This window comes from Leptotrichia wadei (assembly GCF_007990445.1).
Lineage (GTDB): Bacteria > Fusobacteriota > Fusobacteriia > Fusobacteriales > Leptotrichiaceae > Leptotrichia > Leptotrichia wadei_A.
In genome coordinates this window covers 1,153,430-1,384,115 of the sequence record NZ_AP019841.1, presented here as the reverse complement: position 1 = coordinate 1,384,115, position 230,686 = coordinate 1,153,430, and the positions used below count along the sequence as shown (strand labels likewise).

General features: G+C 29.4%; 205 protein-coding genes, 2 pseudogenes and 2 riboswitches (2 of these 209 cut by a window edge). Of the genes and pseudogenes, 152 read left to right on the top strand and 55 right to left on the bottom strand.

All coding sequences use genetic code 11. The features are described 5' to 3' along the window. Positions 1-703, bottom strand: the 5' portion of a protein-coding gene (locus FVE74_RS06505; protein ID WP_147003768.1) for an aspartate kinase. 560 nt of this gene lie to the left of the window's left edge; only the first 703 of its 1,263 coding nucleotides appear in the window; its start codon is at positions 701-703; its stop codon lies off the left edge, out of view. A 452-nt stretch (positions 704-1,155) separates the two neighbouring features. Between FVE74_RS06505 and FVE74_RS06500 the strand changes: the two genes are divergently transcribed. The 3 genes from FVE74_RS06500 to prfB all read left to right on the top strand — a co-directional run bounded on the left by FVE74_RS06500 (position 1,156) and on the right by prfB (position 4,334). Then, a complete protein-coding gene (locus tag FVE74_RS06500) occupies positions 1,156-1,812 on the top strand; it encodes a hypothetical protein (protein WP_147003767.1) in 657 nt (218 codons plus the stop codon). Between the two features lie 236 nt (positions 1,813-2,048). Beyond that, positions 2,049-3,083 carry a 2-hydroxyacid dehydrogenase gene (locus FVE74_RS06495; RefSeq protein ID WP_147003766.1) on the top strand — a complete coding sequence of 345 codons (1,035 nt, stop codon included), beginning with the start codon at positions 2,049-2,051 and terminating at the stop codon, positions 3,081-3,083. A 155-nt stretch (positions 3,084-3,238) separates the two neighbouring features. Next, positions 3,239-4,334, top strand: a protein-coding gene (gene prfB / locus FVE74_RS06490; RefSeq protein WP_232053891.1) for a peptide chain release factor 2 whose coding sequence is annotated in 2 segments (ribosomal slippage) — positions 3,239-3,310 and positions 3,312-4,334 — 1,095 coding nt in all. Because the reading frame shifts where the segments join, the coding sequence is not laid out codon by codon here. A gap of 293 nt (positions 4,335-4,627) precedes the next feature. On the opposite strand, the gene rnmV is transcribed toward prfB, so the two are convergent. The 4 genes from rnmV to deoD all read right to left on the bottom strand — a co-directional run bounded on the left by rnmV (position 4,628) and on the right by deoD (position 7,758). Then, a complete protein-coding gene (gene rnmV / locus FVE74_RS06485) occupies positions 4,628-5,212 on the bottom strand; it encodes a ribonuclease M5 (RefSeq protein WP_147003764.1) in 585 nt (194 codons plus the stop codon). Between the two features lie 33 nt (positions 5,213-5,245). Beyond that, entirely contained in the window at positions 5,246-6,733 is a 1,488-nt protein-coding gene (locus tag FVE74_RS06480) for an aminoacyl-histidine dipeptidase (RefSeq protein WP_147003763.1), read from the bottom strand. Positions 6,734-6,888: 155 nt separating this feature from the next. Continuing rightward, positions 6,889-7,038 (bottom strand): hypothetical protein, encoded by a 150-nt coding sequence (locus FVE74_RS11510; protein ID WP_018450218.1) that lies wholly within the window; start codon positions 7,036-7,038, stop codon positions 6,889-6,891. 9 nt (positions 7,039-7,047) lie between these two features. Further along, positions 7,048-7,758, bottom strand: a complete 711-nt coding sequence (gene deoD / locus FVE74_RS06475) for a purine-nucleoside phosphorylase (RefSeq protein WP_147003762.1) — start codon at positions 7,756-7,758, stop codon at positions 7,048-7,050. 294 nt (positions 7,759-8,052) lie between these two features. Between deoD and pnp the strand changes: the two genes are divergently transcribed. The 4 genes from pnp (at position 8,053) to FVE74_RS06455 (ending at position 12,598) form a co-directional block, all read left to right on the top strand. After that, positions 8,053-10,152 (top strand): polyribonucleotide nucleotidyltransferase, encoded by a 2,100-nt coding sequence (gene pnp, locus FVE74_RS06470; protein WP_147003761.1) that lies wholly within the window; start codon positions 8,053-8,055, stop codon positions 10,150-10,152. 274 nt (positions 10,153-10,426) lie between these two features. After that, positions 10,427-10,975 carry a CDP-diacylglycerol--glycerol-3-phosphate 3-phosphatidyltransferase gene (gene pgsA / locus FVE74_RS06465; RefSeq protein ID WP_420028888.1) on the top strand — a complete coding sequence of 183 codons (549 nt, stop codon included), beginning with the start codon at positions 10,427-10,429 and terminating at the stop codon, positions 10,973-10,975. Between the two features lie 33 nt (positions 10,976-11,008). Then, positions 11,009-11,278 (top strand): YggT family protein, encoded by a 270-nt coding sequence (locus FVE74_RS06460; RefSeq protein WP_147003760.1) that lies wholly within the window; start codon positions 11,009-11,011, stop codon positions 11,276-11,278. A gap of 183 nt (positions 11,279-11,461) precedes the next feature. Continuing rightward, positions 11,462-12,598: a S1C family serine protease gene (locus tag FVE74_RS06455; protein ID WP_147003759.1), complete on the top strand. Its 1,137-nt coding sequence runs from the start codon at positions 11,462-11,464 to the stop codon at positions 12,596-12,598. 61 nt (positions 12,599-12,659) lie between these two features. Here the strand turns inward: FVE74_RS06455 and FVE74_RS06450 are convergent, their stop codons facing one another. Together FVE74_RS06450 and FVE74_RS06445 are read right to left on the bottom strand one after the other, a co-directional pair. Beyond that, complete coding sequence (locus FVE74_RS06450; protein ID WP_147003758.1) at positions 12,660-13,973, bottom strand: sensor histidine kinase; 1,314 nt, start codon at positions 13,971-13,973, stop codon at positions 12,660-12,662. Continuing rightward, positions 13,970-14,617, bottom strand: a complete 648-nt coding sequence (locus FVE74_RS06445; RefSeq protein WP_147003757.1) for a response regulator transcription factor — start codon at positions 14,615-14,617, stop codon at positions 13,970-13,972. Before FVE74_RS06445 ends, FVE74_RS06450 begins: the two co-directional genes overlap by 4 nt. A 168-nt stretch (positions 14,618-14,785) precedes the next feature. On the opposite strand from FVE74_RS06445, the gene FVE74_RS06440 reads away from it, so the two are divergent. The 10 genes from FVE74_RS06440 to FVE74_RS06390 all read left to right on the top strand — a co-directional run bounded on the left by FVE74_RS06440 (position 14,786) and on the right by FVE74_RS06390 (position 25,704). Then, entirely contained in the window at positions 14,786-15,475 is a 690-nt protein-coding gene (locus tag FVE74_RS06440) for a phosphatase PAP2 family protein (RefSeq protein ID WP_232053890.1), read from the top strand. A gap of 197 nt (positions 15,476-15,672) precedes the next feature. Beyond that, a complete protein-coding gene (locus FVE74_RS06435; protein ID WP_147003756.1) occupies positions 15,673-16,770 on the top strand; it encodes an RNA-guided endonuclease TnpB family protein in 1,098 nt (365 codons plus the stop codon). A 410-nt stretch (positions 16,771-17,180) separates the two neighbouring features. Continuing rightward, complete coding sequence (locus FVE74_RS06425) at positions 17,181-19,133, top strand: aconitate hydratase (protein WP_147003755.1); 1,953 nt, start codon at positions 17,181-17,183, stop codon at positions 19,131-19,133. 125 nt (positions 19,134-19,258) lie between these two features. Beyond that, complete coding sequence (locus tag FVE74_RS06420; protein WP_147003754.1) at positions 19,259-20,260, top strand: isocitrate/isopropylmalate dehydrogenase family protein; 1,002 nt, start codon at positions 19,259-19,261, stop codon at positions 20,258-20,260. A gap of 15 nt (positions 20,261-20,275) precedes the next feature. Continuing rightward, positions 20,276-21,607 (top strand): citrate/2-methylcitrate synthase, encoded by a 1,332-nt coding sequence (locus FVE74_RS06415; protein WP_147003753.1) that lies wholly within the window; start codon positions 20,276-20,278, stop codon positions 21,605-21,607. 211 nt (positions 21,608-21,818) lie between these two features. Then, positions 21,819-22,523 carry a UTRA domain-containing protein gene (locus FVE74_RS06410; protein ID WP_147003752.1) on the top strand — a complete coding sequence of 235 codons (705 nt, stop codon included), beginning with the start codon at positions 21,819-21,821 and terminating at the stop codon, positions 22,521-22,523. Positions 22,524-22,537: 14 nt separating this feature from the next. Next, complete coding sequence (locus FVE74_RS06405; protein ID WP_147003751.1) at positions 22,538-23,221, top strand: response regulator transcription factor; 684 nt, start codon at positions 22,538-22,540, stop codon at positions 23,219-23,221. A 79-nt stretch (positions 23,222-23,300) separates the two neighbouring features. After that, entirely contained in the window at positions 23,301-24,662 is a 1,362-nt protein-coding gene (locus FVE74_RS06400) for a sensor histidine kinase (RefSeq protein ID WP_147003750.1), read from the top strand. Positions 24,663-25,035: 373 nt separating this feature from the next. After that, positions 25,036-25,323 (top strand): PepSY domain-containing protein, encoded by a 288-nt coding sequence (locus FVE74_RS06395; protein WP_147003749.1) that lies wholly within the window; start codon positions 25,036-25,038, stop codon positions 25,321-25,323. 24 nt (positions 25,324-25,347) lie between these two features. After that, positions 25,348-25,704 (top strand): PepSY domain-containing protein, encoded by a 357-nt coding sequence (locus tag FVE74_RS06390; protein ID WP_147003748.1) that lies wholly within the window; start codon positions 25,348-25,350, stop codon positions 25,702-25,704. A gap of 272 nt (positions 25,705-25,976) precedes the next feature. On the opposite strand, the gene FVE74_RS06385 is transcribed toward FVE74_RS06390, so the two are convergent. The 5 genes from FVE74_RS06385 to FVE74_RS06365 form a co-directional block, all read right to left on the bottom strand. After that, on the bottom strand, positions 25,977-26,921 hold the full coding sequence (locus tag FVE74_RS06385) for an ROK family protein (protein WP_147003747.1): 945 nt from the start codon (positions 26,919-26,921) through the stop codon (positions 25,977-25,979). A 117-nt stretch (positions 26,922-27,038) separates the two neighbouring features. After that, positions 27,039-27,842 (bottom strand): pyrroline-5-carboxylate reductase, encoded by an 804-nt coding sequence (proC, locus tag FVE74_RS06380; RefSeq protein ID WP_147003746.1) that lies wholly within the window; start codon positions 27,840-27,842, stop codon positions 27,039-27,041. 46 nt (positions 27,843-27,888) lie between these two features. After that, positions 27,889-28,476: a cob(I)yrinic acid a,c-diamide adenosyltransferase gene (locus FVE74_RS06375; RefSeq protein ID WP_147003745.1), complete on the bottom strand. Its 588-nt coding sequence runs from the start codon at positions 28,474-28,476 to the stop codon at positions 27,889-27,891. A 35-nt stretch (positions 28,477-28,511) separates the two neighbouring features. Continuing rightward, the gene (gene rlmD / locus FVE74_RS06370) at positions 28,512-29,930 is read right to left on the bottom strand and encodes a 23S rRNA (uracil(1939)-C(5))-methyltransferase RlmD (RefSeq protein WP_147003744.1); all 1,419 of its coding nucleotides are present in this window, start codon (positions 29,928-29,930) and stop codon (positions 28,512-28,514) included. A gap of 12 nt (positions 29,931-29,942) precedes the next feature. After that, positions 29,943-31,157: a M20 metallopeptidase family protein gene (locus tag FVE74_RS06365; protein ID WP_147004571.1), complete on the bottom strand. Its 1,215-nt coding sequence runs from the start codon at positions 31,155-31,157 to the stop codon at positions 29,943-29,945. Positions 31,158-31,589: 432 nt separating this feature from the next. On the opposite strand from FVE74_RS06365, the gene FVE74_RS06360 reads away from it, so the two are divergent. From FVE74_RS06360 to FVE74_RS06350, 3 genes are read left to right on the top strand one after another with little or no spacing between them, the layout of a single operon-like run. Continuing rightward, positions 31,590-34,532: a DNA-directed RNA polymerase subunit alpha C-terminal domain-containing protein gene (locus tag FVE74_RS06360; RefSeq protein WP_147003743.1), complete on the top strand. Its 2,943-nt coding sequence runs from the start codon at positions 31,590-31,592 to the stop codon at positions 34,530-34,532. Continuing rightward, positions 34,533-35,783, top strand: coding sequence for a hypothetical protein (locus FVE74_RS06355; protein WP_147003742.1), 1,251 nt, complete (start codon positions 34,533-34,535; stop codon positions 35,781-35,783). Next, the gene (locus FVE74_RS06350; protein WP_147003741.1) at positions 35,776-37,659 is read left to right on the top strand and encodes a DEAD/DEAH box helicase; all 1,884 of its coding nucleotides are present in this window, start codon (positions 35,776-35,778) and stop codon (positions 37,657-37,659) included. The genes FVE74_RS06355 and FVE74_RS06350 overlap by 8 nt, the downstream gene beginning before the upstream one ends. Before the next feature lie 48 nt (positions 37,660-37,707). Here FVE74_RS06350 and FVE74_RS06345 read toward each other — a convergent pair whose 3' ends face one another. The 7 genes from FVE74_RS06345 to FVE74_RS06320 form a co-directional block, all read right to left on the bottom strand. Next, positions 37,708-38,466: a hypothetical protein gene (locus tag FVE74_RS06345; RefSeq protein ID WP_147003740.1), complete on the bottom strand. Its 759-nt coding sequence runs from the start codon at positions 38,464-38,466 to the stop codon at positions 37,708-37,710. Between the two features lie 89 nt (positions 38,467-38,555). Next, positions 38,556-38,930, bottom strand: a complete 375-nt coding sequence (locus FVE74_RS06340; protein ID WP_147003739.1) for a hypothetical protein — start codon at positions 38,928-38,930, stop codon at positions 38,556-38,558. A 69-nt stretch (positions 38,931-38,999) separates the two neighbouring features. After that, positions 39,000-39,773, bottom strand: coding sequence for a hypothetical protein (locus FVE74_RS06335; protein WP_147003738.1), 774 nt, complete (start codon positions 39,771-39,773; stop codon positions 39,000-39,002). 40 nt (positions 39,774-39,813) lie between these two features. After that, positions 39,814-40,743: a DUF4299 family protein gene (locus FVE74_RS06330; protein WP_147003737.1), complete on the bottom strand. Its 930-nt coding sequence runs from the start codon at positions 40,741-40,743 to the stop codon at positions 39,814-39,816. Positions 40,744-40,811: 68 nt separating this feature from the next. Beyond that, positions 40,812-40,955: a hypothetical protein gene (locus FVE74_RS11505; protein ID WP_172617419.1), complete on the bottom strand. Its 144-nt coding sequence runs from the start codon at positions 40,953-40,955 to the stop codon at positions 40,812-40,814. A 28-nt stretch (positions 40,956-40,983) separates the two neighbouring features. After that, positions 40,984-41,757: an RNA polymerase subunit sigma gene (locus FVE74_RS06325; RefSeq protein WP_147003736.1), complete on the bottom strand. Its 774-nt coding sequence runs from the start codon at positions 41,755-41,757 to the stop codon at positions 40,984-40,986. Positions 41,758-41,810: 53 nt separating this feature from the next. Further along, positions 41,811-42,107, bottom strand: a complete 297-nt coding sequence (locus tag FVE74_RS06320) for a hypothetical protein (protein WP_147003735.1) — start codon at positions 42,105-42,107, stop codon at positions 41,811-41,813. A gap of 250 nt (positions 42,108-42,357) precedes the next feature. Between FVE74_RS06320 and FVE74_RS06315 the strand changes: the two genes are divergently transcribed. Continuing rightward, positions 42,358-43,056: an esterase gene (locus tag FVE74_RS06315; protein ID WP_147003734.1), complete on the top strand. Its 699-nt coding sequence runs from the start codon at positions 42,358-42,360 to the stop codon at positions 43,054-43,056. Between the two features lie 322 nt (positions 43,057-43,378). On the opposite strand, the pseudogene FVE74_RS12290 reads toward FVE74_RS06315, so the two are convergent. The 12 genes and pseudogenes from FVE74_RS12290 to FVE74_RS06265 form a co-directional block, all read right to left on the bottom strand. After that, positions 43,379-47,335, bottom strand: a pseudogene (locus FVE74_RS12290) (DKNYY domain-containing protein). Further along, positions 47,299-48,492, bottom strand: coding sequence for a DKNYY domain-containing protein (locus FVE74_RS12230; RefSeq protein WP_332094853.1), 1,194 nt, complete (start codon positions 48,490-48,492; stop codon positions 47,299-47,301). Before FVE74_RS12230 ends, FVE74_RS12290 begins: the two are co-directional and overlap by 37 nt. Positions 48,493-48,585: 93 nt before the next feature. Beyond that, on the bottom strand, positions 48,586-49,563 hold the full coding sequence (locus tag FVE74_RS06300) for a YwqG family protein (protein WP_147003732.1): 978 nt from the start codon (positions 49,561-49,563) through the stop codon (positions 48,586-48,588). Between the two features lie 125 nt (positions 49,564-49,688). After that, positions 49,689-49,871, bottom strand: coding sequence for a hypothetical protein (locus FVE74_RS06295; RefSeq protein ID WP_232053888.1), 183 nt, complete (start codon positions 49,869-49,871; stop codon positions 49,689-49,691). A gap of 39 nt (positions 49,872-49,910) precedes the next feature. After that, positions 49,911-50,132: a hypothetical protein gene (locus FVE74_RS11785; RefSeq protein WP_197735177.1), complete on the bottom strand. Its 222-nt coding sequence runs from the start codon at positions 50,130-50,132 to the stop codon at positions 49,911-49,913. A gap of 32 nt (positions 50,133-50,164) precedes the next feature. Beyond that, complete coding sequence (locus FVE74_RS06290) at positions 50,165-51,238, bottom strand: DKNYY domain-containing protein (protein WP_172617444.1); 1,074 nt, start codon at positions 51,236-51,238, stop codon at positions 50,165-50,167. A gap of 87 nt (positions 51,239-51,325) precedes the next feature. Beyond that, a complete protein-coding gene (locus FVE74_RS06285) occupies positions 51,326-53,140 on the bottom strand; it encodes an Hsp70 family protein (RefSeq protein WP_147003730.1) in 1,815 nt (604 codons plus the stop codon). 171 nt (positions 53,141-53,311) lie between these two features. Beyond that, the gene (locus FVE74_RS06280; protein WP_147003729.1) at positions 53,312-53,608 is read right to left on the bottom strand and encodes a hypothetical protein; all 297 of its coding nucleotides are present in this window, start codon (positions 53,606-53,608) and stop codon (positions 53,312-53,314) included. Positions 53,609-53,823: 215 nt separating this feature from the next. After that, positions 53,824-54,621: a J domain-containing protein gene (locus tag FVE74_RS06275; protein ID WP_172617443.1), complete on the bottom strand. Its 798-nt coding sequence runs from the start codon at positions 54,619-54,621 to the stop codon at positions 53,824-53,826. Between the two features lie 19 nt (positions 54,622-54,640). Continuing rightward, a complete protein-coding gene (locus FVE74_RS11930; protein ID WP_232053887.1) occupies positions 54,641-55,384 on the bottom strand; it encodes a hypothetical protein in 744 nt (247 codons plus the stop codon). An 8-nt stretch (positions 55,385-55,392) separates the two neighbouring features. Further along, positions 55,393-56,028, bottom strand: coding sequence for a DnaJ domain-containing protein (locus FVE74_RS11925; RefSeq protein WP_232053886.1), 636 nt, complete (start codon positions 56,026-56,028; stop codon positions 55,393-55,395). A 102-nt stretch (positions 56,029-56,130) separates the two neighbouring features. Further along, on the bottom strand, positions 56,131-56,793 hold the full coding sequence (locus FVE74_RS06265) for a sakacin A production response regulator (protein WP_147003727.1): 663 nt from the start codon (positions 56,791-56,793) through the stop codon (positions 56,131-56,133). A 344-nt stretch (positions 56,794-57,137) separates the two neighbouring features. Between FVE74_RS06265 and FVE74_RS06260 the strand changes: the two genes are divergently transcribed. From FVE74_RS06260 to FVE74_RS06135, 26 genes are all read left to right on the top strand, one after another. Continuing rightward, positions 57,138-57,683 (top strand): type II secretion system protein, encoded by a 546-nt coding sequence (locus FVE74_RS06260; RefSeq protein ID WP_147003726.1) that lies wholly within the window; start codon positions 57,138-57,140, stop codon positions 57,681-57,683. Position 57,684: 1 nt separating this feature from the next. Next, complete coding sequence (locus tag FVE74_RS06255) at positions 57,685-59,319, top strand: ComEC/Rec2 family competence protein (protein WP_147003725.1); 1,635 nt, start codon at positions 57,685-57,687, stop codon at positions 59,317-59,319. Positions 59,320-59,425: 106 nt separating this feature from the next. Next, positions 59,426-59,761, top strand: a complete 336-nt coding sequence (locus FVE74_RS06250; RefSeq protein ID WP_147003724.1) for a zinc ribbon domain-containing protein YjdM — start codon at positions 59,426-59,428, stop codon at positions 59,759-59,761. A 20-nt stretch (positions 59,762-59,781) separates the two neighbouring features. Next, positions 59,782-60,666, top strand: a complete 885-nt coding sequence (era, locus tag FVE74_RS06245; RefSeq protein WP_147003723.1) for a GTPase Era — start codon at positions 59,782-59,784, stop codon at positions 60,664-60,666. 183 nt (positions 60,667-60,849) lie between these two features. After that, a complete protein-coding gene (gene uvrB, locus FVE74_RS06240; RefSeq protein ID WP_147003722.1) occupies positions 60,850-62,823 on the top strand; it encodes an excinuclease ABC subunit UvrB in 1,974 nt (657 codons plus the stop codon). Between the two features lie 829 nt (positions 62,824-63,652). Further along, on the top strand, positions 63,653-65,299 hold the full coding sequence (gene sppA, locus FVE74_RS06235) for a signal peptide peptidase SppA (RefSeq protein WP_147004570.1): 1,647 nt from the start codon (positions 63,653-63,655) through the stop codon (positions 65,297-65,299). 22 nt (positions 65,300-65,321) lie between these two features. After that, a complete protein-coding gene (locus FVE74_RS06230) occupies positions 65,322-65,723 on the top strand; it encodes a hypothetical protein (RefSeq protein ID WP_232053885.1) in 402 nt (133 codons plus the stop codon). 87 nt (positions 65,724-65,810) lie between these two features. Then, positions 65,811-66,164, top strand: coding sequence for an arsenate reductase family protein (locus tag FVE74_RS06225; RefSeq protein ID WP_147003720.1), 354 nt, complete (start codon positions 65,811-65,813; stop codon positions 66,162-66,164). A gap of 213 nt (positions 66,165-66,377) precedes the next feature. Next, positions 66,378-66,728: a 50S ribosomal protein L19 gene (gene rplS / locus FVE74_RS06220; RefSeq protein WP_018450164.1), complete on the top strand. Its 351-nt coding sequence runs from the start codon at positions 66,378-66,380 to the stop codon at positions 66,726-66,728. Positions 66,729-66,969: 241 nt separating this feature from the next. Further along, entirely contained in the window at positions 66,970-68,646 is a 1,677-nt protein-coding gene (gene lepB / locus FVE74_RS06215; protein ID WP_147003719.1) for a signal peptidase I, read from the top strand. Between the two features lie 99 nt (positions 68,647-68,745). Next, the gene (locus tag FVE74_RS06210) at positions 68,746-69,324 is read left to right on the top strand and encodes a GNAT family N-acetyltransferase (RefSeq protein ID WP_147003718.1); all 579 of its coding nucleotides are present in this window, start codon (positions 68,746-68,748) and stop codon (positions 69,322-69,324) included. Between the two features lie 33 nt (positions 69,325-69,357). Beyond that, positions 69,358-72,894 carry a DEAD/DEAH box helicase gene (locus tag FVE74_RS06205; protein WP_147003717.1) on the top strand — a complete coding sequence of 1,179 codons (3,537 nt, stop codon included), beginning with the start codon at positions 69,358-69,360 and terminating at the stop codon, positions 72,892-72,894. 95 nt (positions 72,895-72,989) lie between these two features. Next, positions 72,990-73,865 carry a pyridoxal 5'-phosphate synthase lyase subunit PdxS gene (gene pdxS / locus FVE74_RS06200; RefSeq protein WP_094079532.1) on the top strand — a complete coding sequence of 292 codons (876 nt, stop codon included), beginning with the start codon at positions 72,990-72,992 and terminating at the stop codon, positions 73,863-73,865. Continuing rightward, a complete protein-coding gene (pdxT, locus tag FVE74_RS06195; protein ID WP_147003716.1) occupies positions 73,865-74,455 on the top strand; it encodes a pyridoxal 5'-phosphate synthase glutaminase subunit PdxT in 591 nt (196 codons plus the stop codon). The genes pdxS and pdxT overlap by 1 nt, the downstream gene beginning before the upstream one ends. 133 nt (positions 74,456-74,588) lie before the next feature. After that, positions 74,589-74,813, top strand: a complete 225-nt coding sequence (locus FVE74_RS06190; protein WP_018450158.1) for an acyl carrier protein — start codon at positions 74,589-74,591, stop codon at positions 74,811-74,813. 213 nt (positions 74,814-75,026) lie between these two features. Next, a complete protein-coding gene (gene fabF / locus FVE74_RS06185; RefSeq protein ID WP_147003715.1) occupies positions 75,027-76,259 on the top strand; it encodes a beta-ketoacyl-ACP synthase II in 1,233 nt (410 codons plus the stop codon). A gap of 284 nt (positions 76,260-76,543) precedes the next feature. After that, positions 76,544-77,248 carry a ribonuclease III gene (gene rnc / locus FVE74_RS06180; protein WP_147003714.1) on the top strand — a complete coding sequence of 235 codons (705 nt, stop codon included), beginning with the start codon at positions 76,544-76,546 and terminating at the stop codon, positions 77,246-77,248. A gap of 55 nt (positions 77,249-77,303) precedes the next feature. Continuing rightward, positions 77,304-77,795 (top strand): pantetheine-phosphate adenylyltransferase, encoded by a 492-nt coding sequence (coaD, locus tag FVE74_RS06175; protein WP_147003713.1) that lies wholly within the window; start codon positions 77,304-77,306, stop codon positions 77,793-77,795. A gap of 15 nt (positions 77,796-77,810) precedes the next feature. Beyond that, on the top strand, positions 77,811-79,169 hold the full coding sequence (gene radA, locus FVE74_RS06170; RefSeq protein ID WP_147003712.1) for a DNA repair protein RadA: 1,359 nt from the start codon (positions 77,811-77,813) through the stop codon (positions 79,167-79,169). Between the two features lie 33 nt (positions 79,170-79,202). Beyond that, entirely contained in the window at positions 79,203-80,276 is a 1,074-nt protein-coding gene (gene disA / locus FVE74_RS06165; RefSeq protein ID WP_147003711.1) for a DNA integrity scanning diadenylate cyclase DisA, read from the top strand. A 130-nt stretch (positions 80,277-80,406) separates the two neighbouring features. Further along, entirely contained in the window at positions 80,407-81,315 is a 909-nt protein-coding gene (locus tag FVE74_RS06160) for a DUF1385 domain-containing protein (RefSeq protein WP_147003710.1), read from the top strand. A 613-nt stretch (positions 81,316-81,928) separates the two neighbouring features. Then, positions 81,929-82,669, top strand: a complete 741-nt coding sequence (locus tag FVE74_RS06155) for an HAD family hydrolase (protein ID WP_147003709.1) — start codon at positions 81,929-81,931, stop codon at positions 82,667-82,669. A 168-nt stretch (positions 82,670-82,837) separates the two neighbouring features. Then, positions 82,838-83,806, top strand: coding sequence for an NAD(P)-dependent oxidoreductase (locus FVE74_RS06150; RefSeq protein ID WP_147003708.1), 969 nt, complete (start codon positions 82,838-82,840; stop codon positions 83,804-83,806). A gap of 34 nt (positions 83,807-83,840) precedes the next feature. Continuing rightward, the gene (locus FVE74_RS06145) at positions 83,841-84,485 is read left to right on the top strand and encodes an HIRAN domain-containing protein (protein WP_147003707.1); all 645 of its coding nucleotides are present in this window, start codon (positions 83,841-83,843) and stop codon (positions 84,483-84,485) included. Between the two features lie 134 nt (positions 84,486-84,619). After that, positions 84,620-85,057 carry a hypothetical protein gene (locus FVE74_RS06140; RefSeq protein WP_018449917.1) on the top strand — a complete coding sequence of 146 codons (438 nt, stop codon included), beginning with the start codon at positions 84,620-84,622 and terminating at the stop codon, positions 85,055-85,057. A 607-nt stretch (positions 85,058-85,664) separates the two neighbouring features. Beyond that, positions 85,665-92,111, top strand: coding sequence for an autotransporter-associated N-terminal domain-containing protein (locus FVE74_RS06135; protein ID WP_147003706.1), 6,447 nt, complete (start codon positions 85,665-85,667; stop codon positions 92,109-92,111). Between the two features lie 207 nt (positions 92,112-92,318). Here the strand turns inward: FVE74_RS06135 and FVE74_RS06130 are convergent, their stop codons facing one another. Next, positions 92,319-92,783 carry an RpiB/LacA/LacB family sugar-phosphate isomerase gene (locus FVE74_RS06130; RefSeq protein WP_147003705.1) on the bottom strand — a complete coding sequence of 155 codons (465 nt, stop codon included), beginning with the start codon at positions 92,781-92,783 and terminating at the stop codon, positions 92,319-92,321. A gap of 69 nt (positions 92,784-92,852) precedes the next feature. Next, entirely contained in the window at positions 92,853-94,487 is a 1,635-nt protein-coding gene (locus tag FVE74_RS06125; protein ID WP_147003704.1) for a malolactic enzyme, read from the bottom strand. 245 nt (positions 94,488-94,732) lie between these two features. Here FVE74_RS06125 and FVE74_RS06120 point away from each other — a divergent pair, with 245 nt between their 5' ends. From FVE74_RS06120 to FVE74_RS05990, 27 genes are all read left to right on the top strand, one after another. Continuing rightward, a complete protein-coding gene (locus FVE74_RS06120) occupies positions 94,733-95,767 on the top strand; it encodes a pseudouridylate synthase (RefSeq protein ID WP_147003703.1) in 1,035 nt (344 codons plus the stop codon). A 147-nt stretch (positions 95,768-95,914) separates the two neighbouring features. Beyond that, positions 95,915-96,331: an HD domain-containing protein gene (locus FVE74_RS06115; protein WP_147003702.1), complete on the top strand. Its 417-nt coding sequence runs from the start codon at positions 95,915-95,917 to the stop codon at positions 96,329-96,331. Between the two features lie 36 nt (positions 96,332-96,367). Then, positions 96,368-97,036, top strand: coding sequence for a Fic family protein (locus FVE74_RS06110; RefSeq protein WP_147003701.1), 669 nt, complete (start codon positions 96,368-96,370; stop codon positions 97,034-97,036). A gap of 46 nt (positions 97,037-97,082) precedes the next feature. After that, positions 97,083-98,072: an RluA family pseudouridine synthase gene (locus FVE74_RS06105; protein ID WP_147003700.1), complete on the top strand. Its 990-nt coding sequence runs from the start codon at positions 97,083-97,085 to the stop codon at positions 98,070-98,072. A gap of 76 nt (positions 98,073-98,148) precedes the next feature. Further along, positions 98,149-98,784 (top strand): ribonuclease HII, encoded by a 636-nt coding sequence (locus tag FVE74_RS06100; protein WP_147003699.1) that lies wholly within the window; start codon positions 98,149-98,151, stop codon positions 98,782-98,784. A gap of 166 nt (positions 98,785-98,950) precedes the next feature. Further along, positions 98,951-100,633, top strand: coding sequence for an AI-2E family transporter (locus tag FVE74_RS06095; RefSeq protein WP_147003698.1), 1,683 nt, complete (start codon positions 98,951-98,953; stop codon positions 100,631-100,633). 35 nt (positions 100,634-100,668) lie between these two features. After that, on the top strand, positions 100,669-101,229 hold the full coding sequence (locus FVE74_RS06090) for a hypothetical protein (RefSeq protein WP_147003697.1): 561 nt from the start codon (positions 100,669-100,671) through the stop codon (positions 101,227-101,229). Next, the gene (locus tag FVE74_RS06085; RefSeq protein ID WP_147003696.1) at positions 101,230-102,321 is read left to right on the top strand and encodes an AAA family ATPase; all 1,092 of its coding nucleotides are present in this window, start codon (positions 101,230-101,232) and stop codon (positions 102,319-102,321) included. 208 nt (positions 102,322-102,529) lie between these two features. Beyond that, positions 102,530-102,877, top strand: coding sequence for a YraN family protein (locus tag FVE74_RS06080; RefSeq protein WP_147003695.1), 348 nt, complete (start codon positions 102,530-102,532; stop codon positions 102,875-102,877). A 9-nt stretch (positions 102,878-102,886) separates the two neighbouring features. Further along, the gene (locus FVE74_RS06075; RefSeq protein WP_018449928.1) at positions 102,887-103,078 is read left to right on the top strand and encodes a zinc ribbon domain-containing protein; all 192 of its coding nucleotides are present in this window, start codon (positions 102,887-102,889) and stop codon (positions 103,076-103,078) included. 37 nt (positions 103,079-103,115) lie between these two features. Continuing rightward, entirely contained in the window at positions 103,116-103,754 is a 639-nt protein-coding gene (locus FVE74_RS06070) for a ComF family protein (protein ID WP_232053884.1), read from the top strand. Then, positions 103,751-106,360 (top strand): alpha-amylase family glycosyl hydrolase, encoded by a 2,610-nt coding sequence (locus tag FVE74_RS06065; RefSeq protein ID WP_147003693.1) that lies wholly within the window; start codon positions 103,751-103,753, stop codon positions 106,358-106,360. The genes FVE74_RS06070 and FVE74_RS06065 overlap by 4 nt, the downstream gene beginning before the upstream one ends. A 94-nt stretch (positions 106,361-106,454) precedes the next feature. After that, positions 106,455-107,534, top strand: a complete 1,080-nt coding sequence (locus FVE74_RS12130) for a thymidine kinase (RefSeq protein WP_147003692.1) — start codon at positions 106,455-106,457, stop codon at positions 107,532-107,534. A 55-nt stretch (positions 107,535-107,589) separates the two neighbouring features. Continuing rightward, the gene (locus FVE74_RS11780) at positions 107,590-108,390 is read left to right on the top strand and encodes a hypothetical protein (RefSeq protein WP_197735176.1); all 801 of its coding nucleotides are present in this window, start codon (positions 107,590-107,592) and stop codon (positions 108,388-108,390) included. 55 nt (positions 108,391-108,445) lie between these two features. Then, complete coding sequence (locus tag FVE74_RS06050; RefSeq protein ID WP_147003691.1) at positions 108,446-110,653, top strand: ATP-dependent helicase; 2,208 nt, start codon at positions 108,446-108,448, stop codon at positions 110,651-110,653. Between the two features lie 326 nt (positions 110,654-110,979). Continuing rightward, positions 110,980-112,410, top strand: a complete 1,431-nt coding sequence (locus FVE74_RS06045; RefSeq protein ID WP_147003690.1) for a nicotinate phosphoribosyltransferase — start codon at positions 110,980-110,982, stop codon at positions 112,408-112,410. A 100-nt stretch (positions 112,411-112,510) separates the two neighbouring features. Then, a complete protein-coding gene (tpx, locus tag FVE74_RS06040) occupies positions 112,511-113,161 on the top strand; it encodes a thiol peroxidase (RefSeq protein ID WP_147003689.1) in 651 nt (216 codons plus the stop codon). A 60-nt stretch (positions 113,162-113,221) separates the two neighbouring features. Continuing rightward, on the top strand, positions 113,222-113,860 hold the full coding sequence (locus tag FVE74_RS06035; protein ID WP_147003688.1) for an EexN family lipoprotein: 639 nt from the start codon (positions 113,222-113,224) through the stop codon (positions 113,858-113,860). 4 nt (positions 113,861-113,864) lie between these two features. After that, positions 113,865-113,954: riboswitch (TPP riboswitch) on the top strand. Positions 113,955-114,118: 164 nt separating this feature from the next. Further along, entirely contained in the window at positions 114,119-114,430 is a 312-nt protein-coding gene (locus FVE74_RS06030) for a thiamine-binding protein (RefSeq protein ID WP_018449940.1), read from the top strand. Next, entirely contained in the window at positions 114,402-115,157 is a 756-nt protein-coding gene (locus tag FVE74_RS06025; RefSeq protein ID WP_147003687.1) for an ABC transporter permease, read from the top strand. The genes FVE74_RS06030 and FVE74_RS06025 overlap by 29 nt, the downstream gene beginning before the upstream one ends. 48 nt (positions 115,158-115,205) lie before the next feature. After that, complete coding sequence (locus tag FVE74_RS06020) at positions 115,206-116,180, top strand: ABC transporter substrate-binding protein (protein WP_147003686.1); 975 nt, start codon at positions 115,206-115,208, stop codon at positions 116,178-116,180. A 160-nt stretch (positions 116,181-116,340) separates the two neighbouring features. Beyond that, positions 116,341-117,099 carry an ABC transporter ATP-binding protein gene (locus FVE74_RS06015; RefSeq protein ID WP_147003685.1) on the top strand — a complete coding sequence of 253 codons (759 nt, stop codon included), beginning with the start codon at positions 116,341-116,343 and terminating at the stop codon, positions 117,097-117,099. A gap of 70 nt (positions 117,100-117,169) precedes the next feature. Then, positions 117,170-117,439: a GNAT family N-acetyltransferase gene (locus FVE74_RS06010; RefSeq protein ID WP_147003684.1), complete on the top strand. Its 270-nt coding sequence runs from the start codon at positions 117,170-117,172 to the stop codon at positions 117,437-117,439. A 109-nt stretch (positions 117,440-117,548) separates the two neighbouring features. Beyond that, entirely contained in the window at positions 117,549-118,529 is a 981-nt protein-coding gene (locus FVE74_RS06005; RefSeq protein WP_147003683.1) for a Gfo/Idh/MocA family protein, read from the top strand. 24 nt (positions 118,530-118,553) lie between these two features. After that, on the top strand, positions 118,554-119,303 hold the full coding sequence (locus FVE74_RS06000) for a glycosyltransferase family 2 protein (RefSeq protein ID WP_147003682.1): 750 nt from the start codon (positions 118,554-118,556) through the stop codon (positions 119,301-119,303). Positions 119,304-119,330: 27 nt separating this feature from the next. After that, positions 119,331-120,053: a Fic family protein gene (locus FVE74_RS05995; RefSeq protein WP_147003681.1), complete on the top strand. Its 723-nt coding sequence runs from the start codon at positions 119,331-119,333 to the stop codon at positions 120,051-120,053. A gap of 208 nt (positions 120,054-120,261) precedes the next feature. Beyond that, a riboswitch (glycine riboswitch) is annotated at positions 120,262-120,357 on the top strand. A 198-nt stretch (positions 120,358-120,555) separates the two neighbouring features. Further along, the gene (locus FVE74_RS05990) at positions 120,556-121,899 is read left to right on the top strand and encodes an alanine/glycine:cation symporter family protein (RefSeq protein ID WP_147003680.1); all 1,344 of its coding nucleotides are present in this window, start codon (positions 120,556-120,558) and stop codon (positions 121,897-121,899) included. A gap of 288 nt (positions 121,900-122,187) precedes the next feature. On the opposite strand, the gene FVE74_RS05985 is transcribed toward FVE74_RS05990, so the two are convergent. Continuing rightward, entirely contained in the window at positions 122,188-122,982 is a 795-nt protein-coding gene (locus FVE74_RS05985) for a class I SAM-dependent methyltransferase (RefSeq protein ID WP_147003679.1), read from the bottom strand. 269 nt (positions 122,983-123,251) lie between these two features. Here FVE74_RS05985 and FVE74_RS05980 point away from each other — a divergent pair, with 269 nt between their 5' ends. From FVE74_RS05980 to FVE74_RS05840, 29 genes and pseudogenes are all read left to right on the top strand, one after another. Then, entirely contained in the window at positions 123,252-124,367 is a 1,116-nt protein-coding gene (locus tag FVE74_RS05980; RefSeq protein WP_147003678.1) for an acyltransferase, read from the top strand. Between the two features lie 219 nt (positions 124,368-124,586). Next, entirely contained in the window at positions 124,587-125,870 is a 1,284-nt protein-coding gene (locus tag FVE74_RS05975) for an exopolysaccharide biosynthesis polyprenyl glycosylphosphotransferase (protein ID WP_147003677.1), read from the top strand. A gap of 28 nt (positions 125,871-125,898) precedes the next feature. Then, positions 125,899-126,675, top strand: coding sequence for a hypothetical protein (locus tag FVE74_RS05970; protein ID WP_147003676.1), 777 nt, complete (start codon positions 125,899-125,901; stop codon positions 126,673-126,675). Continuing rightward, a complete protein-coding gene (locus FVE74_RS05965) occupies positions 126,668-127,366 on the top strand; it encodes a DUF4280 domain-containing protein (protein ID WP_147003675.1) in 699 nt (232 codons plus the stop codon). Before FVE74_RS05970 ends, FVE74_RS05965 begins: the two co-directional genes overlap by 8 nt. Further along, entirely contained in the window at positions 127,344-127,922 is a 579-nt protein-coding gene (locus tag FVE74_RS05960; protein WP_147003674.1) for a hypothetical protein, read from the top strand. Before FVE74_RS05965 ends, FVE74_RS05960 begins: the two co-directional genes overlap by 23 nt. A gap of 11 nt (positions 127,923-127,933) precedes the next feature. After that, positions 127,934-128,578: a hypothetical protein gene (locus FVE74_RS05955; RefSeq protein ID WP_147003673.1), complete on the top strand. Its 645-nt coding sequence runs from the start codon at positions 127,934-127,936 to the stop codon at positions 128,576-128,578. Between the two features lie 22 nt (positions 128,579-128,600). Further along, on the top strand, positions 128,601-129,245 hold the full coding sequence (locus FVE74_RS05950; protein ID WP_147003672.1) for a hypothetical protein: 645 nt from the start codon (positions 128,601-128,603) through the stop codon (positions 129,243-129,245). A 66-nt stretch (positions 129,246-129,311) separates the two neighbouring features. After that, on the top strand, positions 129,312-129,545 hold the full coding sequence (locus FVE74_RS05945) for a hypothetical protein (protein ID WP_147003671.1): 234 nt from the start codon (positions 129,312-129,314) through the stop codon (positions 129,543-129,545). Between the two features lie 34 nt (positions 129,546-129,579). Then, positions 129,580-133,209 carry a chromosome segregation protein SMC gene (smc, locus tag FVE74_RS05940; protein ID WP_147003670.1) on the top strand — a complete coding sequence of 1,210 codons (3,630 nt, stop codon included), beginning with the start codon at positions 129,580-129,582 and terminating at the stop codon, positions 133,207-133,209. A 125-nt stretch (positions 133,210-133,334) separates the two neighbouring features. Beyond that, positions 133,335-134,636 (top strand): alpha/beta hydrolase, encoded by a 1,302-nt coding sequence (locus FVE74_RS05935; RefSeq protein WP_147003669.1) that lies wholly within the window; start codon positions 133,335-133,337, stop codon positions 134,634-134,636. Positions 134,637-134,639: 3 nt separating this feature from the next. Further along, positions 134,640-135,620 carry a VacJ family lipoprotein gene (locus tag FVE74_RS05930; protein ID WP_147003668.1) on the top strand — a complete coding sequence of 327 codons (981 nt, stop codon included), beginning with the start codon at positions 134,640-134,642 and terminating at the stop codon, positions 135,618-135,620. 80 nt (positions 135,621-135,700) lie between these two features. After that, positions 135,701-136,945, top strand: a complete 1,245-nt coding sequence (gene glyA, locus FVE74_RS05925; RefSeq protein WP_147003667.1) for a serine hydroxymethyltransferase — start codon at positions 135,701-135,703, stop codon at positions 136,943-136,945. Between the two features lie 156 nt (positions 136,946-137,101). Continuing rightward, complete coding sequence (gene rph / locus FVE74_RS05920; protein ID WP_146964377.1) at positions 137,102-137,797, top strand: ribonuclease PH; 696 nt, start codon at positions 137,102-137,104, stop codon at positions 137,795-137,797. A 300-nt stretch (positions 137,798-138,097) separates the two neighbouring features. Then, entirely contained in the window at positions 138,098-139,123 is a 1,026-nt protein-coding gene (gene xerA, locus FVE74_RS05915) for a site-specific tyrosine recombinase/integron integrase (protein ID WP_147003666.1), read from the top strand. Between the two features lie 143 nt (positions 139,124-139,266). Next, positions 139,267-140,388 carry a ribosome biogenesis GTPase YqeH gene (yqeH, locus tag FVE74_RS05910; RefSeq protein WP_147003665.1) on the top strand — a complete coding sequence of 374 codons (1,122 nt, stop codon included), beginning with the start codon at positions 139,267-139,269 and terminating at the stop codon, positions 140,386-140,388. A 150-nt stretch (positions 140,389-140,538) separates the two neighbouring features. Further along, entirely contained in the window at positions 140,539-140,979 is a 441-nt protein-coding gene (locus FVE74_RS05905; protein WP_147003664.1) for a competence protein ComE, read from the top strand. A gap of 78 nt (positions 140,980-141,057) precedes the next feature. Further along, positions 141,058-141,831, top strand: a complete 774-nt coding sequence (locus FVE74_RS05900; RefSeq protein WP_147003663.1) for an MBL fold metallo-hydrolase — start codon at positions 141,058-141,060, stop codon at positions 141,829-141,831. A 21-nt stretch (positions 141,832-141,852) separates the two neighbouring features. Then, on the top strand, positions 141,853-142,386 hold the full coding sequence (locus FVE74_RS05895) for a uracil-DNA glycosylase (protein WP_147003662.1): 534 nt from the start codon (positions 141,853-141,855) through the stop codon (positions 142,384-142,386). A 25-nt stretch (positions 142,387-142,411) separates the two neighbouring features. Next, positions 142,412-143,515 (top strand): redox-regulated ATPase YchF, encoded by a 1,104-nt coding sequence (ychF, locus tag FVE74_RS05890; RefSeq protein ID WP_147003661.1) that lies wholly within the window; start codon positions 142,412-142,414, stop codon positions 143,513-143,515. Next, positions 143,487-144,260 (top strand): hypothetical protein, encoded by a 774-nt coding sequence (locus FVE74_RS05885; RefSeq protein WP_147003660.1) that lies wholly within the window; start codon positions 143,487-143,489, stop codon positions 144,258-144,260. The genes ychF and FVE74_RS05885 overlap by 29 nt, the downstream gene beginning before the upstream one ends. A gap of 269 nt (positions 144,261-144,529) precedes the next feature. After that, complete coding sequence (locus tag FVE74_RS05880; protein WP_172617481.1) at positions 144,530-145,936, top strand: SWIM zinc finger family protein; 1,407 nt, start codon at positions 144,530-144,532, stop codon at positions 145,934-145,936. A gap of 24 nt (positions 145,937-145,960) precedes the next feature. Continuing rightward, positions 145,961-147,877: a hypothetical protein gene (locus FVE74_RS05875; RefSeq protein WP_147003658.1), complete on the top strand. Its 1,917-nt coding sequence runs from the start codon at positions 145,961-145,963 to the stop codon at positions 147,875-147,877. Between the two features lie 3 nt (positions 147,878-147,880). Then, positions 147,881-148,981, top strand: a complete 1,101-nt coding sequence (locus FVE74_RS05870) for an ATP-binding protein (protein ID WP_015769594.1) — start codon at positions 147,881-147,883, stop codon at positions 148,979-148,981. Positions 148,982-148,995: 14 nt separating this feature from the next. Continuing rightward, entirely contained in the window at positions 148,996-151,275 is a 2,280-nt protein-coding gene (locus tag FVE74_RS05865; protein WP_147003657.1) for a DUF5682 family protein, read from the top strand. 276 nt (positions 151,276-151,551) lie between these two features. Further along, entirely contained in the window at positions 151,552-152,733 is a 1,182-nt protein-coding gene (locus tag FVE74_RS05860) for a VWA domain-containing protein (RefSeq protein ID WP_147003656.1), read from the top strand. 279 nt (positions 152,734-153,012) lie between these two features. Then, a complete protein-coding gene (locus FVE74_RS05855) occupies positions 153,013-153,828 on the top strand; it encodes a tRNA threonylcarbamoyladenosine dehydratase (RefSeq protein WP_147003655.1) in 816 nt (271 codons plus the stop codon). Between the two features lie 49 nt (positions 153,829-153,877). Then, a complete protein-coding gene (locus tag FVE74_RS05850) occupies positions 153,878-154,834 on the top strand; it encodes a hypothetical protein (protein ID WP_147003654.1) in 957 nt (318 codons plus the stop codon). Positions 154,835-155,120: 286 nt separating this feature from the next. After that, positions 155,121-156,218: pseudogene (locus FVE74_RS05845) on the top strand (RNA-guided endonuclease TnpB family protein). 186 nt (positions 156,219-156,404) lie between these two features. Beyond that, positions 156,405-157,322, top strand: coding sequence for a cell division protein FtsZ (locus FVE74_RS05840; protein ID WP_232053881.1), 918 nt, complete (start codon positions 156,405-156,407; stop codon positions 157,320-157,322). 113 nt (positions 157,323-157,435) lie between these two features. Here the strand turns inward: FVE74_RS05840 and FVE74_RS05835 are convergent, their stop codons facing one another. Together FVE74_RS05835 and mscL are read right to left on the bottom strand one after the other, a co-directional pair. Beyond that, complete coding sequence (locus FVE74_RS05835) at positions 157,436-157,945, bottom strand: DUF5362 family protein (protein WP_147003652.1); 510 nt, start codon at positions 157,943-157,945, stop codon at positions 157,436-157,438. Positions 157,946-158,061: 116 nt separating this feature from the next. Further along, the gene (gene mscL, locus FVE74_RS05830; protein ID WP_147003651.1) at positions 158,062-158,457 is read right to left on the bottom strand and encodes a large-conductance mechanosensitive channel protein MscL; all 396 of its coding nucleotides are present in this window, start codon (positions 158,455-158,457) and stop codon (positions 158,062-158,064) included. Between the two features lie 202 nt (positions 158,458-158,659). Here mscL and FVE74_RS05825 point away from each other — a divergent pair, with 202 nt between their 5' ends. The 27 genes from FVE74_RS05825 to FVE74_RS05705 all read left to right on the top strand — a co-directional run bounded on the left by FVE74_RS05825 (position 158,660) and on the right by FVE74_RS05705 (position 186,380). Further along, the gene (locus FVE74_RS05825; RefSeq protein ID WP_147003650.1) at positions 158,660-159,169 is read left to right on the top strand and encodes a PH domain-containing protein; all 510 of its coding nucleotides are present in this window, start codon (positions 158,660-158,662) and stop codon (positions 159,167-159,169) included. A gap of 133 nt (positions 159,170-159,302) precedes the next feature. Continuing rightward, positions 159,303-159,845, top strand: a complete 543-nt coding sequence (locus FVE74_RS05820; RefSeq protein ID WP_147003649.1) for a hypothetical protein — start codon at positions 159,303-159,305, stop codon at positions 159,843-159,845. A 50-nt stretch (positions 159,846-159,895) separates the two neighbouring features. Beyond that, positions 159,896-160,798: a UTP--glucose-1-phosphate uridylyltransferase GalU gene (gene galU, locus FVE74_RS05815; RefSeq protein WP_147003648.1), complete on the top strand. Its 903-nt coding sequence runs from the start codon at positions 159,896-159,898 to the stop codon at positions 160,796-160,798. A 411-nt stretch (positions 160,799-161,209) separates the two neighbouring features. Further along, entirely contained in the window at positions 161,210-161,863 is a 654-nt protein-coding gene (locus tag FVE74_RS05810; protein ID WP_147003647.1) for a hypothetical protein, read from the top strand. Positions 161,864-162,246: 383 nt separating this feature from the next. Beyond that, positions 162,247-162,963, top strand: a complete 717-nt coding sequence (locus FVE74_RS11910; RefSeq protein WP_147003646.1) for a hypothetical protein — start codon at positions 162,247-162,249, stop codon at positions 162,961-162,963. After that, positions 162,855-165,065, top strand: a complete 2,211-nt coding sequence (locus FVE74_RS05800) for a YadA family autotransporter adhesin (protein ID WP_420028887.1) — start codon at positions 162,855-162,857, stop codon at positions 165,063-165,065. Before FVE74_RS11910 ends, FVE74_RS05800 begins: the two co-directional genes overlap by 109 nt. 27 nt (positions 165,066-165,092) lie before the next feature. After that, positions 165,093-169,982, top strand: coding sequence for a beta strand repeat-containing protein (locus FVE74_RS05795; RefSeq protein ID WP_172617441.1), 4,890 nt, complete (start codon positions 165,093-165,095; stop codon positions 169,980-169,982). Between the two features lie 518 nt (positions 169,983-170,500). Then, positions 170,501-170,851, top strand: a complete 351-nt coding sequence (gene folB / locus FVE74_RS05790; protein WP_147003643.1) for a dihydroneopterin aldolase — start codon at positions 170,501-170,503, stop codon at positions 170,849-170,851. Positions 170,852-170,865: 14 nt separating this feature from the next. Further along, complete coding sequence (gene folK, locus FVE74_RS05785) at positions 170,866-171,363, top strand: 2-amino-4-hydroxy-6-hydroxymethyldihydropteridine diphosphokinase (protein WP_147003642.1); 498 nt, start codon at positions 170,866-170,868, stop codon at positions 171,361-171,363. A gap of 574 nt (positions 171,364-171,937) precedes the next feature. After that, complete coding sequence (gene folE / locus FVE74_RS05780) at positions 171,938-172,543, top strand: GTP cyclohydrolase I FolE (RefSeq protein WP_147003641.1); 606 nt, start codon at positions 171,938-171,940, stop codon at positions 172,541-172,543. Between the two features lie 188 nt (positions 172,544-172,731). After that, a complete protein-coding gene (locus tag FVE74_RS05775; RefSeq protein ID WP_147003640.1) occupies positions 172,732-174,111 on the top strand; it encodes a bifunctional folylpolyglutamate synthase/dihydrofolate synthase in 1,380 nt (459 codons plus the stop codon). A 265-nt stretch (positions 174,112-174,376) separates the two neighbouring features. Further along, positions 174,377-175,459, top strand: a complete 1,083-nt coding sequence (gene folP / locus FVE74_RS05770) for a dihydropteroate synthase (protein WP_147003639.1) — start codon at positions 174,377-174,379, stop codon at positions 175,457-175,459. A 319-nt stretch (positions 175,460-175,778) separates the two neighbouring features. After that, positions 175,779-176,573: a M48 family metallopeptidase gene (locus tag FVE74_RS05765; protein WP_147003638.1), complete on the top strand. Its 795-nt coding sequence runs from the start codon at positions 175,779-175,781 to the stop codon at positions 176,571-176,573. 42 nt (positions 176,574-176,615) lie between these two features. Beyond that, the gene (gene dusA, locus FVE74_RS05760; protein WP_269473145.1) at positions 176,616-177,596 is read left to right on the top strand and encodes a tRNA dihydrouridine(20/20a) synthase DusA; all 981 of its coding nucleotides are present in this window, start codon (positions 176,616-176,618) and stop codon (positions 177,594-177,596) included. Between the two features lie 296 nt (positions 177,597-177,892). Beyond that, complete coding sequence (locus tag FVE74_RS05755; RefSeq protein WP_147003637.1) at positions 177,893-178,654, top strand: formate/nitrite transporter family protein; 762 nt, start codon at positions 177,893-177,895, stop codon at positions 178,652-178,654. Between the two features lie 77 nt (positions 178,655-178,731). Then, positions 178,732-179,796, top strand: a complete 1,065-nt coding sequence (asrA, locus tag FVE74_RS05750) for an anaerobic sulfite reductase subunit AsrA (RefSeq protein ID WP_147003636.1) — start codon at positions 178,732-178,734, stop codon at positions 179,794-179,796. After that, complete coding sequence (asrB, locus tag FVE74_RS05745; RefSeq protein WP_147003635.1) at positions 179,793-180,665, top strand: anaerobic sulfite reductase subunit AsrB; 873 nt, start codon at positions 179,793-179,795, stop codon at positions 180,663-180,665. Before asrA ends, asrB begins: the two co-directional genes overlap by 4 nt. Positions 180,666-180,706: 41 nt before the next feature. Next, positions 180,707-181,684 (top strand): sulfite reductase subunit C, encoded by a 978-nt coding sequence (gene asrC / locus FVE74_RS05740; protein WP_147003634.1) that lies wholly within the window; start codon positions 180,707-180,709, stop codon positions 181,682-181,684. A gap of 30 nt (positions 181,685-181,714) precedes the next feature. Further along, entirely contained in the window at positions 181,715-181,867 is a 153-nt protein-coding gene (locus FVE74_RS11500; RefSeq protein ID WP_172617440.1) for a hypothetical protein, read from the top strand. A gap of 193 nt (positions 181,868-182,060) precedes the next feature. Then, positions 182,061-182,492 (top strand): hypothetical protein, encoded by a 432-nt coding sequence (locus tag FVE74_RS05735; RefSeq protein ID WP_147003633.1) that lies wholly within the window; start codon positions 182,061-182,063, stop codon positions 182,490-182,492. A 1-nt stretch (position 182,493) separates the two neighbouring features. Beyond that, positions 182,494-182,703, top strand: coding sequence for a hypothetical protein (locus FVE74_RS05730; protein WP_147003632.1), 210 nt, complete (start codon positions 182,494-182,496; stop codon positions 182,701-182,703). Positions 182,704-182,714: 11 nt separating this feature from the next. Then, a complete protein-coding gene (locus FVE74_RS05725) occupies positions 182,715-183,038 on the top strand; it encodes a hypothetical protein (protein WP_147003631.1) in 324 nt (107 codons plus the stop codon). Positions 183,039-183,138: 100 nt separating this feature from the next. After that, positions 183,139-183,537, top strand: coding sequence for a hypothetical protein (locus tag FVE74_RS05720; protein WP_232053880.1), 399 nt, complete (start codon positions 183,139-183,141; stop codon positions 183,535-183,537). An 18-nt stretch (positions 183,538-183,555) separates the two neighbouring features. Continuing rightward, complete coding sequence (locus tag FVE74_RS11905; RefSeq protein WP_232053879.1) at positions 183,556-183,708, top strand: hypothetical protein; 153 nt, start codon at positions 183,556-183,558, stop codon at positions 183,706-183,708. Continuing rightward, positions 183,705-184,286: a DUF4291 domain-containing protein gene (locus FVE74_RS05715; protein ID WP_147003630.1), complete on the top strand. Its 582-nt coding sequence runs from the start codon at positions 183,705-183,707 to the stop codon at positions 184,284-184,286. The genes FVE74_RS11905 and FVE74_RS05715 overlap by 4 nt, the downstream gene beginning before the upstream one ends. Before the next feature lie 171 nt (positions 184,287-184,457). Beyond that, positions 184,458-185,789 carry an FAD-dependent oxidoreductase gene (locus FVE74_RS05710; protein WP_147003629.1) on the top strand — a complete coding sequence of 444 codons (1,332 nt, stop codon included), beginning with the start codon at positions 184,458-184,460 and terminating at the stop codon, positions 185,787-185,789. 45 nt (positions 185,790-185,834) lie between these two features. After that, positions 185,835-186,380 (top strand): hypothetical protein, encoded by a 546-nt coding sequence (locus tag FVE74_RS05705; protein ID WP_147003628.1) that lies wholly within the window; start codon positions 185,835-185,837, stop codon positions 186,378-186,380. An 84-nt stretch (positions 186,381-186,464) separates the two neighbouring features. On the opposite strand, the gene FVE74_RS05700 is transcribed toward FVE74_RS05705, so the two are convergent. Further along, complete coding sequence (locus FVE74_RS05700; RefSeq protein WP_147003627.1) at positions 186,465-186,833, bottom strand: pheromone cAD1 o protein; 369 nt, start codon at positions 186,831-186,833, stop codon at positions 186,465-186,467. Positions 186,834-187,098: 265 nt separating this feature from the next. On the opposite strand from FVE74_RS05700, the gene FVE74_RS05695 reads away from it, so the two are divergent. Further along, positions 187,099-188,196, top strand: coding sequence for an RNA-guided endonuclease TnpB family protein (locus FVE74_RS05695; RefSeq protein WP_147003626.1), 1,098 nt, complete (start codon positions 187,099-187,101; stop codon positions 188,194-188,196). Between the two features lie 113 nt (positions 188,197-188,309). On the opposite strand, the gene FVE74_RS05690 is transcribed toward FVE74_RS05695, so the two are convergent. Then, entirely contained in the window at positions 188,310-189,212 is a 903-nt protein-coding gene (locus tag FVE74_RS05690; protein ID WP_147003625.1) for a toxin-antitoxin system YwqK family antitoxin, read from the bottom strand. A 183-nt stretch (positions 189,213-189,395) separates the two neighbouring features. Here FVE74_RS05690 and FVE74_RS05685 point away from each other — a divergent pair, with 183 nt between their 5' ends. The 16 genes from FVE74_RS05685 to FVE74_RS05610 all read left to right on the top strand — a co-directional run bounded on the left by FVE74_RS05685 (position 189,396) and on the right by FVE74_RS05610 (position 208,021). Next, a complete protein-coding gene (locus tag FVE74_RS05685) occupies positions 189,396-190,289 on the top strand; it encodes a hypothetical protein (protein WP_147003624.1) in 894 nt (297 codons plus the stop codon). Positions 190,290-190,304: 15 nt separating this feature from the next. Next, positions 190,305-191,237 carry a hypothetical protein gene (locus FVE74_RS05680; RefSeq protein WP_147003623.1) on the top strand — a complete coding sequence of 311 codons (933 nt, stop codon included), beginning with the start codon at positions 190,305-190,307 and terminating at the stop codon, positions 191,235-191,237. Positions 191,238-191,646: 409 nt separating this feature from the next. After that, positions 191,647-193,632, top strand: coding sequence for a tetratricopeptide repeat protein (locus FVE74_RS05675; RefSeq protein WP_147003622.1), 1,986 nt, complete (start codon positions 191,647-191,649; stop codon positions 193,630-193,632). Between the two features lie 3 nt (positions 193,633-193,635). Then, entirely contained in the window at positions 193,636-194,301 is a 666-nt protein-coding gene (locus FVE74_RS05670) for a hypothetical protein (protein WP_147003621.1), read from the top strand. A gap of 83 nt (positions 194,302-194,384) precedes the next feature. After that, on the top strand, positions 194,385-195,365 hold the full coding sequence (locus FVE74_RS05665; RefSeq protein WP_147003620.1) for an N-acetylmuramoyl-L-alanine amidase: 981 nt from the start codon (positions 194,385-194,387) through the stop codon (positions 195,363-195,365). A 103-nt stretch (positions 195,366-195,468) separates the two neighbouring features. Then, positions 195,469-196,680: a pyridoxal phosphate-dependent aminotransferase gene (locus tag FVE74_RS05660; RefSeq protein WP_147003619.1), complete on the top strand. Its 1,212-nt coding sequence runs from the start codon at positions 195,469-195,471 to the stop codon at positions 196,678-196,680. A gap of 214 nt (positions 196,681-196,894) precedes the next feature. Then, entirely contained in the window at positions 196,895-197,611 is a 717-nt protein-coding gene (locus FVE74_RS05655; protein WP_147003618.1) for an epoxyqueuosine reductase QueH, read from the top strand. 107 nt (positions 197,612-197,718) lie between these two features. Further along, positions 197,719-198,336 carry a metallophosphoesterase gene (locus FVE74_RS05650; RefSeq protein ID WP_147003617.1) on the top strand — a complete coding sequence of 206 codons (618 nt, stop codon included), beginning with the start codon at positions 197,719-197,721 and terminating at the stop codon, positions 198,334-198,336. 161 nt (positions 198,337-198,497) lie between these two features. Beyond that, the gene (locus tag FVE74_RS11495; RefSeq protein ID WP_172617439.1) at positions 198,498-198,635 is read left to right on the top strand and encodes a hypothetical protein; all 138 of its coding nucleotides are present in this window, start codon (positions 198,498-198,500) and stop codon (positions 198,633-198,635) included. Positions 198,636-198,646: 11 nt separating this feature from the next. Beyond that, positions 198,647-199,492 (top strand): hypothetical protein, encoded by an 846-nt coding sequence (locus FVE74_RS11770; RefSeq protein WP_197735147.1) that lies wholly within the window; start codon positions 198,647-198,649, stop codon positions 199,490-199,492. Beyond that, the gene (locus FVE74_RS05640) at positions 199,485-200,825 is read left to right on the top strand and encodes a hypothetical protein (protein WP_147003616.1); all 1,341 of its coding nucleotides are present in this window, start codon (positions 199,485-199,487) and stop codon (positions 200,823-200,825) included. Before FVE74_RS11770 ends, FVE74_RS05640 begins: the two co-directional genes overlap by 8 nt. A 29-nt stretch (positions 200,826-200,854) precedes the next feature. Next, complete coding sequence (locus FVE74_RS05635) at positions 200,855-201,442, top strand: YcjF family protein (protein ID WP_147003615.1); 588 nt, start codon at positions 200,855-200,857, stop codon at positions 201,440-201,442. A 747-nt stretch (positions 201,443-202,189) separates the two neighbouring features. Beyond that, positions 202,190-203,389, top strand: coding sequence for an ATP-grasp domain-containing protein (locus FVE74_RS05625; protein WP_147003614.1), 1,200 nt, complete (start codon positions 202,190-202,192; stop codon positions 203,387-203,389). Positions 203,390-203,410: 21 nt separating this feature from the next. Next, positions 203,411-204,148, top strand: coding sequence for an esterase family protein (locus FVE74_RS05620; protein WP_147003613.1), 738 nt, complete (start codon positions 203,411-203,413; stop codon positions 204,146-204,148). 235 nt (positions 204,149-204,383) lie between these two features. Continuing rightward, positions 204,384-206,123, top strand: coding sequence for an ABC transporter ATP-binding protein (locus FVE74_RS05615; protein WP_147003612.1), 1,740 nt, complete (start codon positions 204,384-204,386; stop codon positions 206,121-206,123). After that, positions 206,123-208,021, top strand: coding sequence for an ABC transporter ATP-binding protein (locus tag FVE74_RS05610; RefSeq protein WP_147003611.1), 1,899 nt, complete (start codon positions 206,123-206,125; stop codon positions 208,019-208,021). The genes FVE74_RS05615 and FVE74_RS05610 overlap by 1 nt, the downstream gene beginning before the upstream one ends. Before the next feature lie 700 nt (positions 208,022-208,721). Here the strand turns inward: FVE74_RS05610 and FVE74_RS12125 are convergent. After that, the gene (locus FVE74_RS12125) at positions 208,722-208,850 is read right to left on the bottom strand and encodes a hypothetical protein (protein ID WP_269473144.1); all 129 of its coding nucleotides are present in this window, start codon (positions 208,848-208,850) and stop codon (positions 208,722-208,724) included. A gap of 267 nt (positions 208,851-209,117) precedes the next feature. Further along, positions 209,118-209,681 carry a hypothetical protein gene (locus FVE74_RS11900; RefSeq protein WP_232053878.1) on the bottom strand — a complete coding sequence of 188 codons (564 nt, stop codon included), beginning with the start codon at positions 209,679-209,681 and terminating at the stop codon, positions 209,118-209,120. A 272-nt stretch (positions 209,682-209,953) separates the two neighbouring features. Between FVE74_RS11900 and FVE74_RS05595 the strand changes: the two genes are divergently transcribed. From FVE74_RS05595 to FVE74_RS05580, 4 genes are all read left to right on the top strand, one after another. Next, entirely contained in the window at positions 209,954-210,604 is a 651-nt protein-coding gene (locus FVE74_RS05595) for a YdcF family protein (protein ID WP_147003610.1), read from the top strand. Positions 210,605-210,754: 150 nt separating this feature from the next. After that, entirely contained in the window at positions 210,755-212,551 is a 1,797-nt protein-coding gene (gene lepA / locus FVE74_RS05590) for a translation elongation factor 4 (protein ID WP_147003609.1), read from the top strand. A gap of 227 nt (positions 212,552-212,778) precedes the next feature. After that, on the top strand, positions 212,779-213,417 hold the full coding sequence (locus FVE74_RS05585) for a 3'-5' exonuclease (RefSeq protein WP_021746583.1): 639 nt from the start codon (positions 212,779-212,781) through the stop codon (positions 213,415-213,417). Positions 213,418-213,468: 51 nt separating this feature from the next. Further along, a complete protein-coding gene (locus FVE74_RS05580; RefSeq protein ID WP_147003608.1) occupies positions 213,469-216,714 on the top strand; it encodes a DUF3427 domain-containing protein in 3,246 nt (1,081 codons plus the stop codon). Positions 216,715-216,934: 220 nt separating this feature from the next. Here FVE74_RS05580 and FVE74_RS05575 read toward each other — a convergent pair whose 3' ends face one another. Together FVE74_RS05575 and FVE74_RS05570 are read right to left on the bottom strand one after the other, a co-directional pair. Continuing rightward, complete coding sequence (locus tag FVE74_RS05575) at positions 216,935-217,312, bottom strand: hypothetical protein (protein WP_147003607.1); 378 nt, start codon at positions 217,310-217,312, stop codon at positions 216,935-216,937. Positions 217,313-217,325: 13 nt separating this feature from the next. Beyond that, positions 217,326-217,709 (bottom strand): hypothetical protein, encoded by a 384-nt coding sequence (locus FVE74_RS05570; protein ID WP_147003606.1) that lies wholly within the window; start codon positions 217,707-217,709, stop codon positions 217,326-217,328. 131 nt (positions 217,710-217,840) lie between these two features. Between FVE74_RS05570 and FVE74_RS05565 the strand changes: the two genes are divergently transcribed. Next, entirely contained in the window at positions 217,841-218,962 is a 1,122-nt protein-coding gene (locus tag FVE74_RS05565; RefSeq protein ID WP_147003605.1) for a tyrosine-type recombinase/integrase, read from the top strand. Between the two features lie 346 nt (positions 218,963-219,308). Here FVE74_RS05565 and FVE74_RS05560 read toward each other — a convergent pair whose 3' ends face one another. The 13 genes from FVE74_RS05560 to hisH form a co-directional block, all read right to left on the bottom strand. Beyond that, complete coding sequence (locus tag FVE74_RS05560; protein ID WP_147003604.1) at positions 219,309-219,677, bottom strand: helicase; 369 nt, start codon at positions 219,675-219,677, stop codon at positions 219,309-219,311. A gap of 4 nt (positions 219,678-219,681) precedes the next feature. Then, the gene (gene murJ / locus FVE74_RS05555; RefSeq protein ID WP_147003603.1) at positions 219,682-221,184 is read right to left on the bottom strand and encodes a murein biosynthesis integral membrane protein MurJ; all 1,503 of its coding nucleotides are present in this window, start codon (positions 221,182-221,184) and stop codon (positions 219,682-219,684) included. Between the two features lie 43 nt (positions 221,185-221,227). Further along, entirely contained in the window at positions 221,228-221,938 is a 711-nt protein-coding gene (locus tag FVE74_RS05550) for a segregation and condensation protein A (RefSeq protein ID WP_147003602.1), read from the bottom strand. Between the two features lie 3 nt (positions 221,939-221,941). Beyond that, the gene (locus FVE74_RS05545; protein ID WP_147003601.1) at positions 221,942-222,943 is read right to left on the bottom strand and encodes a bifunctional riboflavin kinase/FAD synthetase; all 1,002 of its coding nucleotides are present in this window, start codon (positions 222,941-222,943) and stop codon (positions 221,942-221,944) included. A gap of 214 nt (positions 222,944-223,157) precedes the next feature. Then, positions 223,158-223,661: a polymer-forming cytoskeletal protein gene (locus FVE74_RS05540; RefSeq protein WP_147003600.1), complete on the bottom strand. Its 504-nt coding sequence runs from the start codon at positions 223,659-223,661 to the stop codon at positions 223,158-223,160. 201 nt (positions 223,662-223,862) lie between these two features. Further along, entirely contained in the window at positions 223,863-224,711 is an 849-nt protein-coding gene (locus tag FVE74_RS05535) for a hypothetical protein (RefSeq protein WP_147003599.1), read from the bottom strand. A 25-nt stretch (positions 224,712-224,736) separates the two neighbouring features. Further along, positions 224,737-226,260: an NAD(P)H-hydrate dehydratase gene (locus tag FVE74_RS05530; protein WP_232054092.1), complete on the bottom strand. Its 1,524-nt coding sequence runs from the start codon at positions 226,258-226,260 to the stop codon at positions 224,737-224,739. Between the two features lie 24 nt (positions 226,261-226,284). Continuing rightward, the gene (gene hisJ / locus FVE74_RS05525) at positions 226,285-227,136 is read right to left on the bottom strand and encodes a histidinol-phosphatase HisJ (protein WP_147003598.1); all 852 of its coding nucleotides are present in this window, start codon (positions 227,134-227,136) and stop codon (positions 226,285-226,287) included. 24 nt (positions 227,137-227,160) lie between these two features. Next, the gene (gene hisIE / locus FVE74_RS05520) at positions 227,161-227,814 is read right to left on the bottom strand and encodes a bifunctional phosphoribosyl-AMP cyclohydrolase/phosphoribosyl-ATP diphosphatase HisIE (protein WP_147003597.1); all 654 of its coding nucleotides are present in this window, start codon (positions 227,812-227,814) and stop codon (positions 227,161-227,163) included. 56 nt (positions 227,815-227,870) lie between these two features. Next, positions 227,871-228,626 carry an imidazole glycerol phosphate synthase subunit HisF gene (gene hisF, locus FVE74_RS05515; RefSeq protein ID WP_147003596.1) on the bottom strand — a complete coding sequence of 252 codons (756 nt, stop codon included), beginning with the start codon at positions 228,624-228,626 and terminating at the stop codon, positions 227,871-227,873. A 72-nt stretch (positions 228,627-228,698) separates the two neighbouring features. Then, entirely contained in the window at positions 228,699-229,415 is a 717-nt protein-coding gene (gene hisA / locus FVE74_RS05510) for a 1-(5-phosphoribosyl)-5-[(5-phosphoribosylamino)methylideneamino]imidazole-4-carboxamide isomerase (protein ID WP_147003595.1), read from the bottom strand. A 138-nt stretch (positions 229,416-229,553) separates the two neighbouring features. Then, complete coding sequence (locus tag FVE74_RS05505; RefSeq protein WP_147003594.1) at positions 229,554-230,408, bottom strand: hypothetical protein; 855 nt, start codon at positions 230,406-230,408, stop codon at positions 229,554-229,556. Positions 230,409-230,480: 72 nt separating this feature from the next. Then, positions 230,481-230,686, bottom strand: partial view of an imidazole glycerol phosphate synthase subunit HisH gene (gene hisH / locus FVE74_RS05500; protein ID WP_147003593.1) — the final stretch only. The gene runs 430 nt beyond the window's last position; the window shows 206 of its 636 coding nt (coding positions 431-636); its start codon lies off the right edge, out of view; its stop codon occupies positions 230,481-230,483.

The window sequence follows — 230,686 nt, the reverse complement described above, 5'->3', positions numbered from 1 at the left end:
AATCGTCAAATGATGAACGTAAATGTATTTTTATGCCATATTTTGCGGCAATTTCAACTGATCTTGGATGTAGAACTTTTGCTCCGGAAGCAGCCAGCTCCAGCATTTCCTGGTAAGAGATTGTCTCTAATTTTCTTGCATTTTTAACAATTCTTGGATCTGCAGTGTAAACTCCGTCAACATCAGTATAAATTTCCACTTCATCAGCCTCAAGCGCCGCTCCCAAAGCAACAGCAGTCGTATCAGAACCGCCACGTCCAAGCGTAGTAATTTCATTATTTTCAGTAATTCCTTGAAATCCTGCAAATACTACTACATTTCCTTCATCTAATTTTTCCTGTATAATCTGTGTATCAATGTTAATTATTTTTGCCTTTGTATGTACAGGCGTTGTTTTAAAATTAACTTGAAACGCATTTAGTGAAACAGCCTTTTCTCCCAGTTCCTCAACTGCAATCGCAAGAGATGCAATAGAAATTTGCTCTCCAGAAGTTAAAAGCATATCAAGTTCACGTTTATTCGGTGTATCTGAAAGTTCATAAGCTCTTTTTACCAATGCATCAGTTCTTCCAGCTGGCGCAGATACAACGACAATTACATCATGTCCAGCCTTTTTATACCTTACAACCCGTTTAGCCACTTCCTTTACACGTTCTGCATCAGCAACGGAAGTTCCACCATATTTCTGTATAATTAAAGCCATATTGCCTCCTATTTTTCTCTAAAATTTCTTCACTTTATTAATATACTATTTTTTTTAATAAATTTCAATGTTTTACTAGCAAAGAATATCATATTCTAGGCAAAAAAGCAAGGTAATTTGCACATTTGATTTAATAAAAAAATTATTTAGCTTGATATTTAAGATTTTTTATTTCAAAAATTTTTAGATTAATATTAATAAAAACCTGTGTAGTTACGTTACAGTACGCTGTTTTTATTTTGATTCTATCAATTATATTTTTTAAAGTTTTGAGCTACAAATATATTAAAAATAGTATTAAAAAAATACTAAGTAAAAATAAATTGAAAAGATAGAGAAATTATGATATTATAAACATGGAATAATATTTAAGGTTTTTTGTGATTTATATAACAAATAATACTTAAAATATGTTCAATTTTAATTTTTAAGGTCAAATTAGGAGGAAAATTATGAAAAACAAAAAAAAATTAATAATTATAACATCAATTTTGGCGGTGGGAATTCCGTTATTTGCGATTAGCACACAGACAATACTGAAAAAGGCAAGAGATGACTACTATAAAGTGCAAAAGCAACAGATTGAAGCTGAAAAGGCTAAGGAGAGAGCTGAAAAAGAACAAAGATTAGCTCAGGAAAAAGCAGAAAGAGAAAAACAAATTCAACAGGAAAAGGAAGAAAAGGAAAAACGTATAACTGAAGAAAGAAATGAAAGAAGACAAAAAGCAGCAGAACAAAAACTGCAAAGGGATCAGGATAAACAGGACAGACAAGATAAAAGAGAAAAAGTTAAAATTACTAATGCGGCATCAGTTTCAGTTTCTGAACCAGAAGTTACAGCTCTAGCGCCAGTTTCAGAAAAACGTGAATTAACGCCGGAAGAAATTAGAAGAGCAAAGAACGCATTAAAGGAAGCAAGAGCAAGTTATCTGAGCGGAAACAAAGCGGCAAAACCTGCTAAAACTCCAAAGAACACAGATAAAGTCATAATAAAATCTGACAGTAAAGGAAATGTGGAAGCAATAAGACATACCAAGGAAGAAAGTGAAAAGGCACAACGAATTTTAAAGGAAATAAGAGACAGCTACTATAAAAATAATAAAAGATAGGGCGGTTAAATGACTCAGAAATGAGTCATTTTTTGTTTTTTTGAATAACAATAGTAAAATCACTATTTTAAGTGGAAGAATAGTGTAAAAAATGAATAAAATATTTTTTTATTTTTAGGGAATAAGTTAGATTAAATAAAAAATAAGAAAATATTGCAAAACTATTTGACTTAATCTATTTTTTTTTGCTATAATGAACATAGAAAGATAATAATAAATTTTAGGAGGAATATGAAATGAAAATTGTAGTTTTCGATGCAAAACCTTATGATATCGAATTTTTTGACAAATGGAATGAAACTTTTGGAGCTAATATTACTTATTTTGAGGAAAAATTAAGCTTGAAAAATGTAATGCTTACAAAATATCAAGATGTTGTATGTACATTCGTAAATGATGACTTAAATGCGAAAGTATTGGATATACTTTCAAAAAATGGAGTTAGAGTAATTGCGGCAAGATGTGCTGGTTACAACAATATTGATTTAAAAGCTGCCCGTGAAAACAGAATTACCGTTTTAAGAGTTCCTGCATACTCACCGTATGCTGTTGCTGAACATGCGTTAGCACTTCTTATGTCAGTAAATAGAAAAACTCACAAGGCTTATAACAGAACAAGAGAAGGAAACTTCAGCCTAGCAGGATTAACTGGAATGGACTTGAATGGTAAGACAGCTGGAATTATAGGAACTGGTAGAATAGCAAGAATTTTCATAAGAATTTTAAATGGATTAGGAATGAAAGTTATTGGTTATGATAAATTCCCTAATGAACAAGCTGCAAAAGAAGAAAATTTCACTTATGTGACATTAGATGAAGTATTTGCAAAATCTGATGTAATTTCATTGCATTGTCCATTATTCCCTGAAACAAGACATACAATTAACAAAGATACTATTGCTAAGATGAAAGACGGTGTTATTATCATTAATGCTGCCAGAGGTGGATTAATTGATACAGAAGCATTAGTTGAAGGATTAAAAGATAAAAAAATTGGTGGAGCTGGACTTGATGTTTATGAAAATGAAAGCAGCTACTTCTTTGAAGATGAATCAGCAAGTGTGCTAGAAGATGATTTATTAGCTAGATTGTTATCATTTAACAATGTTGTGCTAACTTCTCACCAAGCCTTCCTAACAACAGAAGCATTGGATAACATCGCTGAAGCAACATTCAATAACATCTTATCTTATGTTAAAGAAGAACCATTGAAAAATGAAGTTTGGTATAACGAAGAAACTGGTAAAGTTGTTGAAGGTTTAAGAAAATAATTATTATCTGAAATATAAAAAAGTTTTTATTTTCCAAAAACTTAAAGAGAGGCTGTTTTTTTAGAGCAGCTTCTTTTAATATTTATATTTTCCTAAAATTTTGAAAAAAAGAGAATTTTGAAAAAGAAAAAAATAAAAAGAAAGAGGCAAAAAATATGGATTTATTTGAAATAAAAAAACAAAATGAAATAAATGAAGTTAATATTGAAGAAATCAGGAGGCATCTTTGACATTGAAAATTTAAAAAATGAAATTAATGAATTGGAAAAAAGGACATTTGAAGCAGACTTCTGGAATACGGATAACAGTCAGGAAATATTGAAAAATATTAGCGCAAAGAAAAAATTGCTTGAAGAGTATGATAAGTTAAATGGACTATTTGAAGATGTTTCTACAATTATTGAATTTATTGAAATGGGAGATAATTCGTTTGAAAATGAGCTTGAGCAGAAGTCACAGGATTTGAAAAATGAAATTGACAATTTTAAGACAAAATTGCTTCTGGATGAAGAATATGATATGAATAATGCGATTCTTACGATAAATTCAGGGGCTGGAGGGACAGAGGCATGTGACTGGGCTGAAATGCTTTACAGAATGTATGACAGATGGGCAAATCGGCATAATTTTAAGGTTGAAGTGCTTGACAGCCTGGCTGGGGAAGAAGCTGGAATTAAAAGCATTACGCTAAATATAAAGGGGAACTATGCTTATGGCTATTTAAAAGGGGAAAAAGGAGTTCACAGACTTGTCAGAATTTCACCATTTGATTCAAATGCCAGACGGCATACTTCATTTGCCGCAGTGAATGTTACACCTGAAATAGAAGATGACGTTGAAATTGATATTCGTCCAGAAGACTTGAAAATTGATACTTATAGGGCAAGTGGCGCTGGAGGGCAGCATGTAAATACAACAGATTCAGCCGTTAGAATCACTCATATCCCAACAAATACCGTAGTTACCTGCCAAAATGAGCGTTCACAGCTGAAAAACCGTGAAACTGCAATGAAAATATTAAAATCTAAATTATTTGAATTGGAACTGGAAAAACGGGAAAAGGAAATGGCAGAATTAAAGGGAACTGAATCTAAAATCGAATGGGGAAGTCAAATACGTTCTTATGTTTTTCAGCCTTATAAAATGGTTAAGGATCATAGGACAAAGGCTGAAGAGGGAAATGTTGAAAAAGTTATGGATGGAGATATTGATTTATTTATAAATGAATATCTGAAATATGCTAAGTCTTAATTTGTTATTTGAGAGTATAAAAATTTTTGTGTAAATAGAATAGCAAAGTACTGAATTTGCTGGATTTATCTGTTAGTTTACACAAATTCTCTATTATTTAAACAGTAAATTTATTATGAAATTTTTTAGCAAGGGATCAAGATCCCTTGTTTTATAATATTTATTTTGATTATAGTTTTCTATGACAGATTTTAAGAAGTTTAAAACTTCTATTTTCTGGTAAAGGGTCAAGATTCCCTTGTTAAATAGAATTTATAATAAATCCGTTACTTTCAATGGGAAAAAATATAAGTTCACATATTCTTCTCATTTATTTTTTTTACCGCTTCTTCAAATTGTTCCCGTGAAATGTTAAATGAATTAAGGGCCTTTAAAAGCTGCTTTGCATTATAATAGCCGATTTTTAACAAGTCTCCCAGCATTATTCTGCGTTCTTTTGAATTATTTCCAGAAACAAATCCATTATCAATCAAGTCACTGATATTGAATCTGTTTTCAACATTTTGATGAGCCGTAATAACATTTTTTAACGCATCTAAAATTGCTTCATCATTGGCATTTTCCACTCCGATATTATCATTTCTAGTCGCATCCTTTCGACTGACAAAGGCATGCTTTATATTTGGAATATATCTTTTTAACGTATCTCGAATTTTTTTCCCTGCAAAATCAGGATCTGTAAATAAAATTAAATCGTTATTTTGGGATAATTCAACCATTTTATTTATTGTTTTTTTGGATAATGCAGAAAAGCCGTTTAGGGCGATAATATGTGCATCTACAACTCTTTTTATGGCTGTTATGTCATCTCGCCCTTCGACTACTATAATTTCCTTTATTTTTATTTTTTTATTTTGTGTATTTGGCTTTTTTTCCATTTAATATTTCCTTTTTCTACTTTTAAAAATTTTTTATTTTTTTATATTATAATCTTCCATAGCTTTTAGAAGTAATTCCCAAGTTTTTCCAACAGAATCTATTTCCATTCTTTCTTCAGGTGTATGAGCACCGTAAATATTAGGCCCAATTGAAACAATATCGACATTTTCCATATTATTGTCAAAAACTCCACATTCTAGTCCAGCATGAATTGCCTTGATTTCAGGGTCTTTCCCTGTTATTTTCTTAAATGAATTTACCACAATATCACGGATTTTTGAATCTTTTCGATATTCCCAAGATGGATATGGCGAATTTATTTTTACAGCCACTTCATATTTTTCAGAAAGTTCCTTCACATCGTTCAATAATTTTTCAAGCGATTTATTTACCGAACTTCTAGGCAATGATTGAACTTTTATATTAATTTTCCCGTCTTTATTTTCAGTTTTTATAACTCCTAAATTTATTGAAGTTTCCACAAGTCCTTCAATATCCTTGCTCATTGCAATAACTCCATTTGGAAATTCATGGAAAAACGAAATAACGGCATTTGTATTGGAAATTGACATTTTTCCTTGATTTTTCAATTCTTCTTTTTTTATTTCTTTAACTTCAATAACAGGATTTTTATCAATTATTTTAAAATCTTTTGTCACGTTTTCAAAAGCTAATTTTGCCAATCTTTCAAAATCGCTGACTTCTTCATCTTCAAGTTTCACAGCAAGTAATGCCACAGCCTCCCTAGGAATTGCATTAGTCTTTTCTCCACCATCAATATCCATTATTGAAAGCGTATATTTTTTATTCAAATGATTCAAAACATCTGCCAAAATTTTATTAGAATTCCCAAGCCCCAAATGAATTTCAGCTCCAGAATGTCCTCCAAGAAGCCCCTTCACATCAACACTTATCACAGTATCGTCATCTTCAAGTTTTTCAGCATCAAAGTTAAATTCATTAAAAATTCTTGCTCCACCTGCACTGCTTACATAAACTTGACCATATTCTTCAGTATCCAAGTTTATAAGCGTCTTTCCAGAAAAAATCCCAAAGTCAAGATTATTAACTCCGCTCATTCCATCTTCTTCATCAGTTGTAAGAATTATTTCAAGTTCTGGATGTTTCAAGTCATCACTGTCAAGTATCGCAAGCGCATAAGCCACTGCAATTCCGTTATCTGCCCCAAGCGTAGTTCCTTTTGCCTTCAAAAATCCATCTTCTACAACAAGTTCAATTCCTTGAGTTTCAAAGTCAAACTGTGTATTTTTATTTTTTTCCCAGACCATATCCATATGCCCTTGCAGAATAAGTGGCGAATATTCTTCATATCCAGCTGTTGCAGGCTTTCTTATGAACACATTGAACGCCTTGTCCTGAACAACTTCTAAATTTCTTTCTTTTGCAAATTCCACAATCCAGTCACTAATTTTTTTTTCTTTATTTGAACCTCTCGGTATTTTAGAAATTTCACTAAAATATTGAAAAACCTTTTCAGGATATAAATTCTCTATTTTCATTTTATCTTTCCTTTCATTAAACCTGTTTTATAACCAAGTTTTTTTATTTTTACAAGGGGTCAAGACCCCTTACTTTAGAACAATTCTATTTATCAAGTTCTAAATATATATAATTTCCGAACAAGTATACCTTGAAATTGTAAAAAATAAACCTGTTATAAAATATGCTCTAATAATTCTTCCAGTTCAGCCATTTCCCTTTGAGTCAAGTCATAACCGCTTTTTAACTTTTTCAGAATTCTGTTATCAGAACCAACTGAACTGCGTTCCAAAATTTTTATAATCAGTCTTTTATAAAACTCCATTTTCCCTCCTTAAAGCGATATAGCAGTTTCAAGCGCAACTTCAATCATTTCGTTAAAAGTAGTCTGTCTTTCTTCGGCACTTGTAACTTCGTGAGTTATAAACGAATCACTTATTGTAAGCAAAGTTAATGCATTTGCTCCCAATTTAGCCGCAGTTGTATAAAGCTGAGCTGTTTCCATTTCTACACATAAAACTCCAAATTTTGCCCATTTTTTCCAAGCATTTGGGTCATCTCCGTAAAAAGTGTCACTTGTAAATACATTTCCAGCTTTTACATTAAGCCCTTTTTGTTTAGCGATTTCGTGTGCTTTAAAAAGCATTTCGGCGTTTGCAGTCGGCGCATAATCTGCTCCGTTAAATCTAAGTTTGTTAATAGCTGAATCAGTTGAAGCTGACATGGCAAGTACAACATCTCTTATTTTTACATTTTCCTGATAAGAACCAGCAGTTCCAATTCTAATCAAATTTTTTACTCCGAATTCTGCAATTAATTCATGTGCATAAATTCCAATTGAAGGAACTCCCATTCCAGTCCCTTGAACAGACACTTTTTTTCCTTTATAAGTTCCTGTAAATCCCAACATTCCACGAACATTGTTATATTGAACGACATTCTCCAAAAAAGTTTCTGCAATATATTTTGCTCTAAGCGGATCTCCTGGCAGTAATATAGTTTCTGCAATATCTCCTTTGTTTGCTCCGATATGTGGTGTAGCCATTGTTTTTACCTCCTGAATTTTTTTGTTTTTCTGAAAAGTTTTTCACTTAAGTATATTTTACTTTAATTTATGAAAATGTTCAAGATATTTATTTTATTTTTTGATATTTTAAATATGTATTTTAAAAAATTTGTAAAAATTTAGAAAAAATGGTATAATTATAGAAATTTTAAGAAGGTATTTTGAGTAAGTAATTGTAAAGTTTTTTATTAATTTGAATAGTAAATCAGGTAATTAAAGAACTTTACTATTATTTGCTCCCTTCTTAAAAAATAAAAAATTTTAGGAGGAAAAATGTTTGATGAAAAGACTTACGGTTTTAATTTAGGAAACCGGCAAATTAAAATAAGTACTGGAAAAATTGCACGTCAGGCTGGGGGATCAGTTATTGTGCAATGTGGGGGAACTGTGCTTTTAGTTACAGCGACTAGAAGTAAGGATGTCAAGGAAGGGCAGGATTTTTTCCCGCTTACAGTTGATTATATTGAAAAATTTTATGCATCTGGAAAATTTCCAGGAGGATTTATAAAAAGGGAAACTAAGCCGGGAACGGATGAAATCTTGATTTCAAGATTGATTGACAGACCGATAAGACCGTTATTTCCAGAAGGATTTTTAAATGCTGTTCATATTGTAATTACAGTTCTTTCTTATGATGAAATGAACTATCCTGAAAATCTGGCTACAATCGGAGTTTCTGCCGCATTGGGATTATCAGATATTCCGTTTGCGGGAACTGTGGCTGGAGTTACAGTTGGATATGTTAATGGGGAATATATCTTGAATCCGACAGGGGAACAGCTTCTGGAAAGTGAAATCCAATTATCAGTTGCAGGTACAAAAGATGCGGTAACAATGGTAGAAGCTGGAGCTAAGGAAGTTTCAGAGGAAGTAATGCTGGAAGCTATTATGTTTGGGCACGAAAGAATTAAGGAAATTTGTGCAGAGCAGGATAAATTTTTGTCACAGTTTGATGTGAAAAAATATGAATTTGAAAAAAAGGAAGTAGAGCCTGAAATTAAAGAGTTTATTGACAGCTTTGAAAATGAAGTTGAAAATGCGATTATGACACCTGGTAAATTGGAAAAATATGAAGCGATTGATAATTTAGAAATAGAACTTTTTGAAAGATATGTTGAAAAACTTGAAAGCGAAGAAAGAGAAATTGACGAAAATCTTGAAAAGGAATTTAAAAAATATTACAGAGATGTGGAAAAAAGACTTGTGAGAGATGCTATTTTGTACAAGCAATATCGGGCTGATGGAAGAAAAACTACTGAAATCCGTCCAATTGATGTGGAAATAGATACACTTCCAGTACCACACGGTTCAGCATTGTTTACACGTGGAGAAACTCAGGCATTGGTTGTTGCGACACTTGGAAGTAAAGAAGATGAGCAAATTATTGACGGAATGGAAGATGAAACACGTAAAAAATTCTTCCTGCACTATAATTTCCCACCATATTCAGTTGGAGAAGCTGGATTTATGAGAGCGCCTGGAAGACGTGAACTGGGACATGGAAATTTAGCTGAAAGAGCATTAAAGCATGTTATGCCAGATCAAGATAAATTCCCATATACAGTAAGACTTGTTTCTGAAATTACAGAATCCAACGGATCTTCATCACAAGCGACAATTTGTGGAGGATCGCTTGCATTAATGGCAGCTGGAGTGCCTATAAAATCAACAGTTGCAGGAATTGCAATGGGGCTTATAAAAGAAGGAGACACGTTTACTGTACTTACTGATATTCAAGGACTTGAAGATCATCTTGGAGATATGGACTTTAAAGTTGCAGGTACAAAAGATGGAATTACTGCGATTCAAATGGATATAAAAATTGAAGGAATTACAAGAGAAATAATGGAAATTGCTTTAAAACAGGCTTTGGAAGGAAGAATGTTCATTATTGATAAAATGGAAGCTGTAATAAGCGAACCTAGGGCTGAAGTTTCTGAAAATGCGCCAAAAATTGAGGTTCTTAAAATTAATCCTGATAAAATTGCGGGACTTATTGGGCCTGGAGGAAAAGTTATTAGAGCGATTATTGATGAAACTGGAGTTTCAATAGATATTGATGATGATGGAACTGTTTCAATTTTTGGAAAAGATTCTGAAAATATGAAAAAAGCATTGGAACTTGTAAAAAATCAGACACAGTCTGTTGAGTTAAATGGAATTTATGAAGGAAAAGTTACAAAATTGATGAAATTTGGTGCATTTGTGGAAGTATTACCAGGAAAGGAAGGGCTTTTGCATATTTCAGAAATAAGCAACAAGAGAGTTGAAAAGACTGAAGATGCACTAAAAGAAGGGCAAATTGTAAGAGTTAAAGTAATTTCGATGGAAAATGAAGATAAATTTAATTTAAGCATGAAAGCATTGTTGTAATAGATTTGATTATATGTAAAATAAATATTCTGCTGCAAGGAGATTCAACCTTGTCAAAATAATTAAATGTATTTGAATATTAAAAAAAGTAAAAATAATAAATTTAGGCAATTGTCGAAGTAAAAAATATAAAGATTGAATAATAGCAGTGTTTATAATCACAAGGGGTCTTGGCCCCTTGTCAGAAACATAAAAAAAATACAATGCTTGTCGTAATTTTTAGAATTTTACAAATGACTAAAAATAATTATAAAGGAGTGTGGAAATGATGAAAATGAATTTACCCAACAAATTAGCAACGTTGAGAATCATTTTGGTTATTCCGTTTGTGATTTTCTTAAGTTTAGCTTTGGAATTTTCAGAAAATACAGGAATTGCTATAATGTTGAGAATATTTTCAGCGGCTATTTTCGTAGGAGCGGCGATTACAGATTATTATGATGGAAAAATTGCAAGAAAATACAATATGATTACAAATTTAGGAAAGCTGCTGGATCCATTGGCTGATAAAATTCTTGTTATTTCAGCTTTAGTTACACTTGCAAAGTTTAATCAAGTTAGCTTGTGGTTCGTAATAATTATAATTTTTAGGGAATTGCTAATAACAGGGCTTCGTTCAATCGTAGCGGCTGAAGGAGCTGTAATTGCGGCAGATAGACTTGGAAAATGGAAAACTGCAACTCAAATGGTAGCACTTACGTTAATAATTTTGATACCTTTCAGTTTTACAATAAATAATATTTTGTTGCTTATTCCACTGATATTGACTGTAGTTTCAGGAATTGAATACATTGTAAAATGTAAAAATATATTGAATAAATAATAAAAAAACCTTTTAAATTTTTGGAGGAAAATTTTGGAAATTATTATAGAATTAATATTGAAAATATTTGATTTATATGCTCTTCTTATTTTAGTAAATATTTTGGGAACGTGGATTGATCCATATAATCAAATAATAATTTTTCAATGGGTAAGAAAAATTACAGAACCGTATTTAAGAATATTTAGAATAGTAATTCCGATCGGGAATATGAATTTTGATATTTCTGCAATTTTGGGACTTATGGTTATAGAGATGATAAAGAAAATGTTTGTAAGAGCTGTTTTATTAGGCATGTTTTAAATTTTAATCCTGATTAAAAAAATATTTTTTGGAAAGGTAGTTTTGTTCTTTATTAAATAAAAATTTATAAAATCTAAGAATAAAAAAAATGAGAATATTATTTTTTCTAAGAAAAAGGGAGTAAAATAATTAACATTAAATAGTTTTTGAAATATAAATTTTACAAAAAAGGAGATTTTAAATATGAAATTAAAAAAAATTATAACTACATCATTTATGGCGGCTGCCCTAACAGCAACTGCAGCAGTAAATAAGACAGATTTTTTACAAAATAAGCAAATTGTTCAAAATACAAATGTTACAGGAGATATGTACAGTGCTCAAGATGCTTTCGCTTCTGTTTATGATAAAGCTAAAGACTCTGTTGTAAATATAAGAACAAAAAAGACAATTGTCGTAGAAACTTATAATCCGCTTGAGGCATTTTTATTTGGAACTTCTGGAGTAAGACAACAAAGACGTGAGTCTGGAAGTTTGGGATCAGGATTCATAATTTCAAGTGACGGATATATGATGACAAATAATCACGTTATTGATGGAGCAGATGAAATTTATGTAAAATTATCTGATGGACACGAATATTTGGCAAAATTAGTTGGAACATCGCCAGAAGTCGATATTGCGATTTTAAAAGTAAATGCTAACAGAACATTTAAGCCATTGAAATTTGCAAATTCAGATAATATAAAAATAGGACATTGGGCTATTGCCTTTGGAAATCCGTTAGGACTTAACAGCTCGATGACTGTTGGTGTAATCGGAGCTTCTGGAAGAAGTTCACTTGGAATTGAGCAAGTTGAAAACTTTATCCAGACAGATGCTTCTATTAATCAAGGGAATAGTGGTGGACCGCTTCTTAACATCAATGGAGATGTTATTGGTGTAAATACTGCTATTTATTCTCCAAATGGTGGAAGTGTAGGATTAAGTTTTGCAATTCCTTCAAATTTGGCTGAAAATGTAAGAGATTCAATTATAAAAAGTGGAAAATATGAACGTCCATATATTGGAATTTCAGTACTTGATTTAAGCTCAGAATTGAAGAAAGAAAGAAGAATTTCTTATTCAACTGGTATTTTAGTGCAACAAGTTTATCCAAATTCGCCAGCGGCAAAATATGGGCTTAAAGCTAATGACATAATTCTTGAAATCAATGGAAAACCTGTGACATCAGCTGGTTCATTTATTGGGGAACTTGCAGCTAAGAAAATTGGAGAAACAGTTAATTTGAAAGTTGCATCAAATGGAAAAGAAAAAAATATTTCAATGAAGTTAGAATCATTCAATTATCAACAACAAACAAGACAGCAAAGAAGATAATTAAAATCAAAAGTAAAAAAATAGGCTTTCTCAAAAATCTTGAGATTGCCTTTTTTTATTTTTATTCTTCAATTTCAATTTTTTTAAATTCCATTCTCACATCAACTCCATCTTTCCTATTTTCCAAATAAATTTCTCCATCATTTAATAAAATAATATCTCGTATAATAGAAAGTCCAAGTCCTGCTCCTTTTTTAGCATTTTTACCTTGAAAATTTCTACTAAATATTTTTTTCTTTTCTTCTTCAGGAATTCCTTCTCCATAATTTCTTACAATAATTTTGACCATATCATTTTCTTTGGCAACTAATTCAATATTTCCAATAGAATATTTTATACTATTGTCAATCAATCCACGCAAAACTTCTGAAATCAAATTTTTATCAACAAAAATATTCACATTGTCATCAGATTTTACTAAAATTTCCCTTTTGATATTCAAAAGTTCATAATCTTTTTTTATTTTTTCAAAAAGTTGTTTTACATCGATAACTTCTTTTTTTATAGTAATTTTTTCAAGATTGGAACTTAAAAATAGTGTATTTATAATTCTTTCAAGATTTTTTACTTCAATATCCATATTTTCAATGGCTTCTTCTAACAATTTTTCGTCATCTTTCCCCCATTTTAAAACATCCAAATAACCTTTCATTATGGCAAGTGGCGTTTTCAATTCATGTGACACATCAGAAGAAAATGTTTTCTGACTTTTTATAATTTCCTCTTTTTTCTTAAAAGTTTCGTTTAATACATCAATTAATTCTCCAATTTCATCATCTCTTGTTTTTGTCAATTGTGCATCAATATTGTGCTCATTCATTTCCTTACTTTGGGAAATTATATTTGTCAAAGGATTTAACACATTTTCAGCAACGATTTTTGAAATTACAATAATCGAAATTGTAATTAAAACAAACATTAAAAGCATAACATACAAAATTTCATGTGCTTCCATAAATTCAAAATTTCTTATTGCATAATATTTTGTATTATTCACAGTGTAAATTCTTTTGTAGACAAATCTGTCCCATTTTGTTTCAAGTTTATTCTCTTTAATTTTCTTAAAATCCGAATGATTTTCGTCATCTGTCAAATAAATAAAATTCCCATTTTTTTCAACTGCAAGGGAAATATATTGTTTATCAGCATAATCGTAGTTTTTGTAAGTTTCTTTCAATTTATCAGTCGGAACATTATTTAATTTTTCAATGGCAGATAAGACAAGTTTATCCATTTCTTTAGTTTCAGCTTCAACAGCTTTATGAATTAAAAATATAGTCATTCCCAATATAATTATAAATGAGATAAAAACTAGACTTATCGTATTTGCAAAAATTATTTTGTCTTTTATCTTTTTCAATTTTATTTTTTTCATATTTTTAAAATATACCCAATTCCTCTCACAGTTTTAATTTTTTCTTTTCCCAATTTTTGCCTAATTTTTTTTATCGTACTGTCAAGCAGATTATCACTAGCTTCCCAACCCCATATTTTTTCAACAATTCTATCTCGTGAAACAATTTCCTCTTTATTCTCAATCAAAAGTTTAACCAGTTCAAATTCCGTTTTTGTCAATAAAACAGGTTTTTCTTCCAAATAAACAGAATAATTTTCAGTATTTAACTTTAATGTTTTATAAATAATTTCAGAAATTTTCTCTTTTCTAATATTTATGTCAATTCTTGCGTCAAGCTCAAGAAAATCAAAAGGTTTCGTAACATAATCACTCGCTCCCGATTTCAGTAAATCAACTTTTTCTTCAATGTTATTTTTCGCAGAAACAACGATTATTGGAACTTCTGATATTTTTCTAACATTTTTGCAGACATCATTTCCTTCCATCAAAGGCAGTCCCAAATCTAAAAGCATCAAATCATAAAAATCCCTCTTTTTATCAATCTCATTCAAAGCATCAATTCCATTTTCAATTACCGTAATCTCGTGATTTTTTCGCTCCAGCTGTAATTTTAAAATTCTAGATATTTTTTTATCATCTTCAACAACTAATATCTTTCCCATTTTTCTTTTATTTTTCCTCTCCAAAATTTATTCAGTTTAAATTCATTTTAAAATTTATTTTTTATGTTAATATTACTTATCTTAAAAATATTATATCTTAATTTTAGAAAAATAAAAAGATATAAATTAAATAACTAATAATTTTTTCATTTAAATAGAAAAGGAGAAGTGATACAATTGAAACCAACAAATTATATTTTTTCTATAGATAAATTCTTTTTTAAACATTTATCATATATTTCAGATTCGAGTATTTTTCGTCATTCAGAAAGTACTGAAAAATTTTTTCATTTTATTACTAAATTTGGAGAAGGATATTTTGAATTGTTATTGACAGTTGTGTTATTATCGTTCTTTTTGATAAATAAAAAGAAATACAATCATTTAAAAAAATATATTTTAGCAATAATTTTTACTTTGCTTTCCACTCAAATTACAGTGAATATAATGAAAGTATTATTCGCAAGAGCAAGACCGTCAATAACTATAAATCCTGATAAATTTTATGGAATCATGACTATGATTAAAGATAGCTCATTTTGGAAAGGAAGTTATGTATCTTTTCCATCAGGACATACAATTACTATTTGGGGAACAATTTGGATTTTATTTTTTATCATAAAAAGTAAAGCAATAAAAATACCGTTATTCATCTTAGGAATTTTAGTAGGAATGAGCCGTATTTATTTGGTACGTCATTGGAGCAGTGATGTTGTTGCAAGTGTTATTCTTTCATATTTTATCGCAAAATTTGTGCATAAAAAAATATTTGGAAATAAAGCTAAAAAAGCAAGACCAGTTTTTGTTCCATTTTATAGAAAACTTAATATTGGAATTTTTAAAAGAAAAGTTGCCTAATTTATAATACTTTTAACAAAAAGATAGCAAGAAGTCTCCGACTTCTACAAGTGGGAGATGAATTGCTTTTTTTATTGAAAAAAGGATACATCCATGATATAATTTTTGTATAAAATATCGAAAAGAAGTTATAAATAATAAAATTTCTAAAGAAATAATTAGAAATAATATTCAAAATCAAAAGGAGGTGTAATTTTATGAAATATAATTTAGCATTCAAATACAGAATTTATCCAAATAAAGAGCAGGAATTATTAATAAATAAGACTTTTGGATGTGTTCGCTTTGTTTACAATACAATTTTGTATACAGCGAATAAAATTTATGAAGAAACTGGAAAAAATAAAATAATTACACCTGCCAGTTTGAAAAGTGAAAATCAATTTTTGAAAGAAGTAGACAGTCTGGCACTTTCAAATGCTCAATTGAATGTAAAACGATCGTTTACGAATTTTTTTCAGAAAAGAACGAAGTTTCCAAGGTTCAAATCTAAAAAGAATAATGTTAAAAGTTACACGACAAATTGTGTGAACAATTCGATACGAATTGAGGAAAACAAATATTTGGTTTTGCCAAAATTGAAAAAAGTAAAATTGAAATATCATAGAGAAATACCAAAGGATTACAAGATAAAGTCAGTAACATTGACAAATAGCAATGGAAATTATTATGTTTCTGTTTTGACAGAATTTGAAAAAGAAATTCAAAAGGTAGTTAGTAAAGATAAAGTAATTGGACTTGATTTTTCAATGTCTGAATTATTTGTCAGTTCTGAAAACCAAAGGGCTGATTATCCAAAATATTTTAGGATGTTGGAAGAAGAATTGAAAAAATTACAGAAATCATTATCGAGAAAAGTGAAATTTTCTAAAAATTGGTATAAGCAAAAAGCGAAAATCTCAAAATTGCATGAGTATATCAAAAATTGCCGAAGAGATTTTTTGCATAAATTATCGAAAAAATTATCTAAAGAGTATAATGCTGTAGTTGTTGAGGATTTGAATATGAAAGGGATGAGCCAGTCATTAAATTTTGGGAAAAGTGTAGGAGATAATGGGTGGGGAATGTTTTTGAGGATGCTTGAGTATAAGTTGATGTTTTTAGGAAAACAATTTTTGAAGATAGATAAGTGGTTTCCGTCATCGAAAACTTGCAGTAAATGTGGAAATGTTAAAGAGGAACTGAAATTATCAGAAAGAAGTTATAAATGTGAGTGCTGTGGGATTGAAATTGATAGAGATTACAATGCGGCACTGAATATAAAAAACATTGGAAAATTGATGTTGGAATATTAGGAAAATAAAAAAAACAGGGCAGGGACTGCCCGAAGAGCTTGGTAAATATATTTGGCTAACAGAAGCAGATACTTCCCAAGAAGCTCCCGCTTCTAAAAGCGGGAGTAGTTCACCTAACTTTCTCAAATTGTAAAGAATTGTTTAGAAAATAAATTTTTTAATTTAATTTATTATTAAATATTTTTAAAGCCGATTTGTTTGATATACAAATGAAAAAAATTTATATAGGATAAATAACTCTGATAATACAAAAAGTCAATATTTATTGGCTTTTTTTTAATTATATATAATATATATGCAATCATAAAAAAAATATATATTATATATCGTTGACACAATTTACGATTGGTATTATAATTAATACATAGTTGAAAATTAAATTAGAGGAAATTATGTTTGGAGGACAAAAAATGGGTATGAGTTTAACATATAAGATTTTGAAAAAAAATCTTCTAAAAGGAGAATTAAAAGCAGGTAACGAAATCGCCGTAAGAGTTAATCAAACACTTACACAAGATTCCACGGGAACGATGGCGTATTTACAGCTAAATGCGATGAATATTGACAAAGTAGCAACGGAAATTTCTGTGGCTTATGTCGATCACAATATGTTACAATCAAGTTTTGAAAATGCAGATGATCATGAATTTATTAAAACATCAGCTGAAAAGCATAATATTGTTTTTTCAAAACCTGGAAATGGGATTTGTCATAGATTGCATTTGGAAAGATTTGGTAAACCAGGAAAAATATTGATTGGTTCAGACAGTCACACACCTACTGGTGGAGGACTTGGAATGCTTGCAATTGGAGCAGGTGGACTTGATGTTGCGATTGGTATGGCAAGAGGACTTTATTATTTGAAAGTTCCAAAAGTTTATAACATCGAGCTTAGAGGAAAATTACAACCTTGGGTATCAGCTAAGGATATAATTTTATATGTTTTAAAAGAATTGACAGTAAAAGGTGGAGTTGGATTTGTAATGGAATATACTGGAGAAGGTATAAAATCACTATCTGTTGAGGATAGAGCCACTATTACAAATATGGGAGCTGAATTAGGAGCTACAACTTCAATTTTCCCAAGTGATGAAAATACTAAGACTTTCTTGGAAAAACAATCACGTGGAGAAGATTTTGTAGAATTATTGCCTGATGAGGATGCAGTTTATGATGAAAAATTAGTTGTTAATTTGGATGAATTAGTGCCACTTGCAGCTTTTCCTCATAGTCCTGATAATGTGCATGAAATTCCAAAAGACAAAAAATTGAAAGTTGATCAAATTGCAATTGGTTCATGTACAAATTCATCTTATTCAGATTTTATGAAACTTGCAGCAATTTTAGATGGGAAAAAAGTTCACCCAGATGTGAGTCTTGTTTTATCGCCAGGTTCAAGTAACATTATGAAAATGATTTCAGAAAATGGAGCATTGGCTAAATTTATAGCAGCTGGTGCGAGATTGCTAGAAGCTGCGTGTGGACCTTGTATCGGAATGGGACAAGCACCAAAAACAGATGGAATCTCACTTAGAACATTTAACAGAAACTTCAAGGGAAGATGCGGAACAATGAGTGCTGGAGTTTATTTAGTTAGTACAGAAACAGCTGCTGCATCAGCAATTACAGGATATTTAACAGATCCAAGAGAATTGGGAGCAGAAATTATTATTGATGAGCCAGAAAAATTTGAAGTTTCAGATAATTATTTCATTTTCCCAAATCCTAATGAAGATGAAGCGAAAAAAGAAAGAGAAGCTGTAAAAATTGTTATGGGGCCTAATATTAAGCCATTCCCAATTGGAGAAGAATTAAAAGACAGCTTTACTAAAAAAGTTATTTTAAAAACAGGAGATAATATTACAACAGATGATATTTGTCCATCGAATGCTGCGTTATTGCCATTCCGTTCAAATATTCCTAAATTATCTGAACACTGTTTTGAAACAATTATTCCAGATTTCAAAGAAAGAGCTGAAAAAAATGATGGTGGAATCGTTGTCGGTGGAGAAAATTATGGACAAGGTTCTAGCCGTGAACATGCTGCATTATTACCACTTTATCTTGGTATAAAAGCTGTTATTGCAAAATCATTTGCAAGAATTCACAAAGCAAACTTGATTAACAGTGGAATTATACCATTAGAATTTGAAAATGTAGAAGATTACAACAATATAGATGAATATGACGAATTACAATTATCAGATATTCCAAATTCATTGATAAATGGAAGATTTATTGTTAAAAATCTTACTAAAAATATCGAATTTCCTGCTAAATTCAATGGTTCAGAAAGAGAACTTAAAATCTTGAAATTTGGTGGATATTTGAAATTCGCTACAAGTGATGAATTTTTGAGTTAAAACGTGAATAGCAGTAGTTCTAATTTGATTTTGAGTCAAAAAATTTTGAATAAATTAGCTCTTTATTTAAACTAGAATTACTGTAATTTATATAAAAAAATAATTTAGAAAGAGTGGAAGATAATATGAAAAAAATTACATTAATACCTGGAGATGGAATTGGATATGAAATCTCTGAAAGTTTAGTAAAAATCTTTGATGCAGCGAAAGTTCCTGTCGAATTTGAAACTGAAAATGCGGGGTCGGATGTTTATGAAAAAACTGGAGAACTTATACCTGAAAGTCTTTATGAAAGCGTTGAAAGAAACAAAATTGCAATAAAGGGGCCTATTACTACACCAATTGGAAAAGGTTTTAGAAGTATAAATGTGTACCTTAGAAAAAAATACGATTTATACACAAATTTTAGACCTTCTAGAAATTTGCCTGGAATTGAAACTCGATATGATAATATTGATTTGGCTATTTTCCGTGAAAATACTGAAGGAATCTATATTGGTGAAGAAAAATATGAAAATGAAGAAAAAACTAGTGCAATTGCTGTGAAAAGAATTACGAGAAAAGGAAGCGAAAGAATTATTAGAAGTGCTTTTGAATATGCAAAAAATAATGGAATTTCAAAAGTTACAGTTGTTCATAAAGCAAATATTTTAAAATTCACTGATGGAATGTTTTTGGATATCGCAAGAGAAATTTCAAAAGAATATGAAAACATTGAGCTAGAAGAACTTATTATTGACAATATGTGTATGCAACTTGTTACAAATCCTGAAAGATTCAAAGTAATTGTTACAATGAATTTATATGGAGATATTTTATCTGATTTAGTAGCTGGACTTGTTGGAGGACTTGGAGTTGCACCTGGGGCTAATATTGGAGATGATATCGCTATTTTTGAGGCAGTACACGGATCAGCACCTGACATTGCAGGACAAAATAAAGCAAATCCGCTTGCATTGCTACTTTCTTCAATCGAAATGTTAAAATATTTAAAACTTGATGATTTTGCTAAAAATATTGAAAGAGCCATTTTAAAAACATTAACTGACGGTTGTAAAACAGCAGATTTAGGTGGAAATGCTACAACTACTGAATTTACAGATAAAATTATTGAAAATCTGAAATAAGGAGTTGGTGAAAACATGAAAACTGATTTTATTAATGAGCTGGGAGTTATGTTCACCGAGAATAATTCTATTTCAGATGACATTTATAATAAATTAAATGTAAAAAGAGGTCTTAGGAATAAAAATGGGACAGGAGTTCTTGTTGGATTAACAAAAATTGGTTCTGTTTTAGGATACTCAATCGATAAGGACGGAAAAAAAATTCCAGCAGATGGAAAACTTTATTATCGTGGTATTCCTATTGAAAAACTTGTAGCTCAATTTAAAAAGGAAAAAACTTTTTGCTTTGAAAAAACAATATTTTTATTGCTTTTTGGTAAAGTTCCTTCTAATTTTGAATTAAAAATGTTTATCAGTACTTTGAAAGAATACCAGCATTTACCAGATGAATTTATCGAAGATTTCATATTGAGAAAACCGAGTACGGATATAATGAATCAGCTTCAACGGTCTGTCTTGTGTCTTTATACTTTAGACGAAAATCCAGATGATGTTAGTCTTTCAAACTTAATTGATCAATCTTTAAATTTGATTGCAAAATTTCCTAGCCTTCTTGTTTATTGTTATCAAGCGTGTAATTACAAGCATTTTAATAAGAGTTTGATTATTCATAATCCAGTGGAAGAATATAGCATTGCACAAAATGTTCTTCATATGCTTAGAAGCGATAATCAATTTACAGAATTGGAAGCTGAAGTTTTAGACTTGATTTTAGTTATCCATGCAGAACACGGAGGAGGAAACAACTCAACTTTTACTTCTCATGTGGTTTCTTCGACTAGAACTGATACATATTCGTCGATTTCTGCCTCAATTGGAGCCTTGAAAGGACCTATGCACGGTGGAGCAAATTCTATGGTTACAAAAATGGTGGAAGATATTAAGAAAAATACTAATCCATATGATGAAGTTAAATTAAAAGAATATTTGAAAAAAATATTTAATAAAGAGGTATTTGATAAAAAAGGTAGAATTTATGGTATGGGACATGCTGTCTACACAATTTCGGATCCTCGTGCTGTATTACTAAAGAAAAAGGCTTATGAATTAGCAAAAGAAAAAAATGCACTTGAAGAATTCGAGTTATTTTCAAATATTGAAAAACTTACAAAAGAAATTGGAAAAGAGACTAAAGGAAAAAATTTCGAAATTTGTGCAAATGTTGATTTATATTCAGGATTTGTATATAAACTTTTAAATATTCCACAAAATATTTTTACCCCACTTTTTGCTCTTGCTAGAATTGCTAGTTGGAATGCGCATAGAATGGAACAAATTTTAGTTGATAAGAAATTAATCAGACCAGCTTATAAGGCAATCGATGAAGATGGGAATGTTTTGTTATAAATTTTTAAATAGCAGAATAATTATTAATTTTTTTACAAGGGTAATATAAAATAGAATTTTTATTTTTTAAGTGGGTTTAGTATAAGATGGGGAGAAAGTTTTGTTCTCCTTGTTTTTTTATTATAAATTGATTTTTATTTATCCGAGCCATTGTTATTTTTCAATTTTTGAGATATAATAAAAATGATGTTTCTTGAAAGGAGATATGTCTGTGAGCAAATATAAAGAGGTTTATAATGATATAAGGGAAAAAATTACAAACGGAACGTTCAAGGCAAGAGAATTTTTAGAAAGTGAGTCTGAACTGGCACGTAAATATTCGTATTCTAAAGATACAATAAGAAAAGCGCTTTCTATGCTTGAATTGGATGGATATATTCAAAAAATTAAAGGGAAAAATTCAATGGTCTTGGAAAATGGACGGTTTAAAAACAGCTTATCAAATCTTAGGACTTCAAAGGAACTTAACAAAATTGAAAATATTGATATTGCTACTAATTTGGTTGAATTGGATGTTGTTAGTGGAATTAAGGAAATTATGGATATTTTTGAAGTATCTGAAGATGTTTCGTTTTATAAGGTTTCACGTATTCGTATTTTGGATGGGGAAGCTCTTGAGTATGAAACAACTTATTTTGATAGAAGGATTGTTCCGTTTCTGGATAAAAAAATTGCAGAAAATTCAACTTATGATTATCTTGAAAAAAAATTACATCTAAAAATATCCCATTCACGACGTGAAATAAAATTTAGATATGCAACTGAAGATGAACAAAAATATATGGATTTAAAGGATTTTAATGCGGTTATCGTAATTGAAAGCCACACTTACTTGTCTAATGGGACACTATTTCAATATGGAGTAAATTCCTACAGACCAGACAAGTTTGTATTTTCAACAGTAGCAAAAAGATAGGTTGGTGAAAATTTGTGAGAATTTTAGTAATTGAAGATGAAAAAAATTTGAATGATATAATTGTTAAAAGATTAATTTTGGAAAAATATGGTGTTGACACTTGCTTTAATGGAAATGATGCGCTTGAATATATTTTTTCAACTGAATATGATGTTATTGTATCGGATATTATGCTGCCTGGAATAGATGGATTTGAGATTTTAAAGAGAATAAGAGAAAAGGGGATAAAAACGCCAGTTTTACTGCTTACTGCATTAGATGGAATTGAAGACAGGGTAAAAGGGCTTGATTATGGAGCTGATGACTATTTGGTAAAACCATTTGCATTTGATGAACTGATGGCTAGAATAAGAGTGCTTTTACGAAGAAATTCAACAAACGGAAATTCCAATGCAAGTAATATATTTTCAATTGCAAATTTAACGGTAAACTGTAATTCTCACGATGTTTTTCGTGATGATGTCCCAATAAAACTTTCAACAAGGGAATTTACAATTTTGGAATATATGATAAGAAATAAGGAAAGAGTATTATCTAGGGAGCAAATTGAACAGCATATATGGAATTATGACTATGAAGGCGGTACAAATGTTATTGATGTCTACATTAGATATTTAAGAAAAAAAATTGATAAGGATTTTGAGCCTAAATTAATTCATACGGTTCGTGGGATTGGCTATGTTCTGAAAGTCGAGTAAATTAAAAGTTAAATCAATTTATTATTTAGAAAATTTTAAAAAATAAAAACTAAAAAATTTAAAATAGGAAAGTAAAGGTATGAAGAGATTTGTTAATAGTAATTGGATACAGTTAAAAATAGGTCTGTGGTATATGGGAATTATGATTCTGCTTGTAATTTCTTCATTGTATATTGTATTTTATATAAGTGAAAATATTATTCATTCAAGCGTGCGAACTTATTTAAAGGATGTTGTAATTCATAGGCTGGACTATTTAACGATAAAAAATGGAGAAATTATAATTGACAGTAATTTTGATACAATGATTCAGAATGTAGAAATTTCCATTTATGATAAGGATTTTAAATTTCTTTATGGAAATTCTCCAAATGGATTTGAGATGGATAATAAAAAGTCGAAGGATGATAAAATTATAATTGTAAAAAGTCATAATCAAAAGTGGTATGTTTACAATAAAATGATTAATCTTGGAAGTTATGGAAAAGTATGGATTCGAGGAGTAATGCCTAATATTGGACAGTCTAGTGCCATTGAAACGGTCATTCATATTTCTTTTATAATTTTGCCGTTTTTTCTTATACTTTCAGCAATTGGAGGATATATTATTACTAAAAATGCCTTTACGCCAATTAAAAAAATTAGAAAAATTGCAGAAGAAATTAATGAGGGGAATGACTTGTCACAGCGGATTGACCTTGGAAAAGGCGATGATGAACTTCACACTCTTGCAAACACTTTTGACGTAATGTTTGACAGGCTTCAGACATCTTTTGAAAATGAAGTGCAGTTTACTTCAGACGTTTCCCACGAATTGAGAACTCCGATTACAGTTATACTGACACAGTCGGAATATGGAAAAAATCATATAAAATCAGTTGAAGAAGCACAAAGATCTTTTGGAATCATTGAAAAGGAAGGGCAAAAAATGTCAAAACTGGTGTCACAGTTACTGACTCTGGCACGTATGGAACGTGGAAAGCAGAAATTGAATCTTGAAAATATCAATTTAAGTGAGCTGCTGGAAATGACTGTGGAAACTCAAATTTGCGCTGCAGAAGCTAAAAATATAAAATTTGTCACAAAAATTGTTCCAGAAATTTATGCAAAGATTGATGAAATGATGATTATACGAGTTTTTACAAATTTGATTTCAAATGCAATTTCCTATGGAAAGCAAAATGGAACAGTTATCGTTGAATTATTTTTAGATGAAAATAAAAATAAAATTATTAGCAGAATTTCTGATGATGGAATGGGAATTCCAAAAGATGAGCTGGATAAAATATGGCTGCGATTTTATCAAGTAGATCCATCTAAAAGTGGTGATAATTCAGGACTTGGACTTTCTATGGTAAAAAAAATTATAGAGCTGCATAATGGAGAAATTTTTGTGGAAAGTGAATTTGGCTTGGGAACAACTTTTACAGTAATTTTGTAAATAAAAACTAAAAAAACAGGGAAGAGTTAGTTGACAAAAATAACAAAAAAATTTATTACTCTGAAATGCCAATTAACAGGGATTAATAGATATATGGAACTAAGAAAATTTAAAAAAATGAAAAGTTCTCATTTTTCTTTAATGTTTATATGGTATTATTAAATTGTCAGAAAGAATGATACATAGCTCAACTTAAAGTATCAGACTTATTTACTCGAGTAAAGCAGTTTAAATAATTAATGTAAAAATGAAAAAATATACTAGTATTATGAGAAATATAGAAATTTTAGTAACTGTATATCTATGAGGAAAAATGTAAAATTATAGATAAATGGACTGTAGGCATTATTTAAAACAGAAGGGAGGCAGGCTTGTGAAAATCAGATTTTTAAAAACGACATTACTTGGAATGTTATTAGCCAGTTTACTAGTTTTTCCGATTGGAAAGGAAAGAAAAAAAGTGAATGTAATCAAGGCAAAGCAGATTGCTCTAGCCAAAGTTCCCGGAGCGACATTTGCGAATGTTCTTGAATTTGATACGGAAGATAATGGATTTTATAAAGGGAAAATTAATTATCGAAATGTTGCTTATAATTTTGAAATAGATATTTACACTGGAAAAATAATTAATTGGAGTGAAGAAAAAAGTAGTAATAAATAAAAAAGAGTTTATGGAGAAAATGATATGATAAATAGAGTAATAAAAAAAGGAAGTTTTAACTATATAGTTACTTTAGCAATATTTCTTATTTCTGTCAGTTTTTTGACAAGGGGAAGTGTTATTGATCAAAGAAATGAAATAAAACTGGTGCCGAAAATTAATATAAAAACTTCTGATACACAAATAACACCAAATAGAGCAAAGGAAATTGCATTGGCACATGCTGGAGTTTCAGAAGCGGCCGCTAATTTTAAAAAAATTAAATTGGATAATAAAAATGGAAAATCTGTTTATGAAATAGAGTTTATTGCAAACAATGCTAGATATGAATTTATTATTGATGCAAAAAGTGGTTCAATAATAAAATTTGAAAAAAGATAGTTAAAGTAAATTGAAAAAAATTAGAATAAAAAAATAAATTAGAAAATATAGATTAAAATGTGAAAAAAATGAAAAAATTAAACAGTAAAAAAATAAAGACTATTTAAAATTTTAAAAATAGTCTTTTTTTGTTAAGAAAATAATACTAAATCCCGTTTAAAAATAGAAACTAGATTTTATATTAATTGCTAACAGCGGGATCTTTATCCCTTGCAAATAGGATTTATAACTAGTCTTACATTTAAATGGGAAATAGTATAAGTTATTTATTATTACATTATTCCAAGATAAGCAGCACCTAAAATTCCTGCATCATTTCCAAGAGTGGCTGTGGCAAGTTTTAAATTTTCAAGAGTTGATGGGAATGCAACATCTTTTAATTTTTCCTTTACACGATCAAATAAAATATCTCCAGAAAGTGCAACTCCGCCACCAATTACAACAATTTCAGGATCTAATGTGCTAAGCAAGTTTCCGATACCGAAAGCCAATTTTTCAGCTTCGTAATCTACAATTTCAAGTGAAAATTTATCATTTTCTTTAGCGGCATCAAATACATCTTTTGCTTCCAATTCTCTGCCTTTTGTCATTTCATAAAGTAAATTTTGCTTGTTTACTGCAAGACGGCTGTTTGCTTCACGGATTATTCCAGTAGCAGAAGCATAGGCTTCCCAGCATCCCTTTTGTCCGCATCCGCATAATTTTCCATTTGGTTCAATTTTTATATGTCCAACTTCTCCACCAGCTCCGTTTTCTCCACTGACAAGTTTTCCATCTACAATAATTCCTCCACCAATTCCAGTTCCGATAGCAAGTCCTAATACATTTTTATATCCTTGAGCAGCACCTTTCCACATTTCTCCAAGTGTGATAACGTTGACATCATTATCAACTTTTACTGGTTTTCCAAGATTTTTTTCAAATTCTAATGCAAGGTCAACTCCATTTTTCCAAGGGAAATTCGCCCAGAATTTAACAATTCTAGAATTTAGCACAGGACCTGGAACTCCTACACCAACTGATGAAACATCATCAAAGCTGATGTTGCTTCCTTCAATTTGAGTAAGCAAAATTTTTGACAATCTTCGAATTGTTTCTGAAAATCCTTCCATTGAATCGGTTTTTACAATAGTTTTAAAAATAATATTACCTTTTTCATCTACAAGTCCAATTTTTGTGTTAGTTCCTCCTAGATCAATTCCTACGTAGTATTTCATAAGTCCTCCTAATTGATTATAATTTTTTTATATATTTTTTATTTTATTTAAAATTAAATAAATTATTATATTAATATTAGTCTACCCCATTTATTTGGCATTGTCAATATTAGGGCCTTACTTTTGTGCCATTTCTTTTGATTTTTCTGTACAGGCTTTAACTGCTTCCATTACAGTTCCTCTAAATTTCCCATCTTCTAATACTTTTAGAGCGGCAATTGTAGTTCCGCCAGGAGAAGTCACTTCATCTTTTAAAATACCTGGATGTTTTTTTGTTTCAAGCATCATTTTAGCAGAACCTAAAACAGCTTGAGCAATAATTTCATAAGCCTTATCTCTAGGCATTCCTTCTAAAACTCCACCATCAGCAAGGGCTTCTATAAACACATAGACGTATGCTGGAAGAGAACCGCTAATTCCAGTATAAACATGCATAAGTTTTTCATCGATTTCTATACTTTTTCCAAAACTGTTCAGCAATTTAAAAATAACTTTCTTCTCATTTTCTTCAATGTTTGAATTAAAGGAAACAGCCGTCATTCCCTCCATAACCTGAGCAGGCGTATTTGGCATAGTTCTTACCACTTTTTTATCACTTCCAATAATTTTTTCAATAAAGTCAATACTAATTCCAGCTGCAATTGACAAAATTATAGTATTTTCATCCAGTTTATCTTTAATCTTTTTCAAAACTATCGGAACAATATTCGGTTTTACCGAAAGAATAATAATATTACTTTTTTCCACAAGTTCATTTTCAGTTTCAGCCCTTTTCACGCCATATTCCTTCACTAATTTTTCAACTTTTTCTTTATTTAAGTCAAAAACAGCTACATCATCACTTAAAAGAAAATTAGAAGTTGTAACACCTTTTAATATCGAGCTTCCCATATTTCCAGCTCCAATAATTCCTAATTCCATTTTGAATCAGCTCCTTTTTTATTTTTTCTATCTCATTTTTTTCTTTTCAATCTTTTGCTTTGAAAATTTTCTTACTTTTTTTATAGACAGTTTCATTAACTCCCAATTTCAAATTCACAAGGCATGCAATCACAAAAAAATAATCTGAAAGTCTATTTATATATTGAAATCCAATTTTGTTTATATCTTCGCCTGCTTCAATTACAGCGGCCATTTTTCTCTCAAGATTCCGTGTACTTGCCCGAATCGAATGAAACATGCTTGAAATCTTGCTTCCGCCTGGAATTATAAAATATTCTAGTTTAGGAAGCAAGGGAATGTATTCATCCATCCTTTGCTCAAGCCATTTCACATCATCAATTTTTTGCTTATATTCTCGCAGTCTGTCAGGTGTTGCAAGATCACTTCCACAGTCAAATAACTGCTGCTGAATATTTTCACATTCCTTGCGGATTTCTCCTAAAATTTTATTTAATTTATCATTTTCACAAATTTCAGCCACAATTACCCCAAGCAACGAGCAAACTTCATCCATCTTTCCATACGCTTTTACCCTAACGTGAGTCTTGCTGACTCGTTTTCCGCCATAAAGCCTTGTAAATCCTTCATCGCCATATTTTGTGTATATTTTCATAAATTCTCAACTTTCTTTATACGAAATTTTTAGTTTTAAAGTTTTTCCAGCAGTCCGACAACTTCAATATGTGCGGTTTGCGGGAACATATCCACAGGCGTAATTTTCTTCAATACATACCCATTTTCAGTTAAAATCTTCACATCCCGTGCAAAAGTTGCAGGGTTGCAAGAAATATAAACAATTTTTTCAATTTTATTCTGTATAACACTCTTTAATGCTGACTCTTCGATTCCTCGTCTTGGCGGGTCAAAAACGATCGCTCCAATATTTTCTCTTTTTAGAATTTTTGGCAGTTCCTTTTCAACTTTTCCATTTACAAATTCCACATTTTGAATGGAATTTTCGTAGGATGTTAATTTTGCTGCAAGAGTAGAACTTTCAACACTTTCAATTCCAATAACTTTTTTTATATTTTTAGAAAGCATCATTGCAATTGTTCCTGTTCCAGAAAATGCGTCAATTACTGTTTTTTCATAAATTTTGCCATTATTTTTGTTATTTTTTTCTTCATTTAAAAATTCAATCGCTGTGTCATAAAGTTTAAGTGCCTGTTTTTTATTAATTTGGAAAAATGAATTTGGATAAATTTTAAATTTTAATCCTTCCATTTCCTCTTCCAAATACTGGCTTCCAAATAAATGAATATTTTTTCCTAAAATCACGTTATTTTGTTCAGTTTTTACGGAAATATAAACTGACTTTATGCACTCATTTTCATCATACATTTCTTCCAGTACTTTTGAAAGCTGATTATATTGGGAATTTTTATTTACAATAACAATTATCATAACTTCATTCTTTTCATTATTTCTAACCATTATTTGCTTCAAAAATCCAGTGTTATTAATTTCATTAAAAACTTTAAATTCTTTTTTTGTACCTGAAAAACTATTTACTTTTTGTAAAAATTTATCAATAATCATTTTTGCAATTTCTGATTTTAAGAGGTTTTCTTTAGCCAGAAAAACATTGTGGGATTTTCTAGAATAAAATCCTGTTTGAATAATCCCATCCTTTTTAAAAAATGGCTCAGCCGTTTTATTTCGATAATTAACCTTTTCATCACTTCCAATAATTTTCCCAACTTGTACATTCTCCAAATCAATTCCTGAAATTTTTGTGAGAACTTCTTCAAGCATTTTATCCTTATACTCAAGTTGTTTTTCATACTTTAACATCCCAAAGTCACAGCCATCGAAATCTTCAAAACTAATTTTGGATAAATCTTCAATCCTATCTTTTGACGGCTCAATTATTCTAGTTATCAGCCCTCTAGCATAAGACTTTTTCACAGAAATAATATCAATTTCCAGTTTATCTCCTGGCACGCTCATTGGTACAAATACAGTAAACCCATCAATTCTTCCAAGACCTTCGCCGCCAAATACTATTTTTTCTATTTCAATTTCCAGCTTTTGCCCAACTTCATAATTATTTTTTATTTTATTCATCTTATTCCTTTTTTATTTTAAATATTCTAAAATATTTTTCAATTGTAATCCCATTCCAATTTTTAAACTTTTCTCATCAATATTAAATTTAGGATGGTGCAAATCGTAAATTAATCCCTTTTCTTCCACTCGTGTTCCCAGTCTGAAAAAACATCCAGGAATTTCATTTAAAAAGTAGCTTACATCTTCAACATCCATTCTAGGCTGCTTTATTAGTTCCAAAGCATTTTTACCATACAAATCAACAATGTTATTTTCCACTCTTTCTGTCATTTCATCATTATTAATTACAGGTGCATAGCCACGTACAATATCAACATTTGCTATTCCGCCTAATGCTTCTACAAACTTAGGCAAGTCTCTTTTTAATGTTTCAATTATAAATGTTCGTGTTTCTTCAGACATTGTTCTAGCTGTTCCCTTCATTTCTACTTTGTCACAGACAACATTATCAGCAAAACCTCCATTAAATGCCCCAATTGTAATTACAGCCTCTTCTCTTGGATCAATTCTTCTGCTGACAATAGATTGAAGATATTCCATAACTTTTGCACCGATTAAAATTGCATCAATTCCCTTGTGAGGCAATGCGGCATGAGCTGAAACTCCATTTATTGTAAGATGTATTCTTGCTGATGAAGCATGTGCCTTTCCATATTTTATTCCAATTTTGCCAAGTTCTATTTCTGGAGCCATGTGCAATGCAAAAAAAGCATCTATTTTTCTATCTTTTTCCTTTTCAAATTCCAATGCTCCAGCTTTTATCATTCTATCTGATCCCCCAGAAGTTTCCTCTGCAGGCTGGAAGAAAAATCTCGCAGTTCCATGCCATTTATCCTTATTTTCTGCCAGAACCTTTGCCACTCCAAGCTGAATAGTTGTATGTGCATCATGTCCACAAGCATGCATTTTTCCAGTATTTTTAGATTTATAGTCAACATCATTTTCTTCAAAAATCGGCAATGCATCAATATCCGCACGAGTAGCAACTGTTTTATTTTCCATATTTTCCTTATCATTATAAATAGTCGCAACAACTCCTGTATTTATAACTTCAAAAAATTCAATACCATTTTTTGTCAAAAATCTTTTTATCAATTTACTTGTTTCAAACTCTTCATCCCCAAGTTCAGGATTTTCATGAATAGTTCTTCTAACTTTTACCATTTCATCATAAATTTTATCAACATTTTCCTTTATAAATTTATTTATCTCTTGTGAATCCATTTTTATCACATCACTTTCTAAAAAATTATTTAATTTCATTATACCAAAAAATATTGGCTTTGTAAATTTTTGAAAAATAAATGAATGAGAAAATAAAATGTTTTGGGCAAAAAATTTTTATAAATATTTTATTTTATAATTTTTTGAAATTACAATTTATCTTGATATTTATTTTTAAATAAAGTAAACTATTAAATAAATGAAATATAATGTTACTATACTTAAATGCTATTAGACTTAGAAATAGTTAATATTTTTGTTCTAAATAATGGAATTAATATTTTTCAAAATATAAAACTGTTTAATTATGAAGAAATACAAAAAGTTTTTTATAAAAAGTTGAGTTTAAAATGTGAGATGTACATTAAAAAGTAGAGCATAGCAGCATAAAATTTGAACATTAATTAAAAGCAGAGAAGGAGTTTTTTAATTATGAAAAAAGATACGTCAATTCAAATACTTCAATTATCAAAAAGATCTTATAATGTTTTAGAAAAATTTAATATTATTACTGTTCAAGATTTATTAACTGTTTCGGTAGAAGATATAAAAAATTTCAAAGGGATAGGAAAAAAATCTATTCAAGAAATATTATCAAAGATAGAAATGCTAAAAGATCATAATTTTGATAATATAGATATTTCTGAAATAGAAATGAAAATATCAAAAGATAAATATTTCACAAATAAATTTGGAGAAAAATATAAAGATATTCCTATTGAGGATTTAGGACTTTCAGAAGAAAGTAAAAATTTTTTAAAGGAACTTGGTATAGAGTATTATTCAGAACTTCTTACCAAGAGTGATGAGGAATTTGAATTACCAGAATATTTGGAAAATACAGTACAAAAGGAAATAAGAAGTATAAGAAGGGATCTTAACATTGAAGTTCCAATAAATATAAGGGGAGATATAAGTATAGATTATTTAAGACTTTCAGCAAGAGCTAAAAATTGTTTGAAGATTGCTAATATTAAATACTGTTCTCAGCTTTTTTATAAAACGAAAGAAGAATTGAAGGCAATAAAGCAAATGGGGGGAAAGACTCTAAAAGAACTGCAAAGATTTAAATTTCTTATATTTTTTTATTTTGGAATACCAGCTAATATTGAAGATAAGGGATCAGAAGAAGAAAAAATTTCAAAAGAAAGTGTTGATTTTTTTAAAAAAGTTGCTGCAATATTAAATTGCAATACTGAAAAGTTGATTTCAAATATTTCTGATCACTATTTTTCTTTTGTGCAGTATACTGATTTAACAGAGGAAAATGATTATAATTATATAACTGAAAATATAGTTTCGCTTTTATGGTGGAAAAATAGTTATGGGAAAGAAAAGTGGTTAAAATATATTATTAGGCAAATATCTAAAAATATTTACGGAATTGAAGAAGATATTTTATGGGAAAGTATTCCTGAAATTTTAAAAGATAAAAAAATATATAAAAAAACTATTGAATATTTATGCGAATCAAACTTAATTAAAAAGTTATATGATGATAGATTTGTAATTGTATATAAAAGTGTTAAAGAAGAAGTGTACAATTATTTGACAGAAAATGAAGCAAATATCTTTTTAAATAGAATTTCTGGGAAAACATTGGAAGAAATAGGAGATACTTTAGAGATAACAAGAGAAAGAGTAAGACAGATTGAAGCAAAAGGATTGAAAAAATTATCTTTTGGAAAATTTAAAGAAGATTTTTTTAAGGATATATATTTAAAATATGATGTGAATAAAGAGGCATTTCTAGTTGCCTTAAGAGAAGAAGAAACATATAACTATTTAAGTTTGAGATATAGAAATGAGTTAAATCAGGTTAAAAATGTGAGAAAATCATTACAGGAGCTTTTAGAAGATGAAGAGATTCCTGCTATAATTCGGAGAGTTTTTGAAAAATTTGTTTATAAAGATTATATTACTTTCGATAAAGAAAGAATACTCGTGGGGAGAGCAAGTTTTACAAATTATATTATAAAGCATTTTGCTAATGATGGAATGTCTTATATTGAATTTAAAGAAATGTATGATATGTTTTTAACTGAATTAGGTTATGAAAAAGAAGAAAGTCTTAAAATTGTGGATAGAAGTTATGAAAATCGTATAAGAGATGATATGAATGTTTTATGGAAACCAAAGAAAAAATTTAGATATTATAATATTTTAGGATATGATTTTAGCGACTTTTTAGAAACTTTAAATTTAAGCCAGTATAAAAATGAGGAATATTCAAGTCTGAAATTTTTTAAAATGTATCCTGATTTAATGAAAATGTATGATATTCGTGATGAATATGAACTTCATAATTTGTTAAAAAAGATATGTACTGTGGATAAATATCCTGAAATAAAATTTGGTAGAATGCCGTCAATAGAATTTGGTAAAGCTGATAGAGAACAGCAGGTAAAAGAGTTGTTGTCATTATTATCTCCTATTTCAAAACAGGACTTTATAAATGAATATGAAGATTTTTATGGGGTTGATTCTAAAACATTTGCAGCTAATTATCTTTCTTACATAGATGAATATAATTGCAGTGGAATATACGATATAAAATTTGAAGAGTATGATGATTCAATTTTTCTTGAGCTAAAAGATATATTATCTGAAGAACTTTATGCAGTTCAAGAAGTTAGAGAAAAAATTGAAAAAACATTTCCAAACTATAAAAAGGAATTTTTGAATCCAATTTTATTAAAAAAATTAGGATATAAAATTTCTGGAGGATATATTGTAAAAAGTCAATATGACTCAGCATCTAGTTATTTTTATCAATTTTTACAAAAAAATGAGATTGTAAAATTGGATGATATATCTTCTAAAATAAAATCTTTGCCGATGTTTATTTCTCAAATTTATAGATTAAAATATGTATATGAAATTATTGAATTTTCACCAAATAAATTTGTTAATTTTAGTAAATTGAAAAAACTAGGAATAACAAAAGAAGATTTAAAACAATATTGTTCAGATGTTTTAGAATTTATAGGAAAAGATAAGTATTTTACAACATTTTCATTGAAGAAAAATGGATTTTATCATGAATTAGATGAACTGGGATTTGACGATTATTTTTATACATCTATTCTTATTGAAGATAAGAATAGAATTTCCTATAGAAGAATAGGGAAAAATAAACTTATGTATAGTAATGGTGAAGGAGCAAATTTTGAAGATTTTTTAGAGCGTATTGTGTATAAACAGGAAAAACTTTATATAGAAGTTTATGACTTAAACGATTTATTAAGAGATGAATATAATATTGTGCTTGATGTGCACGATGTTATTAGTTCTGTAAAGTCTACTTCTATGTTTTATGACCCTATTTCTAAAATAGTGTTTGCAGATTATGAAATTTATTATGAGGTGATATAAATGAATTTATTAGAAAACGATTTAGCAGAAAAGTCTGTATTTAAAACAGAAAATAAAAAAAAATTAGTCATCAGAAATCATTCAAAAGATTATCCAATTTATAAGATTAGATTGGATAAGTTATTTTACAATGATCAAAATGATAGAATTTCCACTTGGATTTCAAGATATAAAATGGAAAATAATATTGATAAAATAGATTATTCTGATAGAGAAAGTTATAATGAAATTATTCATAGGTTTATTACAGAAAGTAATTATAATGCATTAAAAAAAACTCAACAAAATATAAAAGCTATTGGACAGATAGAAGTAGGAGTGGTACTGTTAGATGGACGTATTATTGATGGAAATCGGAGATTCACATGTTTGAGAAATATTGAGAAGGAAACTCATAAAGAGCAGTATTTTGAAGCTGTTATATTGGATTACAGTATTGAGAATAATGAAAAAGATATAAAAATGTTAGAACTTATGTTACAGCATGGTGTTGACGAAAAAGTTGGGTATAGTCCTATTGAAAGATTAGTGGGAATTTATCATGATATTGTGGAAACAAAATTATTAACAACAGCAGAATATGCTAAAAGTGTAAATGATACAGAAAAAAATATAATTTCAGAAGTTGAAAGAGCAAATTTATTAGCTGAGTTTCTAGAATTTATTGATGCAGAAAAACAATTTCATTTGGCTAGAGATTTAGATCTTGTAGATCCTTTAAAGGAATTACAGAAAATGTTAAAAAAAATTAATGATGAAGATATTAAAGAAAATTTGAAGAATGCTGTATTTAGTCAATTTTTAAGCAAACCTGCTGGAGATTTAACTAGATATATAAGAAAAATAAATGATATTGCAGCTAATCTAAAACATTTAAAAGATTACTTGAAAGAGCAATCTCCGATTGTGGAACAAGTTTGTGAAAAATTAGAAGAATCTGATAAAAATGCAAGTAAAAAAATCGGTGAAATAGCAGAAGATAAAAAAATAAAAAATGAGTTTTTGCGTACAACAGAAAAGTATGTTACAAGATCTGCAGGGGAAAAAACTAGAAATGCACCGTTAAAATCTATGGAAAAGGCATGTAATAGTTTAGATGAGATTGATCTTAAAATTTTGGATAAATTAAAAGATGACCAAATAGAAGAATTAAAAGGGAAAATAGATGAGTTAAAGAAAAAAATTGAGAAGTTAGAAGATAGATTAGAAGAGATTGATCAAAAAACTGAGGAGGAAACCGATAGTGAATGATAATTTGACACTTCAATTTGAAAATGATATTTTAGTTCTTGTTTCTTCGATGATTTCTAATTTAAAGAGAAATAGAGTTTATAAATTACAATTAAAAAGATATGTTTCTAGGGATAAGACAGAGGAAAATAAATTATTTTTTAAAAAAGAAATAGGTTATATAAAATATAAAAAAATAATTGAAATAATAGAAAAATATTCTTCAAAAAATAATATTGATTTTCACGTTTCAAAAGAAGTGGAAGAGTACATACAAAAAAGAGAAATATATATTAATGAAAGATCAAGAGTGGGTTTAGGAATTAAAAGTCAGACTGAGGAAATCTTGGAAAAATATAACAGTTATAGAGCTGTTATTGATAGTCAAATGGTAAGAAAATTAAGGGAAAAACAGGCTTGGGATTCATTTTTTATGTTTGCAATGAGAAAATCTGCTAATTTTTCTGTACCAGGTTCTGGAAAAACATCTTCAGTTTATGGAGTTTTTAGTTTTTTATCCTACAAAGGTTTGGTAGATAAAATAGTTATGATTGGGCCTAGAAGTTCTTTTATTTCATGGAAAGATGAATTTTATAATTGTTTTGGTAATAAAAGAAAATTAGAATTATTTAATATTCAAGATTATTCAAATTCAAGAGATAAGAAAAATGCCTTATTGTATAAAGCAGTTCATAAAAAAAATTTACTACTTTTTAATTATGAAAGTTTAGATTCTATTTTGGAAGAGGTAAAAAATATTATAGATGATAAAACACTGCTTGTTTTTGATGAAGTTCATAAAGTAAAAAATCCAAATGGTAAAAGAGCTAAGAATGCTCTCAAAATATCATATAATGCTAGATATACAATAGCATTAACAGGAACACCCCTTCCAAATTCGTATCTTGACATTAAGAATTTATTACATATTTTATATCATGAAGAATACAATGACTTTTTTGGTTTTGGAGATGCCCAGTTAAGGATTCCAAGTGAATATGATATAGAAAATATCAACAAAAAGATAAAACCATTTTTTTGTAGAACAACAAAAAAGCAATTGGAAGTTCCTGAAGTTAATCCAGATATTATTTTACCATGCAAACTATCAGATAAAGAAAATAAAATTTTTAATATTTTATTGTTAAAATATGCTAAAAACAAATTAGCATTAATTATTAGGTTATTACAGTTAGAATCAAATCCTAAAATGTTATTAAAAGCTATATCTGAAAATCAAGAAGATTTTTCAGCTATATTGGATACTACATCAGATCCAGAAGATATTGATTATGTTGATTATTCACAGGATATCAAAGATTTAATAAATTCTTTTGGTAAAACTGAAAAATTTAATTCCTGTATTCAACAAGTAAAGCAACTTAATTCAGAAGGGAAGTCAGTAATTATCTGGTGTATTTTTGTTGATTCAATTCGACAGTTGGCTTCTCAATTGGAAAAGGAGGGAATATCTACAGGTGTCATTTTTGGTAGTACTTCAGAAGAAGAAAGAAAAAATATATTAAATAAATTTAAAGAAAAAGAAATTGATGTATTAATTACAAATCCACATACCTTAGCAGAATCAGTTTCTTTACACTCTGTTTGCCACGATGCAATTTATTATGAATACAGTTATAATTTAGTACATTTATTACAATCAAAGGATCGAATACATCGTTTAGGATTAAAAGAAGGGCAATATACACAATATTATTTTTTACAAAGTATATTTGTAACAAGAGATGGATTTGAATATTCTTTAGATCAAAAAATATATCAAAGACTTTTAGAAAAAGAAAAAATTATGTTAGACGCAATTGATGAAGATATTTTGGAATCTTTAGGAAGTATAGAAGATGATATTGAAGTTATATTTAAAGACTTAAAACTTTAAATTAAATAGTAGGGTTTTTGAGAGTGTAAAAATTTTAATTGACACTCTCTAAAAATCTTCATTTCCCAAAATAAAATTCCTAACCTTTTCAGCAACCTCCTTTTTAGCAAAAAATATTTTCTCATATTTAAAAGATTTAGTAAAAATAAAAGTTAAAGATGAATAACTTCCTCCACGATTATAAACTCTATCAATTTTTATATCAGAAATCCAAGAATAAGGAATTATGTATGCTGGATAGACAGAAAATAAATATCTGTTTCCAATTTTTAAATCACTTTGTGAGACCATTCCAGTTTTAACTATTTTCTCAGAGTTGATAAAATCTTCTTTTGCATAATTTAAAAATCTGTATTTTTCTAAGTTATCTAGCATTTCGGCTAATCTTTTATTCTCTTTCTTTTTCATAAATAAGGCAAATAATAATAGAAAAAGTATAGTAAACCATAAAAAAATAGGAATGCCAAATTTAATAAATACAAATGACATAGGATTGATTGGAAAATCAGGAAACTCTTGTGCAAATTTTAACTCTTTTAGATATTCAGCATACCCACCGAATAAGATATAAATAGTGTCTATTGCCAATAAGAAAATTTCTGCGCAATAAACTGGTTTTGCTGTTCTTTCCATTTTTAATAAATTATAAAAAAATTCTCGTGGTTTTAAGTCTTTTAAGTCATCACTAATTTCAGCGGATATAATTTTTTGCATGTTTCTTTTTCTTAATGATAAAGAAAAAAATATTGATAAAATAAATAAAAATGGTATAAACATTGTTCCTACAATCATTTCATATATTCCCATTTAAAACACTTCCTTTTTAGTATAAAATTTGTTATTTTGAATAAATATAATTAAATTTTTTAAAATTCTATAACTATAATATTCAAAATTTAATTATAGTTAATAGTATACGGTATCGAATATTCCTTCAAAATAGGTGTCAATTTATTAATTTCATCTAAAACCATTTGTTCAGTAACAAAAAATGTAAATTTACTTGTTTGAAAAAATCGTTTGACTACTTTTGAATTTATCGTATGAACCTTTATCAATCCTCTGCAATTATTACGAAAACGACTGCAATAAAATTCTATGTAATCAATATCAGAAAGTGGAATCTTTTTTGTAGGCATAGAGTTTAGGCATAAAATTTCATTTTCTATGTAAAAACATTCCATTGTGTTCTTTCTTTTTATTAAATAGATAATAGTTGTGATACTAATAATAAGTACTACCAATTGCAATATCAACATAAAAATAAACATTATATTTTTCTCCTTATTTTTTAATTTTGTAATTAAAAAAAATTTTTATTTCTAAAATCATATAGACTCTTAGAAATAATCATATAAATCAACAATCATCACATTATATTTTGTAAAATATTTTTTCAGCAAACAATAATCAGTTGGCTTGATAGACATTTCAACAAATTTTTTCTCTTCTTTATCAAAAATTTGAAAAGTAGGATTTCTTTCTTTTCTGCCTTTTCCAGCATTAGCCGCATAAAATTTGGCATAACGGATATTATCAATTTCTATAAATTCTATTTCATTGTTTTCATATAATAATTTTATAATTTTTCCATTTATGATTAAAGAATATTTTCTTTTTTTGAGATTTTCCAAAAAAAAGCTAAAATTGACGGCAATCGTTATAATCATGAAAATAACGAAAAAAATATCTTTTGATGTAAAATTTTTTAACAATTCATTTAATTTAAGATAGAGTATTGTAATAAACATAATAAAGAATAGAATACACAAAAAAATATATGAATTATCTTTTAGTGGATGAATTTCAAATTCATATGGCAATGTCATTTCTTCAAGTTGTTTCAATTTTTTTTCGATGAAATAAATATTTACTTTTATAACAATAGATAAAAACAAAAGAAAAAAAACTGAACCTCCACTATAAATCAAAAATATTATTTGTTTTGGGGAAGTTTTATCTAAAAAATATAGTTGCATTAGAGCAATGATAAAAAATATTAATGATAAAATCAAAAATATTTTTACAAATTTTTTCTGTCTTGGAATATTAGGAATCAACATATCTAATTTTTCATCAAAGATATAACCCCATCTTTTACGATTTTTATCCATTTTATGCCTCCTAATTTTAGTATTTTAAAGTCATTTTATTCTAATTAACAGATATTTCCAAAAATCCTAAAATTTCTTCTTTACTTAACGGCTCAACAAGAATGTATGAAGCGTCAATAAAACGATACTTATCTTTTGGTAATTTTTTTATAAAATCATTATAATCTAATTGACCAATAACTTGATAACTGTTTGGATCATTTTCATCTCCATTAATAGTAACGAAACCTATATTCCAAAAAGCTATGTCATCATTTTTAACGATATCTAAATTATGAAATTCAACACTAGGTTTATAAGGAAGAATTGTTCTAACATTTTCTGTCAGACTATAAGCTCCCATAATTCTTTCATCTTCATCATTTTTATAAAAACGTTGATTTGCCGAATAAGCATCTAAATTTTGAATGTTTCTTACTATTTTTGAAAAAGTATCTATAGGATTATTTGAATTATTTATTTCATCTACCATTTCTTCATTGAAAGAAACAGGTCTAGTTGTACCAAAAATAACATAAGTATCTGATTCTCCACTTTTTATATTTTCTGTAATTACTTTTATTCCATAAAGTATATCTGATTCATAGTCAAATTTATCAATGTTACCAGCAGTATAAACTTCACCTCTCTCATTCAAAATCTCCGAATCAAATTCTTTAGCCAACGCTTTTATATATTCCAATGCCAAAAGCCAATCTTCCCTAGATGACGGCGTAAAAATCCTTACAACATAATTGTTATATTTTGTGTCATAAGATAGCTCAAATCCTCTTGCACTTTCCTTACCGTCTCCTATTAAAAGACACTGATAATTAGAAACTGGAGATAGCAGTAAATCATTAATATCAATATTTCCAGTATTGTAGGTATAAAGTTCCTTATCAAGTAAACTCAATGCAGTTTCAACATTTAAAACGGCTTTATAACCTAAAAATTTTTTCTTGTTTTTCACATAAAAACTTATACTCATTTTTTTATCCTCCATATTTTTTAATTTACTAATTTATTTTATTCAAATTTATAAAAAGATATAATGTATTATTTTACTAATTTATTTAATTTTTCTTTCAACTCATCATCAACTTCAATTTTTTCTAAGTTTTTTGTTATCATTAATTTTTTTATTAGAAAAATAATTGTTACTACAACTACAACAATAAATATCTTTTGAAAAAATTCCATAAATCCTTCATTATAATTTTACTATATTTTACCACTCATTTACAGAATATAAAAGAGCAAGCCTAATTTGTGTCAAAAGTTCTTCCGTAAGACTGTCATATTCACTTTCAAGCCCTTTTTCGTGTGCATAATAAGGAGGGCTGTCATTCCAGGAACTCATTCCACCAAAAACATTAGAAATTTTGGCGGAATAAAAAAGTCTTGCATTTATTTTAGGTATTTTAAAAAGAGTTTGTCCATAAAAAGTATTTCTTATATTTTCAAAACTTTCCCCATTTAAAATGCTAAAAGTTTTTCTAAAGATATTTCCAAAATTTGAAAAATTAATTTTATCAGCCAAAATTGCTATTTTACTTAATACATTTTTAAAATCTTCTGTATTATCATAAAATTTAAGTTTTTCATTGATAGAATTTTCGTATTTGTGAGCAGTATAAGTAACATTCCATCCACCACTTGTTTTCTTCCATTTTGGTGTAAAATAAAGAATCAAATTATTTTTAAAATAGCAAATAAGTTTAATCTTATTTGAATTTAAATCGTCGGGAATATTTAAATTTTTAGATGAGACAGGTAATAAAATTTTTATGTCTTCTAATCCTAAGTTTAAACAATAGTCAAACCATTCTTCAATATTTTCAGCTTTGTAGCTATTTTCTAAAAAATCCACTTTGTTTTTAGAGAATAGAAATTCAATATTTTTTTCATATTCAAAAGGAAAATATTCGATTTTAGTTTTTGTTTTTAAGGCAAATTTTACGGCTAATGTAATATCACAAATTTGTACAATTTCTATATTCATAAAAATAACCTCCATTTGAATATTTTTTATATATTTTGAACACTTCAACAATTTTATCTTATTATATGCTCATCTAACTGAATAAAGCAAACGATTTTTTTATTTTTCAGTTCCTCTATACTTGGTAATATATCGTTTTCCTCGTCATCTTCCAGTCCCACCTGAGCAATTAAATGGTCGGAAAATTCATCTTCGTAAATATCGCAGGTAATAAACGGAACACCTTTAATACACAGGGCATTCTGCACATCTACATAATATATTGTATTTCTAAATACATCAAGGGTTGATTCATTAATAATAATTTTAACTTTTCCAACATAAAAAATTTCTTTTTTCCTTCTAAACATTTCATTATCCTCTCTATAAATATTCTTTTGTTGATAGAGCTTACAAAAATTCCAGATTTTATTAAATATTTTGTTTATTTTATCATAATTTAAAAAAAAATTAAATATATTTAATCAAAGAAAAAAATTATAAAAATAGTATAAATAAATTGAATAAAATTTTTAAAAACATATGCTATAATTAATTATATTAATCAAAATTTATTTAAAATAAATTCAATATTCAAAAAATATTAAAAAAGGAGTAAATATGAAAAAATTAAATTTCAAAATAGAAGAAAAAGAATGTATTTTATATACAAATGAAAATAAAAAGACAGAATATATTTTAATACAGCCTGTCGATGAGCATGATATGCAACTTTTAGACAATGAAGTGAAATATATTTCTGAAAATACAGATAAAAGTTTTAGCTTGGCAGCTTTCAAAATAGAAGACTGGAATAGTGAACTGACACCTTGGGAAATGCCACTTCTTCGTGGAAAAGGAAATTTTGGCGATGGAGCTGGTAAAACATTAGAGTTTATAAAGGAAAAATTGATTCCAAATTTGGTAAAACTTGTGAATATTCAAGAAAATAATGTGAAATATGTTTTAGGAGGATATTCACTTGCGGGATTGTTTTCGTTGTGGTGCGGGTATCAGACAGATATTTTTGCAGGAGTTGTTGGAGCTTCGCCGTCGGTTTGGTATAAGGATTGGATTAAGTTTGTGAAAAATAATGAGATTTTGGCAAAAAATGTTTATTTGAGTCTTGGAGATTTGGAGGAAAAGACTAAACATCAGGTTTTATCGAAGATTGGGGATAATATAAGGGAATATTTTGAGATTTTGAGAAATTCTGAAGATGTGGAAAAATGTATCTTGGAATGGAATGAGGGGAATCATTTTAGGGATTCTGATATACGAATGGGAAAAGGATTTGTTTGGATTTTAGAAAATTGTTAATTTTAATAATTTGAATAATTTAACTCCCCTAAGGGTAGAGGCAGAGGTGAAATTCGATATTTTTCGACTATCTAGTCAGTCTGTAAACAATATACATAATAACCAGAAGTCTAATAAGTTCATCGCTGTTCACTGCTCTAAACCTCCTTTGTATTAAAGTATGAGTTATTGGAACTCATTAAAATTATTATAACAAAAAAAACTGGAAAACTCCAGTTTAATTTGCCAATATTTTTTTACTTTAATACAAAGTTTTTTCCCTTAGGGTTTTTAACAATTTAATTATATCATATTTTCAAAAAAAGTCAATTGCAAAAAAATATCATTTTTTTGTTTTATACACTTTTTTCTTATCCCTTATTTTGTACCCGTTATCATTTTTATTATAATGTTTATCAAGAGTTTTTACATCTGCTTCCTTAAAAATTTTACCTTTGTAATAGACATTATTCTTATCTTTTGTATAATCATCATCAAGAATTTGAAAAGTATCAATATCGACATTTTTACTTTCTAATGGAACAAATTTTGTGTTATTATTTCCATCTTCAGTAAAATAGTACAAATCTTCATTTTGCTTTACTAAAGAATAGTCTATTACTTCAAAGTTTTTAGGTTTGAATATTTCTAACTTTTTATTTTTATAATAAACATTATTTTTATCCTTAAAAAAATCATTTTTCAAAACTTCAAAGCTATTTACATCCACTCCATTTACTTTACGAGTTTCATAATATACTCCCATTTTATCTTTTCCAATAGAATACCCTTCAGGTTCAAAAGTTTTTATATCAGCACCTTCTATTTTTTTGAAATGATAATAAACGTTATTTTTATCTTTTGAATATTCAGAATAATTTTCGATAGGTTGTAAAGTTTTTAAATCAATTTCTGGAGAAATTTCAACTTTTTCAACAACAACTTCATTTTCTTTTTGATAAAAGGAATATATTCCATTTTTATCTTTTACATATGTATAATTTACGAATGGCTCAAAAGATTTTGAATCAATCCCTTTCATTAGCATTCCTTCGTAGTAAACTCCATTTTTATCTTTATAAAAATCTCCGTTCAAATCTTCAAATGTCACAGGGTCTAAGCCCTTTATCATCTTCCCTCTGTCATAAACAGCATTTTTATCTCTTCCCAATGCATAGCCTTCTATTGCTTCAAAAGTTTTTGCATCTGCCCCTTTAACTCTTTTTACATCACCATCATAATTATCATAGTAAAAAACATTATTTTTATCTCGATAATACTCTTTCGATACTTCTTCAAAAGTATTTAAATCAGCATTTTGGATTTTTTTCACTTCTTCTCTTCCAAGATAATAAACCCCTTTATCATCTTTGATAATAAGTTTATTTGATCCAATAACTTTAAAAGTTTTAGGATTTACCCCTGTTATTTTTTTGTTAAAAAAATATAAATTCTTTTTATCTTTTCCATATATAGAATCTATTTCAAAACTATTACTGTCAACTCCTTCTAATTTTTTTATTTCAATATCAATACTATAGTTATCATTCTCAGTTTCTTCTGCATTTTCGATATCAGTATCTAAAATTTTTTGTTCACTTTCTTTATAATTAATAAAATAGACATTATTTTTATCTTTTAAATACAAAAGCATCGCCATATTCTCTCCATCAACAACATTCAAAGTATCCATATCTATTTCTGCAGGTTTTATTGATTTTATCGTAATTTCTCCATTTTCATATTTATCAAAAGTATAAATACCATTTTTATTAATTAGTATAGTTGGTACGTAAAACTGAACAATAACTTTACTTTTTTCTGGACTAAATCCTTTAATTTTTATAATTTCATTATTTGTAATATAAAAAACATTATCTTTATCTTTTACAATAAAAGGATTTTCAATCTGAAAAGAATTCACATCTACATTTTCCAGCTTTTTATTCTTATAGTAAACATTATCCTTGTCTTTCGCAAAATTATCATTCTCTTCAAAAATTTTAAAAGTCCTAAAATCAATATTTTTCACAACTTCTTTTTTCTCAGAATCTTCTATTGTGTCAATAAAATAAATTTTATTTTTCTCTTTAAAATACCCTGCATTCGCAACACTCCCTACCAAAATAAACAAAAGCAGAATTTTTAACAAATATCTTTTAATGTTCACAATAACTCTCCTTTTTTATTCCAAAATTTAGCAATTCCAACAAAGCAATTCCTATTATTTAATCTCCATCTCCTCCTCAAACTTCTTCGGATTCTCCCCTTCCATTTTCTTCCCTTCAAAATAAACATTATTCCTATCTTTCCCATATTTTCCACTCATTGTCACTTCAAAAGTATCTATATCCGCTCCATTTATTTTCACAAATTTTTCTCCATTCAAGAAATAAACTCCATTTTTATCTTTAAAATAATTAGAACTATTCATTGGAGATTCAATTCTTTCAAGAATTTTTAAGTCAATATTTTTGCTATCAAGTGGAATTATTTTTATTTTATCTTTTTGATTTTCATTTTCCATCAATTTGTAAGCTCCGTTTTTGTCAACTAAAATTTTATCATATGAAATTCCACCGTCAAAAATATTAAAATTGTTAGGACTGATATTTCTTAATTTTTTCCCTTCATAAAAGACACTATTTTTATCTTTTATACACATTCCATTTATTACTTCGATACTATTCATATCTATTCCTTCTATTTTTTCTCCCTCATAATAAACATTGTTTTTATCTTTAAAAAAGCCAGTAGAATCTATTCGTTCAAATGAATTTATATCTGCTTTATCTACTTTTTTAAAACTATCTTCATCAAAATAATAAATATTTTTATCATCTCCAAAATACTTCCAATCTAATTCTTTAAGATTTTTAAAATCTATTTTTGCATTAATTGGAGTTATTTTTAGATCTTGTTCATTTTCACCTTCTTCAAATTTATAAATTCCATTTTTATCTTTTATAAAATAACTTTGTATCTGTTCAAAATCATTAGGAACAATTCCATCCAATTTTTTCCCATTATAATAAACATTATTTTTATCTTTCGCAAAATAAACAGAACTGCTGTAAGGCGAATTTAAAACTTCAAATGTTTGTAAATCAGCATTTTTTATTTTATAAAGATTGCCACTCAATCCATAGTAAATATTATTTTTATCTTTAAAATAACCGTTATCTAATTTCTTTAATGTCTTCAAGTCAATTCCATCTGCTTTCAAACTTTTTACCTTTATTTCAGTTTCATTAGAATCTATTAAAATATGTAAACCATTTTTATCTTTTATAATATCATAACCAACTTCTTCAAAAGTTTTCGCATCTACTCCAATCACTTTTTTATTAAAGAAATAAACATTTTTATCATCTCTTGCAAAATAATTGTCAATAATTTCAAATGTTTTCGGATTCGCACCAACTAATTTTTCAAATTCCATTTTATCAACTTTATCATTCAAAAAATAAATATTGTTTTTATCTCTGTAATATTTGTTATAAGAATCTCCAAGAAATTCAAAACTCGGAATGTCAACTCCTTTTGTATCTAAAACTTTTACTTTATAAGTAATCCCATCACTTTCTCTATCCAAATAGTAAACATTCTTATAATCTTTCACAAAATTAAACTCATTATCTAATATTTCAAACCCTTTAGAACTCACACCTTCCAACTTTTGATTTCCAATAAAAACACTATTTTTATCTTTTGAAAAAATTCCTGGCTCAAATGTATCAGCATCTGCTCCTTCCAGTTTTTTTAATTCCTGTTTATCTTCAGTCATATCGACATAATAAACCGAATTTTTATCTTTATAAAATGCTTCTTTAAAAATATTCTCAAAACTTGCCACATCAATGTTTAAATTTTTTATTGCTCTTATTTTTATTTTTTCATCATCTGTTGTATAAATTTCATAGACATTTTTATTATCCTTCAAGTAGTTATCATCAAAAATTTTAAGCCCTTCAATACCAACAGAATCTAGCTTTTCTCCATTATAATAAACATTTTTTCCATCTACTCCATAATTTCCGTTTACAATTTGAAATGTATTTTTATCAGCATTTTTTACTATTCTCACTTTCCCGTTTTTATTATCTACAAAATATACGTTATTTCTGTCTTTTATATAACTGCTGTAAGAAGAATTGTTATTATCCAAAAATACTAAACTATTTACATCAATATTCAAATTTATTTTCTCAATTTTTCCATTAGAAAAATAATAAAGATTATTTTTATCTTTTACAAAATCATTCAATTCAAGTACTTTTTCAGCACTTCCAACATCAATTCCGCTTTTGATTTTTTTAAAATCATTATCTGAATGATAGTAAAACTGTTTTTATCTTTATAATAGTTAAAAATTCCAAAATATTTAAATGTACTGAAATCAATGTTCAAATTATTTATTTTTTTTGCTTCAATTTTATCGTTTTTCCTGTCATACAAATCGCTATTGCTATTAAATGTCAAATAGTAATTATTTTCGCTTTGAAGAATATAATTGTCCTGTCCTATTTTCTCAATAACTTTAACTTTATTCGGATTAATCCCATTTATTTTTTCATCAATATAATAAACTCCATTTTTATCTTTTCCAATTTCCTCGCTCAAAGTAATAAAGCTGTTCCTATCAATATTTGGTAATTTTATAAAACCTTCTCCATCAGGAAAATCATTACTGTATTTAATAACAAAAATATTATTTTTATCTCTAAAATAATAAGTATCTCCCATTATCTCAAAACTTGACGCATCAGCATCTTTAATATCCTCATTTCCTGTAATGTAAAAAACTCTATTTTTATCTTTCCCTATAAAATTTCCGAACGTTTTAATACTTGCAGAATCTACATTTTCCATTTTTCTTCCTTTGTAATAAACATTATTTTTATCTTTTGCGATATAATTACCCAAAACCTCAAAAGAATTTTTATCTGCTCCTTGTATTTTTTCCAAATTCTCATAGGCATAGTAAATATTATTTTTATCAACAAAATAATCTATGCTCGTAACATCTTTGCCATTTTCTAAAGCTCTAAAAGTTTTAACATCAAGTCCATCTAAAGATATTTTTTTCGTATTTATTTTATTATCCGAAGATATTGGTATACTATCTGTAATATCAGCTTCAATTTTATATACATTTTTACTATCTTTCACATAATTTTCTTTTACTGTTTCAAATCCTTCAGGCAAAACATTTTTAAGTTTCTTACCATAAAAATAAACATATTTATTATCTTTTGCATAATAATCGCCAATAAGCCCTCTATCTTCCTTTAAAGGTTCAAAACTTTTAATATCTACATCTTTTACTTTCGACTTAATCTCATAATATGGCATTTTATAATAAATTTCACCATTTTCCTTTAAATATTCCGCATTTGCAATGCTTCCTGCTAGGATAAATAAAATTAATATTTTTAATAGATTTTTTGTTTTCATATTCGCTCCTTATTTTCAATTTTTCGTTTTAATGTTATGTTCATCTAAATTCTTTTTGATAAATGCTCTTATTTCCCTTGTCATTCAAAAATATTAACCACATTGAACATCAACAAAAATATCTGAAAAATCTTTATTTTTCAATTTTTCACTATTAATAAAAAAGTTCACAAATCCAGCATCGAAAATTAAAGCTCTCCAATCTCCATCTTTAGACAAATCACTTCCTAACTGAAAAAGAACCGTATCGTATTTTTCTTTTTCTCCTTCCTTTTCTCTAGGGTCGTATCCTTGAAAAAAATCAGGATATCCGCCACAATGCGTTCTTGAATCAATTCCGCACGCCTTTTCATCTACTATTTCCATATTTTTGTCAATATACTCATTCCATTTAAAATTATAGAATATGTCATCTTCTACCTTTAAAAATATATCTTCCTTTTCTTTTTCTGACAATTTTAAATTCATTTTTTCCAAAGTTGTCTCAAGATATTTTTCCTGTTTTTCCTCACTTATCTCTGAAATATTATACATCGAAGAAAATTCCAATGCATACCCAATTTCTCTTCCAAGCGTTTCTCCAAAAGGAAAATCTCCACAATCAAATTTTGGATTATAAATCTCCTTCAATTCTTCTTCGCTATAATGTTCCCCAATATTTTCATAATAAATCACTTTCAAGTCATCTTCATCACAAACTTCAAAATCTGTATCCCCTTGCATATAAATTTGAATAAGCCCCTTTTCAGGAAAATTTTCAAGTCCTTTTAAATCCTCGCAATTAATTTGAGCAAACAGAGCCATTGTTTCATTTCCATCTTCATCCTCATCCTCATCATCTTCACAATCTGAAAACTTATCATAAAACATCGGTGCTCTTTCTCCAATCGGAATATACGGAAATCCTCCCACTTTACTCTCTGTCAAAGAAATTTCTTCTCTATCCAAAAGTTTTGCATGACAAAGTGGCTTAATATTAAGTTCCTCATTATTTTCCCTAATTTCTTTCAAAAAATCCTTTTTTATTCTTTCTAAAATCTCATTAACAATCTCTTTATTCAAATTTGACATTTTTATTCTCCCTCTTTTTAAATATTTTTATTTTTTCTTAATATATTTTACCTCATTTTTTGTAATTTCAAAATCATTAAAATTTAAATATTTAATTATTTTTCTTCATAATTAAGAACCATTTTTTAATTCCAAAATTCCAGTTCATCTTCTTCTTTTATATCTTCTTCTTCCAGTTCATCTTCAAAATTTTTCAAAATATCTTCTATACTCATATCATTAATTTCAGGATCAATTTTATCAAGAAACTGTGAGAAACTTTCTTTCGCCTTTTGAATACGAATTCTATCGCCTGTTGCTACAACCATTTGATAATTTTCTAAATAATCAGAAATATGATTTCTTATTTAAGTATTCTTGCTATCTTTTCCAAAAAAGCCAGTTATTTCCATATTGTCTTCTCCAACATTCTCCAAAGTCTTCGCATCAGCACCTTTCACTTTCGACTTAATTTCAAAATATGGCATCTTATAATAAACTTCTCCATTTTCCTTAAAATATTCAGCATTTGCGATAGTTCCCGCTAAAATAAATAAAACCAATATTTTTAGTAAACTTTTTCTTTTCATAATATTTGCTCCTTTTTTATTTTATCAACTTTTTATTCTCTTTCCATTTTTATAAGATTCATATTTTCATCAATTTTATAAAATTCATTATTATATTTTATCTCATTGTCTACAATTTTAAAGTAATTTGGATTAACATTATTTAACTTTTTTCCTTGATAATAAACATTGTTTTTATCCTTTGCATATAAGTATTCAATAACTTGAAAGGTTTTGTAATCAGCATTTTCTATCTTTTTTATCTCTGCATTTTCTTCATCCACATAATAGACATTCTTTTCATCTTTTATATATTCATCACTTTTTTCGCCATTTTTTCCCTTCAAAAATTTAAGTGTTTTTATATCAGCCTCATTTTTAAATTTAATAAGTGTTTTTCCCTTTTTTATATCATCAGTTTCATCATAATAATAAAAATTATTTTTATCTTTATAAACTCTCATGGAAAAACTTTCAAAAGTATCCCTGTCAATTGGGAAATCCATTTTTTTCGCATATATTTTTTCATTCGAATTATTTTCATAAACAAGATAAAAATCATTTTCGCTTTTAATGATATTGTCAGGAACACTGCTTAACAAAGTCAAAAAATTAAAATTGTTTGGACTTACACCTTTCACTTTTTGTCCATAAAAATACAGATTATTCTTATCTTTAGCATAAAAATAGTCCAAATAAGCAAACGTCTCCAAATCAACTTTTTCATCAATTTTTTTCATATCAAAATAAGCATTGTTTTTATCTTTAAAATAATAATCTCCAACTGATTTAAGCGTTTTTGTATTCACATCTTTTAATTCCTTTTTTTCATCAGCATCAAAAACAATTTTTTCATCCTTCACAAAATGACTTCCAAATATTTTAGCACTTTTAGGATCTATTTTTTCAATTTTTTCCCCTTGATAATAAATATTATTCTTATCTTTTGCAAAATCATTTTCCAATATTTCAAATGATTTTTTATCTATATTTTTTAATATTCTTGGCTTTTCTTCACTCCAGTCCCGATAATAAATTTCTCCATTTCTTTTTATATATTCTGCATTCATAATATTTCCTGCCAAAATTGACAACCCAAATATTTTCAACAATTTTTTTATTTTCATAATCATTTTCTCCTTATAAAAAGTTACGTTTATTATTTATAAAAGTCCACAAATCTCAATAAACACAATATTTTAAGATTTATTTTTCTAATTCCAAAATTCCAGTTCATCTTCTTCTTTCATATCTTCCTCTTCCATTTCATCTTCAAAATCTTTCAAAATATCTTCTATATTCATGTCATTAATTTCAGGATCAATTTTATCAAGAAACTGTGAGAAACTTTCTTTCGTCTTTTGAATACGGATTCTATCGCCTGTTGCTACAACCATTTGATAATTTTCTAAATAATCAGAAATATGATTTCTTATTTCTGTATTCACTATCTCAGCATAAATTCTATTTGCTCTCTCAAGCAGCAGTTTATCCTTATTTTTATTTTCAGACTGAATTTTTATTTCTTCCAGCATTTTTATTTTCTCGTTTTTTTCTTCTTCAGATAAATCTCCATTTACAATCAATTTACTTTTTTTAAGTCCTGTACTCACAACTGTCGCTTCCACTTCCAAAATACCATTTATATCGTAAGTAAATCTTACATTTATGGCTTCTTTTCCTGCTAAGTTTTGTGGCACATCTAGTAAAAATTCTCCCAAAAATAAGTTATCATCTATGTTCAAACTTTCTCCTTGATAAATTCCGACAGTTACTTGACTTTGATAGTCTTCTATTGTGTAAAAATATTCAGATCTACTTGTGGGAACTGTGGTATTTCTAGGAATAATCGGTGCGAATCGTCTTCCTACGATTTCTGTTCCTAGAGTAAATGGGCACACATCAGTCAGGATTCTCTCTTTAAATACTTTGTTTCTTTCCTTCATTCCAACTGCGATTCCAACACCATAAGCCACAACTGTATCGGGATCTGCTGCTATTGATACTAGTTTATTATTTTCAATAAAATCATCGTTATTAAAATAGATTTTTTCTCCACGCATTTTATGAAAATATTTTTCCACAAATTCTTCAATAATTCCTAATTTTACTGCTCCTCCAACTAAAATAACCTTTTCAATTTCCCTAGCATCTGTATTTCCATCTTGCAGAGCCTTATCAATCGCAACTTTCATTTTTACAAGCAATGGTTTTACAGTCTCTCTAAAATTCTCTTGTGTAATTTCTGATTTATATTTTTTTCCTTTAATTTCCATCTCGATTTCTACATTCTTCAAGCTTATTAATTTTTTTGCTCTATCTGCTTTTGTGTATAATTTTGTTCTTTCATCACGACTCAAATCTGCTATTGATAACTTGATATTTTTCAAAAAAATTTCACAAATTTTAGTGGTGAAATCTTCTCCTCCAAGCATTGTATCTCCACTTATTGACAGCACTTCCATAATATCCTCAAATGTTTCAAGCAAAGTGACATCAAATGTCCCACCACCCAAGTCAAGCACAATAAACTTTAAATTTTGATTTAAAATATTGCTTCCAAGTGACAATGCCGCAGCCGTTGGTTCATTTATAAGTCTTTCTACTGTAAGTCCTGCCAATTCTGCTGCCATTTTTGTATCTCTTCGCTGTTTATCGTTAAAATATGCAGGTACACTTATTATCGCCCTATTTATTTTTTCATTTAACTGTTTTTCTGCATTTTCCTTTAAATGTTTCAAAACAAATGAAGATAACATTTGTGCATCAAAAGTTCTATTTTTAACTTTAATTTTTGCATCTGTTCCCATTCTTCTTTTAAAATTACTTGCAGTTTCCCCAGCATTCATCATTCTTCTTTCTTTCGCCAATTCTCCTACAATTATTGCATCATTTTCATCAATTCCCACAACAGACGGAATCAAAATATTTCCATATTCATTTTTTATAAATTGTATTTCTCCATTATCGTCAATATATGTAGCTAAACTATTTGTTGTCCCCAAATCAATTCCAATCATTCTTTCCATTTTTATTTTTCTCCTTTAATAATATTTTCCTTTTTTTGTCATTTATAAAAGTTTAGAAAATTTTACTAATGTAGCTTTTTCAATTTTTATTTTTTATATTTTATTACTTTTTGATAAATAGTCTTGATTCTTTAATTTTTAATAATTTTATTTTTATTAACTGTAATTTTTTTAATTGTATATTCTATCTAAAATTTTTTTTGCATAATTTTTCAATCTTAAATATTTTATTCTATTTACAATTATTAATTTTATAATCATCCATATTAATATTCCAAACAATAGAAAATCTTTAATTTTATAATTAAAATAAATAGAAATCAAATAACTTCCAAGCAAAATTATCTGTATATTCAACATACTTGCCATGTTTAAATTGTTTCCATGTTTTGCAAGTGAAAAATCTAAATAAATTCTTGTAACTGTAAGCACAATCCAATAAATTCTCACTAATTCAAAACTTTTCACGACATTTCTATAATCTATTTCCTTTGTATTTATTATTGCTGGTAAACTAAATATGCAAATAAAAATTAGCGCAATACAACTAAGAAGAAATATTAGAGTGTGTATAAAAGCGTCATCTTCTCCAATATCATCTTCACAAGTGATTTCCAAATGATAAAATATATTTTTTATTTTTTTATAACTATAAACTATTCTTTTAAAAAATAAATTATTTGCTAAATTAAAAATAAATTGTGAATTTTTTTGTTTATTTTTATATCAAAATACTTATAATTTCCACAATAAATATTCCAAAATATAAAAAATCCAAAAATATTCAACTTTTTCACATTAAAATATCTTTCCACAAAATTTTCTAGAGCCTTGTCATTCTCTCTTTTCTCTTTACTGCTATAAAGTTCCTTTATTTCCCCAAATTCATTTTTATTATTTGACAAACAGGAAATAATATATTCTTTTTCAAATTCAAAAAGATTCTCTGATTTTAAAATCAAATTATCTTCAAAATCATTATTTTCCAATCCTAAAATATCCCTAATTCTAGACTTTTCATCATCTGAAAACTTATCAAATCTTTTCAAAAAAACTTTTAAGTAAATAAAAGAAACTTTTTCTCTGTTTAAAATTCTGCGAATCTCTTTTAGCCAAGACTTTAGATTTTCTTCCATCCATTCATACTTTCCACTAAAAACATCAGAAAATTCTTCATCCTCAATATCTGTATTTTGAATATCATTTTCAAAAAAAATCTCCTCATAATCATCATTTTCAAAATTTTTTTCAATTTCAAAGAAATTTCTATTTTTAAAATTCGTTTTATTGTATTTTACTTCATCAAAATTATATTCTTCAAACTCCAAAGCAGTCTGATACGCTTCCCGAATCTTCATAAATATCTCAGGAAACTCTTCTGGATGATATTCTTTCAACATTTTAGAATATGCAATTTTTATTTTCTTCTTATCATCTGTCGGCTCTATTTCTAGTATTTTAAAAGCTTCGTCAAAATTCAAAATTATCACTCCTTATTTTTTATCTTTTTAAAACAAAGACATTCAAAATTTTTTTTGAAAATTCTTTTATTTTTTCATATCTTACATAAGTTGTCGTTACCATTTTTATAAATAAAATAATATTTATAAATAAATATTGAGATATTAATAAAAAATATAGTAAAAATTTTGAGAATGATGAATCATATTCTGCATTTCCAATAACTATTAATCTTCCCAAAAAAATTATAGTCATTAGTATAAATAAATAGTTTGAAAATCCGCATCTCATACTCCAGCCAAAATCTTTTTCATAAATAATGTTAAGCCAGTCTATGATTGTAAAAAAAATTCCTCCAAAGACTGTTATATTCCATGCAACATTAGTATCTAGAAAAAATAAAGCTATAATAGTTGATAAGAACATAAACATTATAAATATGGTTATTTTTGCTTCAAGACCATCTTTATAGCCCATTCCCAAAATTTTCATATAATTATTAATTTCAATATATTCATTTTTTATTTTATAAAATACAAATTTAAAAGTATTACCAACTTGCTCAATATCCCGATAGGAATACAATGCAACATTTTTTTTAAATAATTTAAAAACATTAATATTAAAATAATCCTGAATAAACTGCTCATATCCTTCTTCATTTTCCAAAAAATTTTCACTTGAAATTTTTTTTGTAATTTTATTTGAGCTCGTGTTTTCATTTTTCCCAGAATCTGCCCAAGTTTCTCCTAAAATATCAACAATCTCATCAGAACTATTCAAATTATAAATTAAAAGTTTATTTCAATTCTAGTCAAATTTCTCCAAGCATAATTATACAATTCGCTTTTTTGAAAAATTTCTCTAATCTGCTTTTTTTCCAAGTTATCAAAATTAAAATGAAATTCCCGTAAAATTTTCCTATATTCTGTAAGCGGTCGCTTTTCAGATGAAATAAGACTCTTCAATCCCTCTATCCATTCAGATATTAATTTTTTTAAATTTTTCTTTTCATCAAAAATATTTGAAAACTCTTCAGATTCTTCAAAAGTTTTTTTATTCACATAATTATTTTTATTAGAAAAAATATTCTCAAATTCACTTTCATTTTTTTCATCAGAAAAAATATCTTCAAAATTTTCAATAAAAGATTTTTCTTTATTTTCTTCAAAATTCTTTTTCACTCTTTCAAAAAATTCTTCATTTTCATTATTTTTTTCAGTCATCTTATTCTTTGATTTCACTTCATCAAAATCAGCTTTTTCAAACTCCAAAGCAACCCTATACGCTTCATTAATCTTCATAAACATCTCAGGAAATTCCTCAGGATGATATTTTTTCAACATTTCAGAATATGCAATTTTTATTTTCTTTTTATCATCTGTCGGTTTTATTTCCAGTATTTTAAATGCTTCATCAAAATTCAAAATCATCACTCCTAATTTTTTCTCAAATAATAGATATGTTTGTTAACCTAAGTTTTTTATTTAATAGTGCTAAATCCCTTTAAATTTAAACAATTTTACTAGTTAGTGAGTAGCAACATAAAACGGCATAAGTAATCTAATTCCTTCCAAAAATTCCTCAACAAGCTCATCCAAACTCTCAAATCTTTCAATCTCTTCCACATCAAACTTAACCAAAACTTTTCTAATTCCCCCATTTTTCCACTCTTTAAGAAATCTTTTTCTATTACTTTCATTTCCTTCAAATCTATCCAAAGCACAGTTTTCCTTACTTTTCGCAAATTGCACAAAATAATAAAGCGGTTCATTAATCGTAACTTCCAAAACTTTATTCTGATTTTCAAGTGTATTTTCCCCAATTTTTCTCTCAACAAAACTCACTTCAAGCGAAATCCCAACTTTTCTAGTTTTTTCATTTTTAAAAACTCTCAAAGCAATCCCTGATTCAGTATCACTATCCCCGTCTTGTCGCAAAAACACCCAAAGATAAGGTCTTGCAATCTGAGCCTGATTCATCCAGCTACTAACTTTCTGCAAATGAAATCCATCTGTCTTTTCTTCCAAAGCTTTTGCAATTTCCGTAAAAACTTTTCTAGCATTTTGTCCATTTTTTCTAAAAAGCTCCATATCTTCCTTTAAATCTCCAGCTTTTTCAGGTTTTACATATTTTTTCCCTTCATAATTTGTATATTCAATTAATGGTTTGTAGTTAAATTTTTTTGTCATATTGATCATCCCTTTTCTTTATAAAATATTTTTGTTTTAACAAATTTTTTCAAAATTTTAATATTAAGCAATTTTATTATTTAATCTAAATTCCAATCAAAAAACTATTTTAACAAGAAATAATATAAATGCAGTTTAAGTTCAATTTTAAAATAAGTTTTCTGTAAAATTATAGCATATTTTTCAAAATTTCTAAAAAGTTTTAAGTTAAGTTTTAGATTATTTTTGATTTCAAATTTTTAATTATATATTAAATTAATAAAATTTTAAAAATAATTTGATTTTTTGGAAAAATATTGTATAATATAATTAAAAATAGGTTAATCAATTTAGGGGGAAGAAAAGTGAGAAAAAAAGGGGATAGCAATGGGTTTACGCTTATTGAGGTTTTGTTGTACATTTCGATTATGGCGATTTTGTTTATGGTTATTTCTGTGAATTTGCAGAAGCAGAGGCAAAATCAGGAGTTTTCAATTCAGAAGAGGAATATTAGCCAGTTTATTAGGAAAATTCAGCAGTATGCACAGCATAATAGGAAGGAATATGTGCTGGATTTTAAGATATCTGAAAAGATGGCTTATTTTTTAGATGAAAAAAATGGGCAAAAGGATATTGTTGATAAAATGGAGATTTCCAAAAACTTATCTTATATGACAAATAATTCCAATAAAAATGCTGATTTTAGGAGAAGAACTACAAATGAGGGAAATTTTGAAAGGGGATTTTCTGTTTATTTGCTGGATAAAAAGGGGGAAAAGATTTATTATAGAATTTCCACAAATACAATAAATGCGGCAAAATATCCGATTATAAGTATTTATCGGGCTAAAAAGCCGATTAATCTTTCGGATGACTATTTAAAGGCTAATTTGTGGGAGGAGGAAATTTAAGATGAAAAAATGGGGAAATATTGGGGATAATGGAATAGTAGAGGAAAGTAATAAAAAAAGAGATTTTAAAAATGTAAGTTTTCGTAGAATAGTGAAAAAATCAAATAAAAATGAAGATTCAAAAGGAAATGAAAATTTTAGGAATGTTGAAAATATAAAGATTAATAGAAATAATAAAGCAAATGAAAATTTAAAAAATAAAAAAAATAGAAAAAATAATGAACATTCAAATAAATTTGAAAATAGTGAATTTGATAAATATATTTTAGAAATGAAGAAGCAGCGGGAAAAAACGGCGAGGAAAAAATATATAAAATCTGAACTTTTGCGAAGAGTGCAGAATTTAAAAAAGTTTTTTTGTATAGAAATTGGAATTGAAGAAGTGAAAAGAGCTTGGCAATTTGGAATATTGATTTTGGCAGGGATTGTTTTGTTTTTGTTTTATCTAAATTTTGTTACTTTTAAAGGAGAGCTTGCTGGGGAAAAGGTGCTTTATGTTAAAATTGATGGGAATCGTGGAAGTGTTCTAAAAGTTAATAATAAATATTTGAAAAATCAGGCGAGCATTGAAAATAAAAAGGGCCTGGAATATGGATTTTATCTTATGCGGTACAAAATTAGGAAGGTTATAAGTAAAAATGGAAATATTAAAATCGATGGGAAAATTTTGGGATATAAGGAATCACGGCTGAATGGAGTTCGGAAATATATCTTGAATATTTTTGATGAATTGTTTATAACTGATGAAAATTTGTATGCTTTTTCACGTGCTGCAGTTTTAGGGGAAAAAGCAGAAGTTTCTAAAGATATGAAAGACAAGTTTAAATACACGGGATTGGCTCATTTAATTGTAATTTCTGGGACTCACATAAGTCTGGTTGTGATTGGGATTGTGAAAATTTTGGATGGATTGTCGCTTGGATACAGGTTTAAGTATTTAATGGCACTTGTGGCACTTACTTTTTATTGCGCATTAATCGGATTTTCACCAGGAATTTTACGTGCTTATATTATGGGAGCGATGATGATTTTAGCAAGAATCCTTTTTGAACAGGAGGAAAGTAAAAAATCTCTGCTGGTGTCATTTATTGTCATAATTGTGTTAAATCCCTATTCACTTTTTGATATTTCGATGCAGCTTTCCTATGCCGCAGTTGTAGCGATAATCTTTGTAAATCCTGAATTTAAGAAATTTTATCAGGAAAAAATTTTGGATAAAATAAAAAATGAAGTTTTAAGAAATACCGTCGATTTGATATTTTTAAGCCTGACAATCCAAATCACAAGTATTCCACTATTTTTATATTATTTTGAAAAATTGCCATTATTCTCATTTTTACTGAACATTGTAGGAATTCCAATTGGAACAGTTGTTATACAATGCCTATTTTTTGTTGTACTTTTAAATATTTTTAAATTATCATTATTCAATGGAATAGTAGTTTTTGTAACTGAAATTATTTTCAAAGCATTTGAAGGATTTATTTATGCTGGAAGCAAAATACCGCTTTTACAGCTTAATATAAATGGAAAAGCTCCTTTGTGGACAGTTTTTTTGTATTATGGAGTACTATTTTTCATAACATTTTTTGCAATGCCTTTATTTACTGCAAAAATTAATATAAATGAAAATTAATATATAGATTATAAGTTCAAAATCAAAAATAATAAATATGTTTTCTAACTCTTCATTTCGTGATATAATAATAAATAACTATGAAAATTTGAAAGGATGATAAAATATGAGTTTATCGAAATGTCCAAAATGTGGATCTGAATATGTTTATGAGGATGGAAATATGCTAGTTTGCCCAGAATGTTTTTATGAATGGGCAGAAACTGAAGAAGAAAGCAGTGATGAAGCTGTAGTAAAAGATGCAAACGGAAATATCTTGCAAAATGGAGATAATGTTACGATTATAAAGGATTTAAAAGTAAAAGGTGCTTCATCAGATTTAAAAAGAGGGACAAAAGTTAAAAATATTAGATTAATTGATGATGGGATTCATAATATTGATTGTAAAATAGATGGTTTTGGTGCAATGAAACTAAAATCAGAATTTGTGAAAAAAATATAAAAAATAGAATTGGAGAAGGAATGAAATCAGGATTTATAACAATTGTCGGGCGTCCGAATGTTGGGAAGTCTACGCTTATGAATAAGCTTGTGAAGGAAAAGGTTGCGATTGTGTCGGATAAGGCTGGGACGACTCGGGATCAGATAAAGGGGATTGTGAATATTGGAGAAAATCAGTTTATATTTGTAGATACGCCAGGGATTCATAAACCTAAGCATTTGCTTGGGGAGCATATGACTAATGTGGCATTAGAAGCGCTTGAAAATGTGGATTTAATAATGTTTATGCTGGATGGAACACAGGAAATTTCGACTGGGGATATTTTTGTCAATGAAAATGTGAGAAGTGTGAAAACACCGATTGTTCTTGTTATTAATAAAATTGATAAAATGTCGGATGAGGAAATTGAGGAGAAAAAAAAGGAAATTCGTGAAAAATTGGGAGAGTTTGATGAAATAATAACTCTTACGGCAGAATATGCGATTGGGATTCATAAAATATTTGAAGTTGCCAAGAAATATTTATCAAATGATGTGTGGTTTTATCCAGAGGATTATTACACAGATTTACCAGTAAATAAGATTGTTGTGGAAACAGTTAGGGAAAAAATCTTGCATCATACGAAAGATGAAATTCCGCATAGTGTAGCTGTGGAAATTATTAATGTGGAAACGAAGCCGGCAATTAGAAAATATGATATTAATATTTATGTTGAAAGGGATAGTCAAAAGGGGATTATTATTGGAAAAGATGGGGCTATGCTGAAGAAAATTGGGATAGAGGCTAGACGGGAAATTGAGCATCTGATTGATTTGAAGGTTAATTTGAAATTATGGGTAAAAGTTAAGAAGAAGTGGAGAAAAAATAAGAAATTTCTTGATGAAATGGGTTATAAAATAAAATAATTTTTGATTTTCTTAGATTAGTGATTGTTTTTATTGCTTATTTATATTAAAATTTCTTAACATAGAGCATCACAATAAAACTTATTTATAAAGAAAAATTAAAGACATAGAATTATTTAGTTATTTTGATAACAAGTTTAATGTTTTACAACAAAAAAACTTTTGAAAGGAGGAAAAATAGAAATGGATTTTAAAATACATTCAAAATTTCAGCCAACTGGAGATCAGCCTCAGGCTATCCAAAAAATCGTGGAAAACTTGGAAGATGGTATTACGGATCAGATTCTGCTTGGGGTTACGGGATCAGGAAAGACATTTACAGTTGCGAATGTTATTGAAAAAATAAATCGTCCAGCTTTGATAATGGCACCGAATAAAACACTTGCAGCACAGCTTTACAATGAATATAAGCAGTTTTTTCCTGAAAATGCTGTTGAATATTTTGTATCTTATTATGATTATTATCAGCCTGAAGCATATATTATGCAGACTGACACATATATTGAAAAGGACTCTTCAATTAATGATGAGATTGATAAATTGCGGCATGCGGCAACAGCGGCGCTTTTGAACAGAAGAGACGTTATTATTGTAGCTTCAGTTTCGGCAATTTATGGATTGGGATCACCAGAGGCTTATAAAGAGAGAGCAATTCCGATTGATGTGGAAACTGGATTTGAGAGAAATGAGCTTATAAAAAGGCTGATTTCACTTAGGTATGAGAGAAATGATATTGCCTTTGAGCGTGGGAAATTTCGTGTGAAAGGGGATATTCTTGATTTACATCCATCTTATCAGGATACAGGATACCGTTTTGAATTTTTTGGAGATGATTTGGAAAGCATTTCGGAAATTAATACGCTTACTGGGCAGAAAATTAGAAATATAAAAAGAATTACAATAATGCCTGCAACGCACTATTTAACTACTGAAGATACGAAAAAAATGATTGAATCAATAAAAAAAGAAATGGAAGAAAGAGTGCATTTTTTTAAAAAGGAAGGAAAACTGCTGGAAGCACAAAGAATTGAGCAAAGAACAAAGTATGATTTGGAAATGATTGAGGAAATCGGGTATTGTAAAGGAGTGGAAAACTATTCTAGGTATTTGACTGGAAAGAGTGAAGGAGAAGCACCTGATACATTAATTGATTATTTTCCAGAGGATTTAGTCGTATTTCTGGATGAGTCGCACATTTCAGTTCCGCAGATAAATGGGATGTATAAGGGAGACAGAGCGAGAAAAAAATCATTAATTGACAATGGCTTCAGATTGCCAAGCGCTTATGATAACCGTCCGCTAAAATTTGAGGAATTTTTTGGAAAAATCCCGCAAGTTGTATATATTTCAGCCACTCCAAGCGATTACGAGCTGGAACATTCAAATGGTGAAGTTGTAGAGCAGCTTGTCCGTCCAACAGGAATTGTAGAACCAAGTATCGACATTCGTGAAACAAAAAATCAAATTGATGACTTGATGGATGAAATAAAAACAAGAACGGCAAGAAAAGAACGAATTTTAGTTACAACCTTGACAAAAAAAATGGCAGAAGAACTGACAGATTACTATTTGGAATACGGAATAAAAGTAAAATATATGCATTCTGACATTGATACGCTAGAAAGAACAGAGATAATAAGAGGCTTGAGAAAAGGTGAATTTGATGTTCTGGTTGGAATAAATTTGCTGCGGGAAGGGCTGGATATTCCAGAAGTTTCATTAGTGGCAATTTTGGAAGCAGACAAGGAAGGATATTTACGTTCCAGAAGATCGCTGATTCAGACAATGGGACGTGCCGCAAGAAACGTAGAAGGACACGTTATCCTATATGCCGACAGAATAACAGGCTCTATGCAGGAAGCCATTGACGAAGTAAACAGACGGCGTGAAGTTCAGGAAAAATACAACTTGGAAAACAACATTAATCCAAAATCAATTGTAAGAGAAATTGCAGAGTCAATCGTAGACTATGAAATTGAAAAAGAAAATGAAGCAAACAAAGCAATCAAGCAGTATAAGAGCGAAAAAGATGTGGAAAAGGAAATTAAGAAACTTGATAAGCAGATTAAGAAATTGGCTGAAGAGCTTAATTTTGAGGAAGCTATTAAATTGAGAGATAAAATGAATGAATTGAAGAAGTTGTTAATTGAACTGTAAATTATAAAAAATTAATTAAAAAAATGATTGACAATTGAAAAATTCTATACTATAATATGCATAGAAAATAACTTGGTCAGATGTAATTTTATTACAGGACTATCTAATCCACTATGCGTAGTGAATTTTTTTTTGGAGGGGGAAATGGGAGAAATTGTGTATGATAAACCTTTTAAAGCACATGACAGGAAAAAAAGTTTTCAATTTTCTGTAAAAAGCGAGGTTATTCTAAAATGACAAATAAAATATTAAAATTTTTGATTGGAAGTTTGATTTTATTATTTTATCTTACAATTTATTATCAGATTATGGTTCTATATTTGCCTGTTTTTCTTTGGATATTTTTGTTAATATTAAATATTCTTGGATTATTTTTTTTACCTTTTTTTATGATTTTAGGAATGTTTTATCTAGGTTATTATAGTAAATTTATATTAAAATACATGAATAAATTTTTGCTAGGTATAGTATTATTAGTAATATTTTTTTTAATTTATTGTGATTCACTTAATTGTAAAACGACAGAAAGTCCAGTAGCATTAGAGTGTGGTTTTGCACATATTTTATCATATATTTGCCATTTATTTTATGTAGTTGGACTATTATGGGGTGAAAAAGTAATAAAATTATTGAAAAAAATGAAAAGAAATAAAAGTGATTGACATTTATTTTTAAAAATCATGATAGTTTTGGTTATAACAGATAAATTAATCAAAAATAAAAAATAATTATTAATTATAAAAATTCAAAAAATAATTTATTATAAGTATTTTGCAACAATTTAAGAATTTAGAGTGTTAAAAAATTGTATAAAAAGGGAGTTGATATGATGTTTATTTTGAAAATGTTGTTAGAAATAGTAATAATGCTTATTTTGTGTGTAATTTTAAGTTTAATTTTTGTAAAGAAGATTCTTAGAGTAAAAAATAAGAAGAAATTGCCTTTAAAAAAAGTAAAAACTGTTGTTTTTGATGTGAAAAAATTAAAGGAAGATGTGGCTATGCCTGCATTAAAGGGGAAAGAGAAATTATCGTATTATCAAATATTGCAAGGATTAAATAATCTTGCGGAAGATAAGAATATAAAAAAAGTAATTATTGATGTGGATAAATTGAATTTGACACTTTCACAGCTGGAAGAGATTTCTAAAATTTTTGATAAAATCAGGAAAAATAAGGAAGTAGTGGCAATAGGGACGCTTTTTGAGGAAAGTCGATATAGACAGGCTTTGCTTGCGGATAAAATTTTTATGTTTGACACGAGGCAGTCAACTATGATTTTTAGGGGATATTTGCATAAGGAATTTTATTTGAAGTCGTTTCTGGAAAAGTTTGGGGTAAAGATGAATGTACTTCATATCGGTGATTACAAGGTGGCTGGAGAAAAATATAGCCATAATAGAATGTCGGAAGAGAAAAAAGAATCAATTAAAAATATAAAGGATAAAGTTTTTGAAGATTTTGTGGAACTGGTAAAAAGTAAAAGAGGGACTGATATTGAAAATGAGATATTGAGTGGAAATTTGATTTTTGCTGGGAAGAAAAAGGCTTTGGAATATAAATTGATTGACGGTGTTGCTGATTATGATGAGATTGGGATAAATTATAAAGAAGATACAGTTTCGATTGAAGATTATATTGTGATGTCAAAAGATAAGAAAGAAAAGTCAAAAGATACGATTGCTGTGATAAATCTTGAGGGTGTTATTGATGTCAAAAATCCTAACAAAAATATTACTTATGAAAATGTATGTGAAAAATTAGAAGAGTTGAAAGAAATAAAGAATCTGAAAGGGCTTGTATTAAGGATAAATTCGCCTGGTGGAAGTGCTTTAGTTTCTGAAAAAATATATAAGAAAATTAAAAAATTGACTGTGCCAATATATGTTTCAATGGGAGATGTTTGTGCAAGCGGTGGTTATTACATTGCTACAACTGGAAAAAAATTATTTGCAAATAATTTCACTTTAACAGGCTCAATCGGTGTTGTTATGATGTACCCTGAAGTTGCAGGAACAATGAAAAAGTTAGACGTTAATTTGGAAGGATTTGGAAAGGGTACTGGCTTTGATATGCTGAATCCATTTGAAAAATTGGGAGAAGATTCAAAAGAGAAATTAATTCATAATATGAATGAAGTTTATAGCGAGTTTAAGGAACATGTAATGGTAGCCAGAGGAATGAATGATGAGGAACTTGAAAAAATTGCACAGGGGAGAGTGTGGCTTGGAAGTGAAGCCAAAAATATCAATTTAGTTGATGAAATTGGAACTCTTGAAGATTGTATAAAATCAATGGCAAATGATTTGAAACTGGATAAATATAAAGTAAAAATTGTGGAATTGACGCAGACTTTGAAGGAAACTTTGGCAGATATAAAAATGCCGTTTGTGTCTGAAGAAATTAGGGAAAAGATTGAATTTTTACAAGGGAATGTGAATCAGATTCTGTATTATGAAAATGATTTTGAACTTTAAAAGTTTAAGGAGCAAAATTAAAATGAAAAATAGAACATCGAGTTTTTTATTGAAAGGATTAGTTACTATTATTCTAATATTAGGATATGTATTAATTCAAGAGTTTTTAAATCCTCTAATGCTAACAAGAATTGCATTGATTTTTGCAGTAGTAATACATCCATCTGAATATATTGTTTTTGCATTAATGTTAATTTTGGCTTTAATATTAATATTTTATTTGGGATTTTTGCTACAAAGAATATTTAAATATCCTAAAATTAATATAGTTGTAATGATAATGGCATTTGCATATTTTGTTATAAAGTATGTTTTTGCTGATAGTAATAGTACATTTTTTGTTCCGACTGAAAAGGAAAGATATATATTTATTATAGTGAGTCATATATTTTTTTCAGCAGGATTATTGTGGAAGAAAAAATAAAGATGCCAATTTGAAAAAAGTCGACAGTTTGTTGACCAGTTTGAAAATATATAGAAAAATTAAAAAATTATGAAAGGAAATAAAAACATGAATAAAGTATATTGCTACCCAAGATGCACAACTTGTAAAAAGGCTGTAAAATGGCTGGAGGAAAATGGGATTGAGTACGAGTATAAGCATATTGTAGAGGAAACTCCGTCGAAGGAGGAAATAAAAAAATACTATGAAAAAAGTGGATTGCCTTTAAAAAAATTTTTTAATACGAGCGGGAATGTTTATAAACAAATGAATTTAAAGGAAAAATTGGCAGAGATGTCGGAAGATGAACAGTTTGAGCTGCTTGCAAGCAATGGGATGGTGTTGAAAAGACCGCTTTTTGTGGGAAAGGATTTTGTACTGGTTGGATTTAAGGAAGCTGAGTGGGCTGAAAAGTTGAAGTAATTTAAAAAATTTTAAAAAAGTGAAAAAAATTTTCGTAATTGTATTGAAAATTGATTCAAAATATGGTAAACTTAATAAGTTATTGAATAAATGGATATTCCGCTTTTATTGTTGCTACCAGTTTTATGAAAGATTTAATAACAAAAAAAGTTCTTAAATTGGTGAAATTGGTATAGATAAAAAGAATGTCTTAGAAAGAAGGGAGTGAATTTCTTGAAAGAGAAATTAATCGAATTAGTAGAAAAAAATTACTTGAAAGCTGACGTACCTCAATTTAAAGCAGGGGATACAGTTGCTGTTCACTACAAAGTAAAAGAAGGAAACAAAGAAAGAATACAGATTTTTGAAGGTGTAGTTATTAGAGTTTCTGGTGGAAGCGTTGCTAAAAACTTCACAGTTAGAAAAGTATCGCAAGGAATCGGTGTAGAAAGAATCATTCCTTTAAATTCTCCATTAGTAGAAAAAATCGAAGTTAAGAGAATTGGTAAAGTAAGAAGATCTAAATTATACTACTTGAGAAACTTATCAGGAAAAGCTGCTAGAATTAAAGAAATTAGAAAGTAGCTTCAAGGCTAGCAAAATGCTAGCTTTTTCTTTTTTATAAAACAAAGATAAAAATTTAAAATTAGTATTTAATAAAAAAATGATTTTTTACTATATTAAATACATTTCAGGCAAATAAAAATTTTAGGAAAAATGAAGTTTGATTATGTATTTTTTAAAAACAGATGGAGTTGTTATAATTGATTTGTTTTAAAAAGAGGATAAATAATTTTAAAATTTAAATTTAGGAGAGGGAAAAATTATGAATACATTATTATGGGGAGCTTTTTATATTATTGCGACACTGTTTTTGCTATATTTCTTTATTAGAGAGAAGCAGGTTATTCAGTGGATAAGAATGAAAGAGGATGAAACGTTGGAAAAAGTTTCGCTTGAGAGAAGTGACAGGAATTTTATGGCTGGAAATGTGCTTACAATAGTTGCATTGGTTGTTGCAGCAGTATTTTTTGTGATTGTAGATAAAAGCAAGGATCCAAATATATGGATAAAAGTTTGGGGAATTTATGGAGTATTTGGTGTAAATATTATAGTTTATGTGCTTAGAAAACAGCATGAATGGGTATTTTTACTGAATCTTATTATGTTGTTTCTAGGAAAATTGATGTTTAATATTTTAGATCCGAATTTTTATATTTATTTGATAATAAATGTTGTAATTTCATTGATTCTTATTTATTTATTCAGAGATTCATCAGTGGAAAAAATTACAGAACAGTCGATTTTAAAAGAAGCTGTACAAGGTAATGAAGAATTAGAAAAAATTGTTACAGAGTCAAAGATAAGAAATGAAGATATTTCAGAAACATTTAAGAAAATATTTCCAAATGACAGTCTTTCTGTGGAAGAAAGAATTGCTAAGGAAAAAAGAAAGAAAAGTACATTTGGAAAGGCATTGACAAGAATTGACAATGCGCTGCTTGCGGTTATTTTAGTGGCAGTTATTCAAATGTTCTATATTGGAAATTATGTTATTCCAACTGGGTCAATGGAGCCTACGATATTAGTTAAAGACAGAGTTTTTACAAATATGGTAAAATATCACTTTTCAAGTCCAAAAGTTGGACAGATAATTGCATTTAAAGAGCCGATGACTGATAAGGTGATGTATACGAAAAGAATAGTTGGAGAGCCAGGAACAACGCTTCAGATTGCAAAAGGGAAAATGACTACTAATGAATTTGAAATTGCAAATGTTGATAAAGATCCAAAATATCCAACTACAGCCAATAGCAGAAAAGAATTTAATGAAGAAATGAAGAAATACGATGAAGCTATGAATAAATTTAATTCTGAGAAAGTTAAGGCTGTTGGTGGAGCAATAATGTTAAATGATAAAAAATCAGAAGTTTTGGAAAGATTGACACCACAAAAACTTTATCTTCCTGAAGGACTGCTTATGAATAATAAGATTTATATTCCTAAAAAAGGAGATAAAGTGAAACTGGATAAAGTCGTTGTAATTGACAAAATATTTGGACAAACGACTGACGGCACTTTAGTTGGGCAAGTTGACTGGGAAAGTTATTATGATGGAAAAGGTTTTAAAAATATTACAGGAAAAGAATTTTTAGAATTGATAAAAACAGATAAGAACTTTAAGGATATAATTGGAAATGATGATGAATTTACTGCTGATCCAAGAAATACATTGACAAATAAATATTATACGTTCACTTTAAAAGTGGAAGGCAGAAATGAAATGGTTATGCCAATTATGGATTTCAAGTATAATGATGAATTATTTAAAAAATTGTTAAATGGAGAAACTGTAACACTTGATAAAAACTATTATATGGCTATGGGAGATAATACTTCAAACAGTAAGGATACCAGATATTTTGGACTTGTGGCTGAGCCTAGAATTAAAGGGGAATTGCTTGTAAGATGGTGGCCGTTAAATAGAATAGGAATATTATAATATAATGTTATTTAGAAATTTAGTAAGTGATTATTATTAGATTATTGAACAGTTCAAATATAGGAAAGAACAGTAAAGTAATAAAAAATGGAGAACAAAATGGGAAATATTGTCAATGAATTGGTAAAAATTCATAATGAAAACTTTAAAAATAAAGTTGGAGATAAATATTTTTCTGAAATGATGTTAGGTGAGCAGTATGAAATATACTGCTTATTTAATTTTGGAGAGGAAAATATTTTTGTAAAAAAGTTAGAAAATGAGAGTGGAAAAGAAAATAAAAATTTGGGAGAAAATCAAAAAGGGGAAATAAATTTTGATAAAAATAGGGAAAATGAAAAAAATGTGTTGGGATATATTGTATTTTATGGTACAATAGAGAGCACGGATATTTTTGAGATAGCGATAAAAAAAGAATATCAAGGGCGAGGTTTTGGTGAAAGGCTGATGACTGAAAGTATGGAAAAATTGGTAGAAGATAGGAAAAATTTGGAAGGAAATAATATTTGGGAAAATGAGGGGACAGATTTTTCTGAAAATAAATTTTTGCTGGAGGTTAATGAAAAAAATGCAAGGGCACTGAAACTTTATAAAAAAATTGGATTTGAGAAAATTTCCATAAGGAAAAATTACTATGGGAAAGATGAGAATGCAGTAATAATGGTAAAATGTTATTAAGTTTGAGTATATAAATAAAAGTAAGGGAGAAAAATGGGACAAAAGAGTATTTCATTAGAATTAAAAAAACAAATTACACCGAGTATTTTTGTAATTGGGCAGGAATATTACAATGAAAGTCTGGGAAATATAACTGCACTTTTTGCTGACGGGAATTTTATGACAGTGGAAGGAGAATATAAGGAAAATAGTTTGTGCAAGACTTCTATTACAGTTGAACAGAAAAAAGGTGAATTTATAGAGGCAAACTGCGACTGTATGTTTTTTAAAAATAATAAAAAGAATTGCTGTAAACATGTTGTGACACTTGGGATGATGGCAGATCATTCAGAAAAGATTTCAAAGGTTATTGGGACTGATGAGATTGAAATGATGTTTGAGGATGATTTTGAAGAGGATAATAAAAAACTGGCTCAAATCAAGGAAGAACGGAAAAAAGAAAAGGAAAAGGCTGCAAAGAGTGTTAAAAGGAAGGAAACTGAAGACGATGGAAAAAATAAATCACGTCAGAGAGTTAAACTTCGGGAAGAAAAACTTAATGCGGCAAGTTTTGCTAAATCAGAAGGAACTTCTGTGGAGGCGGATAATCTTGTTAATAATGAAAATTTGGAAAATATTGATTTAAAAAATAAAAATGAGAAAGTTAGTTTTGAAGTTTTTGGAGAAGATGGAGAAAAGGCTGGGAATGTTGAGTTTTTAGAGAAAAATGGAACGGCTGATCTTCAAGAGATGGAAAATAATGAGGAAATATTGGAAAATGTGGAAAATATTTCTGAAAAGATTAACGAAATTTATAATCTTCATCTGGAAAGTGAAAATATAGATGATGAGGAAAAGCAGGAAATGCGGCTTGAAGTGGAAATTGATGAAGGAAGTTACAGCGATTATAAATATGGGTATGACTATAATCAGGAAAATAATGTGCCAGATTATATTTTGCGGATAAAGGCAGGATTTAAGAAAATATATTATGTGAAGGATATTTTGAAATTTATTGAGGCTATTGTGAAGGAAAAAGAGTATGAAGTTACTTCTAAAATTACATATAGTCCGAAAAACTGCTTTTTCAATGAAACTAACCAGAAAATAATCAATGCGATTTATGAATACAGCAAAGAGATTCAAAGTGTAATAAACAGCGGAATCAAAGATAAAAAAGGCTTAAAAGTCTATGAAATGCTTTTAAATAAGCTGCTTACGGCTATGGAAAAGGGGAAAAATCTGGTTTTATTGGGAGAAACTAAACAGATAATGAATAGTTACGAGCCTTTGTTTGTTGTAGAAAATGACAGAATTGCAATGAGAAATATTGAAAAAATTTCTGAAAACAGTCCGTTTTATACATTTGCAAATGATACGACAAAAGTTTTTAAAATGGATGAAAATGAAGAAAGATTTTTTGGAAAATTTGATTTTCTGGATACAGAGCTGTTTAATCAGCTTTCAGATGAGGACAATAGAAAATTATGTGCAGTTTTAGGATATGAGAATGTTAATATTGCAGAATATGTTGAAGAGGACGGATGTATTGATATATTTGTATCGGAAACTGATGAGAAGGAAGTTGTAAAGGTAAATTTATCAAATACTGTTTGTGCAATAGAGAAAAATGGGAAATATTTTATTCCTAGAAAAAATGCGAAAATATTTGAAGAGTTGAAAAAACTTGTGGAAGGTTATTCGATTACAAATGTGGAAATGATTGAAGGAACTTATAATGTAAATTATGAAGGACTGGGGAAAATTTCAGAGTATATTGATAAAAAATATGCAGATAGAGTGAAAATTCATTTGGAAAATAAAATAAAAAATGCACGAAATATTGATGTTCATATTGGAATAAAAAAAGTTGAAAATAATTTCTTGAATGTCAGTTTTGATATTGAAGGAATAAAGACTGAAGATGTGGAAATTGTAATGGAAGCTATAAAAAATGAACAGAAGTACATAACTCTTTCAAGCGGGGAACTGGTAAAAATTGCCAATAAAAGTATTGAGGAATTAGTTGGAATTGTGGATTCTATTTCTAATTTGAAGGTTGGAGAAAATAAGATTTCCAAAATAAAGGCTCTTCAGCTTGCTCAAATTTCTAAAAATATTCAGGAAGATCTTGTAAAAATAGATGAATTTAAGGATTTGTTCCATAAAATAAAAAATCGTGAAGAAATTGAGCCAAATAATATAAAGGTAAATTTATTTCCTTATCAAAAATTAGGATTTAACTGGCTGAAGAATATGTATGACATTGGATTTGGAGGGATTCTTGCTGATGATATGGGGCTTGGTAAGACTTTGCAGACAATTTCGCTATTAAATGAAATCTATCAGGAAAATCGAAATTTCACTGCATTAATTATTGTGCCAAGTTCACTGCTTTATAACTGGAAGGAAGAAATTATTAAGTTTACTGGAATAACTCCAACTTTAGTTGAGGGAACAGCGAGTCAAAGAAGAGAAATTATTTCAAGAGGATCGAAGGGATTCCTTATAACAACTTATCAAGCATTGAGAAATGATATTGAAGAATATAAAAATAGGGAATTTGATGTGGTAGTGCTGGATGAGGCTCAAAATATAAAAACAACAACTTCTCAAATAAAGAAGGCTGTTATGAAAATTAACAGTAAAGTAAATTTTGCATTGACAGGAACACCAGTTGAAAACAACATTTTGGAATTATGGTCAATTTTTGACTTCGTAATACCTGGCTATCTTGATAACTTGACAAAATTTAAGAAAACTTATAAGGAAGCCATCGTAAATCCAAATTCTTCTAAAATAAACAATTTGCGTGAAATTATTGCTCCATTTCTACTAAGAAGGACAAAAAAGGAAGTGCTGACTGAATTGCCTGATAAAATTGAATCGAATATGGTTGTAACGCTAAGTACAGAGCAGAAACAATTGTATATGTCTTATATTAAGCAGGCTAAGAGTGAAATGAAGAAATTTAACGAAAATGATAATAATCGAATGAAAATACTTGCAATTTTGACAAAACTGCGTCAAATTTGTAATTCTCCAACTTTATTTAAGGAGGACTATAAGGGGGAAGTTGCAAAACTGGAAGTGTTACGTGATATTTTGCCAGATATAACTGAAAATGGGCATAGATTATTGATATTTTCACAGTTTGTCGGTACTTTGAAGGAAATTGAGAAGGAACTTGCAGATATGGGAATTGAGTATTTTTATATTGATGGAAATGTGAAATCTAAAGAAAGAGTTGACATTTGTAATAAATTTAATGCTGGAGAGCGGCAAGTGGTGCTGATTTCGTTAAAGGCAGGTGGAACTGGACTAAATCTTGTCGGGGCAGATGTTGTAATTCATTATGATCCTTGGTGGAATATCGCTGTGGAAAATCAGGCGAGTGACAGGGCGTATAGAATTGGACAGAAAAAAAGTGTGCAGGTTATAAAACTTGTGACAGAAGGTACGATTGAAGAAAAAATTATAAAAATTCAGGAAGGCAAGCGTCAATTGAGTGAAAATCTGCTGGAAAGCAAAGATGGGGAAAAGGTTCTGTTTGAAATGAGTGACAAGGAATTGATGGAACTTTTAAGTTAAATTTGTATCTAAAAATTTATATTTGTAAAATTTTTGAAATAGGAGTATAATGTATATGTGAAAAAAATCTTCTTATAATGAAAGGATGGAATTTTATGAAAAACGAAAGATACGAATTGAACAAAAATTTGGCACAAATGTTAAAAGGTGGAGTTATAATGGATGTTTCCACTCCTGAACAGGCAAAAATAGCTGAAGCGGCTGGAGCGGCGGCGGTTATGGCACTTGAAAGAATTCCGGCTGACATCAGAGCTGTGGGTGGAGTTTCAAGAATGAGTGACCCTAAGATGATTAAAGGTATTCAGGAAGTTGTTTCAATTCCAGTAATGGCAAAAGTTAGAATTGGACATTTTGTAGAAGCGCAAATTTTAGAAGCGATAGAAATTGACTATATAGATGAAAGTGAAGTATTGTCACCTGCCGATGATAAATTTCATGTAGATAAGAAAAAATTTAAAGTTCCTTTTGTTTGTGGAGCAAAAGATTTGGGAGAAGCTCTTAGAAGAATAGCTGAAGGAGCTTCAATGATAAGAACTAAAGGTGAGCCAGGAACTGGGGATGTTGTACAGGCGGTAAGACATATGAGAATGATGAATCAGGAAATAAGAAGAATACAAAATATGAGAGAAGATGAGCTTTATTTTACAGCTAAAGAATTGCAAGTTCCTTTTGATTTAGTAAAATATGTTCACGAAAATGGTAAATTGCCAGTGGTGAATTTTGCAGCAGGTGGTGTTGCGACTCCTGCAGATGCTGCATTAATGATGCAGCTTGGAGCTGAAGGCGTATTTGTCGGATCAGGAATATTCAAATCAGGAGATCCTGTAAAAAGAGCACAGGCGATAGTTAAGGCTGTCACTAACTACAACGATCCAAAAGTGTTAGCTGAAATTTCTGAAGATTTGGGAGAAGCTATGGTTGGAATCAATGAAAATGAAATTAAGTTACTTATGGCTGAAAGAGGTAAATAATGAAAATCGGTGTATTGGCTTTACAGGGAGCTTTTGCAGAACATAGAAAAATGCTGGAGAAACTTGGGATAGAATCATTTGAAATAAGAAAAAAATCTGATTTAAGTGATGCTGTTAATAATAATGATATTGACGGGTTAATTATTCCAGGTGGAGAAAGTACAGTTATCGGAAAGCTGCTTTATGACCTTGATTTATTTGATGACATAAAAAAACTTATTTTGGAAGGATTACCTGTATTTGGTACTTGCGCAGGATTAATTCTTTTGGCAAAGGAAATTGAAAATGATAGTCGGACTTATTTGGGAGCAATGGATATAAAAGTTAGAAGAAATGCTTATGGAAGACAGCTTGGAAGTTTTTTTACCGAAAGTGAGTTTAAAGGAGTTGGAGTTATTCCAATGACATTTATTCGAGCACCGTATATTTCAAGTGTGGGAAAAAATGTGGAAATTCTTTCAGAAGTCGACGGAAATGTTGTTGCAGCTAAGGAAAATAATATTCTTGTGACTTCGTATCATCCTGAGTTAAATGATAATCTTAAAGTACATGAGTTTTTTGTTGAGATGTGCAAAAGGGCTAATAAATAAAAAAATGATAGAATAATGTATATACAAATAAAAAAAGTTAAAATAATACTTAAATATTAGTGAATTTTTGTTGCATTTTTTAAATTCATTTGGTATAATAATTTTAGAAAATAAATATGGAGGTGGCATTATAATGCTAGATAAAATTAAATCAATAGTTGTAGATCAATTAGGTGTAGATGAAGATCAAGTAACTGAAGATGCATCTTTTGTTGATGATTTAGGAGCTGATTCATTGGATACAGTTGAATTAATCATGGCTTTTGAAGAAGAATTCGATATTGAAATTCCTGATGAAGATGCACAAAAAATTAAAACTGTTAAAGATGTAATGGAATACATCGAAGCTAAACAATAAGACATAAAACTTTTTGGGGGATCTTCCCCCTTTTTTATTGAAAAAAAAATGAAAAAATGTTAAAATAAATTTATTGTTACAAAATTGAATTGATTAAAAATAAATTTAGTATTAGGAATTAATACTAAACTCCATTTAAAATGCAGAAATCATAATTTAAATGGGAGAAATATAAATTTAAATTATAAAAAAATAAAGATGAGAGGTGTATTAATGAGAAGAGTAGTTATTACAGGAATAGGATTAGTAACTCCATTGGGAACTGGAAAAGATAAGGCTTGGAAAAATTTATTGGCAGGGGAATGTGGAATTGATAAAATTACTCAATTTGACAGTTCAGAGCATCCAGTGCATATTGCAGCAGAAGTAAAGGATTTTGTGCCTGAAAATTATATTGAAAAGAAAGAATTGAAGAAAATAGCAAGATTTTCACAATTTGCAATTGCGGCATCAAAAGAGGCTTTGGAAGATGCTAAATTAGAGATTACTGATGAAAATGCAGATAGAATCGGAGTAATTATCGGTTCTGGAATTGGCGGGCTGGATGTAATTGAGCAGGAAGTGGAAAAACTTGTTACAAGAGGGCCAAGAAGAGTGTCGCCATTTTATATTCCAGCGGCAATCTTAAATATGGCTTCTGGAAATACTTCAATTTATACTGGAGCAAAAGGGCCTAATAAAACAGTTGTTACAGCCTGTGCTTCAGGGACAAATTCAATTGGAGATGCTTTTCAGGCGATTTTATTAGGAAAAGCTGATGCGATGATTGCTGGAGGAACAGAAGCTACAGTAACTCCATCTGGAATAGCAGGATTTGCAAATTTAAAGGCATTGTCAACTAATCCTGATCCTAAGAAGGCATCACGTCCATTTACAGCTGACAGGGATGGATTTGTTCTTGGAGAAGGTGCTGGGGTATTAATACTTGAAGAATTGGAACATGCTAAAAAACGTGGAGCGAAAATTTATGCGGAAGTTGTAGGATATGGAGAAACTGGAGATGCTTATCACATGACAGCTCCGGCTGATGGTGGAGAAGGTGCTGCAAGAGCATTCAGAATGGCTTTGGAACAAGGAAATATCAAACCTGAAGAAGTTGGATATATAAATGCGCACGGAACTTCTACGCCTGCAAATGATAAAAATGAAACTCAGGCAATAAAATCAGCATTTGGAGAACATGCCTATAAATTGGCTGTAAGTTCTACAAAAGGTGCAACTGGGCATTTATTAGGTGGAGCTGGAGGAATTGAAGCTGGATTTTTAGCGCTTGCAATTTCAGAAGGAATTATGCCGCCAACTATAAATTATGAAAATCCTGATCCGTTATGTGATTTGGACTATGTGCCAAATAAACCTGTAAAAAGAGATATTGAAGTAGGAATGTCAAGTTCGCTTGGATTTGGTGGGCATAATGCTGTGCTGGCGTTTAGAAAATATAAATAATAAGTAATTTATAAAAAAGCTTGATATGTATAACTGTAATGAAGTAAACGTTATGAGGCAAGGGGTTTTTAACCCCTTGTAATAATAAAAAATAGATTATTGATAAAATTATATTTTATTATGTATAAATTTTTTCCTTCTTTGCTAAAAAAAATTATAGTTAAAGGAATAACAAAAAATAAATTAGGTGGAATTATAAGAATAAAATATTAAAATAAATAACTGTAAAAATTATAATAATTTATTTATTGCTGGAAAATAATAAAAATATGGAGGTGAAATGAATGGAAAATAATGGAAATAGAGATGTAAGTGAATTAATAAAAAAAATAGGGTATGAGTTTAAAAATGAAGAATATTTGCATGAAGCATTAACACATAGGTCGTATGCCAATGAAATTGAAAAGGGCAGAAGGTTTAACAATGAGAAGCTTGAATTTTTGGGAGATGCAATTTTGAATCTTATAACGACTGAGTATATTTATGATCTTTATGAAAAGAAGACGGAAGGGGAACTTGCAAAGCTAAAAAGTCAAATTATAAGTGAGCCTGTATTTTCAACTATTGCGAGTGAGCTTGAACTGGGAGAGTATCTGTACTTGAGCAACGGGGAAGTTATGTCTGGAGGAAGACATAGAAGATCTATTTTAGGAGATGCTTTTGAGGCATTGATTGGTGCGATTTTTAAAGATTCAGATTATTATACTGCAAAAAATATTGCATTGAAATTTTTACTTGGAAAAATAAATAAATTGGAAGAAATAGAAGGAACAGGGGATTATAAGACAGTTCTGCAGGAATTTGTACAAGGGAAATATAGAAAGATGCCTGAATATAATTTAATTAAAACTAGCGGTCCTGACCACGATAAAGTTTTTGAAATGTCTGTAAGCTGGAATAATGAGATTCACGGAATAGGAATTGGAAAAAGTAAAAAAGAAGCTGAAAAGCATGCGGCAAAGGAAGCTCTTTCAAAATTAAAAAAATAGAAAAGTAAAAATAAAATGCGATGGTAAAATAAAAAAATAAAAACAGGAGAACAATATGGGAAAAATAGCATTGTATCCAGGGAGCTTTGATCCAATAACGAAGGGTCATATTGATATTATAAAGCGTTCTTCAAACTTATTTGACAAGTTAATAATAGGTATTTTTAAAAATTCTACGAAATCAAAAGCCTGGTTTTCTGATGAGGAAAAAGTTCAAATGATACAGGAAATATTAAAAAAAGAAGGTATAGAAGCTGAAATAAAGATTTTTAATGGATTACTGGTTGACTTTATGTATAAGGAAAATGTGAATATTTTGATAAGGGGATTGCGTGCATTGTCAGATTATGAATATGAGCTGCAGTTTACGCTTACAAATAAGACGCTTGCTAAAAGTGAATTTGAGACAGTATTTTTAACTGCTTCAAGGGAATATTTGTATTTAAGTTCCAGCCTTGTAAAGGAAGTTGCCTTAAATAAAGGGGATTTGAGTTTTTTTGTAACAGAAAATGTAGAACGTAGATTAATTGACAAAGTTAAAAAGTAAGAGGGGAATCTAAAAATGGCTGCAAAAAAGGGAAAATCTAAATATATATGTTCAGAATGTGGTTACAGTTCGTTGAAATGGCTTGGGAAATGTCCTAATTGCGATTCCTGGGGAACATTTGAAGAGGAAATTGATATAAAAAGAACCTTTAAGGATGTGGAGTCACAGGATGTTTCCATTAGCAAGATAACAGAAATTGAAATTGAAAAGGAATTTCGGATGGTAACGCCTTTTGAGGAGTTTGACAGAGTGCTGGGTGGCGGGCTGATAAAGGGGGAAGTTGTGCTAATTACAGGAAGTCCTGGGATTGGAAAATCGACTTTTCTGCTTCAGCTGTCGCAGGAGTATGCAAAGATTGGAAATGTATTCTATGTTTCAGGAGAAGAGTCGCCACGTCAAATAAAACAGCGTGCAGAACGTGTTAATGTAAAAAGTGAAAATTTGTATATTTTAAATGATACAAATATTGAAAAAATTGAAAGTGTAATTTTGAGAGATAAGCCAAAAGTTGTTGTAGTTGATTCAATTCAGACGCTTTATTCTGAAAATGTAAATTCTATTCCTGGGAGTGTGACGCAAATTCGGGAAACAACTTTAAAAATCATTGAAATTGCTAAAAAAAATGAAATTGCATTTTATATTGTAGGACATGTTACGAAGGATGGGAAACTAGCGGGTCCGAAATTGCTGGAGCATATGGTTGATGCAGTTTTGCAGATTGAAGGTGAGGAAAATAGCTATTATAGAATCATTCGTTCAATAAAGAACCGTTATGGCTCTACAAATGAAATTTCAATTTTTGATATGAAGGAAAATGGAATTAGCGAAGTTAAAAATCCGTCTGAATTTTTCATAAGCGACAGAGATGAAAAAAATATTGGAAGCATTATTGTGCCAATTTTTGAAGGAAGCCGTGTATTTTTATTTGAAGTGCAGTCGTTATTGGGGACACCGAATTTTGGAATGCCAAGAAGAACAGTGGAAGGATATGATAAAAATCGGGTGGAAATATTAAGTGCAGTTTTATCACGTTCTTTAAAAGTAGATGTAAATTCAAAGGACATTTATATAAATATTCCAGGAGGAATTGATTTAAATGACAGGAGTTCCGACTTAGCAGTAATTTTTTCACTTCTATCTTCGGTAAAAGGCGTGCCGATAAGTCAGAAAATAGCGGCTATTGGCGAGCTGGGATTACGTGGGGAAGTGAGAAAAGTTTCATTTATCAAAAATAGGGTAAATGAGCTGGAAAAAATGGGATTTGCAGGGGTATACCTGCCAAAAAGCCATCAGGCTGATTTTAAAAAGGAAAAAACAAAAATAAAATTGAATTATATAAGTAACATAAGTGAACTTGTCGAGAGGATAAAGTAAGCCAGCAGAGAAAAAAGGGCGAAAGGATGAAATATGGGAAAAAAGGCAGTTAATAAGAAGAAAATATTGGAGCATATATTTGACAGGGTAGCACCTGGAACAGCATTGAGAGAAGCAATAGATAAAATTCAGGAGGCAAAACTGGGAGCATTGATTGTACTGGGAAATCCTAATGATTTAAAAGATGTGATGGGAGGCGGATTTGAGTTAAATACGGTATATTCGCCACAAAAAGTTTATGAGCTGTCTAAAATGGATGGCGGAATTATTTTGTCGGAGGATATAAAGACAATTTATGGGGCAAATATTCAGTTGCAGCCTAATTATTCGATAGAAACAGATGAGAGCGGGACAAGACATCAAGCGGCACATAGAATTGCACAGCAAAAGGGGAATTTGGTTGTGGCGGTTTCTGAAAGAAGAAATAAAATAACGGTATATTATGGGAAATTTAGATATTTACTAAATGAAATTGGAGATTTATTGACTAAATCTTCGCAGGCGATAACTGCTCTTGAGAAATATTCCCTTGCGATTGAGAAAAATCACGTAAATTTATCTATTTTAGAATTTGACAATATGGTAACGCTTTATGATATTGTGGAATGTGTGAGAATGTACGGACTTCTTTTCAGAATGTCAGAGGAATTAATTGAGTATATGGCAGAACTTGGAAGCGAAGGACGGCTTATAAAGATCCAATATGAAGAAATAATGCTGAATAAAAATGAGAGTTTTGATGCTCTCATAAAGGATTATAAGATAAGCAATGAAACGGCTGAAAAAATTGGATTAAGAGTAAGATCTTTGACAAAAGAGGAATTGCTGGATGATGAAAAAATTGTTTGTCTGCTTGGATTTGATACAAATATCATAAATCTGGATGAAAAGATAGAGCCACGTGGATATGGACTTTTGAGCAACATAACAAAAATAAGCAAAAAGGATAGGGAAATTCTTGTAAAGGAATTTTCAAATGTTCAGTCAATTTTGATGTCGACTGCTTCGGATATTGCTAAAATAAAGGGAGTCAGCAAATATAAGGCTGAGCATATTAATAAATCATTAAAAAGAATAAAAAATAGAGCAGTAATTGATAGAGAATAAATTAAAAATAAATTTTAATAATAGGATTATTTAATAATTGTATGTTAAAATTATCTAAGAAACTAATAAATTATGGGTTTTAAAAAAGTTCACCATAACGAATTAGAAAATATGAAGAAAGCAGGTAAAAATGAGAGATAAAAAAATAACTGTCGGAGGGCAGGCTGTTGTGGAAGGGGTTATGATGAGAGGGCCTAAAGCAATTGCAACAGCGGTTCGTAAGCAGGATGGAAGTATTGTTTATAAAAAGATAGCGTTAACTGAAAAAAGTAACAGATGGTTGAAAGTACCTTTTGTAAGAGGGGTTATAGCGCTTTATGATGCGATGGTTGTTGGGACAAAGGAGCTTATTTTCGCATCAAATCAGGCTGGGCATGAAGAGGAAAAATTGACGGACAAGCAGGTTGGATTTACTGTTATGACTTCGGTTTTATTGGGAATTGCTGTGTTTATGTGGCTGCCATCGGCTATTGGAGGATTTTTCTTTAAAGATAGCGTTTTAAAGGCTAATATTGTAGAAGCAATTATAAAATTGGTACTTTTCTTGGGATATATTTATGGAATTTCGTTTTTAAAGGATATTCAGAGAGTTTTTGAGTATCATGGGGCAGAACATAAAAGTATTATGAATTATGAAATGGAAAAGGAACTGTCACCTAAAAATGCAAAAGTATGTACAAGATTTCACCCAAGATGTGGTACAAGTTTTCTTCTACTTGTAATGTTTATAAGTATTCTAGTGTTTTCAACAGTAGATTTATTTTTTAAAGTTCCAACTGGACATTTTTCAATGATAATTTACAAGTTAGTAACAAGAGTTCTATTTGTTCCCTTCGTTGCTGGACTTTCTTATGAAATACAACGTTGGACAAGTTACCATTTGGATAATGTCTTTGCTAAAATGATTGCAGTTCCAGGAATGTGGCTGCAAAAGATTACTACAAGAGAGCCTGATGAAAGCCAGCTGGAAGTAGCAATAGTGGCTTTAAATGTGGCTTTAGGAAATGAAGTTCCGAATGCTACGGAAGTTTTTGAATAAGTTTTATATGAAATTGTAAAAATAAAAGCGATAAAGATTGAATAACAGCAAAGACTTCTTGTCAGTAAATAAATAGAATATGATATTTAAAAAGCACTCTTTGGAGTGTTTTTTATTTTATCCATTAAGTGAAAAATACAGATAATTTATAGTAAAACTTTTTTAAAACTGAACTCAAAAACTATAACTATTTTACTTGACTTTTAAATTCATATAATTTTTAGTAGTTTAATTTTATACTAAACCCCATTTGAATTGTAAATCTTTTTAGCAGATTAAACCTGATATTTATTTTCAAATAATTAAAATAAAAATTCGCTTTTTAAACTGGGAATAGTATTAGTCTGAGTATACATAAAATTTTTTCAAAATAAATTATCGGACATATTTGTTTTTTTTCAATAATACAATAATATAATGTAAAACTGAACTTAAAGGTTATGACTGTTTTACTTGTATATAAATAAAATATAATTTCTATTTTTTAAATATGATTTAGCAATAGATTATTTAGAATGGCAAATTATTTGATTTATTGGAGGAAATAGGGTAAAATATAGAATAATGTGTAAAATGCATTGATGACAAATAAATTTAATTAGGGGGAATGGAAATGAAAGAAAGTAAAAATAAAAATGTGGCAGCATTTTTTGATATTGATGGGACGATTTATCGGGATTCGCTGTTAATTGAGCATTTTAAGATGCTTGTGCAGTATGAGTATATTGATATGATGACTTGGGAAGGGAAAGTTAAGGAGAAGTTTTCCAAGTGGGAAAATAGGACTGGGGATTATGATGATTATTTGGATGAACTTGTACAGACTTATATGGAGGCATTGAAAAATTTTAGCAAGGAAGATATGGATTTTATTGCAAAAAGAGTGATGAAGTTAAAAGGGGACAAAGTTTACCGGTATACACGGGAAAGGCTAAAATACCATAAGGAGAAGAGGCATAAGGTTATAATTATTTCAGGAAGTCCGGATTTCCTTGTAAGCAAAATGGCAGAAAGATATGGTGTTGAAGATTACAGAGCTTCTATTTACGAAGTTGATGAGAATGGGATTTTTACAGGGAATGTCATTCCGATGTGGGATGCTAAAAGTAAGCAGAAGGCAATAACGGATTTTTGTAAAAAATATGACATTGATTTGAAAAAGTCGTATGCCTATGGAGATACAACGGGAGATCTGACAATGTTTAAAAATGTAGGAAATGCCATTGCTATAAATCCAGCAAAAAAATTATTGCAAAAAATAAAACGGGATAAGGAATTGAAGGAAAAAGTTATGATTGTTGTGGAAAGAAAGGATGTTATTTATAAATTGAAGGCAGATGTCAGCATTATATAGTATATTTGTTTTAAAATTTGAATTTGGGAAAATAAATAATGAACTAGGTTATTATAAATAAAATTAAAAAGTTTATAGAATATATTCCGTAAAAGTATAGTTTGGAATATAATCTGAGAAAATTGATTTTTTATTAAATAGTTAAATACTAAAAGAGGGATGATATTTATGGAAAAAAATTTAAAAATAGTGTATTTGGATAGAGTTACGGCTGGACCGATTGATTTAAGGGAAAAGTTTGATAAATATGGCGAATATATTGAATATGAAGATACTGAAGTTGGAGAAATTGATGAAAGAATAGAAGATGTGGATGTTGTAATAACTACTAGGATAAGACTTGGGAAAAAGCAGTTTGAGAAGGCTAAAAAACTTAAACTGATACTTATTACAGCGACTGGATTTAATCATATTGATGTGAAAAGTGCAAATGAATTTGGAATAAAGGTGGCAAATGTTTCAGGCTATTCGACTAACTCTGTTGCACAGCTGGCAATTACCTTTCTTTTAAATGAATTAACGCCTGTTAATAAATATTTTGAGGAAGTAAAAAATGGTAAATGGATTGATATTCATGTTCCTGATTATCAGAAATATCCGATTGATGATGTGGAGGGGAAAATTTTAGGAATTATAGGATTTGGGAATATTGGTAAAAAAGTTGCACAGATGGCAGAAGCATTGGGAATGGAAGTGATGGTTGCTAAAAGTGCTGGAAAAAATTATAGAAAAGTTGAAGAGGATGGAATTTTACGGCATGACTTGGATGAGGTGCTTGAAAAATGTGATGTTCTGACGCTTCATGTTCCGTTGACTGATTCAACGAGAAATCTTATAGATCTTGAAAAAATGAAAAAAATGAAAAGAAGTGCCAGAATTTTAAATTTAGCACGAGGACCGGTTATAAATCAGGATGATTTGTATTTTGCATTAAAAAATAAAATAATAAAATCAGCGGCTATTGATGTAACGAGTGTTGAGCCGATTGAAAAAAATTCTAAATTATTTGAATTGGATAATATTGTGATTACTCCACATATCGCATGGAAATCTGAAAAAAGTATGATAACACTTATGAATGATGTTGAAAAAAATTTGAAATTATTTATTGAAGGAAAGTTGGAAGGACTGAAATAAGGAATAAGAAGGTACAATAAAAGAGGTGAAAGAAATGCTGGTAAGCAATTTTAATGGGATAAAACTTGAATTTGACGGGCTTTATTATGGAGGAAATTATGAAATTGAGGTTTTCGGGGATGGAAGATTTTATTATTCGTATATTGAGAATACATCGGTTGAGCTGAAAAAGGGATCATTTCAGATTAACCAGAAGGAAATTATGATTTTTGAAGAAATGATGGAATATTTTGAACTTTTGAAAAATCAGAGAAATTATATGATAAACGAGTTTAATTTTGGAAATGGAGTGCTTGTTATTCAAAAGGATAATGGACGTGAAGAAAAGATTAAGCTGGGGAAGGAAATGATGTTTGAATATGCAAAGACATTGATTGACAAGTATACAAAGAAGTCGAGAAGACTGTTTTTGCTGGATACTTATTTAGAGGGAGTTAAATATATTAGAAATTTTGCGATTAAGATTAAAGATGAAGTTCAGCTGGATTTATTTCGTGAATTTAATGGTATTTCCTTGAATGCAGTCGCTGTTTATAATTCTAGGAAGGAAAAAGTTGGATATTTGCCAAAAAGCCAGAGTGAAATTATTGCCAGAATGATTGATGCAGGGAAAAAATTTGTCGCTGTGCCGATTCCGTTTGATGAAGAAATTGCCCTTAAAGTTTATCTTGTAGATTAATTAATAAAAAATTAAAAATAAGGTTGACAAATGGCTATTTTTGTTGTAAAATAATAACAGATAATTAAAATTAAATTAATTTAAAAAATAGCGCTATTATTTAATTGTCAAAAATAAAATGGGGGGAATAATTCATGGGATTCAGATTGAGCGTTAAAGGACAGGAAAATGAAATTTTGCTAGACAAGGAAAGTATCCTGGATGTAAAATATATTTCTGAAACGCCTGATGATTCAAATGCGAGAGCAACAGATCTAGGAGTAATTTTGGAAATCAGGGGGAAAATACTGGCTGCAGCAAGCGGAGATACAGAAGATGACACAAGAAAAGTTGCACAATGGTCATTAGTTCCATCAGAAGCAAGCGATGCCTACAGACAAGCAAGCCTTGAGATCATTTCAGCAGGGCAGATGGTAAGAAAAATCGACATGACAAACGTATTTGTAGTTGATTATATTGAAGAATACGGAAATCAGGCTGGAACAGGGACTTTTTCATTAAAAATCAAACAGAAGAAGGAAAAAGTGAAGGAAGTTGCAATCGAAGGCGGATATGCAGCACAGGAAGCATAAATTAATTAATTCTATGAAATTAAAATCTGAAATACTTAAATTTACAATTAAAAAAAGAAATAATGATAAATTATTTTTGAACTTTGGAAAATTTTTTAAATAAATTAAAAAATAATCTCTATTCTAAACCAATATCTTAGAAAGAGATTATTTTTTTTTGAGATATTGATTTTTTTTGAAATTATGATATAATAAGTTGCAATTATATTAATAAATTATCTTATGCTATTTCCTGTTTAAATAGCGGGCTGGTTTTTGGGGATATAATTATGGAAATATTCTTTTTAAGATAATAAATCAATTTTGAGTATGGAAAAATAATCATCACTTAAATTATTATAAAAATCACTGTTTTTTCATATTTAAATTGAATATTTCTTTCAAGGAAAAAATTTTAAATGATGATTTAAATTGTAAAATTTAGATTGTCAAAAAAATTAAAAATAAGCAATCGCAAAAGTGAAAGTCCATGAAAATTGAATAACAGCAATATTTTCGGTAAAGATTTTTTTATTAGAAAGGGGAAAAAATCAAAACCTAGAAATATTAAACTTGCTGGAATTTTCAAACTTTTACAAATAACTAAAAAAAATAAAAGGAGATAACAATGACAAACAACTTATTAAATTTAAAAAAGAATTTGAAATCGTTTGCGAAAAGATGTAAAGACTTTAAGTATACTGATTCAGCTTTACTTACATTTTTATTAAATGGAATGTTAATTTCAACTGGGGAAATGTTTGCAGAAACTGTAACAAAATCGCAGATTAATAATCAAGTTAGTCAGATTAACACCTCAATAAACCAGATGCGGACAGATTTTAAACGTGCAAGAGCTGAAAATAACAAGCTGATTAAAGATACAAACTTGGAATTGACTCAGTTAATGGAACAAGGGGATCATGTGACAAAATCACCTTGGAGCAGTTGGCAATTTGGAATCAATGATTTTTACAACGATTGGCATGGGACTTATAAAGGAAAGGGCGACAAGAAAGCCAGCTATGTTTTTGAAAGAGATAAATCATTAGTAAACAGAAGCAGCTACCCAGGAAGAATCGAAACAAAATACGGAGCAACAACATTAGGATTAGTAAGAGAGCCAAACGCCGCAATGGATGTATCTGCAGGATTGACTCCAAAAAGTGTAAACAAAATCGCACCTAAATTTACAGTTCAAGGGGCAGGAGGAGGATTCCCTAATTTTACGACTAGAACAGTAAAAGCACCAGATGCACCAGATACTCCAGTAAGTCCTAGTATAACTGTAAATCAAGCACCGGTAATAAGGTTTCAGGCACAAGGATTTGGGCAAGATAGACAGGCAATGTTACATAGAGTTAATCAAGGTATACATTTAATGAATTATGCAACTTACAATACAACAGGAACAGCTATTTTTGATGTAACAAATACAGGTTCAACACTTAGTTCTGGTTCTGTAGCCTATGATGCTAAAAATTTAGCAAGTTTATCTCCTTTGTACAGTCCGAACTATGGAGCACATAATGTATCAGGAAGTCCTTCTGGCACAATAACAGCAGGAGATACAATGTCTGCAACGATGAATGCGGTATTCAGTCATGTAGTTCCTATGAATGTGAATATGACAGGAGATTATATTTTAAATTCAACAGCAAATCGTAACATATTATTTATAAGTGTAAACCCATATGATTATTATGAAACAACAGGAGATAAAACATTTAATTTTAATGGGAATGTTACTTTGAATAGTAATGGTGGAAGTTCAGTAGTTGGTATAGAGCATCAATTGTTAAATGGAGATGGTGGTGGTAGTACAGATCCTACTGGTCATCAAGTAGCATCTATTGTCGAAAATAATGGGAATATAACATTAGGTAATGGACAGAATATGATAGGTATGATGCTAGATACAGAATATTATGGGTCATATTATAAATTTACCCAACCACCTCAAACTAATAATAATGGAAAAATAATTATCAGCAGTGATGCTTCAAATAGTGTTGGATTTGACTATGGATATTATGTTCCAACATCAAGTGGAGTAGGTCCAAACGGTACTGTTAAAATTGGAGACATAGTAGTAAATGGAAGTAGTAATTATGGATACAGACAAAAAGATTACAAAACATCAAATAATGCTACTCCATATTATGATGATATGGGAACAGTTAGAAGTGGTGGCGAAATAATAACTGTAAATGGAAACGATAATGTCGGAATGGCTATTTTTCAAGGAAAAACTTCAGGTGATCCTATAAGTAATTTTCAGAATATAAATATTACAGTAAATGGAAGTAACAATGTTGGATTCTTAAGAGGAACTTCAGGAGATCCAAATACTAACGAAATAACTTTAGATTCTACAAAACTCGGATCAATTAAATTTGGAGGAGATCTTACTCCTGGTTCGGCAGATATTGCTGTAGGAACTGATAATGCCTTAATTAGAAGTGAAAAAAATAAAATAAAATTGGATGCGGCAATTACTACAGGAACTTCAGATCCTACCCCTGCTTCTTTAACTCCACCTGCAGCTGCACAAAACTCAATATTGCAAGCTGTTAAAAATGCTCAAGTTGAAACTACTGCAAATGGTAAAATAAAAGTTACTTCAGGATACAAGGTATATGGAGTAACAGCTGGGTTTGATACAGGAGGTACAGGTGCTAGTTTAACTACAGCAGGAGATGTTGAGATGACTGTCAGAGAGAGTATTGGACTTGCAGTAAGTTCTAGTAGTACAGGAACTAATACTGCATCAAATATAAAATTGACAGGTAAAAAGAATACTGCTATTTATAATTTAGGAACATTTAAGCAAAAAGGAAATATTATTGTTGATGGAGAAAAATCTAACGGTATCTTTAATAAAGGATCGTTTACTTTAACAGGTAATACTATTATCACAGCAAGTAATGGAGCAAATGGACTTTATAATTCAACAGGAGGAAGTTTTACAAATCCAGATAAATTGACAGTAAATGTAACTGATACAACTAAAAAAGGTGTTGGAGTATTTTCAGATGCAGATGTTACGCTTGATGGTATCAAAGTTAACGTAACTGGAGGAGCTTCAGCAGTTGTTGCAGATACAAAAGAAATAAAATTAAATAATAATTCAAAAATTTCATATAATGGGGAAGGTTACGCACTTTGTACATTAAATCATGGTAAAATTGATATGACAGGGTCAAATTTAAAACTTTCTGGAAAAGCAGTTGGATTTTCTGTTGATGGATCAACTGGAAGTTATGTATCAGGGGTAACATTTGGAACAGGTTCAACAGTTGATATTCTTTCAGATGATGTGATTCTTATGGGTGTAAGAAATCCTTTATCATTAAATTTAAGTAATTTTGACACTACATTGTTTGGTGCTGCTGGAGGGTTGACAAGTGCTATGATTAATGCGACTACTGCTCCAAATTATAAATTGGCTGTAATTGACGGGTTGAATGGAGGAAAATCATTTACTTTGGATAGTGACCCTTCAAGTTCAGATGGAAGTTATGATAAGAGCTTAGCTGTAAGCACGCCTGCCTCACAAAGTTATAAGTATGCTAGAAACTTGCTGATTCAAAAGAGTATTTTGGATGTAAATACTGATGTGAAGGCTGTATTAAATTCAGCAGATGCAAATACTGTTAAGGGAGTTGCTTCAGGTGCACCAGTCATTGGGCTTGATATTAGTTCAAGTTCTGGAGCCGCATCTAATGCAGAAACAGGAATTAATGTAAATGGAAAGACTATAACGGCTGATAGAACTGATTCAGGTAATGGTGCGATTGGGCTATATACAAACTTTGGTAAGATTAATATTAATAACGGTACTTTGAATGTTGAAACTGATACTGCTAATACTGTTAATGATCAGGCTGTTGGAGTTTATGCTGTAAATGGATCAGAAGTTAATAATAATGGCGGAAATATTAATGTTGGCGGTAAAAATTCTATTGGTATCTTAGGGCTTGCATATAGGGAAGACTCTGCAGGAACTGTAATTGGTAATGAATTTGGATCTGCTAATGAAGGAAAAGCGACTATAAATAACAATGGAAATATTACAATGGACGGAAAAGAAGCCAAGGGAGTATTTATTAAGAATAACGGTACTTCATCTGTAGCTGACAATGTTGCTAATAACTTATCAAATGGTGTAATTACAATGTCTGGAGCAGATTCAGTTGGAATGTACGCTGACAAGGCTACACTTAATAATCATGGTAAAATTGATTTGCAGGCAGGAACTAATGGTAAGATAGGTATGTATGGAATTAATGGATCTGATATTACGAACCATTCAGATGGGCAAATTATAGTTGGAGATTCTACTATTTCAGCAGCAACTGATGTTCCTAATATTGGTATGTATACATCTGAAAGCAATTTGTTGAAAAACTATGGAACTATAGATATTAAAGAAAATTCTTATGGAATTTATGGAGAAAATATTCAAGCCTTTGGTACTTCTAAGATTAAAGTTGGTAAAAATGGTGTAGGAATATTTGCTAAAGGAACATCTGGAACAGGAACAGTAACATTGGATGCAGGTTCTGAAATTACAACAAGCGCAAGTGCAAAAGATAAGGAAGCAGTTGGAGTATTTACGGCAGGAACGAATCCAGTAAATATTAATGACAATGGTTCAAAAATGGATCTTAAGGACTGGACATTTGGATATGTTATAAAAGCGCCAGGAACATTGACTACAAATGGAAGTTCAACTGTAACATTGGATAATGAAGCTGTTTATGCATATTCTGACAATGATTCTTCAGTAATTAATAACTATGCTCCAATTAAAGCGACTGGAGATAGAAACTATGGAATTTATTCATCAGGTACAGTTGACAACTATGGAAATATGGATCTGAAGTCTGGAAACGGTGTAGGTAATATCGGTATTTATTCAACAAAAGGAGTTGCGACAAACTGGGCAACTATTGATACCGGTAAAACTAATAAAACTACAAAATCGTATGGAATTGGTATGGCAACTGGTTATTACGATGGAGCAGTTTCTAGAAACCAAGGAACTGTTATAAATAAGGGAACAATTAATGTTACTGAAGATAACAGCATTGGAATGTATGCTGTTGGAGCTGGTTCAAAAGCAATAAATGACCATGGAGCGACAATTAACCTTAGCGGTAAAAATACAATTGGTATGTATATAGATCAAGGTGCTGAAGGTGAAAATTACGGAACAATTGTAGGTAATGGAGATAGTATAAAAGGAGTTGTAGCGGCAAATCAAGGTAAGTTTAAAAACTACGGTACAATCCAAATTACTGGAAATAGAGGTATTGGTATTTATACTGATAAAGGAGTGGTGTCTGCAGATGGTGTAGATGGGCCTGGCGCTTCAAATACAGGTTCGTTTAAAGCTGTATACGAATCTTCTCCAACTGATGAAAAAGTTGAAGGTGGAGTAACTATAAAGGTTCCGCCAAAGGCAACGCCTGTGACAGTTACAATAAATGGAAAAGCAGTGGAAATAACAGGAGTTGATACAAATGCAACACCATCATCTGTAAATGCAACTGAAGCGACAGTTACATCACCTTCAGGAGTCACAGTATTAGACCTTGCAAAATCAGGATTCTTGAATTTTGAATCAAATCCTTCTGCAACAAGTATCGGAATGTATGTTGATACGTCTGGAATAAAATATACAAATCCTATTCAAGGATTAAGCAATCTTGCGGGACTTACAGATATTAACATGTACTTTGGAACAGAAGCTGCCAGATACACAAATGCAAGAGCAATAGAATTAGGAGATAATATTATAAAACCATATAATGATGCGCTTGCAACAGTAGTTTCCACAGGAACTGTATTAAATACTAATTCAAGCAGCTTAACTTGGCTGGCAATACCAACAAAATCATCTGTTACAGGACTTTATGATAAGGTTTACCTAGTAAAAGTTCCATATACAGATTTTGTAAGTGCAAAAGATCCAAATACGTACAATTTCCTAGATGGACTTGAACAAAGATACGGTGTTGAAGGACTTGGCACTAGAGAAAAGGAACTGTTTAACAAATTAAATGATCTTGGAAAAGGTGAACAGCATATTTTCACACAGGCAGTTGACGAAATGAAAGGTCATCAATATGCTAATATTCAACAAAGAACCAATGCTACTGGAAATGCCTTGGATAAGGAATTTAGCTATTTGAGAAACGAATGGAGAAATCCGACTAAGCAAAATAACAAGATTAAAGCGTTTGGATTAAGAGATGAATATAATACTGACACAGCTGGAATTATCGATTATAAGAGCAATGCCTACGGAGTGGCTTATGTTCACGAGGATGAAAAAGTTAGAATGGGTAACTCAAGCGGATGGTATGCTGGGGCTGTAACAAACAGATTTAGATTCAAGGATTTAGGAAAATCTAAAGAAGACCAGACAATGGTTAAACTTGGAGTATTCAAGACAATGTCGCCAAAAGGAGATCATAACGGAGCATTGCAATGGACAATCGGTGGAGATGTATTTGCTGGAATTAATAACATGAAACGTAAATTCTGGGTAGTTGATGATACATTTGAAGCGAAATCTACATATCATACTTATGGAGCCGCTCTTAAAAATGAACTTGGCTATGACATAAGAATGAGCGAAAGAACCCATTTGAGACCTTATGGAGCATTGAAGATGGAATATGGAAGATTTAACGATGTAAAGGAAGATTCAGGACAAATGAGATTGGAAGTTAAAGGAAATGACTACTTCTCAGTTAAGCCTGAAGCAGGTTTAGAATTTAAATATGTTCAGCCATTGGCAGTAAGAACTAATTTGACTGTTGGGCTTACAGCGGCTTATGAAAATGAGCTTGGAAAACTGCAAAATGGAAATCAGGCAAGAGTAAGATACACAACAGCAGGATGGTATAACCTCGAAAAAGAAAAAGAGGATAGAAGAGGAAACGGTAAATTTGACCTTAATATCGGAGTTGACAACACAAGATTTGGTGTTACGGTAAATGCTGGATATGACACTAAAGGAAGCAATATTAGAGGTGGAATTGGATTTAGAGCGATTTACTAGTAGTTTTCAAAATTTGTTAAATTGTAAGTAATAAAAAAATCGGAAGAGAAATTGACTTCCGGTTTTTTCTTTTTCTTTAATTTTGTTACTATACTCAAATCTATTTAAAATTTATAAATTCAGGTCTTGAGTAAAGTAGTTGCAGTTTTCAAGTTCAAGTTCAGCTTTAAGACAGTTTTGCTATAATAACAGACATAGTTTGATTGTTTAAATGTCTTTTCTTATATGTTTTTCAGCAATTTCAATTACTTTGTCAACCCTGCTTGTATATTTTTTTTCATTTATTAAGTAATCAGTAGTCATCCATGTTTTTACAATTTCCTGTGCGATGGCAGAACCGATAATTTTTCCGCCAAGGCAAAGCACGTTTGTATTTGAATGGGAACGGGCTAGACCTGCACAAAATGGATCTTGGCAGACAGCAGCGTAAACACCGTAAATTTTATTTGCAATTAAGGCGCTTCCATAGCCAACACCATCTATAAAGATTCCCCTGTCAACTTCGCCTTTGCTTACTGCAAGTGAAGCAGGATAGATAAAATCAGGCAAGTCGCAAGATTCTTCACTAAAAGGCCCGAAATCTATAACTTCGTGTCCTTGTGATTCCAGTAATTCCTTAATTTCCTTTTTCAAATTAAATCCAGCATGATCTCCAGCCATTGCTATTTTCATAAAATCATCTCCTAATATTTTTATATATTTTTATTTTACTTTAAAAAGTTAGAAAAATCAATAAGGTGATTAAAGTTTTCTGTATTCAGGAATCCATTTTGTATTTTCAATCACTTCTTTCAAATCATCAACAGGTTCTCTATTTAATTTTTGTTCTAATACACTTTCTCCTACTGCAAGTGCTACCGTTTCAGAAAATTCTGTTAATTTCGATACAGGTGGAAGTACTGCAGCACCAGGTTTGTTTGTATCAATAATTCCCCCTAATGAATGAGCTGCTGCTGAAATTATCTTGTTATTTACAAGTCTTGATTTTGTTGCAATAATTCCAAGTCCTAATCCAGGATAAATTAATGCGTTATTAGCTTGTCCAATTTCATAAACAGTTCCTTTATATTCTATTGGATCTGATGGAATTCCTGTTGCAATAAGGGCTCTTCCATCTGTCCATTTAATAAGATCCTTCGCAGATGCTTCTGCTAATTTTGTAGGATTGCTTAATGGAAAAATTATAGGTCTTTTTGTATGTTTTGCCATTTCTTGTATGATTTCTTTTGTAAAAGTTTTTGGTACCGTTGAAGTTCCTACTAAAATTGTTGGTTTTATAGCTTTAACTGCTGCTTCTAAATTTATTAGTTCATCAGAATTTTCAAATTCATCACGCTTTCTCACAAAAGGAATTTGTTCTGGTGTCAATCCTTCTGTATCTTCAAATAATAATCCTTGCTTATCAACTAAATAAAAACGCTTTTTTGCTTCTGTTTCAGAAAGTCCTTGTTCAATCATTTCATCAAAAATTCTTTTAGCAATTCCAGCTCCAGCAGTTCCTGCACCAAAACACATGTAAACTTGATCCGTAAGTTTTTCGCCAGAAATTTTTAATGCTCCTAAAATTCCAGCTAACGTAATAATTCCTGTCCCCTGTATATCATCATTAAAAGTTGCAATTTCATTTTCATACTTTTTCAAGATATTAGCAGCATTTAATCTTCCAAAGTCTTCCCAATGAAGATATAAATCTGGAAAAATTTTCTCAGCTGTTTTTACAAATTTATCAATAAAGTTATAATATTCGTCACCTCTAACTCTTTCAAATTTATTTCCCAAATAAAATTCATTTTCCAACAATTCTTTTCTATTCGTACCTGCATCAATCACAACTGGAAGAACTGTAGAAGGATCAATTCCAGCTGCAGCAGTATAAACCATTAACTTTCCAACTGAAATATCCACTCCATTAGTCCCCCAATCCCCAATTCCTAAAATTCCTTCAGCATCAGTAACAACTATCAATCGAACGTTTCTATCACTTGATGCATTTTTTAAAGTTATTTCTATATTTTCTGGTTCTTTTACTGACAAATAAGCCGCATTCTGAGGATTTACAAATAATTCGCTGTAATTTTCTATACTTTCTGCAATTACAGGATCATAAACAATAGGCATAAACTCAACAACGTGTTCATTAAATAAATAATAAAATAATGTTCTATTTGTGTTAAAAATTTCCATCAAAAAATGTCTTTTTTCTATTAATTTATCTTTCGCTTGAAATTGTTTGTAAACTTGTTTCGCTTGAGTTTCTATCGTTTGGAATTGTGCTGGCAATAGTCCCAATAATCCATATTTTTTTCTTTCTTCTTTTGTAAATGCTGTTCCTTTGTTAAGAAAAGGATCATTCAAAATTTCATAACCTGATTTCATAAATAATCACCTCTAAATTTTTAAAATAATTTTGATAAGTCAAGTATAACATGGAATAATAGAGAAATTGATTTTTTTTACTTTAAATTAAAGGAGAATACCTATACATTTATTGGAGAAAATGATAAAATATATTCAATTATAGTTGAATAAATAATAAAGCAGCTGTGAATTATGAAAAATTAGATTGGAAAATATGTAAGGGAACTTTATAAAATAAAGAAATAAAAAATGGAGAGATAATAGTGAATAAATTAATAAGGGATTTTGAGAATACAAAATATTTTGGATACATGTTTTTTATAGAATATGATGGGCAAAAATTTGAATCTTTTGATGAAAATCCAAACAAAAAAAGTGTAAAAGCAGAATTTAGAAAAATTCTGGAAAGCAGCAAAATCAAGATTTTTAAAGGAATCCAGCAGGCTGGAAGGACTGATGCGAATGTGAGTGCAAAGGGAAATATTCTTTATATAAATTCCAAAAATATTATTGATTTTTCAAAATTAAAATTTTTAGGGACAGAAGGGCTGAAAATTAATAAAATAGTAAGAACATTGCCATTTTTAGAATTTCCGCAAATGATTCAAAAAAGATATTATATTTATAAATATCCAAAACATCTTGTAAAAAATAATGAAGAGAGAATAAATCAGATTTGTGAGAAAGTGTCTGGGAAAAAGGATTTTTACGAATTTACTTCAGAAAAGGGGAAAAAATTAAAAAATCACATAAGAGAAATTTTGGTGAAATATGAAAATGGTAATCTATATTTTGCGGGAGATGGATTTTTGCCGCAGCAGGTGCGGATTATGAGTAATTTTATTTTAAATAACACGAAGTTTGATATTGAAAAGTTGAATGATGAAAACTTTGAAAATAAAAAATTAGGTATAAAAGACAAGGTACTTGATGGAAAATATTTGACATTGGAGAAGGTTGAGTTCTCAGAGGAGTTGGAAAAAATGAGATTTTTTGATGTGGAAAATATTGAAGAACTGGTGGCTTTGAAAAATAAAGAAAATAGGGAAAATTTTGAAAAAGAGAATCTAGGAATTACAAACTTAGAAAAAACAGATTTTGAAATAAAAATAAATAATTTGAATGAAGAGTTAGAGAATATTGAAAAAATTGGCAAAATTAGGAAAATTGAAAAAAATAGTTATTTTACAGTATTTTTTGTTGAAAAGAAAGATAAAGGGGAATTTATTGGGAAAAATGGGAAAAACATCAGGAAGTTGAAGAAATTTTTTGGAGATATAGTTGTGAAGGAAATGTAGAAACTGAGAAAAATAGAGAATATATTTCATCTATTTCCTGGCAAGGAATCTCAGGATATTCATTAAATTTTAAGTTTGTGTGGCTATTGAGAATGTCTAGCAATAAAATTAGATATAAATTAAAAATATGTAAAAGAGGTTGGAAAAATGTATATTATTAGGAAAGCGATAGAGTATTTTAAGCCGAAGATTAATAGGGCTTATATGAATGAGGCTTTGAAAAGGATGTCAGAGAATGAGAAAAAAATATTTTTGGAAATGTCAGATTATGATAAGTTTCATTCGCTTGAAGTTTATAAAAAAGTGAGAAAAACAGACTTGAAAAATGATGAGAAGTATTTGAAATTAGCACTTCTGCACGACTGCGGAAAGGGGAATGTGTCGATTGTAACGAGAGTTCTGCATAAATTGGGATTTAAGACAGAATTGCAAAATCATGCACAAAGAAGTTTTGAAAAGTTGGAAAAAATTGATGAGGAAGTAGCAATTTTGGCTAAGAACCATCATAATCGAGGGTATTCAGAGGAAATGGATATTTTTCAAAAATGTGATGATGAGAGTTAAGAAATTGATGAAAAATTTTTAGAAAAGAGTGAATTTATGGAAGACAAGTATAAAATGACATTAGAGGAAAATATTTTTGTTGCAAAAAGAAATGTAGTGGATTCGATTTGGAAATCGGCAAATCTGGAAGGAATAGCTGTGACTTATCCTCAGGCTGAAACGATTTTTCAAGGGCTGGGAATTCAAAATATGAAAGTTAAGGATATAAATGCCATTGTTAATTTGAAACATTCATGGGAATTTATTTTGGAAAATATTAAATATCCGATTGATTTAAATTATATCTGTAAAATAAACCAGCTTATTGGAGAGGCAAATGTAAATCCTTTCCCAGGACAATTAAGATTTTCTGATGTCAGTACGGGTGGAACAGATTGGAAGCCTGAAATTCCTGATAAAGAAAAAGTGAATGACAGTTTGAACAAGATTTTAGAAAGTGAAAATTCTGCAACAGAAAAAGCAATAAACTTAATGCTATATTTAATGAGAAGCCAGCTTTTTTATGATGGAAATAAAAGGACAAGCATGATGGCGGCAAATCAAGTGATGATTCAAAATGGTGCTGGAATTACTTCTGTACCGATAAAACAGCAAGAGAAATTTTTGGAACTGCTTGTGAAATTTTATGAAACTAATGATACGAGTGAAATTAAGGAATTGATTTACAATCATTGTATTGACGGGATAATTTTTAAAAGGGAATGAAATTTTGGGAAACAAAAAATTATAAAAGAAAGAAAAATAGATAATTATGAATGAAAAGAAAGAAAAATATGAAATTGAAAATGAATTTGAAGATGAAATTGATACTGAAAATAGTGAGAATGATCAAAATATCGTTATTTTAAGTGAAGAGGCTGGGAGCAGGATTGATAAATTTTTGTCAGAAAGGCTGGAGTTGACACGGACACGGATTCAGCAGCTTATAAAAGATGAAAATATTTTAGTAAATGGGAAAAAGACAAAGCCAGCTTATAAAATTGAAGAAAATGATGTGGTAAAAGTTGTAATTCCAGAGTTAGAAACAGTTGAGATTAAGCCTGAAAATATTGATATTGAAATAATTTATGAGGACAATGATTTGGCGGTTATTAATAAAAGGGCTGGAATTGTTGTTCATCCTGCAAACGGACATTATTCGGGAACGCTTGTAAATGCAATCTTGTATCATATTAAAGATTTATCGGGAATAAATGGGGAAATACGTCCAGGAATTGTGCATAGGCTGGATAAGGATACGAGCGGACTTTTGATAATTGCAAAGAATGATAAGGCACATTTGAAATTGTCGCAAATGTTTCATGATAAAACTGTGAAAAAAACTTATCTTGCAATTTTGAAGGGAAAATTGAATCAAAAAAGCGGGAGAATTGTAACACAAATTGGACGTGATAAAAACGACAGAAAGAAAATGACTGTAATAAATGACTTAAATTCAGGGAAAACTGCAATTACCAATTATGAAGTAATTTCACAGGCAGAAAAATTTACACTTGTTAAAGTTCACATTGAAACTGGAAGGACTCATCAAATCAGAGTTCACATGAAACATCTGGGATACCCAATTTTAGGCGATAGTGTTTATGGAAGGCCAGACAGTGAAAAACGGCAAATGCTTCATGCCTATAAACTGGAATTTCAACATCCAATTACAGAAGAGAATATGGAATTTATTGCAGAATTGCCGGAAGATTTTAAAAAGGCATTGAAAAAATGTGGGCTGGAGCTTGAAAATTATTAATTTGGATATTTTAAAGGCAGTTTTGGTTATTTATAAATTTGTTAAATAAAATTATAAAAAATAGAGGAAAAAACTTATGGATGAAAAAAAATTAGAAAATAAAAAAAACGAACTACTAGAATTTGATAAAAGATATAATAAAATTGTTGTTGGGGTTGATGAGGCTGGGAGAGGGCCTTTGGCTGGGCCAGTTGTGGCTGGGGCGGTTATTGTAAATCAGGATTTTCCAGAGCTGCAGGAAATTAATGATTCAAAAAAATTGACTGAGAAGAAAAGGGAGAGATTGTTTGAGGCAATAGAAAAAAATTGCATTGTGGGAATTGGGATTGCTTCAGAAAAGGAAATTGATGAGATGAATATTTTGAATGCAACGTTTCTGGCAATGCGGCGTGCGATTAGCCAAGTGACGGGAACATCTGGATTTGATATAGTTCTAGTTGACGGTAATCATTTGATTCGTGAGTATGAAGGAGAGCAGGAGTGCATTGTGAAAGGCGATAGCAAGTCGTTAGCCATTGCTGCAGCTTCAATTGTGGCAAAGGTTACGAGGGATAGAATACTTTGTGAAATCGCAAAGGAATTTCCTGAATATGAGTTTGAGAAGCATAAAGGGTATGGAACTAAGAAACATAGGGAAATTTTGGTTAAAAAAGGGGCTTGTAAGTATCATAGGAAGACGTTTTTGAAGAAGATGTTGGGAGTAAAAAATTAAAAATATATAAAATATTATAATCCCTTTATAAAAAATAGTATTTTAAAGAAATTGCAAAGATAATTATAACAAATACTTGATTTTATAGAATAATATGATAAAATAATAAAGCATATAAATGAAAAAAAATATTTTTATTGAATTATGACTAAAAAGGGAGAAAACAATGGATAGTAAAGAATTTGCATCTGCACTAAATAGCGAAGAAAACTTTGAGGATTCTTTTGATTTTGATGAATTAGAGAAAAAATTACAAAGTCAATTAAAATTAGAACTATCAGAACTTGAAATTTTAAAAGAAAATCAGAAACAAATAGGAGACCCTGATAATTTGGGTAAAGTTGTAGAGGATGTGATTTGGGAACAGGTTAATAATCAAATTGCAATTGTAGCAGGAGAAGATTTCATAAAAGAAAATGGTGGGATGACTTTAGATTTAAGAAATGAAGCACATATTCAAACTGCTGAAAATTTTGCAAAAGGGAAAATAGCTAAACATAACTATAAAAGTAGAGAAAAGTTAGAGAAAAACTATGAAAGATATAGTAATGTACCACATAAAAAGTTTCGAGAGGAATATGTAAATCCAGGAATGGATAAAACTTTAGAAAGAGCTGGAGAATTAAATAAAAAGGGTATTGATACAGTTAAAGATATTTATACAGGTAGGCAGATTTCGACTAAGACAAAATTAGAGAATGGGAAAAATAATCCTAAATCCGCTCAAAGAGAACATGTAAAATCGTCTTCAGAATTATATAAAAATCCATCACTTCAAATGGCAAATGATAATGAAGAATTAGCAGTAATAATAAATGATCCTGAAAATTTACAAGGATATACAACTGCAGATAGAAATAATAGAAAAAGTGATAAAACATATGATGAAATGGATTCCAGAGATAAAAATAAGCATTTTGAAAAAGCGAATAAAAAAGCTGAAGAATTCCTTGAGAAAAAAGAAAATGAAGGAGAAGAAAGACTAAAAAAAGAAGGACGTCAAACGCAAAAAGAAGAAGCATTTCGTATGGGAGGTAAGGCTCTGAGAGCAGTTGTTATGCAATTATTAGCTTCATTTGTAAAAGAAGTAATAGCAAAATTGATTAAATGGTTTAAAACAACAAAAGGAAAGTTTGAAATGCTTTTGGATAGTTTGAAAGAAGCGATACACTCTTTTGTAGGAAAATTGAAAACACATTTAATAAATGCTGGAAGCACATTGTTTAATACTATAGCTACAATGATTATTGGTCCGGTATACGGTATTTTAAAAAAAGCATGGATGTTATTAAAACAAGGATGGAAATCTATAAAAGAAGCTATTGACTATATGAAAAATCCAGAAAATAAAAATCAACCATTAGGTCGATTAATTTTAGAAATTAGTAAAATAATGACAGTAGGATTAACTGCAGCAGGTGCTATATTATTGGGGGAAGCAATAGAAAAAGGATTATCTTCAATACCCATATTATTGGTTGAAATACCATTGCTTGGTAGTTTAGCAAATATAATAGGAATTTTTATGGGAGCAGTTGTATCTGGAATTATAGGAGCAATAGCAATTAATTTGATTCAGAAGATGATTAAAAATAAATATGAAACGCAAATAGTTGGTGAGAAAATAGATAAAAGTAATGAAATATTAAGAATACAGCATAAAATAATAAATTTGAATGAAGATAGAGTTGTAGAAACGAAAGAAAGAGTAGTTACGAATATAAAAGAAAGACATAAAAATGCTTCAGATTATATAAAAGATACATTTAATAAAGTATTTGGTGAAAAAAATTCAACTCAAGAGAAAATGGATGAGATTGATTCTCTTCTTGAAGAATTAATGAAATAATATAACGAAAATTTAAAGGAGATTACTTAAATAATATGGACAATAAATATGAAACAATGAAAATTGATAAACATAATTTTGAAATTTCAAAAAACAGATTGAAAAATTTTTCAGAACAAACTAAAACAGATTTAGAGTTAGACAAAGTTAGAACAGGAGGAGATTTTTTAGATGTTTGGTCGAAAGGAATTTTTGGTTTCTTTAATCATTCTGTTACTGGAAAAGAATTAAATGAATTGACAAGTCAAATACAGGAATATCTGATAAATATTAATAAAACTCAAATAAAAATTATAAAAGAATTTAAAGAAGTCTATAATACTTTTGAATCATTAGATAAAGATTATATTGATAAAATATGTGCTTCTATAAAAGGAATAGAAAAAACTAATGAAAAGATAGAAAGTATACTAAAGACACAAAAATTGACTATAGAGGAACTTATAAAATTCAAAAATAAAGTAGAGAATTATAAAATAGATGAAGACTCAGAAATAAAATTAGAAAAATTAAAGAAAACGGTTATTATATCGAATATTCTTTATGGTATTGTTATTTTGATATTATTCTTGTTATTCTTTATAGGAAGTAAATAGATGAGTAAATATAAAGAAAATTTTTTGGATTATGCTTCTAAACTAGATGCGGTTACTAATTCTAACGGTAAAATTACAAAATATGGAATATCTATTGCTAAGGAAAATGATAAACAAGCAACTATTTTATTGCTAAGAAAAATTTCTAAGATAATAGATTCAAAAGAATTTTCCAAAAAGATAAAAGAAATAGCAAATTTTTTGAAAAAAAGTTTAGTTGAATATTATGGTTATTTAGAAATAAAAAGAATTTGTAATTCAGACGAAGTGGTAGAAGATGTTAGAAGCTTAACGGATTTATTAGAAGAATTGAATAATTTGATTGGATTGAAGAATGCTAAATCTAAAGTGAATGATTTGATAATTTATCAAAAAGTTCAAAAGATGAGAGAGAAAGAAGGATTAAATGCTGTTAAAAGCACATTGCATTTATCTTTTACTGGAAATCCTGGCACTGGAAAAACAACTGTTGCTAGAATTATAGGTAGAATTTATAAGCAATTAGGTTTATTATCAAAAGGACACTTTATTGAAGTTTCAAGAACAGATTTAATAGCAGGGTATCAAGGTCAAACTGCATTAAAGGTAAAAAATGTTATAGAAAAAGCTAAAGGTGGAGTGCTATTTATTGATGAAGCATACAGTATAACTGAAAATGAACAAAGTGATTCCTATGGAAGAGAATGCATAACCGAATTGACTAAAGCATTAGAGGATTATAGAAATGATTTGGTAGTAATTGTTGCTGGGTATTCTGAGCCAATGAAAAACTTTTTTTCTTCAAATCCTGGACTAAAATCACGTTTTAACACATTTATAGAATTTGAAGATTATAATACTAAAGAACTTTTGGAAATATTAATATCAATGTGTAAAAATAATGATTATGATTTGACTGAAAAAGCGAAAATAAAATTAAATGATTTTTTTGAAACAGAATTAGAGAATAAAAAAGAAAATTTTTCAAATGGAAGAATGGTAAGAAATGTTTATGATGATTTAGTAATGAATCATGCTAGAAGAGTAGTTAACATTGAAAATATTACGAAAGAAGATTTATTATTAATAACTGACTTAGATTTTAAACTTTAAAAATAAATATAAATTTAAAAATGTGTATTAAAAAATTAAGATACACATTTTATTTTGGAATAACATTAGAATTATTTAAGTTAAGAGAATTAAAAAACTAATTAAATTTTCCAGTCTTGAAAAAAAAGTAAAAAATTGGTATTATATTAAAAGAATAAATATAGATATTTGTGGTATAATATCAAAAAAGGGGGAAAAGAGAGTTAGAATGAATAAAAGGGAAGTTGGGTTTAAGTATGAGAATGTAGCGAAGGAATATTTGATTTTGCAGGGGCTTGTGTTTGTTGAGAGTAATTTTTATACTAAATTTGGGGAGATTGATCTGATTTTTTTTGAGAAGAGTAGCCAGACGCTTGTGTTTGTGGAAGTTAAGTATCGAAGAAATGACTTTTTTGGATCGGCGATTGAGATGGTAACGGAGGAGAAGCAGAACAGGATTCTTGCTAGTTCGCAGGTTTATCTTTTGAAAAAAAATTGGGATAGGAATGTGAGGTATGATGTTGTTGGAGTAAGTAAGGACTCTGGAAATATTGAATGGTTAAAAAATGCGTTTTGAGGTGGTTATATGAGAAATGATGAAAAATGCTGTAAATGCGGAATGGATATATTTGAAATAAAAAAGGTGGCTATTCCTACAAAAAAGGCTGTTGGAGCAAAGATAGCCATTGATACATTTTATTTGAAAATATGTAAAAACTGTGGATATACGGAAATGTACTCAACCAAAATAATTCAGAAGGTTGAAGATCCAGTCTAAAGTTTTTGGGGAAATAATATTTAATTTTAAAGGAATTTTGTTTAGGAATCGGGATATAATTTCTGGGGAGGAACTGGTTGAGTGTGATATTGTGTCAAAGGATACGAAAAATATTTTGAATAGCTTAAAAAAATTACGGAAATTAAATAATATTTACTATGTATGGGATTATAACAGGGAATTTAAGAGATTGATTTATTCCTATAAGTATAATCATAGGAAGATTATGGCAAAACTAATTGCTGAATTGGTAAAAGAGGAGTTTTATTATGTTTTAAAAAGGGAAAAAATAGATGTTGTTGTAAGTGTGCCTGTCAGCAGGAAAAGGAAAAATGAGAGAGGATATAATCAGGTTGATGAAATTTTGAATTTTTTAAAGGTTAATTATGTCCAGCTTAAACGGGTTAAGAATACGAAAAAGATGGCTGAAATTTTAAATGAGGAAGACAGGAATAAAAATATAAAGGGAGCTTTTAAAATTTCTGGAAATATTGATTTTAGGAATAAAAATATTCTGATACTTGATGATATTGTAACGACTGGGGCGACACTTAGGGAAATTAAGAATAGTATTTTAGAGCAGTTGGACAATGGAGAAAATACCAGTAATATAAGAATAACTGTTTTTTGCCTGGCTGCGGCTAGGGAAATTAAGATGAATAGAGGAGAAATATGAGTTTTAAATTAAAGATGAAACTTTTGCTGTTTTTAGTAAGTTCAGTTATTTCATTTTCAGCTTCTGTACAGAATGAGAATTTTCACGAAAATGTAAATGATACTGTGAATATTCAGGAGAATTACTTGATTAGTGCGGCGAAAAGAAATAATAAAAAAAATAGTGAAAATTTGGAAGAAAATGAAAAAGTTGATGATAATGATAAAACTGATGCAGCAGATGAAAATGCAGATGTTTCTAAATCAAATGAATCATTGAAATACAGTCAGAGAAATGATGGGATTATTGACTTAAATTCGTTAGTTCACAAAGAGGATACTGAATTTAGGGTGCTTAATGGGAATAATGTGAAAATTATGTTAAGAACAAAAAATAATGATGTTTATTCTGCGGAAGTTGTATATGATGGCGGGAAAAAGCTGATGCGTGGAATTGGAAACTATGGTGGAAATGAAATTTTTATGGCTGAAATCCCAAGCAGTGTGTCAAGTTATTATTTTGTGCTGACAGATGACAAGACAAAATATTATATGGGAAGAAATATTTCAAAAAATCTAAAGGACATAGAAAGATTTGAGTTTTCACGTTCAAATAAATTAACAACAATTCCAGAATGGGCGAGAGGTTCTGTAGGATACCAGATTTACATTGATTCATTTAGAAATGGGGATGTGGATAATGATGCAATTTTTAACGAATTTGGGACAGATGACTTTGCTGAGCCTACTGGGGAAATTCGTTCAGGAAGATCAAAAAAAGATTTAGTTTTGGCATATTGGGGCGGAAATGAAAAGCCACAGTTTTCGCTAAATGAATGGAATAGTAATTATGAGGAAAAGAATGAGTGGGAAGAAAATACGTTAAATGATGTTCAAAATTACACACGTTATTATGGCGGAGATTTAGAAGGAATAATTGAAAAACTTGATTATATTAAAGATCTTGGTGTAGAATATATAATTTTATCATCGCCATTTTATTCGCTTTCTAACCATAAATACGACACAATTTACTTTAATCACGTTGATCCGTATTTTGGCTACATAGAGCAGACTGGAACGTCAAAAGGGCTTGACATAAAATCAAAAGTTCATAATAACAATGGGGATATGGAATTAAATTTGCTTATTTTTAATCCTGAAACTGATAAAAACTTGCTTGATGAAGACTTGCTAGATCCAAAAACGTGGGTTTGGACAGATTCTGACTTAAAACTGGCTAGCCTTGTGAAAAAGGCCCATCAGAAAGGGCTGAAAGTGGTTCTGGAAGTGGCTGCTGACACTACATCGAACAGATTTTTTGCGATAAATAATAAGGAATTTTCAAACTGGTATTTGAAGGATACTGTGCTTGACTTAAAAAATCCTGAAGTTAGAAATTATATTGAAAATGCGATGAAAAAATGGATTTTAGGGCCTGATGGGACATTTAAGAAGGAAATTTATGATGATGGGATTGATGGAATAAGATATGTTTACTATGATAATGCAAATAAGGAATATATTGCAAATATTACAGAAAATTTGAAAAAGTATAAGCCAGACTTGCTGATTACAGGGGAAGTTTCAAATAGCATTACAAAAGATATTGAAGATGGAATTTATGACAGCGGGGCAGATTATAACATAATTAATAATATTATAAAATATACTGTAAATACTAATCCAAATTTCCGTATTGGCGGAGTTGAATTTGCAACAAAATTAAATGAAATTTATAACAGATATTCAAGCAATCGCTTTAATATGACACAAGTGTTTATCGGATCGCTTGATACAGACAGAATTTTTAGCGGAATGATAAATCCAAATAGAGTTTATGATAGAAATAACCAGTCAGATCAAGGATATTTAAATATCCGTCCAGATCTTTACGATGGAACTGCTGTAAATAAATTAAAAAGAGTAGTTGCAATGCAAATGATGCTGCCTGCCACGCCAATTATATATTATGGAGATGAAAAGGGAATGTGGGGAGCAGATTCCCCTAGAAATAGAAAGCCTATGTTATGGGAGGATTATGAACCTTATGACAATGAAACTGACAATATTATTAAATATAAAGACAGGCTTAGAAGTTTGCCGAGCGTTGTGGAAGTAAATGAAGTTCAAAAGTGGATTTCATATCCTGTAAAAAGTAATCCTGATATTGAAAATCACTACAGGGCATTGTTAAAAGTACGGAAAGAGCATAAAAACTTATTTAAAAATGGGAAATTAAGAATACTTGAAGTTTATAGCGATCCAAAGACAAAAGGACGTATTGACTCAGAAATTACAGCTTATCTAGATGACCAGAAAAGACGGGCAAAATTATATCAAGGACGTGATATAAATCCTGCAAGACCAAATACAGACTTTATTTCCTACGAAATATCAGATGGAGATGAGTCAATGATAATAGTGGTAAATAACGGGTCAGATGAGTATCCATTATCGTTGCAAGTACCAAAATTATTTGGATTTTACAGAAATCAGCTGAATTTAAAGGAAAATTATGCAATTTCTGACAAAAAAATTCAAGTTAACGTAAAACCTTATGAAGTTAAGGTTTTATACAGCAATGCGAAAAATATGTTTGATTCATTTAGACAAAATAAAAAATAAGAGAATCTGGATTAAAGATATGTAAGGGGCAAAAGCCCCTTTTTAAAACGTAATTTATTTAAATATTTAATAATAAAAAAAGAGGAAAGATAAAATGATACAAAATTCTAAAATTGGAACATTGGAAGTCGTTACTGGAAGCATGTATTCAGGGAAAAGCGAGGAGCTTATAAGACGGCTTAGACGTGCAGAGTATGCAAAACAGAAAATAGTTGCATTTAAACATGCGATTGACAACAGATATGGGGAAAATGGAGTATTTTCACATGAAAATAACAGTTTCAGGGCCTATCCTGTGAGCGATGTTTCCCAGATGGAAGAAATTATGGAAAAAAATGTTGATGCTGAAGTGATTGGCATTGATGAAGTACAGTTTTTTGGGGAAAAGATTGTTGATTTTTGCAAGAAGTATGTGGAATATGGGAAAAGAGTGATTATCGCAGGTCTTGATATGAGCTTCAGGGCAGAGCCTTATGAGCCTGTACCGGAACTGATGAGCATTGCCGATCAGGTAGATAAGCTTCATGCAATTTGCATGGTTTGTGGAAAGCCTGCTTATGCGAGCCAGCGCCTTATCAATGGAGAGCCTGCATATTATGATGATCCCCTGGTTATGGTTGGGGCAAGTGAAAATTATGAGGCAAGATGTCGTAGACATCACATTGTAAGGTATAGAAATGACAAAAAAGGGAAAATATATTTTATTGTTGGAACAGAAATTAACGTTGGCAAGAAATTTGTTGAAAAAATGTATGAGGAGCAATTTGTTGATGATAAAAAAATAAAAACGATTGTTGTAAATGGGCAAATGAGTGGAAATGAAAAAACTGATTTGAAAAATTTACGTGAAAAAATAAACTTGGCATTAATTGAAAATGACTATATTTTTGTCAGAATTACTGGAGGGCTTTTGTTAAAACTGGAAGGAAGCTACAGTATTTTGGACTTTATGTGTGAATTTAGAAAAAATTCGGAAGTAATTATTGTTTCAAAAAATAAAAAAGGTGTGCTTAATCAGATTTTATTGACAGTTGATTTATTAAAAAAATCAGACTTAAATTTAAAAGAAATTGTCTATAAAAATGGGAATAGTCATGCTGGGGAAGAAAAGGAAGAAAATGGTGTTATTGAGAAAATATCGAAGATAACGGAAGTTAAGTATCGGGAGTTGTAGGATTTTAATTTGAGAATGTGAATTAATAGTAAAATTTAAAGGAGAAAATTTGAGGATGAAAAAATTATTGATTGTTATTTTGTTTTGTTTTTGTGTAATTGCTTGTGGGAAGAAAAGCCAGGGAACTGGAAATATAAATAAAAAAAATCGTATTCCCAATGTCCAATTAGAAACTAAAACAACGGAAGATGAAATTAAGGAAATGGTAAATATTTGGAATAAAGCTTCTAGTAATGGAGATTTTGATACTTTAGAAAAAATATTGGCAGATAAAATTGAATATTATCAGACAACAGTATCAAAGGATTATTATATTAGGGATCAAAAGAAATTTTTTGAGAAAAATCCAGTTTATGGACAGGTTTTAAAGGGCAATATTGAAGTGGAAAAAATATCAGATAGACAAGTAAAAGCAGAGTTTGTGAAGGAAGTTACGACAAAGGAAGGAATAAAAGATTATCCATCATATTTAGTATTTGAAAAAATTAATGGTGAATGGAAAATTGTTTTAGAAAGTGATTTAGTTTCTGATGGAAATATAAGAAAACAAAAAAATGCCAAAATTAAGTTAATAGGCAATTCAGCGGAAGCATATCAATTAGTGAAAAAATCAATAATTAAACATAATTTAGCTAATGTTAATTGTATAATGGCTTCAGATGGACAAGATGAAAATTATTATTATTTTGATATTCGCAGTGATAATGAAAAATGTGGTGGAGATCCAAGTGTAGCGCCACGATTATTCAGTTATCAAGTAAATAAGAAAACAGGTGAATTAAAAACAGATTCAATGGATTGGGCTGAAAAAGTTGGTAAAGATCCTGGAGCGATGGAATATAATAGAATTGATTAAAATAAAAAATATATAAAAAAGTTGAACAGAAAGTGATAATGAAAAAAGGAGAAATATGAGTATTTTAGATGAACTAAATAAGGAGCAGAGAAAAGCTGCAGAAAAAATAGAAGGGCCTGTATTGATACTGGCTGGAGCGGGAAGCGGGAAAACACGGACAGTTACCTATAGAATTGCACATATGGTAAAAGAGATAGGAATTTCGCCACTTAATATTCTGGCACTTACTTTTACGAATAAGGCGGCAAGGGAGATGAAGGAGAGGGCTGCGGCTCTTATTGGGCATGAGGCGAATAATCTTGTTGTTTCTACGTTTCACTCGTTTTCGGTGAGATTGCTTAAAACTTATTCTGAGAGAATTGGGTATGGACGGAATTTTAATATTTATGATGTAGATGACCAGAAGTCGATTATTACAAAAATAAAAAAAGAAATGGGAATTAAGGATAGTGATGGTATTCAGCCAGGAAAACTTGCAAATAAGATTAGTAAATTGAAGGAGCAGGGTGTAGGGATTAAGGAGCTGGAGCGGGAAATTGATATGAGAATTCCTGCAAATAGGCTTTTTGGCGAGATTTATCAGAAATATAATGAAGTTTTGAAGGCAAATAATGCGATGGATTTTTCAGATTTGCTTTTAAATGCGAGAAAGCTGCTGGATGATGCTTTTGTGCTGGAAAAAATACAGGAAAGATATAGATATATTGTGGTGGATGAGTATCAGGATACTAATGATATCCAGTATGAAATGATAAATTTAATTGCGGCCAAGTATAGAAATATTTGTGTTGTGGGAGATGAAGATCAGAGTATTTATGCATTTCGTGGGGCAAATATTAATAATATACTGAATTTTGAGAGGGATTACAAGGAAGCATTTACGGTAAAACTGGAAAGAAATTACCGTTCTACAAAGAAAATACTGGATACAGCCAACGAGCTTATTAAAAATAATAAAAGTTCAAAAGGAAAAACACTTTGGACAGATGGCTCTGATGGAGAAAAAATCAAAATTTATAATGCAATGACTGTTTATGATGAAGCAGATTTCATTGTGACAGAGATGAAGAAAAAGAAAAGAGATGGTGCCGATTACAAGGATATGACGATTTTGTACAGAACGAACGCACAATCAAGAGTTTTGGAGGAAAAACTGCTGTCTGCAAACATTCCTTACAAAATTTACGGTGGGATGCAGTTCTTTCAACGTAAGGAAATAAAGGATATTTTGGCATATTTAAGCCTTTTAAATAATAAAAATGATAATCATAATTTTTATCGTATAATTAACGTTCCAAAACGTTCTGTTGGAGAAAAGACGCTTGAAAAAATACAGGAAGTGGCAAATGAAAAAAATATCTCGATGCTTGAAGCGCTTCACTACATTGATGAAATTCCTGTAAGAGCAGCTACAAAACTGGCATTAAAGGAATTTTACAATTTAATGCAAGGCATTTACTCAAGTCTTGAAGAAATGTCAATTAAGGAAATATTTGATGAAATTCTTATAAGAACACGTTATATTGACTCAATTGAAGACAACAAGGAAGACAGGGTCAGAAATATTGAGGAATTGTTAAACAGTATTACTGAAATTGAAAAGCAAAATCCAAGTATGTCCTTAAATGAATATCTTGATATGATTTCGTTAAGTTCGACGACTGATGAAATGGAAGAAGATGAAAATTATGTAAAACTTATGACAATTCACAGTTCAAAAGGACTGGAATTTGATTATGTATTTCTTGCAGGAATGGAAGATGGGCTGTTTCCGTCAATTTCTTTCGATGCTCCTGAAGAAGAGCTGGAAGAAGAGCGGAGACTTTGCTATGTGGCGATAACTCGTGCTAAAAAAGAACTGTTTATTTCCTATTCTTCATCAAGAAAAATTTGGGGAAAAGATGACAATTTACGTCGTCCATCCAGATTTATCTACGAAATGAAGCAAGATAATCTAGAGTATGTGGGTGGAAAATACGGAAGTTTAAAAAGGCAATCTTCAGTTCCAAGAAGTTTTACACCGAAAATAGAAAACTTTAATCCATTTTCTAAGGATAAATTAGGAACTTTTGGTAAAAAATTAAGTAATTCTCAAATAACTTCAAATGTGAATTCTAAATATAAAGTTGGAGATGTGGTTAATCACAAGAAATTTGGACGTGGGAAAATAAAAAAAGTGGATATGAAAAGTATGATTGTGGAATTTATGATTGGTGAGAAAAAAATAGCATTGGTGTTGGCGGATAAAATTTTGGAAAAATAAAAAATAGTATTATCACAGTAAAAGCCTTTTTACTTTATTCAAAGAGGTTTTACTGTATTTTTAATATATTTTCAAAGGATAAAGGGTTATAATTGATTATACAAATTAAAAGTATATGGTGACTTAAAGGTACTAAAGATTAACTACCAGCAGTGTCTATAACAATAAGAATTTTTATTTCCTTGTCAAAGATGTAGAAAATAATAAAGCTAAAAATTTTAAAATACTGTATTTGGTAAAATTTTTATACTTTTATAAACGGCTAAAAGAGTATAGGGAAGGAGAGTATGATTTTTACATAATTTGTAATTATCATACAAAATAAAATGAAAAATTTAATATTATCAACAGATTCATATAAAATTACTCATCCATTTCAATATCCAGAAAATATGACGTATATGCACGATTATATCGAGAGTCGTGGGGGTTTATACGGATATGTAAAATTTTTTGGACTGCAATATTACTTAATGGAGTATTTGACAAAAAGAATTACAAATGAAATGATAGATGAAGCCAAGGAAATTTGTGAATTACATGGATTGCCATTTTTTGAAGAAGGATGGAGATATATCGTAGAAAAGTTGGATGGGAAGTTGCCACTTAGAATTAGAACCGTGCCAGAAGGCAGCGTTGTAAAAAATCATAATGTGCTGGTTACAGTTGAATCAACTGACAAAAATGTGCCTTGGATTGTGGGCTGGGTGGAAACATTGCTGTTAAAAGTATGGTATCCAATTACCGTTGCCACATTTTCATACAAGGCAAAACAGATTATAAAACACTTTTTGGAAGAAACAAGTGACAATGTGGAAGCAGAGTTGAAGTTTAAATTGCATGATTTTGGTTATCGTGGCGTTTCCAGCGAGGAAAGTGCTGGAATTGGCGGAATGGCTCATCTTACAAATTTTTATGGAACGGATACCTTAAATGCACTTGTCTTTGCTCGTAAATATTATAATGAAAAAATAGCAGCTTTCAGTGTGCCTGCTTCTGAACACAGTACAATGACTTCGTGGACTCAGAAATATGAAAAGGAAGCATACGAAAACATGCTTGATAAATTTCCAAAAGGAATTGTTTCAATCGTTCTTGACAGCTATAATTTTTTTAATGCGGTAGAAAATATTATTGGAAAAGATCTACGAGAAAAAATATTGTCAAGAGATGGAATGGTTACAATACGTCCAGATAGCGGGGATGCAATTACAAATATTCTATTTGCACTTGAAAGTCTGGAAAAGAATTTTGGCTATACTATAAACTCCAAAGGATATAAAGTAATTAACAAAGTTCGTATTTTACAAGGTGATGGAATTAATGAAGATACAATCTGGGATATTTATAAATCTTTAAAAGATAATAAATATTCTGCTGAAAATGTTACTTTGGGCTGTGGAGGATCACTTTTGCAAGGAAATGAAAAATCTAGCATTAACAGGGATACTCATAAATTTGCCATGAAATGCAGCTGTATAAAAATTGGAAATGAAGTTAGAGATGTTTACAAAAATCCTGTTACAGATAAAGGAAAAGTCAGTAAAAAAGGACGTCTTGACTTGATAAAAAATAAAAATGGAGAATTTGAAACAGTAAATATTTCAGATTTGCCTGAAAATCAATATCATGAAGATTCCGTAATGGAATGTGTTTTTGAAAATGGAAAAATTTTGAAAACATATACTTTTGAAGAAGTTAGAAAAAATGAAGATTTATTATATAATCCGAGTTTAATCAGAGAAGTATCAAAATAAAAATAATAAATTAGATAAAAATAGTTTAAATTAAAATTGCAAAAATTATACAATTTAGATTTTTAAAAGCAATAGATAAAATTACGAAAGAAGGAAATAAATGAAAAAAATATTATTATTAGGAGTAGCTGCAGTAGTTTTAGCTGCCTGTGGAAATAAGCCCAAAACACAAAGTGAAATGGGACAGGCGGGACAAAATGCCGAATATGCACAATACTTAGACACTTTGAAAACTGATAATAATTTAAAAATCACAATGGGAAAAGTTCCTGTAACAATTGTTGGAAATGAATTAAAAGTTGGAGATAAAATAAAGGAAGTGCCTTTAGTTATAAATACGAAATTGGAAGAAAAAAATATTTTTGAAGATAAAAATATAAAAGTAATCTATACAGCACCATCGCTTGATACAAAAGTTTGTTCATTGCAGACAAAACAGTTAAATGAAGCTGCAAAAACTTATCCAAATGTAAAATTTTACTCGGTAACTGTTGATACTCCATTTGCACAGGAAAGATTCTGTACAGCCAATGAAATTAACGGATTAAAAGCAGTTTCTGACTTTAAATATCATCAATTTGGTATTCAGAATGGATTTTTTGTAAAGGAAAAAGGACTGTTGACAAGAGCGTTGGTAATAGTGGATGAAAATAATAATGTAAAATATATTGAATATGTGCCTGAAGAAGGGAAAGAGGCAAATATTGACAAAGCGTTAAAATTTTTAAAAAATAATTTAATAAAAAAATAAAATTTTGAAAATTTGAAAAAATGAGGTATAATTAATTAAAACAAACTTTTTGGAGGAAAAATGAAAAAAATAAAATTATTACTTCTAATTTCAGCTTCAGCGATGATTTTTACGGCATGTGAAAATAAGTACAGCGTAAAAAATTTAAAAAAAGATGACAAGCTCTTAAAAGAGACTGTTATAAAATGTAAACAAAAACAAGACGAGAAAATTTGTAAAAATGTGGAGCAGGCACAAGGTGAGCTAGCACAGGAATGGTGGAATAAAGTGAAGCCTGAAGTTTCTAAAAAAGTAGATGAAATTTCAAAGGATGTGTTAGCAGGAAATGCAAGTTCAAGTATGGAAAGTGCACCTGAAAAACTTTGGGACTGGGAAGCTAAACATCTATCTACAACACCGCAAAAGGCTAAAGAAATGACATTGCAACTGTTAAAGGAAGTTTCGAAGAAAGTAAAATTTGAAAAATTTGAATATAATATGCAAAACGTAAAGACAGGGCAGACAACTGCTGGAAGAAATTATGCTGTTATACCAACAAAAAGTATAATTTCAGCTCAAGGCAAAAAAATGGAATTAAATCAAAAGACTTTGGCATTTGAAGATAAAAATAAATGGTATTTAGTAAATATTGATGAAAAAACTAAATTAATTTTGAAAGAATTATATTCAGATCTTGCAGATGTAAACATAGAACAATAATAAATAAAAAATACTGGGGAGCAGTTTTGCTGAGAATTAAACCCATATAACCTGTACAGATAATGCTGTCGGAGGGAGTATTTTATATAAAATAAAAAATAATTTAAAATAAAAAATGAAATAATTTTAATTTTAAAGTTATTTGATATTATCTTTTTGAATTATAAAAATATAGAATCTCCTTGTAACAAGGGGATTTTTTTATACGAAAAAATTTCAAATAAAAAAATATAAATTTAAGGAAAGGAATTATAAATTATGGAAAGAACAGAGATTAATGCAAGTATTGCAATTCAGGTATTGCCAAATGTTGTGGGAAATGAGGAAATTGTAAGAGTTGTTGATGAAGTTATTGAATTTATTAAAAGTAAAGGGTTAAAAATGAATGTTGCTCCATTTGAAACGACGATAGAAGGAGATTTTGACGAACTTATGGAAATTGTGAAGGAATGTCAGATTGTGGCTGTGAAGGCAGGGGCTGAAGGTGTAATGTCTTATGTGAAAATAAATTATAAACCGAAGGGAGATATTTTAAAGATTGATGAAAAAATTTCAAAATATAACAGATAAAATTGCACCAAGTATTATTATTGCTGTATTGCTGATAATTTGGCAAATTTTGTCAATGGTGAATATTATTCCAAAATTTATGTTGCCGTCGCCATTTGAAGTTGTAAAAGCGTTTGTTTCGGATTTTCCGTTGCTTATGGAACATACAAAAATTACACTTATTGAAGCGTTTTTGGGACTTGGATTGGGAATAGTTCTAGGATTTGTTGTGGCGGTTGTTATGGATAGGTTTGAATATGCGTATAAAATGATTTATCCTGTTTTGGTGATTACGCAGACAATTCCGACGGTTGCTATTGCACCGCTTTTGGTACTTTGGCTGGGATATGGAATATTGCCGAAAATTACTCTTATTGTTATGACTTCGTTTTTCCCGATTACTATTGGGCTTCTGGATGGATTTCGTTCGGCTGACAAGGATATGTTAAATTTGTTAAAAACAATGGGAGCAACACCATTTCAGAACTTTGTTCATGTTAAATTGCCAGGCTCATTAGGATATTTTTTCGCAGGGCTTAGAATTTCAGTTTCATATTCTATAATCGGGGCAGTTGTGGCTGAATGGCTTGGTGGATTTAGTGGACTTGGAGTTTATATGACAAGAGTGAGAAAATCGTATTCATTTGATAAAATGTTTGCAGTAATTTTTCTTATCTCTGCAATAAGTTTGCTGCTTATGTATCTTGTAAAAAAAATACAGAAATGGTGCATGGTTTGGGAAAAGTAAATTTTTAAATAAAAAAATTCAAAATAAAAATAAAGAGAGGTATAAAAAATGAAAAAAATTTCAAAAATTTTAATTTTATGTTTAATCTTGATTTTGGCTGTTTCGTGTGGGAAATCTAAAAATAATCAGAAAGTAAAAATTGTACTGGACTGGGTGCCAAACACTAATCATACGGGGCTTTATGTGGCAAAAGACCTAGGATATTTCAAGGAGGAAGGACTGAATGTGGAAATTGTACAGCCGCCTGAAGGTAGTACAACTGCACTTATCGGAGCTGGAGGGGCAGAATTTGGAATAAGTTTTCAGGATACGTTGGCAAAATCATTTGCAAAGGAGAGTCCTGTGCCAGTGACAGCTGTTGCAGCAATTCTTCAGCATAATACATCTGGAATTATTTCATTAAAGGAAAAAGGCATTGATTCGCCTAAAAAACTGGAAGGTAAAAAATATGCCACTTGGGAAGACAATATTGAGCAAGCCATTTTAAAAAAATTAGTAACAGATGATAAAGGAGATTTTTCTAAAGTAAAATTGATTCCTTATACTATAACAGATGTTGTAACTGGCTTAAAGACTGATGTTGATGCTGTCTGGGTTTATTATGCGTGGGATGGAATTGCTACAGAAAGAGCAGGGCTTCAGACAAATTTTCTAAAAATACGAGACTATGCTAAAGAACTTGATTACTATAGCCCAGTAATTATCGCAAATAATGACTTTCTGAAAAAGAATCCTGAAATTGCAAAAAAAGTTTTAAAAGCAATAAAAAAAGGGTATGAATATGCAATGAAAAATCCAGAGGAATCAGCAAAGATTTTGGTAAAAAATTCTCCAGAACTTGACATAAACTTGGTAACAGCAAGCCAAAAATGGATTTCTAAAGAATATCAATCTGATGCAAAGGAATGGGGAATAATTGACGGAAACCGTTGGAACAGATTTTATGAATGGCTTTACAAAAATAAGGCTGTAGAACGTGAAATACCAAAGGATTTTGGATATAGCAACAAGTATTTGAAATAGAAAATTTGACTAATAAGAATATTTATAATAGCAAGGGGTCTTAACCCCTTGTCAGAAAGCCAAGAAAAATAATAAAGCTGAAAATTTAAAAATATTGTATTTATTGGAATTTTTACACTTTTATAAATGATTAAAATATGTTATATTAAGGAGATATTAAGTGAAGAAAGACAAAAAGCTGGAAATAAAAGATATTTCCATTTCTTTTGAAAATAAAAAAGTTTTGGAAAATGTTTCAATTGATTTGTATGAAAATGAGCTGGTTTGTATTCTAGGAGTGAGTGGTGCTGGGAAAACAACGTTGTTTAACATTATTGCAGGACTTTTAAAGCCTGATGGCGGAAACGTGGAAATGGATGGAGAGAATATAAATGGAAAATGCGGGAAAGTAAGTTATATGCTGCAAAAGGATTTGCTTCTGCCGCATAAGAGAATTATTGACAATGTAGCGCTTCCGCTTGTTATAAAAGGTGAAAATAAAAAAAAGGCACGAGAAATTGCAAAGCCATATTTTAAGGATTTTGGTCTGGAGGGTACGGAAAATTTGTATCCAAGCAAGCTGTCGGGGGGGATGAGACAAAGGGCGGCTTTACTTAGAACGTATCTGTCTTCCGGAAAAGTTGCTCTTCTTGATGAGCCTTTCAGTGCATTGGATGCAATAACGAAGAATAAAATTCACGGCTGGTATTTAAATATAATGAAAAAAATTAAGATGTCAACTTTGTTTATTACCCATGATATTGATGAGGCGATACTGCTTTCCGATAGAATTTATATTTTGGCAGGAAGTCCAGGTAAAATTGTTGCACAAATAAATGTTGACTTGAAAAATAGTCAGAACAAAGGCTATAATAATGAAGAAGTTATAATGTCTGAAAAATTTATTAAATATAAGCGTGAGATATTGAAATATTTGTAAATTTTTTAAATTTGATTTTGAAACGATTTTACTATATAATAGAATAAAATATTGAAAGGAAGTTTGAAAAATGGAAATAAGACATGTAGTAAATGAAGGATTTTTCATCTTTGGAGAAAATGGAGATGAACTTGCAAAATTAACTTACAGAAAAGAAGGAGAAAAATTATTTTTTGAGTCAACTGTAGTTTCACCTGAATTAAGAGGACAAGGAATCGCAGGGAAATTATTTGAAGCAGGTGTAAAATATGCAAGAGAGAATAATTATAAAATTGTGCCAGTTTGCAGTTATATTGTGAAAAAATTTGAAAGCGGGAAGTACGATGATTTAAAGGCATAATTTAGGGATTATGCAGATTTGGAATTGAAAAAAATATTTTAAAATAAATTTATTTATTAGAATAAAAGAATAAGTTTCAAGTAAAATATGAAGAAAGAAGGGATTTTTTATGAAACTGGGAATTGTTGGATCAGGGATGATTGTTCAGGAGTTCTTGCCTAGCCTTGTGAAGCTGGAAGGGCTGGAAATTATGGGTATGCAAGGGACAAAGGCAAGTATTGGCAAAGTTGAGGAAATTTGCATAAAATATGGGATTCCAAACTTTACAGATGATTTTGATGAACTTTGTGAATTTGGAATTGATACTGTTTATATTGCTGTTCCAAATTTCCTGCATTTTGAATTTTGTAAAAAAGCGCTTGAAAAAGGGCTGAATGTTATTGTTGAAAAGCCGATGACAACTAATTATAAGGAAGCTGAAAAATTATCAGGTTTGGCAAAAGAGAAAAAACTGTTTTTATTTGAAGCAATAACGACACTTTATTTTGAAAATTATAAAAAAATAAAAGGCTGGATTGGGAAAATTGGAGATGTGAAACTTGTTCAAAGCCAGTATAGCCAGTATTCCAGCAGATATGACGCTTTTAAGAGAGGAGAAATTCTGCCTGTATTTGATCCGAAAAAAGCTGGTGGAGCATTGATGGATTTAGGACTTTATAATTTACATTATGTTTTAGGACTTTTTGGAAAGCCTGAAAATGTGAAATATTATGCAAATCTTGAGAGAAAGATTGATACAAGCGGAGTTCTTATGATGGAGTATGAAAACTTTAATGCTATGTGTGTATGTGCAAAAGATAGTGAAGGTGAGAGAATAGGCGTAATTCAGGGAAGCAAAGGAAAAATTATAAGTGAAGAAGCTCCAGGACTTGTTGGAAAAGTTACGTTAAAACTGTATGATGGAACGACAGAAAGCTTTGATGATGGATTTTCAAAGGACAGAGTTGTACCTGAATTTAAGGCGTTTATTCGTGCAGTAAATGAAAATGACTTGGAATTTTGCTATAAACAGTTGGAAAAAAGTCTGCTGGTAAGTGAAGTGCAGACAAAGGCTAGAATTGAGGCAGGGATTAAGTTTCCACAGGACTAGAAAATCTTAAAATTAGGAGAGAAAATGGAAAAAGAAAAAGTTTCAATAATTGTGCCAATGTATAATGCAGAAAAATTTATTGGAAAAACAATAGAATCGGTACTTTCACAGACTTATGAAAATTGGGAAATGCTTATTATGAACGATGTTTCAACAGATAACAGTCTTGCAGTTGTAAGTGAATTTGTGAAAAAGGATAAAAGAATAAAAATTGTAAGTACTGAAAAAAATGTGGGAGTAGTAAAGGGAAGAAATTTTCTGATTGAATTGGCTAGCGGAAAATATATTGCATTTTTAGATTCTGATGATTATTGGCATAGTGAAAAGTTGGAAAAGCAGATAAAATTTATGAAGGAAAAAAATGCAAGCATCAGTTGTACGGAATATACGAGGGTTAGGGAAAATGGTGAAAAAATAAATGAAGTTATTATAAAACCTGAAATTTCCTATACGGATATGTTAAAGAATAACTATTTGGGATGCCTGACAGTTATGTATGATGTGGAAAAAATTGGGAAGCGGTATTTTAAAGAACTTGAAAAAAATGAAGATTATGTACTTTGGCTGGAAATTGTGAAGGATGTGAAAACAATTTATGGATTAAAGGAAAATTTGGCATATTATCGAGTGCTTGATAATTCACGTTCAAGCAATAAAGTTAAAACAGCGAAAGTGCGTTGGGAAATTTACCGAAAAATTGAAAAATTACCGCTTTTAAAATCAATCTATTATTTTATGCACTATGCAGTTAGAGCGGTATTGAAAAGTAAATAAATTTATAAATGAAAAAAGGGAATATAAATGAAAAATTATATACTGGAAACTTTGCTTGAAGAAAAAAATAATAATTTAAAAGGAATGTTGTATCATAATCTTCAAATTAAATTTGCTTATAATAGTAATCATATTGAAGGAAGTACATTGACAGAAGATCAGACAAGACATATTTTTGAAACAAATAGTTTTTTTGCGGAAAATGAAACAGTGAAAGTTAAAGATGTGATTGAAACTTTAAATCATTTTAAATGTTTTGACTTTATTATTGAACATGCAAATGAAAAACTTTCTGAAAAATATATAAAAAAACTTCATTTTCTGCTTAAAAGTAATACGAGTGATTCACAAATTGAATGGTTTAAGGTTGGCGAGTATAAGCAAAAGCCAAACACGGTTGGTGGAAATAGGACTGCGAATCCAAAACAAGTTGAGGCAAAGATGAAAAAACTTTTGGAAAATTATAATAGCCAAACTGAAATAACTGTTGAAAAAATTATAGATTTCCACTATAAATTTGAAAAAATTCATCCATTTCAAGATGGAAATGGAAGAGTTGGAAGGCTTATAATGTTTAAGGAATGTCTAAAAAATGATATTGTGCCTTTTATATTGGAAGATAAGTATAAAATGTTTTATTATCGTGGGTTAAAAAATTATGAGAGTGAAAAGGGATGGCTTTATGATACTTGTCTTATGGCACAAGATGAAATGAAAAAAATACTTGATTATTTTGAAGTGAAATATTAAAATTTGATTTTATTAATAATACAAAAATTATTAAATAAAAAAACATCAAAAAATATTTTTTGACATACTAGAAAAAATATGATAATATGTAAAAAAGTGAATAAATTGGATGAAGGTATGAGGAGAGATTTTAATTATATTAGAAAAATATTAAAAATGTAATTGGAACACCGAAGAAGTGACTCTTTCAGGTAAAAGGACTCATAGTGGACGAACCTCTGGAGAGATGGTCTTAAATGGCTGCACCGAAGGAGCAAAGGAATATTTTCCCTAAACTCTCAGGTAAAAGAACAGAGACTAATACATATAAAATTATAATTTTATATTTCTTTTTTAGTATGAAAAGAGTTTTTAGAGGTTGTCTTTGCTTTATTTTAAAGTAGAAGATGACTTTTTTATTTAAATAAATTTGAATTATAATGTTATTTGTTTGAAATACACAGCCTAGATTCTGCATTCATTTAAAATTCAAAATATAGAAAATAGAAGGAGAGAAAATTAAATGTTGGAAATTATTAAGGATTTTAATGGATTTTTTTGGGGAGTTATTTTAATTATATTGTTGGTTGGAACGGGGATATTTTATACTTTTAGATTGAAGTTTATTCAAATTAGGGAATTTAAAACTGGACTGAAACAGCTGACAGGTGGATTTGACCTTAGTGGAGAAAAGGCAGATAGTAACGGAATGTCATCATTTCAGGCATTAGCAACAGCGATTGCCGCACAGGTTGGAACAGGAAATCTTGCAGGAGCTGCAACAGCGATTGTATCTGGAGGACCTGGAGCAATATTCTGGATGTGGCTAAGTGCATTTTTTGGAATGGCTACTATTTATTCAGAAGCAGTATTAAGCCAAATTTTTAAACAGAAAAAAGATGGGGAAATGACAGGAGGCCCTGCCTATTATATTCAAACTTTATTTAACGGTGGAAAAGCAGCTAAATTTTTAGCAGGATTTTTTGCAGTTTCATGTATTTTAGCTTTAGGATTTATGGGAAATGCAGTTCAGGCAAACTCAGTAGGAGACGCTTTTCATAATGCTTTTCATATTCCGACAGTTGTGACAGGATTATTTTTAGCAGTTTTATCTGGGTTCATATTTTTTGGCGGAGTAAAAAGAATTGCTTCAGTTACTGAAAAAATTGTGCCAATTATGGCAATTTTATATGTTGTAACATGTGTTACTATTATTTTGCTAAACGTTGGAAATGCAGGTATGGCATTTAAGGCAATTTTTGTTAATGCTTTTTCTACAAAAGCAGTTTTAGGTGGATTTGCAGGAGCTGGAATGAGAAAGGCAATAAGATTTGGGGTAGCAAGAGGATTATTCTCAAATGAAGCTGGAATGGGGTCAACACCGCATGCACATGCAATTGCGAAAGTAAAAAATCCTGAAGATCAAGGGCACGTTGCAATTGTTACAGTTTTCATTGATACATTTGTAATTTTAACATTATCAGCATTAGTAATATTAATCGCAGACGGAAGAGCGAGCGGAACTGGAATTTCATTGACACAGCAAGCATTTCAAGCAGTATTGGGGCACTTTGGAGTAATATTTGTTGCAATTGCATTATTCTTTTTTGCATTTTCCACAATAATTGGATGGTATTTCTTTGGGGAAGCAAATGTGAAATATCTGTTTGGTAAAAAAGCGCTTAATATTTACAGAGCTTTAGTAATGGCTTGTATAGTGGCAGGTTCACTTCAAAAGGTTGATTTAGTATGGGAACTTGCAGATATGTTTAACGGGCTTATGGTAATTCCAAATTTGATAGCATTGATTGGGCTACATAAATTGGTAGTTGAAGTTACGAAGAAGGATCCATTGTTAAAAGATTAGTAATTTTAGAATAAAAATATACCCAGATTTTAGATTGAGAAAGAATTTAAGATTGGGTATATTTGTATTAATAAATAGAAATTATATTTTATATTATTTGATAACAAGGAATTTTGTCCCTTTGCAAAAAAATTCATAACTATTCTGTTATTTTATTAATCCAGCCAATAAGATTATTAGTTATAGCGTGGCAAGCAGAGGTGAGATTGCAAAGATAAATTGTTAGCATGGATATCTTTATAACTTCCGATGTGTTAATAAGTTATATTCTGCTCAAAATCCTGTAAATTATTTTTCAAAAGTATAAATTCCCAGTCTGTTATTAAAGATGTAAAAGAGTGGAATAAACAATTTTTTCCATCCAGGAAGATGATGTTTCATTTCGTCAGTAAAATTAATAAGTCCAGTCTGTTTTAATTTTGGATTCAATTTTACAACTTCACTTCCATCCTTTACTCCCCAACTAAATTTTGCTTCCATATTTTTTAAGGTATCGTGTTTTTTACTCATTTTAACTGTTCCTTTGTAAAGCAAGTCAAATTGAGCTTCAAAAGAATCAAAATTATCAGTCAGTATTTCCAAAAACTGTTTAATTTGCTGTTCTTCAAAGTACATTAATACTCCTTCGGAAATAATAAGCAATTTTTTCCCTTCCAGTTTAATATCTTTTGTCCATGCTGAATCAAATGCAGATTTTGCAATATCTGTAACTCGTTCATTAGGTTCAAAAAATAATTTTCGTTTTTCAATGACTTCTGGCAAGTCAAGATTGTACCATCTTATTTTTCCATTATCTATTCGTAAAAATCTTGTATCTAATCCGCATCCAATCGACACAATTACACAATCTGGATATTTTGTCATAAATTTTTTTACTTCATTATCCATCACTTTCGCCCGTGAAAGAACTCCATAATACGAAGCCCATGCACTTTTAAATTTCGAGAAGTCATAATCTATTTGAGAAATTATTTCTTCAGATTTTTTATCATTCAAAATTGGTTTTTCGCTTTTAGCATCAGTTGCCCGCATATACAGAGTAATAAGCATAGTTTCTGAAATATTATTAAGTTTTATTTTCATAGTATATTCCTCCTTATAAAAATTTTGATTATCAAACTATTCAATAGAATTATACCTATATTTATTCAAAATGCAAATTTTTAATATAAAAATTTTTATCACATTATTAAAATTAAATAAATTTAGAATTTGAATAGAATAATTATTGCTTCTAAATTCATTTATATATAAAATGTATAAAGATAAAAACGATTGAAAATTAACTTGAACTGTGGTAAAATTAGTTATATTTTTATTGGAGAAAATTAGTAAATTTGGAGAACTATAAAATGATAAAAAATAAGGACAGATTTTTTAATTTTGATATTTTAAAATGTATTGCGATTATTATGGTTATTTTCATACATATTGTTGCAAGTGAGCTGTATAGTTATGGTGAAATATCTGGAAATAGGTGGATGACGGCAAATATTATAGATTCTTTTAGTAGAATGTGCGTGCCGATATTTGTTATGGTTAGTGGATTTTTTTTATTGAGAAAAGATGAGGATGTGAAAGTATTCTTTAAAAAGAGATTTGTAAAAATTATTCCAAAGTTTTTTATATATTCTGCTGTTTTTTTTATATTTGTAATAATTTTTAAAGATGTAAAAGATGATGAATTGTTTTCGGTTTTTTTTAGAAAATCAACTTATAAAACGATAATTTTAATTTTTTCCAAAAAGGAAAGTTATCATAATTTTTTTTCAGACTTTTTTCAAGGGAAAATTTACTATCATTTATGGTATATTTATATGATATTGCTGCTTTATTTAATAACTCCGTTTTTGAGAAAAGTTGTGGCAAAAGTCGATAGAAAGAGCATAAATTATTTAGTTTATATTTGGATTGCTTTTATAATTATTATTCCGTTTTTAAATGCAGTTTTTAGGAAAAATATAAAAATATATTCTCCAGTTGGGCAATATATCGGATATTTTTTAATCGGTTACTTACTTTTTGAAAAACCTTTAAATATGAAAAAGTGGCAAAAGTACATAATTTTTTTTATAATGGTATTTTCAATTATCTTTTTAACATACATATTTACAAAATCAAATAATAAATTTTTTGATTATTTTTATGATTATCATTCGATTGGTGTTTTTGGAGCGACAGTTTTATTTTATGATTTTTTTGTAAATATTTTTGATGGAGAAAAAGTTTTTCCAAAAGTAAAAAGTATTGTAAAATCTATATCAGCGAAAACTTATGATATTTATTTAATTCATCCAATTTTTTTATTTTTTTGTGAAAGAATATTAAAATCCAGAATGAATTATTTTTTATATATAGTTACTGCATTTGTAATAGTATTCGCATTGTCTTTTTTTGCAAGCGAAGCATTAAAAGAACTGTCTAACTTTATGACAGGGATAAATAGGCAATTTTACAAAAAGGTTTAATACTTATGGCAACTAGGAATCTGCAGTAAAAAAGTTGAGGAAAATTGAAAATATTGCATTAATTGAATTTTATAGATTTTTATAATCATTAGAAATCTTGATCTCTTATGAGAGAAAGGAGAAAAATTATAATTTGGAAATTTTGTTTATTTGATGGAACAGTTTTATTAGATAAATTTATTATTAAAGAAAAAATAAAAAAAGGAAGTGTAATTTAGAATGGCGGTACGTGGAATGAAAAAAAATTATTCTTATTTATTTGGGATATTGACGATTGTGATGTATTTAATGGGATTGCTGCTTATAAATCGTGGACTTGGGTTTACGAATGTAGTTGTAATTGCTTGTTCTATGGTAATTTATTATGTGGCAAATGTTTATAATATGGCAGGAAGATATAAGTTAAGGGATATTGCGATTATAATTGCAATTAATTGTATTCTTGTGATGGTTACAAAATTTTTAAAAGTATTTCTTTTGAATGAAGCGATAATTTTGTTTGGGCTAATTACAATGTTTCAAATTATATATCGCTATATTGTAATGATTGGACTGGCTGAAAAGAAAAAAATCGTATTTGTTGGAGAAAATGGATATACAAATGATTTGCTTGAGAGCATAAAAAAAGACAGCCAGTATAAATTATCGGACTTTTTGAAGGGGGAAAAAGATTTAAAAGTTTTAACAAAAAAAATATTAGAACTTTGTGAAAATAAAAAAGTTGATATAATTGTGGATTTTACAAGCAATCTTTTATACGATACAAAACTCGTTGATAAGCTGCTGCAATACAAACTTAACGGGATGCAATACTATAATTACCTGGAATTTTATGAAATGTATGAAAATAAATTGCCTGTTTCAAATTTAAGTCCAAAATGGTTTTTGGAAAATACAGGTTTTGAAATTTATTATAACAGTTTCAATTTAAAGGCAAAAAGGATTCTTGATATAATTTTTGCACTTTTAATCGGAGTTTGCGTAATTCCAATCATGATTATCGCTGCGATTATAATAAAACTTGAGTCAAAAGGGCCGGTATTTTTTATTCAGGAAAGAATTGGTGAAGGGAATAAGCCGTTTAAAATAGTGAAGTTTCGTTCGATGACAACTGATGCAGAAAAGGACGGACCAAAATGGGCTACAAAAAATGACAATCGTGTTACAAAATTTGGTAAATTTATGCGGCTTACAAGAATTGATGAATTACCGCAACTGTGGAATGTGCTACGTGGAGAAATGAGCTTTGTGGGACCACGTCCAGAAAGGGAATTTTTTATAAAGCAGCTGGAAAAGGAAATTATGTACTATAATTTAAGACATACTGTAAAGCCAGGACTTACTGGATGGGCGCAAGTAATGTATCCGTATGGGGCAAGCGTTGAGGATGCCTACAGAAAGCTGCAGTATGATTTGTATTATATAAAAAATCATGACATTATTTTTGATATGAAAATATTACTAAAAACTGTTACGATTGTTATTTTTGGAAAAGGAAGATAATAAATTTTGAATTTTTAGGAGAATAGTCGTGAATAGAGAAGTAATCTTGGAATTTAAACCTATTTTGAATAGAAGATATGAATATGTTGTTAGTATTCAGAATAAGAACATTATAGAAAAAGGTATACGTAACATTGAAACTTCCTATGATTTTTCTATGGAAGCTATAAAAAAAACTGGTGAAAATCATATTATAAAAATCGAAAAGAAGAACATGAAATATGAAGGTTTTAGAAATAAGGAAATTGTTTTTTTGTCTGAATTGGTTGATACAATTATGAATCCTGTCAATTATAAAATTAATAAGGAAATAGAAGTTTCTAGGATTGAAAATTTGGATGAATTAAAAGAAGATTTTGAATTAGTAAAAAAATATGCATGGTATTCAGATCTTGATGAAGATGATATTGAAGAATTTTTAAAAGGAATAAAGAAAATGTTTTCATCTCCAAGGTTAGTTACTGATTATATTGCTGGAAGAGATTTATCAATATTTTTATTTGTTCCTTTTTATGAAAAATATAATTTTAATAATATTGTTAGAAGAAAAGTAAAATTAAGAAATATAGGTGGTATAGATTTACCGTTGCGTTTGGAAAGTAAATTGGTAGAGGCACATGTGGGGAAAGATTTAATAAGTTTGGAGATAACTGGCAAACTAGATGATGTATACTTTGATAAAAATAAATCTATAAAAAAACTGGAAGATATATTTGGAAGAGAATTAAAATTTTTAGAAAATGAAATATCAATTTATGAAAATAATTTTAAGGTAAATTTAGAAATGAGGGAATGTGATGAATAAAAAATGCGTACCTGAAGGAAGTTTTATAAAATGCAGTTTTGCTGAGGCCACAAATATAAAAAGATTAAAAGTAACTCATAATAATAATGTACTTATATATGGTAAAAAAATGGCGACAGAAGGAGATAAGGAATTTTTAGAAAATATACCTCAATTTGATAAGTGTAAAAAAGGAGAATGTAAATTCTGTGCTGTAGGAAACTGGGAGCCACTTGGAGAGAAAGCGATGATAGGAAATAATCGCCTTCTTTTAGAAAATTCAAAAATAAAATGTGAAAAAGGTGGAATTTTGAGTTTATATTTGACATTGGAAGAAATGATGGCTTCTGAAAGTTTACTTTCACTATTTAATTCAGATTTTCCAATAGGGCAAGGAATGGAGTTGGCATTATTAACTTCATTAGGAATAGGTGGTTTAGGTGTTTTACCTAGAAATTTATTTTTTAATTTTGGTATGCCAGGATTTGTAGTTTATGGTGGCAAAAATAAAAGAAATTCTCAAGAATTGTATAGAGAAGCGATAGAAGAAGGACTAAAGAATGGAAAAATAAAGAAAGTTGAAAAAAATGGAAATATATACTATGAAACTACAGAAGTGATAAATTATAAAAATTATGGAAGTATTTGGAGCGGAAATTTTGTGTTGACTGAAATTGACGGAGAATTAATTGTTTATAGTAAGAAGAGATAAAACAGCAGTTTCTGTACCTTTTGGAAGTTTTGATAAAGATGGAGAATCTCCATTTGATTATATAATTCAAAATAAACGATTTGGAGATGAAAATGAAAAAGTTGTATTTATACATAATCATTTTCAAAGTTCAGGAGAAAGTTCATATATGACAAAATTAGATATGAAAAAAGTAGCGGAATACTATGCTTATAAACCTAATTCACAAAAAATGGGAAAGAAAATTTTAAATTATTTAAGAGAAGGAGATGAACCGTTATATAAAGTTTCAAATAAATGGTCGGGTTCTGGGAATAATAGCTATACTTTTGGATCAGAAATAGAAGCTCATGCTGATTTGTTAGTTAATAAAACCAAATTAGCAAAATTTATAAAGTATGGAAGACAGATACAAAAGAAGCAAGGAGATGAATCATATTTTTATAGCGTTGGAATAGCAGACATGGCACAAGGAGATAGATGGCAGTTTGATAAAGTTCTTATGGATACATTATGGGGAAGAAGTCCGGTAGAAGATACAGACATATTGGAAAAAGAAAACTTTTATATTTATTAGGAGTTATAAAAATGAAAAAATTTATTATAATTACTTTGATTATCCTATTTATTTTATTCGTTCTGCTTTACATAATAATATTTTATGATCATAAAACTTCTGAAAAAACAAAAAAATTTATGGTGTCTCAGTATAGTGATAAAAATAAAACTATAAATACTTTTTGTACAGATTATTATCATCTTGGAAAAGTTTATATTGAAAACGGAATTGAGCATAGTGAAACATTAAATTTACGAAGAGTAGATAAAAACAAATGGACTGGAAAGTATTATAAATCAACTAATGAAATAGGGGTAGAAACAGAAATTGTATATGAAAATGAAAAATATTATGATTCTAAAACAGGAAAAGAAATAAAAGATTTTATACCGTATTTTCAAAGTGACATAATAAAATATGATGAATTGGAGACAACAGAAGAAGTAAGTATGGGAATTATATCCGATTATACCCCAAATGAAGGATATTTTCGTGGAAAATACTTAGATAAGAAATCATTCAAGGAATTTTTTAAAGATTCAGATTGGAATTTAGAAGGAGATATAAAAATAGATGTATATTATCAAAGTATAGAGCCATTATATTATCAAATGCGACTTGAAACAGAAAATGGTGAGTTGGTTTTAGGTGAAAAGTGTAGGTATATAAAATAAAATTTTAAGGAGAAGTATCAGAATGAAAAAATTTATTATAATTACTTCAATTATTTTAACAATTTTATTTATCCTACTTTACATAATAATATTCTATGATTATAAAACTTCTGAAAAAACAAAAAAATTTATAGTATCTCAATATAATGATAAAAATAAAACTATAAATACTTTTTGCAGTGATTATTATGAATTTGCAAAAGCATATAATAGAGGTAGGGATAAATATTATGAATCAATGAATTTGAGAAGAACAGGGGAAAATATATGGACTGGAAAATATTATAAATCAATCAATGAGGTAGGGATAGAAACAGAAGTCGTATATGAAAATGAAAAATATTATGATTCTAAAACAGGAAAAGAAATAAAAGATTTTACACCGTATTTTCAAAGTGACATAATAAAATATGATGAATTGGAGACAACAGAAGAAGTAAGTATGGGAATTATATCCGATTACACTCCAAACAAAGGATATTTTCGTGGAAAATATTTAGATAAGAAATCATTCAAGGAATTTTTTAAAGATTCAGATTGGAATTTAGAAGGCGATTTAAAGATGGATGTGTATTATCAAAGTAAGTGGACTCTTTATTATCAGATGGAGATAAAAACTGAAAATGAAAAATTACATTTATGGGAAAGTTGCAGATATGTAAAATAAAATTTTAAAAGGAAATGATATGAAAAAAATGATAATTTCATTGTTATTATTGATTTTAACGCTTTTTTGGCTTCAAAAGATTCGTTTTATTATAAAGATGGGATAACCGGGAAGTATATTGAACGTAAAAAGGTAAATTTTGATAATAAAGAAACAGAGTATGTTACAAAAGATACTTCAACTATTTATATACGTTATGATGTAAATGAGGGAAAAAGCAGTGTTGTAATTGAAGAAACTGGAGAAAATATTAGGGAAGAGTGTGGCTTGGGAGAGGAAAGTATGATAAAATTACATTAAATAAAAAAGAGTTAAAAAAATTAGGAGAGAAAAGATGTACTTAAAAGCATTGGAGTTGACGGGATTTAAATCATTTGCAAATAAAACTATTGTGGAGTTTGACAGTGGAATTACTTCCATTGTTGGACCTAACGGGAGCGGAAAGAGTAATATTCTGGATGCGATTTTGTGGGTTTTAGGAGAGCAGAGCTATAAGAATATACGGGCTAAGGAGAGTTCGGATATTATTTTTTCTGGCGGGAAGAATAAAAAGCCAAAGTCTATGGCAGAGGTTAGCCTAATTATTGATAATGGAGACAGATATTTGGATATTGATTTTTCAGAAGTTAAAATTACGAGAAGAATTTTTAAGACTGGGGAAAATGAATATTTGATCAATAATAAAAAATCTAGACTTAAAGATATTCATACTCTTTTTATGGATACTGGAATTGGAAAGCAGGCTTATTCGATAATTGGACAAGGGCGAGTGGAGAGAATTATTGGGTCTTCGCCAAAGGAATTGAAGGAAATTATAGAAGAGGCGGCTGGAGTAAAAAGAGCTAAGATTGAAAAGGATGAGTCTGAGAAAAAGCTGCAGGATTTGAAAAATGAGATTGAAAAGATTGATTATGTGGAAAAGGATTTGAAGCATCGGGTTGATTATTTGAAGATTGAGCAGGAAAAGGCAAAACTTTTTAGAGAATATAGTAAAAAGATTGATGTTCATAAATTTATGGTTTTAGAGTATGGCGTTAATGAGAAAACTTCGCTGAAGTATGAATATGAGGAGAAAAGTCAGGAAGTAAGGGAAGAACTGGAAAGGGGAGAAAAAACTTTTTCTGAAAAGCAGGCTGAACTTGAAAAAACTAATGAAATTAGAGTGGAACTTCAAGAAAATTTGAAAAATAAAAAAAATGAGAGAAATAAAAATTTTGAAAATCTGGAAATGCTGAAGGAAGAATATTCAAAATTGGTAAATCAAAATTCTAATTTAGAAACTGAAGCTAATGAGAAGGCTAGAAGAAAAGGGATTTTAGAAAAGGATATTGAGGAAAAGGAGAAAATTTTAAACGATTCTAAAAGTGAACTTGAACTTATGACAAAAGATTTGGCTGAAAAGGAACGGGAAAAAAATGAATTGGAGGCTAAAGTTAAGGGGGTGAAAAGGAAAAGTGACGAAATAGCGCTTGAATTGAAGGAGCGGACACAGAAAAACTCTAATTTTGAAGTTGATAAAATAAAAGTAGCTGGGGAAAATGAGGATCTGGAGAAAAGAGTTTTTGGGGCTACGAATGAGAATAAAAGGCAAATTGCTGAAAAGATGGGCCTAGAAGATGAATTTGACAGGATAAGTCAGGAAAAGAAGGCTTACGAAGTGCAGAAATCGGAAAAGGAAAAGCAGAAATTTGAAAGGGAACAGAAAATTCAGAAACTTAATGAAAAAACAGATGAATTGAGAAAAGAATATTCGGAAATTAATAAGAAAAAAAATGAATCCAGTTATAAACTTGAAAACTTTCAGGTTAGGCAAAAGGCTATTGCTAATGCGATTGAAAAAAATGAGACTTTTAACCAGAGCGTGAAGCATATTTTGAATGAAAAAATTGACGGAGTAATTGGGGCTTTTGTTAATCTGATTGATGTTCCAGCAGGATTTGAGGAAGCGGTTCAGACTTTATCTGGCGGAATGTTTCGGGATATTGTTGTAAGGGATAGTGAAATTGGGAAGAAATGTATTGAGATTCTAAAAAGAAAAAAACTTGGAAGGGCTTCATTTTTACCAGTTGAAGATATTCGGGTTTCAAAGATTAATGAAAATTTGCCTGTTATTGAGAAGATTTTGCAAAAAAGTAATTTTCAAAATAGGATGCCGCAGGAGGAAATTCAGAATATTATTTCAAATACAAAGGGGAAAAATGGAATTATTGACTTTGCAAGAAATATCGTAAAAGCCGATAAAAAATTTGTAAATGAAAATATAGAAAAAGTTATTCAGTTTGTTTATGGAAATTCGGTTGTTGTAGAGAATCTGGAAGTTGGGACAGAGCTTTTGAAAAAAGGGTTTAATGACAGGATTGTCACACTTGAAGGGGATATTATTACTTCTCGGGGAAGAATGACTGGCGGACATTCATTTAAGGGGAAAGATGAGATTTTGGAAAGAAAAAAAGAGCTGAAGCATCTGAAAGGTGAGATTGAGGAAAATAAAAAAGATCTTGATAAATTTGAGAAAAAATTATCGGAAATTGTTTTAGAGGCTGAGAAAGTTGGAAAAGAAAAGGAAGAAGAAGAAAAATTATTTGAGAACTTTAAAAATGATTATCAGTCATTTAATGAAAATTATGATGATTTTAGTATTAAATTCAGTCGGAAACAGCGGGAAATTAATACTTTGAACTATGAAATTTCTGAAAGCAGAAAGTTTATTTTGGAGAAGGAAACGAAAATAAAGGAAAATCTGGAATTGATTCAGAATATTGAAAAGTATATTGAAGAGAATAATTTAAAAATGGAAAATTTAAGGGAAGAATTGAAAAAACTTGAAAATATTGATGAATTTATTCAAAGACTGAATGTGGCTGATAAGGAATATGAAGTTTTGAAAGTCAGAACTGATAATAATAAAAATCGGTTTGGGGAAATTGAGGCTGATTATAGGAAACTTTTGAGGGAGAAGGCTGAATTAATTGAATTTGAGAAAAGGAAAGATTTGCTTGGAAGAGAATTAATGGATAAAATTTCAAAATTAAAGTCTGAAATTGGGGAAAATGAAAAAAATAGGAAGAGTATTTTTGGTGAAATTCAAGAAATAGAAAAGGAAATTCAGAAGGTTGAAGGAAGTGAAAGAAAATTAATTGCGGAAATCAAGGGAATTGAGATGAATATCCTGAAATATAAAAATGAATATGAAAAAATAATTGAGAAAATTACTAGAAATAACAGCGAACTTGAGTTTCAGACTTCGGAATTTAAGGAACTTGAAAATGATGAAATTTTGAACGATGAAGAATATTTTGAAATTGCCAGCGAAGAAGAGCTTGCGGATATAAAGAGAAAATTAGCTTCAAATGAAAGAAGCCGTATGAATATTGGAGCGGTAAATATGGCTTCGATAGAAGAATATGAGCATGAAAATGAGCGGTATCAGAGTATTGCGGCACAGAAGAAGGATCTGCTTGAAAGCAGGGAATCATTGCTTGGATTTATCAGGGAAATTGAAGAGGAAGTTACAAGTAAGTTTTTTATGGCTTATGAGCAAATAAATAAAAACTTTCAATATATGTGTGAAACAATTTTAAATGGCGCTAAAGGAATACTGAAAATGACAGATCCTGAAAATTTACTTACAACTGGGCTGGAATTAAGTGTAAAATATAAAAATAAGCCTGAGCAGACGTTACTTTTACTTTCAGGCGGGGAAAAATCAATGCTTGCAGTGTCATTTATAATGGCAATTTTTATGTTTAAACCAAGTCCATTTACATTTTTTGATGAAATTGAAGCGGCGCTTGATGAAAAGAATACGAAGAAGATTGTTGAATTGCTGCATCAGTTTATTAATAAATCGCAGTTTATTCTTATAACTCATAATAAGGAAACGATGAAGGGATCGCATAGGCTGTATGGAGTTACTATGAATAAGGAGATTGGGGAAACTAAGATTGTTTCAGTGGATGTGTAATTTAATTTAATATTTTTTACTGGAAATTTTTTGATATTTTTGATAAAATATAAATAAATAAAAAAGTATAATTTTTGAAAATTGGAAAGGAGAAGTGTGAAAAAGTTTTCACATAGATTGGGAATATGTTAAAAAAAATATTGGGTTTGATAATGATGCTTGCATTTTCAACTATTGGACTTGCTGAAACGGATGTATCGCAAATTGCGAGTGATTATCCATATAAGGAAAGTGCCATAATGGCGACTGTTCTTGGAACGCCTGCAGAACAGCAGTATAAATTTAAAAATCCAAAGGGGCCAAAAGTAAGGAAATTTACCACAACAAAAAAAATTCCTGAAATACTAAGACAGTGGAAGGATTATGAATATGGCGTTTGGACTCAGAAAGACAAGAAAGCGCCGCTAATAATTTTAATTTCAGGAACAGGTTCAGTTTATAACAGCGGGATGTCACTTTATTTGGCAAATGTATTTTATGACAGAGGGTATAATGTAATTGACTTCAGTTCACCTACTACAATGCCTTATATCGTAAGTCAAAGTAAAAATGCCTATGCTGGATATATAAAAGATGAAACTGCACAATTGTATGATTTGATACAGAAAGCTATCTTAAGGGAAAAAAGCGATGGAATGAAAATTAACAAGACTTATATTGGAGGTTACAGCCTAGGTGGATTTCAGTCATTGTTAATTCATGAAATGGATGAAAAAAATAATAGAAAAATTGGAATTGAAAAATCTCTTTTATTAAATTCGCCAATCAGTATTTTGACAGCAACGAAAAAACTAGACGGATATTTGATAAAAAATGGAGTTTATGACGCGAGAAGCCTGGAAAAATATTTAGATACAATATTTAGCAAACTTGTTTATGATAAATCAATGCAAATAAAAGATATGGAGTTTTCAAGCTTGACAACTACATTAGGGAAGTTAGGACTTGGAGAAAAGGATTTTGAAATACTTACAGGGTTATTATTTAGATTTTATTCGGCAAATATGACTTTCGCGGGAGAAGTATTTAGCGGGAATAATGCTGTTGGAAGACTTTCAAACAAAAAATCATATAAGAGATTTGATTCTGTGTCTAATGAATTTAGAGAAGGGCTGTCGGTTTCATTTGATGAATATGCAAAGGAAATTCTATATCCTTATTTGAAAAAATTTAAATATCCTGATCTTGATTTTAATAAATTTATAGATGATTTTGACTTGAGAAGCAGTCAGGATTTTATCAATAGAAATAATAAAAACATTGTATTTATTACTTCGACAAATGATATTTTGCTTGAAAAAGAAGATTTGGATTACATAAAAAATACATTTTCAAATAGAGTATTAATACCGTTTGGAGGTCATACAGGAGCTCTTTGGCATAAGGATGTGGCAAATTTGATGGTAGATAAATTGGAGGAAAAATAAATTATGGCAAGAAAAAATAAACTATTAATACTTGGGGCTATGTTTGCCATTACAGCAGTTGGAAAAGCTGAACTGATGGAAATAAAAAATGAAGATACTGTAATGTTCCTGGAGGAAAGCCGCAAAGAGGCAAATGATGATCTTTTTATTAAGTTTGAAGATGGGAAAGTGGCTCAGATACCTGATAAAAATATTGATTTAGTTGAAAGAACGAATGTTAAAACAAAGAAAAATAAATCTGATTTGAATAAGTATATTGCAATTGAGCAGGATGGATATGGAGTATTAGCAGAAAATTTAGAAGAGCTGAATGAAGATTACATTGTATCAAGTCAAGTGTTTCAGCTGACTGGAATAAATGATTCTATGGAGCCTTTTAATAGAAGAATGTATGCTTTTAATACACAGCTTGACAGAAAGATAGCTTATCCGGCTTCACGTATATATGCGGCAGCTGTTCCAAAACCAGTGAGAAAGGGAATTTCAAATTTTTATAATAATTTTAAGGAAATACCGACATTTGTAAATTCAGTTTTACAATTAAAACCTGGAAAAGCTGCAAATGCGCTTGGAAGATTTGTGGTAAATTCAACTGCCGGGTTATTGGGAGTAACTGATGTCGCTAAAAATATTGGGCTAAGAAGCGATCCTGAAACAATGGGAGATACTTTAGGGCATTATGGAATAGGAACAGGGTCTTTTTTGGTTTTGCCGGTATTAGGCCCAAGCACTGTTAGGGATGCAGTTGGAAGTACGGCAGATGCGGCAATGGAAGGTGCAGCAAGAGGTGTTGTGGATAAAAAGCTGTTTTTTGATACAGGAATCTTTGATAAAACTGTATATGGGTTTACAAGACCAGTTGTAACAGGGCTAAATGCACGTTCTATACTTAGTATAAAATATGGAGATTTAAATTCTCCGTTTGAATATGATTTAGTAAAAGCTCTTTACTATAATTATAGAAAAATACAAGTTATGAAATAATTATAAATTTAAATACATCTGCTTTTGAAATAAAAAAGTATTATTAAAAAATTTAATATAAAAATTAGGAGGAAATTAAGATGAGCTATATAAAAGATGTTGATTTGGAAGTGTATAATGCGATTACGGAAGAAGAAAAAAGACAAGAAGAGGGGATTGAGTTAATTGCATCGGAAAACTTTGTTTCAAAGGCTGTGATGGAAGCGGCTGGGTCTGTGTTTACTAATAAATATGCGGAAGGTTATCCTGGTAAAAGATATTATGGTGGATGTGTAAATGCTGATGTGGTGGAAAGTCTTGCGATTGAAAGATTGAAAAAACTATTTGGGGCAAAATATGCTAATGTTCAGCCACATTCTGGATCTCAAGCGAATATGGGAGTTTATGTTGGATTGCTTAATGCTGGGGATAAGATTTTGGGAATGAGTCTTAGCGCTGGTGGGCATTTGACTCATGGTTATAAAATTAATTTTTCTGGGAAGAACTATATTGGGCTTGAATATGGACTGAATCCTGAAACAGAACTGATTGATTATGAAGCAGTAAGGGAAATTGCATTGAGGGAAAAACCTAAAATGATAGTTGCTGGAGCGAGCGCTTATTCAAGAATAATTGACTTTAAGAAATTTAAAGAAATTGCTGATGAAGTTGGGGCATATTTAATGGTGGATATGGCTCATATTGCTGGACTTGTTGCAGCTGGACTTCATCCAAATCCATTGGAATATGCAGATGTTGTAACTTCTACAACTCATAAAACATTAAGAGGGCCTCGTGGTGGAGTAATCTTGACAAATAATGAAGAAATTGCCAAGAAAATTGACAAGACAATATTTCCTGGAATACAAGGAGGACCATTGGTTCATATAATCGCAGCAAAAGCAGTTGCATTTAAAGAGGCGCTTAGTCCCGAATACAAAGAATATCAGGAACAAGTTGCAAAAAATGCAAAAGTTTTGTCTGAAGAACTTACAAAAGGTGGACTTAGAATCGTAAGCGGCGGAACTGACAACCATTTAATGCTTGTAGATTTACGTCCAATGGGAGTTACTGGGAAGTTAGCTGAAGCAAAATTGGAAGAGGCTGGAATAACTTGTAACAAAAATGCTATTCCAAATGATCCTGAAAAACCGTTTATTACAAGTGGAATAAGATTAGGAACGCCTGCAATTACAACTCGTGGATTTAAGGAAGATGAAACAAGACAAGTGGCGCAGTTTATATTGACAGTTTTAGGAAATATAAATGACAGTGAAAAAATTGCCCAAGTGAAAGAACAAGTTTTCAAATTGACAGAAAAATTTCCACTTTATAAGGGAAAATAACTGGAAATTAAATAGGCATTGTAAAAATTTAAAAATTTAGTAAATATGGCAAGGGGTCTTTACCCCTTGTTAAGAATTGAAAAGCAATAAATGTTGCATTAATAGTAATTTATAGATTTTTGGAAATGGCTAAGAAATTAAAAATTAGGAGAAAATGTGAGAAATAATAATAGAAGAAATGATGAAATGCGTGAAGTGAAAGTGACTAAAAATTATATTATTCATCCAGAAGGTTCAGTTTTAATCGAATTTGGAAATACAAAAGTTATTTGTAATGCTACAATTGAGGAAAAAATTCCAAGATGGCTAAAGGGAACAAATTCAGGCTGGATAACTGCTGAATACAGCATGCTTCCCAGAGCTACGCATACACGTGTCCAAAGGGAGTCAGCAAAGGGAAAGCTTAGCGGAAGAACTATGGAAATTCAGCGTTTAATTGGAAGGGCATTGAGAGCAGCAATAGATTTGGAAAAACTGGGAGAAAGAACAGTAATGATTGACTGCGATGTGATTCAGGCTGATGGCGGAACTAGAACGGCTTCAATAACAGGGGCTTATCTTGCTTTGGAACTGGCAGTTGAAAAGCTGATTGATCAGGGAAAGTTAAAGGAAATTCCGATAAAATCAAAAGTTGCGGCAATAAGTGTTGGAAAAGTGCATAATGAGCTGCTTCTTGACTTGGAATATGAAGAGGATTCAAAGGCTGACGTGGATATGAACATTGTAATGAATGACAAGGGAGAATTTATCGAATTGCAAGGAACAGGAGAAGAAGCAACATTTACACAGGCTGAACTTTTAAAATTTATAGAACTTTCAAAAAATGCTTTTGATAAATTATTTAGTTTATAATTTTTTATTTTTTTATAGAAAATCTAATTATTTATTATATCTGATTGACAATTATAGAAAGTAAAAGTTTTAACAGTATTTTCATTTAAATAGTGAATTAGTTATGCAAGAAATCAAGATTTTGTATATAAAATAGGATTTCTGTTTTTTAATGTGAGTATTATAAAATAAAAAATAGTATTTGGCTTATTAAAAGTTGAAAATAAAGAAAAATAAAAAATAGTATTAACAGGATTATAGATTTTTGTAAGCAACTGTGGAAATTAGGAACTTTAAGAAATTAAAATTGGAGAAATTTAAATGGAAAATGATATAAATGATAAATTGACAAAGGGAAATAATGAAGATGAACAAGAAATTAGAAGAAATGAAAATCTTGTGATGTATGTGGATAAATTTTTATATTATGAAGAAGTTATTCTTGGTAAGAGTTTCAATACAATTAGAGGTTATCGGCGAGATTTGCTTCAGTTTATGGAGTATCTTGAGGAATATGAAGAAATTCATAATTTTGAGGAAATTGAAATGATGACTTTCAGATCATTTATTGCCTATTTAAATTCTCCTAAAAGGCTTGAAAAAGATGAAAATGTAAAAAGTTCCAATAAAAAGGCAAAATTAAAGCCTGTTTCTAAAAGAAGCATAAATAGGAAAATTTCAGCGCTAAGGACATTTTTTAAATATCTTCAGGAAATAAAAGTTATTGAAACAAATAAGGCTTCTTATATAAATGTCCCGAAATTTGAAAAGGAATTGCCGAATGTGATTAATCGAGATGATTTGAATAATTTAAGGCATGTTATAAATACAGAGAAAATTACCGGAATTCGTGACAGATTGATTATTGAATTGCTTTATTCCAGCGGACTTCGTTCAATTGAACTTATCAATTTAAGTGAATTTATGATTGATATTGAAGAACGGGAAATTCGGGTTGTTGGAAAGGGTGACAAGGAACGGATTACTTTCTTTAGTGAAAATGCGAAAAAGTGGCTTATAAAGTACATAGAAGAAAAAAAGAAGCAGTATGCTAATTATACTAGGGAAGTGCTTATTGTAAACAGTAAAGGGAAAAAATTGACGACACGTTCACTTAGAAGGCTGATTTCAGCACATGCACATGAGGCTGGAATAGAAAAGGAAATAACGCCGCATGTATTTAGACATTCGTTTGCAACGGAACTTTTGAATAATGGCGTAGATATTCGGTATTTGCAGGAACTTCTGGGGCATAGCAGCATTGCTGCGACACAAGTTTATACACATGTGAGCAAATCTTTGTTGCGGGATATTTATATGAGTACGCATCCGTTATCTAAGGAATAAGTTTATTTTGAAGATTAAAATTAATAAAATAAATATTCTAAAATTGGAAATTGTTATTTTTTTAAAATAAGAAATTATTTTATCGGACGTTGAACGTTTAAATATTATTAAATTAAAAGATTTAGAAGAAAATGGAGGAAATTTTGATTAAAAAGAAATGTAGTGGCTGCGGGATTGAGCTGCAGTTTGAAGATAAAAATAAGGAGGGGTATGTTCCTGAAGAAAAATTTGTGATGCAGGATAATTTGCTTTGTCAAAGATGCTTTAAGATTAAAAATTATGGGGAAAATCTTGTAAATAATTTTAGCAGGGAGGATTATCTGAAGGAAGTAAATGAAAGTGTGAAAAAGTCAGATATAATATTGCCAATTTTTGATATTATTGACTTTGAAGGTTCATTTACTGAGGAAATTCTGGATTATTTGAGGGATTATAGATCAATAATTTTGGTTAATAAAATTGATCTTATGCCTGATTTTATACATCCAGCAGAAATTTCAAACTGGATAAAGGACAGGCTTGCTGAAGAGGATATTGTGCCTGATGACATTGCCTTTATTAGTGCTAAAAGCAAATATGGAATAAATGGGATAATTAGAAAAATTAAAAATATTTTTCCAAACAAAAAGGTTAAGGCAACAGTTCTGGGAGTTTCAAATGCTGGGAAATCTTCAGTTATAAATTTACTTTTGGGAAATAATAGAATAACAACTTCAAAATATTCAGGGACAACTTTAAAGTCAATTAATAATAAAATTCCAAATAGTGAAATTACGATAATTGATACGCCTGGGCTTATTCCAGATGGGAGAATTTCTGATTTGATTAGCGTGGAAAGTGGATTGAAACTTGTGCCAGCGGGGGAAATTTCAAGAAAAACTTTTAAACTGGAAGAAAATCAAGTGTTTATGTTTGATGCTTTCTGCAGATTTAAAGTGTTGGGAAATGAACTTTTGGAAAGTGGAAGCAAGCCGATTTTCTCTGCTTATGCTTCAAAAAGCGTGAAATTTCATGTGACTCGTGAGGAAAGAGTGGAAGACTTGCTGAATGGGAGTTTTTTTGAAATTTTGCAAAAGGATGAAAAGGAAAAATATTTTCAAAATGAATTTGTAACTTGTGAAGTTGAAATTGAAGAAAATGAGGAACTGGCAATTGCGGGGCTTGGATGGATTAACGTTAAAAGAGGGCCTTTAAAGATCCAGCTGGAAATTCCAAAGCAGGTAAAAGTGATTGTGAGACCATCAATTTTTAAGAATAAAAAATAATTTTTTAAGAATTAAAATATTGAAAAGTGGATAAAAGTACACAAGATTAAAATAAAAAATTGTGTTAATGAGAGTTTATAGATTTTACAAATGGACTAGAAATAATTTTTAGAAGGGAGAATATGAAATTTTTAAATTTCATTTAGGAAAATGGCTTTCGATAATGATTATTATTATGGGAATAATAGGGCAAAAATAACTAGAAAGATTATTTTTCGAGGAGTAGTCTTTCTTATAGTTTTATTTATTGCAATTTTTAATGTTATTATACTTTTTTCAAGAAAAGTTGATAAACTTATAAATGCAGATATTCAAGTGGAAACTGTGAAATTGCAAAATGCAGTAAAGAAATTTCAGGAAGTAACAGGTGCAAATCCTAAATTGGCAGGGCTTGAAGACAATCTTAAAAGTGTGAAAAGTGCAGATGGAAAATATAATTTTGAAACTTTTTATGGAAGTGAAAAAATTTATGAAATTCCTGAAAGTATAAAGGATGACAGGGAACAAAGCAATAGAATTGTGACAAAAAAGGATAAAAAAGGCGGATGGGTTTACGATGAAGTGAAGGGAACTATTTCGCCAAATATTTAGAATTTGAGAGTTTTAAAAGCGGGGAGTTTGAGGATTAAGTAAAAATAAAAACTCAGTTAGAAAGAAGATTGAAAAATAATGAAATTTTCAAGTTTGGGAAGTGGAAGCAGCGGAAATTCCAGCTATATTGAGATGGGGAATAAGAAATTTTTGGTAGATGCAGGATTTAGCGGGAAAAAAATTGCGGAAAAATTGAATAATATTGAAAAGAGAATTGAAGATATAACTGGGATATTTGTAACGCATGAGCATTCTGACCATATTCAGGGGCTTGGAGTTGTGTCGAGAAAATATGATATTCCAATTTATCTTCATGAAATGACTTATAGCGTTATTAGGGAAAAAATTGGGAAAATTGATAAAAAGAATTTGAATTTTATAAGGAAAGACAAAGTTGTAATCGGAGATTGTGTAATTAATAATTTTGAAGTAATGCACGATGCTAAAAAATGCTTAGGATATACGTTTGAGTATAAAGAGAAGAAATTATCTTATGCTAGCGATGTTGGATGTGTGAACAATATTATTAAGGAAAATCTGAAAAATAGCGATGTAATCGTTCTGGAAAGTAACTATGACTATAATATGCTGATGACAGGACCTTACCATTGGGAACTTAAAAATCGTGTGAAGGGGAGAAATGGGCATTTGTCAAATGCAGAGGCATCAAAATTGATTGCCCAAGTGCTTAATGAAAAATTAAAAAAAGTCTATTTGATGCATATAAGCAAAGATAACAATACGCCTGAATTGGCATACAATTCACTGTATGAAATTTTAGAGCGGGAAAATAAAAGTCATTTGGAAATTGAAGTTATTGATGAAAAAGGAACGGAAATTTATAAAATATAAAAAATGGATAAAGGAAAAGTTATGTGGAATGACTTAAAATTAGAAATCGACATCTGTACTAAATGTATTTTGGAAAGAACTCGAATTAATCCGATTGTCGGAGAAGGGAATGAAAAGGCAGAGGTACTGTTTGTATTGGATAGCGTAAGTGAGGAAGAGGATATAAAGCAGCAGCTTCTTAATGACAAAAATGGAAAATATTTTAAAAGATTTTTGGAATATTCAAAGCTAGATTTGAAGAAATGCTACTTTACAACACTTACAAAATGCAGTTCTCATGGGAATTTAATCGAGCAGGAAAGCATTTCGCAATGCAATGAGTTTTTGATAACGCAAATTGCCTTGATAAATCCCAAATATATTGTAACAGTTGGAGAAAGAGCGACTAGATCGCTTTTGGAAAATGATGAAAAAGAGGATATAAAGGATTTAGTTGGAAAAGTATTTGATTTTTACGGAGAAATTAAGATTGTGCCGATTTATGATATTTCCTATTTGTTTAAGGCAACAGACAAGGAAAAGTGGAAATTGATAAAAATTTTAGAAAAATTATAAAAAAGAAGAGAGGAAACAAAAAAGAATGATAGGAATAGGAATTGTAGGATTACCAAATGTAGGAAAATCAACATTATTTAATGCAATAACAAAGACACAAAATGCAGAAGCAGCAAATTATCCGTTTGCGACAATTGAGCCAAATGTGGGTCTTGTGAGTGTACCAGATCCACGACTAAAAGAATTGGAAAAAATTATTAATCCAGAGAGAACAGTTGGAGCGACAGTTGAATTTGTGGATATTGCAGGGCTTGTAAAAGGTGCTTCTAAAGGGGAAGGGCTTGGTAATCAGTTTTTGTCAAATATTAGAAACACGGCTGCGATTTGCCAAGTTGTGAGATGTTTTGACGATGACAACATTATTCATGTGGAAGGAAGCGTTGATCCAATTAGAGATATTGAAACAATCAATACGGAACTTATTTTTGCTGATTTGGAAACTGTTGAAAGAGCAATTCAGAAAAACCAGAAACTGGCTCGTGGCGGAAACGCTGAAGGAAAGGAATTACTTGCAGTTCTTGAAAGATGTAAGGCACATTTGGAAGAATTTAAATTGTTAAAAACTTTAGAATTTACTCAAAGAGAAGAAGAATTAATAAAAGTTTATCAATTTTTGACAGTAAAACCAATGATGTTTGCGGCAAATATTTCTGAAGATGACTTGACAAGCGGGACTGAGAATGACTATGTAAAAAAAGTTAGGGAATTTGCAAAACAGTATGACAGCGAAGTTGTGACTTTTTCAGCAAAAGTGGAGGCTGAATTAATTGAAATTGAAGATGAAGAAGAAAGACAAATGTTCATTGATGAACTTGGAATTAAAGAGCCAAGTTTAAATAGATTAATTCGTGCTGGATTTAAATTATTGGGATTAATTACATATTTTACGGCTGGAGTGAAGGAAGTCAGAGCTTGGACAATTAAGCAAGGAACAAATGCACAAAAATCAGCTAGTGAAATTCATACGGATATTGAAAAAGGATTTATTCGGGCAGAAGTTGTTTCGTTTGATAAATTTATTGAGCTAAATGGATGGAATGGATCTAAAGAGAAAGGTGCAATGAGGCTTGAAGGGAAAGAGTATATTGTGCAAGATGGGGATGTTATGTTCTTTAGATTTAATGTTTAAGAAAAAAATAATTTTTCTTTTTCTTCTTTTATTTAGTTCAATAGTTATATTTGGTAATACAGATAACCAGACTTTAGAAGTTTGTAAATATTTTAAAGGTGGAGATAGTAAGAAAAAATTTAATCCATATACTGGAAAAACAAATATTCCTTTTAAAAATGGTATTTACAAATGTGAAAACACGAATGTTTCATTTAGAGTATTTATATTGAGATATCTTTATGTTGATGATTTGGATATTTCTGGAACACTAACTTTTGAAATAAAAAATGGAAGAATGGTAAAATTTGAAGCAAGAGATTCAAAAACTGGCAAATTAGAATTTTCTGTACAATATAATCAAAGTGGACCTGTTGGGGAAATGTATGTTGATAAATCTTTTGGATTTGGTAATGAAAATTCTTTAAAATTAAATTATAAAAGCGGTAAACCAGTTGGAGAAATGGAAGAATATTATGATAATGGAAAACTTTATAGAAAATCTACTTTGAGAAAGAAAAATAATTTTCATCCATTTAGTAATCCAGATGATTTTAAAGATTATGTGGAATATTATGAAATATATGATATAAATACAGGAGAAATTGTAAAAAAAGAAAGTTTGGCTAATAAAACGGGAATTATCTGGAGATATAATTCTAAGACTGGAAAATTGGAAATGGAAAGTCATTTAGAAAATGGAAAAATATTTTTGCAAAAAGAGTATGGAGAAGATGGAAAAATAATTCAGGAATATAATTATTAAAATAAAACATTTAAAATAATCGTTGTGATAAAAAGCAACGATTTTTTATTTAGCAAAAATATATTCAAGTTCTTAATGAAAATAAATATTTGCTTTTTAAACAGAGAATATTATAAAATATAATTTTAAATAGAGTTTAGTTTATAAAAAAATTATGATATAATAAACCTAAACGAATTAAAAATCTGAATAAAAAATCGAGTAAATTTTTAACAAAAATAAAGGAGGTTTATATTGTGAAGAAATTAGAAGAGAGCAGGATTATTGCTATGGCTCCGAATGCTTCGGCAATTTCAAATGCAAAAAAACTTTGCGATAAAGGGGCATTTTTGAGATTATGGCGTTCTGCTGATGATACTTTGTATATGGGTGAATGTAAAGGAAGTGGAAAATCGAATTATACGGTTTCAGTAGATTTTATTGATGAGGAAAATCCTGTTACACGATGTACTTGTCCAAGCAGACAATTTCCTTGTAAGCATGGATTAGCTTTGTTATTTGAGATATTGAAAGAAGAAAAATTTGAGGAGTGTGAAATACCAGAAGATATTTTAGCAAAGAGAGAAAAAAAGGAAAAATCGAAGGCTAAAAAGGCAAACGAGGAAAAGGAAACTAAAAAGAAATCTCCTTCAAAGACATCTAAAGCAGCTAGAACAAAGAAAATTAAAAAGCAATTTGAAGGGCTAGATTTGATAAAGAAAATAAGTTCGCAATTATTGAAAGTTGGACTTTCTGCAATGGGAAGCATTTCGATTACAGAGTATAGAGATATTGTAAAGCAATTGGGAGATTATTATTTGCCGGGACCACAAGTTTTGTTTCAAAGATTACTTTTGGAAATTCAGGCGTATAAAGAGGATCAAGATAAGGGACATTATCAGACAGCTTTAGAATGTTTGAAAAAGTTAAGGGCGATTGAGAAAAAAGGTAGAGAGTTTTTGAATGAGCAACTTGAAAAAAATGATCCAGAATTGACGGATAATACGTTGTATGAGGATTTAGGAGGCGTGTGGAAGTTAACTCAGTTGAATGATTTGGGGTTAAAAAAGGAAAATGCGAGATTGGTGCAGCTTTCATTTGAAGTGAATTATGATGAGGCTAGTAAGATTTTTACAGATTGTGGATACTGGATTGATTTAGAGAGTGGGGAAGTGTCATATACTGCCAATTATAGACCTCGTTCGGCGATGAAATATATTAAGCAGGAAAATTCTAATTTTTCATTATTGACGGTGCCTACATTAACTTTTTATCCAGGTGGAGTTAATAAGAGAATAAGATGGGATGCTGCTAGTTTTGATAAAATTGAAAGTTCTTGTTACAAAGAGATAAAAAAACATGCTCAAAATATAGATCATGCTGTAAAAATTGCTAAAAATGAATTAAAAAATATTTTGACAAATAATGAAGTGGCTTTATTACTAGAATTTGAAAAAATTATGTTTGTTGAAGAAGAAGGTAAGAAAAAATATATTTTAATTGATAAAAATCAAAAGATGATAGAGCTTAGAGATAAGAAAAATAAGGAATTTTCAGAAAATTTCTATGAACTTTTGCCAAATGAATGTTTGGAAAATCAAGTGATGTTTGTAAAATTATTTTATGAAGGTAGAAATATTTATGCCCAAGCACAAAGTATCATAACTGATGATAAAATTATTCGTTTTGGATTTTAGAATGAAGTTTAGGAAGGAGAAAAAATGAATTTAGAACCGTTATATGAATTGAAGAATAGGCTTGAAAATGTTTCAATTGTTGGGATAAATTTGGTGAAAGATGATTTTCGTTTACAAAGAGCTGTTGATCAAATGAAGGGGTATGCTTCGGTTGCCAAAGTATTTAAACAAATTTATGAAATGGGGCAAAAATTGATTGAAGGCGATGAGGAAGATAAATGTGATTTATTTTTAGATTTGTTGGCTTTGCTTGATGCGGTGCTTTGTACCCAAGCGACAACTTATACTGGTGATAATTTGCAAAAAATAGAAACGACTGCTGGAAAAGAAAATTTTTATCAAGAACTTCATTACAGTGAGTTGAGTGAATTAATTGCTGCATTTAAAGGAACTGGTGGTGGTCGTTTCAGAGTTATTGATTCGACATTGCGATGGGATAATCCTGAAATAGTGAATGATTTTAGAGTGAAAAAATTTATGATAAACGGACTTAATGATAGTTATTCTGGAATTATAGATTTAATGATTAAAATGTTAAAGAAACAGGGGAAAGAGATAGTTCCGCTATTGAAAGAAGGATTTAATCCTCAAGGTAAAAAGGAAATGATTGCTCGATTGGAAATTATCGAGGATATTTGTAAAGGTGAGGAAAATGAATTTTATAAATATTGTGTTGAAAATGGTGGAAAAGAAGTGAAAGAAGTTGCAATTGGAGCTTTGGTATATGATCAGGATAACGTTGATTATCTTTTAGATTTAATGAAAAAAGAACGTGGGAAATTGAAGAATAAAGTTTTTGAAAGTCTTGCGTATATGGATGATGAGAGAGTCAAAAAAGAGTGGGATAAATTTTTTAGAAAAAAACCGTTTGAAAATATGGAATATATGGCGAGAACAGAGCAGCAATGGGTATCAGATTATATTAATAATTATATTAAAGAATATACAGAAGATTTAAAAAATAAAACATTAAAAACAAAAGAAGAAAGAAGAAAAGTTCAAGAAGAGGTTGCAGAATTGTGTTCAGTTAGTTCAAATAAAAGAACAGAAAAAACTTTATCATTATACAAAGAACTGTATCCTTATAATAAAGCTGCTGTAAAAAGAATTTTAAGCCATTACATAGTAACCGAAATAAATAAAGAAATTACGAATTTAATAAAGAAACTGTCTAAGATATATGAAGGAGAGTTCTTAGAACAAGAATTTTTAATTTCACTTATTAAAGATAAACCTGAAACTACATATAAGAATTTTTCTAAATTTGCAGGAGCAGAAAAAGATGAAAAAGGAATAAAAAAATTATTCCATACATTCTTTGCTAATAATAAACTTTCTAAAAATAAGGAAGAAGCTAAAGTTCAAGAGGATTTTAGTACATTATTTAATGTAATTTTCCATATTCACTATGATGAAGAAAATAAAGAATATATTTTATATTGGCAAAATATAAATGATTATAGTGTTATGAAAATAAAGTTAAATGGTTTTGATAAAAAATGGTATAATATAATCTTTAATATTGAAGATGATTTCTATGGAAATTGGAATTATTACAGTTCATATCATAGAGATTTAAAGAGCTTATATAATCCAGATATAAAGGGAATGAAAGAAAAATACGGAGCATTTTACTATAATATTATTCTTTCTCGTATTCCTTACAATGATGATATAGTATTCTTAAATAAATTGGGATGGACAGATTATAAGGATTTTCTTAAAGGAAAGATAGATATAGAAAAAAATGCACCTAAATTACATAATAGAGTAAGATCAATAGGATACATTTTAAATGAAGTTCCTATATCTGAAAGTGAATTAATAAAGCAAATTGAAGAATTATTTGAAATGGATAAAAAAACAAAAAGAATGTCTATAAATTTATGTGAAAAATGGCTAGAAGAGTTAAATAATGGAATGAAAGTGAAGGAGTTGTAAAAAATGGCTAAAAAAGAAGAATTACAAAGATTAACAGCAGAACAGATGTTTCAAGATGAAATTGATGCGTTAATTAAGGCGGAAAAAAATCCAATACCTACTGGATGGAAAATGTCACCTAAATCAGTGTTGACGTATATTTGTGGAGGTAAAGCTGGAAGAAAAGTGATAACGCCTAAATATATTGGAAATAAAAGATTGGTTGAGATTGCAATTTCGACTTTGGTTACGGATAGGGCATTGTTGTTGATTGGGGAGCCAGGAACTGCGAAATCTTGGTTGTCGGAGCATTTGACGGCGGCGATAAATGGAGATTCGACACGAGTTATTCAAGGGACAGCGGGAACGACTGAAGAGCAAATTAGATACTCTTGGAATTATGCGATGTTGATTGCAGAAGGGCCTACAAAAGATGCATTGATACCAAGTCCGATTTATAAAGCGATGGAAGATGGGGCGATTGCTAGAGTAGAAGAAATTTCTCGTTGTGCGTCAGAAGTGCAAGATGCGTTGATTTCTTTGTTGTCAGAAAAAAGAATGAGTGTACCTGAATTGAATGTAGAAATTCCAGCTAAAAAAGGGTTCTCTATTATTGCAACTGCGAATACTCGTGATAAGGGAGTTAATGAAATGTCGGCAGCGTTAAAGAGACGTTTTAATATTGTGGTGTTACCAAGTCCGAATACACTTGAAGCAGAGATAGATATTGTTAGAAGTAGAGTTACGCAACTTGCAGGAAATTTGGATTTAAATGCGAAATTGCCTGAAGAGGAAGTTATTGAAAAAGTTTGTACGGTATTTAGAGAATTGCGTCAAGGTGTTACGTTAGATGGAAGACAAAAGATAAAGCCGACTGCAAATGTGTTATCGACTGCAGAAGCTATTTCACTTTTAGCGAATAGTATGGCGTTGGCTGGAAGTTTTGGGGATGGAGAGATATCAGATTATGACTTGGCGGCAGGATTGCAGGGAGCTGTAGTAAAAGAAGATAGTAAAGATGGGCAAATTTGGGAAGAATATTTGGAAAATATTATGAAAAAACGAGGTTCAGAATGGCTGGATCTTTACAAAGAATGTAAGGCACTTAACAAAGCTACTAAATAAAGGCGGTGGAATAAATGAAAAAACAAAATGAAGGAAAACCGAATATATTCGGAGTTAGGCATTTTTCACCAGCTGGAGCACATTATTTGAAAAATTATTTAGATGAAATACAGCCAAAAATCGTTTTGATAGAAGGGCCTTCTGATTTTAATGAACTTATTAGCGAAATTACTGGAAAAAATATTGTTCCGCCAATTGCTGTAATGGCTTACACTTTAGAAGCGCCTATCCAGACAATAGTATATCCATTTGCAGAGTTTTCTCCAGAATATCAAGCTATTTTATGGGCAAAGGAAAATGGAGTAGAGTGTAGATTTTGTGATTTGCCATCTTCAATTTTTTTAGGTGTAGAAAGTGTAAAGAAAAATTTAGATGAGAATCCAGAGGAAAATTTGAATGCCTACATTTATAGAAAAATTAATGAATATTCGGAAGATTCAGATGATGAAGTCTTTTGGGAAAGAGTAGTGGAACAGGCTTCTGATTATAAGGCATATCGTAGTGGAGCGAAAGATTATGGGAAACATTTGAGGGAGTTGACTTTATCAAATACGGTGTCTGATGCGAAAAATATTATTAGAGAGTCGTACATGTGTAAAGTCGTTTCTGATGTGTGTAAAGAAGGCTACAAAATAGATGAAATTGCTATGGTTGTTGGGGCTTTTCATGTTGAAGGAATAGAAAGTGGCAAATTGATTTTGACTGAAAAGGAAATCAAAAAATTACCAAAATTAGAATCTAAAAAAACGTTAATGCCTTATTCTTACTATAAATTGTCGACTTATTCAAATTATGGAGCTGGAAATAAGGCGCCAGGGTATTATGAATTTTTGTGGAATGGTTTAGAAAAAGAAGACCCACTTTTTGCGACATATATGTATTTAAGTAAAATTGCAGAATATCAAAGGGAAAATGGAAATATGGTATCGTCAGCTCAAATTATAGAGGCAGTCCATCTAGCAACTTCATTGGCAAATTTGCACGATGGGAAAATACCGACGTTGAAGGATATAAAAGATGCAGCGATTACTTGTATGGCACACGGAAGCTACTCAGAACTAGTTTTAGCAATGGCGAATGTTGAAGTTGGGAAAAAAATAGGAAGTATTCCAAAGGAAGCTATTCAAACGTCAATACAGTCAGATTTTTACAATTTATTGAAGGAATTGAAACTTGAAAAATATCGTTCATTAACAGCGACAGAAATAAAATTAGATTTGAGGGAAAAATTAAGGGTTCAATCAGAAAAATTAGCATTTATGGACTTGGAGCGTTCATTCTTTTTTCATAAATTGAGAGTTTTGAATATTTCGTTTGCAAAACTTATTGGGAATCGCCAAGAAAATACAACTTGGGCAGAAGAATGGATTTTACAATGGAAACCAGAAACAGAAATTGAAATTGTGGAAACAATCTTAAAAGGAGATACAATTGAATTTGCAACAGCTTTTGAATTGATGCAAAGAATAGAAGGTGCAAAAACACTGTCAGAAATGGCAGAAATAGTGAAAGATGCCTTTTATTGCGGAATGCCAAAAGCACTAGAAAAAGCATTTCAAGCGTTACAAAATTTTATAACAGGTGACGTCCCTATTGATGAAATAGCCAAGACAATGTCAACTTTATCACTAATGCTTCGTTATGGCGATATCAGAAAATTAGATACAAAAGTTCTGATTCCTATTCTTGAGCAACTTTTTTTAAGAGTTTGCTTAATATTGCCGAGCGAGTCTTTTTGCGACAATAATGCAGCAGTAGAACTAGCTAAAAGTATAATAATAATGCATACTGTAGTTGAAAATCATGATTTTTTAGATAGAGAAAGATGGTACTCACTTCTTTTAGAAATTTCAAAAAGAGATGATTTAAATACAAAAATTTCAGGACTTGCAATGGCTATATTACTGGAAGCTGGAAAAATTGATAATGAAGTACTTGGAAAAGAAGTCGAAAAAAGATTATCAAAAGGAGTTCCCGCAGATTTAGGGGCAACTTGGTTTGAAGGTCTATCGATGAAAAATCATTATACCTTAATTGCAAGACTTGGACTTTGGGAAAAACTCCAAAACTATATTTCAAACTTAGATGAGGAAGAATTTAAAAGAGCATTATTATTTTTAAGAAGAGCTTTTGCTGACTTTACTTCAAATGAAAAGCACGATATTGCCGAAAATATCGCAGAAACATGGGGCTTGAATAAAAATGATGTAAGTGCTGTAATAAATGATGATCTGGGAGAAAATGAGAAAGAAATAATTGCAGGATTAGAAGAATTTGATTTTGATGATATTTGATTGAAAATAATTTTTTGAAAGAAAAATTGAAAATAAGGTAATTGACAAAAATAATTTTTTATGGTATTCTTACAATAAGATGAATCGGTCGTTTAGACCATCGGTCTTGTTGTAGTTTTCTATAACAAGACTTTTTTATTTAATAATTTTGCTAAAATTACAAATCTTCCAGAGAATTTTTTAGAGAGAATCAACAGAGTAATAGACAAAAAACAAAAAAATAATTAAATCATTAATATATAAATTTAGTTTTTAAAATATTAAGGAGGTGTAAAAATGGACTATAAAGAAGATATAAAACGTTGGCGATTAATTCTTGGAAAAGATACGGAAGAAGAATTTTCGTCTATGGATTCAGAAGCTATTCCAAGTTTTACAGAGGAAGATTGGTTGATGGATAAGGCATTGGATGCGATTTATAATCCGACAGGACAATTTATGGGTGGAGACTCTGCTGGGCGAGGTCCGTCTAATCCACAAATTAGTAGATGGCTTGGAGATGTTAGAACTTTGTTTGATAAAGAATTGGTGAAAATTATTCAGACGGATGCGATGGAAAGATGTGGATTGAAACAATTGCTTTTTGAGCCTGAAATATTGGATCAAGTAGAGCCTAACATAAATCTTGCTTCAACAATTATGCTTTTGAAAGAGCAAATCCCGCAAAAAAGTAAAGAAAGTGTTAGAAATTTTATAAAAAAAATTGTAGAGGAAATTAATAAATTGTTGGAAAGTGATATTAGAAGAGCAGTTAGAGCAGCACTTAACAAGAAACAACACTCGCCAATTCCATCTGCGTCATCTTTGGATTTTAAAACAACGATACGAAGAGGGATAAAAAATTACAACAGGGAATTAAAAAAAATTGTTCCAGAACATTATTATTTTTTTGAGAGGGCAAGCGTTAATCCCACAAGTAAATTTACAGTCATTTTGGATATTGACCAAAGTGGATCGATGGGAGAATCTGTAATTTATTCTTCAGTAATGGCGTGTATTTTAGCAAGTATCGCTTCACTGAAAACACGTGTGGTAGCTTTTGATACTGAAATTGTAGATTTGACAGAAAAATCAGATGATCCAGTTGATTTATTGTACGGATTTCAACTAGGTGGTGGAACAAATATCAATAAATCAATCAAATATTGTACAAAATATATCGAAAATCCGAAAAAAACAATATTTTTTCTAATTTCTGATTTAATTGAAGGTGGAAACCGTGGTGAAATGCTAAAAAGATTACAAGAAATGAAAGATTCGGGAGTAATAGTAGTTTGTCTTTTAGCAATATCTGGAGATGGAAAACCTTATTATGACTCACAAATGTCTGGAAAAATTGCTTCACTTGGAATTCCATGTTTTGCTTGTAATCCTGAAAATTTGCCACTTTTACTTGAGAGAGTGTTGAAAAATATGGATTTGAGTTCATTTGAGAAAGAGTTTAGCAAGAAAAAATAAATAATAAAATTTTTATATTTTGGCTATTTACATTTTTTAAATTTGTGATATAATAGGGGCGAAAATTTTAAAATTTAAAAGATATGAGAGGAGTAGAAGTCTAATCTATTTGAAATTTTGCTTTTGTAAATAAAAGTATATGTAAAATTAAAAAAATTAATTAGAGTAAAAATAGAGAGAAAAAAAAAGATAAAAATTTAAAGATGCTGTTTTTATTGGGATTTTTATACTTTTGTAAATGATTAAAAATAAGTGTTGAAAAGGAGAAATATTTTAAATATGGATAATAAGAATCAGACATTTGCCAGATTTTCAATGATGGTTGGAGAAGATGGGATTGAAAAGTTGAATAATTCAAGAGTTATAGTTTTTGGAGTTGGAGGAGTTGGGTCTTATACTGTGGAGGCTCTGGCAAGGGCTGGAGTTGGGCATATTACGATGGTTGATTTTGATGAGATTTCAGAGTCGAATATTAATAGACAGCTTCATTCGCTTAGAAGCACGATTGGGAAGTCTAAAGTTGAGATTATGAAGGATAGAATTTTGGATATTAATCCTGAATGTGAAGTTGAACTTGTGAAAAAGCTGATAGCCGATGATATTGAGGAAGTTTTAGGAAATTTTGAGAAGGTTGAAAATTTGGAAGAATCAAAAGATTTGGATAATAGTAAGAAAAATTGTAAATATGATTTTGTGGTGGATGCTATTGATGTGATTGGGAGTAAAGTTAATTTGATCGAATATTGTGTAAAAAATAAAATAAATATTATTTCTTCGATGGGATTTGGGAATAAGATGCATCCAGAAATGGTAGAAATTGCAAAAATAAAAAATACATCTGTTTGTCCGATGGCAAGAACGATTAGAAGTATTTTAAAAAAGAAAAAAATTATAAATGTACCAGTTGTATATTCAAGGGAAATTCCAGTTAAACCTGATAAATCGGAATTATTTAAGGAAGAATTGCCGACTGAATTTAGGGAAAATAATGAAATTCCGAGAAAAACTACGCCTGGAAGTAATTCATTTGTGCCTGGAACAGCTGGGCTTGTGCTGGCTTCTTATGTTGTGAGAAAAATTTTAGAATGGGATTGATTTAAATAAAAAAATAATAAAAGAAAAATGAAAAAAGGAGTGAGATTAATTGGCAGAAAAAAATGAGGCTGTTTTGGCAGCGGGAAACGAGAAAAATTTAGAGAAAAATCAGAAAGATAATTCTCCAAAATGGGATTCTGAGAAAAAGAATCTTTTAGTAAAAATATTAATTGTAGTTGGATTGGTTTTATGTATTTTTGGAATAATGGATAAGATTTTTGAGCATACGGTTTTTAATTTTTTTAAAAATTTGACAATGCCGTATTTGGAAAAGACTTATGAAGAATCTAAAAAGATGTTTTTGACATTGTCGCTTTTGAAGGGAACTACGGATATTATTGAAGGAAGTACAGTTAATGTAAGTATGATTGTTGGGATGGAAATTGAAATTGGAGATATTATTCAGCCTATTTATGATATGATAAATATTTTGTGGAAAGTTTCGCTTGCGAGTGTTGTCCTATTAAAATTGGAAACAATTTATTATGAAATTTTTAAAGTGAAATTAGCTACAATCTTGACATTTATTTCATTAATTACAGTTTTTCCATATACTATCTATAAAAATAAAGTTACAAAAATTCTCAAAAAAATTTCAAAATATTCATTTTTTGTCTTGCTTTACATTTACATAGTTTTGCCAGGTGCAATATATGTAAATTCAGCAATTTCAAAATATTTCCAAAAAGAGTACCAATATCCCGCAACTGTTGAATTAAATCAAGATTTAAACAGATTAAATAAAGTAAAGGATGAAATGCTGTCGCTTGATCAATCAAAGAGCATTTTTAACATCCCAGGTCAAATAGACAGCGCAAAAGGTAAAATTGATAACTTTACAAAGGAAATAAATACTATTTCAAATGATTTAGTTGAAGATGCGCCGGTTATTATTGGAATACTTTTGCTGACATCAATAGTGTTGCCGTTGCTGATAGCAATTTTGCTTTATGTGGTTACAAAATCTATTATTTTTGAGAAGTTAAGCGGAACTGGGAAAAAATAATAAAATAAAAAAATAAGAATGAAAATTGCAGTTATTAATTTAGCTGTGATTTTTTTATCCTTGAAATACTACCTTTAATTTGATAAAATATAACTATAAAAAATTTAACAAAAGATAGCAAGAAATCTCCGACTTCTATAAGTGGGAGATGAATCGCTTTTTTTGTAAAAAAATTGAAAAAAGGATACACCTATGATACAATTTTTGTATAAAATATTGAAGAGAAATCATTAATGATAAAATTTCTAAAGAAATAATATTCAAAATCAAAAGGGGGTGTAATTTTATGAAATATAATTTGGCATTCAAATATAGAATTTATCCAAATAAAAATCAAGAATTGTTGATAAACAAGACTTTTGGATGTGTTCGTTTTGTCTACAATACGATTTTATATATCGCTAATAAAATTTATGAAGAAACTGGAAAAAATAAAATAGTTACACCTGCCAGTTTGAAAAGTGAAAATCAATTTTTAAAAGAAGTAGATAGTCTGGCACTTTCAAATGCTCAATTGAATGTAAAACGATCGTTTACGAATTTTTTTCAGAAGAGAGCGAAGTTTCCAAAGTTCAAATCTAAAAAGAATAATGTTAAAAGTTACACGACAAATTGTGTGAGTAATTCAATCTGAATTGAGGAAAATAAATATTTAGTTTTGCCAAAATTGAAAAAAGTAAAATTTAAATATCATAGAGAAATACCAAAAGATTACAGAATAAAGTCGGTAACATTGACAAACAGTAATGGAAATTACTATGTTTCTATTTTGACGGAATTTGAAAAAGAAATTCAAAGAATCCCAATTGATGATAAAGTAGTCGGACTTGATTTTTCAATGTCTGAATTATTTGTCAGCTCTGAAAACCAAAGGGCTGATTATCCAAGATATTTTAGGATGTTGGAGGAAAAATTGAAGAAATTACAGAAATCATTATCGAGAAAAGTAAAGTTTTCTAAAAATTGGTATAATCAAAAAGCAAAAATATCAAAATTGCATGAGTATATCAAAAATTGCCGAAGAGATTTTTTGCATAAATTATCGAAAAAATTGTCTGAAGAATACAATGCTGTGGTTGTTGAGGATTTGAATATGAAAGGGATGAGCCAGGCATTAAATTTTGGGAAAAGTGTAGGAGATAATGGATGGGGAATGTTTTTGAGGATGCTTGAGTATAAGTTGATGTTTTTAGGAAAGCAATTTTTGAAGATAGATAAGTGGTTTCCATCGTCAAAAACTTGTAGTAAATGTGGAAACGTTAAAGATGAACTGAAATTATCAGAAAGAAGTTATAAATGTGAGTGCTGCGGGATTGAAATTGATAGAGATTACAATGCGGCATTGAATATAAAAAACATTGGAAAATTGATGTTGGAATATTAGGAAAATAAAAGAAGACAGGGTAGGAACTACCCGAAGAGCTTGGTAAATATATTTGGCTAACAAAAGCAGATACTTCCCAAGAAGCTCCCACTTCTAAAAGCGGGAGTAGTTCACTTTTGATGTTAAAAATCTTTAATGGAAGGGAGATTTGCATATAATTTGTATTTGCAAGAGCAGGATAACGGTATGAAAGATAAGATGAATATGAAAGTTATTGGAATTGGCGGGATGGGGATAAATTTTGTTAACTTTATGATAGCTTCGGGTGTGAAGAAAGTCGAATATATAACGATTGATACAGATAGTGAAAATTCTGGATTGAGTCATGCGGAGAAGAAGATTTTTTTGGATACTGGCGTTAAGGAATGTAGCAGGGAGCAGGCTGAAAGGGTGGCATTTCAATGTGAAAATCAGTTTCAGGAATTGCTTTTGGGGACAAATATTCTATTTTTAATTTCTGGGCTTGGTGGATCTACTGGAAGTGGAATAATGCCTGTTGTTCTTGAAATTGCAAAGAAATTGAAGATTTTTACAATTAGCATTGTTGCTCGTCCATTTTATTTGGAAGGGTTTGAAACTTTGAAAATTGCAAATACAGGGATAAAGAAAATCGAGAAACTTACAGATAGTTTAATTGTTATTCCAAATGAAAAACTGTATAACTATATTGACAGGAAAGAGCCGCTTGAGTCTGTTTATAATACGGTAAATTTAATTATAAAGGAAGGAATTGAAGGAATTGTAAATATTTTGACTGAAGTCGGATTTATGAATATTGATTTTCTGGATGTAAAAGCTGTTCTTCATAATGCTAAAAATACGATTATTAGGGTTGGAGAAGGCAAGGGAGATAATGCTGTTGAGAAAATAATTGAACAGCTTATGGAAAATAACTTGTTTGAAGGGAAATTGGAAAATGCTAAAAGAGTTTTAATAAATTATACGACTGGACCAAGTGTTTCTCTTGTGGATATTGGAAAAATTACAGAAAGAATTTCAGATATTGTAAAGGATAAAAATGTTAATTTAATATGGGGGGTTGTAATTAATCCAAGCTATGATGAGATTAATAAGATAAAAACAGTTGTAATATCGAGCGTATAATTTTTATAAAATTAAAAAAATGAGAGTGTGGACATTTTGTATATACATTTACACAAAATTTTGAGCGCTCTCAATTTAAATAGTAAATCTATTTTAAAGATTTAACTTAAAAGTTATAATGAATCGCTGGCTAAAGCACCTATTGCAAATGCCATAAGAAATCCGTAAAGAAGGATAACTATAATAATGCTGACTATTATAAAGATAATATATAATTTTAAGGCTTTAGACTGTTCGTCGAAGTATATTTTTAATTGTTCCCCATTTTTTGTAATAAGAGTATCTTCCAGAGCATTTGCCGATTTAAAAAATTTAATTGAAATTATAATAGTAAAAATTCCAAGAAATAATATTAATATTTGAAAGACTCCTACAATAATTCCTAAAACTGATAGAACTTTTATTACCGTTGCTATAAATCTCATATTTTTTACAGTCAGATCATCTAAAGTCAAGGTGATTGAGCCATTTGCATTATCTTCAGAACTAAAACAAGAATCATTTGAACTTGAATTGCTGGAATCATTAATTACTTCATTTCTTATTTTATCCAGTTCTTCCATATTGTAATTTGAATGATGCTGTTCATTGCTATCATTATTTTTATTATTTTCAAACTCCATAATAACCTCCATAATATTTAACTTAATATCGTTTTCCATAGCGAAATAGTTATAAATTTTTTTAAAAAAGATTAGACGGAATATTTTTTAATTCCGTCTATAAATTATAACTCTGATTATTTATTTTTTAAAATATCTCTGATTTCAGATAATAATACTTCTTCTTTTGTTGGAGCTGGTTCAGCTGGTTTTTCAACTGGAGCAGGTTTTCTTAATTTATTTACAAATTTTACCATAAGAAAGATAACAAAAGCCATAATAAAGAAATTAACTACATTTTGAATAAATAATCCGTATTTTACTGCAGCTTCTGGAGTTGAACCGCTAGCAGGCGTAATAACTAATTTTAAATTTGAAAAGTCAATTTTTCCTAAAATTATTCCAATAACAGGCATAATTATGTCATCAACTAACGAAGTTACTATTTTCCCGAAAGCGGCTCCAATTATAACCCCAACTGCAAGATCCATTACATTTCCTCTTGATATAAATTCCTTAAATTCCTTAAACATTAAAAATAACTCTCCTTTCAAATATATATCGTTAATTATAATGTATTTTTTCAAAAATTGCAACCTTTTTATTTTATGCCTTTTCAAAGAAAAAATTATAATGGCTTTATTTAAGTTCTGAAAATTATGGAATTGAATAATTTAAAAAAATATAGTACAATTAATTAGACAAATAATGTTATTAAAAAGGAGATTATTAAATATGAGAAATTTAAAGGATATACGACAGATGTTGTCAGATTGCGGGGCTTTTATTGTCGGAACAAAGAAGGAAGTTAAGGAATTGACAAGAATTATTAAAAATGATGAAATTATTACTTATGCTACTTCGGGATGGTATGATGGGCATACTTGGCTTGTTGTTTCTACGACTAAAAGGATTATTCTTTTGGATAAGGGGATGCTGTTTGGAGTAAATCAGATTGAAATTCCGCTTGGGAAGGTAAATGCGGTGAAGTATAAAAAGGGGCTGTTTATGGGAGAAGTGGAGATATGGGATGGGGCTTCGATGTTTAAAGTGAAGAATATTTTGAAAAAAACGCTTATTCCATTTGTGAACGCTGTAAATGAAACGATAGGAGAATTTGAAAAATCGCAAAAGTCTTCTGGATCTTCTGTTGCTGATGAGATTATAAAATTGAAAAAATTGATGGATGAAGGAGTTATAACAAGGAATGAGTTTGAAAAGAAAAAAAATGAACTTTTAAAATAGCATTTTGAATGATTTTAAAGGGTGTATAAAAAATAAAAAAATGACAGATTAAAAATATTTCATTAATTTTAAAAATTATGGTATAATTAAAACATATTATTAATTTGATTATATTTGGAAGGAAGTAGATAAGATGAAAAAAATAGTATCATCACTTTTGTTTTTATTGGGAATACAGGGATTTAGCAACACCTGCAGTTTTGCAAATAATCCTGACACTTTTTTAGATAGAGTTATTAAAAAAATTCAAGCTGAAAAAAGAACGAATGATATTTTTTGTGATAGTGACAATGTTAAAATGGCTTATTATACAATTGAAGATGAGGATTATAATGCTAATATAGGAGTTACGATAAAAGCAACCCCAACGACTACAAATGATGAATTTAAAAAGGAATTTTACAAAAAATTTAACGAATATAAGAATTTTTTTACAAAAATCGATACAAAAAATCTTGGAAAAGATCCGTTGCCTGACAAAGAAATTGTACGATTTTATGTACAGTTTCCAGATGAAAAAAGTATTATTATAATTGGAAAATATGAATACGACTTGAAAACAAAGGAATATCAGATGATAGCCAATTCAAAGGCAAAAGAATATTTTGATAAATTAAACTTATTTGAGCCATTGGCAGTAAAAGTTAGTTATTCTGATGAAGGTCATATATTTTAGTTCTTTAATTTGAAAAAGATGTTCTTATTAAATATAACAGGAGGTAGTTTATGGGTGTGAAAAAAATAAGGAAAGCCGTTATTCCAGCAGCAGGACTTGGAACAAGAGTATTGCCTGCGACAAAGGCACAGCCTAAGGAAATGCTTGTAATTGTGGATAAGCCGGCATTGCAGTATCTTGTGGAGGAGCTTTTGGCAGCCGGAATTGAAGAAATTTTAATTATTACTGGAAGAAATAAGGGATCAATTGAAAATCATTTTGATTATTCGTATGAACTTGAAAGAACTTTGGAAGAAAATGGGAAAAAAGATCTTTTGAAAGTGGTAAATCATATTTCTGAAATGTCAAATATTTATTATGTGCGTCAGAAAAAGCCATTGGGATTAGGGCATGCGATAAGCTGTGCTGAAGCCTTTGTGGGAGATGAGCCATTTGTTGTGCTTCTGGGAGATGACATTATTTACACAGATAAGGAAAAAGGACAGCTTCCTGTTACGAAACAGCTTGTGGAGAAATATAAGGAACTGCAAGGCGGAACAATTTTAGGAGTTCAGGAAGTTCCTCATAAAAATGTTTCAAAATATGGAATAATAAAGCCATTGAAAAAGATTGATGAAAAAACAGTGGCTGTGGAAGATTTTATTGAAAAGCCGTCTGTTGATGAAGCGCCAAGTAATCTTGCCGCACTAGGACGTTATGTGCTGGAGCCTGAAATTTTTTCATATTTAAAAAATACAAAACCTGGAAAAGGTGGAGAAATACAGTTGACAGATGCAATTTTGGCAATGAAAAATAATGGTGAAAAATTATATGCATATAATTTTGATGGATTGAGATACGATACTGGAGATAAATTTGGAATGTTTGTTGCAAATGTCGAATTTGGACTTAGGCATGAAGAACTAAAGGATAGAGTAAAAGAATATTTAAAAGGCTTAATAGAAAAATTATAGTTCTTTGCAGGGATTGCCTGAAGAGATTGGTAGTAAAAGCAGATACTTCCCAAGAAGCTTCCGTTTCTAAAAGTAGGAGCAGTTCGCTGGAACCTGATTAATAAAGATTAATTTCTGCATAAAAACAGAAGTTAGTCTTTTTTTATTTATTCTATATCGTTTTCCATTGAGTGACAGAACTGTTGTGAATTTCTTTGTAAGGGGGAAAGGTATTTTGTTAGTAAAATTAACAAGTATAATAAAAGTTTAGTAAATGTAATTGACACAAATATGTAAATTATGATAGAATTTTTTGAGAAATTAATTTTAGGGGTTTTAAAGAGGAAAAGCAATGTCTCGAAAGTTGAATTTTTGTTGAAATAAAATAGACTTTTGCAAGTAACTACAGTAAATAGAAAAGGAGAAATGGAAGTGAAGAAAAAAGGATTAATAATTGCAGGAATGGCTTTAATTGTAATAAACTTGTATTCGACAGGGATTGTGGGGGAATCTCGTGAAATTGAAGGAAAGAGATATGTAGTGCCATATTCTAGGGAAAGTAATAGATTTCCTAAGATGGGGTCAGACGGGAAGCAGTATAGAACAAAATTTTTGAATGAAAGAGATAAAAGCAATGAAATAATAGTCTATTCAGATTTGGATGATGCTCCGGCGAAACATTGCAGAAAGAAAAGAGGTCATTCGATTTTGAGAGAGGACAGCATTACTGGGGAAATGGTGAGATTGTGCAGGCTTGATACGCCAGGTGCCAGAGTGGAAGGTTCGAAAATGGAAGTTGATGAAATTCAGTATTATGTGGCAAATACCGAAAATAAATATGTTTGGAAAAAATTGATAGAAGACAAAAAGTTGGATCCGTCAGATAAGGTTTACAGCGATTTGCCTTATACAGCTTATGCAAAATATACAAGGCCAGAAAAAGAGGCAGAAATAAAGAGAAGATATTTGGAGCCAAAGAATGTTGTTCAAAAGGAATTGAGAGATTTATTCCATCAAAAATTTGAAGAGCAGTATGGAAAAAAATATGGAATGACATTAGAGGAAGCGAATATTGAAAAAAGATAAATATTAATAAGGTCAAAAGAAATCAATAATAACAAATAATTAAGTGAATATCAGTTATAAAAAGTGTGATATAAGCCTAAAGTTTTTTTATTTTTGAGATTTTTTGACCTTTTTTAGAAATATTAAGATTTATATTCTGACGATAATTAAATGGAAAATAAAAAATAATAAAAAAAACAGGTGTTATATAAAAAAAAAACTTGTTAAATCTTAAAAAGTAAAGTATAATATATTCTAAAATAAGAGAAATAAAAAGAGATTTCTAAATAATTTATAAAATTTAATATGTGAAATTTAAAAAAAGCAATAAATGGAAATAAAAAAGTTATTAATAACAGAAAATTATGTAATCTTTATAAAAAAGGAATTGATTTGGAGGTCAAATGAAAACGAAAACGAAAACGAAAAAGAAAAATAAGAAAAAAATTTCAAAAGTATTATTTAGTAAAGTGGCGAGAGTGGCATCACTGGCTACGACTGTAGTTGCTAGTGAAATATTGACAAGCGAGAAAGCAGAAGCATCAATAACAATAGGTGAAACTGCCGGATCACCTAATAACCAGTCTGTAAAAAAAACAAGTGCGGCAGCGGTATCTACTGCGATAGCGATAGGTAATAATGCAAATGCCTCAAATTCTGGATCAGCATTTGCAATAGCAATAGGAGGAGATACAACATCTACTGGAAATGGTGCAATATCGATTGGTAAGGATGCCCAGTCGCTAGCATCTTCAGGAGTGGCCGTGGGTTATAATTCTAAAGCTTCAGGTGGTCAAGCGGTAGCAATTGGTGGAAATATTCAAAATGCTGGAGGAGCGCAGGCAACGGGAGACCAATCTATAAGTATAGGTGGAGACACAATTGCAAGCGGATCTTCTTCAATAGCAATTGGTGGAGATGACTTGAATCAGGCAAACAGTATAGCTGGAGTAGTTTTTAAGAATTTAACAGGAGTAGATTTGATAGGGACAACTACATATGTAAAAACAGAATCAGGCGGAGCGGGATCTATAGCAAATCTACTTCATCAGGACACCTGTCAACTGCATTCGGGACAAAAACAAAGGCATCAGGAGCATATTCAACAGCATTGGGAGTAGGTGCGAGTTCAGAAGGAGAGGGCTCTATAGCATTAGGAGGAGCAGCAAGTTCTAAAGGAAAAACATCAATTGCCATAGGAACAAAAGTAAAGACAGTTGGAGAATCTGCAACATCAATGGGATATGGTGCGGAAGCCAACAGCAAAGGGGCTGTAGCAATTGGACTGGATTCAAGAGCTGGAGATGGAAATGCTGCAACAGGTACAGCTGGTGCTAACGGGATAAATGCAGTAGCAATAGGAACAGGTGCAAAGGCAATAGCTAAAAATACTATTTCAATTGGGACAGGAAATGTTGTAAGCGGGGTTGGTTCAGGAGCGATTGGAGATCCGACTACAATTACAGGAGCTGGAACTTATTCATTAGGGAATGATAATGGAACTATTGCAGCAAGTAATTTAGGAGTATTTGGTAATAACAATAACATAAAAGGAGCAACTTCAGGAAACCGTGTTATAGGGAATAACAATACAGTAGAGGTGACTGCAAACAATGCTCTTATTTTTGGTAATAATGCTGGCGTAAGTGCGGCAAATGGTATAGCAATTGGTGAAAACTCAGCTTCAACTTCAGAAGGATCAATTGCATTTGGATTAAATTCAAAAGCTGGAAATGGTTCAGGAGCTACTTTTGGATTAGCAAAAGATGCAATAGCGATTGGTACAAATTCTAGTGCAAGAGGAGATAAAGCAGTTGCAATAGGAAAGGGAACGCAGGCTAATCATGATAGTAATATAGCAATAGGTAATTCTGCAGAAACAGGCCGTGATTTAACTGTAAGTAATTATGATATTAAAAATATTTCAATAGGTTACGAAGCTGGAAAAGGAATGAATGGTCAATTTAACAGCTATCTGGGAACTAATGCAGGTCAAGATAGCAAAGGAGATGGGAATTCAGCATTTGGACTTAGAGCAGGAAAAACTGTTACTGGAAATACTAATACAGCAATAGGAATGAATTCGGGACAAAATGTTGAAGCGTCATCTAACACGGCCATAGGGTTAAATGCCGGACAAAATGTAATTGCAAATGGAGGTGGAAGTAATGTAGCCATAGGAACAAATGCTGGTCAAAATGTAACAACAACAAGTTCAGGTGGTGGAGATAACATTGCTATAGGAACAAATGCTGGAAGAAATGTAACATCATCTATAGGACATAATACAGCCGTAGGACATAGTGCTGGTCAAAATATAATTGGGACTAATAACGTTGCATTTGGGTCAGGTTCAGGACAAAATGTAGTTGGTGACAACAATACATCTATGGGGATTAATGCAGGAATTGGAGTAAAAAGCAGCAGTAATGTATCGATAGGATCAGATTCAGGACAGAATACTGATGGAGTAGGTAATACAGCCATAGGATATCAAGCAGGACAAAAAGTAACTGGCGGACATAATATTTCTATGGGATATCAATCTGCTAAAGGTTTAAATGGAGGTTCTAACACTATAATAGGATTTCAGGCAGGACAAGAAATAGTTGGAGGAAATAATATCATAGTTGGAACAAATGCAACTAAAAAAGTGACAGTAGATAATGTTGTAAGTATCGGTACAAATTCTACTGCTTCTACTAATAACTCGGTGGCTGTTGGTTCATACTCGAAAGCAACAGGAAATGCAGCGATAGCAATTGGTCAAGGTTCAAATGCAAGCAAGGATAATTCAATGGCTATTGGAAACAGATCAACAGTTAATGCGGTGAAAGATGTTGCAATCGGTTCAGATTCTTCTACATCAGCGACAACAGGTGTTTCAAAAGCGACAATAACAGTACCTGGAACTGGAAAGAGCATTACTTATGGAACTTTTGCAGGAAGTAATCCTGATGCTGCATTTTCAGTTGGATCGGCTGGAAGAGAAAGACAAATTCAAAATGTTGCAGCTGGTAGAGTAACAGCAACAAGTACAGATGCAATCAATGGTTCACAATTATTTGCAGTAGCAAATGAACTTGGGAAAACTTGGAAGGCAAATGCTGGTGGAAATTTAAGCGGTTCCGCAACATCAACACAGGTTATGCCTGGAGATGAAGTTCAATTTGTTGCGGGTAAAAATTTGGAAGTAGAGCAAAATTTGGCGACAGGTTCGTAAAAATATACATATTCATTGAAAAAAGATGTGGATTTAGGGTCAACTGGAAGCTTAAAAGTAGGGCCTGTGACAATAAATAACAACGGAATTGATGCTGGAAACAAAAAAATAACAAATGTCGCTCCTGGAACGGCTGATACGGATGCAGCAAATGTGAGCCAAGTAAAAGCAGCAAAAACAACAGTATCTTCAGATGATAATTCAATAACAGTGACAGAAACTACAAAGCCAGATGGACATAAAAACTATGACCTGTCAGTAGATGTTACAAAACTGGATGCGGCAAACAAAAGTTTAAGCAATATCAATAATGATGGAAACAAAGTAATAAGCGGCATTGCAAGAAAATCAGTAGATGTAGTAGCAGGAACGAATATAAAGAATATAGTTAAAAATGATGTTCAAAATTCAGATGGAACAACAACGACTACATATACAATAAATGTGAATGGAGCGAGAGTAGTAGCAGGAGATGGAGTGACAGTGGCGACAGGTACGCCAGGTTCAAACAATATTACAGATTACACAGTGTCAGTAAAAAATACGACATTGACAGCGGCGCCAGGCTCAACGACAGTAACAGCAGGGGATAATAACAGTTATGCGAAAGCAGGAGATGTGGCAACTGCAATAACTAATGCGGCAAAAGCAGCAAAAACAGAAGTAAAATCGCCAGACAGTTCAATAAATGTAGCTACTGATAATACATCACCAGACGGACATACAATTTACAATATTACAATAGATAAGTCAGGGAAAGTAGCGGCAGGAGACACTAAATTAGTGACAGGAGATACTGTAAATACAGCAATAACTAATGCAAAAACAGACTTAATCAACAATAATCCTTTAAAATTTGGAGGAGATAGCGGAACAGTTGTAACTAGAAAATTGGGAGATCAGCTGGATATAAAAGGCGGAGCAACAGGAGCAACAACATCAGGGAATATAGCTGTTATAGCAGATGGAAATAATACTTTAAATATTCAATTAGCAAAAAATTTAACTGGATTGGACAACATCTCAACAAATGGTGGAAATACGGTAATTAACGACAATGGAATTACAACACCAAAAGTTACAATAAATAATGCACCAACAGTGGGAACAGATGCAACAAATAAAGATTATGTAGACAGCACGAAAACAAAAGTGACATCGAATGACAGTTCGGTTGTAATAAATAAAACAACAAGCGGAAATCAAGACGTGTATGATTTGTCGGTAGATGTTACAAAACTGGATGCGGCAAACAAAAGTTTAAGCAATATCAATAATGATGGAAATAAAGTAATAAGTAATATTGCAAGAAAATCAATAGATGTAGTAGCAGGAACAAATATAAAAGATATAGTTAAAAATGATGTTCAAAATTCAGATGGAACAACAACGACTACATATACAATAAATGCGAATGGAGCGAGAGTAGTAGCAGGAGATGGAGTGACAGTGGCGACAGGTACGCCAGGTTCAAACAATATTACAGATTACACAGTGTCAGTAAAAAATACGACATTGACAGCGGCGCCAGGCTCAACGACAGTAACAGCAGGGGATAATAACAGTTATGCGAAAGCAGGAGATGTGGCAACGGCGATAACAAATGTAGGGAAAGCATCGAAAACGACAGTAACTTCAAATGACAGTTCAGTAACTGTAGTTTCAAAGGTGGATTCAGGAGATGGACATGTAAATTATGATTTGTCGGTAGATACAAGTAAAGTGGCTGCAAATACAAACCTAACTTACAAGGCAAACAGCGGAACAGGTTTAACAACGACACTGGCAAACGGACTGGATTTTAAAGATGGAGATAATACGGTAGTAACAGTTGGACCGAATGGAGAAGTGAAATACAGCTTGAACCCGACAGTTGCAGGAATTAATAGTATTACGACAAATGGTGGAAATACGGTAATTAACGATAATGGAGTTACAACACCGTCATTGACATTGACAAATTCAACACCGCTAACTTCTTCGACAGGTGGAAAAGTTACTGTACCAGCTGGAACAGGAAATCAAGCGGTAACAGGACAGACAGTTGCAAATGCGATAAATAAACTTGGGGATAATACAATAAATTTAAAGGCTTCAGATGGAAATATAACGACAAAACAGTCATTGAATAAAGATGGGGGACTAGAATTTAACATAACAGGAAGCAATGGGATAACAACAACGGCAAGTGGAGATACGATAAATATTACAATTGCGCAGTCTGGACTGAATACATCGACAACAGGCGGGAAAACGACAGTAACACCAGTAACAAGCGGAAATACTTATGCAACAGCAGGAGATGTAGCAACTGCAATTCAAAATGCTGTAAATAATTCGGGATGGAATGCAGTAGCAGGAAGTACAGGAACAGGAACAACATCTGGAAGTGTATCAAATAAATTGGTAACGCCAGGAGAAACAGTAAAATTACAGGCTGGAGATAATTTAAATGTAGACCAGTCAGGTGGAACATTTACATATAGCTTGAAAAATGATATTAATGTTAATAGTATAACTGCTGGAAATAATAAGTTTGATACATCAGGATTGATAATTAGTGATGCGGCTGGAAATAAAGCGATAACTACACCATCAGGAACTACTTATACAAATGCGGCAGGAAATACAACTGTTATAAATCCTACAGGAGTAGTGATCAATAAATCAGCAGCAGATCCTAGCAAGTCTGTTTCACTTACAGATAACGGACTTGATAACGGTGGAAATAAAATTACAAATGTTGCGGCAGGAGTAAATCCAACGGATGCAGTAAATGTTAGTCAATTGGATAAAGCTATAAATAAATCAACTTATAATGGACCTGTAGTTTATACAAATGCTGCTGGAGAAAAAATTGTTAAAGTAAACGGAAATTACTATAAAGCATCGGATGTTGATGTAAATGGAAATCTATTGCCAGGTGCAGTAGCAATTAATCCAAGTGATATTCAACATAGTTTATTAAATGCTGATGGAAGTACTACAAATCCAAGTACATTAGATAATGTAGGAAAAGGAAAGATTTCTTCATCTTCAAAAGAGGCCATAAATGGAAGCCAGTTGAATAATTTGGGAACTCAATTGGGATTGACAGTTGATCTGTCTGGAACTGGGTTTTCAAATCCAACATTTGCTGGACTAAAAAATGTAAATGGTTCGACTGGAGCAGCGCCGACAACATTTAAAGATGCTGTTGATCAAACGATAGCTAAAGTAAATGAAGGAATAATTTATGGTGCTGATAATAATACGGCTGGAACTAGACAGCAATTGGGAAGCAGATTGACTGTTGAGAGCGGAGATTTTGCAAGTGGCGGAGTAAATTATAAAGGACAAAATCTTGAAACATCATATGTGTCAGATGGAGCAGGAAATGGTAAAATTATAGTTGGAATAACTGAAAATCCAGAATTTAATTCTGTAAAAGCTAAGACATTTACGGCGGATGATGGAGCAGGAAATACAACTGTAACTAATGGACAAGGTACAACCATTACTGATGCAGCAGGAAATAAAAATGTGGCAACTGCGGCAGGAAACACTTACACAAATGCAGCAGGAAATACAACGACCGTAAATTCTTCTGGAGTGACAATTAATAAGTCAGCAGCGGATCCTAGCAAGTCAGTTTCACTTACAAATAGCGGACTTGACAATGGTGGAAATAGAATTACAAATATTGCTGCAGGAGTTGCTCCGACAGATGCAGTAAATGTTAGTCAATTAGGAAATGCTGTAAATAATTTAACAACAGCTATTAACGCTTCAAAATCGGAAGTAATTGGCGGAACAAACACAAATGTGACTAGTTCAACAGGTTCAAATGGACAGATAGTTTATAAGGTTGATGCTGATGGAACAACAGTTTCAGGTGGAAGCAGCTTTGTTTCTGTAACTCAGGGAACAAAAGATGCAAATAATATAACTGATTACAAGGTTGACCTGGCACAAGGAACAAAAGACAAATTAAACAGTATTGGAACTGGAAATATTGCTGCAGGAGACAATAATACAGTAACAGGTTCTACAGTGCATAATTACATTCAAAATAATCCTTTGACTTATACAGATGATAATGGAACGATAGTTACTCGTAATTTAGGACAAAATTTAAATATTATGGGTAGAGCAACAGGACCGCTTACTACTGGAAATATTGGAGTTGTAGCAGCTGGACCAGATACATTGGAATTGAGACTGGCTGAAAATGTTGATTTAGGACCAAATGGAAGAGTTACTATGGGAAAAACCGTTGTTAATGATGACGGAATTAAAATTACAGGTGGACCAAGCGTGACATCGTCAGGAATTGATGCTGGAGGAAAAAAAGTTACGAATATTGCTGAAGGTGATATAAGTCCAACAAGTAACGACGCAGTAACAGGACGACAAGTTTACAATGCTATAAGTGCTGGTGCTGCCGACAAAGCGACAAGAGCAGAACTGGCAGGAGTAAATAATAACTTGACAGCTGGAATTGCAGGAGTTGCGGCGATGGCTAATTTACCGCAAATCAATGACTCGGCTTCAAATAGATTTAATATAGCAGTGGCTGGAGGAGCATATAAAAATGGTAGAGCTATGGCTTTAGGATTTAGTGGAGTTTCTGATGGCGGAAGATTTGTTTACAGAGCTAGTGCAAGTTTGAACAATAAACGAGATGTGGCGGTAGGTTTAGGAGTTGGGTATCAATTTGGTAAAAGAGATGTTATGCCGAATGAACTTGACAGAATGAAATCTATGGTTGCACTTATTGAAGAGCAGAAAGATAGCTACAGTCGACAATTGAAACAGCAGCTTGAGCAAGAATCTAGGAAAAATCAGGAAAATTCAGAACTTATTAGACAATTAATGCAAGAAGTTCAAGAGTTGAAGAGCAAGAGCAATGTGAGTAATAGAAGCAATAGAAGTTAGATAAATTATATTTTTTATATTGCAGATAAAAATTAAACTAAAAAATATAGAAATAATTATAACTATAAAATTATTTATGATGACTGACAGCGAGGGGATTAATCCCCTTGCTCAAAAAAAGATTATTTATATCTTAATTGTATTTTTGTAGATTTCTTTAAATTAAAATAGATTAAGATAGGAGAATAAAAATTAGTCATCATATTTTTTAGTACCAAAAAAAATTATAAATTCGATATTTATTATTGGACGCTATTTTTTTTGATATTGATATCATTAATATACACTTCAATATACATATAATATTAATTATAAGAAAAAATTGTAACTAATCAATCTCGATAAATCTGATTAAATTTCTTTTTATATAGATACTATTTATTTTTAAAGTTTTATGTGTTAAAATAATAATAGTATATTTAATTAAATAGAAAGCAAAAAAATCAAATGTAAAAAATACTGTGTTTATCGTTAGGTTTTTAGAATTATAATAATAAATAAAAGTGAAGGAGATTTAATTGTATAAAATAAAAATTAATAATATGAAATTTCATTCGTATATAGGTGTTTACGAAGAAGAGAAAAAAATTGGGCAGAACATTGAAATTGACTTAATTATATCGCTTTCAAAAGAAATTATTAAAAATGATGATATAAATAGTACGTTAAGTTATGGTGACTGTTATAGGAAAATTAAAAAGATTGTAGAAGAAAGTAATGTTGATTTGCTGGAGACGTTGGCTTTGGATATTATTAAGGAAATAAAGAAATTGAATGAGAATATTGAAGATGTTCAGGTAAATATTAGAAAATTGGCAGTTCCAATTAATGGGATTTTTGATAGTGTGGAAATTCAGATAAAGGATTAGGCGGGAGTGAAAAAATGGAGCAAAAAAATAAAGTTTATTTAAGTTTAGGTGGAAATATTGGAGACAGGAAAGAGTATATTCAAAAAGCTGTTGACATGATTGGAGAAATTGATGGAATTAAGATATTAGAAAAGTCTGGATTGTATGAAACGACTCCGGTTGGATATTTGGAGCAGGATTTGTTTCTGAATGGAGTAATTAAAATTGAAACTGAATTTTCAGCAAGGGATATTTTGAAAATTATAAATAAAATTGAAATTGAACTGGATAGAAAGCGTGAAATTAGATGGGGACCGAGAACAATTGATATTGATATTTTGATTTTTTCAAATAAAAAAATAGATGAAACTGACTTAATAATTCCACATAAAGAAATGTTAAATCGACTATTTGTTTTAGTTCCATTAATTGAAATTTACGATGGAGATTATTTTGGAAAAGAAGTAATTGCTAAAAGAATAGATGAACTGCTTAAAATAGGAGATCAGAAAATACAAAAAGTAGAAGGATAATTTGAAAATTAATTTAAAAAAATGATTTGAAAAGAATTACATATACATAATATATTTTTTTAGTAGTTGTGTTAGTTGTTAGTAATATAATATGAAAAAAAAAGAAATATAGTGTTGTGTTGTAATTCTTATATTTTTTAAATTTTATATTTTTATTATCGGACGTTATATTTTTTGACGTTATATTTTTTTATACACTATTTATACTATTAATATTTATTATTATATTATTTAACGTTTTTCACTAACTTTACTTTTTCTTAAACTTAATTAACTTCTTAACTATATTATCTATTAATATATTCACTTATAAAATATAAAAAGTAATTGTAACATAAATATTATAATAATATAGTAATTGATTGGTACAATATAAAAAAATAAATAAAACATAAATAATGGAATGTTATATTAATTAGTAAGCGTTTAATTAAACTAATTTAATTAATAATTACATTATAAATTATATAAACTTATACAAATTTAGGATTTAATAAAATTGAATTTTTTTAAAAGAATAAAAAATTAGAAACCAAACTTAATTTATTTAAAACAAAAGAAAGGAAAAAATGCAATGGAGAAAAATAAAAATAATTTAGATAAAAAAACAAGGCTAAAAAATATAGAAAATGCGGTGCGTGAGATTTTAATAAATGTTGGAGAAGATGTGGATAGGGAAGGGCTTATTGAAACACCAAAAAGAGTTGCCAAAATGTATGAGGAAATTTTGAGTACAAAAAATGTAGATGACTTTAAGAATTATAAATTATTCGATGTAGATTTGGGGGATTCGCAGGAGATGGTGCTTGTGAAAGAGATTCCGTTTTTTTCAATGTGTGAACATCATATGTTGCCATTTTTTGGGAAAGTGCATGTTGCTTATATTCCACAGGATAATAGGGTTATTGGGCTTAGTAAGATTCCTAGATTAGTGGAATTTGTTTCTAGAAAATTGAGTGTTCAGGAAGAGATTACTGTAAACGTGGCTAAGAAACTGATAGAGATATTGAATCCGCTAGGAGTTGCGGTTGTAGTTGAGGCACGGCATATGTGTATTGAGATGAGAGGGGTTAATAAGATTGGATCTGTTACTAGGACTTCATTTTATAGTGGGGAGTTTAAGGAAAATGCAGACAGGAAGAGAGAGTTTTTGGATGGTATAAGAGATGGGAAATTTTAGTTTATTGTTAAATTTATACTAAACCCCATTTGAATAAACAGATATATTGTAAATCTTTTTAGTTGATATTATTTTCAAATAATTAAAATAAATATTCGCTTTTTGAACGGGGAATAGTATTAAATAAAAAAATTAAGCTGTCTGTCAAATAGATTTAATAAATTTTTATAAAAATGGGAGAAGAAATGATGAAAGAATCATTGTATGGAGAAAAGGAAAGGGTAAGACTGCTTGCGGAAATTTTGAAAAAAATGGATAATCCAGTTAATGATGTTAAGGTTATTCATGTTAGCGGAACAAATGGAAAAGGTTCTACTTGTTATATGATTAACAGTATTTTATGTGAAATGGGGTATAAGGTTGGATTATTTACAAGTCCGCAAATATTAACAGTTTATGAATTAATCAAAGTTAATGGAACTGAAATTACAAAGTTAGAATTTGAAAATTGTAAAGGTGTACTGGAAAAAGTTTTAAGAGAATTGGATTTGGATTTAGAAAGTGATTTGTCATATTTTGAAATGGTATTTTTGATTGCAATGATACATTTTAAAAATAAGGATGTGGAAATGTTGATTTTAGAATGTGGACTTGGTGGTGAACTGGATGCGACTAATGCGGTTCGTAGGATTGATTATACTATTTTTACAAGGATTGGGATTGATCATAAGAATTTTTTGGGAAATACGATTGAGGAAATTTGTCGAACTAAGTCTAAAATTATGCGAAAAGATAGCAATGTGATAGTTGCTCCAAATCAGAGAAATGTTGTTTATGAAATTTTGAAAAAGGAAGCTCAAAATAAAAATTGTAATATTTTTTTGGCGGATAAAAATATAAAAGTTTATGAATTGATGAATGAAGAAGAAAAAATTGTTGAAAATAGTGGAAAGAAAATTACTGAAAATGAAAATTCTGATTTTGCAGATTATACAGAAGTGGAAGCTGAAATAATTGGAAATTGTAATTTTGAGAAAAATTTAAAAAATAAATATTTTTTTAGATTTGGTTTAAGAGGAAAACAGCAACTGGAAAATTTGGCTACAGTTTTGACTTGGTATTTTAGATTTTTTGAGAATTTGGAAAATAGGAAATCTGAAGAAATATTGGATAAGGCTTTAGGAACGTTGAAAATACCAGGACGAATGGAAAAAGTTGGAAAAATTAAGAATGTTTATTTGGATGTGGCACATAATGAGGACAGTGTTGAGGCTTTTGTGAATTATGTTGGGGGAAATTTTCAGGATAGGAAAAAAATTTTTGTGGTGGGATTTTTGAAGGATAAGGAAGTGGAAAAATGTGCTAATTTTTTGAAAAAAGCTGGAGATAATTTTATATTGACAGAACCTAAAAATGAAGAGAGAAAACTGGATTCACAAATTTTGAAAAAATATTTTGAAGATAAAAAAGCTGAAAATCCTGAAAATATAATAATTTCTGAAAAAAACATTGAAAAGGCTTTTTTAAAAGCATTGGAATTAAGAAAAAATGAGGATGAATGTATTTTTGTGGTGGGATCGTTTTATTTGCTTGGGGAAGTGAAACGAGTAATTAAGAGTTATTTTTAATGTAATAAACTTGTTTTGAATTTATAATTATTTTTTTACAAGTTATTAAATAAATATAATATGTTTACTATAATAGAATAAATAAGAAAAGTTAAATTAATTAAAATTCTATATTGTTTAAAATCTAGAAAAAAGATAACAACAATTTTTATCTTCTTAATTATCTGAAAGGTATTAAATTTTTTGATTTTTATGAATGATTATAAAATAATAAGTTAAAAAGTGAAAAATAAAAAATATATACAGAGAAAGGGAAAATGTTGAAATGATTAAAATTAATGAAATAAAAAATAGAGATTCTAAAAATATTGTTATTGAATTTGATGGGGAAAAAAATGAATTGAATAAATTTGGAAATTTTTTGGAAGATAAAAATGTATTTTCTTTTAATCAAGATAAAAAGATTGTGGGAATTTTTAAATATTCTGAGTTAAAGCAGTTGTCTGAAATCTTGAAAAAGGAAAATAATTTTGAGTTTGAAAATGGGATTAATAAATTGGAAGATATTTTGCAAAGGGATAGGCTGATTTGGAAGGGGAATAATTTTGAGTTTGATTTGACAACTGAGTCGGTTATTTATTCAATTTTGAATATTACTCCAGATTCATTTTATGATGGTGGGAGAAATTCGAGCATAGATAAGGTTTTGAAGAGAATCGAAGAAGATATTAGAAATGGGGCTAAGATATTTGAGTTTGGGGGAAAATCATCGAAGCCTAATTTTGATGATATTTCGGCACAGGAAGAATGGAATCGGATTGAAAAATATATTGAAGCTGTGAAAAAGGAGTTTCCAGGTATTGTACTGGCTTTGGACAGTGATACTGAAGAAGTTATTGAAAAAGGATTGAATACTGGAATTGATATTATTAATGATTTTAATGGGTTTACTTCAGAAGGAAAATTGAAATTAGTTGAAAAATATAAGCCTGCATTAGTTGTTATGAATAATGGAAGATTTGATAAAATTCCAAATTTGAAGAATTATTTGGAAGATTATTTTGACAAGAGAGTAAAGGCAATTTTGGAAACTGGGATTGAAAAGGAAAAAATTTCGATAGATCCAGGAGTTGGGTATTCTTCGAATAATAGTATGAATACTCCTGAAGATATGGAAAGAATTAAATCGGTAAAATATTTGCGGGATATGAAGCTGCCAATGATGGTTGCAATTTCAAGAAAGAGTTTCAATGAAAAGATATTTGGATTGACATTGGAAGAAAGACTGATGGGAACGTTGATATTTGAAAGTTTAATGGTGCAGGACGGGGGAAGAATTTTGAGAGTACATGATGTGAAGGAAACTAGGGATATTTTGAATATGCTGGAAGTTTATAATAAATTTTAATAAAAATTGAAAAATTGAAACATTTTATTTTGTGTGGTATAATAAAAAAGTGTAAAATTGAAAAATAGAAAAGTTTAAATTGTTAAATCAATCTTTTTGAAAACTTTACTGTATGTAGAAATAAAGATTAAACTTTTTAAAATTATATATTTTAAGTTTGACAAAATAAAAATTTTTAGTAAAAGAATTTAAAAATCAGAAGTTATAAAAATTTAATAATGGGAAGAAGGAGTTTTGATATTTTATTAATTCAAAAAAATTATTTTTGTTAATATTTTTAGACTTTTGAAAATGAAAGATAAATGGGAGGAATCTAGAAATGAAAAAATATTCAAAAATATTATTTTTAATTACAGCGGTAACAATGATTTCCAGTTGTACGGTAGCACCGCTTACAGGAAGAAGACAATTAAAATTGGTTAGTGATGAAAGTGTGGCAGAAAGTTCAATTTCTTCATACAGAGAACTTATTCAACAGGCTGGAGCTAAAGGGCTATTGGCAAATAATACTCCTGATGGACAACGGTTGAGAAGAATTGGCGGAAGAATGTCGGCGGCAGTTGAAAAATATTTGAATGAAAATGGGATGTCTAAAAAAATATCTGGTTTACAATGGGAATTTAATTTGATAAAAACGAAAGAAATAAATGCATTTGCTATGCCAGGCGGAAAAATTGCTTTTTATACTGGAATAATGCCAGTCTTGAATAGTGATTCTGGAATTGCCTTTGTAATGGGGCATGAAATTGGACACGTTATTGGAGGACATCATGCTGAAGCTTCAAGTAATAATGCTCTTGCTGGAATTGCGGCAGGTGTGACAGATGCATTGACAGGTGGAAATATTATATCTTCTTTAGTTTCCGATGGACTTTCTATTACTCTTTTAAAATTTAATAGAACTCAAGAATATGAAGCAGATAAATACGGAATGATATTTATGGCAATGGCTGGCTATAATCCATCTGAAGCAATTACGACTCTTGAAAGAATGGATTCGATAGGTGGAAGTCAAGGTGCAGAAATTTTATCTACACATCCATCTGGAAAAAACAGAATTGAAGCAGCTAGAAAATTTTTACCTGAAGCAATGAAATATTACAATGCAAAATAGATAATAAAAAAAATGTGAAAATCAAATACGAAAGGAAATGCAGTGAAAAATAAGATAAGTATAGCTCCGATGGTTGACAGGACAGATAGAAATTTTAGAAATTTTGTGAGAATGATAAACAAAGATGTTTTATTGTATACGGAAATGATAACGGCACAGGCAATTCTTAATGGAGATTTGGACTACATTTTGGGATTTGATGAAGTGGAACATCCAATTGTGCTGCAAATTGCGGCAACTAATCCAAAAGAGGCTTATCAGGCTGTAAAAATTGCTGAGAGATATGCTTATGATGAAATTAATCTGAATGTTGGGTGTCCTTCGGATAAAGTTTCAGGAAATATGATGGGTGCTTATCTTATGGCATTTCCAGAAGAAGTTGCAAATATTGTAAAAGCAATGAAAGATGCAACAGATAAACCGATTTCTATAAAGCATAGAATTGGAATTGATGGAAAAAATATATTACCTGATACTTTTGAACGAACATTGCTTGACAAATATGAAGATATGATGAATTTTATTCATATTACTGAAAAATCTGGAGTAAATAAATATATTATTCACGCACGAATAGCAATATTGGCAGGACTTGATCCAAAACAAAACAGAAGCATACCGCCACTTAGATATGATGAAGTTTATCGTGTGAAAAAAGAAAATCCTAATTTGCATATAGAAATTAATGGTGGAGTAAAAACAGTTGAGGAAGTTGATGAGCATCTAAAACACGTGGATTCTGTAATGCTAGGTCGTGAAATTTATGACAATCCTATGATTTTGACTGAATTTGGAAAATATTATGGAAGTGAAGAAAAAATAAATATTACACGTAAAGAAATTATTGAAAAGATGATTCATTATGTTGAAAATATGGAAAAGCAGAATCTTCGTCCACATTTATTTTTAATGCATACTCACGGATTATTTTATAATGTACGTGGCAGCAAGGCTTGGAAAAGAGCAATTAATGAAACAAATACAAATTCTGAAACATTAAGAAAATTGTTAAAAAAAATGTAAAATTTTAGATAGCAAAAAGTCTTAATAGGTTTAGCATAAATTTAAATTATTTGATCGTTGTTGAAAAACAGCGATTTTTGTTTTTAAAAATTAATAATTAGCGAATCAAAATATTCTAAATACAAATATAAAAAAAATATTTTTTTTGTGGACTTTTTATTATAATTATGTAATAATTTAATGAAAACAAATTATGAATTTTTTCACAAATAAATTTGATTTAAAAAAGAAACTTTTATAAAGACAAAAAAAATTAGAAAGGAGATGTGGTAAGTTATCTTATCACGATATAAAAAATGAGAAATAATCAAACTTTGGAACAAGTGTCAAATGCTGCGGAAAGTAAGGTTCAGTTGCTAAAAAATTCTAAGGGAAAATATTTTTTATCGGCATTTATGGCAGGGATGTTTATTGGATTGGGAATTTTATTGACGTTTACGGTTGGAGGAGTTAGCAGTGGATTGCCAACTAATAAAATTCTTATGGGAGTCAGTTTTGGGATAGCACTTAGTCTTGTAGTTGTGTTTGGAATGGAGCTTTTTACGGGAAATAATATGGTTGGAGTAACAGGAATGTTAAATAAGACAATAACTTTTAAAGATATGATTTTTATGTGGATAGCGGCTTATATTGGAAATGTTGTTGGATCAGTTGTACTTGCCATTATATATGTTTTTTCAAATTCTGCTTCAAAGCCTGTTGTAGATTTTATTGTGAAAGTTTCAAAGGCTAAAGTTGCAGCTCTACCGCAAGAATTGTTTTTTAAAGGAATTTTATGTAATATTTTAGTATGTCTTGCTGTTTTGGCTGGAATAAAGTTAAAGGAAGAAACTGCTAGGCTAATAATGGTTTTTTGGTGTCTTTTTGCATTTATCACTGCTGGATTTGAACATAGTGTTGCTAATATGACGCTTTTAATGATGGGAATCATGTATAAGGGAATTACTTTGAATGGATATTTCTATAATTTGCTGTTTGTAACATTGGGAAATATTGTTGGTGGAGGCTTTATTGGGTATGCCTGTTATTATTTGGGAAGAAAGGAAATAAAAAAATAAGAATAAAAAATTGAAATAATTGGAGAGAATATAACAAGGGGCTTAATCCTTTGTTTATGAAAAATTTAGGAGGAGTAATGAAAATTAGCTTAAATCGTGAAAATTTTAATTCAGCACTTGAAAAGCTGAAAAGGGAGTATAAAATATATGCCCCAATTGAAATACCATTTCGTGGGACATTTTCAGATACTTCTGTAATTAGATATTCTGAAATTGATAAGATTGAAGAGATATGCTTTGATAAAAAATCTCATTTTTCAGCAAAGGAAGTAATGCTGCCAATAACACAGACAATGTTTTATTTTACAGAAGATGGATGTACAATGCCTAAAGAAGAAGATAAAAAATATCTTATATTTCTTAGAAGCTGTGATTTGCATTCTGTGAAAAGAGTCGATGAAGTTTATTTAAATAACAAATTTTTGGATATTTACTATAAAAGAGTAAGAGATAAAGTAAAATTTGTAGTATTTGGATGTCCAAATTCGTTTGAAAACTGTTTTTGTGTGGATATGAAGACTAATAAGACTGATGAATATAATATTGGAATAAAAGTTACAGATGATAAAGTATTTGCTGATATAAGAGATGATGAATTAAAGGCCTATTTTGATGAAGTTATTTCTGAAAATAAAGAAAATAATAAAATAAATGAAAATGTAGAATTTGAAATGGAATTTGTGGAAGATAATGAAATTCACGTAGATATTCCAGATAACATTGAACTTTCTGATATTATAAATTTAGATTTATGGCGTGAATATGACAGCCGTTGCATAGCTTGTGGAAAATGTAATTTCGTTTGTCCAACTTGTACTTGTACGACAACGCAAGATGTGTTTTACAGTGAAAATGACAATAATGGAGAGCGAAGAAGAGTGTGGGCTTCATGCCATGTAAACGGATTTACTGATATGGCTGGCGGTCATTCGTTTAGACAAAGACATGGAGATAGAATGAGATTTAAAGTTATGCATAAAATTTCTGACTTTAAAAAGAGATTTGGCTATCAAATGTGTACGGGATGTGGACGATGTGATGATGCTTGTCCTGAATATATTTCATTTTCAAATTGTATAAACAAACTAAGTGCGGAATTAAAAAGAATTTCAGCTGAAAAAAGAGGTGAAAAGTCAGAATGAATACTAATACATTAAATACCATAAATATGGATGAGCAAGATATAATAGATATGAATATATACTTTCCAACTGTTCACAAACTTTTATTCATTGAAAAGGTTACAGAGCTGGAATGGCTATTTCGTGTAGAATATAAAAATGGAAAAGTAAATGCTGGGCAATTTATGCAAGTTTCGTTGCCAGGAGTTGGAGAATCTCCTATTTCTGTTGCCAATTTTGACTTGGAGGAAGGATATCTTGATTTTTTGATTAGAAAAGTTGGGAAAGTTACAGATAAGATTTTTGAATTAAAGGCAGGAGATAGAATTTTTTTAAGAGGTCCTTATGGAAATGGTTTTCCAATTGAGGAATATAAAAATAAACATATTGTAATGGTCGTTGGAGGAAGTGGAATTGCACCAGTTCGTCCGATTATTGAATATTTTACAAAACATCCTGAAGAAATGAAGTCTTTTAAAATAATTGTAGGTTATAAAAATTATGAAAGCGTTATTTTTGAAAAAGAATTTTCACGTTGGAGAGAAAATATTGAGATTTTAGTCACTTTGGATAATGCTGAAAGTGCGAGAAATTTAGGAAAAACGGAAAATGAGTTTCACGAAGGAATGGTGACTAAATATATCCCAGATTTGAAAATTGAAAATATGGATGAAACTGAATTTATCGTAGTGGGACCGCCAATAATGATGCATTTTGCTTGTCTTGAAATTTTGAAATTAAATGTACCAGTTGAAAAAATATGGGTTTCATTTGAGAGAAAAATGTCGTGTGCGGTTGGAAAATGTGGGCACTGCAAGATTGATGAAACATACATCTGCTTAGAAGGGCCTGTATTTAAGTATGACAAGGCACAAAAATTGTTGGATTAAAAAATTTTTAGAAATTTGAATTTAAGAAAGAAGGCAATAAAATGAGTATTGATTTAAATAGAAAAGTTGTTACAAAAAATGCATATAGAGTGACAAAAGACAGATCAAAAACTGCACTTCGTGTAAGAGTCCCAGGCGGAGCAGTTACAGCGGAAATAATGGGCTTAGTTGCAGACATAGCAAATACTTACGGAGATGGAAATGTGCATATTACAACTCGTCAAGGATTTGAAGTTTTGGGAATCAATTGGAAGGACATTGAAAAAGTCAACAAAATGGTTCAGCCAATTATGGAAAAATTGGATATTAATTACAAGGATAAAGATAAGGGATATGCGGCTGCAGGGACAAGAAATGTGGCAGCTTGTATTGGAAACAAAGTTTGTCCAAAAGGGGCCTACAATACAACTGAACTTGCAAAAAAAATAGAAAAAGTAATTTTCCCAAATGATTTTCACTTCAAAGTAGCTCTAACTGGTTGTCCAAACGACTGTCAAAAAGTGAGAATGCACGATTTTGGAATAATCGGAATGGCAAAGCCTGAACTAGATGAATCAAGATGTGTTTCGTGTGGAATGTGTGAAAGAAAATGTAAAAAATTGTCAACAGGAGCAATTTCATATAAAAATTATAAACCTGTGAGAGATCATCAAAGATGTATTGGCTGTGGTGAATGTGTTTTAAACTGTCCAACAGGTGCATGGACAAGATCACCTAAAAAATATTATAAACTTGCAATAATGGGAAGAAGTGGAAAACAAAATCCAAGACTTGCTGAAGATTGGCTATTTTGGGCAGATGAAGAATCAATTATAAAAATTATGAAAAATACTTATGAATACGTTGACAAATATATTGATAGAAGCCTTCCAAAAGAGCATATCGGTTATATTGTTGACAGAACTGGATTTGAAGAATTTAAAAAATGGGCTTTAAAAGGTGTAAATTTACCTGAAGAAACTGTTATGGTAAATAATATTTATTGGGGAAATGGTATAAAATATCAAGGAATATTGTAAAATATTTTAAATATGAAAGAAGTGATTTGAATGTCTTGGATGGATAAATATAAAAAATTAAAAAATGATTTTAACAAAAAAGATTATCATGGTGAAGATCCTAGTGAAGTTAATGAATATGACGAATATGATGAGTATGAAGAACATCAAGATAAGGATAATGATGATTGTAATAAAGATTAACTTATAAAAATAATAAATTTGAACTGTACTTGGTTTTTGAATAATAGAAAGTACAGTTTTTTTATTTAAATTTAAATATTGAAAATTTCTATATATTATAGAAATTTATAATAATTTTATGTTAAAATATTAGAGTGAAAATAGAAATTATTTATGATGAGCTAAAAGACTTTTAGAATAAAGGGTGATTACAATGGAAGGTTTTCAGAAAAAAGAAGAAAACAATATAGAAATACAAAATATTGAAATTTTAAACAATGGAAAAATAGAAAAAAGTAAACTATTTTTATTAGAAATTGAAGATGAAATTAATTTGAAAATAGAAATTGAAAATATGGTATATTTTTCAAAAAGTGATAATATATTTGATTCTGTTGTAGAATTACGAAAAAAATTAGAATTAAAAAACATTTATTTACTTTGTAATGCTTCGGTTATTAATGTTTATCCTTCTGGAATGCAAAAAGAATTTGGAGGGACAAAGGCGTATAAATTACAAATGGGAAAACAAGCAACTTTATCTGATGTAGTAGATATTTTTGATTACGATAGTGAATTAAAAATTGGCAGTGTTAAGGAACAAGAAGAATTTTTTGAAAGTTGGATAGAAAGTTTGAGAAAATAAAATGAAAAAAATTATTGTATTATTATTAATTATATTAGTTATATTTCTTTATTTTAATAATTCAAGAGAAGTAAAAAAAGAAGGATTTTACTCAGTTTCATTTTTTTATTCTGACAATAAAGAAAAGATTTTTCAAGTTGAAAATATTGAAATTGATTATTTTAAAAATATTATTATAAAGTTAAAAAAATATACAATAAAATGGAATTAAAAAAAATAATAGTGTATTATAAAGATAAAAAAACTGGTAAAATTATTGTAAATGAAAGATTAGGAATTGATAGTTTAAAAGATGCCAAATATATTGATGTTGATAAAAAAGAATTTATTTATTCAATAGATAAAGAAATAACTCACATTTTAGGTTCAAAAAACGAAAAATATAAAATTACCACATCTATCTATATGGAAAAAGGATTTGATTTAGAGTTTGTAATAGAAAATGAAGGTAAAACAGCTACAATAAAAAAGAAATTTCAGTTGCTTATAATGAATAATAATCAACATTTTTTATTAATGATTGTTATTATTAAAGGCAAGGAATGAATAACAAATAGCAAAACTTTTAAACTAAATATTCTGTTGCACGAATGACGGCTGAAGAAAGTAAAATTAGTAATTATGAATTTATAAAGGAGAACAAATAATGAAAATATCAGCAAAATATGAAAATAAATTAAAGAAATTATTTGAATTAAGTAAAAAAACTCATGTTGTAAATTTTCAACTGAGAAATGAGGAATTAATTTCAAATTTCTCTGATGTTACAGATGAAGAAAAAATAGATATGATTAAAGAAGGAATAAAACAAGCATACTATAAAAAAAATTCAGATGAGATAGCGTACTTAATGTATTCCATTGGGATTTTTGGTTTATTTCCAAAATATTCATTAAATTTTGTTAAGAGTTTCAGCGAATTATCAAGAGAGGAATTTCATGAAGAACATGAAGATATTGCTAGTTATTTTCAAAGTTTACATTTACCTCAAACAATAGACACGGTATACGAACTAGCAACCTCGAATTTTGAAAAATATCAATAGGATGATAATTTTGCATTAGTGAGAAAATGCTGTTTTGCTTTGGGGGATATTAATACTCCTAAGGCGAAAGAAAAATTGGAATTATTATTACAAAGTGAAGAAGAGACTATAAGAGAACATGCAATGGAGCAGTTGAAGAGATGTGATTTTACAAATAAGGATATTGAATGAAAGGATTAGTTATGAGAAAAGAAGAGGAAAGAAATATTTATGCTGTATTTGATGATAAAACAATAAGAGTTTATCAGGCATATAACAATGAAATAGCAGACGAGGCTTTAAAATTAGGAAGGTTTGGAAGTAAGTTCAGTTTAAACAGAATGACTTGGATAAAGCCATCATTTCTTTGGATGATGTACAGAAGTAGTTGGGCTAGCAAGCAAGGACAGGAAAGAATACTGGCAATAGACTTGAAAAGGGAAGGATTTGATGAAATAGTGAAAAATTCTGTACTTTCATCTTTTAGAGAAGTTTCTGATTTATCTAAGGAGGAATGGAAAGAAAAATTGGAAAATTCAGAAGTAAGATGTCAATGGGATCCTGATAGGGATATTTACGGCAATCCAATAGAAAGAAGAGCGATACAGTTAGGTATAAAGGGAGAAACAGTGAGAAAATATATAAATGAATGGATTGTAAATATAACGGATATAACAGATAAAGTTATTGAGATGAGAAACAGTATTCAAAATGGAACTTTTTCAGAATCTATGCTTCCTCAAGAGAAAAAATATATTTTGAATGATTAGATTTTAAAATATTATTTAAATATAAATTTGTAAAAATTACAAAAAACTATTGATTTTTTTCTAAAATATAGTATAATTAAATAGATTGAGAAAAAAATAATTTGATATACTAATTATTGATTGTTTAATATTAAATGATTTAACAATAATTTGAAGGGAAAGGAAAACTAGATGAAAATTGTGGTAATTGGATGTACGCATGCTGGGACGGCGGCAATTTTGAATTTGAGAAAGATGAATCCTGAAGCGGAGGTAACTGTATTTGAAAGAAATGATAATATTTCGTTCCTTTCTTGCGGGATTGCTTTGTATGTTGGAGGAATAGTGAAGGATCCTAAAGGGTTGTTTTATTCTTCTCCTGAAAAATTAAAGGAATTGAATGTTGATACAAAGATGAAACATGAAGTTAAAAATGTTGATATTGAAGGTAAAAAAATTCATGTTGTAAATCTTGAAAATGGAAATGAATTTGATGAAACTTTTGATAAATTGATTATTACATCAGGTTCTTGGCCGATTATTCCGCCAATTGAAGGAATTGATCTAAATAATATTTTGCTTTGTAAGAATTATAATCATTCAAATGAAATTATTGAAAGGGCAAAAAATTCTCAAAAAATTGTTGTTGTTGGTGCTGGGTATATTGGAGTGGAACTTGTGGAAGCATTTAGGGATAATGGGAAAGAAGTTGTGCTGGTAGATGCTGAAGAAAGAATTTTGAGTAAATATTTTGATAAGGAATTTACAGATGTTGCTGAAGAATCAATTAAACAAAGGGGAATTGTACTTGCAACTGGGGAAAAGGTTTTGAAATTTGAAGGAAGTAATGGAAATGTGGCAAAAGTAATTACTGACAAAAATGAATATGAAGCTGATATGGTAATTATGTGTGTTGGATTCTTGCCAAGTACTTCACTATTTAAAGGACAGCTGGAAATGTTGCCAAATGGAGCGATTAAAGTTGATGAGTATATGCGAACAAGTAATAAGGATGTTATGGCGGCAGGAGATTGCTGTTCGGTATTTTATAATCCTTTACAAAAGGAAGTATATATTCCGCTTGCGACAAATGCTGTGAGAATGGGAACATTGGCAGGTATAAATTTATTTGAAAATAAAATTAGACATATTGGGACACAAGGGACTTCTGGAATAAAAATTTATGAAAATAATATGGCAGCAACTGGATTAACAGAAGAAAGTGCAAAAGAAGAAGGAATAGAAGTGGAAAGCGTAATTGCTGTCGATAATTACCGTCCTGAATTTATGCCAACTTATGAAAAAGTAACATTAAAAGTAATTTATGACAAAAACAGCAGAGTAATTTTAGGGGCACAATTAACTTCTAAGATTGATCTGACACAATCAATTAATACATTGTCAGTATGTATTCAAAATAAAATGACAATAGAAGAATTGGCATTTGTTGACTTTTTCTTCCAGCCTCATTATAATAAACCTTGGAATTTCTTAAATTTGGCAGGATTGAATGCTTTAAAATAAAATTTAAGATATTGAAAATTAAAACTGTATATAGGTGAGAGAAAAATGATATATGACATATTAGATTTTTTAGAAGAGTTATTTTGGAAAGTAAGAGCTTACTACAGGAAAAGAAAAAGTATAGTTATAAGTATTTTTATTTTTATAATTTCAATTTATGCAGGAAGTTTAATTTATTTTCTAAAAGATGAGAGAATTAAACTTGTAAAAGAGAATCGGGGGGAATATGATTTTTGGTATGTTCATGAATTTGATTTCAAAAGAAAACTTTACGCAATGAATTATGGATTTTCACTTAATGAGACAGTTAGGCTATATAATTTTAATTTTAAAAGGCATTTAGTTGGATGGAAATGGAAGATAGGAAGTAAAGATGTATTTTATGTTTTTATATTGCCGTATAATAGAAAATACTTTTATGTTCCAGAAAGACAGATATTGTATTTGAAAAAAGTTGATTATTCAAAAGAATTTGAAAAAGAAGCTATAGATTATAAAAATATTGGAAAAATTCTTGAAGTAAAATTAGTGGAAGATGAAAAAGATAGAAAAATACGGAAATTTTTAAAATTTTTAGAAGAAAATAATTAAGAAAAAAAGGAGCAACCTCACAGATTAACTATGAGAGAACTCCTTTTTAGTTTTTTATAAAAATGAAAAATTTTAATTGCCTAACTACATTTGAAAATCTCCAGTTTCGCCATTATTGGCTTTATCTATCAAAAAGTTTGACATTTCTTTAAATTCTGATACTGCTTTTGCATCTTTTCCTGTTACAGAACTTACGCTTTGTGAATTTATAAGGCTTCTTGAGATTTCAAGAGCTATATCTCTGAATGAATTCTGGCTCATTGAAAATAATTCACCATTTTGGTTTTTTCTATCATATTGAGCACCGATTATTTTCCCATCTCTAACTGTTAATTTTACAAATGAATTCCAATTTCCATCGTATCTTTTTTCAACAGAATAAATACCGTTTTTTAATGCTGAAAATCCTAAAGCATTTAATAAAAATATTAAGATAACTAAAAATTTTTTCATATTTACCACCACTTTTCTAAATAAAAATTTTTTTCTAAAATCTCCCTCTAATATATTATACACTATTTCTTAAAAAAATCAATCATTTTTTAACAAAAAGATAGCAAGAAGTCTCCGACTTCTATAAGTGGGAGATGAATTGCTTTTGTTGTAAAAAAAATTGAAAAAAGGATACTCTTATGATACAATTTTTATATAAATAATGATAAAATCTCTAAAGAAATAATTAAAAATAATATTCAAAATCAAAAGGAGGTGTAATTTTATGAAATATAATTTGGTATTCAAATACAGAATTTATCCAAATAAAGAGCAGGAATTATTGATAAATAAGACTTTTGGATGTGTTCGTTTTGTTTACAATACAATTTTGTACACTGCGAATAAAATTTATGAAGAAACTGGAAAAAATAAAATAATTACACCTGCCAGTTTGAAAAGTGAAAATCAATTTTTGAAAGAAGTGGACAGTCTTGCACTTTCAAATGCTCAATTAAATGTGAGACGATCATTTACGAATTTTTTTCAGAAGAGAGCAAAATTTCCAAGGTTCAAATCTAAAAAGAATAATGTTAAAAGTTATACAACAAATTGTGTGAATAATTCGATACGAATTGAGGAAAATAAATATTTGGTCTTGCCAAAATTGAAAAGAATAAAATTAAAATATCATAGAGAAATACCAAAGAATTATAGAATAAAGTCGGTAACATTGACAAACTGTAATGGAAATTACTATGTTTCTATTTTGACGGAATTTGAAAAAGAAATTCAAAAAAATCCAAGTAATAATAAAGTGATTGGACTTGATTTTTCGATGTCTGAACTATTTATCAGTTCTGAAAACCAAAGGGCTGATTATCCAAAATATTTTAGAATGTTGGAAGAAGAATTGAAAAAATTACAGAAATCATTATCGAGAAAAGTGAAGTTTTCTAAAAATTGGTATAAGCAAAAAGCGAAAATATCAAAATTGCATGAGTATATTAAAAATTGCCGAAGAGATTTTTTGCATAAATTATCGAAAAAATTGTCTGAAGATTATAATGCTGTGGTTGTTGAAGATTTGAATATGAAAGGGATGAGCCAGGCATTAAATTTTGGAAAAAGTGTAGGAGATAATGGATGGGGAATGTTTTTGAGAATGCTTGAGTATAAACTGATGTTTTTAGGAAAGCAATTTTTGAAGATAGATAAGTGGTTTCCATCGTCGAAAACTTGTAGTAAATGTGGAAATGTTAAAGAGAAACTGGAATTATCAGAAAGAAGTTATAAATGTGAGTGCTGCGGGATTGAAATTGATAGAGATTACAATGCGGCATTGAATATAAAAAACATTGGAAAAGCGATGTTGGAATATTAAGAAAATAAAAGAAAACAGGGCAGGGACTGCCCGAAGAGCTTGGTAAATATATTTGGCTAGCAAAAGCAGATACTTCCCAAGAAGCTCCCGCTTCTAAAAGCGGGAGTAGTTCACTAAAATGCTTGTGTATCTGTCACATAACCATCTTTGTTATAAAAAGTCCAGTTTCCATAAGCCTTGTAATTTCTCAAAGCTCCTTGTGCTTTGACTTTTCCGTTGTCATAATATTGAGTGAAGTTACCGTTTCCATTTACTAATTTCATTTCACGTTCCTTTGAACCGTTTCTTGAATAGCCTAAAATGTCGGTAATAATACCATTTTGATAATTTTCGATTAATTTTTTTGTACCATTTTCATAGTTCCAAGTCCATTGCCCATTTCTGTAATTACGGGAATAATTTCCATTTGAACGTACAATACCGTTGGAATAGTATGATTTTGTTTCTCCGTTTAATTGTCCATTTGCATAAGTATTTTCATTTGTGACAATTCCATTTGAAACTTTTACTTCTTTTCCGTTCTTTATATTGTTTGCATATTCAAGCGATGAAGTTAAACGTCCAAATTCATCAAAATCGTAACTTGCACCATTTAACATTCCATTTTTGTAATTTCTTATAGTTTTAGAATTACCATTTCCGTAAAAGTCGATATCTTCACCTTCTCTTACACCATTTGCATAATTTACAACTTTTTGCAAATTACCATTTTGATAGTATAAAAACATAGGCCCATTTAATGCACCGTTTTGATAATTTCTAACAGCCTGAGCATTTCCAGTTTTGTCAAATTCAACGTATACTCCAGTAAACGGCTGTCCAGTTTCTTTTACTGTAGCAAAATTTCCGGCAATTGCAACATTGTCAACTGTGCTATAGTATGAAGTTAATGCACGTGAAGACTGGGCTGAATATTCACTGCTTCTTTTAGCATAAACTTTTGGAACTGCTGCCGCTGATGACAAGATATTTATAGATAAACATGAAAATAATACTATTATTGATTTTTTTAACATAATAAATTTTCCTCCTTTTTTAAGCATTATTTTTATTATACCAATAATAAATTAGATTTGTCTTAGAAAAAATGTGGTTATAAAAAAATTTTAAAAAATAAATAAAGTGTGCTATAATTTTACTGATTGTTAGAACACATTGCAACTTTAGTAAATAAAATAAAAAAGGAGAGGAGAGATTTAATGGATTTATATAATTTGAGAAATAATATGAGAAGCAGATATTTTTCAATGCTGGAATATTTGAATAATGGATTTGAAATTTTTAAAATGTTTGTGAAAAAGCATCCTTTATTAGTTTTTTCACATTTTGTATTTTCAACTGTCATGGTACTTTTTATTACATTTCCATTTACAGAACAGGCAGTAAAAATGTATGAATTTGCAAAAAAAGTGAATAATACAAAGATGCAGAAAAATATAAATATAAATGAATATGCTTCCCTTTTATCCAGCCTATTTTCCATGCTTTTGCTATATGCTTTAATTTCACTGATTCTTCAGTTTGTGGCAGTAATTATACGAAAAAAGGCAGGCCTGGAAATTGAGATGGAAGAAGATGCTGAAAAAGAGAAAATAAAAAAAGATAAATTTAAATTGGGGAAAATTACACTTAAATTTATAATTATGATGGCTGTATACTTAATTATCGGATTGGCTTTAATGATGCTTATTGTCGTATTTTCATTAGTTTTAGACAGTTCTTCAGCATTATTTATAGTATCTGTCATATATTTCACTTTATTTTTTAATGTGCTATATTTACAGCAAATATATTATTTAAGGGATGTCAATTTAGTAGAAGCGTTCAGATATAACTTATATTTAAGCAAAGGAAAAAGATTAAGAATATTGCTTCCAATAATAATGATTGCACTGATTACTTTTTTTATCAATTATGCTTTAAATTATTTTACTGGAATAACAATTGGAAAATTACAAAATTTACAAATATTAGGAATAGTTACATCAGCAACTGGCGGTATTGTTAAGACTTTTTCAGTTTTATATACAATAATAGCAGAAAATCTTGTATATTTTAATGTGGAATATATGGATTTGAAGGGATTAAAATAAAAAAAGGAGAGAACTATGAATTTTGAAAATCTACAAAAAGATCTATTTGAAAGAAAACTTAATTTAGGAGAATATTTTGCAAAAACATTTGAACTTTTAAAAGTGTTTCTGAAAGAAAATAAGTTATGGTTTATTTTGCTTGCACTTGGAAATGCTTGGCTGCTTTTTTCAAATATATTGATGCAGCATATTGGAATAAGTTTAAAAATTGCAGAAAGTACTGGATATAACCGTGGTATTATTGGAGCACTTTTTTCAAATCTTTTAGTACTTTTTGGCATTGTTATAGTATCACTTGGATTAGGACTTTTAAAAGTAATAATTTATATGAAGTCAGGTTATAAAATTGAAGGAAAGGAAAAGGAATATCGGTTTGAAAATGCTTTTATTAAATATTTGAAGTATATTGGGATGTACTTGTTATTTGTAATTGCAATTGCAGTCATAATAATGATCTTATTTCTGCTTGTGGCCATTCTTGCTGTTGCCACTACTGTTGCCACTAGAGGGATTCATTCAAATTTTGTCAGATATATTTTAATTGCAATACCATTAATAGCTTATGTTGCAATTATACTTGCATTTATATTGAATGTTCTTTACTTTTTTCAAATATTTTATATTAGAAATATGAAAATATGGGATTCATTTAAATACAATTTGAAATTGTCTAAAAAAAATAGACTTAGAATAATTGTTCCAGTAATTATAATTGTACTGGCAAGTTTAATATTTGTAGTTCCTTTTGTTTTTTCAGTATTTGATTTTATGCCAATTTATGTAGGATTTGCAGCTTCTGTTATATGTGGATTTTTTTCAGGAATTTTGGGAGTTGCTGGAATAATAATGAATATTGTAGTATTTTTAAACGTTGAATACGATTATTTAAAAAAGCAAGCTGAAATAAAGAATGAAAATAATGATGATTTGGAATTAAAATCAGAATAAATATAAATAATTGAAGTGGAATTTTTGACAGTTCCACTTTTTTTAATAAAAAAAATAAATATTTTTCATTTTGAGTACGTTGTGTTTTCAAAATATTTGTGATAAAATAATAAAGTATTATTTTATTTAAAAAAGATGTATTATTTAAAAAATTGTGCTATACTATTTATAGCGTAACAATAATATAGTGATTACATTTTAAATTTTTAAAAAAGAAAAATAATCGCTATAAATATTATATTTAGGTATTTGTAAAAGTCATAAAAATTGAATAACATATATTATAATGGCAGGAAATAAAAAAAATGAATTTTTCATCTTGTCACCTTGTCAAGTAAAAATATTATGCTTATTGAATTTTTAGATTTTTTAAATAACTGTATAAATATTATATTAGTTAGGAGGATGTATGGGGATTTTTGATTTTTTTAAATCTTCCGAAAAGAAGGAGAAAGAAAAGGAAAAGGAAACAGCTGGCAGCGGAAATAATAATGCCGCTAAAAATGCTCAAATCAGAAGGCAAATTTACGATATTGCAAATAATGAGTCTGAAATGATGGAGAATGGCAATTATTCAGATGACTTTACGGAAGTTTCCTATTATGATGATTTTGGGAAAGAATTTAAGATGCCAAAAAAAGACTGGCTTGATAAAAAATTGTATCCATCTATAAGAAAAAACTGGAATAATATGGATGGGCTGTACCCGATAATCCAGGACGCTTTTTCCAAGGGAGTTTATACGGAAGTAAAGGAAGCTGTGTTAAGATTTTATGCGGCAGATGAAAATTTTGAAAGAAAAATGATTTTACTTGGAACTTATCATACAAAAACTGGAGCTTATCAAAATGCACTTGAGCTATATGAAAAAAATTTGAATATTGACAATATTACAGAAGGGCTTTGTATAGCATATGCAGAAGTTTTGGAGCTTTGTGGAAAAGTTCCTGAAGCTGAAAGAAAATACTACGATGCGCTTGAGATTAATCCAAATTCAGCAACGGCATTTAAAAAGTACTTTGACATTGTTAAACGGAGAAATGTTAAGGAATATGAAAGCAAACTTGAGAAGTTGTCTGAAATAAGCGGGAACTGGCGCGCTAAAATGATGAGAGCGATGGTTTTCTTTAAAAAAGGCGACAAGGAAAGCGGAAATTTCTTTTTAATAAATGCATTAAAGGAATCTGGATACAATTCAGAAGTTATGTATATTACATCAAGCATTTATATTCTTAATGAACTTTACGACGAATTTAAGCAATATGTGCTTGCATACTATAATCCAGAAAAGCATAATGCATATACTGCCTTAAATGTTCTAAAATACTATAAGGTGAGAAACTTGTATAAGGAAGGGCTGGAATTATGTAAATTTACATCTAAGTTCCCTTGGATTGAGCATTATAAGAAATTTATGTATTATGAAGATTATTTTTGGAAAATGAAAGTAAATTCTGAAAGTTTAAATAACGATGAAAGTGCTTCAAATCACTTTTTTTCAACAAATAAGCCAATTTGGTATTATGAGTTCAATCATCCAGAGTTTATGTTAAATCAAAGCAGAAGGGTAAAGCCAAATGTCCTTATACTGACATTTACTTCGATAGGAGAAAAATCAGAATTAGCTGAAAATCTGGCTGTTTCGCTGCCATTGTACTTAAACGAGAATTTGCATTATAAGACAAACTTAAATTATCAGCTGGCAGTAGCCTATAACAAAGAAAGTTTATTTGTATCTAAAAAACGTTACAGCATAGATTATATGAAACTGATAAGACAGCAGAATAATAACTTGAACTTTGTTTTAGCAGGAAATATTTTAAAAATGCCGAATGTGGAAAAATATGAGATTGAAATTTATCTTTACGATACATTTAATGAGCAGAAATCAATTTTAGTTAATAAAATTTATGATGAAAATAATATTTATAGCGTTCAGAACGACCTGCTAAAAGCTGTGAGCACTTTCTTTGAAAGGGATTTTTCTATAAAATATGAAAGAAATTTACATAACTTGATTTTATTCTCGCCTAAATTAAAATTTTTGATACAAAGCAAAATTCATAAGGAACATCAGTCCTGGAGATATAAAAAGCTTCTTTCAGACCAGATTGACGTAGTGCTTGAAGATAGAAACAATGATCTTAAGAAAATAAATCTTCTGGCGCTTTTATATGAGATAAAACAGACAAACAGCCAACTTTTAAAATTTCAAAAACCTATTATTTACAGCATGAATATTCACGGAATATTTGAAACGCAGACATTGAAGATACTTGCGCCAATTATATTCAAGATATATGATGATGATGTTAATTTTCAGGCAAATATAGAGGCCCTGAATATTACAGATTCAAATTATTTAAGCTGGATAAATAGATTTTCGGAGGAGTAGATTATGTTTTCTTACAAAAAAATAGCGGCAATAGTGACATCTGTCCTTTACATATTTGTAAATTATGATTTTTATAACTCAATTTTTCATGAATATACAAATGACAGGCTGTTTCATACAACAACATATTTGGGCATTGTAGAACTGGTTTTCTTTATCATGCTATTTCTTTCAGTATTTCAGCTTGAAAATATGGAAACTAAAAAAAAGGGTGATAAAACTAGGGCAGAAAAAGAAAAGGAAGGTAAAAAAGATGCGAGAGATCTGACAATTTGCTTCCTTATATTTATAGCGAGCCTTATCTGCATAAATATTTCCCGTGTAATTCTGACAAGTTCACCCTATATAAATGACATAGCTTCAACTGCAAGTTCCTACACTATGTTTATTGGCGGCACAAGAGTATTATTTATTTTTTCATCAATAATGCTTATTTTCATTGCAGTAAGCAGAAAAAATGCACTGTTAATAATAATTTCAGCAATAAATTTTATAATTTCTATAATGATATGGCTAGATTTTGACGCAAATGTCACTGCAATTATGAGAATTTTCATTGCAATATTAGCAATCATTTACTATTTCCAATTAAAAGATGGAAATACTGTTAATGCAAATAAAAAATATAAAATAAAAAGCAGTAAAAAGCAAATTGGAAATAATCAATAAATTAAATTTCTGGATAATTCACCATAAGTTAAAAATTAAGTTTATTAATACAATAAAAATTAAAACAGGAGGATAATAACTAAATGAAAAAAAATATAGCAAATTTATTATTTTTAGCATCAATATTATCTGTTGGAAATATATTAAATGCACATAATCAAAATGTTTCAAAAGATGTAAAAAAACCAATAGAAATACGTATTGATAATAACGGGCAAGTAATCAGGGATCAGTCTGGTTACGGCAGAAATGACAATAATAACGGACAAAACACCCGTATAAGCACAGATGCCCAAAGAGGCGGAACTGAAACAATATCAAATTCAGCAGGAACAATCAGAGTAGATACTTCGTATAGTTCTCAAGGTCAAGATTATAGACAGAAATTCATAATCTTGCATTATACGGCAGGAAATAGAGATTCGTCATTAAAAACTTTGACAAAAAATGAAGTAAGTGCGCATTACATGGTTTCAGATGACAAATCAGAACCAGTTTATTCATTGGTAGATGAAAATAAGAGAGCCTGGCATGCTGGAGTTAGTGATTGGAAAGGAAGAAACAATTTAAATGATACTTCAATTGGAATTGAAATTGTAAATGGTGGAGATGTCAGTGGAACATTTGTGCCATATAAAGATTTCCAAATAAAAGAGGTTGCTGTTTTAGTTAAATATTTAGCTGATAAATATGAAATTCCTGCAACGAATATTTTAGGACATTCAGATATTGCGCCACAAAGAAAATCTGATCCAGGTCCATTATTCCCTTGGAGAGAATTGTACACAAAATACAATATTGGAATGTGGTATGATAACGATACAAAAAATAATTATGAAAGAGAATATTCGACTAAATTGAGTATGATACCTGTTGCTGAAATTCAAAAAGAATTAAATAAATTTGGATACGGTATAAGTATAACTGGAGCTTGGGATAAACAAACTAAAAATGTAATAAAAGTATTCCAACACCATTTTAGACCATCAAATTATAGTGGAGAAATGGATGTTGAAACATTTGCTATTTTAAAAGCATTGAATGAAAAATATAATAAAAAATAGTATTTTGCAAAAAGTTTATTATAGCAAAAGAAAAACATTATTACAGACAGTAGAGCTTTTTAGCAAACAGATAATTTAAGAAGAAGAAAGGAAAAATTATAAAATGAAAAAGTTTTCAAATAGAGCTTTAAATATGCACTATTCACCGATTAGAAAATTAGTTCCATACATTGATGAGGCTAAAAGAAATGGAGTAAAAGTGTATCAGTTACATATTGGTCAACCTGATGTGGAGACGCCAGATACATTTTTTGAAGGATTGAATAACTACAAAGAAAAAATTGTAAAATATACAAATTCAGCTGGAATAATAGAACTTAGAGAGTCATTTTCTAAATCTTATAAAAAAGTTGAAATTGATCTTTTACCAGAAGAAATTTTGGTTACTCAAGGTGGAAGTGAAGCAATTCAAATTACACTTCAAACTCTTTGTAATCCTGGGGATGAAGTTTTAGTGCCTGAGCCATATTATACTAATTATGACAGTTTTTTGAGAATTGCAGATGCAAAATTAGTTCCAATTGAAACTTCAATTGAAAATCATTATCATTTACCAGCAAGAGAAGAAATTGAAAAATTAATTACCCCAAAAACTAAGGCAATTATGTTTTCTAATCCAAGTAATCCGACAGGGATTGTTTTTAGACCAGAGGAAACAGAATTAATAAAAGAAATTGCGATAAAATATGACTTATACATAGTTACAGATGAAGTTTACAGACAATTTATTTATGATGAAGAAATTGCAAAAAGTTATCAATCATTCATGTCAATTCCAGAAATTGAAGATAGAGTAATTCTTGTGGATAGTATTTCTAAGCACTATAGTGCAACTGGAGCAAGAATTGGTGTTATTGCTTCTAAAAATAAAGATTTTATGGCACAAGCATTGAAATTTTGTCAGGCTAGATTATCAGTTTCAACAATTGAACAATATGCTAGTACAAACTTGATAAATACGCTGGATACATACATTGATAATACAAAGTTGGAGTATAAAGTTAGACGGGATATGATCTACAACAATATTACTAAAATACCTGGTGTTGTAACATACAAGCCAAGTAGTTCATTGTATTTAATTGCTGAATTGCCTGTAGATGATATTGAAAAATTTGCAATTTGGCTATTAACAGAATTTAGATATGAAAATCAAACATTATCATTTGCACCTGGGCCTGGATTTTATACAACACCTGGAAAAGGTATAAAGGAAGCCAGATTCTCATTCTGTACACATAACTTAATTGAAATTGAAAATGGAATGAAAGTATTGAAAAAAGCGTTGGAAGAATATAATAAAATAAATAAATAAATAGATTTCTTTAGACTTGTTTAGTAATTCAAAATTAATTTTTGCAATTATTTGAGCAAGTCTAATTTTTTATAAATCAAAAGTTTAAAAAATTTTAAGTATATAATTTCGTAGAAACAAACAATTTATAATTAAAAAACGATTAAATATAATTCCACCTTTTAAACAAAATATAATAAAAACTAGCAGAAATAAAGAGGAGAAAATAATTTTTATGGAAAATAAAGAAAATTTTATTGAAAAAGACATAAAAAATGCAAAAGAAATTTTAGAGAGAATGAATCCAAATCAAAAAATCAATTATCATACAATTTTGACGAAATTAATTTCAGATTGGAAAAGTAAAAATATTCGTCCTAAAATAATGATTCATAGCTGTTGTGCACCTTGTAGCACGTATACTTTGGAGTTTCTTACACAATATGCTGATGTGACAGTGTTGTTCGCAAATAATAATATTCATCCTAAAGCTGAATATAAGAAAAGAGCCTTAGTACAAGAAGAGTTTATAAATAAATTTAACGAACGAACAGGAAATAATGTTGGATTTATTGAAGATGAGTACAAACCAGCTGACTTTTATCGAGCTGTGAAAGGATTAGAAAACGAAAAAGAAGGTGGAGAGAGATGTACTGTTTGCTTTCAAATGAGATTAGATATTGTTGCAAAAAAGGCCCAAGAGTTAGGATTTGATTATTTTGGAAGCGCATTAACATTAAGTCCTCATAAAAATAGCCAATTAATAAACACTCTTGGATTAGAAATTCAAGAAATTTTTGATGTAAATTATTTGCCATCAGATTTTAAGAAAAATAATGGTTACAAGCGTTCAGTCGATATGTGCGCAGAATATGATGTTTATCGTCAATGCTATTGTGGGTGCATTTTTGCAGCATTGGATCAGGGGATTGACTTGAATGAGTATAAGTAAGATTTTTATAAAATAAATTGTAAAAATCTTTTATTTGAGGTATAATATTAACAAAGCTTAAATTATAAATAAAAATTAATTTTAATACTTTGGAAGATGATGGAAAAATGGGACTAAATATAAGAAAAATTAAAGAAGATGATTATCAAAAAATTTTTGTTTTGACAGATATTCATGGAAGATTCGATTTGTTTGAAAAACTAATAGAAAAAATAGATTTGAAAAAAGAAGATTTACTACTGATTCTTGGAGATAGTTGTGATAGAGGGAAATTTTCTTTTGAGTTATATAATTGGTATGAAGAAATGATTCAAAAAGGTTACAATATTATTCACTTAATGGGAAATCACGAAAATATGCTTTTTGAATCAATAAATGATGAAAATTCTCGTTTAAATTGGTTATATAATGGTGGAAATGTTACTGTAAAATCTTTTTTGAACATCAAACAGAAGAAAAAAACAATAGATGAATATTGGAAAAATAATAAATTCTATGAAGAAAAATGGTTATTTAATTTTATTGAAAAAATGCCTCATATCGTTGAGAGTGAAAATCATTTATTTGTTCATGCAGGAATTGATTTTTCTAAAAATTTGGAAGATCAAGAAATTAAATATTTATTATGGACTCGAGATGATTGGTATAAAAAAATAATACAGGAAAAATCGTATATTATGGTCATACCCCACAAAAAGATATTAGCATTAAAAATAATTGTATAAATTTAGATTCAGGATGTTTTTTTACTGATGTTTTAAGATGTGTTGAGTTAAAGGAAAAGAAATTATTTGTTTTAAAAAACAATAATATTAAAATAGAAAAATTTGATATAAAACAAATAAAAAAGAAATTAACTGAAGAAAGAAAAAAAGAATATGAAAAATTGATTGAGGATTATAAAGAATATATAATAGATTTAGAAAATAAAACAGATAAAACAAAAAAAGATGAACAAAATTTATTAGAAGTTAAAGAAAATCTAAAAAAATTAATTGGATTAAAAAGAATATTGGAAAAGTAGGAGAATAAAATATGTTTAACGCAGAATTGAAAGAAAGAGCAAAAAAAGATTTAGAGGAAGTATATGAAGATTACAAAAGAACATTAGCTAATACTGTAAATCACTCTGAATCATTATATGAGAAAAAAGTATATGCTGTTGAAATACTTAAAAATTTTAGTAGTTATATTCAGAAGTTGTCAAATAAACCAATAGAGTTTGAAACTATTTTAGGTAAAATAGAGATGAATATAAAAAAATTTGACAATAAAATTGAAGAAGTAGCAAAAGAGGTTAATCAAGCAAAAGTAGTTCCAACAGCTGTGGCTGGTGCAGGAGCATTAGCTGGTGCAGGAGTCGCTGCATTTGCTCCAACGGCGGCGATGGCAATAGCAACAACGTTTGGAACGGCTTCTACTGGAACAGCAATAGCAAGTTTATCAGGTGCTGCTGCAACAAATGCTGCATTAGCCTGGCTTGGTGGAGGAGCATTAGCTGCAGGAGGAGGTGGAATTGTAGGTGGGGAAGCGCTTCTAGCATTAGCAGGACCAATAGGTTGGGCTATAGGAGGAAGTGCATTATTAGGTGCTGGATTGATCTTAAATGGTAAAAATAAAGAAGCTGCTGATAAAATTGAAGAACAAATATTAGAAATAAAAAAAGAAATGATGAAAATAATGAAATTAGATATTAAAGTTTTAATGTCTGAAAAAGAAATAAAAGAAATTTCTAATAATATTGAAAATGGATTTGAATTAATAAAATATAAAAATGATTATAATCAATTTTCGATAGAAAATAAAGAAAAATTAGCAACATTAATGAATATTTCTGAATCGTTATCGACTAAAATAGGAGAATTTGTGTCAAATGAATAAGTACGAATTAAAAGAAAAAGAATGGAAGTTGTCGACCTGTGATAGATATGATTTCATGATTGCTGGCTTTAGTGGAGCTATTGCAGGAATTATTGATGTCTTTTTTGTTGGAAATCCTAGTTTAAGTAAATTAGGAAGTTTGACAGATGATGGAGCAGATGAATTAGTAAAAAAATTTGCTAAAGTGAGTGGTTGGAAACCTAAAATAGATAATGAGAATAATGTAGCTTCTGCGATAGGATTTCTTGAAGGTAAGTTTAGAGTGAACTATGATCAAAGAAATACAACCGATGTAAACAAATTATTTAAAATGGGAACTAAAAATCATCATATAAAATCACTAAGCCATTCACCTGATATCATTGGATTATTTTTTTCAATATTAAATCAATTTACATCTACTGCAACATTTGTTAGTGAAGGGAAAATATTTAATATTGATACATCAGATGGAAAATTTGAATTGAAAGGGAATAATTTTATTGAAAAATTATTTTGCGGATTCTGTAATTGGATTGGACACATAATGTCTGATCTATCTGGAAGTTCAGGTGGAAGAGGAAAAATAAATGCTGGAAGAGGTTCAGGAATACCGATTCCTTTCATGGAATTATTTTTGATGTGTGATTTTGGTAAATTTCAAAATGGAAATGATAGACAAACATTAGCTGTAACAATGACAAGAGTTTTTCAAGAAGGATACGATGCCCGTTTCGGAGTAACAATGTCAATTCCTGTTTTAATACAAGAATTAATGATTAGAAGTTTATGGGTGATTAAAAAAAGATATTTTGAAAAGAAAGATTGGAAAGAATGTATTCCAACTGAAAAACACGGAGATCTGAGATTAATGTTACTTATAGGATATACAACTTTTTGTTTAATAGATGGTATTGATGCAGGACTTCGTTCAGGTGGCAATATGGTACAATTTATTCTCCATTTAAATTATGTCGCTTGGGTAAGATTAATAATGTTAGTATTTAAAGAATTAATTATACGTTATGGTCCTTACATAAAGGAATATTTAGATAAGTTTTTATATTCTATATTTAATACAATTAAAAATTTAAATGAACAAAAATTGATAAAAGAATTCTACGAAAGAATACAAAAAATCGATAGAGAGATAACAAAGACTTTGTATGAATTTATTCAACAGGTACAAGAAGAATATAAACAAAGACAAAAATTATTAATTGAATCTTTTTCAAAAAAAAATAATGCGACTCAACAAATGATTTATAGTGTTGAATATGCTAAAATAATGGGAGTTTCAAAAGAAAAAATCATTTATTCTGTAGAAGAATTAGATGAGTTATTAAAAAAATAATATTAAATAAAAAATAGGAGATACTGAAAATGAGTGGAAATTATTATGATGATGAATTTGAAAAACTTAAAAAAGAATTAAACAATTTAAAAAAGGAAGCAGGAAAAGACGAGGAAATAGATCAAGAGAATGAAAGAATAGAGAAAAAAAGAAAGCAAGAAGAAGAAATTGAAGAAGTAGAGTATCAAGAAAAGAAAGCGAGAGAAATTGTTGATATGAGTTCTGTAGCAGCAGGTGGAGTAGGAGTTATACCAATACCTTTTGCAGATGCGATTCCTATTTCAGGAATACAGTTAAATATGATCTATCAAATAAATGAAAAATTTAATGTTGAAACAGAAGCTAAAATGATTGTTAGTGGACTAGGAACTGTTATTGGTGCTTCTATGATTGGAAGAACAGTAGCTTCTAATCTATTAAAATTTATTCCTATTGTTGGTTCAGTGGCTTCAATCGGAACAGCCGCTGCTATAACAAAAGCTATGGGAGAAGCTTACATAATAACATTGAAAAATTTGTGTATTAGATATATTAAAGAAGGAAGACCAACTAACTATCTTGATATGGATGATATTGTTGAGGAATTTAAAAATAATTTTAAACCACCTAAGAAATAAAAAATTCCCAATTGACATTTTCAAAAAAATAATATAAAATAAAATATATCAAACCCCCTGCAGTATTTTAAATAATACAAGGTTAGTATGCCTACGCAGGGCTTTTTTATAGGAGAAATTATTATAATGACGAAACATAAATTTTTGACATGCAAATTTTTAAAAACAGAGGAATGATTATCGAGGATGAGAAAGATGCAGAGAGAATATTGAATTTTATAAATTATAAATTGAAGGAGTGTTCGTTGCCTTTTGAAGAGAGTGTTCATAATTTTGTGTAAACTAATAGATAAATCCAGTAAATTTAATACTTTGCTGTTCTATTTATACAAAAATTTTTACACATCCTTTTTGAAGTATACGAAATATATTTAAGGAATCACTTTTAACCAAGTTTTAAATAGTTTTTTTGAGAATAAAATTTGCAATTATATTTATTAAAAAAATTGAACTTTAAAATAGCAAAATAGCAATAGCAATTTTAGTATATTTGATTCATTAGAGAAATATGTAATAATAGCACGAATAAAGAGACCTAAAGATTAGGATTTAAAAATTTTAGAATTGTTGAAAGTTTGAAAATATAGAAATATTAGAAAAAAATAATCAAGTATTAAAAAGTTATATTTAAAAAATTGAGAAATTTGTATCATAATCGACTTGTAAAATATATATTTTTTATGATATAATGAAATACAGTTAATTTAATTAAATCATTTATAAATAAATTAAGGAGATGAATAGAAAATGAATTTCGTTTATATTTCACCACAATTTCCAAAAACAAACTGGGAATTTTGTGATAGATTGAAAAAAAATGGAGTAAATATATTAGGGATAGCAGATGTAGAATATGATCAGCTGGATCAAAAATTAAAGGACAGCTTGACTGAATATTATAAGGTTTCTAGTCTTGAAAATTATGATGAAGTATTGAAGGCAGTGGCTTTTTTTACTCATAAATATGGAAAAATAGACTGGCTTGAATCTAATAATGAATACTGGCTTGCACAAGATGCACAGCTTCGTTCTGATTTTAATATTACAACAGGAATAAAAGCTGACAAGATTGCTAATATTAAAGAAAAATCGAAAATGAAAAAAGCGTATAAGAAGGCAAAAGTGCCGTTTGCCGATTTTTCATTAGTGACAACACCTACAAAAGCGAAAAAATTTATTGAAAAAGTCGGGTATCCAGTTGTAACCAAGCCTGACAATGGAGTTGGAGCGAGCGATACTCATAAAATTAAAAATGAAGAAGAGTTAAAGGCATTTTTTGAAAATCGTAATAAAGATGTAAAATATATTATGGAAGAGTATGTTGATGGAGATCTTGTATCTTACGATGCCATTATTGACTCTAATGGTAATCCTCTTTTTGAAACTGGTATATTTGAACCTGCAATTATGGATGTTGTAAATGACGGGCTTGATGTTTTTTATTATGTGCAAAAGAAAATGCCTGAAAAATTGCTGGATGCAGGAAGAAAATCTATAAAAGGATTTGGAGTGAAAAGCAGATTTGTTCACTTGGAATTTTTTAAACTTAATGAAGATAAGGATGGATTAGGTAAAAAAGGTGATTATATTGGGCTGGAAGCAAATATGCGTCCTGCAGGCGGGTATACTCCTGATATGTACAACTATGCCAATAATACAGATGTTTATCAAATTTGGGCTGATATGGTAGCTTTTGATGAAATTAGAAATGCAAACTTGAATGAAGACTTAGAAAAAAATTACTGTGTTTATGCCAGCCGTCGTGATAATAACAATTATGTTCATTCACATGATGAAATTAAGCAAAAATATGGAAATGCGATTGTAATGGATGAAAGAATGCCTGATATTTTTTCAGAAGCTATGGGAAATTATATGTATACAGCAAAATTTGCTACAAAAGAGGAAATGGAAGAGTTTATAAACTTTATACATGAAAAGGCATAAAAAAAATTATAGGGAGAAAAAATGCAAGTAGAATACAGAAAAGAATATAGTCATAATCTTGGAAGAGAAATGGAATTTAAAAGATATGGACATGCTGGGAAGCCAGTTTTAGTATTTCCTTCACAAGATGGAGATTGCAATCAATATGAAGAATTTGGGATGGTAGATGTCTTATCAGACTATATTGAGCAAGGAAGATTGCAATTATTCTGTGTGGGAAGTGTTGACAGGGAAAGCTGGTCAGACATTAACGGTGACCCAAGATACAGAATAGAAATGCAGGAAAGATGGTTTAATTATATTGCAAATGAATTTGTACCTAGAATTCAGGATATTTCTTGGAGAAGTGACATTATTGTGACAGGGTGCAGTATGGGTGGAGCACATGCGGGAATTTTATTTTTCCGTAGACCTGACTTATTTGACACATTAATTTCACTAAGCGGAATGTTTGATGCGTCAATGTTCTTTGGAGATTATAAGGATGATTTAGTTTATAACAACTCTGTTGTTGATTTCTTGAGAAATATGCCTTGGGATCATTATTATTTAGATTTGTATAGACAAAAAAATATCATTATATGTATTGGGCAAGGTGCATGGGAAGGTGAACTGCTTCCAAGTAATAGGGAATTAGCACACATTCTTTATGAAAAACAAGTTCCAGCATGGACAGATTTCTGGGGTTATGATGTAGCCCACGACTGGGACTGGTGGAGATTGCAAATAAGATATTTTATGGAACATTTGGATATTTAAGTTTGAATCATAAATATTAAAATTTTTAAATAACTAAATAAAAAAGCACTGAGATTTATTAATTAAAAAATAAGTTTCGTGCTTTTAAATTTATATTGATTATTCTACTAAAATTGAGAGTAATATAATATAAAAAAAGAAATTTATATCCAGTTCGCTGGTTAATAAATGGAAATAGTATAAGTTAATTTATTCTAATAAAAAAAATCAAAAGAAAGGAAAGGTGTTTATTTAAATGTTAAAAAAATTATTTTCCAGTCTTAGGGAATATAAAAAAAGTGCATTGATTTCGCCTATATTCATTGGAATAGAAGTTATTTTTGAAATGCTTATTCCGACGCTTATGGCAATGATTATAGACAATGGGCTTAACGGAAATAACGGAAAAGGTGATATGAATTTTATTATCGTTATGGGCCTTATAACGCTGGGAGTGGCGATGTTGTCGCTGTTATCGGGAATACAAGCCAGTAAATATGCTTCTTATGCTTCGGCTGGATTTGCTAAAAATTTGAGAAAGGATTTGTTTTCTAAAATACAGTCATTTTCGTTTACAAATATTGATAGATTTTCTACAGCTGGACTTATTACAAGATTTACAACAGATGTTAATAATATCCAAAATTCATTTCAACTATTAATAAGAGGATTTGTAAGGGCTCCGCTTATGATGTGTGTTGCAATATTTATGTCCTTTATGATAAATCCAGGACTGTCAATGATATTTGTTGTTGCAGTTTTATTTTTAGGAACTTTTCTAGCTTTTATCATTTTTAAAGTTCATCCAATATTTACTGCAGCAATTAGAAAATATGACGACATTAATGCCAGTTTGCAGGAAAACATTAACGGAATCCGTGTTGTAAAAGCATATATCCGTGAAAAATATGAAACAGGAAAATTTAAAAAGGCAACGGAAAATTTGAAGAATATGCTATTAAAGGGAGAAAACATTATAATTTTTGTATCTCCAGTAATGCAGCTGACTGTATTTTCATGTATTTTGCTGCTTTCCTGGTTTGGTGCAAAGATGATTGTCGTGCGTGAATTGACAACTGGAGAATTGACAAGTTTATTTGCCTATACAACAAATATTCTTATGAGTCTTCTTATGCTCGCAATGATGCTTGTAAACATTGTATTTTCAAGAGCATCAGGAGATAGAATCGCAATGGTTTTAAATGAAGAGCCTAGCATTAAAAACCCTGAAAATGGAATAACTGAAGTAAAAGATGGTTCGATTTTATTTAAAAATGTTGACTTTAGTTACAGCAATAATCCTGAAGTGCTAAATTTGACAAAAATAAATCTGGAAATAAAATCTGGAGAAACTATTGGGATTATCGGTGGAACTGGAAGTGCAAAATCGGCTCTTGTTCAGTTAATTCCAAGACTGTATGATGTTTTAGATGGAGAACTTTTAGTTGGAGGAGTTAATGTTAAAGATTACGATATAAAGACGCTTCGTGACAATGTGGCGATGGTTCTTCAAAAAAATGTGCTGTTTTCAGGAAGTATAAAGGACAATTTACGTTGGGGAAATGAGAATGCGACTGATGAGGAAATGGAACATGCCTGTAAATTGGCACAGGCTGATGAATTTATCCAAAAATTTCCTAAAAAGTACGATACTCGTATTGAACGTGGCGGAGCAAATGTGTCTGGAGGGCAAAGACAAAGGCTATGTATTGCAAGAGCTTTGCTAAAATCTCCAAAAATATTAATTTTAGATGATTCAACCAGTGCAGTTGACACAAAAACAGATAAACTAATAAGAGAAGCCTTTAAAAATGAATTGCCACATATTACAAAAATTATTATTGGTCAAAGAATCTCATCAATAAAGGATTCTGATAAAATATTAGTTTTGGAGGATGGAGTTATTACAGCTGCAGGAACACACGATGAACTAATTAAAATGAGCAACGTATATCGTGAAGTTTACGAATCTCAGACAGAAGGGAGTGATGAGTAATGGCTAAAGATAACAAAAAATCCCAAAAATCTGAATCTAAAAATCAGATAAAAGGGTTAATAAGACTACTGGGGTATATGTTTAAGCATTACAAGATTCGTACATTATTTGTCATTGCATTTATTTGCCTTAGTTCATTTGGAATGGTTGTCGGAACGATGTATTCAAAGGAATTAATAGATGGAGTTATTATTCCAAACATTGGAAAAAATAATCCAGAGTTTTTAAAAAGCCTAATTTCAATAATTTTTAAGATGATAACTGTTTATGCCGGAGCAGTTGCATGTACATATATTTATGAAGTTTTTATGATTTACATTGCACAAGGGACATTAAAAAAATTAAGAGATGATGTATTTATACATATGGAATCTCTTCCTATAAAATATTTTGACACGAATGCACATGGAGATATAATGAGCGTCTATTCAAGTGACATTGATGCATTGAGAAATATGATGGTAGAAAGTTTATCGCAAGTAATTTCTTCAATCATTACAATTATAAGCGTACTTATTTCAATGTTCATCCTAAATGTTCCATTGACATTCTTTGTAGTAGTAATGATTATAATTATGATTGTCACAACAAAGACTATTTCTGCAAAAAGTTCAAAGAACTATACTGCACAGCAAAGAAATATCGGTATTGTAAATGGATATGTAGAGGAAATAATAGAAGGCCTGAAAGTTGTAAAAGTATTTTCGTATGAGAAAAAAGCTGATGAACGTTTTAACAAGCTGAATACGGCATTATTTAACAGGGCAAACAATGCAATGAAATTTGCAAACATTCTAGGCCCTGCTGTCGGAAACCTTGGAAATATAAACTTTGTACTTACAGCGGTTCTTGGTTCAATAATAGTGTTTAATAATATTGCAGGATTTACAATCGGTGGACTTGTATCATTCTTACAGTTCATAAAAGTAATAAATCAGCCTGTTTCACAAATTGCACAGCAATTAACATCAGTAATATTGGCATCGGCTGGAGCTCAAAGAGTATTTAACCTGTTAGATCAGACACCTGAGCAAGATAACGGCTATGTAACTCTTGTAAATGCAAATATTGATGAAAATGGAAAAATTACAGAAACAGAAAAGCACACAGGTGCATGGGCCTGGAAATATCCACATTCTGACGGAACGATTTCTTATGAAAGACTAATGGGAGATGTTGTTTTTGAAGATGTAACATTTGGCTACAATGATGAAAAAACAATCCTTCACAATATCAATCTTTATGCAAAGCCAGGAGAAAAAATCGCATTTGTTGGTGCAACAGGAGCTGGAAAAACTACAATTACAAACTTAATTAACAGATTTTACGATATTAACTCTGGAAAAATCCGATATGATGGTATTAATATTGAAAAAATAAAAAAACATGATTTAAGAGAATCGCTTGGAATTGTATTGCAGGACACACACTTATTTTCTGGAACAGTTGCCGACAACATCAGATATGGAAAACTTGATGCAACAGATGAAGAAGTACGTGCAGCCGCAAAACTTGCCAATGCCGATCATTTTATAAAACACTTGCCACAAGGCTACAACACCTATTTAAGTGGTGACGGTTCCAGCCTTTCACAAGGGCAGCGGCAATTATTATCAATAGCAAGAGCGGCAATCGCCGATCCACCAGTTTTAATTCTAGATGAAGCAACTTCAAGCATTGATACAAGAACAGAAAAAATTGTGCAGGAAGGAATGGATAAGTTAATGGTAGGAAGAACAGTATTTGTAATCGCCCACAGACTTTCAACTATTAAAAATTCTGATGTGATAATGGTACTTGATCAAGGAAAAATTATTGAACGTGGAAATCACGATGAACTGATTGCTCAAAAGGGAACTTATTATCAACTTTATACAGGTGGATTTGAAAATCAGTAAATTATAACTTAAAAATTTAGAAAAATTTTAAAGTAATTATAATATATATAAAATAACAGTTATACAATTATTTAGTTAGCTGTGATTTTTTTATTAATTTATCTAAAATAATTTTATTTTGCATATTTTGCATAAAAAAAAATTATCAAATCTATAAACTTTGTATAAATGGACAAAAACTGTCCAAGTTGTTACAATTTATTATAAAAATTTGAAAATTCTTTTTTTTAAGGTATAATTCTAAAGGCATAATAAAATAGAGAATTAAGTTGCCAGGTTTTAAGGAAAGGATAAAGAATGATGAAATTAGAAAAAATAGAAAAATTGTTTAGGTTTATAGAAATTAAGTAAGAAAAATCCGGAAATTTGAGTAAATTTATAAAATTTCATCAGGTAAGGTAGAGAAAAAAGGTTAGTAAAAAAATAATTTTTAATTATCGCTATGGAATAGACATATATTTTGCTACAGAATTTTCTTTCACTGCTTTATCACAATAACTTTTTAAATTATTTCTCAATGTTGAAAAACTTACAGCTAACATATTTATCGCTCCTTTATAGTTTTTGTACAATTTATTATAATTTTTTTGTACAAAATGTCAATTAAAAAATAAAATAAGAAATTGACAATAATAATAAAATCTACATTTTTCATCTGAGAATGCCATCTATCCTTTTTTGTAAGATAATGTATTTTTATTTAAAAATTTTCTTTAAACCTTCCAAATATTTCTTCTATTTCAATATCATTATAAATATCTTTATAGGCAACAATAATAATTTCAAGTTCTTTTAAAAAATCTTCTTTTGAAATTCTTTCTACATTCATTTCATCTCTATTATCTCTGTATCGTTCAAAATTTAATTCCTTACCTTTTAAACTTTTATTTTCAATATCAAAATTTTTCTCTTTGTATAAAAAGCCAACATTTCCAAAACTTTCATATTCTAAATCTTTTGAATAATATTCTATTTTAATATCATTTTCTATTTCTATTCTATATATTTCAGAATATTTTTCTTTTTCTTCAATTTGAAAATAATCAACTCCATTTATTCTAAAAATTCTCTTTTGTTAAGCATAAATTCTTTTAATCTATCTTTTCCAAGAAGACAAGAAAAAATTTCTTTTTATATTAATATCCCAATAATTTATATATTTTATATAACAATTAATAAACTCCAAATTATATTTATTTTCTTTCTCGTTATATTTTAATAAGAAATTTCTTAATTTATCTCTTTTAAATAAATTTTCTAAATCAACATTTATTCTAAAATTTTTAAATTTTTCCATATATTTTATATAATTATGCAATTCTTGTTCAACAAAATTTATTAAATTAGCATAATCAGCGATATTTTCAAAATAGTAAATTAAAAAATAAGAAAAAAGTTCTTCATAACCATAATAAACTCTAATTTCACTATCAGAATTACACTCAGAAATATATAATGCTGTTTCATCGGTTTCATTCCAGCCATTATTAATATACATACCCTGATCTTCAACGATTGTAGTTTTTGTTGAATTATCTTCGTATATATTTGAAACTACATATGGAAAATTTCCTATTTCATTTACTAAATTATTAAAAAAATCATATTTATTCATTCCTAATTCTTCATAAAAATTATCTTTTATTTTTTTGATTCTCATTTTTATCTTTTCCCTTTTTTTTACTTTCTTAAATATTTCAATAGTTTTTATATAATTTATTATAGTATTTTTTAAATAAAACATCAATAAAAAAATAAAAACAAAAAATTGACAATTATTGTAAAATATAATAAAATATTTAAAAGAGTTTTTAAAGTTCAGGACTATAGTGATTTTACAGCTATCGTGAAAGAATAATTATTTTATAGCGGTTGTTTCAGAAATGGAACAGCCTTTATTTTAAGAAAGGATACTTTTAAGATCGAAAACTTATGAAGAATACAATTATAACAGTAATAAAAATTTCTATCATCATATTTATTTTTTTATTTTTCTTTGTACAATATTTCATAATAAAAGAATATATAAATGATAGAAAAGCCGTAAATGAAAATAAAAAAGTAGATTATGTAATAATACTGGGGGCAAGAGTAAAAGGAGAAAAGCCTGCTAAATCACTTATGGAAAGGATAAAGGCGGCAACGGAGTATTTAAAGAAAAATCCAGAAGTTAAGGTTATTGCGACTGGAGGAAAAGGGAAAAATGAAGGTATTGCAGAAGGGGTAGCCATAAAAAGAGAACTCTTGAAAAATGGAATTAGTGAAGATAGGATTATTTTGGAGGATAAATCTAAGAATACGGTTGAGAATTTTAGATTTAGTCTTGAAAAAATAAGAAATAGTGAAAATGGCAAGAATAAAAATTCTGAAAATAATGGAAATCGAAAAATAAAAGTATTGATTGTAACGAATGATTATCACATTTTCCGTTCTAAAAATATTGCTAGAAAAGTTGGATTTGATAATAAAGATTATGAAATTTATGGTCTTCCGGCAAAAACACCATTGATTTCAATTCCACAATCGTATTTTAGAGAGTTTTTATCGAATGTGAATTATTTTCTTTTTCAGTTTAAAAATTAAATAATTTTGGTAAAATATTTTTTATAAAGACTATGAAAAAATACAAAATTATTATATAATATAAATAATGTTGAGTAACTGGGCTTGGATAAAGTAGTTGCTCATTTTAAAAATACACTAAAAAAATAATAAACGGAGGAATTAATATAAATGTTGGATCAAAAAAATAAAAGAAACTTTTCGATAATTGCACATATTGATCACGGAAAATCAACTATTGCAGACAGGCTATTGGAAAAAACAGGGACTGTGACTCAAAGGGAAATGGTAGATCAGCTTCTGGACAGTATGGATTTGGAAAGGGAAAAAGGGATAACTATTAAGGCACAGGCGGTTACGTTGAAATATAAGGCTAAAAATGGAGAAACTTATGAATTAAACTTAATTGATACTCCAGGGCACGTTGACTTTATTTACGAAGTATCGAGATCGCTTGCAGCTTGTGATGGGGCCTTGCTTGTAGTTGATGCTGCTCAAGGGATAGAGGCGCAAACATTGGCAAATGTGTATTTGGCACTGGAAAATGATTTGGAAATATTGCCTGTAATTAATAAGATTGATTTGCCATCTGCAGATCCTGATAAAGTTAAATTGGAAATTGAAGATGTTATAGGATTACCTGCAGATGAAGCAGTTCTTGTTTCTGGAAAAACTGGATTTGGAATTGAAGATCTATTGGAAGCAATTATTAAATATATTCCAGCTCCTAAAGGAGAAATTGATAATCCGTTAAAAGCGTTAATTTTTGACTCGCATTATGATGATTTTAGAGGAGTTATAACGTATATTAGAATAATTGAGGGAAAAATTGCAAAAGGTGACAGAATCAAAATTATGTCTACTGATAAAGAATTTGATGTATTAGAAGTTGGAATTTTCTCACCTAAAATGAAAGAATCGGATGAATTGACAGCTGGTTCAGTTGGATATATTATTACTGGTATTAAATCAATTAAAGATACTCAAGTCGGAGATACTATTACACACGTACAAAATCCAACAAGTACAGCACTTGAAGGGTATCGACCTGCACTAAGTATGGTTTTTGCTGGAATTTACCCAGTTTCGACAGATGACTACGAAGATTTAAGAGAAGCGTTGGAAAAATTACAACTAAATGATGCATCACTTTCGTATGCTCCAGAAACTTCGCTTGCATTAGGATTTGGATTCAGATGTGGATTTTTAGGACTTTTGCATATGGAAATAGTTGTAGAAAGATTGCGTCGTGAATTTAACATTGACTTGATTTCAACAGCGCCGTCTGTTAAATATCACGTAACACCTGAACAGGGACAAATGATAGTAATTGATAACCCTGCAGAATTTCCAGAAGGGAAAAAATATATTGAGGAACCTTATGTAAAGGGTACAATTATTGTTCCAAAAGATTATGTTGGAAATGTGATGGAACTTTGTCAGGAAAAAAGAGGAACATTTATTAATATGAATTATCTTGATGAAACGAGAACTATGATCAGTTATGACTTGCCACTTGCAGAAATTGTAATTGATTTTTATGATAAATTAAAATCACGTACAAAAGGTTATGCTTCATTTGAATATGAAATGATTGGATACAAAGAATCAGACTTGGTAAAAGTAGATATTTTGGTAAGTGGAAATCCAGTAGATGCCTTTTCATTTATTGCACATAAGGATAATGCCTATTACAGAGGTCGTGCAATAGTTGAAAAATTAAAAGATGTAATTCCAAGACAGCAATTTGAAATACCATTACAGGCTGCATTGGGTACAAAAATAATCGCAAGGGAAACAATTAAGGCACTTAGAAAGAATGTGCTTGCAAAATGTTATGGTGGAGATATTACACGTAAGAAAAAATTATTAGAAAAACAAAAAGAAGGTAAAAAGCGAATGAAGGCGATTGGAAATGTAGAAATTCCACAAGAGGCGTTTTTATCAGTATTAAAATTAAATGACTAATTTATCTTGTATAAACATAAAAATTCATAAAAATTAGACTTGTTCGATAACTATATAAACTTAGAATTTATGAAATAAAAATATTTTGAAGCAATGGGTATTGATTCCTTGTGTATAGATAAAAAGTTTTATATTATCGAACATATCTATTGATTAAATAATCCAAAAGTTTATTCGATGTAAAATTATAAAAAAGGTAGGAAAAAACAAAAAGGAAAGAGAAAATAGTGAATAAAGAAATAAAATTAAATAAGAATATTATATTTTTTGATGTGGAAACAAACGGATTTCAAGGAAGTTCTGTTTTGTCGATGTCTGCGATAAAGGTTAATTATAATTCTGAAAATTCTGGAGAAGAGAGAAACAAATGGAAAAAAGTTTCTGAATTTAACAGATTTTATTTTAGAAATGAAGGCGAAGAGTTAAATGAAGGTGCAATTAATGTAAATGGATTGACAGATGATGTAATTTTAAGTGAAAGGAAAAATATTATTCAAAATACAGGAATTGAATATCCTTTGACTTTTAAGGAAGATATGGATAATTTCTTTTTATTTTGTCAGGATACAAGCCATTTTGTCGCTCATAACATAAAATTTGACAGAAGTTTTGTAGATTTTCCATTGCAAAATCAATTTGATACTATGCTAACAAATATAGATATTGTAAAGGTAACAGGTTCTTCCTATGGAAACTACAAATGGCCAAAATTAATGGAATGTGCCAATTATTATAATGTTCCATTTGAAGAAAGTCAATTACACGGAAGTTATTATGATGTTTTGATAATGTTTAGAATATTTTTTAAAATGATGAAGCATAAGACTGGAAATAAGCGAATTTTAGAATTTTTAGAAAAAGAGTAATTTAAAGGACTTAAACTCTTGTAAAAATTAATTAAAATAAAAGGGGTGAAAATGAGTATTTTAGCAAAGAAATCTGAGTCAAGTAATTTAGTAAATGCAAAAGAAAAAAATGATAATTTTCTGGAAATGACTGAATACAAGGAAAATTTGGAATTTGAAGTTCTGGAAACTTTTTCAAAAAAGATTTCTAATTTTATTGGAGAAAATGATTATCAAAAAGCTATTGAATTTACTGAAAAACAGCTATATTTACTAAATCAGACATTTAATAAAAAAAATAAAAATACTAATTTTCATTTTGAATTACCATTAAAACGAAAAGATAAAGATATAATCGGAAATATAAATGAATTAATTATAAACGAAAAGGCTAAATTTCGTAATTTTTTTATTTATTTAAAGCAGGAATTGCTAAACTGCAAAAAATTCTATTTTATTGTAAGTTTTATAAGATATTCAGGGATTCAGTTATTAATAAGCACTTTGGATGAACTTGAAAAACAAGGGATTCAAGGAGAAATTATAACATCTGTTTATTTAAATATTACGGATTCAAAGGCATTGCGAAAACTTTTGTCGTATAAGAACATAAAAGTTAAGATTTATAATAATTCAAGCGAGAGTTTTCACACAAAAGCATATTTATTTGAAAAAGAAAAATACCATAGTGTTGTAATTGGATCATCTAATATTAGTCAAAGTGCATTGTATTCGGCAGAGGAATGGAATGTGAAGCTGACAGATAGCAGTTTTTTTAATATTTATGGAAAATCGCTAAATCAGTTTGAGAAGTTGTGGCATAGTAATGAAGCGATAGAATTGACACAAGATTTTATTGATGAATATGAAAAATATAAAAAATCTGTAAATGTACAAAATACTTTTGATTATAGAAAAACCAAAATTGAACAAGAAAATGAATTTGTACCAAATAGCATGCAAAAAGGAGTTTTGCAAAAACTAAAAGAAACTAGAATAAACGGCAATAAAAAGGGCCTTGTAATTTCTGCAACTGGTACAGGAAAAACTTATCTTGCCGCAATGGATATAAAACAGTTTTTTGAAATTAATTCCAATACTGAAAATAAATTATTTAAAATAAATGATAAAAAATCAAAAACTTCAAATATAAAATTTTTATTCATTGCTCATCGTGAAGAGTTGCTAGAAAATGCAATAAATGTTTTTTCAAAAATTCTTAAAATTGACAAAAATGAATTTGGAAGAATTTATGGCGGTTTAAAGGAAATTGATAAAAGTATAATTTTTGCTTCGATTCAGTCTTTAAGAAATTGTTACAATGAATTTAAGCCTAGTTTTTTTGATTACGTTATAGTTGATGAATTTCATCATTCAATGTCAAATAGTTATTTAAAAGCATTATCATATTTTAATCCAAAATTTCTATTAGGATTAACAGCAACTCCAAAACGTATGGATGGAAAAGACATTCTATCACTTTGTGATTATAACGTAGTAGATGAAATTGGAATAAAAGAGGCTTTGGAAGAAGACTTGATTGTTCCTTTTCATTATTTTGGAGTAAATGATTATACGATTAATTATGATAATATTCCTTACAAAAATGGGAAATACAATGAAAAAATATTATTAGAAAATTTATTATTGAACACACGTACCGATTACATTGTTGAAAAAATCAATAAATTTGGCTTCGATGGTGATGAACTAAGTGCTGTTGCATTTTGCCAGAATATAGAGCATGCTTTTTTTATGAAGGAAGAATTTTCAAAAAAAGGTTATAATTCAGCTGTGATCACAGCAAATACAAGTTCAAACGAAAGATCAGAAATTTTAGAAAAATTTAAAAACAAAAAAATTGAAATTTTATGTGTAGTAGATATTTTAAACGAAGGAATTGATATTCCAACAATTAATTTACTGCTATTCTTACGTCCCACAATGTCGTCAACAATTTTTATACAGCAAATTGGGAGAGGATTGAGAAAGGCTAAAAATAAAGACTTTGTGACAATTATTGATTTTATTGGAAATCATAAAAAAGATTATTTATTAATAAATTATTTTTCGAGTGAAGTTGATAATAAAGATACTTTATTCACAAAAAAAGAAAAAATTATAAATGAAATTAAAAATCAATTTTCAAATATTCCAAAATCTTGTTATGTAGAGTTAGATAGAATTTGCCAAAATCGTATTATTGAAAAAATAGAAAAAATTAATTTTAGTTCAAAAAATATTTTAAAGGAAATGTATTTAGATTATAAAGCTGAAATTGGAAAATCAGAAAATGAAATTTTAAAAGTGAGTGACTTTGATACAAATATTGAATTATTTCAAGAGTTATCCCTAAAGTTAGGATCATTTTATAATGCTCAGTTACAATTTGAAGATTCTGAAATCAAACAAAATAAAATATCTTTATTAAATTCAGAAGAAATTGAATTTTTGGCATATTTAGAAAAAAAATTAACGATTGTAGAGCCGTTTACGTATTTGATTGTAAAATATTTGATAAACAACGATTTTATAAATTTAGAAATTATTGCTGATGAATATAAAAATTATTTTAATATTAAAGATGATTTTCAAAAAGAATATGTAATAAATCGTATTTTTACGGAATTAGTTGAAGATAAAATTTTGGAAAAAAATTCAAAAAATAGATTATTTAAAATTTCAAAAAAATATAATAAAATATTTGAAAATAAAAGAGAGAATAATGATGAAATAAATTTAAAACTTATAGATTTAGATAATTCTCAAAACACAAATTATAATTTTAAAAATAGGCTAGAAGATTTACTATATTTAGGATTATCAGAATTTAAGAAAAACAATAATCTTTCAATATTTAATGAAAATATCTTGATTCCATATAAAAAATATAAAAGAATTGAACTGCAAATTTTGCTGGATTCAAAAGTTCCGAAAGGCAGCTGGAGAGCTGGTTATGCGAATACTGATAAAGATATTTGCTTATTTGCGACAATTGATAAAACGCACATTTTTCAAGAGAATTTAAAGTATGACAATTCATTATTTGCAGATGATATTATTCAGTGGATAAGTCAACCAAAAACTTCTCATAATTCAAGTGTTGGACAAATGTTTATTCATCATAAAGAAAAAGGATTTAAGGTTCACATTTTTATACGAAAATATGCTTTTATGAATGGAAATAAGACAAACCCTTTTATCTATCTAGGAAATGCAAAGTATTACAGCAGTCAAGGCGATAAACCAATGAAAATATTATGGAAATTGGATAAGAAAATTCCTCAAAAATTAATTTATGAATTATATAAATTTTAAGTAATGGAATAAGTCTTAAAAATTATGAAAAAATCTATCTAAAGAACGAATAATAATGCTAGTAGTTAGTAGTAATTTATGAAATGTGTTTGGCATAAAAGTATGCGATAGAATAGATTCTTATATTATATTTTATTATTTATATTTATCACACATTACATATTACTCCATCTTAATTAATGTATGTTATGTAAAAATTTTATAAATGATAAATGGAGAACTACAATTTAATTTTTGAAAGAATTTTTTCAAAAGTTATTTCTTTGTTATAATAATCTAATTTTTCTAACCATAATTCTAATTCTTTCTTTCTTTTTTTAAAAATTTCCAAATCCTTTTTATTTCCCAACATAATTCCTTCAAAATGCTCGGGCAAATTACATAGTTCATAATAACCACACAAAAAATCATATTTTGAATTATTCTCTAATGAAAGAGACCAATTAAATGGCATTTTGGATTTTTTTACTTCAATAAAAATTTCTGAAACCCATTTTATTTTTTTTTCTTCTTCTATTAAATAATGTGATTCCTTATTATTTTTAAAATGACATATTCCCATTACTAAATAATCTATATTTTTATATCTTATTTTCATATAAACTCCTTATTTATCTTTCAAACTTATATAGCATATTATCGAAAATATTGCTATAATTTAAAATCTCATCATAATATTCTAAATTTTTTTGCCAATTTTTATTCATTTCATCAGATTGTAATTTTTTGTATTCTAAAGCTTCTTCTCCTTCCCAATGATATGCAGCATAAATAAGATTTTTTGTCAATTTTTGTGGACCTATAATTATCTTACACCATTCTTTATTTATTACTTTCCAATGCCAATCAAAAGGCATCCTTCCATCTACAATTTCTAACTCTGTATCAAGAACTTCAAAATTACTATATAATAAAAACAATTTTTTTTGATTATCTAAAATAATAATTCCAAAAACTTCATGAATCGTTCCATTTTCTTTTAATTTTACTTTCATTAAATATTTTCACATCCTATCTCAAGTTAAGTATATCACACAAAATCAAAAAAATCGAGATAAATTTTTCTATTATATAGAGATAAAAATATGATATAATTATTTAAGATCAAAAATTAAGGAGATTAAAAATGCCAGTTTACTATAATGCAGATAAAAAAACATGGTATGCGATGTTTTATGCTAAAGATTACAAGGGTGTAAATAAAAAGTACAAAAAAACTGGGTTTAAGAAGAAAAAGGAAGCTCAGGAATATGAATATGAGTTTAAGAAAAAAATTGCTAAATCTGTAAATATGTCATTTCAATCGTTGTATGAACTTTATTTTGAGGATTATAGCAAAAGACATAAACCTACAGCTATCAATACTGTGGAAAATTTTTTTAGGTTACATATATTGCCTTTTTTTGGCGATGTTGAGATTAGTAAGATTAATTCCTATATGATTCGGGAATGGCAAAACGAGATGCTGGAAAAGAAAAATGAAAATGGAAAGCCGTTTAGTGAGAATTCTAAAGCTAATATTTATGCAGCTTTAAAAAGTTTGTTTAATTGGGCTACAAAATATCAAGGATTGAATGAAAACCCTTGTAGAAACATTGGATCGTTTGGAAGTAAAAAAAATCGGTCTGAAATGAAGATCTGGTCTGTTGGAGATTTTGAAAAATTTATAGATTTTCTTGAATTAAAAAATAAAGAAAAAAACGGTAAATATTCTGACGCAATTATTATATTTAAAGTCTTATTTTGGACTGGATTACGAATTGGAGAAGTTTTGGCGCTTACATTTGATGACATTAATTTGGAGGAAAAATTTATAGATGTAAATAAAACTATTTCTCGAATAAATAAAAAAGAATATGTAACCACTCCAAAAACTTTGGGGTCAATAAGAAAAGTTCTTCTTCCTGAAATTCTTATTTCAGATTTAAAATCATACTTTTCTAAATTTGAATTAGAATTACAATTAAATAAATCAAAGACTTTAAACTCTCAAAAAGTATTTAATTTAAAAAATTCTCAATTACGTTATATTTTAGAAAAATATAGCATCCAGGCAGGTGTTGAAAAAATAAGACTTCACGATTTTAGACATTCCCATGCTTCATATTTGTTATTTATCCAAGCCGACATTACCGCAATCAGCAAACGCCTAGGGCACGACAATCTACAAACTACTATAAATACTTATTCTCATTTATATAAAGATGCTAATAAGCAGCTTATGAAAAAGTTAAATAATAATAGTTGAATTATTGACATTTAAGTGTTATACTATAAATATAAAGGTAAATATTGAAGTTTTAGGCAGAAAAAAACATTGAGAAAAAAACTAAAAAAATAGAACTTTTATAGAACTTTTAAATTTTTAAAATGGTAAAGTAACCCTTATTTTACAATATATGTGGCCAAAAATTCTATTTAAGGTTCACATAAATCAAAAGTTCTAAAAATCAATGAAATACAAAATAAAAAACTGTTTTATCAAAATAAAGCGATTTAAAGCAATAAAAAATCATCGACGATAAAAAGTATGGCTTAATCAATTTTAAGCTCTTATATGGCTTTTTACGCGGTGATTTTTTTAGATCTTATTTTTATTTTTTATAATATCTATAGTGTATATTTTTTTCTTTTAGAAAATTTGAATCTTTTGCCATAAAGGCTGTCAGAACAAATCTGAGATTTTTTACATTTTTGTGCTGCGAAATTACTACAAAATAATTTAGCTTTCCAATTTTTTTCTGATAAAAATGTTCTTTACGGGATTTTGACTGTTTTGTTACGAAATCTGGATTTTCTAAAACTTCTTTTATAATTTCCAATGATATTTCAGGATGCTTTGGAAAAATATGTTCTTCAAACTGATTTTTGCTCATTACAACTTTTTGATGCAGCTTCGCTTTAAATTCATAAACTTCTATTCGTTTTCCTGTCTTTGTATATCTAATTTTTTCTTTTATCATAACTTTACCATTTTCTTCTTTTCAAAACTTTTCTTATTAAATCTTTTCTAAAAGTAAATATCAAAGCAAACCAAATAATCAAATATATTATTGCAAATATAGTTAAATTAACAACAATTCCATATTTATTCTGAAATTTTATCACGCTTGAACCCCAATAAGAAATCATCGAAGTTACAAATGTCACTCCTAAAATTGCAATATATTTTAAGTTTCTTAATTTTACATATTTTTTGTTTAGCGAAATATATAAAATTATAAAGTTTACCATTGCAGAAAATGAAGTTGCGAATGTCAAACCGACATGTCTATATTGCTTATACAAAAGTGAATCTAAAACTATGTTTATAAATATTGCAGCAAAAGATGAAATAACAGGTGTCTTTCTATCTTTGTAGACATAATGGCTTCTTGTAAGAAGATGTATTGTTGAGAAAAACAGAAGTCCCAAAGCATAAAACTGTAATGTTTCTGAAGTAACTTTTACAGCTGCCGCATTAAATTTCCCTCTTTCGTAAACTAATCTTACTATTTCTTTTGCATATCCAAATAAAATTACACTTGATGGAACGATTAGAAAAGATAGCATATATAATCCTTGATGAACAACTCTTCTCACTGTTCTGTTATCATTTTTTACAACAGCTTTTGACAATGTTGGGAAAATTACAACTGCTAGTGAAATTGCAAAAACTCCTATTGGAAGCAAGTATAATCTACTTGCATAATTTAATGCACTTGCTGTTCCAGCTGGAAGTGAAGTTGCAAACCTGTTGTCAACAATTTCATTTATTTGATAGCCAAAAATTCCGACTAATGTTGGAACCATTAAAATAAACATTTCTTTTACATATTCATCTTTTAAGTTTAAAATAAATTTATATTTTTTCATAATTTGAAAAAATTGTGGAAGCATTATCACTAACTGAAAAACTCCAGAAAGCAAATAAGCTACACCCAGTCCATAAATTCCCATTTTATTTTTTAGCATTAAAGTTCCAACTATGATTGTCAAGTTAAATACAATTCCCATCGACGCTGAAACTGCGAATTTTTTGTAATTATTTAATAATGACGATACGACTCCAGATAGTGCAATAAATAAAAAATAAAAAGCTACGATTTTCAATAAGTTATTCGCTGCATCAAATCTTTTTGGATCGTTAAAACCTGTTGTCACTTTTAAAATTTGTTTAGAAAAGAATATCATAATTACAGAAAGTGTCGATGTAAATGCAACTATTAAGTTTAAAAGTGAAAATACAAAGTCATCTGTTCTCTCTTTTCCCTCTTCTGCCATTCCACGGTTATAAATTGGAATAAATACCGTTCCAAGCGATCCTTCCCCAAACAATGTCGTAAAAAAGTTTGGAATTTTTGTAGCACTGACATAGGCATCTGTCATTCCAGTCGCTCCAAAAACGCTTCCGATAATCATTTCTCTTATAAGTCCTAAAATTCGGCTTAACATATTTATTATCATTACTATAAAACTAGATTTAAACATTAAAATTAATTTCCTTTCTTTTGATTTTCTATTTTTATATTTCTTATTTTATGGATTTAATAAAAAAATTCTTTTCTTCTACAATTATATCAATTTCTCCATTTTTAAACATATCTAAAATACAAAGAAATAAAGTTACTATCCTAGATTTAGAAAACTTATTTTTTAACAGATGATTAAATTCTACTTTTCGATCTTCTTTTATAATTTCAGAAATTTCATTATGAGCTTCTTCTGTTGAGTAATTATCATCTTCTAAATTTAGAATTATCCTTTCTTCAAAATTATTTTTTTTTATCATTTTTGAATTAATCAAATTCTTTAGGCTTTTGAATAAATTATCTAAATTTAGGCTTGAAATGTCATATTCAATTTCACTTCCTATACTTTCTGTTCCTGTTCTTGTATAAGGAACATTATATTCGTTTTCATATTTTGAAAACAATTCAGAAATTTCCTTAAATAATTGATATTCAATTATTTTTTTCTCTAAATTTTCAATCTTTTCAAATTTTTTATCCCTATTTAATATCGAATAAGCCTTAATTTCAATTAAATCAGTTGCCATTATTAAAAATTCAACCTTTATTTTTAAATTTAATTCCTTTTGCGCATGAATATAATTTAAATAGTCATCTATTATTTGTGAAACATTTATCGAATTTATATCCATCTTCTTTTTTTCAATTAAATGAAGAAGCAAATCAAGAGGCCCTTCAAAATTTTCAATTTTTATTTGTATCATATTTTCCATATTCTACCTAATTTCTTCTTCTTTTTGATATTTATCTGAAATTTTATTTTTCCAGTACTTAGCATCTTTTCCAATCTGCTCCTTCAGTTCTTCAACCGAACTAAATTTTTTTTCATATCGAATATTTTCCAAAACTTCAATCAAAATAATTTTTCCATAAATATCTTCACTAAAATCAAAAATATTAGTTTCAACACTAAGAACTCCAACATCAACTGTAGGATTTCTCCCAATATTCATTACTCCGTTATAAACCTTGTCATCACCTTGAATATGAATCTTCACCCCATAAACTCCAAATTCTGGATAAATCTTATTTTCAAATTTTAAATTTGCCGTAGGAAAGCCAATAACTCTTCCAAGTTGTTTCCCATAAATAACCTCCCCAAGAATAATGAAATTATGTCCAAGAAGTTCCATAACCTTATCAAAATTACTTTTCTTAATATAATTCCTAATTCTTGTACTGCTTATAACTTCTCCTTCTTCATCCAGCACAGCATCTTGAACATTTAATTTTATATTTCTCTCTTTTAATAATTTTTCAAGTATGCCGACATTCCCAGATTTCCCTTTTCCAAAAGTAAAATTAAATCCACAATAAACTTCATCTGCATTCAATTCATTAACAATTACCTTTTCCACAAATTCTTCAGGCGAATAATTCCTAACTTTTTCAAACTGCTCCAAATAGAGATAGTCAATTTCATTTTTATTTAGTAAATAAGCCTTTTCAGAGCAAGTCGTTATTTTAGTCTGCTGATTTTTAGGATATTCACTAAAAGTATAAACTATTGTTTTTAATCCTTTTTCCCTTGCCCTCTTCACAGCCTTTCTCAAAATTACTTGATGTCCTTTATGAATCCCATCAAAATTTCCTAAAACAGCAATATTTTTATTACATTTTATTTCTTCAATATTTCTATGATAATCAGGAATTTCTGCATTAACACAATATTCAATAATCTCCTTTATTTCTGCTAAATTTTTTGTAATAAATTTCATCAACTTTCATTCCTTTTTTATTTTTTTATTATTTAAAAAATATCTTATAGACATATGCTTAATATTCATAATATTTACTTTATTAGATTTTATCATAATTTCAATTTAATGTATAGTGAAAAAAGAACAATGCTGAAAATTAATACAAAAAAAATAGTTATAGACTTAATCAAATCTATAACTATTCCTTTAATTAATTTTTATTTTTAAACTTTTACAGTTCCTTCCTGTTCTTTCCATTAGCATCTGCTTTTGGTTTTTCTTCAATTTTTTTATCTTCTTTTTTACCTTTATTTTCTTCTTCCTTTATAAGAGCAATCTTTATTTTTTTTCTTCCTTCAAACAATCCACCCTCTTGAATTACAAACACAGCCGATGTTATTGTAGCATAAACCTTTCCTGTATTTCCAATTTCAACTTTATCTGCCACAATTTCTCCTGAAACTTCTCCATCTACAACAACTGTTTCAGCAGTAATATTCCCTTTCACTTGCCCAGTTTTTCCAACATGAACAAGTTTATTTCCTTTAATATCACCATTTAACACACCTTCCATATTAAATACAGAATTTGTTTCAATAGTTCCTGTTATTGTTGTTTCCATTGAAATTGTACTAGTTCCATGTGTATTTTCATCACTATCTGCTGAAAATTGTCCGTTAAATCCTGTGTTTTCTCTTTTTTCCTTCGCTTTTTTGTCACTAGAAAATAATGCCATTTTTCTTTCCTTCTTCCTTCTTTTATTAAGTCAAATATATGTTATAGTATACTACATTTGCTTTGATTTTTCAAATGTTTTTTTAATAATTTATGTTTAGATATGTTATTATAGTTCTATTTATTTTGTTTTTTTCTTTATTTAATTTTATATTAGTAAAAATATAATTTTAATTTGTCGTATCTTAGTAAAAACTGCTATTTATTTTTTAAAAAATCGGCTATAACTAGCCAAATTAAATTTTTCAATATTATCCATAAATTCATCAAAACTATTTGCAACTTTTACCAATTCAAATGAAAAAAGTACCATATCATCTGCAAAATAAACACCTTTATCAATTTTATTAAGAAAAAATAAATTTGAAAAAGATCCGTTATCATCATAATCATTATCCAAATATAAATCATTCCAAACACAAACATAGTTTTGTAAAAAATGTCTTTCATATTGAACATTCAATAAATTTTCCAAGCTGACAAGTCTGTACAGTAAAATTTTTTGATAAAATAAATTTTCAGATTTTTCTTTCAGATTTTTCATTTTTTCCCAAGTTGTTCCAGCATACTCTTTAATAATTTCACGATATTCTTCAACTTCTTTCAAAGAAAAAGTTTTTAAAATTTGAGAAATCTCTAGTTTTAATCTATTCATAAAATCTATAACTTTTTTATCCCCTTTATCAATTTTTTCATTAAATATTTCTCTATATATTTTATCAAATATCTCTTTAGATTTTTTTATTTTTTCAAAATCAATAAAATTATCAAAACTTTTCTCTGAATCTTTTAAACGAATAATTCCAAACAAAGTTAAAAAAATTCTTTCAACAAAGCTGTACTCTCCATCATAAAGAAAATCATCAGAAAAATCCATACTCAAAAATGAAGTTTTTACATTGTCTTTAAACAAAATAACTTCATATTCTCGCAATAGTTTTTCATATTTAGTTGGAAACATTTCAAAAAATTTAGAATTAAAATAATCACTCTCGCATTCTCGTTTTCTGCTATTCTCAAAATCAATAATATTGTAAATATTACTTCTCATTAAGTTTCTCACCTTAAATATTAAATTACACTTCAAAAATTTCTTTCATACATTCTGAAATATTTTCAATAACATGACTTGCATTCACAATATACTGTTTCTCTATAAGTTCATCAGCTATTTTACCATGCAAATATGCCCCTATACAAGCAGATTCTGCTGACCCATATTTTTGTCCCGCCAATGAACAAATTATGCCAGTCAAGCAATCTCCCATTCCTCCATTTGCCATACGGGAATTTCCTGTACTATTCACAAAAAGAGTTTTCCCATTTGTAATAATTGTATTTTTCCCCTTTAAAAGTAAAGTTATTTCATATTTTTGAGCAAAATCTTTTACTATTTTAAATTTATTCTTATTAATTTCTTCTGGAGAAAATCCTGATAATCTTGAAAATTCAACTAAATGTGGGGTTAATACACTTCTATTTTTTATTTTTTTAAAAAGTTCTCTATTTTCAGACAATAAATTCAAAGCATCTGCATCCAGCACAAGTTTTATCACATTTCCTTTATTATTTTTCTCAATACTGATTAGTTTTTCAAATATTTTCAATGCCTTCTGACTTTTCCCAATTCCAGGCCCAATAGCAATCACATCACTATTTAGGATTTCATTCTCTAGTTTTTCAAAATTTTCTTCTATGTTTTCAAAATTTATCGGAAAACTCATAGCTTCAGGAACAAATACGTTAAGTGAAAAATTATTTTTATCAGTAATTACAGTAGTAAGTCCAGCTCCGCTTCTCACACACGATTTTGCTACAATATTCCCAGCACCATAAAATCCACTACTTCCAGCAAAAATTAATACTTTTCCAAAATCTCCCTTATGAGAATTTTCATCTCTTTTTATATGAAAACCTTCTATTATTTCAGATGTCAAGTAATATTCACTGACAATATGATCAATATTATTTTTATTCAATCCAATATTTTCAATAATCACTGTTCCTAAATATTCTTTTATATCTGATTTTAAAAAGCCTTTTTTGTATGTGACAAAGGAAATGGTAACATCAGCTTTAACAGATACTCCCATTATTTCTCCAGTATCGCCATTAATTCCAGATGGAATATCAATCGCATAAACTTTTTTATTTTTAGAATATTCATTTATCTTCAAAATAATATCTTTATAAATGCCTTTTATTTCTGAATTTAACCCTGTTCCAAAAATCCCTTCAACAACAACATCACATTCTAAAAGCAGCTTATCCAATTCTTCCAACTTATAAAAAATTTCAATTCCTGAATTTTTACAAATTTCATAATTTACAAAACAGTCATTGCTCATATTTTCATCACTAATACAAAAAATTTTAACATTCTTATCTTTTGAAAATAACTGCCGTGCAATCGCATATCCATCGCCTCCATTATTTCCCTTTCCACAAATAATAAGAAAATTATCTTCATTCTTTCCAATATGCCTTGTAAATGAAATCGCTGCATTTTCCATAAGCACAATACTCGGTATTCTCAATTCATTAATCGCATAACTGTCAATTTTTCTTGTAGTTTCGTTTCCACCTAATAACATTTTCATCACCCCATTATGTCCTGTTATTTTTTAAATATCAAAATCCTGAAACTTTCCATCTTTTAATATTTTAACACTTTTAAATCCAATTTTTCGTATAATTTCCAAACTCTCATCAAAATAAAAATCAATGTTTTGAGTTTCATGTGCATCAGAAGAAATAGTAATTGGAATATGTTTAGTTAAAATTCTTTCAAGTATAAAAGAACTTGGATAAGGTGTCTGAGTCCATCCACGTGACATTCCTCCTGTATTAATTTCAACAATTGCTTCAGATTTAGCAATTTCATCTAACACATATTCAACTTTATTTTTATACCATTCATCACTTTCATCAAAATATTTAAAATCTCTATTAAATTTTTTTACCAAATCCAAATGCCCAATAATATCAGGATTTTGAGTACGTAGCATTTCCACAATATTATCAAAATATGCTTCAATAAATGCCTTTTCATCTCCATTTGCATAATTTTTTATTCCGTATTCTAAAATTTCAGGTGTATTATCAACACAGTAATATTCATCTTTTTCTTTATCCTTTATATAATGGACCGATCCAATTCTAAAATCAAGTCCTAAATTTTCATCAAGTTTTGGATTAAATCCCGAATAGAAATCAGCCTCAATACCAACATAAACTTGAATCCTGTCTTTATATTTCTCTTTCAAATTTTTTAATTCTTTCAAATATTCTAATGTACCTTTTTCAGACATACAATATTCCGTATCAAATTTTGTAAAAGAATGCCCTGAAAGGCCAACACTTGTAAATCCTTTCTCTATTGCTGTTAGAATATAATCTTCAGCATTGTTTTTACCATCGCAATAAAATGTATGAGCATGAAGATTTGATGGGAAAATTATTTTTTTAGTTTGCATTTTTATCAGCTCCTTTAATTATTTTTACTTTTCACCACCCATTTTTTCCTGTTTAACTTTATGATCAACAACATGTCTTTTAGCCAGTTCATCTTTCACATCTTGAATAGTAAGCCCTTGCTCAATCATTAAAACCAAAGTGTGATAATATAAATCTGCAATTTCATATCTCAATTCATCATTATCATTATTTTTAGCCCCAATTATAACTTCCGTACATTCTTCTCCAACTTTTTTCAAAATTTTATCAAGTCCTTTTTCAAACAAATAAGTCGTATAAGATTTTTCATTTGGATTAATTTTTCTATCTTTTATCAATTCATAAAGTTTTTCAGGCGTAAAACTGCTATAATCTTCTGCTTCAAACAACGAGTTAAAAAAGCAGCTCTCAGCACCAGTATGGCAAGCAGGCCCATCTTTTTTTACTTCCACAAGTAAAGCATCCGCATCACAATCATATTTTACCGAAACAACATGCTGATAATTCCCCGAAGTTTCCCCTTTTAGCCAAAGTTCTTGTCTACTTCTGCTAAAAAAACAAGTTTTCTTATCTCTTAAAGTTATTTCAAGACTTTCTTTATTCATATACGCAAGTGTCAGTACTTCTTTTGTATAATAATCCTGTATTATCGCAGGAACAAGCCCCTTTTCATCAAATTTCATTTGTTCTATATTCATTTTTACCTCTTTTCTAAAATTATTTATTTTAATATTTTAATTTTTCTCATTAAATGTCAAATTCTCATCTCAACACCATTACTCTTCAAATACTTTTTCAAGTCCATAATTTCCACTTCCTTAAAGTGAAAAATCGAAGCCGCAAGTCCCGCATCAATTCCTGGAATTTTAAATAAATCTCTAAAATGCTCCATATTTCCAGCTCCACCTGATGCAACTATTGGAATTGACAATTTTTTTGATAAAATTTCAAGTAATTCTAAGTCAAATCCATTTTTAACTCCGTCTGTGTCAATACTGTTTACAACAACTTCTCCAGCACCATTTTCCTGACCATTTACAAACCATTCTATCGCATCAATTCCAGTATTTTCTCTTCCACCTTTTGCAAAAACTTTGAATTTCCCATCAACTCGTTTTACATCAACTGACAAAACTACACATTGATCTCCATATTTTTTCGCAGCCTCTTCAATTAATTTTGGATTTCTTATTGCCCCAGAATTTACGCTCACTTTATCAGCTCCAGCTTTCAAAACTCTATCAAAATCATCCAGCGTATTTATTCCACCGCCAACAGTAAGCGGAATAAAAATTTGACTTGCCACTTTTTTCAAAATATCTGTAAACAAGCCTCTTTCCTCAACCGAAGCCGTAATATCATAAAAAACAAGCTCATCAGCTCCAGATTTATTGTAAAATTTAGCAAGCTCAACTGGACTGTCAACTTCTTTTATCCCAGTAAAGTTCACACCTTTCACCACTTTTCCATTTCTCACATCAAGACATGGAATTATTCTTTTTGCAAGCATTCTTATACCTACTTTCTTTGTTAAATTTATTTATTTAGCTTATTATAAATTTTCATACATAACTAAAAAATGTTATTTACTAATTTCTAAAACTTCCTTCAAATCAAGATTTCCCGAATAAATCGCCTTTCCTACAATTGCTCCATAAATATGATTTTTGTTAAGCTCTTTAATCTCATCCAAAAAAGTGATTCCACCTGAAGCAATAATATCTGAATTAACTACTTTCGACAATTTTCTATAAATTTCAAGATTTGTTCCGCTTAACATTCCATCTTTTGAAATATCAGTATAAATTATTGTTTTCACACCTATATTCGATAATTTTTTGCAAAATTCAACCGAGTTCAATTCTACAGTTTCAGTCCATCCTTTAACCGCAACTTTTTCATCTTTCGCATCTACAGAAACTGCAATTTTATCGCCATATTTTTTTACCATTTCCTTCAAAAATTCTTCATTTTCAACGGCAATCGTTCCTAAAATAACACGGTTTACTCCCAATTCAATATATTTTTTTATTCTTTCTTCATCACGGATTCCACCACCAACTTGAACAAAAAAATCACTTTTTTCAACCAATTCTTTTATGACCTCATAATTTTTTGTATTCCCATCTTTTGCCCCATCCAAATCCACAATATGAAGATTTTTTGAATTATTTTTATTAAAAAAGTCCAAAACTTCAACAGGATTTTTAAAAAATACTTCCACTTGGTTATAATCCCCTTGTTTCAATCTAACTGCCTGTCCGTTATGTAAATCTATCGCTGGAAAAATTTCTATCATTATTATTTTCTCCTTTTATTTTTAAAATTTTTTATCATTTGTTAACTTTGAAATTTTTAACAATAATATTTAAGATAAAAATTCTTTTATTGAATTTTTATGTTGTTACTTTTACAATGATTATTTATTTTTAAAATATCAATCAAACATATTTATTTTTTTTAAATTTTCTTCAAACAATTTTTTATTATTATAGAAATCATTTTTATTTGCCCTTGCCAACTCTGATTTTATAAACCAATTCTGATATTTACTATAATCTAATATTTCTTTATCAGGCTTATTTTTTCCTTCAAAATTTTTATAATAAAAATCAATTGCATCCTGTGTACGATTCTCATTTAAATAGAAACTTATTGCAAACCATCCCATTGTTAATTTATACGCCCAAGCCTGTTCATCAGAAATATGTGACTCTTCTGTTTTTTTCTTATCATCACACATTTTCATAATAGAATTTAAGCTTGCAAGTGCTGCTTTTTCATCTGTTTGCATAACATTCCAAATTGCATCCTCTCCTATTGTATATGTTACAGCAATTCTAGTAATCAAATAATCTGGATATTTTTCTTTAAGTATTTCATAATTTTTATTGTAAGAATCAAAATCTCCCTTATTGGAATAATACATATTTGAAAAAAACAATTTCGACACTTCATAAGGATTATATTTTTCATATCGTTTTAAATTATTTAATTTCTCTGCATCACTTTTTCCAAGTACATTATAAATATTTATCAAGTTTTCTGACAGAACAAAATTCTTCTCATTCTTTTTCAACAATTCTTCAATCTTTAATGCCAATTTTTTTACTTTTTCTCTGTCAGGTTCGCTCACTACATTAGGTATTTCCTTATCCAATTCTATTGTTTTTAATATTATTTCCTGAGAAACTCCTAATTTTGATAAATCCTGACTTATCATCTCGCTTCGACTTTTCGCATTCAAATTCACTATTGCAAAAATACTCATCAATAATATTATCTTCTTCATAAATACCTCTTTCTCAATTAATCAAAACCAATTAAAAATGATAAATTAAGTAAAATAATCACAATGTTATTTTTACTTTGCTAATTCACCCCAATTTTTCAATAATTTCAATCCAGTATCTCCAGATTTTTCAGGATGAAACTGCATTCCATAAACATTTTTATTTTTTACAATTCCAGGAATTTTTGTTCCATATTCTGAATATGCAACAATATTTTTCATATCCGTTTTTGCAAAATATGAATGTACATAATACACATATTCTTCATTTTCAACAT

Excerpts from the sequence above, each read along its gene's own strand:
- FVE74_RS06500 (WP_147003767.1), top strand. The coding sequence starts at position 1,156 with ATGAAAAACAAAAAAAAATTAATAATTATAACATCAATTTTGGCGGTG.
- FVE74_RS06495 (WP_147003766.1), top strand. The coding sequence starts at position 2,049 with ATGAAAATTGTAGTTTTCGATGCAAAACCTTATGATATCGAATTTTTT.
- rnmV (WP_147003764.1), bottom strand. The coding sequence starts at position 5,212 with ATGGAAAAAAAGCCAAATACACAAAATAAAAAAATAAAAATAAAGGAA.
- FVE74_RS06480 (WP_147003763.1), bottom strand. The coding sequence starts at position 6,733 with ATGAAAATAGAGAATTTATATCCTGAAAAGGTTTTTCAATATTTTAGT.
- FVE74_RS11510 (WP_018450218.1), bottom strand. The coding sequence starts at position 7,038 with ATGGAGTTTTATAAAAGACTGATTATAAAAATTTTGGAACGCAGTTCA.
- deoD (WP_147003762.1), bottom strand. The coding sequence starts at position 7,758 with ATGGCTACACCACATATCGGAGCAAACAAAGGAGATATTGCAGAAACT.
- pnp (WP_147003761.1), top strand. The coding sequence starts at position 8,053 with ATGTTTGATGAAAAGACTTACGGTTTTAATTTAGGAAACCGGCAAATT.
- pgsA (WP_420028888.1), top strand. The coding sequence starts at position 10,427 with ATGAATTTACCCAACAAATTAGCAACGTTGAGAATCATTTTGGTTATT.
- FVE74_RS06455 (WP_147003759.1), top strand. The coding sequence starts at position 11,462 with ATGAAATTAAAAAAAATTATAACTACATCATTTATGGCGGCTGCCCTA.
- FVE74_RS06450 (WP_147003758.1), bottom strand. The coding sequence starts at position 13,973 with ATGAAAAAAATAAAATTGAAAAAGATAAAAGACAAAATAATTTTTGCA.
- FVE74_RS06445 (WP_147003757.1), bottom strand. The coding sequence starts at position 14,617 with ATGGGAAAGATATTAGTTGTTGAAGATGATAAAAAAATATCTAGAATT.
- FVE74_RS06435 (WP_147003756.1), top strand. The coding sequence starts at position 15,673 with ATGAAATATAATTTAGCATTCAAATACAGAATTTATCCAAATAAAGAG.
- FVE74_RS06425 (WP_147003755.1), top strand. The coding sequence starts at position 17,181 with ATGGGTATGAGTTTAACATATAAGATTTTGAAAAAAAATCTTCTAAAA.
- FVE74_RS06420 (WP_147003754.1), top strand. The coding sequence starts at position 19,259 with ATGAAAAAAATTACATTAATACCTGGAGATGGAATTGGATATGAAATC.
- FVE74_RS06415 (WP_147003753.1), top strand. The coding sequence starts at position 20,276 with ATGAAAACTGATTTTATTAATGAGCTGGGAGTTATGTTCACCGAGAAT.
- FVE74_RS06400 (WP_147003750.1), top strand. The coding sequence starts at position 23,301 with ATGAAGAGATTTGTTAATAGTAATTGGATACAGTTAAAAATAGGTCTG.
- FVE74_RS06390 (WP_147003748.1), top strand. The coding sequence starts at position 25,348 with ATGATAAATAGAGTAATAAAAAAAGGAAGTTTTAACTATATAGTTACT.
- FVE74_RS06385 (WP_147003747.1), bottom strand. The coding sequence starts at position 26,921 with ATGAAATACTACGTAGGAATTGATCTAGGAGGAACTAACACAAAAATT.
- proC (WP_147003746.1), bottom strand. The coding sequence starts at position 27,842 with ATGGAATTAGGAATTATTGGAGCTGGAAATATGGGAAGCTCGATATTA.
- FVE74_RS06375 (WP_147003745.1), bottom strand. The coding sequence starts at position 28,476 with ATGAAAATATACACAAAATATGGCGATGAAGGATTTACAAGGCTTTAT.
- rlmD (WP_147003744.1), bottom strand. The coding sequence starts at position 29,930 with ATGAATAAAATAAAAAATAATTATGAAGTTGGGCAAAAGCTGGAAATT.
- FVE74_RS06365 (WP_147004571.1), bottom strand. The coding sequence starts at position 31,157 with ATGGATTCACAAGAGATAAATAAATTTATAAAGGAAAATGTTGATAAA.
- FVE74_RS06360 (WP_147003743.1), top strand. The coding sequence starts at position 31,590 with ATGAAAAAAGATACGTCAATTCAAATACTTCAATTATCAAAAAGATCT.
- FVE74_RS06355 (WP_147003742.1), top strand. The coding sequence starts at position 34,533 with ATGAATTTATTAGAAAACGATTTAGCAGAAAAGTCTGTATTTAAAACA.
- FVE74_RS06345 (WP_147003740.1), bottom strand. The coding sequence starts at position 38,466 with ATGGGAATATATGAAATGATTGTAGGAACAATGTTTATACCATTTTTA.
- FVE74_RS06340 (WP_147003739.1), bottom strand. The coding sequence starts at position 38,930 with ATGTTTATTTTTATGTTGATATTGCAATTGGTAGTACTTATTATTAGT.
- FVE74_RS06335 (WP_147003738.1), bottom strand. The coding sequence starts at position 39,773 with ATGGATAAAAATCGTAAAAGATGGGGTTATATCTTTGATGAAAAATTA.
- FVE74_RS06330 (WP_147003737.1), bottom strand. The coding sequence starts at position 40,743 with ATGAGTATAAGTTTTTATGTGAAAAACAAGAAAAAATTTTTAGGTTAT.
- FVE74_RS11505 (WP_172617419.1), bottom strand. The coding sequence starts at position 40,955 with ATGGAATTTTTTCAAAAGATATTTATTGTTGTAGTTGTAGTAACAATT.
- FVE74_RS06325 (WP_147003736.1), bottom strand. The coding sequence starts at position 41,757 with ATGAATATAGAAATTGTACAAATTTGTGATATTACATTAGCCGTAAAA.
- FVE74_RS06320 (WP_147003735.1), bottom strand. The coding sequence starts at position 42,107 with ATGTTTAGAAGGAAAAAAGAAATTTTTTATGTTGGAAAAGTTAAAATT.
- FVE74_RS06315 (WP_147003734.1), top strand. The coding sequence starts at position 42,358 with ATGAAAAAATTAAATTTCAAAATAGAAGAAAAAGAATGTATTTTATAT.
- FVE74_RS12230 (WP_332094853.1), bottom strand. The coding sequence starts at position 48,492 with ATGAAAACAAAAAATCTATTAAAAATATTAATTTTATTTATCCTAGCA.
- FVE74_RS06300 (WP_147003732.1), bottom strand. The coding sequence starts at position 49,563 with ATGTCAAATTTGAATAAAGAGATTGTTAATGAGATTTTAGAAAGAATA.
- FVE74_RS06295 (WP_232053888.1), bottom strand. The coding sequence starts at position 49,871 with ATGGTTGTAGCAACAGGCGATAGAATTCGTATTCAAAAGGCGAAAGAA.
- FVE74_RS11785 (WP_197735177.1), bottom strand. The coding sequence starts at position 50,132 with ATGAAAAGAAAAAGTTTACTAAAAATATTGGTTTTATTTATTTTAGCG.
- FVE74_RS06290 (WP_172617444.1), bottom strand. The coding sequence starts at position 51,238 with ATGAAAATAAAAAAATTGTTGAAAATATTTGGGTTGTCAATTTTGGCA.
- FVE74_RS06285 (WP_147003730.1), bottom strand. The coding sequence starts at position 53,140 with ATGGAAAGAATGATTGGAATTGATTTGGGGACAACAAATAGTTTAGCT.
- FVE74_RS06265 (WP_147003727.1), bottom strand. The coding sequence starts at position 56,793 with ATGACAAAAAAATTTAACTACAAACCATTAATTGAATATACAAATTAT.
- FVE74_RS06255 (WP_147003725.1), top strand. The coding sequence starts at position 57,685 with ATGAAAAAATGGGGAAATATTGGGGATAATGGAATAGTAGAGGAAAGT.
- FVE74_RS06250 (WP_147003724.1), top strand. The coding sequence starts at position 59,426 with ATGAGTTTATCGAAATGTCCAAAATGTGGATCTGAATATGTTTATGAG.
- era (WP_147003723.1), top strand. The coding sequence starts at position 59,782 with ATGAAATCAGGATTTATAACAATTGTCGGGCGTCCGAATGTTGGGAAG.
- uvrB (WP_147003722.1), top strand. The coding sequence starts at position 60,850 with ATGGATTTTAAAATACATTCAAAATTTCAGCCAACTGGAGATCAGCCT.
- sppA (WP_147004570.1), top strand. The coding sequence starts at position 63,653 with ATGTTTATTTTGAAAATGTTGTTAGAAATAGTAATAATGCTTATTTTG.
- FVE74_RS06230 (WP_232053885.1), top strand. The coding sequence starts at position 65,322 with ATGAAAAATAGAACATCGAGTTTTTTATTGAAAGGATTAGTTACTATT.
- FVE74_RS06225 (WP_147003720.1), top strand. The coding sequence starts at position 65,811 with ATGAATAAAGTATATTGCTACCCAAGATGCACAACTTGTAAAAAGGCT.
- lepB (WP_147003719.1), top strand. The coding sequence starts at position 66,970 with ATGAATACATTATTATGGGGAGCTTTTTATATTATTGCGACACTGTTT.
- FVE74_RS06210 (WP_147003718.1), top strand. The coding sequence starts at position 68,746 with ATGGGAAATATTGTCAATGAATTGGTAAAAATTCATAATGAAAACTTT.
- FVE74_RS06205 (WP_147003717.1), top strand. The coding sequence starts at position 69,358 with ATGGGACAAAAGAGTATTTCATTAGAATTAAAAAAACAAATTACACCG.
- pdxS (WP_094079532.1), top strand. The coding sequence starts at position 72,990 with ATGAAAAACGAAAGATACGAATTGAACAAAAATTTGGCACAAATGTTA.
- pdxT (WP_147003716.1), top strand. The coding sequence starts at position 73,865 with ATGAAAATCGGTGTATTGGCTTTACAGGGAGCTTTTGCAGAACATAGA.
- FVE74_RS06190 (WP_018450158.1), top strand. The coding sequence starts at position 74,589 with ATGCTAGATAAAATTAAATCAATAGTTGTAGATCAATTAGGTGTAGAT.
- fabF (WP_147003715.1), top strand. The coding sequence starts at position 75,027 with ATGAGAAGAGTAGTTATTACAGGAATAGGATTAGTAACTCCATTGGGA.
- rnc (WP_147003714.1), top strand. The coding sequence starts at position 76,544 with ATGGAAAATAATGGAAATAGAGATGTAAGTGAATTAATAAAAAAAATA.
- coaD (WP_147003713.1), top strand. The coding sequence starts at position 77,304 with ATGGGAAAAATAGCATTGTATCCAGGGAGCTTTGATCCAATAACGAAG.
- radA (WP_147003712.1), top strand. The coding sequence starts at position 77,811 with ATGGCTGCAAAAAAGGGAAAATCTAAATATATATGTTCAGAATGTGGT.
- disA (WP_147003711.1), top strand. The coding sequence starts at position 79,203 with ATGGGAAAAAAGGCAGTTAATAAGAAGAAAATATTGGAGCATATATTT.
- FVE74_RS06160 (WP_147003710.1), top strand. The coding sequence starts at position 80,407 with ATGAGAGATAAAAAAATAACTGTCGGAGGGCAGGCTGTTGTGGAAGGG.
- FVE74_RS06155 (WP_147003709.1), top strand. The coding sequence starts at position 81,929 with ATGAAAGAAAGTAAAAATAAAAATGTGGCAGCATTTTTTGATATTGAT.
- FVE74_RS06150 (WP_147003708.1), top strand. The coding sequence starts at position 82,838 with ATGGAAAAAAATTTAAAAATAGTGTATTTGGATAGAGTTACGGCTGGA.
- FVE74_RS06145 (WP_147003707.1), top strand. The coding sequence starts at position 83,841 with ATGCTGGTAAGCAATTTTAATGGGATAAAACTTGAATTTGACGGGCTT.
- FVE74_RS06140 (WP_018449917.1), top strand. The coding sequence starts at position 84,620 with ATGGGATTCAGATTGAGCGTTAAAGGACAGGAAAATGAAATTTTGCTA.
- FVE74_RS06135 (WP_147003706.1), top strand. The coding sequence starts at position 85,665 with ATGACAAACAACTTATTAAATTTAAAAAAGAATTTGAAATCGTTTGCG.
- FVE74_RS06130 (WP_147003705.1), bottom strand. The coding sequence starts at position 92,783 with ATGAAAATAGCAATGGCTGGAGATCATGCTGGATTTAATTTGAAAAAG.
- FVE74_RS06125 (WP_147003704.1), bottom strand. The coding sequence starts at position 94,487 with ATGAAATCAGGTTATGAAATTTTGAATGATCCTTTTCTTAACAAAGGA.
- FVE74_RS06115 (WP_147003702.1), top strand. The coding sequence starts at position 95,915 with ATGTATATTATTAGGAAAGCGATAGAGTATTTTAAGCCGAAGATTAAT.
- FVE74_RS06110 (WP_147003701.1), top strand. The coding sequence starts at position 96,368 with ATGGAAGACAAGTATAAAATGACATTAGAGGAAAATATTTTTGTTGCA.
- FVE74_RS06105 (WP_147003700.1), top strand. The coding sequence starts at position 97,083 with ATGAATGAAAAGAAAGAAAAATATGAAATTGAAAATGAATTTGAAGAT.
- FVE74_RS06100 (WP_147003699.1), top strand. The coding sequence starts at position 98,149 with ATGGATGAAAAAAAATTAGAAAATAAAAAAAACGAACTACTAGAATTT.
- FVE74_RS06095 (WP_147003698.1), top strand. The coding sequence starts at position 98,951 with ATGGATAGTAAAGAATTTGCATCTGCACTAAATAGCGAAGAAAACTTT.
- FVE74_RS06090 (WP_147003697.1), top strand. The coding sequence starts at position 100,669 with ATGGACAATAAATATGAAACAATGAAAATTGATAAACATAATTTTGAA.
- FVE74_RS06085 (WP_147003696.1), top strand. The coding sequence starts at position 101,230 with ATGAGTAAATATAAAGAAAATTTTTTGGATTATGCTTCTAAACTAGAT.
- FVE74_RS06080 (WP_147003695.1), top strand. The coding sequence starts at position 102,530 with ATGAATAAAAGGGAAGTTGGGTTTAAGTATGAGAATGTAGCGAAGGAA.
- FVE74_RS06075 (WP_018449928.1), top strand. The coding sequence starts at position 102,887 with ATGAGAAATGATGAAAAATGCTGTAAATGCGGAATGGATATATTTGAA.
- FVE74_RS06065 (WP_147003693.1), top strand. The coding sequence starts at position 103,751 with ATGAGTTTTAAATTAAAGATGAAACTTTTGCTGTTTTTAGTAAGTTCA.
- FVE74_RS12130 (WP_147003692.1), top strand. The coding sequence starts at position 106,455 with ATGATACAAAATTCTAAAATTGGAACATTGGAAGTCGTTACTGGAAGC.
- FVE74_RS11780 (WP_197735176.1), top strand. The coding sequence starts at position 107,590 with ATGAAAAAATTATTGATTGTTATTTTGTTTTGTTTTTGTGTAATTGCT.
- FVE74_RS06050 (WP_147003691.1), top strand. The coding sequence starts at position 108,446 with ATGAGTATTTTAGATGAACTAAATAAGGAGCAGAGAAAAGCTGCAGAA.
- FVE74_RS06045 (WP_147003690.1), top strand. The coding sequence starts at position 110,980 with ATGAAAAATTTAATATTATCAACAGATTCATATAAAATTACTCATCCA.
- tpx (WP_147003689.1), top strand. The coding sequence starts at position 112,511 with ATGAAAAAAATATTATTATTAGGAGTAGCTGCAGTAGTTTTAGCTGCC.
- FVE74_RS06035 (WP_147003688.1), top strand. The coding sequence starts at position 113,222 with ATGAAAAAAATAAAATTATTACTTCTAATTTCAGCTTCAGCGATGATT.
- FVE74_RS06030 (WP_018449940.1), top strand. The coding sequence starts at position 114,119 with ATGGAAAGAACAGAGATTAATGCAAGTATTGCAATTCAGGTATTGCCA.
- FVE74_RS06025 (WP_147003687.1), top strand. The coding sequence starts at position 114,402 with ATGAAAAAATTTCAAAATATAACAGATAAAATTGCACCAAGTATTATT.
- FVE74_RS06020 (WP_147003686.1), top strand. The coding sequence starts at position 115,206 with ATGAAAAAAATTTCAAAAATTTTAATTTTATGTTTAATCTTGATTTTG.
- FVE74_RS06010 (WP_147003684.1), top strand. The coding sequence starts at position 117,170 with ATGGAAATAAGACATGTAGTAAATGAAGGATTTTTCATCTTTGGAGAA.
- FVE74_RS06005 (WP_147003683.1), top strand. The coding sequence starts at position 117,549 with ATGAAACTGGGAATTGTTGGATCAGGGATGATTGTTCAGGAGTTCTTG.
- FVE74_RS06000 (WP_147003682.1), top strand. The coding sequence starts at position 118,554 with ATGGAAAAAGAAAAAGTTTCAATAATTGTGCCAATGTATAATGCAGAA.
- FVE74_RS05995 (WP_147003681.1), top strand. The coding sequence starts at position 119,331 with ATGAAAAATTATATACTGGAAACTTTGCTTGAAGAAAAAAATAATAAT.
- FVE74_RS05990 (WP_147003680.1), top strand. The coding sequence starts at position 120,556 with ATGTTGGAAATTATTAAGGATTTTAATGGATTTTTTTGGGGAGTTATT.
- FVE74_RS05985 (WP_147003679.1), bottom strand. The coding sequence starts at position 122,982 with ATGAAAATAAAACTTAATAATATTTCAGAAACTATGCTTATTACTCTG.
- FVE74_RS05980 (WP_147003678.1), top strand. The coding sequence starts at position 123,252 with ATGATAAAAAATAAGGACAGATTTTTTAATTTTGATATTTTAAAATGT.
- FVE74_RS05975 (WP_147003677.1), top strand. The coding sequence starts at position 124,587 with ATGGCGGTACGTGGAATGAAAAAAAATTATTCTTATTTATTTGGGATA.
- FVE74_RS05965 (WP_147003675.1), top strand. The coding sequence starts at position 126,668 with ATGAATAAAAAATGCGTACCTGAAGGAAGTTTTATAAAATGCAGTTTT.
- FVE74_RS05955 (WP_147003673.1), top strand. The coding sequence starts at position 127,934 with ATGAAAAAATTTATTATAATTACTTTGATTATCCTATTTATTTTATTC.
- FVE74_RS05950 (WP_147003672.1), top strand. The coding sequence starts at position 128,601 with ATGAAAAAATTTATTATAATTACTTCAATTATTTTAACAATTTTATTT.
- smc (WP_147003670.1), top strand. The coding sequence starts at position 129,580 with ATGTACTTAAAAGCATTGGAGTTGACGGGATTTAAATCATTTGCAAAT.
- FVE74_RS05935 (WP_147003669.1), top strand. The coding sequence starts at position 133,335 with ATGTTAAAAAAAATATTGGGTTTGATAATGATGCTTGCATTTTCAACT.
- FVE74_RS05930 (WP_147003668.1), top strand. The coding sequence starts at position 134,640 with ATGGCAAGAAAAAATAAACTATTAATACTTGGGGCTATGTTTGCCATT.
- glyA (WP_147003667.1), top strand. The coding sequence starts at position 135,701 with ATGAGCTATATAAAAGATGTTGATTTGGAAGTGTATAATGCGATTACG.
- xerA (WP_147003666.1), top strand. The coding sequence starts at position 138,098 with ATGGAAAATGATATAAATGATAAATTGACAAAGGGAAATAATGAAGAT.
- FVE74_RS05905 (WP_147003664.1), top strand. The coding sequence starts at position 140,539 with ATGGCTTTCGATAATGATTATTATTATGGGAATAATAGGGCAAAAATA.
- FVE74_RS05900 (WP_147003663.1), top strand. The coding sequence starts at position 141,058 with ATGAAATTTTCAAGTTTGGGAAGTGGAAGCAGCGGAAATTCCAGCTAT.
- FVE74_RS05895 (WP_147003662.1), top strand. The coding sequence starts at position 141,853 with ATGTGGAATGACTTAAAATTAGAAATCGACATCTGTACTAAATGTATT.
- ychF (WP_147003661.1), top strand. The coding sequence starts at position 142,412 with ATGATAGGAATAGGAATTGTAGGATTACCAAATGTAGGAAAATCAACA.
- FVE74_RS05885 (WP_147003660.1), top strand. The coding sequence starts at position 143,487 with ATGTTATGTTCTTTAGATTTAATGTTTAAGAAAAAAATAATTTTTCTT.
- FVE74_RS05880 (WP_172617481.1), top strand. The coding sequence starts at position 144,530 with ATGGCTCCGAATGCTTCGGCAATTTCAAATGCAAAAAAACTTTGCGAT.
- FVE74_RS05875 (WP_147003658.1), top strand. The coding sequence starts at position 145,961 with ATGAATTTAGAACCGTTATATGAATTGAAGAATAGGCTTGAAAATGTT.
- FVE74_RS05870 (WP_015769594.1), top strand. The coding sequence starts at position 147,881 with ATGGCTAAAAAAGAAGAATTACAAAGATTAACAGCAGAACAGATGTTT.
- FVE74_RS05865 (WP_147003657.1), top strand. The coding sequence starts at position 148,996 with ATGAAAAAACAAAATGAAGGAAAACCGAATATATTCGGAGTTAGGCAT.
- FVE74_RS05860 (WP_147003656.1), top strand. The coding sequence starts at position 151,552 with ATGGACTATAAAGAAGATATAAAACGTTGGCGATTAATTCTTGGAAAA.
- FVE74_RS05855 (WP_147003655.1), top strand. The coding sequence starts at position 153,013 with ATGGATAATAAGAATCAGACATTTGCCAGATTTTCAATGATGGTTGGA.
- FVE74_RS05840 (WP_232053881.1), top strand. The coding sequence starts at position 156,405 with ATGAAAGATAAGATGAATATGAAAGTTATTGGAATTGGCGGGATGGGG.
- FVE74_RS05835 (WP_147003652.1), bottom strand. The coding sequence starts at position 157,945 with ATGGAGTTTGAAAATAATAAAAATAATGATAGCAATGAACAGCATCAT.
- mscL (WP_147003651.1), bottom strand. The coding sequence starts at position 158,457 with ATGTTTAAGGAATTTAAGGAATTTATATCAAGAGGAAATGTAATGGAT.
- FVE74_RS05825 (WP_147003650.1), top strand. The coding sequence starts at position 158,660 with ATGAGAAATTTAAAGGATATACGACAGATGTTGTCAGATTGCGGGGCT.
- FVE74_RS05820 (WP_147003649.1), top strand. The coding sequence starts at position 159,303 with ATGAAAAAAATAGTATCATCACTTTTGTTTTTATTGGGAATACAGGGA.
- galU (WP_147003648.1), top strand. The coding sequence starts at position 159,896 with ATGGGTGTGAAAAAAATAAGGAAAGCCGTTATTCCAGCAGCAGGACTT.
- FVE74_RS11910 (WP_147003646.1), top strand. The coding sequence starts at position 162,247 with ATGAAAACGAAAACGAAAACGAAAAAGAAAAATAAGAAAAAAATTTCA.
- folK (WP_147003642.1), top strand. The coding sequence starts at position 170,866 with ATGGAGCAAAAAAATAAAGTTTATTTAAGTTTAGGTGGAAATATTGGA.
- folE (WP_147003641.1), top strand. The coding sequence starts at position 171,938 with ATGGAGAAAAATAAAAATAATTTAGATAAAAAAACAAGGCTAAAAAAT.
- FVE74_RS05775 (WP_147003640.1), top strand. The coding sequence starts at position 172,732 with ATGAAAGAATCATTGTATGGAGAAAAGGAAAGGGTAAGACTGCTTGCG.
- folP (WP_147003639.1), top strand. The coding sequence starts at position 174,377 with ATGATTAAAATTAATGAAATAAAAAATAGAGATTCTAAAAATATTGTT.
- FVE74_RS05765 (WP_147003638.1), top strand. The coding sequence starts at position 175,779 with ATGAAAAAATATTCAAAAATATTATTTTTAATTACAGCGGTAACAATG.
- FVE74_RS05755 (WP_147003637.1), top strand. The coding sequence starts at position 177,893 with ATGAGAAATAATCAAACTTTGGAACAAGTGTCAAATGCTGCGGAAAGT.
- asrA (WP_147003636.1), top strand. The coding sequence starts at position 178,732 with ATGAAAATTAGCTTAAATCGTGAAAATTTTAATTCAGCACTTGAAAAG.
- asrB (WP_147003635.1), top strand. The coding sequence starts at position 179,793 with ATGAATACTAATACATTAAATACCATAAATATGGATGAGCAAGATATA.
- asrC (WP_147003634.1), top strand. The coding sequence starts at position 180,707 with ATGAGTATTGATTTAAATAGAAAAGTTGTTACAAAAAATGCATATAGA.
- FVE74_RS11500 (WP_172617440.1), top strand. The coding sequence starts at position 181,715 with ATGTCTTGGATGGATAAATATAAAAAATTAAAAAATGATTTTAACAAA.
- FVE74_RS05735 (WP_147003633.1), top strand. The coding sequence starts at position 182,061 with ATGGAAGGTTTTCAGAAAAAAGAAGAAAACAATATAGAAATACAAAAT.
- FVE74_RS05730 (WP_147003632.1), top strand. The coding sequence starts at position 182,494 with ATGAAAAAAATTATTGTATTATTATTAATTATATTAGTTATATTTCTT.
- FVE74_RS05720 (WP_232053880.1), top strand. The coding sequence starts at position 183,139 with ATGAAAATATCAGCAAAATATGAAAATAAATTAAAGAAATTATTTGAA.
- FVE74_RS05715 (WP_147003630.1), top strand. The coding sequence starts at position 183,705 with ATGAAAGGATTAGTTATGAGAAAAGAAGAGGAAAGAAATATTTATGCT.
- FVE74_RS05710 (WP_147003629.1), top strand. The coding sequence starts at position 184,458 with ATGAAAATTGTGGTAATTGGATGTACGCATGCTGGGACGGCGGCAATT.
- FVE74_RS05705 (WP_147003628.1), top strand. The coding sequence starts at position 185,835 with ATGATATATGACATATTAGATTTTTTAGAAGAGTTATTTTGGAAAGTA.
- FVE74_RS05700 (WP_147003627.1), bottom strand. The coding sequence starts at position 186,833 with ATGAAAAAATTTTTAGTTATCTTAATATTTTTATTAAATGCTTTAGGA.
- FVE74_RS05695 (WP_147003626.1), top strand. The coding sequence starts at position 187,099 with ATGAAATATAATTTGGTATTCAAATACAGAATTTATCCAAATAAAGAG.
- FVE74_RS05690 (WP_147003625.1), bottom strand. The coding sequence starts at position 189,212 with ATGTTAAAAAAATCAATAATAGTATTATTTTCATGTTTATCTATAAAT.
- FVE74_RS05685 (WP_147003624.1), top strand. The coding sequence starts at position 189,396 with ATGGATTTATATAATTTGAGAAATAATATGAGAAGCAGATATTTTTCA.
- FVE74_RS05680 (WP_147003623.1), top strand. The coding sequence starts at position 190,305 with ATGAATTTTGAAAATCTACAAAAAGATCTATTTGAAAGAAAACTTAAT.
- FVE74_RS05675 (WP_147003622.1), top strand. The coding sequence starts at position 191,647 with ATGGGGATTTTTGATTTTTTTAAATCTTCCGAAAAGAAGGAGAAAGAA.
- FVE74_RS05670 (WP_147003621.1), top strand. The coding sequence starts at position 193,636 with ATGTTTTCTTACAAAAAAATAGCGGCAATAGTGACATCTGTCCTTTAC.
- FVE74_RS05665 (WP_147003620.1), top strand. The coding sequence starts at position 194,385 with ATGAAAAAAAATATAGCAAATTTATTATTTTTAGCATCAATATTATCT.
- FVE74_RS05660 (WP_147003619.1), top strand. The coding sequence starts at position 195,469 with ATGAAAAAGTTTTCAAATAGAGCTTTAAATATGCACTATTCACCGATT.
- FVE74_RS05655 (WP_147003618.1), top strand. The coding sequence starts at position 196,895 with ATGGAAAATAAAGAAAATTTTATTGAAAAAGACATAAAAAATGCAAAA.
- FVE74_RS05650 (WP_147003617.1), top strand. The coding sequence starts at position 197,719 with ATGGGACTAAATATAAGAAAAATTAAAGAAGATGATTATCAAAAAATT.
- FVE74_RS11770 (WP_197735147.1), top strand. The coding sequence starts at position 198,647 with ATGTTTAACGCAGAATTGAAAGAAAGAGCAAAAAAAGATTTAGAGGAA.
- FVE74_RS05640 (WP_147003616.1), top strand. The coding sequence starts at position 199,485 with ATGAATAAGTACGAATTAAAAGAAAAAGAATGGAAGTTGTCGACCTGT.
- FVE74_RS05635 (WP_147003615.1), top strand. The coding sequence starts at position 200,855 with ATGAGTGGAAATTATTATGATGATGAATTTGAAAAACTTAAAAAAGAA.
- FVE74_RS05625 (WP_147003614.1), top strand. The coding sequence starts at position 202,190 with ATGAATTTCGTTTATATTTCACCACAATTTCCAAAAACAAACTGGGAA.
- FVE74_RS05620 (WP_147003613.1), top strand. The coding sequence starts at position 203,411 with ATGCAAGTAGAATACAGAAAAGAATATAGTCATAATCTTGGAAGAGAA.
- FVE74_RS05615 (WP_147003612.1), top strand. The coding sequence starts at position 204,384 with ATGTTAAAAAAATTATTTTCCAGTCTTAGGGAATATAAAAAAAGTGCA.
- FVE74_RS05610 (WP_147003611.1), top strand. The coding sequence starts at position 206,123 with ATGGCTAAAGATAACAAAAAATCCCAAAAATCTGAATCTAAAAATCAG.
- FVE74_RS12125 (WP_269473144.1), bottom strand. The coding sequence starts at position 208,850 with ATGAATGTAGAAAGAATTTCAAAAGAAGATTTTTTAAAAGAACTTGAA.
- FVE74_RS11900 (WP_232053878.1), bottom strand. The coding sequence starts at position 209,681 with ATGAGAATCAAAAAAATAAAAGATAATTTTTATGAAGAATTAGGAATG.
- FVE74_RS05595 (WP_147003610.1), top strand. The coding sequence starts at position 209,954 with ATGAAGAATACAATTATAACAGTAATAAAAATTTCTATCATCATATTT.
- lepA (WP_147003609.1), top strand. The coding sequence starts at position 210,755 with ATGTTGGATCAAAAAAATAAAAGAAACTTTTCGATAATTGCACATATT.
- FVE74_RS05580 (WP_147003608.1), top strand. The coding sequence starts at position 213,469 with ATGAGTATTTTAGCAAAGAAATCTGAGTCAAGTAATTTAGTAAATGCA.
- FVE74_RS05575 (WP_147003607.1), bottom strand. The coding sequence starts at position 217,312 with ATGAAAATAAGATATAAAAATATAGATTATTTAGTAATGGGAATATGT.
- FVE74_RS05570 (WP_147003606.1), bottom strand. The coding sequence starts at position 217,709 with ATGAAAGTAAAATTAAAAGAAAATGGAACGATTCATGAAGTTTTTGGA.
- FVE74_RS05565 (WP_147003605.1), top strand. The coding sequence starts at position 217,841 with ATGCCAGTTTACTATAATGCAGATAAAAAAACATGGTATGCGATGTTT.
- FVE74_RS05560 (WP_147003604.1), bottom strand. The coding sequence starts at position 219,677 with ATGATAAAAGAAAAAATTAGATATACAAAGACAGGAAAACGAATAGAA.
- murJ (WP_147003603.1), bottom strand. The coding sequence starts at position 221,184 with ATGTTTAAATCTAGTTTTATAGTAATGATAATAAATATGTTAAGCCGA.
- FVE74_RS05550 (WP_147003602.1), bottom strand. The coding sequence starts at position 221,938 with ATGGAAAATATGATACAAATAAAAATTGAAAATTTTGAAGGGCCTCTT.
- FVE74_RS05545 (WP_147003601.1), bottom strand. The coding sequence starts at position 222,943 with ATGAAATTTATTACAAAAAATTTAGCAGAAATAAAGGAGATTATTGAA.
- FVE74_RS05540 (WP_147003600.1), bottom strand. The coding sequence starts at position 223,661 with ATGGCATTATTTTCTAGTGACAAAAAAGCGAAGGAAAAAAGAGAAAAC.
- FVE74_RS05535 (WP_147003599.1), bottom strand. The coding sequence starts at position 224,711 with ATGAGAAGTAATATTTACAATATTATTGATTTTGAGAATAGCAGAAAA.
- FVE74_RS05530 (WP_232054092.1), bottom strand. The coding sequence starts at position 226,260 with ATGAAAATGTTATTAGGTGGAAACGAAACTACAAGAAAAATTGACAGT.
- hisJ (WP_147003598.1), bottom strand. The coding sequence starts at position 227,136 with ATGCAAACTAAAAAAATAATTTTCCCATCAAATCTTCATGCTCATACA.
- hisIE (WP_147003597.1), bottom strand. The coding sequence starts at position 227,814 with ATGAATATAGAACAAATGAAATTTGATGAAAAGGGGCTTGTTCCTGCG.
- hisF (WP_147003596.1), bottom strand. The coding sequence starts at position 228,626 with ATGCTTGCAAAAAGAATAATTCCATGTCTTGATGTGAGAAATGGAAAA.
- hisA (WP_147003595.1), bottom strand. The coding sequence starts at position 229,415 with ATGATAGAAATTTTTCCAGCGATAGATTTACATAACGGACAGGCAGTT.
- FVE74_RS05505 (WP_147003594.1), bottom strand. The coding sequence starts at position 230,408 with ATGAAGAAGATAATATTATTGATGAGTATTTTTGCAATAGTGAATTTG.